The sequence below is a fragment of the Legionella resiliens genome (genome assembly GCF_021344005.1).
GTDB classification, from domain to species: Bacteria; Pseudomonadota; Gammaproteobacteria; order Legionellales; family Legionellaceae; genus Legionella; species Legionella resiliens.
This window is the reverse complement of the sequence record NZ_JAJTND010000003.1, coordinates 173,015-403,700: the sequence shown is the minus strand read 5'-3', so window position 1 is coordinate 403,700 and position 230,686 is coordinate 173,015. Positions and strand designations below refer to the sequence as shown.

Sequence of the window (230,686 nt, the reverse complement as noted above, 5' to 3'; positions counted from 1 at the left end):
CTACATCACGGAGTTCTTCAGGGAAAGCGACTTGCGGGTGCGTGATATGGTTTTCAAAATCAACTATAGGTTTTGTTCCACGCGCTTCAATTGATTGAGCAGCAGCAATTAACATAAATTCCGGCAACAAAACCTTTAAGTCCGAATTAACTAGAAAATCCATTATATCCTCACCTAACCGTGCTCCCAGTTCCTGAATAAACGAAGTAATTGTTGGCGCATAAGTAGGCTTACTATTTTGAGTTGGTTTTTCCGTCGTGAAATTCCACATACGCACTTGCCACTGGTGAATGTGTTCACTAAGCTCTGACTTGGAAGAGCTGGGCATTCCCATAACACTCACGTAGTGATTATTCTTTAATATGTCTCCCAATTTTCCTTTCATTTCTTCAGTGTTATGAAATACAGCGATCGTTTCACGTAAATTGTAAGCTTGCACAGCACGCATCTTCACACTAAGAACAACCCCTAAAAAGCCGCTGTGTGCCGCGCGTAACGTTTCAAAATCAGGATGCTCAGGAGTCAATTCACGAATGTTTCCATCCATATCACACACTTTTATTGATTCAATCAAGCCACTAACAGCCGATTCATCACGGCCTGTGCCATGACCACCAGTACCCACTAATCCCACCAGACTTGCCCAACTGAGCATGCTTAGCGTTGTTGAAGAGAGATTATGTTTACGCAAAAATTCTGCATAGTCGTCTACCTGCATTCCTGCGTTTACTTCAACCAGTGATGCAGGAAGCTGATGAATTGGATTGTCTGGATTAAACCATGCCGGTTTCGTATTAAGCGGCCCAAGAACTTTCGCCTTGTGATATTTCTTTTTGAAACGGATAATAATGTCTGTGCCTTCACCTTGAGATGAGGTTCTGCCACCAACTACTTCTGAAAAAGAAAAGCTCCCTTTACCATATTTGTCGTCTTGAACTTTAAACCAGGGAAATAAGCAACAACCTTCAGGTTTCTCTTTATTTTCCCACCCTGCAGTAGCTCTTAAGGTAATTTTATCTTTTGGAGTCCGATTCTCATTCATTCGTTTTACTTCTTTCATGACCCATTGGACCTGCGCTTCATTTTCTACATCAATAACCACGGCGGAGGGATTACGTACATTTCCCATAAAGTTCGACCAACCTTGGGTGTATGAAATTTTGTTGCGAGTTAGCATATCCATAAATGCAAATTTTAGCTCGGCTGGAAAAGTCATCATTGCTCCTATTGTTGATTAACAGCAAAAAGGTAAAGACTTTGTATTATCATGTCATAAAATTTTGAAGCGTTATAACACGACTCAGTGTAGACTGGGTTAAACGAAGTGCAACCGGAAAAGCAGAAAAAACATCCAGGTATATTTCGCTTTATCCAGCTTACAATCAAGAACTACATTTTTTCCAGAACTTCATGCAAATATTTAACTGGCTCGATAACCATTGAAGAATTATGTTGCTTGGGGGCATTGGCAAAAGGCACTATAGCACGCTTAAATCCATGTTTTGCTGCTTCTTTTAGTCGCTCTTGCCCACTTTGTACCGGTCTAATTTCACCAGCAAGACCCACTTCGCCAAAAATAATGGTTTCCCGGTCAAAGATCCGATTGCGTAAGCTGGATACCACAGCAGCTAATAATGCCAAATCGGAACCTGTTTCTGTGACCTTTACACCGCCCACTACATTAATGAAAATATCTTGATCATAAGTAGCAATTCCTCCATGTCGATGTAAGACAGCAAGTAAAATGGCCAAACGATTTGACTCAAGACCAACGGTAACACGTTTGGATTGTTGTCCGTGTGCTTCATCAACCAGTGCTTGTACTTCAACCAACATGGGACGTGATCCTTCCCAGGTCACCATTACCGCACTACCTGAAGTAGGCTCTGGTTGACGCGATAAAAAAATCGCTGAGGGGTTGGCCACTTCTTTTAATCCCTTATCGGTCATGGCAAATACACCCAATTCATTGACTGCACCAAAACGGTTTTTAATGGCACGAATCACTCTAAAACGGCTGTCACTTTGACCTTCAAAATATAAAACACTATCCACCATATGCTCTAAAACCCGTGGCCCAGCCAGGGCGCCCTCTTTCGTTACATGCCCCACCAGAAATACTGCTGTTTGGGTCAGTTTGGCAAAGCGAACTAATTGTGCTGCTGATTCACGTACTTGACTTACTCCCCCCGGAGCAGAACTTATGGTTTCCGTGAAAATAGTTTGAATCGAGTCAATCACTATCACTTTAGGGTTTTCCTTTTGTGCTTGAGCAATAATTGATTCAACTTGTGTCTCAGCTAAAAGTCTTAAACCTGCCAAAGGCAAACCCAGACGTTTGGCTCGCATAGCTACTTGCTGCAAAGATTCCTCTCCCGTTACATATAAAACAGTTTCCTGCATGGAAAGATTAGCCAGAGTCTGCAATAACAAAGTGGACTTACCAATGCCAGGATCCCCTCCAATCAGAACTACAGAACCATACACCAAACCACCGCCAAGTACTCTATTAAGTTCAGATAAACCACAATCCATGCGTAGTTCATTATCCATGACTACATCTTCTACAGCAGTGATTACCGAACGTTGATTCGCCCATGACCCGCTGCGTGAATTACGATTCACTGGCATCCCCTCTTCTGCAATCGAATTCCATGCGCCACAATGGGTGCATTGCCCGGCCCATTGCTTAGAAATTGCGGCACATTGACTGCAGACAAATTGGGTCTTTGTTTTCATTCTTATCCATCCGATTCAGTTTCAATTGAAAGCGTTCTTGCATAACCATGCAAGAGCTCTAATATACACGATTTATCCTATCGATGTATTGAACCATTATTCAAGAAATCAGTTACTTGCCTACTCCATTCCGCCCGGGACTTGTTCACGGGGTTATCCACGTGACATAGAGATAAACGCGGATGAACATTAAAAATTAATTTACTACATTGAATCCTGGGAACAACCCAGTATAATCAGTACATTTTGCACAATCAGGACAAAATCTATGAGCCAAGGTATGCATTTTGAACAGTCAATCACAGAACTAGAAGAAATTGTCAGGCAACTGGAAAAAGGAGAACTCTCTTTAGAAGACTCCCTGAAACAATTTGAAAAAGGAATTAGTCTGGCGAGACAATGTCAGGATGTATTACAAAAGGCAGAACAAAAAATAGAAACTTTAACTTCTGCAGAACCCAGCTCGGATGAATAATTAAGTGATAAGTAACTACATAAAACGGCACGAAGAATTTCTCAAACAAATAATTAATGACTCTTCTGTACCTGCGACAACGATATATTCTGCAATAAATTATTCTCTATTCCCTGGAGGAAAGAGAATCAGACCTATTTTGGTCTATTTAACTGGGAACTTACTTGATCTTGATCTCAAAATTCTGGATGTTATTGCTGCTGCAATCGAATTAACGCATTGTTATTCGTTAATTCATGATGACCTCCCTGCCATGGACAATGATGATCTACGCCGTGGTAAACCCAGTTGTCATAAAGCTTTTGATGAGGCAACAGCAATTTTAGTAGGCGATGGCATGCAGGCCTTGGCCATTGAAGTACTCTTAACCCATCTTTCTCCCTTGCTCCACCCCCAACAAGTCATTGCGATCACTCTTGAGCTTGTTAAAGCAAGCGGTATCAGCGGCATGGTAAGCGGGCAAAGTCTGGATTTGTCTGAATTGGCAAAATCATCTACGAATGAAGAACAGCTAAGAGAAATTCACTACCTTAAAACGGGACGGCTTATTTTAGCGTGCATAGAAATGGTTTTGAATGCCCACTCAGCACCGGAAACATATAAAGAAGCTTTACGAACCTATGCCAGCCATCTAGGTCTGGTTTTTCAAATGCAAGATGATTACTTGGACCGTTATGCTCCTACCGAGGTACTGGGTAAAGGTCGCTCCTCTGATTTGGCAAACCAAAAAATAACGTTTGCGACTCTATTTTCCCCAAAAAAATTGGAAGAAGAGATCAATAAGCATTATCAAATTGCCCTCGACGCATTAGAAATATTTGCTCAAAAAGCACTTCCATTAATTGACTTAACTAAGAAATTACAAAAACGTAGCCAATTGACTGGCTAGATCGGTAGCCTGGTGAAGCGAAGCAGAGCCCGGGCTACAATTAAAGAATGCTTAGCCCGCCTCCAATCCCTACTTGAAAAGGAGAAGCCTGTGTCAACTGCAATTGTATGGTTTCGTCAGGACTTGCGTTGTGGTGATAATCCTGCCCTATTTACAGCGTGCAAAACGCATCCATCCATTATCCCCCTTTATATTTTGGAAAATCCCGGCGAATTGCTTGGTGGTGCTCAGGGTTGGTGGCTCCATCATAGTCTATCTTGCTTGCAAAAAACACTGAAAAAACACGGCCTGGATCTGCTCCTTAAAAAAGGAGAACCATTACCGATTTTAAAAAAAATCATCGAATATTATGAAATTACCGAAATTTATTGGAATCGCTGTTATGAACCGGCGAGTATTGAGCGTGATAAACACATTACTAAAGAGTTGAGCAGCCTAGGAATAAAAGTAAACTCCTTCAACGGGAGCTTGTTAAACGAACCATGGACAATCAAAAATAAAAGCGGTGAGTACTTTAAAGTGTTTACCCCGTTTTGGAAACAGTGCTTACAGCACATGGAAATACCTAATGCACTGACTATTCATAATTGGCCTGATAGTCCTACAGTTACTTCAGAACCTATTGCAGAGTGGAGCCTTTTACCTGAAAAACCTAATTGGGCCAAAAGATTTCCTGAGTTTTGGGAACCTGGTGAAATCGGGGCACTGAAAAAACTGGATTTTTTTGTTCAACATCATCTACAAAACTATAAAGCATGCCGTGATAAACCAAGTAAAATAGCTACCTCTCGGCTGTCGCCCCATTTACATTTCGGTGAAATTAGTCCCTGGCAAATATGGCGTGCAATCGAACAGTTCCAAGTGCAACCAAACGGCAATATGAGCTCGTCAGAATGTTTCCTCGCTGAATTAGGGTGGCGGGAATTTTCTTACTATCAGCTTTATCACGTTCCGGATTTACCCTATAGAAATTTTCGCCAGGAATTCGATGCTTTTTCATGGCAAAAAGACCATGAAACGCTCAAAAAGTGGCAAAAAGGTCTAACGGGTTTTCCCATTGTGGATGCTGGAATGCGTGAATTATGGGAAACTGGCTACATGCACAATAGAGTACGGATGATTGCTGCTTCATTTCTAATTAAAGATTTATTAATTGACTGGCGAGAAGGAGCAAAATGGTTCTGGTATACACTTCTTGATGCCGATTTGGCAAATAATTCCGCTGGTTGGCAATGGGTAGCCGGCACTGGGGTAGACTCCGCTCCATACTTTCGCATTTTTAATCCCGTGCTCCAGGGAGAAAAATTTGATCCTCTAGGTAAATATGTTAAAACATGGGTACCCGAATTGGCGCAAGTACCTAATGAGTGGATTCATAAGCCTTGGGAAGCTCCAGCAAATGCTTTGCCTATTACCTTAGGAGCAGAATATTCTTTCCCATTAGTCGATCATAATCTGGCACGGAAAAGGGCTTTGCAATATTATGCGGCAATTAAAAAATGAATGGACTAACTTCGACGTCTTATTATCTGCGAAACAGGGATCATTGTTTCTATCCCAAGCTCGGTTTTTCTTTGCTCGCCTTTCCAGGCATGTCCGTAAACCACTTCATATGTCAACGGATATTTCCCCTTCTCGGTTTGCAGGGCAGAGTAGTTTTGCTCAAATTGTCGCCAAGCCATTTTCCCAGTTAATCCTTGGTTTCTTTGAGGATTAATATTTTTTACTCCTTGGGCTTTTAAAGCATGTAATAACTTGGGTAGGGTTTCATAATGCACGGCCAATAATTCCATATCCATTACCGGCTCTAAAAAATGTTCTGACATCAAGCAATCACCGATATCATGCATGTCAGCAAATTCATTGACATGGGCATAATGATTTACCTCAGACCAAGCATACTTTAATTCTTTAAATGTATCCGGGCCCAAAGTAGTAAACATCAAACAACCATTCGCTTGCATGACACGATTCAACTCACGAAAAACTGGCGTCAAAAGACCGCCCCAATGAATCACTTGATTGGCAAAAACTAAATCAAACGTACCTGTAGCAAAAGGCATTTGCCGCATATCTGCAGCCACTAAAGACCACTTTCGTCGCCAACTTTGCTTTTTTTGTGCCTGCATCAACATGAACTGAGCCAAATCCAAACCAACAACCTGTGCCTTTGGATACATCTGCGTCAATTCATAAGAAAATAAACCTGGGCCGCATCCAAGGTCAAGAATGCGTTGTGGCTTCATACTCAAATACTGCAATCGATCCAATAACCGCAATCCAATCTCTTTTTGTACCTTGGCAGCAAATTCATATTCAGTGGCATGTTGATTAAATGCCTTGCTAATTTCGTAGATAACAGCCATTATAAAACCAGGAAAAATTAAAGGAATCCAACACGCGTGCGCCAGAAAATATGGAGTTTAACACAAAGTTTACGCTTGTACTCAATATGTGTTTTATGCAATCAGTTTCATCACAGCAAAATGGCAGTATGCACCTCGTGTATTGAGTTCATGACCCGCTTAGGTCCCGCCTGCCACTACTGCGCATATCCTTTGCCCGATATTCATCTGTTAGTCTGTGGGCGTTGTATTAAAAAAACACCTTATTTTGATCGCGCACTCATTAATTACGTCTTTGAAGAGCCTCTACGCAATCTTTTGCATCAATTTAAATACCGCAATGGTCTTTATCTAGGATCTTTTTTAAGTCAATTAATGGTTCACTCACTGCCAAAGGATGAAGTTATGCCTCAATGTTTAATCCCCGTCCCTATGCATCCACAACGCATTAAGTCGCGCGGATTTAACCAAGCAGCAGTTTTAGTTCGATTACTCGCAAAAAAATTACAGTTACCTTACGACTTAACCAGTTGTCAAAAAATCCTTAATACGGAGCCCCAAGCAAGTCTTGACGGCGAACAAAGACAAAAAAATTTACGTCATGCATTTAACGTCAAAAAAATTCCCTGGCACCATGTAGCAATTGTTGATGATCTCTTAACTACGGGCAGCACAGCCAATGAGCTGGCATTCACTTTAAAGAAATCGGGGGTAAAAAAAGTAGATGTATGGTGTTGCGCCCGAGCCGTGGGTAAATTATAAATTGTAGCCTGGGTGATGCGCAGCGGAACCCAGGTTATGGGTGTGTGCTTCACCCAGGCTACGATTTTATTGTTAAGGCATCTCGAGCTTTTGGGTGAGTTCGGATTCGTCAATGTTACAGTATTCCAACATCATAGAAATATCAATGCCATAAGGAGTAATCTGGTGATTCACGCCTTGAACAGTCAAAGTTCCATATCCATGCCCAAGAGATTTATAGGTTATCTCATTCTGATCTGCAAAAGATTGGATTGCTTCTTCAGCTGCCCCTAAACTGCCTTCAAAATGACCTTTATTGATATTTAATTGAGTATTTTTAATCTTAATGTGGATCATATTTTTTTCTACTGGTTTCTTTTCTTCTTTTGAAAAGAATTGAGCATAACCTTGTCCTTGTCGCGCGGTTCGCCCTTGTAGTTGCTCTAGTTTTCGATACATAATTTGTCCCTTTTTTGCATAAACTGCGCGCGATTGTAATTACTTTTCAAGCGTTAAGCAAATCCGTATTGAAACAAAAGTAAATCATCCTAAATTTAGAAAGGCCTGTTTTCATTTCGCTAAATTGAGTCAAAATGTCTAAGTGATTTGTGAGTTTTCCTTACCAAAGAACTAACTATCTCTCAGACCATTTTAGTCAAGACAGTAGAAAGCCTAGATTCGTTGCAGATCATTCATTAATAAGTGAACCAAGAGCACACAAAACACAATAACTACCAACCGATGCAATAAAAGCTCCATGGGAACAGATACTGCTTTGCCGCGGACTTTTTCAATAATTGCATAAACTATGGAACCTCCATCCAATCCTGGAATAGGAAACAGGTTAATCACGGCAACAGCCAGACTTAAGGTGGCTATAAAAAATAGAAAAACAACTACCCCTTGTGTAAGTGAAGCCACGGAAGCGGCAAAAATGCCTATAGGACCTAACAAGGCTGAAAAAGGGATTACTCCAGTAAATAATTGTTTCAAGATCATCAGGAAAAAATAAACCATATTGGCCATAAATTCATTTGTTTTCTGGATTGCATCCATAAAAGATGAAGCCTGCAGGGTACTTTTTGCCGCAGATAAATTAGGTTTAATCCCCAATTGGGTCAATAACGATCCTTTTACTCCATGAAATTGCTCATGGCTTAAATCAAGCGTTGCTTTTGCCTCTTTGCCATCGGGACGAATAAGTGTAACCGGAATATCTTTCTTTCCCCAAAGAATAACTAACCGCATGCCTACATCATTCCATGTTGGAATCGCTGAACCATTCATAGAGATGAATTTATCACCAGGAAGCATTCCCGCCTGGGAAGCGGCGCTATTAGGAAGCACTTCCTTGATTTCTGGTAACGTGTATCTAAGACCTATGCTGTACACCAAAACCAAAGCAACCCAAGCAACAATTAGATTTGCAACAGCCCCGGCCAATAAAATACAAATGCGTTGCCAAATAGGTTTTTTATCAAAGCATCCGGAGTATTGTGCAGGCTTTACTGGACTAATCCGTGTATTTTCTAATTGAACGTAGCCCCCTAAAGGAAAAAATGCCCAAACCCATTCACAACCGCTTGGACTTTGCCAGCGCAACAGCGGCTTGCCAAAACCTATGGAAATTTTTTTGATTTTTACTCCAAAAATGCGCGCTGCTATTGCATGTCCGCTCTCATGGATCCCCACTACCAAAATCAATGTAAGAATTATGGCGATAATTGCCAAAAACATAAGCTACTCCTTCACCGGGGCCGCGTGTTATCAACGATCAATTGCAATAAGGGTGTTCCTTTCTTACCATTCAATTCATAACCTTGACGATACACTTCAAAAACCCGATACGCCTGATTCGATTCACTATCAACTAACTCGACATCATCACCTTGCTCATCAATTAACGTCACTGTTAAATGAATTTCTCGAAATCCAGCGATATGATATCGTTCTTTAAATAATTCTAATACACGCGCCAAACTTTGTGCTGCTTCTTCGCCGCTATGCTCACCTTGCAGGATTATATCCATGACGATCTCCCCATAACTTGGGATTTTGTATAAAACCCTCTACTATTGTTAGCGGCCGAATAAAATTGTACTTTAATTTTACAATTATTTTTTTTGAAGTCTAAGTAGAGTCAAAGTGATAATTTGGCTTCTGCTGTTTATTTATTAGATTATAGAATCATTTTTCTTGAATCAGAATAAAGAAATAAGACTGCTTGCACTACAAATTTAATGACTAATCGTTTACAATCCCACGATTAACTCAATAATTCATATTCAAATAATTTATATTTTATGGTGTTTGTTGCTTGCGGATTGAATCACAAAACTGCTCCAATAAACGTGCGTGAAAAAGTCGCCTTATCTCCGGCTACCCAGGATTCCTTGATCCATAGCCTGTTAACTCTGCCAGAAGTGAATGAAGCTGCTATTTTGTCTACCTGTAATCGCACAGAAATTTATTGTGATGCTCACGATTCTCAGGTCATTGCACATTGGCTTACTAGAGAACATCAATTACCATTGGACTCATTGTCCCCATTTTTTTATGTTCATAAAGGCAACCAGGGAATCAAACATCTTTTACGTGTTGCCAGCGGTTTAGATTCCATGATGATTGGTGAACCTCAAATTCTTGGGCAAATGAAACAGGCGTACCAACATGCATGCAACCTTGGTGCAATAAAAACTCAATTACGTCCAATTTTTGAATATGTTTTCAGTGCTTCAAAACGGGTGCGCAACCAAAGTGGTGTTGGTTCAAATCCCGTTTCAATTGCCTATGCAGCAGTCCAATTAATAAGCCAACTTTTTACCGACTACAAATCGTTAAATGTTTTCCTCATTGGTTCCGGGGAAACCGCTTCTTTGGTTGCAAAATACTTGCGCCAGCAAGGTGTTGAACGCTTTATGATAGCAAGCAGAACACTGGAAAATGCGGAGAAACTTGCCAGTTCGTTTAATGGGCAAACCATTCCAATTACTGACATTGCCGAATATTTACCTCAAGCAGACGTCATTGTTTCTGCTACAAATTGTCCTATCCATTTTATTAATAAAAGCCTTGTCGAACAGGCATTAAATCAAAGACATCATAATCCAATGTTCTTTTTGGATTTATCTGTTCCTCGAGATGTAGAAGAAAACATTAAGGAATTAGGAAAAATACAACTTTATAACATTGATGATTTGCAAACCATGATCGATAAAGGTATGGAAGAAAGACGCTATGCTGCATTACATGCAGAACAATTAATCGATGAAGAACTGAATAAATACATTCGCAAGCATCGCTCGCTTAAAGCGAAGAAAGTCATTTGCGATTACCGCAGCCAAATGCAAGACCTGGCGCAAAAAGAATTACAACGAGCCTTGAAAAAACTTTCTGCCGGTCAATGCCAGCAGATCGTTTTAAATGAATTTAGTGAACGCCTGGTCAATAAACTCACACATAATCCTACTGCTGGTTTAAGGCAAATCGCTAAAGATGGCCGAGAAGATTTATTTACCTTGGCACAATATCTTTTTAATACAACAACACATCAATCATCCTATGAAGAAATCTCTTGAACTCAAACTGCAGCAAATGCTTGAGCGATATCAGGAAGTTGGTCGCTTATTATCTGAAGCATCGGTTATTGCCGATCAAAATCAGTTTAAGACTCTTTCCAAAGAATACGCACAACTGGAGCCTGTAGCAACATGCTATGAAACCTATATCGAAGCCAAAAATAATTTGTCTTCACTGCAGGAGCTACTCGAAAGTGAGGACCCGGAGCTGGCGTCAATGGCTGCAGAAGAATTGGAAGTTGCGCAACAAGAAGTAGAAGAACTTGACGAACAATTACAGTGGCATTTGATTCCTAAAGATCCGGATGATGAGCGTAATATTTATCTTGAAGTCAGAGCAGGAACAGGAGGCGATGAAGCCGCAATTTTTGCCGGAGATCTTTATCGCATGTACAGTCGATATGCAGAAGATCAGGGCTGGCAGCAAGAGTTAATTAGTGCAAGTCATGGCGAGCATGGTGGATATAAAGAAATTATCGTGCGCATTAGCGGTAACGCAGTTTATTCACAACTTAAATTTGAATCGGGTGCTCATCGCGTACAACGTGTTCCTGAAACTGAATCTCAAGGACGTGTCCATACTTCTGCATGTACGGTAGCGATTATGCCAGAGGTGGATGAAATTGATGATATTCAAATTAATCCTGATGATTTGCGAATCGATACGTACCGTTCTTCAGGCGCTGGAGGGCAGCACGTTAACAAAACAGACTCAGCCATACGCATCACGCATATTCCAACTGGCGTTGTAGTGGAATGTCAAGATGAACGTTCACAACATAAAAACCGTGCCAAAGCCATGTCTTTACTTAAAACACGCTTGCTGGATGCAGAACAAAGCAAGCAGAAAAAAGAACAAGCACAAACACGTAAGTCACTGGTAGGTTCTGGTGATCGTTCTGAACGAATTCGTACTTATAATTACCCACAAGGACGACTCACGGATCATCGGATTAATTTGACAATCTATCAACTTGCCGATGTGATGGAAGGCAATTTGTCCTTGGTAATTGAACCCTTAAAACGTGAATATCATGCAGAGTTGCTCGCAGAGCTAGGACGAAATGATTAGTATTCGTGAAGCTCTGGGAAAAAACCCGGATCGGGAAACAGAAATTTTACTCTGCTACACTTTACACAAAACCAGGGCTTATCTCTTTGCACATCCTGAAGCTTTATTAACTTCAAAACAATGGGAAACCTTTCAACATTTGATGTCACGAAGAGCTCAAGGGGTTCCCATTGCCTATCTCATCGGTGAGCGTGAATTTTGGTCACTTACTTTAAAAGTCAATGAACATACTTTAATTCCACGCCATGAAACAGAACGAATAGTCGAACTCGCCCTGGAACTTATCCCCAATCAACCGGATATGTACATATTGGAATTAGGTACAGGAAGCGGAGCCATCGCCTTAGCACTTGCTAAAGAAAGACCGCACTGGCACATTATTGCTGGTGATATCAGCCAAGAAGCCTTAAATATTGCTAAAGAAAACGCGCAAAACCATAGGATAAAGAATGTAAGCTTTTATCAATCCAATTGGTTTAGTAACATTCCACACCGGCAATACCATGCTCTTGTTGCTAATCCGCCATATATTTCAGAATACGATCCCCATTTACACCAAGGTGATTTGCGTTTTGAACCACGAAATGCTTTGGTGAGTAGTCAAGAAGGCTTAGCTGATCTACAATGTATTATTAAACAAGGTTATGAGCACCTTCTACCTGGCGGCCTGATCTTGCTAGAACATGGTTATAATCAAAAATTAAAAGTACAGACTATACTTAATAAGTTACAGTATAAAAACGTACAGTGTTGGCAAGACATTCAGGGAAATGACAGAGTAAGTGGGGGTTGGCGATAAATTTATTGATGATACAATGGTTTTTTGGTATACCTATCCGCTTTCTGTAAACCCAGGTTGTACACGAGTTGGGGACGGGAGCTAAAATGACCGAACAATTAATTGATAAAACCAATGAGAGACGACACAACGTGAAAAACGACGCAATAGGTAGTATGGGAATCACCCCTTACAAGGAAGCCCCAGGGGAAGAATATATGAATGAAAAGCAGTTAGCACATATTGAAAAAATATTGCTAGCTTGGCGTCAATCATTGATGGAAGAAGTCGATCGAACTGTGACGCACATGAAAGATGAAGCGGCTAATTTTCCAGATCCCTCAGATAGAGCCAGTCAAGAGGAAGAATTCAGTATTGAATTACGTACTCGTGATCGTGAGCGTAAACTAATTAAGAAAATTGAGGATGCCTTAGAACGTTTGCGAAATGAAGATTTCGGCTATTGCGAAGCCTGTGGTATCGAAATCGGCCTCAAACGTTTGGAAGCAAGACCTACTGCGACTTTGTGTATTGATTGCAAGACTTTGTCCGAGATCAAAGAAAAACAAAATCAAGGTTCCTAGTAAAAATTTCAGTTATACCTAAAAAAACGGTCATCCCTGCATAGACAGAAATGATCGAGTAGGTTGGGTCGTTTCGACCCAACAAGTACATTCCACAATCACTCATTGCATTGATAATTTTAAAATCTCGACGCCTCTAATTTAAACCTGTGTTTCAATTGTAGGGTCAAAATGACCTGAGGGATCGTCAGTTTTTTGATAAGAAACATCCACTAATTTTTTCGCCTACCTACCGCGCTTTATGCCTGAACGATCGTCAGTTTTTTAAATTTATCATGTACCACTTAAGTTTCTCTACGTACTGCTTTAAATTTCTCTACGTACTGCTTTCCTACGTAGCGCGCTTTATGCGCGGTATCCAGAACGATATTTTAAGATGCCGCTGAGCATTTCTAGAGCAAGATCCCCTGGTACGTAGACGAAGAAATTAAGCGCGGTACATAATAGAAGGTAATATAAAGTAGCGGCAGTATAAATCCCTAAATTACCCCTTCAATTTGCTGTAAGTGGCGTATCACAGATCCTTTATTTTTTTCAAAAACAGCAGCAGCATTGTGAATCATCTGCTGACGAAACTTGGGATCAGAATGCAATTTAATAATCCCATCGATTACTTCGTTTGCCTGGCGTACCAATAAAATACCCTGAGCAGCCTGTAAGTCGTTGCAAATGGCTTTAAAATTATGCACCAGACTTCCACTTAACACGGGAACATTCATTGCAATTGGTTCCAAGACATTATGTCCCCCTACCGGAACCAAACTACCTCCTACAAAAGCATAATCACTAATCTGATATAACCCTAAAAGCTCGCCCAGGCAATCTAATACCACAATCTCATTTTCAGAGCTTAGGGTATTTAAATTAGAGCGTAAGCCGGTCTTAAATCCTGATTGCATACATAATTGATAAACCGCCTGGAATCGTTCAGGATGGCGTGGAGCAATTAATAAGACAACGCCAGGAATCGCTTGTTGCAACCGTTTTAGATGAGATAAAATCTGTGCCTCTTCATTCTCATGAGTGCTTGCTGCAATAACTGCCACACGTTCGGCTCCCCAATGACTTTTTAAATCGCTAAAGCGCTTACTGTCTATCGTATTAGTCTGTAAATCAAATTTCATATTTCCCAAAATATGGACTATCTCCTTTCTTGCCCCTAACACGATATAACGTCGCGCGTCCTCTTCTCCCTGCGCTAAAATGGCAAAAAATTGATTCAGAATCGGTTTAATTAAAAATTTAATCTTTTTATACCCATTCAAAGAATCATCAGATATCCGTGCATTAGCAAGCAATAAAGGGACGTTTGCTGCCCGAGCCTGATAAATTAAATTCGGCCATAATTCAGTTTCCATAATAACACCCACACGCGGTCGAATTTGTTTAAAAAAACGTTTAAGTACGCCGGGAAGATCATAGGGTAGATATTGATGAGCCACCTTGTTACCAAAGCGTGCTTGCACTCGTTCAGAACCGGTTGGCGTCATGGTAGTAACCATTAAAGACCAATTTTTCTCCAACATGGCATCAATGAGGGGAATAGCCGCAATAACCTCGCCTAAAGATACAGCATGAATCCATACGTCAAAAGGTTTATACTCATGTTTACAAAGAAAAAAACGTTCTGATATGCGCTCCCTGTATGCAGGTAAGCTTCTCCCTTTCCACCACAAGCGAATTAGTAAAAAAGGAGTCAGCAAATACATTAAAAAAGAGTAAAGAAATCGCATATAAAACCAAACCCAAAAATCGACAGTATATACTTAAAATGTGGTATAAGCGATAAAATCAAATTTAATGACTTAATTTTAAGGGATCCTTTTTAATGTCTTTTCGGGAATTTTTTATTGTATCGACTTGGTGGGGAAAGATTATTGGCGCATTTTTTGGCTATTTAATCGATGGTCCTATAGGGGCAATTTTTGGTCTTTTAGTAGGTAATTTTTTTGATCGTGGTTTATATAGTTATTTTTCTAATCCTCATTGGATATATTACACCGAAAAACGCAAAGCAATACAAAAAGTCTTTTTTGAAGCCACCTTTTCCATTATGGGGCATTTAGCTAAGGCCGATGGTCGCGTCAGTGAACAAGAACTGAATATGGCACGTTTATTCATGGATGAAATGCGCTTAAGCAGCGAACAAAAAACATTGGCGAAACATTTCTTTAATGAGGGAAAGCAACCTCAGTTTAACTTAGATTCCGCCCTCGAAAATTTAAAAAAAATCTGTGAAGAAAACCGTGACTTGTTACGGCTGTTTATTGATATTCAATATCGAGCAGCCCAGACTGATGGACTGGATTCAAAAAAAATCAAAGTCCTGGATAAGATTTTTTCCAAGCTGGGTTTTGCACCACTTCACAAACAATATCGCTTTTATGAAGATTTTGGCGACGCAAGTTACTCATCAGAGCCGCAAAATGATGCCAAGCAACAATCAGAACAATCGCGACAATCCGATTCGTCTTCGCAGTCGTATTCATCCTACAGCAGATATACTTATCAACCCACAAAAACAAACCTGGACTATGCTTATGCGCTTTTGGAAGTACCCTCCGATGCGAGCAAACAAGAAGTGAAAAAAGCCTATAGACGTTTATTAAGCCGTAATCATCCGGATAAATTAATCTCCCAGGGCTTACCGCAAGAAATGATAAAAATGGCAAATGAAAAAACCCAGAAAATTGTAAAAGCATATGAATTAATTTGCACCAGTAAAGGCTGGTAAGCTTCACAGGCCACAAAGAGATCGTTCACATTGTTTTGCTTCATTGTAGCCTGGGTGAGCGCAGCGAAACCCGGGTTCCGTAACGCTGCACCCAGCAGGCTACTATACGGAGTATAGATGGGTCTGTAAGTATTTTTTAGGTCGCTTTTCGTTAAAAGTATGCAAAATTAAATTTTTCCTCAGTAGGCGTTGATCTTTACAGTTCAGCAACTTCCTCAAGATAACCGCTCCAATTTGACTTCTTATTTTCTGCCACTTGATTCTTGAAAAAAGCAGCGATTGGAACTAGATAAGAGTACATCCGCGGCGGAGATTTAGGTTGAAGCATAGGGAGCTTTACCATCCAACCATGGATAAATGAAAAAAGAAGTTGTCTACTGTATTCATAATCGTGATGGGCTCCCGGTATTTCTATAGCTAAATAATTGTTTTTATTTTTTGCAAATTCCTTTTTTCTTGCTGCCATTTCTTGCTTGATTAGGTCATAATCAAACTGACCAACAATATCAAAAACAGGCATATTTAATTCAAGTTTTTTATCTGCAGTTGGAGGAGTGTTGTAGGCAGACAAGAGAATCAAACCTTCAATTTGGGGCACGGGAGGTTTTCCCAAATATTCGAATGTTTGTTTTAATTGTTCTCCATAGTGCACCATCACAACCCGTATATTTTTTTGTTTGCGTAAAGCAGCAACCACCTCGGGAAATTGTTTGATCCAGGGTACAGTAATGCTGCTGTCGTTATTGAGCAATACAACCTGCCATCCACTTTGAGCTAATTCATTTGCCAGATTATCCAACAATAGAGAGGAATGTGCTTGTGAACCACCATTGACTAAGAGAACTGCCCCATATTTTTCTTTTTTTGGAGACCAGTAAGGTAAATCGATGTTTTTACCGTCAACTTTGATCACCAATGTGTCTGCAAATAAAGTTGAGCATACGAAAAAAAAGATTAGGACTGTCCTTGTAATATATTTCATATCATCCTAATAAATGAGCCTGAATCGATTGAAAATGAACTGTAGCCTGGGTGCAGCGTAGCGGAACCCGGAAAAATTTAACCATCTCTGCCCGGGGTTCCGCTACGCTGCACCCAGGCTACATTGAAGGATAGTACTTCATCTAATCCGTCAACTCGATACCTGCTTGATCCAACATTTCTCTGGCTCTATCGCCCAGGATCTTATGCGCCAATGCAGTTGGATGTACTAAATCAAAAAATAGAAACCCAGTACAACCATCCGCATTCATTTCATGTTTCACAGAGGTCACCATTTTTAAGACCGATGTTTTTGTTATATCCTCAACTACAGAATTAACGCAGGTACCTGTTATATTTGTAAAACCATAATTTTCAGGAACCGTCATGACTTCTTCAAAGGCTTTATGCAGATCATAATACAGCCACTCTACATCCGGGTATTCTTGCTGAAAATCATCCATTGATTTCCTTAATAAATTATTATGTTCCTTGGCAAAATAGGTCATCGCATCAACTGAATCAAATTCAATTGCAGCGGGAGTTCGTCCTAAATCGGGTAAGTTAACCACCAAAATATGTTTTGCACCTTTTTCTACCAAACGCTGAATGCTATGCACAATACCTGCATGCACATCGTGAAGTGTTTTTTCAATTTCTGCGGGAAATGCAAGATAGTTATTTGCGCCTATCCATATAACAAAAAGACTGTCTTCACTCGCTTTGTCATTATGTTCTAATAAATAATTTTTTACTTCTCTTCTCAAAGTAAACAATACTTCATCATCTCCTTCTTCCTCAGACACACCAGCGCCACCATATGCATAATCTAATAGATGCTCAGTAGGGTTTTCAGGAAAATAAGAGGCAATTACATGCTCAATCCAGACGGGGCCATTAGAGAAACGTCCTTCAAAGTATGGAGGGGATGGAGGTAATTGATGTTTCATAAATTTATATAAATTACCGTTATCAGACAAACTATCACCAAATACAACTATATTATGAAGAGGTGTAGCCCAAACAATTCCAGAAAATAAAAATGCCCCTATAGTTGCTAACAGTTTCATGAATACCCTTAAGTTCTAATCCTAAAAAAAGCAGTGACATCTTATCACAAATGGCTACTGCACTGAATTTTGAAGAGTGTATCTGGTTATTTTAAAAACAAAGTCAATCCGCATTATAGTATGAAAAATCGTTCATAAGCAATTTTTTTGCATAAACCTATATTTTATTATTTTTATATATTTATCAATGGGTTAAATAAAATCAAACTCCATAAAAATAGCCCTCCAGGTCAAAATCATGCTTATTTCATAAACAAAAAAACAACCTTTGGGGTTTTTCGATTGCTCCCCAATCAAAAGAAATTTATATTAATATTTTTGCTGGGAGGCTTAAGTAATGACTTTTAAACAAAAATTTATCCTCAAATGTCTTGAGTGTATGGAACAAATTCTTGCTCACGATGAGGAGTTAGCAGAAGCAGTTCATCATTATACTGAAAATAAAGTTCCTACTTCGCGCTACCAACTTAACACCAAAATAACGGATGCATCGCAATGGAATGAACAAGACAAGCTCAGCTTGAGCGCCACTGTTTTTGAAGCAATTGCGCGTAGCTCTTTATCATTTTACTCGGAAAGTGATAAGCGTGCTCAGGAAGTAAATGCTGCCAATGAGGCATTTCTGGATAAATACCTACCTAGGATGACTGAAAATACCAATTCAAATAACAGGATTGATTCAGTAAAAAAAAATATCGAGCAAATTAAAACGGAGCTTAAAAACAAAATAGAAAACAATGAAAATCCCTATTCCTTTTTTACTCCGGTGACTGCTGGTTTGGTTGTCATGGCTGCAGCTGCAACAACAATAGCATTATTGTCTTATAAAGCGTAGAAATCTAACCGACCCAGATGCAGCGAATTGTCTCTTGATCAAATCCCTGCCTACACCCCGCGGCTTGTCCGCAGGATCCATTATTTTAGCATATTCCCTGGATCCCGCGGACAAGCTGCGGGACGTCGGAGTAGCGCTGGACTGGTTTTGCAGCGAATATAGAAGATTCGGTCCCACGAAGCAGAACCCGGATTAGCCGATTCTTTCCTCGACCTTCCTTTATGCTCCACTACCAATCAAAGTTATTTTTAACTGGCGTCCACAAACCCAAGCTTTGGTTAAATCACTCATTACTTCTTTAGGCATACCTTTAGGTAAACGCACCGTTGAATGATCTTCATGAATTTTAAGGCCAGTAATGTGTTTACTTTGCAAACCCGCTTCATTAGCAATCGCGCCAACAATATTGCCTGGTTTTACTCCATGAATTTTACCTACATCGATTCGGAATAAATCTTGACCTATAAATTCGTCATTGATTTTTTTACGTCCTTCGCGAAAACCTTTCTTGTCTGCAGCAAACCCTTTTCGCTCATCGCGAGAGCGCTCAAATTTACCACCATGCTCACGACTTTCTTTAATTGGACGTGGTGATTTCGGCAAAGCTTGCTCTTTTTGCCAAGGTAAATCTTTGTTTAACAATAAAGCAAGTGTGGCAGCAACATCTACTGCAGAAACATCATTTTCTTTAATATATTCTTCAATAATTCGTTTGTATGAAGGTAAGTTTTCATGTTCTAAACGTGCTGTGATGCTCGCCATAAAACGTTGCTGGCGTGCAACCTGAATCGTATGGTCATTGGGTACAGTTACCTTGGAAATACGCTGACGTGTATGTCGCTCAATACTTGTAATTAAACGTGATTCCTTAGGGGTTACAAATAAAACAGCCACTCCGGAACGCCCGGCTCTACCTGTTCTTCCAATGCGATGTACATAGGTCTCATTATCATGCGGTAAATCATAGTTAATCACATGAGTTACCCGCTCCACATCCAGACCACGAGCAGCAACGTCTGTAGCGACCAGGATATCAATTGCTCCTTGTCTGAATTGTGCGATAATGCGTTCACGTAAGGCCTGGGTAATATCACCATGAATGGCCATGGCTCGTAGCCCTTGTTGTTGTAATACTTCGGCAACTTCTTCAGTACTGCTTTTAGTGCGCACAAATACAATAACACCCTGATATTCTTCTACAGCCAGTACTCGCAATAATGCATCAGGCTTTTGATGCCCTGAAGCAAATAAAAAGCGCTGCTCAATACTTTTTACTGTAGCTGTTTCTCCGCGTATTTCGATAGAAGCAGGATTATGCAAATAAGTATTGGCAATTTGGCGTATACGATGGGGCATAGTTGCTGAAAAGAGACCTATTTGTTTCTTTTCCGGCAGTTTTGCCATAATGGTTTCAATATCTTCAATAAACCCCATACGTAACATTTCATCTGCTTCATCCAGAATGAATGTACGCAAATTATCTAATTGCAAAGTACGTCTATCGATATGATCTAAAATGCGCCCTGGAGTTCCAACCACGACCTGAGCACCTGCTCTTAATTGTTTTAATTGACGACCGTAATCTTGTCCGCCGCATAGAACAGCAACAGTGGTTCCACGTTGCTTGGCACTTAATAATTCAAACTGTTCTGCAACCTGAATCGCTAATTCACGAGTAGGGGCTAAAATTAAAGCTTGAGTACTCTGTACATTAGGGGTTAAATTTTGCAATATAGGCAAGGCAAAAGCAGCAGTTTTTCCTGTTCCTGTTTGTGCTAGAGCAATCGCATCCCGACCTTCCAGAAGCAAAGGAATCGTTTGAACTTGAATTGGCGAAGGAGTGGTAAACTTCATATCCTCTAGTGCTTTGTTTAAAGCATCTGAAAAATTGAAGGATATGAAGCTTGTGATTTCTTGAGACATAAAAATCCTGATCGATTAAAAAATAACCTACAAAAGGCCGAGTGATATAAAATTGAACAGTATAATAACAAAATAAACAGAATAATGCACTATATTTATGAAATGATTAGGGAAAGCATCAACTGAAATATAAGCTATGAAGTCCAAAGCGATAATTGGAGTGAAGTAACTATAACACGACTTTTTCTAAATTGCGTCCCCCACCTTACTGCCGTAGCCTGGCTGCTCGCAGCCAGGATTTATTGGTACATATTCTATAAGATAATCTTGGTTGCAAGCAACAGGTTACATCTTTTATTTGGGAACATCAAGGCTATTTTTTAAATTAGAGCCGCTAAACGACATGCCTGATCAATTGCGTGGCGTGCATCAAGCTCCAATGCTTTATAAGCACCGCCCACTAAATGCACAGTTTTTCCTGCCTCTTTCAAAGGCGTGAACAATTCAGTCAATTCGATTTGTCCCGCACAAATCACTACTGTATCTACGGGGAGAACCTGTGCTTTTTCATTGATTTGTACATGTAATCCTTCATCATCGATCGCATCATAATTCACCCCTGAAATCATCTGAACGTGTTTATGTTTCAAACTTGAACGATGAATCCATCCTGTTGTTTTACCCAGACGTTTGCCCATTTTTTCTTTTTTACGTTGTAATAAATAGACTTCGCGAGGGCTAGGGGTAATTTCAGGAGGTTTAATTCCACCCCGATATTTTCCATAGATATCAATCCCCCACTCACTATAAAACTGCTCCTTGGGAACTGGATGCTCATGTGTTAAAAATTCGGCCACATCAAAACCAATTCCACCTGCACCAATAATAGCTACTCGTTGACCGACTTCTTTTTTTCCAGTAATCACATCGATGTAACTTGCCACTTTAGGATGATTGATGCCATTGATATCGGGAATACGTGGTTTAATTCCACTGGCTAAAACTATTTCATCGAAATCCTGCAATTGTTCAAGCGTTGCTTCAGTATTTAAAAGAATAGTTACCTTAAATTTCTGCAATTGATAATTAAAATAATCCAGAGTATGTTGAAAAATCTCCTTCCCCGGAATTCTTTTTGCCAGATTAAATTGCCCGCCGAGTTGAGCACTTTTTTCGAATAAAGTCACTTTATGCCCACGTTCTGCCGCAACCGTAGCAAAAGCAAGCCCGGCAGGCCCTGAACCCACTACAGCAATGGATTTAGGTGTGGGGGTCACCTCATAAATCAATTCAGTTTCGTTGCATGCACGCGGATTCACCAAACAGGAAGCTGTTTTATTCACAAAGACTCGATCAAGACACGCCTGATTGCAGGCAATACACACATTTATCGCTTCACTTTCCCCTTTTTTGGCTTTTTCTGCAAATAAGGGATCGGCTAAAAAGGGTCTCGCCATAGAGACCATATCTGCAACCCCGGACTCAATTAGTTGATTGGCTAATTCAGGTGTATTAATGCGATTTGAGGTAATTACCGGAATGTTAACTTCGGGTTTCAGATGTTGGGTTAGATGAGTAAATGCTGCTGCAGGAACCATGGTAGCAATCGTTGGAATTCGTGCTTCATGCCAACCAATACCTGTATTAATCAACGTAGCACCTGCTTCTTCAATTGCCTTGGCCAGAATGACTACTTCTTCCCAGTTGCTTCCCTCTGCAATCAAATCGAGCATCGACAAACGGAAAATGATAATAAATTTCTCACCTACTGCTTCACGAACACTTCGAACTACCTCAATAGGAAAGCGGATACGATTCGTATAACTACCGCCCCATTCATCCTGACGCTGATTGGTATGCGTGACAATAAACTGGTTAATTAAATACCCTTCACTGCCCATGATTTCGATGCCATCATAGCCGGCTAATTGGGCAAGTCGGGCGCATCGCGCAAAATGTTTAATGGTTTTTTTAATGCGATATTGACTCATTACCCAAGGTTTAAAAGGACTAATAGGTGATTTGATGCCGCTGGGTGCGACAATAAATGGATGATAACCATAACGACCTGCGTGCAACGCTTGCAGAATAATTTTGCCACCTGCTTCATGTACTGTATGAGTGATTAATTCATGTTTGTGCTGCTCTTTACTGTTTGTCAATTTGGCGGCAAACGGGGCTAAACGTCCGGCTCTATCCGGTGCAAAACCACCTGTTGTGATTAATCCTACCCCCCCAAGTGCTCTTTCTCGATAAAATTGCGCCAAACGATTTAAACTGTCCTTATCTTCTTCAAGTCCAGTATGCATGGACCCCATTAACAAGCGATTTTTTAATTGAGTGAAGCCTAAATCTAAAGGCTGAAATAACGCTTTAAACGGGGTATTATCAATTCTCAATTCCATGAGTACTCTCACAAATGACATCAAAATCAAAAGTATAAACCCTGTTTCTATCTTTTCACAGAGAATAAGTAAGAATCTTTAACCTGGGCGCAGCGAACTGCCTCCAGGGTACATCGCTGCCTCACCGCGCGGCTTGTCCGCGAATCCAGTGGTTTAGCACCGAGCCTCTGGATTTCGCGGACAACCCCACGAACAAGTGTGGGGGCTGGGACGTTGGATTATTGCTGGACTCAGAGAGATGACTAGGTTATGGTGCAGCGAAACGGGACTCGCGTTTTGATTGCTCTTTAATCAATTAAAAAGTTGCATTTTCTTGAACAAAAGAAAAGCGTGTTTGAAAGCGATTGGCGATAAAAGCGCCTGCCAAAGTAATGCTGCAGCCAACAAGAGAAAGTAATGAAGGTTGTTCATCCAGCAAGAGAAATCCCATTAAGGTTGATACAACAGGAAGGGCGTAGAGCATGATGGATGCATTAGAAGCAGATAAATATTTCAGCGCATAAGCCCATGCCAAATAAGCAATCGCCGCGGGGAAAATACCCATATAAACAACAGCTGCGGTAGTTTGAAAATCTGCAATTTGAATTTGCTGAAGCATGTCAGGCAGAAATATGGATAACAACAGCGTTCCCCCCCACATCACCCAAGCAATAATCGCAACAGGATGATAAACACTCACGAAGCGCTTTTGAATAATTGTTAAAATCGCACCCATCAAGGCAGAAACCAGGATCGCCAAAATTCCCTGCTGCATTCCAGGTTCTGAATTGTTGTCAATTGCCAATAAAGCCAGCCCTAATATACTGATAATCATACCGACCCAAACGCCACGAGCCAGCTTCTCCTGTAAAAAAATCAACGATAAAATAACAGTCAACACCGGCATTAACCCAAGAACAAAACTGGCTATGCCAGCAGAAACACTCAACTCGCCATAATTCAAGCAAATATTATAAATACCTATACCAGCCATGCCAGTAAGAAGTAATTGAAGCCGATCTTTCCATACCACTCGTTTTTTAATGCCTAAGCCATAGTAGATTATCAACATACACAGTGAAGCGACTATAAAGCGTAAAAGGGCAAGTGCTCCTGGGGAATAGGCGGATAATCCAATGCGTATTCCAACGAATGCTGAAGCCCATAATACAATGGCAATAGTAACCACACAGCTCACTTTGAAAGACTGCATATCTCCACCACATAAAGAAAAAATTGCAAACTATTGTATCAGAATGGCTCGAAACAATCACGGATACCCACGCAGCATACCGTTAACTCGATAATTTTTCGGAATCAATCTGAAACTCAAATCATGCTGCACCGCACCAGAAAACACCGGAATTAAAGCGCTTTTTTTGCAAAATTCAATTTTATTAAAGGCAATATGTAAAAAACTTGGCATTTTCTTTTTTTATAATCTACTTTTAAAGAAGGGCCTACTCCGGTTGAGGGCAAATCTATGGATGACCCTTTTTCTGCGCTAAAAAATGCCGTTGAATCCGTTTTTTATTTGGTAAGACCAAGAAATAGCGGAAAATATACTTTTTTTGAAATCCAGGAGCTCAAGGAAGCAATCGAAAATTATCAGCCCAATGAAAAGGCTACTTTCATTGAGCTGGTAAAAACAGTAGGTGCCGCCTTGTCTCTCTTTTTGAAATGGGGTATAAATTTTGAGCCTATAAAAAATTCAATGAATTCTTTGGCTGCACAACATCACATGCCTGCTATTGATTGGGATATGTACCTTGTTCAATCTAAAACCTCACCAAGGTTCCCATTCCACAACCATCTACAAGATGTCGACTTTGTCCCCTGGTTAAATGCAATGTCCGAAAAAACCTTTACGGAGCAAGACCCCAGCCTGCATTCTCAGTTAATCGCTCATCGAGAACAACTTGGATTTAGTCAAAGACTTATTTCACATTTGAAAAAAGATCCAGATTTTTTATCGCGTTTAATTATGGAGTCCAAAGAAAATTTTATCCAGATCTCGGGCACACGCTTAATTTTTTACTTAACTGATGAGCAAATAGCTCATGCAATAATCCAATATTTGCCTGAATTACTGCCAGAAGATCCGAATCCATTCGTCCAGGTGGAACAACTCGTAGAGAGGCTGAACGGAATATTATCTAATGGGCGCTCAATTTCTACGCTTCTACGTAATTCCAAAGCTAAAGAAACTTTAGATGATTCTGAATTTTTTCAAATATACCAAAGTGAAGAATATAAAAATCATCAAGAGCATCCTTCATTGGCAGAAGATGAGTATTCCAAGCCACAAATTTAATTGATAAAAATAGCAGGAACCCAGGTTCCACAGCGATGCTTCACCCAGGCTACATAAAGAAATTATCCTTAATCCAATAAGCCTAAAGACTTCACTGTATCATGCTCTTGTCTTAGCTCATCTAAAGTTCTGTCAAACATTTCACGGCCATAATCGTTAAAAGGCAAACCCTCAACTACTTTTAATTCACCATGTTCACGTCGGCAAGGGAAGGAGAAGATTAAACCTTCATCCACACCATACTCCCCTTTAGAACTACGGCACATGGAGAATGATTCTCCAGCAGGAGTATCAGTAACTAAATGATTGACACCAGTGATAACGGCATTGGCAGCGGAAGCGGCTGAAGATGAACCTCGTGCTTTAATTACTGCAGCACCACGCTGCTGTACAGTCGAAACAAAAGTTTCTTTCAACCAAGACTCATCAATAGCCTTAGCTGCAGAAACTCCATTGATTTTCGCATTATAAAAATCAGGATATTGAGTGGAAGAATGATTTCCCCAAATAGTCATTTGGGTGACCGCAGTAATATCGACCCCTGCTTTCTTTGCCAATTGCGTGCGTGATCTTAATTCATCCAAGGTAGTCATAGCATAAAAACGATCATTAGGTATGTCTTTAGCGTTATTCATGGCGATTAAACAGTTTGTATTACATGGATTACCGACTACAAATACGCGCACATCATCACTTGCATAATCATTTATCGCCTGGCCTTGTTTGGTGAATATTCCACCGTTAATTTGCAATAAATCAGAACGTTCCATACCTTGCTTGCGAGGCACAGAGCCTACCAATAACGCCCAGTTTATCCCGTCCATTGCCTTATTCATATCCGAAGTACAAATCACACGCTTCAATAAGGGGAAGGCACAATCGTCCAACTCCATAGCAACTCCTTCCAAAGAAGGGAGTGCGGCTTCAAGCTCAAGCAAATTTAATTCCACTTCAGTATTTGCACCAAACATTTGTCCCGAAGCGATCCGAAACAATAATGCATAACCAATTTGTCCAGCTGCTCCAGTAACAGCAACTCTAACTCGTTTATTTGTCATGTGATTTCCTCTTGTTTTTCAGGTAATCATCGAAAACTCTCTCTCGCTAAGCGGGAAGAACACAACATGAATGATTACATTTTTTGTTTGAAAACTCGCAACATGATACTATTGCATTCTCAAACAAGCCAGTCTAAAAAGAGTAATGATTCCTTTATCGTTGTACATCCACATTCCATGGTGCATTCGCAAATGTCCTTACTGTGACTTTAACTCCCATAAAAGTCCTGAGATTTTACCGGAACAAAATTATGTTCAAGCCCTAATTGCTGATTTAAAAACTGATTTGCAGCACGTTGAAACCCGTGAAATTTGTTCCATTTTTATTGGCGGAGGTACCCCAAGCCTTTTTTCTGCTCAAGCCTACGATACCTTATTCACTGAACTAAAGTATCTTTTGTCCTTTGCCCAAGATATTGAAATCACTATGGAGGCAAATCCAGGGACAGTAGAACAGCAACGCTTTACTGAGTATCGGCAAATTGGTATTAATCGGCTTTCCTTGGGTATTCAAAGCTTTAATCCGGAGCATCTTTACACTCTGGGGCGCATCCATGACGCACAACAGGCACATCGTGCCATCGACTCCGCACGTAATGCCGGTTTCAACAACTTAAATCTGGATATCATGCACAGTTTGCCCAAGCAAAGTGTAGCTCAGGGACTTGAGGATTTACGTGCTGCGATAGCGCACCAACCAGAGCATTTGTCCTGGTATCAATTAACCATAGAACCCAATACAGTATTTTATAAAGAAAAACCTCCATTACCTTCTGAAGACGAAGCCTGGATTCTGGAAGAAGAAGGACTCGCTTTACTTAAAGAAGCCGGTTTTGAACGCTACGAAATTTCCGCCTTTTCCAAACCTGCGCGACAAGCCCAACATAATTTAAATTACTGGTTATTCGGTGATTACCTGGGCATAGGGGCAGGTGCTCATGGCAAAATCACCACCCAAAATGGAATACTAAGAACACGCAAACATCGTCAGCCTAAAGAATATCTTGATTACGGCAAACCTTTTTTGGCGAGTATAGAGACAGTTAACCCCCAAGATCTTCTTTTTGAATTTATGCTCAACGCCACCCGATTGGAGCAAGCCATCCCGTTAGAACTCTTCACGCAAACTACAAGCTTGCCATTGAATTATTTACTCCCTAAACTCAAAACAGCAGAGCAAAAAAAACTAATAACCCTCACGGATACATACTGGCAAGTTACTGCTTTTGGCAGACGTTACACCAACGACTTACAAGCCCTATATTTATAAACTCCAAATCAAAAAAATACATTCCGCGCTTTATGCCTGAGAGATCCTCACAAAATCGAAAAGGTAGAAATCATTGGTTACTTGAATCCATCCAGTCTAAGGGATGGACACCCTATCGAAGTCAAAAAGGCTTTCATCCCTGCGTAGGCAGAGATGACAGTATTTCAGGCATCACTGTAGATGTAGAATAGGTATTTTCCTGTTTCGATTTTGTGAGGATCTCTCAGGCTTTATGCGCAGTATCCATGAGTGATCGCTAAATCTGGATCCCGCGGACAAGCCACGGGACGTAGGAGGAGGTCAACCGATTACAATCACAACTCATCGCATGTGAGCAGTGGTCGATTACCCTTAAATTTCCAGCCTCTTGCTTGCAAATAAAGATTAATTGATAATAAGTTACTTTCCGGAAAAGGAGCAATCGGTGATATTATTTATATTTTTGGTAGTTCTTGCTTATTTAATGGGATCTATCTGCTCTGCAGTCATCGTCTGCAAGGCTTGCTCTTTGCCCGACCCACGCACAGAGGGTTCAAAAAATCCTGGCGCTACCAATGTCTTGCGCATTGCAGGAAAGCAATATGCGGCGATGGTTATGGCTGCCGATCTGTTGAAAGGTACTATTCCTGTACTCATCGCCAAACTCTTGGGTGCAGGACCGGCGACCGTAGGCTTTACTGCTTTGGCTGCAGTTATCGGCCATATGTACCCTGTTTTTTTTGACTTCAAAGGCGGAAAGGGAGTTGCTACAGCGATTGGTGCGCTCTTAGGTTTTCATTTCATTGTTGGCATTTTAGTTGCGGCAACCTGGTTAATCGTCGCCAAATTTTCACGTTATGCCTCTTTAGCTTCTATAACAGCGATTGGTTTTGCTCCATTTTATTCGCTATTACTTATCCAGCGTCTGGATATTTTCCTGCCTATATTCATTATGGCCTTATTAGTCGTCTATAAACATAAAGAAAACATTGTGCGTCTTATTGATAAAAAAGAACCTCACATTAAATTAAAGGAAGATGTTCTTGATACTATGATGGAGGCCAAAGTGGAGAACGCCGTTCCTCCCAAAAAAACTGAAACGATGCCCAAAGAAACAATAATTGAGATAGAAGAAGTCATCATCACTGAAACGGTAGTGGCTGAGCCTGAACCAACGCAAACAACTAAAGCCACCAAAAAGACCAGTAAAAAAGCCGAGGAATCTGAAAAAAAGACCAGAGCTAAAAAAACTGCTGCACCGAAAGCAAAAACAAAGAAGCCTGAAGAGAAATAAAATAAAACAAGCACAGATTTTAAAGTCTAGAAATCCCTGAACGATCTATTTTCAAAGATTTTCAGGGATTGCAAAAATCAAGCCAAAGGCCATCTTGCCTTAACCTCTACCCCACTACTTAAATCCTTTTCACCCCTTAACATCCGTAAACATCCAGCATAAGCAATCATCGCTCCATTATCGGTACAATATTCCAAAGCAGGGAAATAAATTGTGCCGCCAATACCCTCAATCCATTCGCGCAAGCCTAAACGCAATGCTTTATTTGCCCCGACTCCACCCGCCACAACCAATTGCTTGTATCCCGATTCTTGCACAGCCCGCTTGCATTTAATCATTAGGGTTTCAACTACTGCTTCTTGAAACGCCTTGGCAATTTCAGCACGTGCCCGCTCATCTTTTGTGCTTTGGTTCCAAGTGTTTAATGCAAAGGTTTTTAACCCGCTGAAACTAAAATCCAGACCCGGCCTATCGGTCATGGGGCGGGGAAACCGATAAGGCGTAGCTTCACATTGATCGGCAAGGGCGGCAAGTACCGGACCCCCGGGGTAAGGTATGCCCATGAGTTTCGCGGTTTTATCAAAAGCTTCACCTACTGCATCATCCAGAGTATCTCCAAGGAGACGGTATTCTCCTAAATCCTTAACTTCAACTAATTGGCAATGACCACCAGATACCAAAAGTGCGATAAAGGGGAATTCGAGTGATGGGGTTTCCATTTTTGCAGCTAAAAGGTGCGCTTCCAGGTGATGAATGGCCAAAGTTGGGATTTGTAATGCATATGCTAAGCTTTTTGCAAAACAAGCACCTACCAGTAATGCACCAATCAAACCTGGACCTGCAGTGTAGGCAATGCCATCCAATGCTTTTTTATCAATTCCTGTTTGTTGCAATACTTTATCAAGCAAAGGAATTAAATAATTAATATGATCACGTGAAGCAAGCTCAGGAACCACACCACCATGCACTCGGTGCGTATCTATTTGCGAATGTAAGGCATGCGCCAACAAACCAGCATCTGAATCATAAATCGCTATTCCGGTTTCATCACAAGAAGATTCAATGCCCAAAATCAACATACAAAACCTAATCTAAGAGTATTATCAAAGCCAGAATTGTAACACATTAATCGGGGGAGTAGATTCTCAATGCATCTAACGAATAATTTGATCATTAATCAAACAATAATAGCTAGCACGAGTTGGATACATTTGTTTGCCTAACAGAAGCAATTCAAGCCCTTGGTTACTCAACTTTGGAGCATTAAAATGGCGTACACAAAAGTTGATCAACGCTTTATATACGCCTTTACCAAAGAGTTTATTGCGCATTTAAGTAAGCCTTACCCCCTCATGAAGAAAACACAGCATAAGGAGTACTCGCCCAAGGCTTACCTGGCGATTTCGGTAAAATATCGAGAGTCTTTGATCAATTAGGACAGTGTAGTGACATTCATCTATTTAATATTTAACCCTTAATTTATTATCCAAGTATCAAATCCACTAGGAATTCATAAAATTTATAGTTTAAAACTTGACGAGTGCTTCAACTAGCACTAGAATTGCCCACCTATTAAGATCAAATAACCAGAGGACTAGTTAATGCCTACCGTTCGCGTCAAAGAAGGCGAAAACCCAGAATACGCACTGCGCCGTTTCAAGCGCTCTTGTGAAAAAGCCGGTATTTTAACCGAATTACGCCGTCGTGAATTTTATGAAAAGCCAACTGCTGAGCGTAAGCGTAAACAAGCTGCTGCAGTAAAACGTCATCTGAAGAAAATTTCTCGTGATATGACAGCAAAACAACAAGGCGGAAAACGCCGACGTAAATAGGATCTGTCTGTTCCTGTATTTTTTACCAAGGCCACATATACTTCGCATAGTCACAATTGCTTTATGATTATGGTGTCGTATTTCGTGGCCTTTTGCTTTTCAGAGTACATTAAGGGCCGAGCTGCTTATTAGACTTTAAGGAATAAAAATGACGATTAAAGAACGCCTCAATAATGATGTCAAAGATGCAATGCGGGCTAAGGATAAAGAACTTTTATCCACGCTTCGTTTAATCACTGCCGCAGTAAAACAGGTCGAAGTAGATGAGCGCATCGAGGTGGATGATGAGCGGATGTTGGTAATTTTGGATAAAATGAGCAAACAACGCAAAGAATCCATAGCCCAATACGAAAAAGCGAATCGAGACGATTTGGTCGCTCAGGAGCAATATGAATTGGAAGTCCTGAAGAAATATTTGCCTGAGCCTTTATCTGCTGCAGAAATTGAACAAATGGTTCAAGACGCCATTACGTCAACTGGCGCTGAAAAAATGGCTGACATGGGTAAAGTAATGGCACTCTTAAAGCCAAGCTTGCAAGGACGTGCTGATATGGCCCAAGTGAGTGCCATGATAAAGGTTAAGTTAAGTTAAGGATCAATATGTCTGGCTTAATCCCGCAGCCATTCATTGATGATCTTCTTCTCCGAACAGATCTGGTTGAATTAATTGACAGCTATGTTCCCTTGAAAAAAAGAGGGAACAGTCATATTGCGTGCTGTCCTTTTCATAATGAAAAATCTCCTTCGTTTAATGTCGTTGCTAAAAAGCAGTTTTATCACTGCTTTGGTTGTGGCGCTTCAGGCAATGCCATCAGCTTTGTCATGAATTACCTCAATCAGGGATTTGTTGATGCGGTTGAAACGCTGGCTACTCGCCTGGGTTTAGCAATTCCTCGAGACAAACAAACTGAAAAAAATAATCCAGCCCAGGATCTGTATAAACTCTTGTCTTCCGTAAGCCTTTATTATCAAAAAAAATTAAAACATGAAGGGCAACTTGCCATCGATTATTTACGTGGCCGAGGCTTAAGTGGAGAGATCGCGAAACGGTATCAATTAGGATATGCTACTGAAGGATGGCATCATCTTGAAAAAGCATTTCCTCGCAACCAACGTGAGTTGCTTGCAACCGGGATGTTAATTAAAAACGAAGAGGGAAAAATTTATGATCGGTACCGAAACCGCGTCATGTTCCCTATTCATGACCGCCATGGACGCATCATAGGATTTGGTGGGCGTGTCCTGGACGCTGCACAAAAACCTAAATACCTTAATTCACCTGAAACGGTCATTTTCCAAAAAAGCAGAGAATTATATGGTTTACACCAAATTCTAAGCCAACAAAAAACCATAGATTACATTATTGTGGTTGAAGGCTATATGGATGTGATTGCATTAGCCCAACATGGCATTATGAATGCAGTAGCCACTTTAGGTACCGCAACCAGTACTTATCACATTCAACTTCTTGCCAAACATACAAAATCGCTGATTTTTTGTTTCGATGGCGATAATGCGGGAAAACAAGCTGCATGGCGCGCACTTGAAAGCAGCTTGCCGCATTTGAACCTGGGACTCGATGCCAGTTTTATGTTTTTACCCGATGGACATGATCCGGACAGTATGGTCCGCAATGAGGGCAAAGACCATTTTTTAAATCAGCTTAAGCAAGCCATTCCACTGCATCGATTTCTCTTTGATGGCTTAGCCAAAGACCTCAATTTGCTTCGTCCTGCAGGAAAGACTCAATTAATTAATTTGGCCAAACCTTTTTTACAAAAAATGAATGAGGGCTCGTACAAGCAATTACTTATCGAAGATCTTGCCCGATTAACTCATATTGAAACACATCGCTTAAGCCAGATGGTTACCGAGGGATCGAATACAGCCCCGCATGAACAAGCAATGACTATAGCGCGTACACCAATGCGTGTTGCTGTTGCCTTACTCTTACAACATCCAGAAATTTATACGCAGATCAAACAGCACATTAATCTCGAGCTTTTGGATGCTAAAGAACATGAAATTTTAATACACCTGTTACACCAACTCGCAACAAATCCACAAGCCACTACCGCAACACTCATTGAATCATGGCGTAACCATCCTTATTTTGACTCCATAAACAAACTCGCAGCCTGGGAGCATTGTGTTCCTGAACAAGAATTGGTCAAAGAATTTATTGATATTATGGTGTTTTTACAAAAACAAAATCGTGAATTAACCATACGTCAACTGATTAATAAATCGCGTCAACAAGGCTTGGATGAAGCAGAGAAAATAAAGTTACAGGAGATGTTAAAAGAGCGTCATGTTTGAAATTAGAAAAAACCGCTCTCCATTGACGCACTTTGCTGCTGCTGTATTAATTCAGAGAGTTCCTCTTTGGAAATCATAATCTCTTCAACATCTTCTGAATGTTCCATTTTGACGCTAATTTTATAGCTATCATGATCCTCCGTGCCGCTTATTTCTTCTACCATACAATTCTGGCTCAAACTATCAAGCGTAGTAATGCCTGTGATTCCTAGATTATTATTTAGATAAGCAACCAAAGTGGATGAATCAAAAATAAGAGGCAATTTTTCTGCGACCAGTTCTTGCCGATGGATAGTACTGTACGCCTGATTCATAATGGCAAGAAATTGGGAAGCTGGAATTATAAATTCTTCAGGCGTGTCCCCGGAATAATGGCTTTCTGCAAGTAGCTTGAAGGAATAATGACCTGGAGTACCAATACATGTAATCTTCGTGAAGTTATAAGAAGAATTTTCCAGTTTTATTTGTAACTGATTACAAAAATGCTCTTTGTATTGATAAAGAAATTTTAATGTCTCATTGAAATGAGGACTTAATTCAGAAAATTGCGAATTTTCAGTAAATTTTCTACCCATAACCACGTTCATGGGTTGTGATGGTCTGGGCTGAGATAAAGTGTCGCATATTGCGCTAAAAAGACTCTCGTTATGCAAATAGTCTACTTTACTAAGTCGAACATTCATTTGAGCAAACGCCTTTGCATTTTCTACGGAATTTTCAAGATCCATGCTTAACATATTTTGACAGGCGGTTAAGCGGATCAAATTCAATCTGGTTGCTAATGGAAGATATTTGCTGTTAATTAAGATATTCCCTAAACCCACGCCAAATAAATCTCCAGAAAGAATACGCCCACCTTCAACACCCTTGTCAAAACATAATTGTTTCAGATTAAGAATCTTTTGTAATGAAATGGGATTACTCGTAAAAAAATTGTTTGTCGAACTCAATTGTGATGGATGTTTTGATGCAGAAGCACTAAGTTCTTTTGCAACAACGTAGAGTATGCAATATTCCTGCTGTTTATGAGGGAGAGCGAGATATTGTTTGCTTTTCAATAAGGCTTCAAGGGAAGCAAATTCCTTGAATGCAGATAACTCGGCTTTCTCTAACGTACTTTCAAGAAGAGTTCGTGCAGCAGCGATCTTTTCAAGATTACTGCGGTTGTCCTTTTCTAGCTGAGGGGATGGTACATAACCAATCCGATGCTCATCGTATTCAAGAGGAAACTCGAGGGACTTGTCGGTCTTTTTTATGCAAAATTGGTGTATGACGCCTGTCTGATTATCTAACGATACGGCAACACAATGACCTTGTTGCCTTAGGTGCGTGATAATATCTTGTAAACGCCCTTCACACCCTTTGAGAGTAAATTCATCGATTACCAATGTACCGCCTGGCTTCAATTTATTGTAAGCATCAATTATTGCAGAAACTGGATCCACCAAATGCATAAATGTTTTGCTGGAAAAAATATAATCGAATTGCTGCGAGGCAATTCCTCTAAATTCTTTATAATTTGGATCTCCTAAATGTTCTGCATTCCCAGTAAAATATTTTTCATTAGGTATATTATTATCAACAGGAGTACGTTCATCAGTTGCCGAAATGCCGTATACTGTCACTCTATGCTTGTGTTTGAGCCCTTTGTTTATTTCCGTATCGTTCGCAGAAATAAATACTCCATTTGAGGTTCCAATATCCAATATAGTAATATCCCCCTCAAGAGACGCTTTCTCGATAATTTTTTTGGTGTTTAACTGCACTCCATCTGGATAGCTAAAACTATAATCGCTAGAACCTCGCCAAACATATCCTTCCTTCATACTTGTAACCAGTTCATAAGCACGATTAATTTTCTCGACAAAATGTTTAGGTCTATTTTTCACATTAATACTTCTTAATCCGCAAAGGACAAATAAACTTATTCGATAGACAAGTGTAATTATAGCTTTATTTGAACATTTTGTATAAAAAATGAATTAACCACTCAGACATGCAATTACTTGTAGGAGAGGTTACTCGTTTGAGTCATATCGAAATGCATCGTTTAAGTCAGTTTAGTTATCGTGGACTTACTACATCTAAGCAGGAACAGCACTTACACCAATGCGTGTTGCTGTGGCTTTGCTCTCGTTGCTTGGGAATATCGGGTTCCTGAATAAGAGTTAGTAATAAAGTTACAAAACATACTAAAAGAACTCCTTGTTAAACTGGTACCTAGCTAAGTTCTGGAGCAGCCCGAGTTTGGATAATGCAATTGGTATTAACCTTAGCTCATGCAGTGTCCCATCATGTGCTAGACTCTTGTAAAGAAGATGTCCAGAAAAAAGCAATGAAAAACTACTGGTATGTTGCAGCCTCCCGGTTTATAATTATAAGATTTTGTAATCCTAAAGAAGCAAGCAATCCAATTAGTGTATGTGCTGCTGTAGATTTCATTGTTTTTTAGGATAATGTCCAATTGTCCCTAGAGAAGTGCCTATGACCATAAATGATCAAGAACAGCAAAGCTCACAGATAACCAAAGTCATTAGCCTAGGTAAGGAGCAAGGTTATTTGACTTACAGTCAGATCAATGACTTGCTGCCTAATATAGTCGATACTGAACATTTTGATGTCATTATCAGCATGCTGGAAGGTATGAACATCAAAGTATTTGAATTGCCGCCTGGCGATGATGAACTGGCGCTTCTGCTCAATACAGAAGAAGTTCCAGATATCGAAGAAGCTGCAATGGTCCTTGCTTCTGTGGACAAGGAAACTGGCCGTACAACCGATCCGGTCCGCATGTACATGCGTGAAATGGGTACAGTCGAACTGTTGACCCGTGAAGGCGAGATTCGCATTGCAAAACGCATTGAAGAAGGTATTTACCAAGTACTTAAATCTTTGGCTAATTACCCGGAAACTGTCCAGTTAGTGCTTGACGATTATGATCGTTTCAATGCTCAAGAAATTCGTCTGAATGAAATTATTAGTGGCTTCTCCGATGTTGAAGATGAAATAGCTCCTGCTGCGAGCATTGGCTCCATGCTGGATGAAGATCGACAAGATGATCTACTTCTTTCTGATGATGAAGAAGATGAAGACGGTGAAGGGGGCATTGGGGAAGTCGATGATGGTCCAAACCCAGAGCAAGCAAAAATTTATTTTGATGAATTACGCGATACCTATCAAGAAGCAACCGCTGTATTAAAAGAGTTTGGAAGAGAACACGCTAAGGCGTTGAAAGCATTGGAAGCCATGTCTGACTCGTTCTTAAAGCTCAAGCTGACCTCCAGACAGGTTGATCGTTTAACACGTCATTTCCGTCAACTACGTAACCACATAAGAGAATTCGAGCGTGGTATTATGCGCCTTTGCATTGAAAAAGCGCGTATTCCGCGAAAGCTGTTTATTGATACATTCCCAGGCCAAGAAACGGACATGGAATGGCTCAACACACTTACCAGTAAACACGGTAAAAAACTCGACGTGGACCGTATCCAGGAATATGCCGAGGAAATTCTGCGTATCCAATCTCGATTGGTCGCATTCGAAGCCGAATATGGTTTGACGATTGCCGAAATTAAGGACATCAACCGTAAAATGTCCATTGGCGAAGCTAAAGCACGGCGCGCCAAAAAGGAAATGGTTGAAGCCAACTTACGTCTGGTTATTTCCATCGCGAAAAAATATACCAATCGTGGCTTGCAATTCCTTGATTTAATTCAGGAAGGGAACATCGGTTTGATGAAAGCAGTAGATAAATTTGAATACCGTCGCGGTTACAAGTTCTCTACCTATGCAACCTGGTGGATTCGACAGGCAATTACCCGTTCGATTGCCGATCAAGCGCGTACTATCCGTATTCCGGTACACATGATCGAAACAATTAACAAGCTCAACCGAATTTCCAGACAAATACTTCAGGAAACTGGCCGTGAAGCCACCCCCGAAGAATTGGCTGAAAAAATGGAATTGAGCGAAGACAAGATTCGCAAAGTCTTAAAAATTGCTAAAGAACCTATTTCCATGGAAACCCCGGTGGGTGATGATGATGATTCACACTTAGGTGACTTTATTGAAGACAATAACATTGAATCACCAATCGACATGGCCACTGCTGAGGGCCTGCGCGAGGCAACTCTGGAAATCCTGGAAACTTTAACCCCAAGAGAAGCCAAAGTACTTCGTATGCGTTTTGGTATCGAAATGAACACCGACCATACTCTGGAAGAAGTAGGCAAACAATTTGACGTAACTCGTGAGCGAATTCGTCAAATCGAAGCCAAAGCCCTCCGCAAACTGCGTCACCCCTCTCGTTCAGAAAAACTGAGAAGTTTCCTCGAAGGTGATGAAGGTTAATGATTCAAATCAAGAGGAAGGATAAAAAGGATTTGTGACCTCTTTAACCTTCCCTACCCTCTTCCGAATGGGAGAGGAAAATCCCTAAAAAAATCACAAAAAAAACTAGAACATTAAACAAATTAAGTTTAAAATGACCCCCTCTCCGGGCCCATAGCTCAGTTGGTCAGAGCAGCGGACTCATAATCCGTTGGTCCTAGGTTCAAGTCCTAGTGGGCCCACCAATAAAATCAAGTAGTTACGAGTAGTTTTAGAAAGTTTGAAAAAGTCGTGTAGACGCAATGTAGACAGATTCATTCAAGACTTATCATGTTAGTTTTCATATCTTAATCTAATATATAATTATTAATATCAGAATATCTTTGGCATGGATGACAAAAGATGGTTAAAAACTATATACATATAAATAAATTACCAGACTTAACCAATAAAAAGTGTGAAGAATATAAACCTCGAGGGTCTGGCCTTGAAATGTGAATGGTTTGATAACCATACAATTGAAAATTCAAAATTCAAGGCTTGACCCTCTATTCCTGTATAATTATAGCTTAACTTAGATGTAGTCTGGCATTCGACAGTATGTGTATCGTTGTTTTTAATGAGGTCTGCTTATCTTCTCTTCACGATTATCAGTTAAGTACTCTTCCCTGACTATGTCATTTTAGAGTTTATTGGGGTGTAGTTATATCACTTGATTCCATAGGCATTTCCTGAGGCTGAGTTGAGTTTACAGGATCATGACTAGAAGGTTTAAATAGAGAAAGGTTAGTCAATGCAGTTCCCTCATAAGTTACCACTGTATCTTGATCATGGGGATTATGATCCAAGGTTTTATCAAAAAGAGCTACTAAGGGGTGATTTGATTTTATAATATTCCAGGCTTTGGGATCTTCATATAAAGCCAGTATCAACCCTGGAAAAGCATTCGCCATCTCACATAATATCGACTTATCCCTATCGAATTGACTTCCAACCAGGTTGAAGGCTATTGCTTGCCGTACCTCGGTATCCATTTTAGCAAATGATCCGACTCTTTTAATTGCATACAAAATGGACATTAGATCTCCAGTATCTATTAAAGCACTTAAGTTCTTAAGTACCGTTGTAAGGTACTCCAGGTGCTTTTCTGGATTATTAAAGGAGGCATGAGCTAAGGATTGTATGAATTTACTTAAATCAGTTCTCGATAAATTTGTGTCGATATAGGTTAAAAGAAGCGAAGTGAGATTATTTGGATCAATGTGTTGCCACATCTCAAAGTCAGACAAAAGAGGAAGTATTTCATCTTTATAATCTCGGGCGTAACTAGAGGAGCTCTTGAGTAATGTATTGAAATCAATAATGGCAGGAGCAAAGTTAACTTTTACTGCTTTTAAGATTAAACCAAGATCAGGATTTTGATTTAAATACACCACTTGGTAATCATTCTGGTACCATGCGATTATTCCATGGTTTTCCTTTGCTGCCAGTTGTAATAATTTGAGTGAGAGTTTATTGAGGTCTGTTTTATGCCATTCTACAACTGCAGCAAAGGCAACAACTGGTAATTGGGTACTCAGTTCATTCAATAGATCGCGCGCTGGATTATCCTCTTCCAGTCTGGAGCGTTGTATTAATTCTTCAATTGCTTGTTTTTGTTCATTTCCGCTTTTTTGCAGTATATCAATCTTAATCTGTATTAAATGCAATTCCTCCTCTTCCCAAAAGTTCTTGTCCAATTCATACTGGTCTAATATGTTCTTGCCTCTCTTGTCTTTAAAAGATAGAAGCGCACGCTCTAAATAAGAACGTGCTTTAACTAATTCTTTTCTATTCAAAAAATACAAAGCCAGATCTTTTTCCATTTCAAAAGTATCTATTTGAAATCTATATTGGCTTGATAAGAAGGTAACCATTTCTTCAGCTGCAAATGGATTACCTTGACTTAGTGCTTGGCGTAAGTAATATGTTCCTTTAATAAAATTTAATTTAATCGCAAATTGTGCATGAGCAAAAAAGCGTTCCTCACTTCTTGTTTTTAAAGCGATGGCATAATAATAGGTCAATTTACCGAATTCAGTTAATAAAATAGGATGTTGCTTTTTTAAAAGCTCTTCAACTTTTTGTTTCAATGGTCCCTCTGTGGTAAAGAAATGTTGATATAACGTGATAAACCCATCTGGATTTCCAGTAACGAAATTTAATAAATCAAAAGAGTTGGGCATGTTTTCATGTTCATTGAGTTTTATGTTCAATGCCTTTAATAATTTGAGATAGACACATGCTTTTAAATTTGATGAGGCAGAAGTTCCACTTAATAGTAAAAAGAGGTACATTAATTCAAGCAAGTTTAAAGACCCAGAACTTTCTTGCTTGCCCTTATCATGGGTAAGTTCTTCTCCGCTTTTCTCAAAGAAATGATGTCCGTGATTGTATAAAAACTGGGTGATTTTAGCCGCAGCTTCAAGATAGAATTTAACTCTAGGGGTAGCCATTTGCTTTATTTGAAACTCAAAAAAAGCATTCATTATCAATTCCAATAGCGAATTGAAATGTTGGAAGTTATACACTTTTTTTAGGCGAGCAATATCTGAGGATACCGCTTTTATTTCCCGAGAACCCTGTTCTATATTGTTGAGGCTTTTTTCCAGATTTAATTTGAGTGAGTTTAAGTCAGCATAGAGTAGCGGAACGTTGCTTTTATCCAATAGTTTGATTTGTCCATTAATCACATCAATACATGTTTGACAATCCAAAGCTGCTCTACGAATATTCTCTACATGTTTTTCTGAAAGTGTATCAAGTGGTGTATCGGTTATAAAATGGGTATTGAATTTATTTTCTTGACCATGGATTAAATTACCTAGTTCAGCAAGTCGTTCTATGTCAAGAGCAGTTAAACTTTCAAATTCTTTAAAAAATAAATCAAGTTGTTGATTCATTTCTTGAGGATTGATTGTTAAAACGTTTATAACTAATACGCAAATAAATTCGGGAGATAAGATATTTATTTTGGATAATATATATAAAAGATCAAATTTTCCATCAAAATTGAATTGAATTACACCAAGAGCAAATTGGATTGCTTTTTTAACTTCTTCGGGATAATCGTTATCGTTATATCCAGTAATCAAAACAGGAGCATCAAAAATATTGCCATGAATGTTATCCCAGTAGGTTATACCTTTGTCACCATCAACCCAAAACCATAAATTATCATTATACACGCCTATTACTGTTGCTGCTCCCATAGGTGTCATGACACGTTGTAAAAAATAGGTGCCAAATTTACTAGTTGCGTCAAGAGTAATATCAAAAGAAAACCGATGTCCGCCTTTAGTAGTTAAAGTGATATTACGAACAGAAATTGTTGTACTTCTTAGGACTTCAAATTGTTTCACGATTACACCTTGATATAATTTTCAGAAGAGAAATTTTGATCGATTAAAAAAATTAATTGATAACCAAAGCAATTAAAAAATAAAAGAATGGTCATTATATGCACAGGATTAACCGATGATAACCCGTAAATTTTACGGGTATTATTGGTTAATTTTTGTTAACAGCGCTCCACTCCCTTTGTTTTAATCTGCCCTGCTATTCGTGATACTTACAATCTAGCCGCGAACAGAGGAGGGTCTTTATGACATAGTCAATGGTACCTAAGGGTTTATATAGCATTTACTTTCGTCACAAATATTTGTACAATTATCGGACAATTGTTTTTGACCAAAGGCACATGAAAAATAATATTGCCATCAGTAACGAGTTCTTGATCCAACGTATCGGTCAGGGTATTAAGTTAATCAAGCCAAACTCGAAGGAGCATCATTTTAAAGAACAATATCGTCACACAGTCGCAGATTTTCTTGAACAACCTTTTAACATTTGGTTTAGTAATACTGAATGTGCTTTTGTTACTTTAAATGATGGATGTGCGAATATATGCGGATTAGAATCTGTGAAAGCATCCGTTGGCAAAAGGCCAGTTGACTTTATGGTTCAGAAACAAGCCGTTATCGCTACCAACCATGATGAACAGATAATGATAAAAAAGAAGTTAGAAATTACTGAATTTGACCTTATTCGCTTTGATGGGTCGTCTCATCAATGTCTTCTCTTCAAACTCCCTTGGTATAATGACGAAAATAAAATAATTGGCACCTTTGGATGCGGAAGCATTATTGGCAAGCATAACTTAGCCGAATTTTTATCTAAATTAATTAGCCTAGATTTATTGAATATCAATGAAACTGGCGTTACTCAAACTAACTTTCCGTCTAAAAATGACTACACATTTCCTTATTTTTCACAACGCGAATCACAATGTTTGCACCTAACTGTCCGAGGTAAACCAGCAAAGCAAGTCGCTATCGAATTGGGAATTTCTCAACGTACGGTTGAAGAGCATCTGAATAATATCAAATTCAAATTAGGTGTTTTCTCCAAAGCAGAATTAATTGATAAGGCACTCAATTATTTTTATGAATTAAATCAATGAATAAAACTGGTGAAATAAGGCCAAAAGACTTGAAAAATCTCGAGGTCAGGCTTTGAAATGTGAATGGTTTAATAACCATACAATTGAAAATTCAAAACTCAAGGCCTGACCCTCTATGTTGTGCACAAGGCCTGATCCTCTATGTTGTGCATCTTTTATTGGGTAAATTAATCTGCATAATTATCGCTGCAGTTATCTGGCATTCATCAGCGCAAAAATAATATTTTACTTTGCCAAAGAATATGGTACTTGAATCAAATTTCTGATCACAGCAATAACTTCGGTTAATGGTTTCTGCTCTAGTTCATTTTTTCTCAAAAAGGCTTTCCACATTGACTCCCTGCTTGGGTCATTAGCAAACTCATCGGTCAGGCCAAAAGGCAGCACTTCAGGAAGAGTCACACCTCGACGAGTAAATGTAGCCTGTATGGCTTTAGCCAAGACTTGATTATCTATCTGCTCATTACTTAATAATACATAAAGATCCAAGTAGTCTTTTAATCGACTATTCGTCATACCCAATAATGCAATAGCATGCAATTTTTCTGCGATTACCGTATAAATTGGATAAGTACGGATCTTAGGGGCAGGAAGATCATTAAGAAGCACAGGGTAATGGGCTTCTATTGGCCCAAACCCCAATAAATCAATATCTTTAGTTGGGCGATGGGGCATGTCATACCATAAGTTAAATAGTAAGGCACCTTTTAACAAAAACTGTTTAGAATATTCTGATTCTCCAATTCGATATAACAAACGCTCTAGACCATAACGAGTCAATACCGCATTAAAATCAGAACCTTCTTTAACAGCTATATTCTTCAAACGTGAGCGTACGGACTCACCAATATTCTAACCACTTCTTCCCGCCATTGATATAAAGTTTTACCTAGAGTCTTTAGTGACTCAAAAGGACTTTCTTTCAGACTGGCAACCAGTTGAAGAAGGAGAGGTATTAAACGCGTACACTGCTTTGCAGTGCGATGTTTCCTCATGAGCAGCCGATGTAATCGTTGTTTAAATAGATAGCCGCAATGACAGGCTGTTGCTGCAAATAACGTTCTCATTTATTTAAGGCTCTTTCCCATTTAAGGGGGGCAGCTATAATCACCCGCAGAACACCTTAACACGCACCCTGTAATTTTCAAAATTTCTAAAACCATAAGCTCTTCACTGAATGAGTTTCATTTTGCGATGAAAGCCTTCTGTGATTCCATTTAGATTTACTAAAACGCCACATTCTGGAAACTCATCTTTCCAAGCCCCCAGTGTCTTACCCAATGAAGCTAAGGCTTTAAATGCACTTTGCTTTAATTCAGTAAGCATGTCTAAGAATGTAGGAATTTTGCGGCCAATTTAGACCAAAATAAATACATCTCATACCATTTGCAAAAATTATGCTTATCTTGCGAAGGGCAATTGTTGATTAACAGGATTGAGCTCAACCAAGGTGATGGGCACCGGAAATCACACAAACCGAAACGATAACCATACATGATTCTAGAGAAAGCAAATAAGATGACCCCGCATGGTTGCAGTAATTTTGCTTTGAGCTATAGTATAAATGCAGTATGAAATGGAATTATTAACACACTCCAGGAGAAGGCAATGTCTGCAGCAACCGAACAATTACTCACCCCACAAAACTGCGTTTTTGTTTTTATTGATCACCAACCGCAAATGTCATTTGGTGTCACCAGCATTGATCGTCAGCTGCTTAAGAATAACGTGGTCGCCATGGCAAAAACCGCCAAATTATTCAATATCCCCACCCTCCTAACCGCGGTCGAAACAGAATCATTCAGTGGTTACATTTGGCCTGAGTTGATGGATGTGCTGCAACAAGACCCCATTGAGCGTACCAGCATGAACAGTTGGGAAGATAAGGTTTTTGTGGATGCGGTAAAAAAAACGGGGCGAAAAAAACTGGTTATTGCAGCACTATGGACAGAAGCCTGTTTAATTTTTCCCACGCTATGTGCTTTGGATGAAGGATATGAGGTCATCATGAATATTGATGCCTCTGGAGGTACATCGAAAGAAGCTCATGACGCCGCGATTCGTCGTTGTGAAAAACATGGTGCCGAGTCAATCTCTACAGTACAGTTAACCCTGGAATTACAACGTGACTGGAGTCGTAAGGAGACTTACGAAGGTATAACCAATATTGTGCGTGATCATTTCGGTGCCTATGGAATGGGTATTGAGTATGCAGCAAGCATGGTGCATGACTACGGGCAACGAGCAAAATATCTCCATAAGGTCATACAATCCCAAAAGAAAGCTTAATTTGTAGTTGCTTAAATTACGGACGGTAATGGAAGCTATTGATCTGGCTATGTTTCAGGAGAAAACTATTATGTCAAAAGGACATCCCGAACTTATCCTTTATCATGGAAAAGTCACAACGTTAGATAAACAAAAATCAGAAGTATCGGCCATTGCTTTATCGGATGGGGTAGTCACGGCGATTGGTAACGATGCAGAAATCCTGAAACTCGCAGGACAAGGAACACAGCAAATCAACCTTCAGGGTAAGCGAGTCATTCCAGGACTTAATGATTCACATCTACATCTTATTCGTGGCGGTCTTAATTATAATATGGAGCTACGCTGGGATGGAGTAGTCAGACTAGCTGATGCACTAATGATATTGAAAGAACAAGCAGAACGAACACCAAATCCACAATGGGTTCGTGTCGTAGGTGGATGGAGCGAGTTCCAATTCAAAGAACGCCGGATGCCAACCCTTGCTGAAATCAACCACGCAGCACCTAACACGCCTGTATTTATTCTGCATTTGTACGACCGCGCGTTGCTCAATGGCGCAGCACTTAAAGCAGCAGGAATTACTCGTGAATCACCTGATCCAATAGGTGGTCGAATTGAACGTGATCAAAAAGGTAATCCAACTGGTATGCTGATTGCTGAACCAAATGCAATGATTCTTTATTCCACCCTAGCTAAAGGTCCCAAACTGCCCTTTGAACATCAAGTTAATTCTACCCGCCATTTCATGCGCGAATTAAACCGCTTAGGGATTACCAGCTGTATTGATGCCGGTGGTGGATTTCAAAACTATCCCGAAGATTATCAAGTGATTGAAAAACTGCATCAAGAAGGTTTAATGACCGTGCGTATTGCCTATAATCTTTTTACTCAAAATCCAGGTAGGGAATTAGCTGATTTTCAACAATGGACTAAACAGATTAGTCCTTATAGTGGCGATGGCTTTTATCGTCACAACGGTGCTGGTGAAATGCTAGTCTTTTCCGCAGCAGATTTTGAAGATTTCTTGCAACCACGTCCGGATATGCCTGGAAAAATGGAAGACGAATTAAAAGATGTAGTACGTTTTCTTGTTGACCAACGTTGGCCCTTCCGATTGCATGCAACCTATAATGAAACCATTGATCGTGCACTAACTGTATTTGAATCAGTAAACAAGGATACAGCATTTGATGGTTTGCGCTGGTTCTTTGATCATGCAGAAACAGTAGATGAACACAATCTGGAACGTATTAAAAAGCTTGGAGGTGGTATTGCAGTACAACACCGCATGGCATTCCAGGGTGAATATTTTGTTGAGCGATATGGCAAGGAAGCAGCACAAAATGCCCCACCCATTCGTAAAATGCTCGATATGGGAATTCCTGTAGGAGGTGGAACTGATGCTACTCGTGTAGCAAGCTACAATCCTTTTGTTTCTCTCTACTGGTTAATTACAGGAAAAACAGTTGGGGGACTTTCGCTATATCATGACAACAATCGGCTAGAACGTGAAGAAGCACTGCGCTTGTGGACGCAAGGTAGTGCCTATAAATCAAATGAAGAAACAGTAAAAGGCGCCTTATCTGTTGGTCAATATGCTGATTTAGCCGTACTCTCCGACGATTTTATGCATGTGGCTGACGAAGCAATTAAAGCGATTACTTCAGTACTCACTGTGGTCGGAGGCAAAATCGTATATGCTGCTGAAGAATTCAAATCCTTTGACCCACCTATGCCTCCACCTTCACCGGAATGGTCCCCTGTAGCACATTATGGTGGCTATGCAGTACCGCATTGGCATGGGTCTTCCTGTATGGTTCATGGACATGATGGAAAATTATCACGCTGGCTCGGATTGAATAAGACAGCCCATCATAGGCCTAATTTTGACAATCCATGGGCACTGGGTTGTGGTTGTTTTGCTTATTAAGTCAGAAAAGGGTGATGACCGAATTTTCATCTTCCACTTTGATTACAAATTGCAGAAGCACTTGAAGCAGTTGGTGATGAAGTTTTTATATTTGAGGGCTATAAAAGGCGTCGTATTGTTTTAAACTCAACTGAATCAAAATCCATAGAACGTTCCAAGCTTACATTAGGTGTTGCCGTTACTAGAGCCAAAAGGCATTGATGGCGCTGTTTGCACTATAGATAGATTCGGCTAGACTACTTTTAATCCACACACACGCACTAATCTATTGAGATTGCAATCTTACCTTTTCTGTTTCCAGCCTCGATTAGATCATGAGCTAACACTATTTCACTTAACTTCATAACACGTTCAATAATAGGCTTTATACCGCCCGCATCGACCACTTTTGCAATTTCAGCAAGCCTTTTCGCGGATTGAGTTGTAAAAACAAAATGGATCTCTGCATTAACTAGCCAGCCACTAATCAAGTTTTGAGGTTCAGATATATCGACAATTGACACTAACCTCCCTGAGGTTGCCAGTAATGAAAGACTATTTTCTATTGTTTTTTGACCCACGGTATCTAGGATAATATCAAAACCAGCGGGATAGTCTTGACGAAGTTCTTGATACAATGACTCTTTGCGATAATCATAACTGACATCAGCTCCTAGCATTTCTACAAAATCTTTGTTATGTAGGCCAGATGTAGTTACAACATGTGCTCCAAAAAATTTTGCAATCTGGATTGCATACACACCGACGCCTCCTGCTCCGCCATGAATGAGAACTTTATCACCCGACTTTAGGCGCCCCCTCTCAATCAAACACTCCCATGCGGTACCAGCGGATAACGGTAACGTAGCAGCTTGTTCGAAAGAAATCGTTTCAGGTTTTTTTGCGACTATGGTTGCTTTCTCGACATGATGCGTTGCATAACTCCCCTCGTTTTCGAGTAGCCTCGGGACATAGAACACCTCATCCCCAATCTGAAAACCATGAACACCTTTTCCAACCTTCTCAATGATACCTGCACAATCAACTCCGAGCCTAGCTGGTAATGTAATCGAATTGTTGTAGTCTCCCCTTCTGGTTTGTATATCGACAGGGTTTACGGAAGCAGCTTTCACTCTGACAAGAACTTCGTCGTAACCTGGATTGGGCGTTGGCTGATCTATAAGCTTCATCACGCTTGAAGGTCCAAATTGTTCAATTATTACAACTTTCATGTTTTTCTCCTAAATTTAAATTATAATTCGAATTCGATTCCTTTGGGATCACTATGGAACGTGCTGGCTGAACTAATTCTAAAAGTGCCAGCTGTTGCAGCTGCTTATATTGAGCAACCACGAGACTTGCCAATCTTATCTCTTCGAGTCGCCTTGCGAGATACTTTTCCGCCTCTTCGAAATTGTCAGGACCAGTGCTTTCGCAAAGTCGTCGTCCGAAGACTTTTTGTCAATACACCAGACGCTGTCACGCTTTTGCAGCCCTGGTGTTCTTTTTCGTCCCATACAGAAATTCAAAATGAACTTGGCATCCTTAAAGCAAGAACACATAAAACTCAGCCTAAAGCCGTCCAATATTATGAAAGAGAATCTACTATATGGAAAGCACAAGACCCAAGTGGGAAAGGTGTTGTCCGTGAATTTTTTATGCCTTATGAATCAGGAATTTTATTAAGATATCTTTTAAAAAACGGTTTATCGCAAGCAATGAAACTTAATATCGCGGAAAATATCATTTTAAAGTTAGATAAGCTGCATCGTAAAGGTATAGAGCACAATGATATTAAGTCAGACAATATAATCAGCGATATACACAATATGGATGTTAAGCTAATTGATTTTGGTAAATCAAAGCCCAATACAAGCATAAGTCAACATTCTAAAGACTTAGCCCAACTTTTGGGCGAAGAGTATCGTCCTGCAATAAATGAAGCTTTAAATTCAAAAAAACCACTAAAACAACTCGCCTCATATGTTGACCTTTCAGATATTGATACTAATAATCCCAATAACTTGAAAGATCGATATATGAATCTATTGCATGCTAATAAAATTTCCGCTGCATCCATTTCACTTCGATTTCTTTAAAGATATAAGAGGAATCAGAAAAATTATTAGAAAGATGATATTCAAAACAATATTCATAGGCAAATCAGATACATAGGATCCTATAGAGTCCGTAAGAAACCAAACAATTATTCCGGATAATAGGGCATTGCGAATAAATTGATTAAATACAGATGGATGAACCAGATAAAACATCATCCATCCCCAGCCAATCATGACTCCACCTAAAACAGCACTGAGGGTCCGGGCCACTGCACTAAACTGGATATCAGATTGAAACCCACTCAGAGCATTAAACAAATAACGCCATAAAAAATCTGTATCGGGATAACTTGCAAGCAAGCTTATCAGTCCTGTTACCATGGTTAAAACGCAGGCACACCTAAGCCAATAATGATAGAGATGTTGTTTCATAATAGTTCCATATTGAGTAATTTATTTCCATATATCCACATCTTAATTTTATCATTTTTTGATTGGAGCTAATTTTTTATTTGGCTTAATGTGTACGTCGTGTTGCATCACATTAAAAGGTAACCTTGTAAAAATTTAAACAAGTCTAAAAATTTAGGGGTCAAGTCTTTTGATTAAGGGTAAATTGAAAACTAATACGATAATCAAAAGATTTGACCCCTGTTCTCACTGCCAATAGTCAGATAATAGGATAATAGCAACCCGCCTTTGAATATGAATTTATCAGAATATTCAGAACGAGAAAGTCTGGCTAAAAATCGCTCTAGAAGTAATAGCTTCCAAACTTCATTAAAATTTTTACCTTTTTCTTTGCCAATATGTTTTAAGCGTGCTTTTAAGGCTTGTTCATTCATGTTGTCACCGTCAAAATATAAGGCTCAAGATTAAGTCCAAATTGTCTCGCATACTGCTGAAGTTTTTTAATATCCAATTTTTTGAATGCTCTACCACTCACTGCAGCTTTAAGCGCTTTAATGGCAATTTCTTTACTGAGATAACGAAAAGCGTCTATTATTGTTCTTTCTCTGTCAAAAATGACTACTGTTTCTCGTCCTACTGTATACAGTGTTTTACCTGTTTCCATATCACGCATTCTAACAATACGAGTATGCTCTCGTTTTGGCGCCGTAGTAGAATGAGGAACAGCTATCCAATGTTCTCGAGGCATTTCATCCGTCAGTTCATACAGAGCCAAAGCTGAAACGAGACAGACCACACCTTGCGGTATACTTTTGGTGATAATAATCAGATCTTCCCATTGAAAATCCGCATCAACAGAGGATTCTACCCCCCGATAAACACCATGACCAATGCGTTCAATCCGATTAGTTTTAACATAATAGCTGAGTCGGCTGGGGTGAATACGTGCTTCACGTGCCTCTGCGGCGTAAACGACTGGTCTTGCAAACTGATCTTTCAATGTAAGTTCATTATTTAGTTTCATACCTATAATTTTAATATTAAAACCCAATAACGGGTTTCAATATTAAAAAAATCCCGTAAAAATCCATTGTGAGAGTTTGCGTATTTGAGTACGACAGACCATGGATTGTTTTTATTAAAGATAAATCTTGGCTACCCTTTGTGAAAATGATTAAACGAAGCGATAATTATCTTTATTAAACTGCAAGAGCGATTTTTGCTTTTGGTAATGTATTGATTTAACCAAAACGATTTCTCGCTCGCCTTCAATTTCACGTTGCTGTGGCTCTATATGAATCACGTGGGCGAAATATCTACTGATTGAACATCCGCCAGCAATATAATCCAGAGATTCAAAATTAATTTCTTGATTGACTTGGCTGAGTATTAATACTCTCAAAGTATGCTGTTGAGCAATTAATTTCAATTCACGCACAAAATCATGGTATGGATCTATTTCTCTATGGGATACAATGGCTTGTAAATAGTCAATAATTAATAAAGAACCAGGTTTATCTTTTTTAATTTTTTCTATTAAAGTATTTTGATCAAAACAATTTACTTCTACCTCCATATATTGTTCTTGTTGCAAATCACACTCTAAATTTTGACATGAAATTTTATTTAAACGCTCAAAAATGAAGGATGCATTAACATGCATAGAGTAATATTTAACTGGTAATTTTATTTGTGCTGCATACAAAGCCAGATTAAGAGCAAAAGAGAGTTTTCCTGCACCCTCAGCCGCGGATAGCAATAACATTTCTCCAGGAAGAAATGATTGCCAAATGGATTCAACATTATTCATGCGCACTGATTTAAAATATTTATGCAGCAAAATCCAATGAGTAAATCCGTATTCATTGGCAACAAGATCAAGCGCTTGGCTTAGTGGAATATTCTTCGTTGAAGCTATTTTTTTTGCTGATAATTTAAGGGATTTTATTGAAGGAATACTTTTAGAAAAAGATATCATTTCGATCCTCATATTAGCGAAAAATAAACACTCCCTTCCTAATATTTATTTTTCTAAATATAAAAATCGAATTTCCTACTCTCTAAGAGTTTTGCACTGGAAGGGGGCTCGCTCAGGAAAAGCGTTATTGTCTAAGTTATAAAAAATAGTTTTACTTGTCAAATAAAAAGAAAAATTGCGCTAAATGCATGAGAACAGCACCAGGCAGAATAAAACTTGACACAAAGATCACTTGATCAAATCAAATAATTCTACTATTCTAGAATTATGGACATAAAAGAATCTCTAAAAATATTTGACACCCTATCACAAGAAACCCGTTTACAAGTATTTCGACTACTTGTTCAAGCTGGGCCTGAAGGGTTATCAGCAAGCGCAATTGGTGATGAATTGGGTATTTTACACAATACCTTGTCATTTCATTTAAGCCATTTATCGAATGCTGGACTTGTAAACTCATGCCGTAAGGGGCGTTATGTTTTTTATTCAGCTAATTTTGAATTAATGCGCGATTTTATCGCCTTTATGGTTCAGGATTGCTGCAGTAAACAACAAGTCAAAATTCAACAACCTGATACACAAAATTGTCTGGTTATTGAATTAAATAGTTGTTGTCCTTCTACTAAGGAGTAAATCATGAAACGTTTTCATATTCATATTGGCGTGAATAACCTCGCTGATAGCATCCGTTTCTATAATGCTTTGTTTGGAGCCAAGCCTGTCAAAGAGAAATCGGATTATGCCAAATGGATGTTGGACGATCCGCGCATCAATTTTGCAATCTCAACACGTGCTGGCAAGCGTGGGGTAGAACACTTGGGTATTCAAGTAGATGATGCCGCTGAATTAGAGACATTAAGAAAACAATTTTCAGAAGCCAATATTTCAACTCATAGCGATGGTGAAACAACCTGTTGCTATGCTAAATCAGAAAAATCATGGGTCAATGATCCAAGTGGAATTGCATGGGAAGCCTATCATACTATGGAAGATGCCCAATTTTTTTCTGGTGGAACAGCAACAGAAAGCTCTTGTTGCATGCCAGAAAAAAGCACAGCAACCTCTTGCTGTGATACAAAAACAACTGGATGTTGTGGCTGATGAATACCCAACCGATAAGATTATTATTTCTTTGTACTGGTAATTCCTGTCGGTCTATTATGGCTGAAGCTATAACCAATCATTACTCCAATGGACGCTATCTGGCTTTCAGTGCAGGTAGCGATCCGACTGGAAGCGTACATCCCAAAGCAGCAGAAACACTTGCCAATCATGGTATAAAACCAAATGCGCCTCGTAGTAAATCCTGGAATGAATTTAAGTCAGAGTCTATTGATTTAGTGATTACAGTATGTGACCAGGCAGCTCGCGAAAATTGTCCCATTTTCCCTAGGCATCCCAAAAAACTCCATTGGAGTATTCCTGATCCAGCTAAAATAAAAGACTCTGAAATTCAAATTAATACCGCATTTGAAGAAGTATTTAGGCAACTGAAACAACGGATAGAAAAGGAGTTGCTGTCATGAGCACGTGCAGCACCAGACGTCTTTCTTTTTTAGACAGGTATTTAACATTCTGGATTTTCCTAACCATGGTCACAGGTGTTGGGATCGGTTCACTCTTTACTGGAGCACCACAATTTATCAATTCCTTGTCTATTGGTTCCACCAATATTCCCATTGCGCTCGGGCTGATTTTAATGATGTACCCTCCCTTGGCTCGGGTGAAATATGAAGAATTACCGCTGGTATTTAAAGATTGGCGCATTCTGTTGTTGTCTTTAATTCAAAATTGGCTTATTGGTCCATTTCTCATGTTTGGGCTTGCTGTATTGTTCTTGCATGGTTATCCCGAATACATGACGGGACTTATTCTCATTGGTTTGGCACGGTGCATTGCCATGGTGATTGTCTGGAATCAGCTTGCTGAGGGAGATAATCAGTATGTTGCAGCCTTGGTGGCCTTTAACAGCATTTTTCAACTGTTGTTTTTTAGTATCTATGCCTGGTTCTTTCTCTCAGTCCTACCACCACTAGTGGGCTTAGCTGGGCAAATAGTTCATATCAATTTCATGACTATTGCAGAAAGTGTCTTTATTTATCTTGGGATTCCCTTTTTTGCTGGATTTCTGACTCGCTTTGTATTGATAAAGCAAAAAGGGCTGTATTGGTATGAAACCAATTTTTTACCAAAAATTTCTCCTATCACCCTGGTTGCCCTGCTGTTTACAATTCTGGCGATGTTTTCTTTGAAAGGATCTATGGTTTTACAACTTCCATTTGATGTAATTCGCATTGCTATTCCACTGACGATTTATTTTGTAATTATGTTTTTTATCAGTTTTGTAATGGGAAAAGTTATAGGTGCGAACTACGAAAAAACAACAGCTACTTCATTCACCGCAGCAAGCAATAATTTTGAATTGGCTATTGCTGTAGCAATTGGCACGTTCGGACTCAACTCTGCCATTGCTTTTACAACAGTCATTGGCCCATTGGTTGAAGTACCCGTTCTTATTTTACTTGTGAATGTTGCATTTTGGTTAAGAAAACGTTTGTTTTCAGAACAATCAATTTAGAACGTATGATGAATATTGGTTTTTTATCGCAACTTGTTACTCTTTTATCTGATTGGATATATTAATACGGTCGTCATTGTTATGCCGATTCTTCTTTTTATGATGGGTTCAAGTTTGGTCTTTCCCAACTCATCTGCAGGTGCACTTACACCTTTTCCTAAAATAGCGGGAACAGCAGGAGCTTTATTTGGTTTTATGCAAATTTTGGGAGGAGCAGGTTCAAGCAGTCTGGTTGCACTCTCTCAGGACCAGAATCAACTACCAATTGCAATACCTTTCATTATGACTGCATTGCTATCAATACTTATTTTTCACTTCTTTAAACATAATAATTAAGTGGCTTTATAATAGTAATCCCATTGTTCTGATTGCCTTTCCATTTATTAATATAGGGGGTAAAGTAGAGGATGTCTTTCCTAGGATTTATGTAATCTTCTCTAAATTTAGAAGTTTCTAATCTAAAATAAAAATTTGTATCAGTCTCAAACACAAAGTACACTTACTTTTTTAGTCACTTGTAAAATAAATTCATGAAAAAATCGGATTCCTTTTATAACTTAGAAACCATAGGAGGCATTTTATTATTTATTGCTGCAGTACTTGCAATAATTGTTGCTAACTCCCCTTATCGTATTGGTTATGAACATTTTTTAAGTATTAGTGGCAATGTCTCTGTTGGAAGCCTGTCTATAAAAAAACCGCTCCTTTTATGGGTTAATGATGGATTAATGGCGATATATTTCTTATTGATAGGACTTGAAATAAAACGGGAAATTAATCGCGGAATTTTAAGTAACAAAACAAATCTTTTAGTTCCTGCCCTTACGGCATTAAGCGGATTGATATTTCCTGCATTAATCTTTGTTTTCTTTAATGCTCATAATCCAGTGTACCTTAAAGGGTGGGCTATCCCCACCGCCACCGACATTGCCTTTACCTTAGGCATTGTGTCTCTTTTAGGCACCCGCGTTCCTTTTTCACTTAAAATTTTACTCACCGCAATCGCTATTTTTGATGATATTGCAGCCATTATTATTATTGCATTATTTTATACCGAGAACTTATCGTTACTCTCGCTTTCACTCGCTTTATTGTTTACTTTGATTTTGATTGGCTTAAATTATTTCAAATGTCGTCATATCTCGGTCTTCATGCTTTTTGGAGCCGCTTTGTGGATTGCGGTATTAAAATCAGGAGTTCATGCCACCCTTGCCGGGATTGTGATTGCCATGACGATTCCTGATGAGGGGAAACAATCCATGCTGTCTCGTTTGGAAGATGGACTACATCATTGGGTTGTCTTTTTAATTCTTCCTCTGTTCGCATTTGCTAATGCAGGCGTTACCTTTATTGGACTTGATTTATCAATGTTTACTCATCCTATCGTGCTGGGAGTTGGCTTAGGATTGTTTCTTGGAAAACAATTCGGCATCTTCATCTCTTTAGGTTATTTTGTTAAATTCAAGCAAATTCTAAAAACGGATAAGGTGAACCTGACTCAAGTCTATGGCATTGCACTCATTTGTGGCGTTGGCTTTACCATGAGTCTTTTTATTGGCACTTTAGCGTACCAAAATAATGATTCAAGTTTAATGCCTATGGTTAAAATTGGGGTGGTTCTTGGTTCTTTTATATCAGGATTAGCGGGATTTTTAATGCTAAAAAAGGCATCCATCAAACGTTAGCTGTAAAGTACTTTTTTATACGGACAAACTGATTTGATTAAGGAAGATAATCATGGAGAAAAAGATAGCAATTGTTACTGGTGGTACTGGCGGGATTGGGACCGCAATTTGTCAACGCTTAGCAACGGACTATTGTGTCATTGCCTGCTACTTCAAAAATGGCAATCATGAAGAGGCCATTCAATGGCAAAAAGCACAACAAAAAGCAGGGTTTGAGATTGATATACTGTATGCGGATATTTCACAGTTTAATGATTGTGAACAGCTGGTTTCACTGATTATGGAGCGCTATGGTCAAATCGATGTCCTGGTCAACAATGCAGGGGTGACCCAAGATTCCAGTTTAAAAAAGATGATGCCAGAGCAGTGGCAATCTGTATTGGATGCGAATTTAACCAGTGTATTTAACATGACACGCAATACCTTACCCGCAATGCTTGAAAAAGGATATGGACGGATTATCTCCATTTCCTCCATTAACGGACGTAAAGGTCAGTTTGGACAATGTAATTACGCAGCGACTAAAGCGGCTTTATTTGGCTTTACCAAAAGCTTGGCGCTTGAGGTAGCCAGCAAGGGCATTACGGTAAACACCATCTCCCCTGGCTATATTGAAACCCCCATGCTGAGCACCATGCGAGAAGAGGTATTAAATACTATAATTTCAGCAATACCGGTTGGGCGTTTAGGCCTCCCACAAGATGTTGCAGAAACCGTTGTCTTTTTAGCATCCCCTGCTTCAGGTTTTATCACCGGGGCCAATCTGGATGTGAATGGCGGCCAGTACATGTAAGAGGCTCAAAAGCAATGCTTCAAACACGACGCTGAATCGTTGCTTTCTCAAAAAATCGTTTCAAGGAGGAATAAGTAATGCAACGATTTCATAATATTTTATTCGTTAGTCATGGAGTGAAGGATGAAACAGAAGCCTTACAGTTGGCACTAAAATTAGCTTCTAAAAATGAAGCTCAACTGCGTATCTTAATTACCTGCCCTCCTTTTCCTGACACACTGAGTGAGTATAAAACTTCTTATGAAGAGTCTCTAATTGATAAAATGAATAAAACCATTCAATCGGCAAAATCAGGGCTTGGCTTTCCTAAAAAGAAAATACCCATCGATATTGAAGTAGATTGTGGCACGACACCCGATATCCGAATCATTCGCCATGTCCTTAAAAATTCTCATGACCTTCTTATTAAAGCAGCGGAAACACCAGAGGGTATGAAAGGATTTAATGCCCTGGATATGGAACTATTGCGCAAATGCCCTTGTGCCTTGTTTCTTTATCGCCCGCTGAAACACACCCTACAAGACCTTCGCATTGCAGTTGCTATCGATCCCAAAGATGAAGAGCCTGCCGCACAAGATTTGTCGCTTCGTTTATTGGCCCTTTCGCATTCATTGAACACCTTTTATCAGGGGAAATTAAGCATCCTTTCTTGCTGGGAGTTCGAATTGGAAAATTATTTACGAGACAGTGTCTGGATAAAAGTCTCTGAAGATGAGCTCGAGAAAATGGTCGTTGAAGAACAAAAGGATCATGGATTGCTGCTGCGAGAATTAATTAATCGAGCGCAAATTCCTGCAGAATACCATATAGAATATCCCAAAGGGCAACCGGAGGAGGTCATCCCAGAGATCATAACTCATAAAAAAATCGACATTTTGGTAATGGGTACAGTCGCCCGCACTGGTATATCGGGATTTATCATTGGCAATACCGCAGAGAACATTTTGCAGAAAATTGATTGTTCATTACTGGCATTAAAGCCTCTCGGATTTGTTTCGCCGGTAAAAGCGTATTAATCAGGGAAAAAAGTATCATGGCAGAACAACCCAACATCCTCTCAGAACGATGCTGGCATGAGCAATCCAAAGAAACAATTCTCGCGACATTAAATACTACAGAGCTTGGTCTAAGCGAGGAGGAGTCTCAAAGCAGATTAAAGGTTTATGGCTTCAATCGCTTACCAGAGCCCAAAAGAACAAGCACTTTTTTCCGATTTTTACTTCAGTTTCATAACATACTCATCTATGTATTATTAGTGGCTGCCCTGGTGACTTCTTTCTTACAACACTGGGTAGATACTGCAGTTATTTTAGCCGTTGTTATCATCAATGCACTAATCGGATTCATCCAGGAAGGAAAAGCAGAAAAAGCACTGGATGCGATTCGAAAAATGCTCTCCCCTACCGCTACGGTAATACGAGATGGTGAGCGAGTGCGCATTGCCAGCGAGAAGCTTGCTCCAGGCGATATTATTGTACTGGAAGCAGGAGATAAAGTTCCTGCTGATGTACGTTTAATAAAATCTCATGGTCTTACTATTCAGGAAGCCATACTTACTGGCGAATCCGTCCCTGTTGAAAAACACATCCATTCTGTTTCAAGGAATGCTATATTAGGAGACCGGTCGTGTATGGCCTTTAGCGGGACACTGGTGACTGCTGGTCAAGGCAAAGGGATTGTTGTAGAAACAGGCTCCACGACTCAAATTGGATGTATTAGTGGATTATTGTCACGAGTAGAATCATTAACTACGCCATTAGTCCTACAAATGGGGCTGTTTGCAAAATGGCTCACTTTATTTATTTTATTAATTGCCGCAATTCTTCTTGCTTATGGTTATTTTGTCCAGCATCATCCGTTTGGTGAATTGTTTATGGTCGTCGTTGGTTTGTCGGTAGCGGCTATCCCTGAAGGCCTTCCCGCAGTACTTTCTATTACCCTGGCTATTGGCGTGCAAGCCATGGCGCGACGACACACCATTGTACGCCGACTACCTGCCATTGAAACCTTAGGCTCAGTATCGGTTATCTGTACCGATAAAACCGGTACGCTGACCCAAAATGAGATGACCGTCTCTTCGGTCTTAACCAGTAATCACTTATTTATTTTGGATGGCATTGGTTATGAACCTCAAGGAACGATTAGCTTAAACGAAGAAGTGATTGATAGCAACGAGCATCCTCTACTTAAGAAACTCGCACGCGCTGCAATGCTTTGTAATGATGCCACACTTCATGAACAAGAAGGACGCTGGACTGTAGAGGGCGATCCGATGGAGGGTGCTTTACTCGCATTTGCCGGTAAAACAGGACTGATTCTAAAAGAAGAAAACGCATCGTGGGTACGTACCGATGTGATTCCTTTCGATGCCAGACATCGCTTCATGGCTACCTTAAATCATAACCATTTAAAACATGCGATGATCCTTATAAAAGGTGCTCCTGAACAAGTTTTGAAGATGTGCCAAAATCAACAAACCAATTGGGGCGAAATACAAGCTTTAAATGAAATGTATTGGAAAGAGCAAATGGAGCAAATCGCGGCCCGTGGACAGCGTGTACTGGCGTTTGCAATCAAAAAAGCAAAGCCAGAACATACCGTTTTGGAGTTTTCTGATGTTGAGGGCAGTTTGACGTTACTTGGAATGGTTGGCTTAATTGATCCTCCAAGGCCTGAGTCCATTACGGCGGTGGCACAATGCCATGCCGCAGGTATCGTAGTCAAAATGATTACAGGAGATCATGCCAGTACCGCACTTGCCATTGGTCGGCAAATAGGGCTTAAAAATTTGGACAAGGTATTAACGGGTGTTGATTTGGATAGCATGAATGATGCGATACTCCGAAATGCGGTATTGGATACCGATATTTTTGCCCGCACCAGTCCTGAACATAAATTAAGACTGGTCATGGCATTGCAATCGCATGGCATGACTGTAGCCATGACCGGCGATGGGGTGAATGATGCTCCTGCATTAAAACGGGCAGATGCAGGAATCGCCATGGGGAAAAAAGGCAGTGAAGTTGCTAAAGAAGCCTCTGAGTTCATACTGACAGATGATAATTTTGCCTCTATTGTGGCGGCTGTTCGGGAGGGCCGTACCGTTTATGACAATCTTAAAAAAGTAATTAGCTGGACCCTGCCTACTAATGCGGGTGAAGCAATGACTATTATTCTGGCACTGCTCTTAGACTTAAGTTTACCCGTAACGCCCATTCAAATTTTATGGATTAATTTGATTACTGCGGTGACGCTTGGTCTTGCTCTAGCCTTTGAGCCTACGGAAGAAGGAACCATGCATCGCCCGCCTCGCCCTCGAAGTGAACCTTTGCTCACTGGAAGTTTGGTATGGCATATTATTTTGGTTTCCATTCTATTTATCTGCGGGGTTTTTGGCATCTATTTTTATGCCCTAGATCGTGGTTATTCACTTGAGCTGGCCCGCACCATCGCGTTAAATACTCTGGTTGTACTTGAAATTTTTCATTTGTTTTATATTCGCAACATTTATACCACCTCACTTACATGGAAAGGGGTACAAGGGACCAAAATGGTATGGATGGCAGTCATCGTGATTACTGTGGCACAGTTTGCAATCACTTATTTTCCTCCTTTGCAGACACTATTTATTACTGAAGCTATCCCCTTTTGGGATGGTGTGCTAATCGTTCTTACTGGCGCAATATTTTTTGCTATTATTGAAATTGAAAAGCAACTTCGCTTAAGAATAAGTGTTATAAGTAAGGTCAACACAGGAGAAAATGGTCGTTTTGGTAGTAAAGTTCTTTGATAGATAGATCATTAATACATGCATTTCCTTTTAGCTAACTTGGCAGCTTTAATGGAACTATTGTAAATTTCGTCTATCCGCTACCCCGATAGCAATGATGTTGGTTATAATGAAAGAATCGATATGGGGTAAAAATTTATTGTGGGGAATTTGCGTATTTGAGTACGACACTGTTTATACATCGCAGGACATTTGTAGTGGATTACTGCGATAAAAATTAAGCATAACTGGGGTCACATATCTGGGGTCAGGTCTTGCTTTTTGCCGATTTCTAGGCAATAGGCAAGACCCGAACCCTTTTGTTGCTGTCCAATTAGGGTTTCGGTAGATTTATTTATTACAGAATTAAGACCAAGATCACCCCCTATAAACCTAAACTGCTCACTATTTGTAAACATGTTCGCAAAGGCAGTGCTCATATATAGGCCTAACACCACTCCGGAAGATAAAAACCCCTTTAACATCATTCACTCCTTTGATTAATACGATTAAAATTCCAGAATAGAAATTAAAGAATATCTTCAACGTTCAGTTCAAGAGACTTGATTTTGCTACAGTTTAAAAAAATACAATTCAACGCCCTCAGTTTGAGCGAGTTTTGTTCCCAAGCAGCTTTTAGAAGCAACTATTATTTTTCATGATTGCGAAACAACAGAAAATAGTAGTGGTGTTCATGCATTATTCAGAATTGATCACTATCCTCAAAAAACTGAAAAAAAAAATATGGCTCTATCATTACAATCCTGGAAAACTGCCTAATGCAAAAGCAGATGCTTTTTTAGGCTTTGTTAAAAAGGGACAGTCATTTTTATTTTTGAAAAAAATAATGGCCCTGGCGTCTCCCCGTGAATTGCCATAGTTAGGTCTATATATGGAGAAATCTTACAAAGCCAGTGATTTCTAAAAATGAGCCCTTGAAATAATCTGGTGGCCCACTTGAAGGCCAAATAGTATAATTATAAGAGAGCATCAAACTATAGACCAATTATCATGAGCGCGGATATTGATGAAGCAACGAAGCACTTGAATAACATGGTTAAATTATTAAAAGAGTTTAAGAGGGAAGTCAAAGCTCAAAAATTCAAGACAGAATGGGATTTCGAAAATTCCAGTACCATTTTTGCAGAATTCAATAGCGAACTGAATGAACTAAAAAAATTAAAACATCATAATCTTGCAAGAGGAATTGTGGAAGATTTAGGTCAGTTCATCCAAAAAAATGATATCAATTTGAAACTGATAATTACAAATAAGGATACGACACAAAATATAGTTGAACTTGAAATGGCTAGTAACCTCAAGAAAAAAGAGTTTTATAAAAAGGGCATCGTGATAGCCACAGACACACCCGTAGTCAATCAGGAATTAATGAAATATGTTAGTGAAGTCACGGTTAATTGTCACTGGTCCAGGAAAAATAGAACATCCTACAACAGCACGAGGGAGCTAGTTGATAATGTTGCCAACGAACTGAAGCATGAGAAGCAATATCCGCGACTCAAGCGGTTTACCATTTTAGGCTGCGACACAGCGGATATAAAAACCCCCGAGGTTGAAACCAAATCATCTTCTGCAATGTTATATGTATACCAATGTGAAAAAAATAACGCTGCTACCCCAGATAGGGAAAAAATACTAAGCTTCCCTTGTTTTGTACTTACAATGTCACAAGGGCAATATCAGCTCCATTATTATAATGAGCAATACAAAGAAGAAACCTTTGGAGAAATGATTAAGATTAATAAGCAAAGAAAACTCAAAAATAACTATATGGTGCTAGCGGTTTGCAATAAAAATGACATCCCCTACATACCAGATAGTATCTTAAAGAACATTTATGATAAAACAAATTCCGCGAAAATAAATGGTGTAAATAACCCCTACTTACATAGAGGCGCTACCGTAGGCAATGTACAATCAAGAGAAGAATGGAGAAATCGGAAAAAAAATGTTCCCGCACTCTCGTGTGGTTTATTTAAATTTGATAATAAAAAAATTCACAACTCTAATTTAGCTGAAAGGGCGGCTTTAATTATCAATAGTAGCCGGAGTAACGTTGAAGTTAAAGGCTATTTAATACCAATTACCCCGGATGAAAACCACGGATTTATGAAACCAATGACAATCCACGAGGACACACCTTGTAAAGCAGTTATAATTGGCCTTGGGCAGTAAAAGTAGTTTAGATTAATTGCATGATACCAACATTCGATTTCTACCCTAATCGCATGACAGCGCGTTTGTCTTTCGCCGCCTTGCTTGCACCACCCTTTATTTATACTGGATCACCTAGGGAAGTCAATCACTAAGCAAACTCAGATTTGCCTGAAAATTCTGATTTACGATGCCCTCGACGGTCTTTCACATGCCAGAGTGGCAGCATCATAAAAAATGGAACAAGCAGCAAATAAACAATGTGAGGAAGAAATTATCCTAGCCGTAATTTTTGATAATTGCACCCAAAGGAGCCCCAGCCAGAACAGCTCCTAAACAATAAGCAAAAAATCCGGCAAAGCCTGTTGCAGTCACCGCTGCTTTTTTATTTTTAACTGGGGGCTCATAATCTGACCCTAGGTTCAAGTCCTAGTGGGCCCCACCAATAAAAGCATATCTAAGGAAGCTTCTTGGTATCAAACTTTAATATTGAGATTCATCGTATATTATTCTTTTTTAATATATAATAAGTGTTCACAATATCGTGCTTTAAATAACACTTTTCAATGCTTTTAAAGCCGGCTTTTTTGAACATTTCTTCTGCCAACTCTTCTCCCCATGCCGCTCCAAGGCCAGCGCCATTTTGGGCAAGTGATACTGTCATACAATGCATACAAGAAATTGTGTATATTAATGGTCCTAAAATATGATCAATATTATTTTCAACAAAAGTGGAGGTTTTAATATCCTGAGCTAAAAAAACACCGTTTGCTTTTAAAGCATGATAAACATTCTTTAATACAACCTCAGGATGGGCCTGATCATGAATGACATCAAAAGCCGTGATGAAATCAAATTTTTCTTCATCTTGCCATTGAGCAAGATCCTGACGTTGAAAAAAGACATTGCTTATCTCTTTTGATTCAGCCTCCATCTGGGCCTTTTCGATGGTTTCTGGACAGATATCGTAGCCATAAAAAGTACTATTTACAAACTTTTCTGCCATCATATTTATTGCTTTACCGTAACCACATCCGATATCCAATACAGTTATACCGGATTCTAACCGCTCTATCAAACCATCAACTAAAGGCAGTATACTGTCTAAAAGAGATGAAACGACAGTCTGACCGCTTTCTTCAGACATCACTTCGTGAAAGCGATTATACGCTTCGTATGGAACCCCCCCGCCTTCTTTAAAGGCCTGAACAATTTCATTTTCAACATAAGCCAATACCGGGATAAATTGAGCAATCACTGCCATATTATTTGGTGAAGATTGACGTGTTAAAAAAGCAGCGTGTTCCAAAGGTAGTTTGTAAGTTGCCCTATCTTTGTCATAAATAATAATATGACTTGTCACCAACGCATTTAACCATTCTCTAACATATCGCTCATTAAGTGATGCAGCCTTGGCTATTTCAGCTGAAGTACTAGGTGGCATGTCTTGCATAATGTCAAAAATACCGGTTCGATGCCCCAACGAAATCATCAGGGTTGATGCGGCACTGTTAAAAGTACTCAGTAAATTATCGGCAAATGCTTCAGCCTTTTCTTGATCATAAGGTTGATTTTCCATAACAAGACTCCCAGGTTTGTTCCTATAATTATTGTTAAATTATAGAACAAACTGACCTTAAATACCCCTGTAACCACAGACTATACTGTGAGTTTGTAAAGGCGTAATGGTTGGAAAAAATAGATAACACAAAACCGGCATATTTAAGTTTCTTGTGAAGGTGCCTACCCAATACACTTAGCACGCCTAGCCGTATTAGCGAAGCGTAATACGGGTTTTTCTCTCTGATTTTGGTACGTAACTATGTTTTACTAGTTAGTTGCATTTTTTTATAAAGAATAAGAGTCATCCTTTTCTGGAGGATTATCTTCTTCCCTCAATTTTCTTATCAATTCTTTTGTATCTTTAAAGTACGAGGTCGCTTTGTTTTTGTTTTTTTCAATTTCTAACGTTAATCGCATGCCATCCTTTAAGGAACTAATGATTTCTTGATTACTTTTTGAAGAGCTATCTGGCTGGAGTGCGTCATTTTCATACTCTAACATTTCGATTTGCTTTTCTATTTTTTCCCATCTTTTTCCTTCGTCTTCTGTAAGTGTTTTACCTTCTACCTTTATTCCATCTAATAAGGCCATTAATCGTGCAATCTCCAGTTTATTTTCTTCATATTTTGCTTGTTTATCCTTACTGCTTGAAGGAGTGCCAGGCATGAATAAAATTTTTTGATGTTCTCTCATTGTGGATTCTTTATCTAGTTCTTTTAAAACATCATCAAAGCGTTTTACTTCTCTGCTAAAAGCGTCTTCTATCTCACTAATAGCTTGAGTTAGCCTTCCTTTTTTGGTTAAAAATGATAAGACTTTTACAGATCGTTCAAGCTCTTGGACTTTCCGGCGGCTATATTCACTGGATCCCTCTTTCTTTTCCTTATTCTTAACAGAGCTTAAATTTTTTTCGACACCTTTGAGATCGCTCTTTAAATCATATGTATCCCTGTCTATAGTGGTACCTAGAACAACATAATATTTTTCGTGAATTGCTTTAACGCCTTTGAGCTCCTGAACATACTTAGAAATAGCTGCTTGCTTTTGTTTTAATTTCTCTAAACCTCTTTGAAGCGTTTTGGGCTTTGTTAAATCTGTGATTTGTTCTTCCAACTTGGTTTTCAATATAAGCGTTTCATTGTATATATTTTTTTTATCATTATAGTGAGCTACCTTCCCAACCCCCTTGGATAATATATCTTTTAGATAATCCCACCCGATGTCGGGGTTTTCTGAACGAGTTTTAATTTCATCTATGAGCCCCATTAATACTGCATTTGCCTTATCTGGGTTACCTTGGCCAAGTTTAGCAAGAATTTGTTTATCCTCTTCTTTTGTACTTGTTGGCAGCTTTTCTAATGTATCCAAAACTTTTTCCAAAGAAAATTTTGAAATTCCCCCTCCTTCGTGTCCAAAAAGGCTTAATAAGAATTTCATCTCTTCGAATGAGAAAGTAAGCCTCTCTACATCCTTAGTTGCTTCATCCAGTAGAGATTTCTCTAGTTTCAGTTTCTCTACCAGAGTTTCATGCCCCATTGCTTCTTTTAATTTTTCCTCAAGATTACCTAGCGGTTGACGTTTATGATCCTCAATAATTTTAAAAACTTTTTCTATCTTTTTTAATTCAGTTTGGGCCCTATCTAAATTAACCAATATATCCCCGCTTACATGATTATCAAGATCCTTATGTGCCCTAAGAAATTTAGTATAGAGTTCATTTTGACGATTAGAAGAATTTTTTTTTGACTTGGACCACATGATAATATTCCAATTTCTAATTTCTAGTTTAAATTATAGACTAATCAAACAAAATCAGACCGTATTCGAATGTGGTATATGGATCTGATAGTTTTTATTTTGAAATTCCAATCTACTATTAGATTCGAACTAAAAGTGCCCGTTTTTGAAGGAGTTATAGTATGGAAAACATAATCATTGAAAGGATACTATATGGTCTATCTGGTATTCAATTACTTTATGAATTGAAAAGGCACAGCTACGAAGGAATCTCGCCTTAAAAGAAGGATTAGCGAGCGTAGGTCGGGCGCTTCGCCCGACATTTCCTTTTCTTCTTGCACACTCAAAACTGTTATACACCTCAGAAATACCTTTGAGTGTAGCCTATGGCCGAAATATTTTGTTACTTATACCTCAATAAGGGCACATTGAGAGCCCTTCAAGTCCTCTTATTCGGCTCCCAATCTACCTAGTTAAGCTAAAGACCGAAGGTTCCATGCTTTTGATCAGTGTTATCAGTTTCAGCACACGATGTCTCCGTGCTATTGCCTTCTCTCAAACTTGGAGTGCTGGTAAAAAAAGCTGGGGAAAAGTTTGAGTTTCTTGTTGTCCCCGCAATGGCTCTTTCTGAAAGGACTTCTTGCTCTTCTTTAGATGCCTGTTCTATCTGTTGCTGTTGCTCTGGATCTTGAACCAATTGCACTGCTTCCAAAAATTTAAAAAGACAAAGCTTCAATTTGCTCCGATAACCCTTGCAATGTGTAGGATATTCATCGATGGGAGTTTGAGTTAACGGGCATTTATCCAGTAATTTATCATGATGAAAAATACCATCTGCATCATAAACTTGGCCTGTTTCTGTTAAGTAATAGGGTTCTAGAAATAATTCCTGTGTGACAGGACAGAAAAGATTATCTCGTAGACCACACTTCTCTAACCATTCAGCAAATTGGTCTTTTAATTGTATTACTTCCTGGAGATGGTCTCCACTCTTAAAAGGTTTGGGTTGGCGAAAATGTTGAGTCAGCTCTTCTGGCGTTATATTGGGTAGATTATATTCTTTCAAAAAAGCTAGAGCGCTATTAGATTCATTTTCTTCTTCTCTGGGACCTTTTAAGTCCGCTAAAATAGTATTTAATATCAGTTCAACATTATTTAAGGCTTCAAGTGGGTTACCATAAACGACTTCTCTTCCAGCGCCAACTTTCACATATACCTGATAAATGTCGCAATAACCAGAATATTCAGGTGCCGTAGAGGCCTGTCTTGCTGTAGGAATGAGAATGTTCGTTTTTTCTAGTCCTATGGTGGTAAATATTTGCTTAAGAAGTTCCTCGCACTTTTCTTTTATGTTTTCTCTCATGATCCGTTGATAGCTATCTGGTCTTGAGTAATTGACAAGGTCATCTCCACCCACTTCTTTCCAATTCTCACCCACAAAAGCAAATCGAGCATGATTGATTTTTCCTGCTTGCTTATAGGTGACGCTAATCATTCCAAATTGTCTACTTTCTCGAATAAGCCAATATCCATCCGGTTTATTGCGCAACATGTTTTCAAATGAAAGCAGAATATTTTCAGCATCAGGTGTAATTTGTCTTTTAAAAATAAGAATTGGCCCTTTATCTTCCAGTTTAAAGATTTTTTTTGCCTTTTTCTTAGAAATTTCCCAACCTAAAGAAGCATCGTTATCGTGCTCTCTAGACTTTAATTTTTTTGCCGCAATTGCATCAAGTTCAGCATCTGAAAATGAAGAATCTACTCCAGTCCCTGATTCATTGTTTTGTGCCATTTGTTGTCTTAAGGCTTCACGGATTTCTTCTGGACTTTGCATTTAATATCTCCTAAAGTTTTATGAAATAAACTTTATGATAAGAAATTAATATTAAATGAATTTTAGATTGTGTATGGGTAGATATACCCAATTTGAATAAACCCAATAATCTTTCGAGGCATTGATTCATTCTGTCCTTTTGCAAGCTAGATAAAACCAAATACTTACGAGAAATTCTGGATGGAACATTCTTTAAATGCGATAATTATTTATACTTTTATAACGGTGCTTCTACACTAATTGCAACAAGTAGGTTAGGTAGACATACCCAATTTTTTGTAGGTTACGTGGTTAATGAGAATAACTGGTTATACCAAGATTTTTCTTTATGTTTTTTGAGGTATTTTTAGGAAGGTATATCCGGCAGCTTAGGCTGCCGGTTTTTTAGATTGCGACTGAATCAACCAATATTTAAACCTGGGGTTTTATCAGTTGTTAACTGTTCTTCAAGTTGCGATTCGAGGCGAATAAAGTCCATTGTTCTTACTTCACATAATTTCTCTAAGGCATCTATATCCTCTTTAATTATAAAGGCAAGCGTGAGCGGCGGAAGCATCGCATAGGCTCTCCCAAATGTTCCTTTAAGTATTGCCCACTCAAGCGCCAACTCAGACGAAGGCCCGAACCAATTTTGAGTGTTATCAGCTTTCCAAAATTGTTTGAATGATTGTGGTTTGGAGGTAAAATTTGGCACAGGATAAAAGGGTTCAGGAGAGCAGTACTCATGAACAACATGCATCGGCAAGAGCTTTTGTGTACCACCAACCCCCTCTACCCAATGCTTTTGCAGAGCAGCCAGATCTTGATAACAAAACCACGAGGCTGCTCGGCTTATTTTTGTGTGATGTCGCAATTCTTTAATAATGGTATTTGCAAAATCAAAATGCTGTTCCGTGATTGTATTTCCATTGAGCCTGTAAGTGACTCCCTTTATGTTGACTTGGTCATATCGAGAGTGTAATTTGGCTAATATCGGCCTACGATCTTCATTTTCAGGTATGCAAGCCAGCATGGCATCCCACATGTGTTTATCCAGGGCCCAAAGCGCGTACTCAAAAGCACTAATGTTATCAAAGGTTCGTCCGGAACAATCCGTCACTTTCCCTCTTTTAAAGATTAAATCTATATTATTTCTTAGCATCGATTGAACCAAATCATGCTCACCGCGTACAACATGGTGTAATAATTTACGAACATCAACTTCCTCTTCTTTAAAAAAAGACCAATGACCCTGTGAAACCATAGCAAAATTTAACAAATCAGGGTTAGATAAAGTCTGTGCTATTTTAAGTTGCAGCTCAGAAGGTAAATTATCAAACTCAAATTTATCTTTATCTTCATTTAATATTTGCTCAATATCTGAATTAGTTTTCATAATAATACCCTTAAATAAACTTATAAATTGGTAGTTTATTTTACGAATGCATTATTAAATGAACTATAAACGACGCGTGGGTAGATCTACCCAATTTAAATTAAATTTGAGATTATAACTTCTGCTTATTATAACTGCTTGTTGATTTTGCTTTTACCTAATAGGTTTTCAAATCTTCCTGGAAAGGCTCCAGAGTCAATAGTTACTTCGCGTGGTTAGGTGATATGCTTCGAGTCTTCTATATAAAAATACCCCTTGTCCATTAATGTAGATACAATTTCATCTTTGGAGCTACAATTTAATTTAGTTCTAATATTCTCAAAATGTCTTTCAACTGTTTTTTTCGCAATGAATAATTTGTCTGCTGTCTCTCTATGATTTAAGCCTTTCATGTATTCTGCAATAATCTGCTGCTCTCTTTTCGTTAAATTCAATGTCCTGATGTCTTGTTTAATTTTTATTATTTTATCCTTGACGTTTATTGTCTCTAATGTCTCCTTATCCCAGTCAAAATGATATACCGCTTCCTTAATATCGGTAGTCAAAAGCCCACTGGGAGAAGCCCTGTCCATAGTACTTAATAAACGCAGCATACGTTTATTAAAATACTGACTGAATTCCTGAAATAATTTAAGGTCTCTTAAATAACGTTGATTAATATTGATATTATTGATATCTGTTCCATAAACAAAAATCTTAATTAAAATCCCTTCCTTAGTTACTTCCTTGTTAACTATCGTCAGAAGATTGCCAATTACAAATTTTCTAGCAACTTCTTGTAAAATCTCAGGACCATTTGAAGCACGCAGATAAGACAAGTAGGTCCCACTTTGAGGATATTGCTTTATCGACCATAACGGGGCAGAAAGAAAGAGATCATTTTTTTGCATTTGAGAAGCTGCATATTCGTAATATTTGAGATTATTGATTAAACCAATGAAATCTCCACTTTCGTGGATTTCCATGTACCTGAAAAAATTCACTCCATACTTCAATAACAATGGTTCACACAAATCATTGATAAGATGAGATTGCCTCATAAAATTTTCTAAAACATTTTCATCCATGGTTTAGTGCCTATGTTACTTACTAGCCCTTATGATTAAGTATAGCCAAAGATGCAGAGCTATATTCCGACTTAATGAAGCAAAACCATCAGACTGGCAAGATTCTCAGTATTTATCGATTTATTCAAAAAGCCATTTCTTAACATTCGGTAGGTCATGATGAATTTAGTATGCGGTGGATTTTTAGGGAGAGAAGGCTAAGAAAATGTTGGAGCATGAGCTCGACCTAAGCTTGCTTTTGGGGGTAATTCAAAATTTTTGTGTTGGGTCGAATACGACCCAACCTGTACTACGCAAACTCTGATTTGCCTGTAAATTCTGGTTTACGAGATCTTCGATGGGATTTCACATTCCAGAGTGGCAGCATCAAGAGTAATGGAATCAAGCAGCAAATGAACAAGGTCAGAAAGAAATTATCCCAGCCGTAGTTTTTGATAATTGCACCCAATGGAGCACCAGCCAAAACAGCACCCAAACAATAGGCAAAAAATCCGGCAAAACCAGTTGCAGTCGCCGCAGCTTTTTTATGTGATAACTCCGCACAGGCCATACCAATCATCATTTGGGGTCCGAAGATAAAAAAACCAAAGAAAAAAAGAAACAAGGAATCGAGGAATGGTGTATATCCCCTGGTCAACCCAAAAAGCAACAAAGTGGCAAATACGCCTGCAGTAAAGAGAACATTGATTGGGTTGCGTTTGCCCTTAAATACTTTATCCGAGAGCCAGCCGGCCGCCAGACTTCCAAAAAAGCCGCCAACCTCAAACCATATGACGCAACTACCTGCTGTAATTAGGGAATAATCCTTCACTTCGGTTAAGTACAGCATGCTCCAATCATTAATGGCTGTTCGGACAATATAAACAAACACATAAGAAATCGACAGTATCCAAATATAGGGGTTGCTTAGCACATAATTCCAAAGAATTTCTTTGACTGAGAGTTCTGTTTTTTCTGGGTGGTGACTTGATATACCGGAAAAATCCTGTCGATGTTGCTCAATCGCAGGTAAACCAAGCGACTGCGGAGTATCTCTTAAACGATTGATTAAAAAAAATCCTCCTAGAATGCAGATGACGCCAGGTACATACATAGCGGAACGCCAGCCGTAATATTGCGCGCACATAGCAACAATCAAGGGAATTAATGCGCCCCCAACGTTATGTGATGTATTCCAAATACTCCACCAGCGGCCACGTTCGGATTGAGAATACCAGTGGGTTAATAGTTTGGTACACCCTGGCCATCCCCACCCTTGAAACCAACCATTCAAGCCCCAAAAAATTGCAAATAACCACCAGGTGGAGGACAAGCCAAACAAAATATTGACCACACCTGTCAAAATGAGTCCAATCGCCATTAAATAACGAGGATTTGATTTATCGCCAAGGATCCCGCTCAAAAATTTGCTGATGCCATAACTCAAGCTCAAAATGCTCGCAATCAGACCCAGTTCAGTTTTGCTCATCCCCAAGGCGCTTTGTAATGCAGGCATCGCGAAAGTAAAACTTTTTCGCGTAAAATAAAACAAAACATAACCTATATACATTGCATAAAAGGTGCGAATACGCCAATAACGATATTGCCGTTCAACAACAGTTTTATCCTGTATTTCATGTAGATAAGGTGCCGGTTTTAGAAAATTCAAAAATGCCATGATTTTCCATATCATGAAAAAAATACGATTAGAATGTAACTCGCAAAGGATGTCAAATCTTTCTAGTTAAAAAAATTGCAGATTATATCAATTGAAAATAATTTAAAAATATAAATGGAATTCTTATGAAATTATAAATAAGCTTCATCATTTTGCATTAGAAGGAATTTATCGCAATGATAGAAATAATAAATCTATTAGCTCAAGATCAGATCGTTATCACGAATCATAAGCATTCTAAAATCTTAAAGGTTTTAGAAAGAAAATTTCGTACTCAAAAAGATTGGATTGTTGCTTCGTTCAACCAATATCAATTTACTGATAAGGAATCGAAAATAGTTCAACAAGCCATTCTCAATGGCGATTTGCGAATAACAGATATCCTTATCCGCCCTTTTTCCCATTTTTTTTGGAGTTTCCTAACTTTTAAGTGGGGAGAAATACTTTCGGGTGGGAAAAGATTATCGAAGCAAGAGGTCTTACAAATTTCTACCTACTCAAGCAATGGCCAGGAATTTACAAGAACCCCAGATCAAAATAGAAATAGGTTACTTAAAGGAGTGCCATTAGTCACTGGCAAAGTCGTTACCTCCATGGCTCTGTGTATGGTTTTTTGCCTGGGATTATTAAGTACTTTAGGAGCTCCCTTTGGGGCTAGCCTCGCTTTTTCAATAGTTCTTTCCTTTTGTAACGGAATAGTGTGTTTATTAAGTCGGGGGAAAGCAATGCTGGATAGTGCTGGCTTTCAACCCAGTAAACAAAAAACATTCCAGACCCTTGAAGAAAATGAAAAAGAAAAAACGATAGTCGATAGAGGACAGAAATTATTTTTTGGCATCGTGACATTATTGGCATGTATCTCTGCGGGCATTTCTGGATATGCTGGTCTTGTAGGACTTCTCACTTTTTTAGGGGCAGGCCTGCTCATCTCTAACCCTCTGGTTTTGGCAGTTACGATTGGGTTATCTGTGATTGCAGCGATTTCTTTTTATTCGTTTCAAGCTGTAGGCATACGTGAAAATTATGCAAAATTTAAAAATCTTTTTATTGAAGATTATAAAAAACCCTATGGTCTTTTGCGATGTGTCTTATTAGGAGCCGTAAGTACAATCTTTTTAGCTGTTTATGCGACGCTAACTTGGTTTACTACTGTATCAGGGGTTAATAAGCTTTTTAATGCTTTAGGGGTGACTCCTGATACTCTTTTAGCACATTTTATTGCTATGATATGTACTTCGACAACGATGGTTGTTAATACTTTTTCACAAGTATATAAAGTCTTTAACCCGAAAACCTATGTCGATCTGAAAGAAAAATTTGAATCAATATATCAACCACCGGAAGAAAACCAAACAAAAGCACAAAAAATAAAGCATGGAGCCCTCAATATGCTCAAATTATTTGCTTTGATAGGTGATTCTCTTGCATATTCTGTTGCCGGTGGAATCCGAAGCGGAATTCATATTGGCGAAACGCTGGGAGAAGCAATAGGGGCACAACTTGCATTAACCATTACCATGGCAATATTGTCTCCCATCGTTTTAGTATTCGTATCGATAGCTTTTACTTGGCCTACCGTTTTTCAAAGAAAAAAATCCACTCAATCTTCACTGATGGAGAAGCCATTGATAGAAAAAATGAATCAAAGCCATACTCCAGATACACTTCAAAATACTCTATTACCCAAATCAGAAAAATCTCCCAAACCTGATAACTCTAAAATGAGGCAAGGTGGGCTAAGATTTTTTGATACGAGCTCGAGTGACGAGGATATTCTTAAGCCCAATTGTAGCCCTACTTTAGATGAAGGAACAGTGTTGAGTTCCTGCTGGCCATAAATGATGTATTGGAGGCGGGCAAAGCATTGCTCTGGCATTGGATTGCATGGTCATTAAAGTATGAGTGCGGAGTGTCCTTGCAATCACTTTTAAGTTGTTGGGTCCCAAATGACCTGAGGAGCGTCACTTTTTTACAAGAGCCTCCAATAAATTTTTTCGCCTAGGTACCGCGTTTTAGTGCGGTATCCAGGGGTCTTGCTTTAGAGAAACTCAGCAGTATCTTAAAAGATCGTTCTGGATACCGCGCATAAAGCATAGTATGTAGAGAAATTTTAACAGAAAAAATATTATCCGATTTTTCCTTCGCAAAATTGCAGTACTCGGCGCCTTGTGCGAATTCTAACTTAGAAGGTTCTCTTTTTCTTGTTCAAGCCACTCCAAAAAAGTTTCACGCTCTGATTTAGACAAGTTAAAAAATTTATTTTTAATTGTTTCAATAGGCTGTTGTTGTTTTCTGGGAACTTTGACCCAAGCATCGTTTATATTTATTTTTCCCTGTATCACATTTTCATAGGCTAGAGGATCTTTCTTTTTTAACTTCAAAAGTTGCCCATCAATCGATCTGGAACGAGAGGGTAAATACGTAATATTGTTTTCCTGATACAGATTAGGATTCGTATTATCTTGCTCCCTAAGGTCATTATTCAAATCTTTAATAGAAATTTTATTTTCCTTTGCATATACCCTGACACTGTTATCCACCATACTAAGAACATCACCCCATTGAGCTACATGCTGCGTATTTATATCCATAGCAGACCGCAATAACCACAACATCTCATTGTTAGTAATACCCAGGCCTTCTGGTGATTTATCAAGGGCATACTCCCCAAAATTTTTATAGGGATTATTTCTTTTTTTCCAAACTTCCCGTTCAATAATCTGTGACATTACGGAGGGAAGATTTTGAAAAATCAGTTGATTAAATTCGCTTATATACTGATGAGCTTGAGCATGTAGTTCTTTATCAGAGAGGATTGGCTTCTCTTCATTTGATATTTCTTCTGATTGCATTATAAATCCACTTGTTGAACAATAAACGTTTGGTATTTTAATACTGCTAAATAGTTATCTTAAGCGAATAAGCTTATTTAACTCAATATCCCAAAATAGCGTGCTGCTTCATTGGAGATATATAAACCTGGAAAGCCTTGCTTGCAATCAGGATTATTCAACGTAAGAAAATATTATCAGCAAGTGTAGCCTTGATTATGCTACGCTTCATCAAGGCAATTTAAAACATACGCCATAAAGAATTTTTCGGCTTTTGTAACTTGAATTTACGATACCTTATACATGACAGATAAAGAATAACTATCCCCAATAACCAACAGCTGATGACAACAGGAGTGGAAGAGCTATCTTGAAAGAACAAGGATAATCCATAAAATACAAACCAGTGCATCATATAGAAAAACAAGGCGCATTGACCAAATACTTTTAACGGTTGCGCAAACTCTATTAATCTTGGGGAAAAAAACTCTGCTTTATGCCATGCCAGTATACCCAAAAGATTTAAGCCACATGACCATAAAAAATACTCGAAACTTGGTGGATATTTTGAGAGACAAAAATAAGAAGCCCATGTTATGGCATCTGTGCTCGCAATCGGCTTGTAATCACCAAAAGAAAACCAACCCAATAAATTTCCAGTACGCAAAGTAAACCATACACCAAGCAGTACCACGGCAATTTGGCCAATTGTCTTATAGGCGTCTTTTCCTTTTGTTTGCAACAGATGACCTATCATTAACCCAAAGGCTACTGCAGGAAACCAAGGTATGGGCGTGAAATTAATATCGACATCCAATCCAAAATGATATTCTCCGCTAATAAAAAAGAAAGCGGGAAGCAAAGAAACTTGAGAATCAGAATGATAAGTTCCAAGATATAACTGCATATTTAATGGAATAATTACAATAAATAACAAAGGAATGCAGTACTCCCAAGACCAATTTTTTAATTGTGGCACTGATTTTAAAGTTTGAGTTAACCACATGCAGCCTGCGGCGACGATCATACAGATCCCTAGAGTTAACAAAACACCCACATAAAAATAAATTCTTCCGAAGCTCACTATTTCAAAAGCCTGTAATAAAGTAAGCTGCAACACGATTAACAATCCACCTCGCTTAAGCAGATAGTAAAATACTTGTTTTGCGGAGGCTCCATTGCGAATTCGATTCTGCCAAAGTAAATAAACTCCTATTCCCATCATCATATAAAATCCACCGGCAACTACTGTGGAAATAAACATTTGCTGAATTAAATCAACCCAATTGGTGCCACGCCAGACAGGTGATATATTCCAGTCATTATTAACGTAATAAAGTGGTTGAAAATAATCCCGGAAATGTGAAAAGGACATCAATAACATAATGAAACCGCGTTGCAAATCCAAAGCATTTAACCGTGTTGATTGCCTCTCTAATTGGTCAGAGAGACTTTCTTCGATACTTATGGAATTAAAAAAATCCTTTTTTTCAACCAGATCCTTCATTATTTTTTGCCTTGAGTAATATTAGGTGGAACGGCATTTATCATAATGTGTTGATTATTTTTTTCCAAGCCTAGGGTCAACAGACCTACATAAGTATGAAAAATATTAGTAAAATCAAAACTTGTTGTCTCTATAACAAAATGATACTCTCGCTTTTTTTAAAGGGATTTTTAGGGTGTGTTTACCATTCATTCCCACACCTACGTCCCTTTTCATGGAACAAATATTCTCTTATATCTTGAGATCTTCTGGATACCGCGCATAAAGTGCGGCACGTAGGGTGTTTTTGATAAATTGTCAACAGATCCTAGTATAGAGAATGTTGGTAAAGGGATTTAGTGATGAAAAAAATAATGAGTTTACTCCTCTCATTAACCAGTTTATTGGCAAATGCCAGCCCACCTTTGCTCGTTATACAGGTGGTTATTGATCAATTGCGTGGCGATTTGCTCCAACAATATCAAGATAAATTTAGTGCCAATGGCTTTAATTATCTTTTTGCTCATGGGATAAATTTTCAAAATACTTATCATGCTCATGCGAATACAGTAACCTGTGTTGGCCATGCTACCCTGGCTACCGGTACGGATCCGGTTTTCCACGGCATCATAGCAAATAGTTGGTTTAATCGAGAAACTCAAAAAACAGAATATTGTGTAAAAGACTTAAAGAGTCAAATTCTCCCCACCATTCACACGAAAAAACCCATGTCAGGCCGTTCTCCTCAGAACTTAATGGCCTCAACATTAAGTGATGAGATCGTATTAGCCAAAAAAGGACGTGCTTTTGGCATTTCGTATAAAGATCGCGCTGCCATTACTTTAGCGGGTCATGCAGGTAAAGCATTTTGGTTTGATCAAAAAAATGGGGGATTTATTACCAGCTCCTATTATTATTCCGCTTATCCAAGCTGGGTTGTCGACTGGAATAAACATTATTCCCCCCAAAAAGAAACCTGGTCTTTAAGTAATAAAATAACGAGTTATCGCTTTAAAGAATTTCAACAAAACTTTCCTCATCATACAGGAGAACCTACTGATCCTCGTTATTTTGAAATTTTAGAAGCAATGCCAAAGATTGATGAATTAACTGCCGATTTTGCTATAAAATTACTACAAGAAGAAAAGCTCGGTACCAATAATAAGCAAACAGATTATTTGGCTATCAGTTTTTCGGCAGTAGATGGAGTGGGACATGAATTTGGTCCTAACAGCCTGGAGTCAGAAGATAATTTAATCCGTCTTGATAATACTATGGCAAAACTTCTGCAAGCAGTTGATAAGCAAGTCGGTCTTAAAAATACTTTAATTGTTTTAACTGCCGATCATGGAGTAGCTAATTCCTCTCCTTACTTAAAAGCCAATCATTTTAAGACCGCTTCCCCTTTAACGCTTAAAGACCTACGCATACTCATTGCAAATACTTTAGCAGAAAAATTTAATTTACCCGAAGAGACTATCCAATCCATTGAGTTACCTTACATTTATCTTAACCAAGCCCTCATTGATGAGCAGCGTGTTGCTTATCAAGATGTGAGTAACGTGTTGCTTAATGTTTTACGTCAACAAAAAGGTATTTTTCAAGCCTATAGTTTACCTGTAAAGTCTACATCTCAAGATTGGTTAAGTGATAAAGTAAACAGGATGGTTTTTCTAAATCGAGTAGGTGATCTTTACCTTGTTTTTCCCCCCAATACCCTTGTCCCCGATCAAACAGATGTCGATCACGGCTCCCCTTGGCAATATGATAGTTATGTTCCTTTATTATTTGCTCATCCAGCATTTCAACCTAAACGGCTCATGAATTTAACCAAAACTACGGATATAGCTCCTACATTAGCGGCCATATTGCAAATTACCGCACCTTCGGCTGCATTCGGGAAGCCGCTTAAGGAAGTGACGCAATATTTTGCTTTTGAGACAACGCCTTGATTAGCAAATTGAATCCATAGATTTAAATATATAAACCTTGATTACGCTACCTTTATCAAGGCTACACTTGCTGGTAAAAAAGAAACATCAATGCAGTGAGGCAGTGCCCAAAAAAAATATGAGCTCTTAATCTATCTAGGATGGACGCATAGCTAAGGTTGCTTTAGACAGTAGCTCTGCTTCTTGAGGCAGGCAATATTTTGCATTGTGCTCGAATAACGCAAACCAAGTTGACGGACTGATCACGGAGTAAGAATCATCATCAACCTTAAACCGATTATTAAACCTTCTTACAGCCTCCTCTAACCCTAACACCATTGGAACGGCAAAAGCTTCCCAATTCCAATAAATTTCTATAAATTCCGCACTCTCAGGATTATCACATTCCTCAAGCTTTGTTTTCTGGGGATTCATTTTAAAAAATCGAGTCATGATAGAATGATTCTTGGAGGGAAATTCACACAATTTAGCATATAGCTTTTTATAATTCCATGCATTGGTAATTACGTAGTTCAACAAGCACGTGTAGCGCTTGTTGTTTGCCTATATGTATCGGAAGTTGTTCATCACTCAAATCGACCAAGTTCGTACTAAAAACAGTAGCTGTAGCAATTTTTTGATGCGGGCATGGCAATTTAAGGATTTCGCAATTCTTTAGGCAATTTAGCTAAGAACGTTTCATCAAAACTTGTCCCCCAATTCATAACCTTCCAGCCTTTACCTTCTTTATGCAAATATACCATAGCAGTATCAGTAATGGGTTTATTGGGGGCCACTTCCGCATAAGCGTAGTTTCCCACACATTTTTTTGCGGAAATAGTCACTTCTTTTGAAGATATAGCGGTTTTGACGATATAATTCTTAATTGCGTGATTTATTTCTTTGACATTGTTTGGGGTACAGGGATACCCACCAGCCGCATGGCAAGCAATAGAAACAATTCCCATCAATAAAACCAATAATTTATTACCCATATCAGTGCTTCCTTCATCAGGTGATTGCTCTATGTTAACCCAGATCCAATCATCCTTGAAGCATTAATAAAAGAATAGAGCTTCATGGGGTCAGGGCTTGAAGATTACATTGATGATTCAAAATTCAAGGCATGCCCCCCGCTTTCGGGACTGCAGCTAGCCGATATCTGCAACGGTTCGACGTTGCAGATAAAGTAAAAATAGTTGGTGTCGACCTAATAAATAAAAAGCTTGACCCTAGGTGGTCTAATTGTAACCATGTGTAAAAGGAGCTAATTTATAGGAGATTGGTTGATGCTTAGAACGAATTTTTTGAAGGCAATATTAAAGCCTAGGATTTTTTTATTGTTTGCATTTGTCACTGCCTCTGCCAATGCTTCTGACCCTCTAATTTACATGCGGCCAAACGAAACGCCGTTGTTCACTGAATTGTACCCGCGTTATGGCCTACTTAACCCTCCTGCGGTGCATGTTTTTGACAGTTCCGTTTATTTGGGGCAACCCGGGAAAAAAGTCTACTCATCCCTAAAGATTTTAGATTTTTTTGGACCATGGGACCCAACGTTACTTATAGTTATGGTGTCTGCTGTACTAACAACTTTTATCGGATACAAAATTGTTCTTCGGGCGAAAAAGCCCAAATTGGCTGAAACTTTTTACATTCCAGAAAAAACGAAAATAAGCAAACAACTTGTTTTTGGCAGCATCATCTTTGGCATAGGCTGGGGAGCAACGGGTTACTGTCCAGGACCATCCATAACTGCACTATCCACATTTAATATGGATCCGCTTTATTTTGTAATTGGAATGTTGTTAGGATCTTTCATTTATTGGCTGATATTTGATTATCCAAAAAAGTAAATTCATCTCTCTTTGTCACCTTATGGAATTTAATTTATTCAATTGGGCATCCGATTGCTTTACAAGCAGCCATGGAACCGAAGCAAATTTCCACGTGGTTAAAGTTTCTTTGCTTTAATAAAGAAGCAGCAATCGTAGCTCTGCTGCCACTACCGCAAAAAGTTGTAATCACTGTATCTTCGGGCAATTCTTTTATATGTTCTGGTAAATCACCTATGAAGATATGTTTTGCACCAGGTAAATGCCCTTCGTTCCATTCATTGTCCGCGCGCACATCAAGAAGTATGAATTGCTTATTTTTCGCGAGACGTTTTTTAATTTCCTGTGCGTGCACAACTGGGAAATGCCAATATTCTTTGCCTGTTATTTCCCAAGCATGGATACCAGGCAACCAGCCTTTTATTCCTGTATAACCCAAACGAATAAGCTGAATGACTGCTGATTCCATATCTTCTTCGTTTTCAGCAATTAAAATGATGTCCTTTCCATAATCTAAAAACCATCCAGCAAATTTTGAGATCATATCATGCGGGATTGCTATGCTATTTGGTATTGAGACACCGGCATACGCTTCAGGTGGCCGAACATCAACAATTTGAGCCGACTTATTTTTTGCCACTTCTTCAACTTTTAATCGGCTTGGGTGTGGAACAGCATTTAATATTTCAGGCCCCTGTAGATTTCTTTTTTCCATTTCCTCGAAATAGGGTGGATGGTCAAATTTCCTGTGACATTGAGCTTTTATAAACTCTTCTTTGCTCAGGTTTTGTAACGATTTATTATAACTTTTTTCATAGCCTATCGTAGAGAAATTATGTGTCCCTATCCCTTCCCCACACACTGAACCAGCACCATGAGCAGGATAGATTAAAACATGATCGCCGAGCGGCAAAAGCTTTTGGTAAATACTATCATAAAGGAATCCAGCGGCTTCTTTACGCGACTTCCATAAATCAGTACGACCTACGGCTCCTACGAATAAAGTATCCCCTGTAAATACAGCAAAGGGTGAATCACTAGAGGCCGTATCGTAAAGAACTAGAGAAATGCTTTCAGGCGTATGTCCTGGTGTTTCTAAGACTTTAATTAGAATATTTAAAAATTGAAATTCATCATTTTCCTTAACCGAGGAACCATATTTAAAATTCAACTGGTTACCATGATAAATTTTTGCGTTGGTTTTCTTGGCTAGCGAGCACGAGCCAATAACATAATCTTCATTTCGATGTGTTTCAAAAATATGTGTTATTTTTACCTTTTTCCTAAGCGCAAGGTCAAGGTAATCTCCTACATCCTGATGAGGATCAATTACGATTGCTTTATCTTCATCACCAATCATATAAGATAGATGTGCGAGTCCTTCATCATAAAATTGCTCGATAAACATGGTTAAACTCCCTTTTCTCTTGATTATATGATTATAGTGGTTTTATTTCATGGCAACCGGAAGTTATGTTTAAAAAACCAAGGCCAATGAAGAAACTATATTCCCCAATTTTTAGCTAATTCGCAATAACGTCAGAAATTAGCCAAATCTCTTTCACATCGGTCACGAACCACAATCGGCTGAAATATATTTTTGCTAAATCAATACTCAATATTGTACTATTTATATTGAGTCTTAAATGCTTAGTTCTATTTTGGCACATTAGGATATCGTATTTTAAGTTGATGGGACCATTTCATTTCTTCAATTATTTGTATTGGTACCATTGGGTATGATTGACAATATATTGCTGGCAACTTGAATTGAAATAGATGCAAGTCTGCTTTCACGTTACAACTAATAAACTAAATATAACGTAATAAGATTAGCAAGTTTGGAATGTAATACATAAGGATATAAAATTGCGCATAGTTTTAAAAGGTCAATATTTATATAAGTCTTTATTAATATTGATTTTTCTTTTGCAAAATGCATTTTCTAGTGAAGTTGATAATATTAACTTACAAGTCACCCAATATATTAATAAAAGCTGGGATTTATTAACACGTGATAATTGGGTTCAATCCAGTGTGGATCCAAAATTATCAATCGATGAATTGATAGTGTATTTACCAAAAGATGAAAATATAGAAGCAGTTAGGCAAAAAAATATAAAGTTAACCGAAATTAAGTTTAAGTATTTACCTAAAGATTATACTCAAATAAAAAAACATGGCCTGCTTTTTTTGCCATACCCCTATGTAGTCCCTGGAGGTCGGTTTAATGAGATGTATGCTTGGGACAGCTTTTTTATTGAATTGGGGCTTCTCAAAAATAATCGATTTACCCTTGCAAAGGGTATGGTGGATAATTTAATTTATGAAGTAATAAATTATGGGACCATTCTAAATGCTAACCGCACCTATTATTTAGGGAGAACACAGCCACCTGTCTTAACGGAAATGATATTGGCTTATTATCAAAAAGATTCTGATAAACTTTGGTTAAAATCTACTTTGCCCGCAATTAAAAAATTATACCATTTTTGGACATCTCCGCCTCATGCAATACCTAACATTGGCTTATCTCGATATTACTCGGCTGGAAAAGGACGCACACCCGAAGAATCACCATTATATTATGAAAAAGTATTAAATTATTTTAAAACCCATTCAATAGTTGATTATGACAAGACGCGCTTTTATGACAACCAAAATAATAAGTTAACCAGTTTTTTTTATATTGCTGATCGTACAATACGTGAGTCTGGTTTTGATATTACCGCAAAATATGGGCCTTTTGGTATTGGAATATTAGATTATGCTCCCGTAGATTTAAATGTATTGTTATATCAAATGGAGCGCGATACACAGGAAATCTATGAGATATTAGGTGATTCTCAAGAGGCTATGAAATGGCAAAATCGAGCCAAAATTCGGATTAGTAATATAAATCGCTATTTATGGGATGAGCCTACAGGTTATTATTTGGACTACGACTTTAAAAAGAAACAACGAAAGTTTTATCCGTTTGCCACCACTTTTTATCCTTTGTGGGCTGGTATTGCCTCAAAAGAACAGGCTGCAGCAGTAGTGAGACATCTACCCGATTTATTAAAGAGAGGGGGAATTGTAACAAGCGTTAATAACTCTGGATTACAATGGGATGCTCCTTTTGGATGGGCTCCAATGCAATATTTTACTGTGCTTGGTCTTGAAAAATATGGCTACAAAAAGTTTGCAATTGAAGTAGCTAGTAAATTCATTAATACCGTAAATAGAGGGTTTCAAAAGAATCACGCGATTTTTGAAAAATATGATGTTAATACATTAAGCACCCGTACAGATAACAAAATTAAATACAGTTATGCTACCAATGAAATTGGGTTTGGTTGGACGAATGGTGTTTATTTGGTTTTTTCAAAATTCCTTCAACAGTCCACATCTGAAAAGTATTAATATTAATAATGTCTGCAATGTCGCTTTATAGGCTAAGCGACACCTCCTTATTGTATGTAGGGTTATAAATTATGTTGTTGCAGCCAATACTCAAGCAAACCAATTTGCCACAGCTTAGAAATTCCAGAAGGCGTAAAATTCTTTGCTGAGTTTGTAAATAAGTTTTGAACCGCTTGTAAATTAAAAATACCTCTTTGTTTTATGTTTTCAGGAGAAAGTACCTCACGCATTAACTCCAAAGTACTCCCCTCTAAATATTTCAACGCTGGAACAGGAAAATATCCTTTAGGGCGATCTACAATTGGTTTAGGAAGCATTTTTCTTCCAAGCTGTTTTAAAATATATTTACCTCTTTGGGGCAATTTATATTGAAGGGGCATAGAAGTTGCAAGTTGGAGCATCTTTTCATCCAAAAAAGGTACTCTTGCTTCGAGGCTTGCTGCCATTGTCATATTATCAACTCGGCTTAAAGGGCCATTTGCTAATGCAAAGGTACTTTCATATTTAAGTAAATTATCAATTGGGTTTTTAGAATTATTTCTTTCACACAGCTTAATTAAATAATCCGAAGCATGAAATGTCGTTTGGAAGTCTGGCATTACCAGTTGCTGATATTCTTTAAAAGAACGATCAGCTACCTTGTTAAAAATTATTTGCGCTGATTGTGAGGGTAAAGCTTGATTTACATGTATATTTTGAAACCAATGATAACCCGCAAAAATCTCGTCTGCGCCTTGGCCTGAAAGAACTACTTTAACATGTTTGGATACCTCATGAGAAAGAAGATAAAAGCCAATATTGTCATGACTCAACATAGGTTCTGACATTGCAGAAATACAATTTCCTAATGAATAAGCTAACTGCTTATTTGAAATAAACATTTGCTGATGCTGTGTATTAAATTTTGAAGCAATTAGATTCGAGTAGAAGAATTCATCACCTTGCTCTCCATTTAAACCATCAAACCCAATAGAGAATGTTTGCATTTCTTCATGTCCGAGTTTGGAAGCCATCGCCACAAGTAATGAAGAATCCAACCCTCCAGAAAGTAGAATACCAACAGGAACGTCTGCTGCTAATTGGCGTTGCGTTACTGATTTTAATACTTCGTAGGTTTCTTTTATCCAATAATGTTCATTACGATAATGATCTGTTTTTGTATTATCAAAATTTAAGTCCCAATAAACCTCTTCTTCAATTTTACCCTCAGGATGAATAGTCATTATAGAGCCTGGAGGAAGTTTTTTTACACCAGATAAAATAGTAAGTGGCTCAGGGACTGCATGAAATGTAAGATAATAATGAAGTGCAACTTTATCAATTGATGTATCGATATCACTAAATTCAATTAATGCAGGTAAGGTGGATGCGAATTTAAATCCATAATTTGCATCTGCGCTATAATAAAGAGGTTTAATGCCTAGACGATCACGGGCAAGTATCAATTTACCCGTATCTTGTTCCCAGATTGCAAAAGCAAACATACCAGAAAAACGATGCACACAATCCTTCCCCCAGGCATGATAGGCTTTGAGAAGTACTTCGGTATCACTATTTGAAATAAAAGAGTATCCTTTAGATTTTAATTCTTCACGTAACGCCACAAAATTATAGATTGCTCCATTAAAAACCAATGCCAGACCTAAATCCGAATCGACCATAGGTTGCATTCCACGATGAGACAGGTCAAATATTTTCAGCCTTCTGTGTCCAAGCGCCATGCCTTTCGTAAGGTATATTTGACCATCATCAGGGCCACGGTTGAACTGCTTAAGCAAAGCCTTTTCTAGATTTAAAAGAGAAATATTCTTTTTATTGAATTGGAATTCACCAGCAATACCACACATAAACCCTCCTTTTTATAATTTTGCTGTTAACGCGTTCGATTCATCTACCAAGGTAACATCGGTTTTTAAGGGTTTAAAAAATAATAGGCGCGGCTGCCCATTAAATTTAGTAAATTCGTGTGGGTCCTGATTTTTCAGTGTTTTTTGTAAAATTTTTTTTGAGCCTTCATTGGAGGGATGCGCTGTAGCAACAATTTCTTTAATACTCTTTTCTAAGGTTTCATTGGCACTTTCAGAAATAATGTGTTTAATAAATTTTTTTCCTAAGATTGCGATTTCAGTTCCATAGCCCTTTCCCCAAAACGCTTGATCAATAATGTAAATGATCTCCCCAACATTGGGATGACCAATTCCTACATTCGAGAAATCTTTCAAAGAATGTTTTATATGAAGATAACCAATAAACTCTTGAGTAGCAGGAAGGTAAATTGAAAACACAGAGAACTTGTTACCGGAGTTCCAACATTTCTTTTCATCTTGGATGAATTCTTCTACTGCTGAAGGCGTCCAGGGGTCCCCGGCACCAAACAACCGTGTATTTTCAGGATTCTCTAAAAGATGAGTGTATTTATCGACTAAAAAAAACGCTTCATCTTGGTTAAGGGATCTCGCCTCCAACCTGTTCGAAAGAATTGTATACTGATTGGATTTGCTTTTAATGATTATGTCGCCCAATTTTTTTGATTTATAGGTTACTTGCTTCATTAAGATCTTCCTCGAATTAGTTTTTATTAAATAGTGATTAACCCCCATCAAGGGTATGGAATAATAGATTCACGTCTGTATAAAGGAGTTTGAAGTAAAAATTCGCTTACGTTGTGCTTCACAATATCTTTAAGACAACGATTTTGGGCAAATACCTTGCGTTGACGTTCGGAACTGGTACCCGAATTCATAATCATTTTAAGAGTAGAAAAATAAGTTTGATAGTTCAATTGTTTGATATATGGTTTTAATTTCTCAAACCATTCATGGATGTCTTCGCGCATCAATTTGGTTTTACCTTCAGTATTCATTACTAGTTCAGCATCCAAACCATAACGAATGGCTCTCCATTTGTTTTCACGAGAAAGCCAATAAGGAGGATAGGCGACTGATTCAAGCCAACTTCCATTATCAGCAAACCAATGGGCAAGTGTATGAATCAAGGCAACTAAAGCAAGAGTCTCTGATAAAGTGGCTGCTCCATCACAAACACGAATTTCTAATGTTCCAAAACCAGGACTTGGTCTTAAATCCCACCATAAGTCTTTAAGTGATTTAATCGAACCGCATAGTTTTAATGACTTATATAGATGCTCAAAATCTTGCCATGTTCGGACATGATAGGGTTGTCCTGCAGTTGGCAACGCTTCATACGTAGTTGGTCTACAAGAAGCAAGCCCTGTATCTATTCCTTGCCAAAATGGAGAGCTTGAAGACAGCGCTAATAAATGAGGCAAAAAATACATAAAAAAATTGTTAAACCGAATGCAGTCTTCACCACTGGACATGCCAATGTGAACATGTAAGCCATATACACTCATACGTCGGGTAAGCCATTGATTACGATCAATGAGCTCTTGATAACGAGTCGTAGGAGAGACTACCCAATCGGAGTATTTAGAAAACGGGTGGGAGCCGGTTGTGGAAAATAGAATACCCAAATCCTTTGTTGCCAGTTGTAATGAAGCGAGTGTTTTATAAAGATCATCTTCAACTTCCTGAGCAGTGATGCATTTATCTGTATTCACTTCTATAGTACTTAAATAAAACTCTTGTTTAATTTTTTCTAGATGGGTTGTAGCATTAAGTACATCAGTTGCTCTTGAGCATAAATTATAGTTTTTAGAGTCAATGAGCTGCAGCTCAATTTCTACTCCTAATGTTAATACTCCATTACTATTAAAATAAATTTCTTCTTCTGTTGGAGCGCAGCTCGATTGCGAAGCATTCTTGGTTGATTTTAAGAGTTTGTTAATTTGATTATCCATTCGATAATCCTCCCTTTGTTGATGATACTCGAGCATTACTAAAGTGATTGGTGTATTGAAAATTAATTCCAATATTATTTTTGAGGATTCTTCTATAGTTATATTGAATACTTGGATACAATAGTTAATGCCCTTAAAGATCTATATCAGTTGATATGATTTGTACACAAAGTATTTGTCATGGTAATAGGTAAATTAGTTCATTGCAACCGTTAATAGGTATAGAATCCTCCATGAGTGATATCGATAAAAAATCGCCTGACAACAAAATAACAGCTGCTCAACAGTCAGAGCAGCGCTCCAAAAGCATCATTCTTGCCTTACGAAAAATTATGCAGCAGATGGATTATCATTCCAGAAGATTAAACAAATGCTATGGCATAACTGTTCCTCAAATAGTCTGTTTGTATGAAATTTATGAAAATGGAAGAGTGACCATATCTGCTCTTTCAAAAAAAATTTATTTATCAATGAGCACTATTGTAGGGGTAATTGACCGTCTAGAAGAAAAACAATTTGTTAATCGAACACGTGATATTCACGATCGTCGCATTATTTATATTGATATTACAGGAAAAGGAAAAGAGTTTGTTTCTGCTGCTCCTTATCTTCTGCATAATAGATTGAACGAGAATCTTCAGGTTTTAACTGTGGAAGAACAAATAGCTCTTGCTAATTCAATCAATTTATTAGTTGATCTTTTAAGAGACATATAAAGTTATTTTCTTAAATAAGAAAAATTGCTGCAATGTCCTCCATGAAAATCTTTCTTTCGATTATTAAGCTTTGTATTAATAATTAGGGCATCCAAAGATACTATCCCTAGACAATTCAGTCCATAAAAGACTCTTTGTTTTTATTTTCAGGAGAAAGTACTTCATGCATTAACTCCAAAGTAGTATTTTCAATTCAACTCTTCGCATACAGTTTCTTCACCAAGGGACCAATTGTCAGTCCTTGAATCAAGATTGAAAAAATCACCACTATATATGTCATCATTAAGATAGCTTCAAAGGTAAATTCATTTTCTTTTCCAACTATATCGCGCAGAGAAAGAGCCAATGCAACGGAAATCCCCCCACGCAATCCGCCCCAGGTGAGAATCTTGATACTATGCGGTGTGAATTTTAGTTGACGCCGCATTAAAGTTAAGGGCACTGCCACTGAGATCCATCGCGCCAGTATAACCACTGGAATCGCAATTATCCCAAGCAACAGATACAGTTTATTGATAGTCAGTACGAGCACTTCCAAGCCTATTAAAAGGAAAAGTACAGCATTTAATATTTCATCTAGCAATTCCCAAAAGGTATCTAGATGTTGGCGTGTTTTATCAGACATTGCAAACTGTCGTCCATGATTACCAATAAGCAATCCAGCCACTACCATTGCAATGGGGGCTGAGATATGAATCCGTTCTCCTAATGCATATCCCCCCATCACAAGGGCAAGGGAGATAAGAATTTCAACCTGATAATTATCAATGGATTTTAACATTTGGTAGGCAATATAGCCGGTTACTAATCCAAACAAGGCACCTCCGATAGCTTCTGTAACAAACAGTATTAATAAAGGTGAGATACTGAGTTCATGTGGGCTCGAGGCAATTTCAAGAATCCCCAGAAAGAGTACAACACCAACTCCATCATTAAAGAGCGATTCTCCAGCGATTTTCATTTCTAAATTCTTAGGAGTTCCTAGGGTTTTTAAAATGCTCATCACTGCAATCGGATCAGTGGGTGAAATAAGTGCGCCAAAGAGTAGACAATAGATAAAAGAAATTTGAACGTTGATTACAAAGAGTAGCCAATATATTAGCACACCTACAATGACTGTAGAGATTAAGGTGCCGATGAAGGCTAGCACAGTAATAACGATTTTTTGTTCAGCAAGTTGGCTAATATTAATATGAAGCGCACCAGCAAACAGCAGAAAAGCTAGCATTCCATGGAGTAACGTATCATTAAAATTGATCTGCTCCAAAAAAACTCTAGAACCTGAAATAATTTCAGGCCAGATAGTACCAGATACATTCAAGCATAAAGAAAGTGCTAAGGCTATGGCCATCAGTCCAATTGTTGGGGGAAGTTTGAACAGTTTAAAATTAATATAACTAAATAAAGCTGAGAGAGTGATTAGAATTGCAATAATTTCAAAAAAAGACATAAACACTCCTGTGATAAACAATATAGATTAAGGGATATATTTGCATATTATGTGGAATACAAATAAAGAAAGTTCAATAATCTAACTTATCTCATTTTTTGAGCATTTCTATGCTATTTAGTGGGGAAATGCCGCACGCAAAACTGTATAAACAGCATAATCATCTAACTTAACCTATTGCATAATTGTAATTTATTTTTAGAACCAACAAACTATTAGTTGCTTGCTTGAGCTTTGGCAAAATCATTGACTAAAAATCACTTCCCTACTCTTGAGGTATACTTGATCAAATCAAATAATTCTATTATTCTAGAATTATGGACATAAAAAAATCTCTAAAAATATTTGATACCCTTTCGCAAGAAACCCGCTTACAAGTATTTCGATTACTTGTACAGGCTGGTCCAGAAGGATTATCAGCAAGTGCTATTGGCGATGAATTAGGTATCTTACATAATACCTTGTCATTTCATTTAAGCCATTTGTCTCATGCTGGAATTGTAACCTCTAGCCGTAAAGGGCGTTATGTTTTTTATTCAGTTAATTTTGAATCTATGCGTGATTTTATCGCCTTTATGGTTCAGGATTGTTGTAGTAAACAGCAAGTCAAAATTCAACAACCTGAAACAAAAAATTGCCTTGTTATTGAATTAAATCGTTGTTGTCCTTCTACAAAGGAGTAAATCATGAAACGTTTTCATATTCATATTGGCGTTGATGACCTTATGGATAGCATCCGTTTTTACAATGCCCTGTTTGGAGACGAGCCCGGCAAAGTAAAATCGGATTATGCCAAATGGATGTTGGACGATCCGCGCATCAATTTTGCAATCTCAACACGTGCCAAGCAATAGAAACAATTCCCATCAATAAAACCAATAATTTATTACCCATATCAATGGTTCCTTCATCATGTGATTGCTCTATGTTAACCCAGATCCAATTATCCTTGAAGCATTAATAAAAGAATAGAGCTTCATGGAGTCAGGGCTTGAAGATTACATTGATGATTCAAAATTCAAGGCATGCCCCCTGCTTTCGGGACTGCAGCTAGCCGATATCCGCAGCAGTCCGACGTTGCAGAGAAAGTAAATAATAGTTGGTGTCAATCTAATAAATAAAAAGCTTGACCCTAAGTGGTCTAATTGTAACTATGTCTAAAAGGAGCTATTTTATAGGGAGATTGGTTGATGCTTAGAACGAATTTTTTGAAGGCAATATTAAAGTCCAGGATTTTTTTATTGTTTGCATTTGTCACTGCCTCTGCCAATGCTTCTGACCCTCTAATTTACATGCGGCCAAACGAAACGCCGTTGTTCACTGAGTTGTACCAACGTTATGGCCTACTTAACCCTCCTGCGGTGCATGTTTTTGACAGTTCCGTTTATTTGGGACAACCCGGTGAAAAAAGTCTACTCATCCCCTCAAGCGTGGCTTTTTTTAATGAGGTAGAGCAAACACTTCGTGCTTATCATGAACGCATTGGTAATAAAGAATTGTTTCTTGATCCTCGTGAAACACAATATGCCTTTTGTCCATCGAATGGATCACTGCAAATTATTTTTGCCCTAGTTTATGCTATTGCGGCGACAGAGCCACAAAAACACTTCCTTTTTGTTGAAAAGATCCCCTTTTATTCATTCCATGAGCACGCAGTGACTTTTCGACCCTATCCAAATGCACGATTTCAAGGCTTTAACGATCCGAGTGAAGTGAAGCCAAAACCCGATGAAACCGTGATCGAATTTGTAACCTCACCCAATAATCCTGACGGCACATTTCGCAAGCCTTATACTCAAGCAAACATCATCATTGCTGATTTAGTCTTTTCTTCACCATCCTATGGTAGTGACGGGACGGGATATATAAAAGACAATATTGCTTGGCTTTCCAAGGCAAGGAATGAGGGTAAACATGTTTTGGCGTTTAATTCTGTTTCCAAAGCACTTGGAAAACCGGGATATCGTCTGGGTTATATGTGGTTCCCCATGAGTGATTCATATGCTGCGAGTATTTTTCATAATTTCTTTTCCTATACCTGGAAGTTAACAACAGGAGAAAGCACTCCTGGTGTTGCTGAAGCGTTGAATCTTATGTCGGCTTTGGTCGCCCTTCCTGACGCAGGTCAAGCCCTTCGCACCGATGCCTTTAATACCATTGTAAAGCGGCATAACATTGTCAAAACAGAGATGCTTAAGCGTTATCCAGGAACAGAGGTCACAAGCATTCCAGGCAGTCCTACTTTTTTTGCGAAGCTCAATAGCCCAGATAGTGCAAAAATGACTGGCGAGGAGGTCCTGCTTAAAGATATTAATGTTGCAGTGGATAATGGTAACGCGATGGGCGCTTCAGATGCCTTCATTCGCATTAACTTATGCGGCTATAGCGGCGATCTTGCTGAGTTTTTGAATCGCCTTGCCCAAACTAAAAAATATAATGCAAATGAGCTCTTGGTATCATCAGCCCATCATTGTAAGCATAGGACGATTCATAGTAGTGAAAACATCCAGTATGTGGCTAGTCTTGATGATTGTATTATTGATGTTGATGCAAAAGACGCTAACGTTGAGATCTTATTGCCGCAATTTATTAATTATCAACAAAGCAATTTAATTTCTATTAAAAAAATTGATAGTTCGAATCACTCGGTTTCCGTGAAAGCAAATCAATTAACGAAATCACTTAAGGGTCAAAACGAACAGTTACAAATGCAGTGGACGCAACCCTTTTTCATGAATGGTCAGTGGAAAATTACGCATTCTTAGCTGACTTTATTCGTTATGGAAATAATGGTGATAAAAGCTCGCATGACTTTTACGTGATTTAGCTTTTAAGCCCCTATAAAATAACTGTAACAAAGCAAACGCACTAACTGTCCTGGAAGTAAATTTCAAGACAGTTACTGCGTTTGTTGTTCCTGCAAAAACTATGCTCTAGATACCCGCATTTCTGTTCTTCAAATTATTTTTATCTATTGGATAGGTTGGTCTGGTTTGGGGCAGAGATTGCTGCCTTTTGCTGGAATAAACTGATACTATGGCGCCAACTATAAAACAACATGAACTAAAAGTAGGGAGCTTGCAATGAAAAAGGCTGCTGAGATGATAGTCGAATATTTAGAGTATGTATCAGATGCTCTGAAATTCACACCAGCTAGTGGTAAAGATGTAGGTGAATTGTTAAATAAATTAAATGGAAGGTTATTTTTTACCCCATCCCTGGCAAATATTCAGATAAAAGAACCTACGGAGCTGTTAGAAATATTATGTGGGGATAAAGTACTCGAATCATTTGGCGAACTCTTCGATAAATGGCAGCCGCGAGTGAATGAAGCTAACCTAAGGCATACCAAAGCAGCTTTTTATAAATCTTTTTTCGAGCCTATTCAAGAGAGTAAAGCATGGCATATCTTTTGGGAAAGGCAAGTGCAATTAATAGCACAGCGGGTTAAGTCTGAAAATGACGGGGCAACAGAAGAAGAGATAAGTAAAGAAATCCAAAAGGTACATGATCAAATCGCCAGCGCCATAATTTATAGAATACAACAAAGTTGGCTAAGCAGAAAAAACAAAAAAATTACTGATGATTTCGCAGGTGAATTGACTGAATCTGAACGTGCTGAAATCTTAGTAAGAAGAAACCTCTTGACTGCTAAAGTTGCTGTGTTTGCTACGATAATTAATAATGCCTGGAATACGCTGGAACATTTTTTAGGCTCAGAAAGTAACCCAGAAAAGGGAACTATTTATTTTGATTTTAATGATGAGATGAGAACCTTGGAAAGGGGCCTGGAAACTCACATCGCCCAAATAGTACAAATGAAAAAAGGGTCGAAAAAAGAAGAAGCAGTAAGCAGTTTAGCTGCTGTCATTAATAGTGCAAGGCAAGGAAAAGGATACCGAAATCTTGGTGAAGGCGTTAATGAAGGAAAACTACAAAATGCGCTGCGGGTTTTTGTTACTAAATTAATGGGTGTTACGTCGCAAAAAGGCAAATTGGTAATTGAAAGTGCAGCAAGAGGGATATTGGAGGATATTAAAAATAATCTTATACAGCGTATTGATGGGGTTAATTTCTCTGAATATGCAAGTACGATACACTTGTTAAGTACTATAGAAAATAAAAATATCAAGAAACAGTGTAACGACTTATTAATTTTATGCGATACAAAAAAGGACACTGTAACGTTGTATGATAAATCTGAGGAAGACGAACTACCACTTTCTAACAATACAGGTCGAGAGCGAACTGAGACCATTTCAGAACCATCAGAATACAGCCCAACTCATTCCCCGCGTCTAACGCATACGCCGCAGCAAATGCCACCCAAAGAAAAAGCACCTGGTCTATTGGAACGATTCTTCGGAAAAAAAGGTGTAGATCAGGATAGGCCTGTTCTTAAAAAAAATAATTCATTTATACTCCCCGAAGGAAGAAAAGATACAGATACAAGGAAACTAAGAAGAGCTACAACATCTTTTTTTAAGATTCATGATGAGAAAGAAAATCAAACGCCTCCCAAATCTAGCTTAAGCAAAGGATTGGAATAAGGCTTTTTTTTAATTGAAAAATTGTCAGGCACGCTTGCTGAATGATGCGCGCCTACACATCAACGCGTTCTCTTAAAGGAAGTCTATAATATTGTGTTATAACCACTATTGAGTGTCTTTATAGTATTTCTTATAAGGAGTGCTGTATATGGATTTAGCTTCATTAAAAATGTACCGGCTTAAATATAAATTGCCGCAACCATTTTCTATTGCAACACATACCTGGACTCATTTAGAAACTATTTTAGTTCAACTTCACTATGATGATTTTATTGGTATTGGTGAAGCAGCGCCGTTTGCACTTTCTACTGGGGAAACTTATGATTATGTGGTTTCTCAGTTACGCGAGTTTCAACGTTACGCGATCAATCCTAACGACGCGCCACAAGTTTTTTATAAGCTCCTCCAAGACAATATGAACAGTTTTCATGCGGCTGCTGCTGTGGACAGCGCCTTTCACGACTTACTAGGTAAGATCAAAAATAAACCTGTATATGGGCTTTTTGGTAATGAGAAGAATCTTTCACCTAATAGCTTGACTATACCGGTCTTAGGTTTAAAAGAAACTAAAGAGTATGCGTTGAGTATTCTTCAAAATCATCCTCAAGTGCACTTAATTAAGATTAAACTGGATAATGATAAAATTAGTCCTGAAATTGCAAGAGTAATTAAAGACGTATTTGCCGAAAAAGTGGCTTATGTCATCGATCCAAATCAATCCTTTAAAGACTCACATCAAGCAATTGAAGTTTTAAAAGAAATACAATCGATTTTGGGAACGGTTATTGCGATTGAGCAACCCGTGGCAAAGCATGATTATCAAGGATTAGTTGACATTAAAAGCCAGCTTGAAGGGATCACTATTTATGCTGATGAGAGCATGGTGGGCATGGATGAGTTAGACGAATTGATTCGTATGAACGCTGTAAATGGCGTTAATATCAAGATCCAAAAAGCAGGTGGAATTTGGAAGGCAAGGCTGCTGGCGCAAAGAGCCCATGAGGCGGGATTAAAAGTAATGGTTGGCAGTATGATGGAAGGACCTTTAAGCATTGCAGCAGGGATTCATTTTGCCGCATCAATGCCCAATATCGCCTTTACCGATTTAGATAGTGATTTATTCTTATTTCAGGATTTAAAAACCCCCATTTTTACTCAGTCTCCTTATATTCAGGGCATGAGAGTACCTTTTAAAAAACCAGGTCTTGGAATTGAGGTTAATGAGCATGTTCTGAAACATCTGGCACTCCAAAAAGTACTGATTTATGAAGAACTGTAATTGGAGGGCTGAGTTTTAATTTTTTGGGGTTCAGATGACCTGAGGTATCGCCAGTATTTTGATGAGAAACCTCCACTAATTTTTTCTCCTGCGTACCGCGTTTTATGCGCGGTATCCAGGAAATCTTGCTGTAGAAATGTTCAGCGGCATCTTAAAATATCGTTCTGGATACCGCGCATAAAGCGCGGTACGTAGAGAAATTTAAAATGAAAACTGACAATCCCTCAGGGCCATTCGCCCCCAACAAATTCAATTCACAATCACGCATTGCACTGATGATTTTAAAATCTCATTTACATGTCGAATTAATCGATACCCTCTGATTTAATACAGAGAGGTTTGTACTACCTAGTATTCTCGAAAAGGCATCCTTAAAAAACAATGGTGAATTTAGCCTATTCGTTTTTTGGGAAAGAAGAAACGTCGGGCAAGAACTGGTTTTTGAACCATCCCGAAATAATTTGCCTGGGTTCGATGAAAAAAATTAGAGTATTTTTTTGTCACTTAATGGACTTTACTCTATAAAATAAGCAGAATTGATTAGGGAATTCAGAAAAGAAGGGCAAAGGATTATGCCAAAACACTATAAATTCCAAGATGATAATAATTCTGAAGAATCCTGTTACGAAAGTGAAGGAGAAACAGAATATTATCCAGAAAAAAACATTGGTTCTGGGACGTACGCCAATGCCAGAAAATTTCAATCCGCTGATGGCCAACGAGCACGCGCAGTACTTAAGCCTAAGGATCAGGATGATATTGATTTTAAAGAAGTTTATAATAAATATAACTTTTTCAAAACTCTTTACCCCAGACAGAATATTGCATTAATAGAACAAGAGGATACTTATCGCCTGGTGCTTCCTTATATTGTTGGCATACCCTATGAGAAGCTGAGTTTTATGAACAAAAGCCAACAAATAAAACTTTTCATTTCTGCGATTGCGGCATTAAAAGATTGTCATAATAAGGGATATATTGTGCTGGATTTAAAAGCGGATAATATCCATTATGATATGAGCTCTGGTAAAAGTTATTTGCTTGACGGAGGGATTTCTGTAAAAGAAAATAAACCACTCGATCCTGATATCTTTTTGGTAGGCACTAACGAAGAGCGGATATCAAAAAAAATGAAATATCCGCAAATTGCCCCAGAATGCTGGTCACACACACCGACACTTGCCAAAAAAAGCATGGATGTTTATGCTCTAGGTTCTATGATGCAATCTGTATTAAAGCCATCCCCAGATATCAAACGTCTCATTCAATTATGTCTAGACCCCAAACCAGAACAAAGGCCCACTTTGGATATACTGGAAAACCAACTTCAAAAACTATTACTTCCCCCAAGAAATCAGCAAAAAGATGCACCCGCTGAAAAATACGCAAGTAATGAAAATAGCAATTATGCTTATTCTTTAAAAATACTAGCAGAACAAAGCATTGTACCCACGAAAAGACAATATAAAAGACTTAGGCAAAATAATAAAATCCCAAAAGCTATCATTGATTTTAATAATGCATGTACCCAGCTCCATGAGAGCCACAATAAAATAAAAAACATTTATTTTAGTATTTATAAAAGGGAAACTCTAACCTTAATGCTCCGAGGTGCTATCGAATTTAAGAAAGAATATCCTATCATTGAGAAAAGGGCTATTGTCTTTATTAACACTCAATTATTTAAAAACTTTACCCAGAGTCAGGCCATTAAAATTTTAACTACACTAAATAGCTCCCAAACAGAATTACCTATTCCATTTACTTTGAATAAATCGAGGAGCAATATTTTTCACGGCCCTAAAAAAATACCTGAACATGACGAGGTAAAAATCGGATTGTCGAAAATCGTAGCTACCCGCTAGAAACCCCAAAAGAAAACAATTCACAACAATCTTTTTGGGCATCACCTAAAAATTTTATATTGGATCGTAGCAAGCGAGAGTAATGTGGATTTGTTCGGGTTCCGATCAATGCTTGCTCCCCTTTTATATATTGGTGATGTTTTAGACTTTCTTTTGATGCACCGAATTGACAACAACCATTTTAAAAGTACTATAGCAAGTCTTCGCTATGGCTTTGCTCTTGATTTATTTTTACGCTAAGCAATAAGGTATTGTTCTTGTGTGTATTTTTAATGAACTCAAGGTTCAAAAAAGTATTAAAGGTCCACTCAGCGAAGCCAAAAATTTAAAGGAATGTGATTAAATTTACTAATCACGGAAATACAATCCTAATCTATTTAGTCTTTAAAGGAGTAATTAACATGTACGGCAAAATTGATCCCCATTTAGATCCGCTAAATAATGATGATTCTGTGTCGAGTGCTAATACTATATTGTTGCTACTTGCTGGTCTTGCTGTAATGACGTTGATGATTGCACGTTTCGCTGAGTCTAACAATCGCCTTAACTATGAAAGTCGTTTTGCCCGCATAATAGCAGGTCTTTTGCTGTTTATGACACGTATGATGCATACAAAAAGCGGCGATTTAGAGATTACTAATGCAGAAAACGAAAATAAACTCATTGCAGTAGGTCCGCATCGAACTGGCTGGGAAGCAGTTGTTATTGCCTCAAAAATAAAAGGCACGCCACCCCGGTTTCTTGCCACAACTGCTTATAATGCGATGCCCGGTGTTTCTTCTTTTCTGAAGATGTTTAAAGCGATACCGGTAGATGCACATTCAACTAAAAGTGATAATGGACGCTCTGCTAATGCCGGCGCATTAGAACAAGCGAGTAAAGCCCTTGATGAACACGGCTGTGTCGCACTATTCCCTCAAGGTAATTTTGCACGATTAGGGCAAGAACCGCCTAGAGTTTATGCTGGAGCAGCCAAGCTGGCATTGATGAATAAAATTCCTATTCATGTTGTTCGACTTGATGGTTTCTGGAGTTTACAAAATCCGATTATCCCTGTTTTTGTGCGCAACAGTGCTTATTATCGTGCATTTTTTTCTGCATTTCATATGAATAATGTACACGCCACATTATGTTGTGTGATAGATTTTCACCTGCAGCCGGAGAATGAGGAGCTAAGCGAAGAGAAAAAAATTGAGGAGATATGTGCTCAACTTTATGCTTATTATCGCCATACAAAGGAACTTACTCCAGAACAAATTAGTACGATTAAAACAGAAATATCTAATAAAACTCATCTCCTAATTTGGAATAATAAAGTCAAACAAGATGAATTAGGAAAGCAACTCTTAAACTTAAAGAAAGATGAAGCGAAACTGGAAGAACCAACTTTGGACGCAATGAGATTAATTTAAGTACAACCAGAATACCCTGATTGCTTGCATCCAGGCTCTATTTGAATGGACTTCCATATTAGTGGATTAAATTCCTCGAATGGAGAAAAACTCTGCTTGCAAGCAAACAGCTAAAGAACATACCGGGAAACGATTACCAGCTTCGCAAAAGGTTGGAGCCATTGTCACTAAAGGACCTCATGGTTAAATCTCATCTTCCCGGGATGTAAGAGTCCCCTATTATGCTTTCGCTAAATACGGGCTTCGCGAGCGGTCAAATCACCTTGAACGGTTTTGATATCCCTTCATAAGGATAGATTTGTTGATTCCAACCGTATTTATAATGACCTGAATGTTTAATCCTATAGGTGCCTGGTATTGCATCAGGTGGAATTTTCCAATACACATGACCATAGGCATAGGCAATAAAGATTCGTTCCCATCGGTAAATCGTATTAAAATCCCAATCATGAGCTATTGTTTGCCATTCCCCACCAGAATTTAGTTGTACCTCTAGAAAACCCCTCATGGTTTCAAGATTATTCCTTGGATGACCGGCCCAGAAAATGACATGCACAAGCTCTCCGCGCTGATACTCTTCCTCTGGTTCTAAGTGCACACTTCCAAATTTTAGCGTTGGGGGAACATCGTCGAATACTACAGAAGGGATTATGTTCCCAGTATGACCGCTTAGATCTTCAGGTAAGGGGCCTGGATCACTTTCTCGTTGGTAAATCATATCAAGGGCGATTTGTTTTAATCCCTGCAGGTAGGCAGGTAAAGTCCATGGGCCAAATACTGTAAAACCACCTTCGTAATTTTGTTGCAGGTATTCTTCGGGTGTAGTGATATAACCAGCATAAGAATTACTCAGCCCAGCAATAACCACGTGTTTTGCTGGCACTTGAAAGGTCTCATGTAATAAATTTTTTATTCTGCGGCCGGACATGGTAGTAAATTCGCCAGGAACACCCGCAATCACTAAATCCCCGATTTTAAAGATTTGCACAGGCATATTATGGGGTACCCATGCAGGTTCGTTGAGGCCAACAGCAAGAAGAATGGGCTTTGGTTGCTGACAGCGAATCATCGAGGGAGTTGGTTGCTTTATAAGATCGCGTAAAAAAACAAAGAAAGGATCGGTTTCTAATTCCCCTTGGTGAAAGAAAATCTCTAAACCGGGGCCATCTGTGGTGCCTGCACCAAAAGAATAGCCCAGAGATGCCTGGCACGTATGTTCTTCGGTTCCACCGGTAAACTCTGGTGCCACAGAGGTATTTTCCATGTCGAGATATTGATGACGATAATCAACGCCTTTGCCAATAGGCGTATTCGCTGCATTAAATAATTCTTTGGCTTTTCTGTATTGCCGCTCGCCAATGATGAACGTATGTTGAATATCATGGCAAGTCATTTTATCGCAGTCACCATCCGACAAACCATCAAAGATATTTGGACTGTTATCACCTTCATTGGCTTGAGCAAATGCGGCCACAAAGGTTTTAGTTTGCAGGTAATCACTATGCATGCTTTTTTCAAAAAGATAGGATGCATACCCTTTATTATCCCCACTAATAAGTACATTTTTATTGCTCATTGACACACCATGTACAGCATGCCAATTGATAGTTCCTATAGGCTCCTCTTTTTCATTAACAAGCTTAATCAATGTGAATGATTTATCGGTGTTATGTTCATATTGATTGCGTTCTTCTTCGGAGTTTTTTAAATAGGCGCTTATAGAGCGATTTTTGCTCGTGTTAGTAAGTTCAGAAGCTTCAATATAAATAGTACCGGGTTCAAGATTCTGGTGAGCGCGAATGATGGATTGCACAATTCCATTCACAACCGCGTTATAATTTTTTTTATAAAATCCACGGACTGTAAAGTTATACAAAGTCTCAAATGCATATCCTCCCGTGCCTGAGTGGGTATGTGTGGCACTAATCATGACATTTTTATCGTCATATAAGTCTCCATATTGATCTTGGAGTTCTTTGATAACCCCCTGCTTTACCGATTGGAAAATCATACCTAGGTCTGCACTCACAAATACCACCCGCTTTCCTGTGTCGGGTGACATAATGATAAACGCTCGAGACCAGAGACGAGAGTGTATCCCTTGGGCGTATTGTTGCAGCTGTGCATACCCTAACATGTTGATTTCAGCAGCTGCTCCTGTAATGTCGTAAATACCTGCACCGATTATAAAGGGAGATTGGGCTGCCTGGCATGACAGGGAAATAAACATGAGACTTAGAAATAATTTATTTAATTTTAAAAAAATTCGAAACACAGTCATCTCCTTTGCCATATTGTTTTAAATTTTTATTTCCTTTAGCACGAAAAATAAAAATCCTTGCTCTCGGTTATACTTTGAGTACGGGAAAAAATATAACATCATCAATCTATTAAGAAAAATTCTTGTTTTTTAAAGATGACGACTCTATTGTAGCTGCCACCTCAGCCTTGTTATTTACTCAACCCCAACCCCTTTTTTTGTAACTTATTGAAATGATGATTACAACTCATTTGCCTGTAGTCGCATTTGTGTAGTATCGCTATGTCAATTTCAAACTGACCTTTATAAGGACAGAATAATCTAAAACAAATCAAAAATTTCGAGATGCTTCTATAATTAAATATGCCCATGATGATCATAATTTCATCAAAACCAATATTTCAAAGAGGAGCAGAGATGATTCGTATTAAACTTGTAGGAAATAACGTTCAATTCATTTCATCCGATAGTCGTGATAATCCTAAAGAAAAAAAGTTTGAGGGTAACTATTTAGAAAAGGCATTTATACAAAAAAAATGGCTCAGTGAAATAGATTATAGTGTTAGGCGATCTTTCGTGGATACTTATTCCGTACCTGCCAGCATGTTTGACAGTGTAGCGGATATTACTAAGATATTTAAAGAGCATGATATAGATACGACGACAAATCGAAAAGAAATACCATTTTTTAAAGGCCCTGAAGTTTCTTATGAGCTTACACTTACTACTGCAGAAGAAATTAACAATAAAATTTCTGAGCTTCGTAACAACGATAAACTCAATAGAATTGGGTAGTAAAAATTCGTAGTCGGTATCAGAACCTGAGAGATCGTCAGTTTTTTAAATTTCTCTACGTACCGCTTAAATTTCTCTACGTACTGCTTTCCTACGTACCGCGCTTTATGCGCGGTATCCAGAACGATATTTTAAGATGCCGCTGAACATTTCTACAGCAAGATTTCCTGGATACCGCGCATAAAGCGCGGTACGTAGACGAAGAAATTAAGCGCGGTAGGTAGGCGAAAAATTTAGTGGAGGTTTCTCAAAACTGACGATACCTCAGGTATCAGAACCGAGCTATCTCGGTCCCATCCTTAAGAACCTATCTATTACCCACGGCAGTTAACAAGAGCACATGTTTCGCAGTTTCCCTAATATTAAGGAGATCTCGTAATTCATCATCATAAAATGCGCCTACCGAGCAAGCTCCTAATCCACGGGCTTGGGCGGCGAGATAGGTTGTTTCTCCGCCTATGCCCGATTCTAAATTGGCATACCGGTAATCTCTTTCTCCATGGAGCTTTCCTATCTGACTGAGATCAACACTCCAGGCAATAACAAAAGCTGCTCGTTCAAGAAGCTCCTGAGAAAGACCAGCTTGATATATTCTTTTTGAAAAATTACCCTCCCTGATTTTCTCTAAAGCGGCTTCTTCAGGAATATACCGGTAAACACCTTTGGCTAAGTCTTTTACTTTAGAAACTATTACGAACAGTTCAACGCGACGCCCATCTTCAACATTATGTGGATTTCTAAGAGGGGCAAAGGACTGGCGGATTACACCTGCAAAATCGTCAAGGCTAACCTCTTGGTCGGAAAACTGCCGAAATGATCGGCGACTTTTAATAACGGTAAAGGTATCTTCTTCAGCTATGGATCCAAGTGGTAATTGAATAAGCGCATCTGTAGTGGGAAAATCATCCTGATGTTGTGCCAAGTCAATTTTGGGAATTTTCATTAATCCTTTTGTCCAGTGTACCGAGGTTAGCTTATAAGAAAGACGCGTCAGTTCGATATCTTGAATCTTTTTGGGCAGAGCAGCTGGGGTGAATTGAGGTATTACCACGCGTTCAGTGAGCTTATTCTTTCCGAGCACGACCATTGATAAAACGCCCTCATCTTGTGGTGACAGTCCCAAGACCATCTTCATTTTTTCATCATCAAAAAAAGATGTGCTTACATATGGTAGCTGTATAGATGAGGCCACAACGCCAAGATTGCCCAAAATATGCCCGGCATCTGGCACTATATAGCGAAAAGAACGCTCCCGGTATTTCCAAATAGTACGGTCAAAATTGGCGGTGATAATAATAATGGCTGAGGCATTTTTTTGTATGTCAGGATAAGGACTTGCCAGGGAAAGAGCTTGAAGTGATTGCTGGTTACCAATTTGCGTTAAATTATGATTTGCAGGGTGGTAATAATAAATGCCAGGATTAAGTCTTTTTACATTGATCGCAGCAACGTATAAATCATTGGGATAGAGTGCACCTGCTGATGCGGCAGCGCGCAGCAATAAATGTACTCCAGGGTAATTTAACTTATCTGTTATCCCGTTTGAGTAATAAAGAACATTCGATAAATTCTGTAAACTCAAAGAAGTTACAGAATTTGATTGCACTGGGGATAAACTTTGACTCAGCGAAGTGCCAGAACGATTGCCAGGTATCGGCAGTGTTGTCACTGGATAATTAGGATAATTTTTAAATTCCTCAGGCTTGGCAATATTAAACTTCAGGCCAAACACAGTACTGCGAGTGAGATCCCCGTGATGGTGGATATAACGAATAGAGTCTACTTTCTTTTCTCCGGTGGTAAACCAGATTCGATGACCACTCGGTGATTCCGGGTTATTCTCGATAAGGGGGGTTGTTGCTGGGCTAATAAATTCATATACGATCGTTGTTATCACAAGAAAAGCAATTAGCGTGATGATAATTAAACAGATTTTTTTAGCCCATGGCTTCCATTGAGTCTGTGTTTCATCAAGCAGAACAGAGGGGCTATTTTTTTTTAGCCAGTGAAAAACCAGGGGAAGTTGAAACCAAAGATGGACAGAAACTAAAAATAGTAAACAATAGCCAAACAAATAATGTAAATCAAAGGCAGGCAAATCCATGCGTGCTACCCAGAATAGCCCCAGCCCGGCAGTAATGAGTACATAAAAAATCAAATAGATTGCCGAGATCATATTGATGTCTCTTCTTTTCACGGGTTTCTTAGTGAAAGCACGTACAACTAAATAGACAATCATCAAGGTAATAGGGAGAGAAAACCAAAAGAATTTTTCCATAATATCTAGGAGCTCCTAAATTTAACGACAAAAGTAACTTTGTCTCATGTATTTATACTTCATTAAGAGGGAACTGTCATTGCGAAGGTCGGGGCCCAAGATATCGTCACTTTTTTAAACAATTTATCGGGCTTCTAATGATCAATTTGTTTCGTGCCATTCCCGCGCGGCGGGAATGACATCAATAAAACCCCACATTCTTTAATGTTCAAAACTTAATTACAACACGGCCAATAATTTCACCAGCCCTCAGTAGATTCAGGTGTTCATTAATTTGCTCAGGATGAATTAGTTTAAGCGTATGTTGGATTCGACCTTGTGATGCAAGCGTTATTATTTCGGTGAGATCATTGTAATTACCCCAGAATGAGCCATGATAAGTATATTCACGAGATACAAAAGGAAAGAGAGGAATATTAATCTTGTCTCCAACTAGGCCAACTGAGGCATAGTGTCCCCCAATCGATAAGAGCCCGAACCCCATAATGATCATCTCTTCGGCTCCTACACAGTCAATAACCGCATCAAGTTCACCTTGGTGAGTAGCCTTTCTTAACTCATTTCTAATATCATCTATTGATTTACCTTTAGTGCTAATAACATGATCAGCTCCATATTTCTTGGCAACAGTAAGTTTGTCGGGATGACGAGCAAAAGCAACCACTGTCGCTCCAGCGCCCAAGAGCTTTGCATATTGCACAGCATAAGTACCAAGTCCCCCAATACCTAGTACTCCAAGTACTCGATTTGGCCCCAAAGCTCCGGCATCGCGAAGTTTTTTAATGCCTCGATAGGGAGTTAAACCTGCATCAGTAAGAGGAGCTAGTTCTTCGGCCTTTAGAGCTTTATCCACCTTGATAAGATATCTCGCAGGGACCGGAACAAATTCCGAATAGCCACCATAAGGACCAAACCCTGGCCACTGCCCATGGCTACAAATTTGCGTATTGCCTTCATGACAGTGACGACACATCTCATCACCCCAACCGCCCACGACAACTACCTGATCGCCTTTCTCAAACCCAGCAGAACCAGGAACCAAGCTACCTATCTTTTGTATCATACCTGCTATCTCATGGCCTGGGGTGAGTGGTAAAGGTAGATTCGCATATTTTTGAAAATAACCATCAAGTAATTGCACATCAGTTCGACACATACCGGCTGCTGTAACTTTTACAAGGATTTCATCAGGTTTAATATCAGGAACAGGAACTTCTTCAAGAACCAAAGGCTTATTATACTCATGCATACGTACTGCTAACATATTAGTCTCCATCCTAATGTGTTTGATCGAATTATAGTATTTAAATTAACCACTCCATATATTAAATTTATAAAAATTAAGCGAGGCAAATAGATGCTCAGCATTCATAGACTTATTCATTAAAGTGAGTTTTTATATTTGCTAGCTGTTTAGCCATATTTCCTATGGTATTATTTTTTGTACCTAATAAAGGATAGTAAATAAAAAGGAGAAGGCATGCCAAAAACGATTATTACAGTAGATCTCAATAAAAAACCTCACGAGCAGCCGTATCCGCTTCATAATCGATGGCATCCCGATATTCCTGCCGTAGCAACTGTAAAACCTGGAGATATTTTTCGTGTAGAGTGTCTTGATTGGACAGGAGGACAAATAAAAAATAATGACAATGCGGATGATATTAAATTTGTTGATTTAACCCAGGTGCATTATTTAAGTGGTCCTATCGCAGTTCAAGGAGCACGGCCAGGCGACATTTTGGTAGTAGAAATTCTCGACATAGGTGCACTTGAAGGAGCGGAATGGGGGTTTAGTGGAATTTTTGCTCATGAAAATGGGGGTGGGTTTTTAACTGACCATTTTCCCAATGCTGCAAAAGCTATTTGGGATTTCGAAGGTGCATTTACCTCTTCTCGGCACATTCCAGGTGTTCGCTTCCCTGGCATACTTCACCCCGGCCTAATTGGCTGTGCTCCTTCTCATGAACTTTTAGCTCAATGGAATCAACGTGAAGAGGCACTTAAAATGAAAGATCCTACACGGATTCCTCCTTATGCTGAATTGCCACAGAAAAAAGGAGCATTATTAGGAACATGTGCTCATAATAATTATGAAAAAATTGCTCATCAAGCGGCTCGAACTATTCCTCCGCGGGAAAATGGTGGAAATTGTGATATTAAAAATTTAACAAAAGGGTCGCGTATTTTCTTTCCAGTATTTATAGAAGATGCTCATCTTTCGGTAGGTGATATTCATTTTTCTCAAGGAGATGGTGAAATTAGTTTTTGCGGAGGAATTGAAATGGCAGGATGGATCGTCTTAAAAGTAGATCTTATCCCTCAAGGATGCAAAAAGTATTCACTTAAAAATCCACTGTTTTATACCCCTTCGTTAGAACCACATTATTCGCGCTACTTAATATTTGAAGGGATATCGGTTGATGAAAAAGGAAAACAATATTATTTAGATGCTACTATTGCGTATAAACAAGCATGCTTGAATGCAATTGAATATTTAAAAACAAAAATGGGCCTCAGTGGAGAACAAGCGTATCTTTTATTAAGTGCTGCTCCTATCGAAGGACGCATTAGTGGAATCGTAGATATACCCAATGCGTGTTGTACCCTTGCTCTACCGCTTGATATTTTTACGAGCGATATTATGCCTCGTTAATTTATTTTTTTAAAGAGTATCATTGCATCAGAATCGTTTGCGAGTCAGTTGGAGAAAGTCATATGGGGGCGTACTCAATAAAGGACTTTCTCCCTCTTAGAAATCGGAGTTTTCAATGAAACAAAATGTCTCCCATCTGCCAAGAGAACTCAGCCGTATGGTTTCCTGGTCCCTTACTCGTTTAGGGAACGCCATTGCAGAAGTTTATGGGGAAGAAACATATGAGCGAATTGAGCAAATCCGACTATCCATGCAAGATACGATTGGCAGCGAACCATTTGCACTTAGAAATGCGCTTCTTGGTCTTCAAACTGAGCTTTCCCAGCTTGATAGAAATCAGCTTTATCAAATTGCTCATGGGTTTTCTCTCATGATGGAACTCATTAATGCCTGTGAAGGTGCTTATCGTATTTTTCGTATCAATCAAAGAGAAGAAAAATTCTATTCTGACAAGCCTCAGGGTATTCATTATGTCTTAACGGCGCATCCAACAGAAGCGCGCACAAATGAGTTTTTAACGCTGTTTAAAGCAATTCGTGACTCTCTTGTCGAGATTCTAAAATCCCCCTATCTGAAGAATGAATCCCATCTTGATCAAATGCTTAAAATCGCACTTCAGATTAATATTTCCTATCATAAAAAACCAAGCGTAGAGGACGAGGCACGCTACATCTATCAATACGCACTCAATCCACTCAATATCAAACTTTATCATTCCCTTTTAACCAAAGGCGTTCCTGTTCAATTGCGTACTTGGGTAGGGGGTGATAAAGATGGACACTCAGGTGTTAATGAAAAAATCATGGTTAAAAGTCTCGAGCTTTCCCGATCATTTTTTATTGCCTGCATTCAGGAATACCTAAAAGAAGTACTAGAAATAGTTAAGCTCTCAGCCGCACTAAATAAAAACAAAGTATTGGAAAATCAGATCAATCAGCTTATTAAAAAAACTCACGATCTTAGAAAAATACAACCAAGAGATTACAAGAAAGTAGCTGGCTTCAAAAATGAATTAACTGCTGTACAGACAGATACTCTAAAGTTTTTAAATTTCGAGCTTGAACAATTCTCCATCATCTCCAGCATTTTGCAGCTTTATCCTGCTCTGGTTATACCTATAGAACTCAGAGAAGATTCAGCCGTTGTAAAAGAGAGTTTAACAAGCATAAAAAAAACAACGATTACCAAAATGCTTGAACATGTCTACTCCATAACTCATGGTAGTGATCCCAAAAACTATATACGCGGTTTTATCCTCAGCATGGTTGAATCTGCTGAGGACATAAAAAATGGAATTAACCTGGTTAAACAAATTTTTAGAAGCTATGCCCTACCTGTGGTGCCTTTGTTTGAAAATCAACTTGCTCTCAGCAGTGCTGATGCAATTTTAAATCATTCAATCACTGAAGAGATTAGACAGAAGCATCTTACACAGTGGGACGGAAACTATGAAGTCATGCTGGGTTATTCCGATTCGTCTAAAGAAAATGGCGTATTGCCTTCCCGGCTCATGATTGCGAAAAGCTTAAGAAGTATTCAGTCTATACTGGAAAATAAGAACCTTCGGCCCATTTTTTTTCATGGGTCAGGAGGAAGTATCGAACGAGGAGGTGGAGATATCAAAGAACAGACTGCTTCCTGGTCCAAAGAAATGATGGATAATTATAAAGTAACTGTTCAGGGGGAAATGGTCGCAAGACTTTTTAGTTCGAGTTCCATACTCAAAAGTCAGATTGACAAATTCCTTGATATCTATTCACAAAAAGATAAAAACACTGAGGATAGCTATCCTGAAGAATTGTTATTATTTTCTACAAAAGTCAGTCAGAAATATAAAGCGCTTATACAAAGCGAATGGTTTTGGTCCGTCATTGAACAGGCCTCGCCCTATCATTTTTTGAGGGAACTGAAGATTGGCTCTCGTCCGACCAAACGAAAATCAGGACCTGATCAAAGAAAACTTCGGGCCATCCCCTGGATTTTATGCTGGACTCAAACACGGCTTCTTTTCCCAACCTGGTGGGGGCTTGGTTCCACTTGGCTAGAGTTAAATGATCCTGGAAAAAATAGGCTTAAGGTTCTCTATAGGGAAAATGCTCTTTTTGCTTCCTTTATCAAACAACTAGGCGTCACTCTATCTAAAGTTTACCTCCCTATCTGGGAGCAATACTTGTACCAACTGACTGGCTCCAATGAATACCTCAAGCCTTTTCAATCAGAACTCGAGTCAACCATCCTATTCTTCTATCAAATAACAGGTGAGAACGATTTTTGTTTTCATCAACCATGGCTTGGGGAAAGCATTCAATTAAGATCAACCATGGTTCATCCTTTGAATCTCATTCAGATTGAAGCCATGAAAAGAAAAGATTTACCTCTTTTAAGAAAAACAGTTACAGGCATCTCTTGTGGTATGTTGACAACCGGATGATGAGATAAGTAATGTTTATAAACGTAGGTCTGAACCATGCCCGAGCTACGGGCTAGGTTCAAGCACTAATGGACCACTTAACTGGCTTAATTACAAAAAAGCCGTTATATTTTTATATGGTTATTGAAATGACGTATTTTGTTTTATTGAGGGTATAGATACCGATACAGTGTCAATCATTACTCAATGAATGCTTAAAATTTACCTTGTCTGCTTCAAACAAGTCCTCAATTCCATGTTGAAATTTTTCTACTATTTCATACACTTAATAAGAAAAGTTTTAATCAAGAATAAAACTACCCATAACAGGAAGTGAACAAAGAATGGTTAGATATTAATAAGGAATGTTATCTCATGAAAAGACATATAGCTTGCGGGGTATTATTTAATTTAATCTGTATTCAAGTATATGCCGTACAAACCCCGGATTCTATTTCTGAAAAAATATCTACGCGTGCTAAATCCTATAAGGGGGTACAACATGCAGGGACAACTCATCAAAAGGCGAACACTACAACGAAAAAGCAACAATCAATCGAAATAAATTGTGATTATAGGATTTCTCCTGAAGCTCAAAATATTGATAATGCCTTAATTGTAAGCTGGGCAAAATATGCTGTACTCCATTCTTTTAATTTTGATTTGCCGTCCTTTGACACTCAGTTGAAGAATTTAAGAACATGCTATACCAAAAATGGATGGGTTAGCTTCATTAATGCATTAACCGATTCGGGAAATATTAATTCAATAAAAACCCAAAATCTAATGGTAAGCAGCATTTTGGATGGAAAAGTTCAACTGATTGATGCTCAGGAAAATCAATGGAAAATAAATGTGCCTATTAAAGTTTTTTATAAAAATAATCAAGAAGAAATAACACATTTTCTTAATGTGTACATGATTATCAGCTGGAGGAACGCATTTAAACTCGGCATAGTTCAAATAGTTGCAACACCACGTGCTGCTCCGATATCTCAAAAAGCAACTGCAATAAGGGAGGCGCTGGAAGGTGTATCCTTGAGCGTGACGCATCAAATAAATAGCGCGGAGAATCTGAAAAAAACAGTTACTTCGTTTCTGACTTCTTTATTCATTGCTTCAAATAAATCCCTTTCTGAGACAGATAGAATCCAAAGTCATCCCGAATTGTGCCTAAAATTAGAGTATAATATTACCAGCCAGCTCCAAAACCTTATTGAGGAACAAGTACTAGAACATGAGAAAGCAATAAAAGCCCTCATAGCAAACTTAACTTCTTATTATAAAAATGAGATTGAAGAACCTTGGTTGGAATGGACTAAAAATCAGTTTCTTGCCGTTAAATCAGATATTTTTGCTAATAAATTGCCTAAATTATTATCCTATTTCAAAGAAAAGGGCACAGTGAGTTTTTATGCCGCATTACCCAAGTTAGATAAAATAAAAGGACTTAATACGCTAAAATCACTCAGTCAGCAACAGAATAATAAAATACAATTAGCTCAAAATGTTGAAATGTCGCAATCATCGCAACTTCCGAAAATTACATTTAATAGACGTTCTGAAGAGAGGCCAGAGACAATTAATTGCAATTACAAAATTCCCAGCGAGATAACAGAGATTGACGAAGACCTGGTGATAAAATGGGCAGAATATGCCGCAACACAATCTTTTGATTTTAATTCGGCATCTCTAGAGACTCAGTTACAGAAATTGGAGTCTTGTTATACTGCAAAAGGTTGGGCGAATTTTAAGAGTGCTTTAGAAAAATCAGGCAATATTGAAGCAATTAAAACACAAGATTTTATGATGAGCAGTAAAGTGGATGGTCAAATAAAACTGATCAGAACTAGAAATAACCAATGGAGCATCGAATTACCCTTACAAGTTGTTTATCAAAACAAACAAGTCAAAGTAACTCAATTTCTAAATGTTAGTTTAACTATGGGACGTGAACTGACAGGCGAGTTTGGAATTATGCGAATTATTGCTGCGCTTAAGGATCCAGTTAACCCCAATACAGTAACACCGAGCAAGACTCCAATAATACAATCTAATGAACACGTGTTACAAAATACCCAACAATCCACCTCGGCTCAACAAAGAATAGCAGCCCTTATCGACTGTGATTATAAAACTCCTGTTGAAATTAAAAACATTAATCAAGATATTATCTTAGCTTGGGCTGAGCACGCTGCAATTAAATCGTTTAATTTTGATTCTCAATCCATAGATGAACAATTGAAAAAATTGCAATCGTGCTACACGCAACAAGGATGGGACAAATTTATAAATGCTTTTGAAAAATCAGGCAACATTAAAACGTTTAAGACCCGAAAACTCAGTGCAATAAGCCAAATAGATGGGGTGCCTCGACTCATTGAATCTCGAGATAACCAATGGACACTCACCCTTCCTTTAAAAATTAACTATCAATTTGAAAATGGTAATGTAATACAATTACTTAATATTGATTTAACTATAGGCCGGAAAAACACTGGTGATTTGGGGATTATACAACTCAATTCTACATTACGTACCGCTTCTAGCTAGCAAGGTTGGGTCTTTAGACCCAACAAATCCAATCTCCATTACTCTCCTAATTGATTGTTTCTAAAATCATGCTCACAAACCCAATTTATGGGTAAAGTCCTAATTTAGGGTAACCGTGATTGGTTAATCATAAGTCATTTTCTTTAATTTGGAGTAACAAGTCAGAAATAAGAAATTTTAAATGGTGTCTTCTATCAGTGTATTGATCAGCTATTTTCAAATAGTTTTCTGCCTCTTTATAATTTTGCATATCCATTAATTCGCTAGCATAATCTAATAGGGCTTCTATATATTCCTCTTTTACAATCTGATTATCTGGATATTCTAGTAATATCTTTTTTAAACGAGGAATCAAATTTAAATTAACTCTAGGTTTAATAAAGAGCGATTCAAAGGGGTTCTTATCACACAAGATGTTTCTCCTCTTAATCATAAGTTGGACAGCTGATCGAAGATCTGTTCTACTTCGACGGCACTCTGTTTTTGTTTCGCTTCATTATAAATTCTTGAGATTTGAGAATCGTTAAAATGCACCTTGATATCGGCAAATAATTCTTTCATTTTCTCTTTATCTGTTTGTTGATTTGCTTCCAGTAAATGGGTATTTAGAAAAGAGCAAATTGTCCTTACTTTAGCTTCAGTATCAGTTTTTAGAATTCCTAGTGTTCTTTTTCCTTGAATATGCGTATCAGGGCTAATTTCAGTAACTACATAATCTGGTAATAAAGAGCGATAAAAATCTTGTTTCTCCTTGCGAATCGCTACTAAACCTTCTAATTTAGATAAAGAGATTTTTCCTTGTTGTACTTTTTCAATCAGCTCTGGTTTTTTTAAATAGTTCGCGTGCTCCATACATGTAGCTTGGTATTTATCATATAAACTAGATATAAATGCTCCTTTATATTTGGGCTGATTCTCTTTTGCAAATATCTTTTGCCGAAGTGGAATTAAATTTATTTTACTCCAAGCTGTAGCTTCTTTTTTTTCTTCAGAATTAGCCAGACGAAGCGCGACATCTAAGTCTCCTTGAATGTTTTCTAACTCCATACTGATTTTAGAAAAAGCATGATAACAGTTCATGTATTTGTGAAATCGTTCCGGATCCGCACCATGAGCACTAAGATATTCAGTAGTTAATTGTTGCTTTTTTGCTTTCCAAGGTACTTGTTCTGCTATTTCAGGGGCTCGTATTTGATATTGCTTTATTTCATTTTTTATCGAACTTATTTGCTTATTTTTTTCTTGTTTTGCCTCCAGAAGTTTTTCTCTTTCTGCGGAATCAAGATCTGGATTTCCCAATTTTGTATTAATCTTTTCTAATTCCTCATCTAATCCTTTTAATTTCAGAGGTAATCCTAATAGTTGCAATTCACTTGTTTTATAATTTTCAAAGTAATTGTTTTCATTACTAATAAACTTCGCATTATCTTTTGCTAATCTATCTAAATTGTCTAAAGCTACATCTAGGTCTAAAAGCAGTGACTTATATCTTTTATATAAATCTAATACATGTGACATAAAAAAATCCTATATGCTATTTAAATTAAATTATAGATGATTATTGTCGGACCAAGGCCCGACCTACGCTTGCTAAATTCTACCTTCCGTACCGCTTCGAGTTAGCACATAGCAAGCGTAGGTAGGATCATTTGCATTTCGTCATAGCACTGCAGCAATACGTAGTATTATGCTTTATGCCCCGAAGCTCCTCAAAAATTTTCCCACTTCCTACGTACCGCGCTTTATGCGCGGTATCCAGAATGATGCTTTGATGTATTATTGAATTCTATTTCAAAAGTAAAAAACTACCAGATATCGCGCATAAAGCGCGGTACTTACTGATGTTTATTTCCAGTGAATAGCACCTCTGCTGTTTTGCGACCTATGTGTTCTATAATTAAACCAAGTGATTTTTTTGGAAATCAAATATGTTTAAAAGATTAGATACGCCCCAAAAGTGTATTGATGCGTTAAGAAGGGGAGATTACTCATCTGTCTTAAATTTAGGAAAGTTAGTATATGCCAGGTATAAACCACTAAATGATAATAAAGTGTTAGGTGCTGACGATGTCACTCCTTTAATGGCAAGTTTAATTGCAGAAACGAACATTACTTTGGATGACATAGTAAAGATTCAGCACGGAATTTTATCTGCACAAGCGGGTTCGCAACAGCAATATTATTTGACTCAACTGATGTCTGCCGCCACAACGCTTTTAAGCCATGAGGCATATTTAATGAAGCAAGAAGATAATCAAGACAAATCTCCCCAAGAAATTCGCCAAATGGTAAGGGATGAAGTTGCTGAAGCAATTAAAGGGTGTGAAGATCCAAAAAAAGAGGGAGCCAAGAAAGTAGTAAACACAACTATAATAGAAATGGATAAAGAAATGGTAATTGTGGTTGAGAAAAAAAAGGCATTCCAGCTGGTATTTGCTTATGCTGCGAATCATTTAATAAAAAAAAATGTGGAACCAATGCGTGAAACGGGAAAACTACTTAGTGATTACCTCGATAGTATAGAGGCCGAGATAGAAGCTTTAGATAAGGAGAGGGATGAATTAAAAGTTAAAATAAAAGACCTAGAAAATGATTTGAAACAGCTTATTGACCAACTTCCTAAAGAAAAAGATTTCTCTGCTCGAAAAGAGGAATTAGAAAAAAATATTCATTTAAATCAAGACCGCTTAGACAATATAAAACGATTACCGGACGGATTAAGAAGGAATGCCTACGTTCGTAAACTTGCGACAGAAAATCAACTTTCGTTTTTGATCGCTAACCCAGAAAAGCGTGAAGAAATTTCATTAAATGAGGCTTTATCAGGGGTACCTATCGAAGAGTCTTTACAAAGCCTACACCAACAAATTAAATCCTATATAGACTTTTTAGAAAACAACCGTCCTAGTAAATACTCAATATTGTTAAACGCTTATAATGCTCGTAAAAGTGCTGCTAAAAATATGCTTATTGCGGTTACAACTTCTAATCTAAGGACACCTGAAGAGACGCTAGTCTATTTAGAAAATAATACTAAAGTTATTGAAAATAACCGCCCTGGTTTACTCGAGTTAGGATTTATTGCATGGGTGAAAAATTTCTTTAAAGAGTACAAAGCGGCGATGGTAGAAACAACCGATGCGGCCTTAACCTCCACTCAAAATGAGCTACAAACCCTTAGAGAAAATTTTGTTGAACGCAAAAATGCATTTAAGGCAATTAAGGATGGGGCTGAGAAAGATGTGGCTAATGATCCAACAAACCAATCCTTGCTTAGTTAGTGTGATTAACGGAACAAAAAGCCATAAAAGCAGCTGAATGTTCTACACATCGTTGAAAGAAACTTGCATGATTAAACAAATTTTTTTATTTAATCACCGAATTGTCGGGCCAAGGGCTCGACCTACGCTGGCTAGACCCCGCGGACAAGCCCCGGGGCGTAGGTGAGATAAAAAACCTTGCATGTTTAAACAAATTTTATTATTTAATCACCAAATTGTCGGGCCAAGGGCTCGACCTACGCTGGCTAGACCCCGCGGACAAGCCGCGGGGCGTAGGTGAGATAAAAAAAACCTTGCATGTTTAAACAAATTTTTTTATTTAATCACCAAATTGTCGGGCCAAAGGCCCGACCTACGTTTGGGAGCTCCAATATTATTGTCCCTGCAAAATATTTGCTATCTTTGTTGCAACCAAATATGCTGTGGCCATAGGAGTACCATCCATGGGAACAGGGGCAATGGATGCGTCTGCAACAAGAAGCTGTTGCACTCCATATACATGCCCTGTACCGTCAACAACACCCCCTTGATTTAAGGGTGCCATACGGCAATGGCTTTGGAACACCATGTTACTCCCCACTTCTTGCTTTATAAAATCAGTTAATTGCGACACATCGTCTAACACCGATGGGTCAGGGAAAATCATCTGATAACTCGGATCAATAACGTGTAATTGGGCATTGATATTCTTAATGTAATTTTGAAATGCATTGATATAAAGCGTTAGATCAGATTGGTTTTTAAATTCACCCAAGTCCATATTGGGTTCTACAAAAGGATTACTGCTTTTAATCATAATAAAACCAGTACTCGCTGGTTGTACTAAATCTAATAAAACAACAGTGATGCCTGGAATCGGATTAATTGAAGCCCATCGCACAGCACGTACTCCAGGATTCGCTCCACTTGGATCCGGCAAAAATGCAATTTGCGAAAATAAACCATTTGGCGCATTCACCTGGGTACCAATATATTTAATAAATTGTTGACCAATAGAGGTATTTGCTAAAGCAGAAATAATATTGCCTGCAATCTGAAGCACGAGCGATGAAGGAGTATCATTGGGATTAGAAGTATAAATCAGTATGACATGGGGTTGATCAGCTAATCCCTGGCCTACATTAGGGTTATTGTAAACCACAGGAATATTGAGTGCCTGTAATAGAGCTGCAGGCCCCACTCCAGAGCGCATTAAAAACGCACTGCTCTTAATCCCGGCACTTACAATAACTCCTTTTGCAGCATAAAGTTTTTTGGGGGTACCGTTTTGGAAATAATTCACTCCTACTGCCTTATTACCACTCCAAATCACATTATCTGCAGTAGCATTAAATAGCACGCGCAATTTACGTCCATAAACTCCATTGCCATTCTGATCCATTACATTATTGTTTAAAAAAGTAATCGCACTACTTGCACGAAAAGTACCATCGGCCCCCATTTGCGTGTATTGCAATTGAGAAGAAGCTCCTATAGGGGTATTGGGATCATTATAATCCGGAACAAAACCCACATGAGTAGCATTCATAATTGCTTGTGAAAATTTAAGGGACACTTGCGTAGGAACTGTTTCTTGCCTGACCGGGAGCGGCCCGTTAAATCCGCGGGCAGCAGGATTCGTCGTTAACCCCATATAACGTTCTAATTCAACATAAGTATTCTGAATACTCGCCACAGACCAGTTTGGTCCTGCTAGCCCTTCCCATTGGGAATAAACTTGATTGGTGCCACGAACCCACGCCCCTGCATTGATCGATGATGCGCCACCTAGCGGTAATGCATAAACCCAATTTAACATCCGCTTATTATCGAATTGTTGGGGAAGCGTTTCAGTGAGTGCATAAAGTGGAGGACCAATTAATCCTAATAATACCGTGATCATAGAGTTTTTTGAGAGATTTAAAAGGGGGTCTTGATTTAGATTAGGTCCGTTATGCAAGGCAACTACTGAAGTGTTAAAGTCATCACTGAGTTTTTTAGCTAAAACTGCACCCGCGGTACCTGCACCAATAATAATGTAGTCAGGAACTTGAATCTGAATCATTGCAGGAGCCGTGTTGCTAACCGAAAACATACAAAATCCATTGCTTAACTGCGTACACCCTGCACCTATTGAATAATAAGGAGAGTTAATCTTAATTCCAGCAAAGGGATAGGTATGATTTGGCACCGTAGTCAGTAAACTTAAATTGGCAGTGGGAACATTATAATCTTGGCAACTTACAGGTCCTTTTGCATTGAGACATAAGGTAACATTGACATCAACAGGAGCTCCATTGCCTATAATTGTAAAAAAACGTCCGGGAGCTGCAGAAACAACTTGATGGATGAAAACGAGAAAAACAATACTCCATATCTTTTTTATCATGAGTCTTTTAATCATGTAGAGTCCTAATTGAATAAATGAATTATCTAGTTATCGCCCATACAAGTGCATCAGCATAGGGCATCACCAGTAGTTAAGTGATTGAGGGGTATTGAATCGCTGCTGACTCGGGCATAGAAAGACCTACATTACCCTTAGTTCCTGCAGAATAAACAAAACTAAAAAGGTGCCCATAATTATTCCTTATCGATCTCATCCCTTATATCCTGCAACTTGAATACGCTATTATAAATTGATTCGAACGTCAATCAGTTCAAATGCTGGCTCATAGCATCATACTTTGAAGTAAAGCGTTTCAAATTTATCGAGCCTATGCTTTTTCCAATCTCTTAAATTATCAGCAATCCCAAGCAGTTTACAAAGATGCAGAATAATTGTATTGTCCGCAGGGATTCTTACGATACTTGAATCGAATTATCCTGTCCGCCCTGGGAAAGTTGACTATAGAGGGTATATCTTCATTTACATTCAAGAGGTTTAATATGAAATTGTTTCGTATGGTGTTGCTTGGCTTGTTATTTTCCACTGCTCTAATCACTCAAGCGTCGACTGTTCCGACAGAGGATTATGATTTCCAGCAAGAGCGAATGAAGCTCACCCCTGATTCGGTGATGGTTATTTCAACTTTCGATAGTGAGGATCACGTCACTGCCTACACTTATGCCGGGGTGCGTTTATGGAATGTTCCCTTCCATGCCAAAATATTATCATGGCAAATTGCAGGTGATTTTGTTTTTATTTTTTCTAAAGACCGTAAAGGGACAAAAACTTACATTACCTGCCTTAACAGACATACCGGAGCCCCCATTTGGCAAAAACCTTGAGTTTTTCATCTAAATGGAAATACAGTCCGTTTGCTTGCAAACGGGCTACCTTGCTGATTTCACCATTACTTAACTTCCCTTAAAGTCCGCTTCGGGATTTTTTTCGGCATCTGCATGCACAATCTAAAATGATGAAACGATCTCGTAAATTATTTTTTTATAGGTTTGATAAGCCCAAATTAAATTATTGGTGGCAAAATCAGAAATGGGCGGACGATAATTACAGCAACTGGGAATACGCCACAAAAAGGCATAACTTAAAGTGAATAGAAATATACCTATATAAAAAAGGGAGTATATTCTATAGGAATGAAATCTATGGCTTGATTGGATCTCCTCATTTTTCCTGGGCATTAACGCCCCTCCCACTAATGATAAAATAAATAAGGAGACAAGATTAAAGCGAATAAAGCGCCCCCAATCAATAGCAATACAACATAATGCAAGAGTGCCTATTAATGCAACCAAACACAAAAAAAGAGATATTTTATTTTTAAAAATAAATTTTAATTGCTGCATAACAGGTAAAAATGCAATAGATGAAAACAATAGAATGAAGCCATAAATTTTAAAATAAGAATTGGATTGAATTTGAATAAGCACTCGCTCCATAGCAATTTTCATTGGTGCGCCTAACCACCCTATAGAACCATTAATTGGTACTGGGTATCGAGTGAGCAGAGAGTTATAAATCGCGGTGACTTGTATATCATTTCCTTTAAACACAATACACAAAACAAAACTAATGATAGATAAACTGAGCAGACTTAAATTTAGGAGAACTCGTTTCCTGTCAAGCTTCACTTTTGTCAAATACACCACAACAAGGTAGGGCAAAAAAACAGCAAAAACTTCATGAGTTAAAATGAGCAAGGGATAACACAGCAAAGTAAAATAATAAATTTTTTCAAATGTCTTTTCTTGATACCTCACAGCAGACCAACCAATAAAAGCCAGTACACAATAATAAATACAGTCTTTAAAATAGCCACCTATACTTTCAAAATGATCAACGCTATTAATGGGAAAAGCAAATATAAATGGAGAAAAAATAAGCAAGATATAAGGAGATAAAAAGGGTTGCCTTTTTAATAAAAGAAATGAAAACAACAAAAAGAGAGCATTAAAAAAAATGAGACATATGAATACGTAAAAACCGAGGCTAACAGACGAATATACCGACAGTTGATAAAGAACTTCTCCTAAAAGTCCCCTTCGAATAAATCCTCCTTGGTAATTGATAAGCCAATCACCCATATGCCATCTACTATGGGTTAAAAATGCTTGCCAGCTTCCTAGTGCTGTTAATATAAAAATAAGAATAAGATACGGTCTTAGTATATATTGAATCCATCTATCAATCTGCATTCCCTGATCCAAGGCCTGACCCATGTCTAGTGAAAAATTTCTTGAGGCCAATTCATATGATCTGACATCCAATAATGATTGCTGAAAAGATCATAAACCCCAGCAATAACCTGGCCATAACCCAACATACCACTGCCCAATTTCATTACTTCATCTACAGTTGTAGCTGTTGGTTGCCAATAAATATATACCAAGGCGCCTGCGCCGCCATTTCCAAGCAATTTTTTAAACCATGGTGTAGCGTATTGAAAAGTAGTTGCTGGAGAGTCCGTAGAATTGATTGAGTTTGTTACGCCAATTACTTTAGGAATTAAACCACCCATTGATTGCTTTAAAAACGCCAAATCTAAAGGGGGCACTGGCCTCACTTCAGTATAGTTTTTATTAGCCAGGCGATCACTCAATCCATTATAAAATTGCCCTAAATTTTGCATCGTCATATCTATTCCTTCAGATAAAAGAACATCCTATATTAAGACTAATACAAATATTTGTTTAGCACCACTTTGATCACTATCCGAGCGCTATGAACAATCTCAATTCCCAAGCAAACCACCCGCCTGCCTTATTAAAAATTCTAGAATCGGCAATTTAAATTAATGATCAATTTAAAGAATTTTATATCGCTTAGATTTTTTAAGGAATTTCTTTAGCTATAATTTTTAAAAGAAGGAAAAAAATAGATAAAAATTAAAATACTCTCCTGCTGATAAAAATATCCCTGAATATTATATCAACAAGGAAATTACACAATGCATATTACTTCTAGGAAAAAAAATGGAATTAGATAAAATAAAAAATAACAAACTCTATTTATTAATCAGTGCCTTAGTATGTGTTCTTTTATTTTTTTTACTCATAAGATCACTTTTTCTTCAAAGCCCCTATTTATCAATTAACATGGATTTCTATTTATTAATCAAAAAATTACAAAATGATTATTTATATTGGATGAGCATTTTTTTCTCGTTATTCGGCGATAGATATATCGTTATTCCAACTTTTGTCATTACAAGTGTTATGCTTTTTGGAAAAAAGGAACAGTGGCTTGCTTTACATTTAATCGGTGTCGTTTTAATTGCAGCTTTTCTAGCGCACGTCCTAAAAAATGCTATAGCATATCCCAGACCCGAAATATCAACGAGCGCGCTACCAAGTTATGCTTTTCCAAGTAGGCATGTAACTTTATGCTCCGCATATGTTACTTTTCTGTCTGCCCTCATTATTCCACAAATATCGTCCCGTTGGCTTGGTATAATCATTGCATGGCTTATAGTTATAATCGAATCAATGGCTCGCATAGTCCTGCAAGTTCATTGGCTAACCGATGTAATAGGTGGTGCGCTGCTCGGTGCTGCTTGCGGTTTCCTCGGGGCATATTCCTTTTTCTTAAAACCGAAAACGTCTATTGATATTAAATCAACTTTAACGACTTTATTAATCGTATTTTTAGTTATTAGCGTACTTTATTCTATGGTCATCTATTTAGTAGAGCTAAAACTATTTTGAATTGATGGTTACGCAACATAGTCGGAACCAATAGATTTTAATTGAACCCTGCACTATTTACTGTAGTTACTTAATTATACCTTAATACAGGCACGATATTCTTTGACAGACCAATCCTAATCTGGCGCACCTAATATTTATTCGCAGGAGTATGTCATGCAAAACAATTTAGAAATTAATATCAGTTATTCTGCCTGGAAAGAAAAATATGTTAAATATCTCGAAAAAAACAATTCAGGACGACATGGCTTTCAAAATAATTTCTATGCAAATTTACTCATTGAAAATTTTGAGAAAACGTTTCCCGGCCACTTATCCATTAAAGTAAATGAACAATTTACAGCCTTAGTTAATAAATATTCTTATGAGCTAAGAGCAGCTTATGGCTTTGAATGGGACAAGTCAAAAGTCGAAGCCGCAAATCATCCTAAGTTTTTGGAATTTATGGATGAACTTAAACAAAATGGATTTTTATTTAAACCCGAAATAAAGAAATTTGCACCTCTTCTTGCCCAAACAAGCAGAACGTCACGTGATAGTTTTTTTGGAAAATTGCCTGAAGATTGTCTCAATATGCTCGCTAGTTTTCTTGAACCGCACCTTTCTTTAATCGATGCATCTACGAAAATGAAAGAGGAATTGCAAAAAGCACATGCTTTTTATAACAAGATTCAGCTTTTCTCATTTGAAGAAAATAATGTAGCCTTTTCGCAAAGTACTGGTACGCACATCGCCTTAACGACTTATGAGCCTTTTAAAATATGGTTTGCTGAACTTCCTCTGAGACAAAACATTCCGCTGAACACCAAGTACGGAATGTATAAAGTCAATGATACGACTTTGGCTATCAATAGTGGCCCAAACACTCCTGGAATCCAAATCCAGAAAAGAGGCGACACATTTATCGTCTGTAATAACTTAAGTGCAGATAATGCATATAACAACATGATGCCCGACGAATCAAAGCAAGCAAGAAAAAATAACCTCATAATCGTATTGGCTGAGCTGAAACAAAGCTTACAATCAGAGCATAAAAAGACACAAGAGGCGGTACTTGAACCACAAAACGAAGAAAAGTGTTCCATACAATAAGTGCATCTAAAACTCGCTCATTTGCGACGCAAAAATTTATATTTGTGGTATCCCAACATAAATTATTGCGTCCAAATCTCTCCCAGAATCCATGCTGGTTCGTGCTTCTTATGAAACCGTACAAGAAAGCCGCATGGAACTTGTTGCAAAAAAAATGGCTGACATACAAAAAGAAACCAATGCAAAAGAGTCTGAACATCAGGTTGATAAGAGACTACGGACGAATGAATATGGTTCAATTATTATATTGAGTATTCTCTTTATATCAGTTTGTATCATTGGTCAGAACCAACCTACTCTTGCGTAATGGCATGTTCAACATCCGATATAGTTTAAATAGACTATAATTTTAGTAGGTATTATCCTTCCAGGAATTTTAATGTTTTATCGATTACTTTTAAATTACTTTCGTGTCAAACTACTCCATTTTATATTCATGCGGCTTGTGGTGCGCCTTAGCTCAAAGAAATTAGGAAAAACAAAGAATCTGATCAGTTTTTTGGAACTATTCATCAGTTATTATATAAATAAAAAAATGCGCAAATAATTATCTTGATTTAATAAAAACGCAAGTCAAACTGCCCCAATTACATTCTTAAATCAGATTATTCACTAGAACAATCTACTTTACTTAACACTTATTCGGGATAGCAATAGATATCACTTCCGCCAGTGATACCTGCATGGTATACAACTGCATTCACACCAACAATATTTGTTTTCTCAGTTAGGCATCGATAACCAGAATAAGTATAATAAAACTCACTTCCAGGTACTACGATGCTGCCCTGATCAACAGTATAAATATGTTTTTCAGCATTTACTGTAATGGGTACGCTTTTCCATGTGTGCGTTTTTGTTACGATGACGCTATCAGCCAGGGCTACTGTGCTCAATACAGTAAGTAAAGAAGATATCACTAATTTTTTCATTTTGTATCCCTCCAACATTTGCTCCTTTCTGCTTCTATCTAAAGATTAGCCCAATTGATAGTATTCGCAAATAATAGCAAGGATGCCACGATTTTACTCTGTTCGAACAGTCTTTCCGAGTCTCTATGAAAAAACAAGCGTCATTTGCTGTTTACAACTGTTTCTTAATCACACGTTAAGGATCTTGGGAAAAATCAGAGTACAGGTTGGGTCCCCAAGGGGTGCATTCAGTGAATTGTTTAGAAGATTCAGCTGATTACAACCAGCATTTCCACTTATATCTCCCTTTTTTATGCATATTTATTGCTCTGCAGATTGTAAGTCACCCATTTCTTTGAAGTACCCGAGTTTTCTGCCTATAATTTGAATAAATATTATTCAAGTTGATGCCTATGAAAGCATTTAAAAGGCTAATTAAACAAAAAACTCCATCAAAAAGTGATTCCAGTAAAACAACAATCATTAATCCTGAAGAAAAACCCGTTCAGAGTAAGCCCTTGTTTTCTCCAAATCAAATCCCCAGCGATTTTTTTTCCCATCCCCAAATGAGCGATTTGGCTCAGGTTGGAAAATCAAAAGCACTGGGATATTTGCCATTAGAGCAGATTCGTAATTCTGGCTTTGAGTTATTTCAAGTGACTCTGTTATTGAAAAAAGCTGGGCTAAAATTCTTTATTATTCCTAACCCGCTTCCCGAAGAGATGTATGCTTATAATGCAAGCAAAAAAAAATACATACATATAGTAGATAGTGCAGAATACAAAGTAATTCCCAAAGGTGGCTTTTTAAGTATTCGTTCAGGAGCCCTTGTAGCATATGATGAAAAAGCAGTAAATGATTTGTTAGAAGAAAATGAACACCTTATCAATAAAGAAAATAGTAACGAATCCAATCCTGAGGATCATTGGCCGCTTGAAGCAGGGGATTTTGTTAATATGCTCTTTAGAAAAATGGCTGAATCAGTAGAAATGGATGGTTTGGTGAGTAAAATTTTCAAAGAAATGCCAAACCAATCTGAATTGGATTTAAGTATGAAATAGAAAACAATCCAGCTCCCTCGGAGTTGAAAAGCCAATCGCATTAGACCAAGGGGTTTCCAGCATAATTTCGGTGAATGCAGTAGGAATATCCTTTAGAGATCAGGGCTATAAGTTCGGCCATTTGAGAATAAGTGTATGATTTCTCATTTTTTAGCTCTCTTCGTACCAGATCTACATTTGCTGCACACTATGCAATTTCATTCGTTAAATGAAATCATGGGAGGAATCATGATTTATTAAAGGTATGTCATTATTAAATAGCATAATTGTTCTTGATAAACTCCTTCTTTCCAACAAAATTCTGGCTATGGTCTAATATTATTATTGTTCCCAAACTTTAAGGAGAAAGAAAATGAACAAAAAAGGATCTATTTTATGTACAACTCTGCTTTTAAGCAGCGCTATGGCTTTTGCTGATACGGGCATGCAACCTAATGGCGCAAATACCAACTCTAATGGTCAAAACTCGACCACGTCCACTCCATCTAGTGACACAAGTACCCCTTCCTCCACTGACACAAGTACGCCTTCCTCTACTGACACAAGTACGCCTTCCTCTACTGACACAAGTACGCCTTCCTCTACTGACACAAGTACGCCTTCCTCTACTGACACAAGTACGCCTTCCTCTACTGACACAAGTACGCCTTCCTCTACTGACACAAGTACGCCTTCCTCTACTGACACAAGTACGCCTTCAAGCAATGGGCAAGGAACTTCCAACACAAATATTAACCAAAGCACCAGCAACGTGGATGCTACAAACGTGGATGTAAATGCCAATGTAACAGAAGTCAATAACAAAGTGAGTATTACTGGAGTAACAACTGCTCCTACTTTTACTAATGTAGAGTTGCGTAACAACGTGTACTACTTATCAGATACCGTAACTCCTGTAAACGGTTTTTATTTCTTAAGTATTGACTCCACAGAACGTGTTTGCAGTCTCAGTAAAATCACAAAAGTAAAAGTTCTCTCAACACCAAAAACTGTCACTGTCATGATAAGAGAGAAGGAACATACCTTATACTGCTATGAAAGAAGCTATTTTAATTTCTAATAGGCTTGGAATAACAGCGAACCCTATAAATTTTATTAAAATTATAGGGTTCGCTGTTATTTTATACGCTTTAAAATTGTGTGGTCAAAATGCTCCCACTTACATGCTGACATATTCGTTCAATTCCAGGAGATCGTAAATTTTTATCCAAAGGAAACTTATAGTTTTTAATTAAGCTAATCATAGATATTTCAAATACCACTCCGTCAGATAGTTTTGTATTTAAAACTTCTCCACCAAATAAGGTCATACGCCTCCCATCAAAACGGTTATTAAAATATTTCCTCCAAAACCCTTCTGATCCAGGTTGTATCATCATTTGAATGCCTTTATTCTTTTTAAGTGCATACTCGATTGCTCTTGATGCAAGCTCCCCCCCCAATCCAAAACCTCTCATATTTTTATTAACGTAGAGCTGGGTTATTTCTATTAATTTTTTATTTTCCAAGGTAATAGAAGAACTTAATTGAACATACCCCTGTATTACCCCTGTTAATCTTTCTTTGGCTGATATCTGAATATTTTCGTTTTGTATCGTAAGTTCAAATTTATATTTGGTCATAATAAACACAATAAGTTACATTTTAAATTCAATTAATTAAATAAAAACTGATATTTTAGATCAGATTTGACCATATTTTTACTTTGTGCATCAGTGGATAGCAAGCCTTGAGTTGGTTTCACTCCTTATTGGGTCAAAATGACCTGAGGTATCGTCAGTTTTTTGAAGAGAAACCTCCACTAATTTTTTCGTATACATACCGCGCTTAATTTTTTTCGCCTACGTACCGCACTATATTTTTCGCCTACGTACCGCGCTTTATGCGCGGTATCCAGGGGATCTTGCTATAGAAATGCTCAGCGGCATTTTTAAATTCGTTCTGGATACCGCGCATAAAGCGCGGTACGTAGAGAAATTTAAGCAGTACATAGAGAAATTTAAACAGTACATAGAGAAATTTAGAATGAAAAACTGACGATAACTCGTCTCGAGCCCTACGTTTGCGGGGCGGAACGTCAGGATAGTACTGGATCGGTCTTTCGGTTGTGGAGAACTTTCAGTTGCATGCCACCATGCTACATAAACAAGAGCTAAAAGTTCTGTGCTTAATTTTTCAAAGTTTTAGGATCTTTAAGCATTTTTTGAATCTCGCCTATATGCATTTCTTCTTCTTGAATCATTTTTCTAGCAAATTCTTCGGCTAACACCGATTTTTTTTCTGAAAGCTGTAATAATTGATAATACAAACTCAAACCTTGTTTTTCATGCTCAAGAGACTCTTCTAAAATATTACTGATATTATGTTCATGGGTCTCTAATAATTTACCAATCTTAAGTGTAGGGTGATAGGAAAAATGGGTGATCAGTTCACCGATTGAATGAGCATGATTTAAGCTCTCTTGCGCCTGATCACGCATCCATTTACAGATAGGGATGCGATTAAAGCCAAAGACCATAAAAGAGTAGTGGGTATAACGCACCACACCTGCCATCTCAAGCTCTAATAATGCATTTAGAATTTTAATAATTGCATCATCAATTGATTCGGATTCAGATCTTCCATGTGTCATATTTTCACTACCTTTCATTTTACGTGTATAACAGTATAGAATAATTCCACCGAAAATCTCAAAGTATTATTAGTTAGTCGATACAGATTGTTGGTGAACTTCCAACCCCAAGGTCTGCCTTTTACTCTAAAACCCTGTGATTAGCGAGTTTAGCTTAAATTATTGGAACTACTTTGCTCATTTTCTTCTTCCTCTTCTGCTGCTTGATCTTCGTGATCCATCATCAACATCAACATGTTTAAAATTAAGGGTACGGCTCCTTCTTCATTATTTTCCGGCACTGGCATCAAACAAAATATTAAGATAGATGGATTTATCAGATTAGGACCACTCTCCACGTTGGGATTATGGTTTTCATGATGTGCAGGTAAAAAAATAGGTTGGAAAAAGAAAGAGTGAGGGTTTTGTGCAGATTGTCCAAATGTGTTTTGCATCAAATGTTCTGCCCATTCATCTGTTAATTCTTGTTTCATGGAACTATTAAACTGTTCAGGAGGTAGTTCATTAGGATCAAAAGCAAAAAATTCTTTAATTTGTTCCGTTGTGAGTGGCTTGGTTGTTAACTTATCTCCCTCAAAGAGAACGTCATTACTTGAAAGGCTCATTAAAGTTTTAATGTGAATAGGCCAATATTCCGTTGCCTTCGTAGTGGGGTCGCCCGGCAGTCTCTCTAACCCTGAAGATACTCCTTTAATACAGAATTTATTCTCCCCAATTTTAACTAAATAAACATGTGTATCTTCGTTCAGTAGTGTGTCTTCCAGCATGATTGGATCAAAATAGGTTGGCATAATCTTATTCCTTTAGTAATTATTTAATCTAAAATGTAATCTACTGGATCATAATGATTTATTCAATACTTTTTAATCACAATAAAATCAAAAAGTATTAATTGTAATTAACATAGATATAATTCGTTGCAATTGTATAAGATTAAACTGTCATACATCGCGAGAACAGAATCCTTATATTTCCAGATCCCACGGCTTGTCCGTGGGATCTAGAACGATTGCATAAAACTGCGGACAAGTCGGCGTGTTGCAAATCGATACATCGAGCCGTGGCGAAGCGAAACCCGGGCTACGGCTTCGCCTGCACCCAGGCTACATTAAAGGCTGTTATCCCTGCATAGGCATAACTGTAATTGTGGGTTGACCTGTCCGCTTGTACCAATCTATTGTCCCTTGGTTTTCTTAGGTTCCATCATGGCCAAGTCTGTTTTTTGCTCTAAATGTTCTTTATGTTTTAAATCTTCAATGACAATATTTGCACCATAATAGTTTAAATGATCGCCATTAAAATAATAAGGCAGCGCCTCACCACGAGCAGTACATTTCTCGTCTTTACAAAATAAAGGCCTGGGGTCATAAATTTTTACTTGCGGGAATTCTGCCAATAATTGGTTCACAACATTGTCGTAACTAGTGTTCCGCTGTTCAAAACTGGCCCTATCCATGGAGCACTCTTTATTAATACCCCCTTTATGAGGCAGCTGAAGCGGTCTTGATTTAAAACAGGTTTTTATATTGAAATTTAAGCTAGGTATATCCTTTATAAAAACAATATCCTTGTTTCCCTTAAGCGCTTTAGTAAAAAAATAGCGCCCATTTTCTAGAAAACTCTTAGTTCTTTCCGGATCTAAAGCTTTTGCCATACGCCAGTGTGATCCTTGTTTCTCAAAACCCCCAGTCATTAAATAAGCCCAATAACCACCTAAAACGACTGTTTTAATGGATTTATTCGTTTCCAAAAATGATAGAATTTCATCGTATTTTTTCCTGCACTCGTCTTTTAAAAAATAATTACTGGAAAAAGGCAGGCAGGAGCTTGATACAACCATCAAAACCGATTGCGACGGAAATTGCTTCCATAATGCGTTCTGATAATGCCAAATATGAGAATCGCCAAGAAACATAATATCTGGTTCTTGATTTTTTGATAAATAACAAACCCCATCACCTGCAAATTTAAAATTCTTAAACTCAGGAATTTTCAATGCACATCCAAAAGCTGGCTCTATCGGAAGGAGGGGAAGATTAATGATCGCGTTTAAGCTGTTTAAATCGTTTAGATTTTTAATCCTAAAGTCGAGGCCGTTATTTTTTTCTATGTAGAAACCGAAACTCGCCATAATGGACATGAAACTTACAAGAAAAACTACTTTAGTCCTATCCTGCCCAAACCCATGCCGTATTGGTCTTTCGATTAATTTATAAGTGAGCCAGGCTAAAACAATAGAGAGTCCAACGGCCACCCATTGAAAAATTTTATGATGAAAACCTCCTTCCATAATTTTTACAAAGGAGAGCAAAGGCCAATGCCATAAATAAAGTGGATAACTGATTAAACCAAACCACACTAAAATACGATTAGAAAGAATGACACGATTTGTCCATGAGTTTTTGCCTGACACGAGAAGTAAAGCCCCTAGCACAGGAATTAGAGCCCAGGCCCCAGGAAAAACCGTAGCTTTTGAAAAGGTAAAAAAGGAGCAGATAATGATGAGAAGCCCAGAAAAAGAAAGGATATTTTTTAATAGCACCCCATTAGACTCTCTTCGATTTCGATAAATAATTTTGGTCAGTGCGGCATCTATTTTTTTTCGTACCTCACTCAATAGATTAATATTATAAACAGTAATATAGGCTAATACGCTTCCGCATAATAACTCCCAAAAACGGGTTTGCGGTGAATAAAATGCGGCTGTGGCATCTACGCTAACTCTTTTTACGTTGAGGAGGAACGATATGAGGACTACCAATACGGTTATAGAGAATAGATTTAATTTTTTTCTCCATGCGAACCAAATGAGAAAGGGCCAGATAATATAAAACTGCTCCTCTATACCTAAACTCCATAAGTGCAACAATGGTTTGGTTTCCGCTGCATTATCAAAATACCCGGTCTCAAACCAAAGTATGAAATTAGATATGAAACCAGCTCCCCCCATAACGTGCTTGCCCAGTTGTTTGTACTCCTGAGGAAATAAGGCGAACCATCCTAATATTAAGCAAAAGAGCAGTACGAACACCAATGCCGGAAATATGCGCTTGATTCTTTTTTTGTAAAAATCTACGAAACTGAAACTATTTTTTTCAAGGCCTTCCAAAATAATAGTGGAAATCAAAAAACCGGAAATTACAAAAAAAATGTCTACGCCAACAAATCCTCCTTTCATCAATTTAGGAAAAGCATGAAAGACTACCACTGATAAAACAGCAATAGCTCTTAAGCCATCAATGTCTGCACGATATTTGAAATGTTGGTGCCCAAGCGAATGAGAACTTCGTTCCACTTTATTGCTTCCTTATAATGTATTGAGTTTCTGCTTACTCTAAACTGCAGCCGCAGTATGGTAAGTTGGGGCCTTTAAGACTTAGGGAACGTCACGTTCGTTATCTTTTGTTTCTACGTCCCGCGGCTTGTCCCTGAACGATCGTCAGTTTTTTAAATTTATCATGTACCACTTAAGTTTCTCTACGTACCGCTTAAATTTCTCTACGTACTGCTTTCCTACGTACCGCGCTTTATGCGCGGTATCCAGAACGATATTTTAAGATGCCGCTGAGCATTTCTATAGCAAGATCCCCTGGATACCGCGCATAAAGCGCGGTACGTAGACGAAGAAATTAAGCGCGGTAGAGGTAGGCGAAAAATTTAGTGGAGGTTTCTCAAAACTGACGATACCTCAGGTAAACAGACCCTGAACGATCGTCAGTTTTTTAAATTTATCATGTACCACTTAAGTTTCTCTACGTACTGATTTAAATTTCTCTACGTACCGCGCTTTATGCCTGAGAGTTGGTCACTTATTGTGACCAACTCTCAGGGCTTGTCCGCGGGACGTAGTAAGTAAAATATTTCTTGAATAAAGATCTCTAATCAAAAAAGTTGACAATACTTCAGGCATTGAATGCAACCTATTATCCTTTACCTTTCTTAGGCTCTATCATGGCCAAGTCGGTTTTTTCATCTAAATGTTCTTTATGTTTTAAATCCTCAATGACAATATTCGCACCATAATAGTTTAAATGATCGCCATTAAAGTAATAAGGCAGCACCTCTCCGCGCGCTATACATTTCTCGTCTTTACAAAATAAAGGCCTGGGGTCATAAATTTTTACTTGCGGAAATTCTGCTAACAATTGGTTTACAACATTGTCATAACCATTAGCCCTCTGTTCATAACTGGCCCTATCCATGGAGCACTCTTTATTAAAAGTCACTTTATGAGGCAGTTGGAGTGGTCTTGTTTTAAAGCAGGTATTTATATTGAAATTTAAATCAGGTATATCCTTTATAAAAACAATCTCCTTATTTCCCTTAAAGGCTTTGCTCAGAAAATAGCGCCCATTCTCCAGAAAACTCTTCGTACCTTCCGGATCTAAAGCTTTTGCGGTACGCCAGTTGGTTCCTTGTGTCTCAAACCCCCCTGTCATTAAATAAGCCCAATAACCTCCTAAAACGACTGTTTTAATCGATTTATTCGTCTCCAAAAATGCAAGTATTTCATCGTATTTTTTTCTACACTCGCCTTTTAAAAAGTGATTACTGGAAAAGGGAAGGCAGGAAGTTGATACCAGCATCAAAACCGATTGCGAAGGGAATTGCTTCCATAATGCGTTTTGATAATGCCAAGTATGAGAATCACCAAGAAACATAATATCTGGTTCTTGATTTTTTGATAAAACACAAACACCATCCCCAGCAAATTTAAAATCCTTGAACTCAGGAATTATCTTTTCGCAAGGAGTGGTATTTTCTAGCGGAAGCAAGGGAAGAGCAACAATATCGTGTACGCTATTCAAATTGTTCAGATTTTTAATTCTAAAGTCGAGGCCGTTATATTTTTGCAGGAATAAACCGAAACTCGCCATAATGGACATTAACCCTACAAGAAAAGCTACTTTAGTCCTGTCCCGCCCAATTCCATGTCGTATGGGTTTTTCGATTAATTTATAAGTAAGCCAAGCCAAAACAATTGAAATTCCAACCACGATTAATCGAATAGTTCTACCAGGAAGATCTTCTTCCATAATTCTTACAAAAGAAAGTAAAGGCCAATGCCATAAATAGAGTGGATAACTAATTAAACCAAACCATACCATAATACGATTGGAAAGAATGGCGCGATTTATCCATGAATTGTTCCCTGCCAAGAGAAATATGGCCCCCAGTACAGGAAGTAATGCCCAAGCGCCAGGAAAGGTTGTATTTTTTGAAAAAGTATAAAGGCAGTATGCAATGATCATAATTCCGAAGAAAGAAAGCGTATTTTTTAATATCTCCCCGTTAGACGCTCTACCTTTTTGGTAAATAATTTTGGCGAGTACTGCATCTATTCTTTTTCCTATCTTATTGAAAAAATTAATATTATAAAAAGTAATATAAGCTAATAAGCTTCCGCATAATAACTCCCAAAAACGGGTTTGCGGTGAATAAAAGGCAGCGGTAGCATCTAAGCTAACTCTTTTTACGTTGATGAGGAACGATATAAGGACTACCAGTACCGTTACAGAGAATAGATTTAATCGTTTTTTCCATACGAACCAAATGAGGAAGGGCCAGATAATGTAAAACTGTTCCTCTATACCTAAACTCCATAAATGCAACAATGGTTTGGTTTCCGCTGCATTATCAAAATACCCGGTCTCAAACCAAAGTAAAAAATTAGATATAAAACCAGCTCCCCCCATAATGTGCTTCCCCAGTTGTTTGTACTCCTGAGGAAATAGGGCAAACCATCCTAATATTAAGCAAAAGAGCAGCACAAACACCAATGCAGGAAATATGCGCTTGATTCTTTTTTTGTAAAAATCTACAAAACTAAAACTATTTTTTTCAAGGCCTTCAAAAATAATTGTGGAAATCAAAAAGCCGGAAATTACGAAAAAAATGTCTACGCCAACAAATCCTCCTTTCACCCATTGGGGGAAAGCATGGAAAGCCACTACCGATAAAACAGCAATAGCTCTTAAGCCATCAATGTCTGCACGATACTTGAAATGTTGGTGCACAGGAGGATGAGAACTTCGTTCCACTTTATTGCTTCCTTATAATGTATTTGAGTTTTCTGCTTTCGCTAAACTGCAGCCGCAGAAATTCTACTCCACGCTAATAAAGTGGGCAATAATAGATTTGGGCTTGTCAAAATTTTTATAGAATTAAAAAAAAGAATTTCATCAAAATAAAAAGATATAAGAAATACTTAAAAACAAAACTTATCAACTATAGATTAATTTAATGCTCGAATAGATTTCTCTTCTGAACTAAATAATTCTGGATAGCTTTTGACTCAATCAGGTAAGAACGAATAGGAATATCCAGTGGGGTTTGTTGGATGACTTGCAAAAAGGCATACAACGACATGTCAATCACACGGCACTCATCTTGTTGACTCTGGACTATGAAATACTCCACTGCCTGCAAATCATCAACGCCTTTCTGATAAATTTGCTGTCTGCTGTGCCGGGAAACGCCTTGAAAATGGCCTTGCTTTCGTAGTTGGCGACGAATTAGAGATAACACGAGTTTGCCCATGCCTTTGGGAAAAAAATGTCTGAATGCCCTGTCAATCTGCTCTTTATTTTCTGGATCAATCCAGCGAGAATATAAAATAATGAAGTAGAGATGCTCTTCTAATAATCGTCTGATGGGCAAATCTTCAACGGGATCTTCAATGTTCAGCCTATATTTTTCCTGACAATGCTTAATAATAAATTCGGAATCAGCAACCACAACACCATCATCATCGATCACAGGAAATTTACCTTTGGGACCTTGACGGGGATTGAAAACCTGGACGACCTCAAAGGGAATCTTTGCCCAGATTAAAAAATAAAATACCTTACTGCAAAATGGCGATAAACTGGGCATACCCCAAACACCAGGATACTGGTATAGCTTAATCATAATTACCTCTGCGAGTCAGTTTGAGGATTAATCTCGGATTCGATAAAACCCAGGGAGACTTGATTTGGTGCAAAAGCTGAATAAATGTTTTCCCAACAGACGGATCATTGGACGCCCGCCGCAATAATTTTTGCATCCCCCATTGAAAAGCATTACTCTTGTCACGAACCATGTCCTGATTAGAGGCCAATAACCAAGGTATCCAACTGCAGCGGTGTAGCTGTTTTTGCTTCACCCAATTAACTCTCCCACGCTTCTTTAACAGCTCCACTTGCTTAAGAATAACGGTTAAGCCTTGTCCATATACTGGATTTTGATATCCAATACAGTCTCCAACAGCCCATAAGTTCAAGGGCCAACGCTGACGCTCAATAATTAAACGCTTATTATTCAAATTAGCGTAAGGAATCCAGGACTTGCCCAGACAATGGATATGGCCCAGTTGGTTTTCTTCAAATAAGCAGCTTACTGCTGCTTGTTTTTGCTCATCAGTTTTGATTGTCCCTGTAGTATCAATCAACGTTAAAATCAGTGCATTTCCTTCTATTGGCGACAAAACCAAACCAATAGGTTGTCTTTTAGGGCAGGCTTGAATATAAACCTGTTTGGCCTTTAAATCGGTTAACCAATCATTTTGCTCCAACCGAGTAGAAAAATATCGATATTGATTGTTCACGTGTAAACTTTCCAGCCCTAATTGCTTTTGCAAATCAGACGCCCTACCCCGCGCATCAATAACGTGTCCTGTTATAGCCAGAGATTCTCTTTCTTTAAAGTGCAGTTGTTTTATCTTTCTTTCCGCAATCAGCCATTGCCCTACTGTAGCGGTTAAGGTTCTGATGTTTTTCCGTTGTTGACATTGAGACCATAAAACCTGGTTTAAGTAGTGCCGACTAAATAGGTGGGTTCTCACTTCGCAATCATTAGGTGCAAGTATGCCATATGGGGTTTTCCACCAGGTATCTTTGCCCCAATCAACAACCGGGAGTGACCTAATGGTTAATTGCCGCCAAACATCTGGCAATAAGGAGCTCAATAATCGCTGCCCTTCTGCTAACAGTACGTGCAAATGATGGCTTTGGGGGGCCCCTTGACTGAGACCCAGTTCATCAGGCCAATATCGGTCGATGAGTAAAATCTCTTCATAGTACGGCGATAAAGCCAGTGCTGAGAATAATCCACTCGCACCTGCACCAAGGATGGTTAGCGATGATTTCATATCACGCCTTGCATGTCTTCATGTAAAGTTTGCAGTTGTTTAAGTCCCTGCGCATAATCTTGGGCCGAGAATGTTTTTAAAGATTCCTCACCTATTTTTTTATACAGATCCGCTCTTTCTTGTCGCAGAAACTCAACAATGCGTTCTTCGCTTCCATTCTTCCCATGCATTTTTCTTAATTGAATTTCATTGCTGATACACCCTTCTTCTGTTTCTCTATCCAGGGTAGTTAATGTGTTACAGATATGTCCACTGCGTTGAGCACAGTAAAAAATTTCTCGCATGGCGGCCATTTCTTGCCATTCAATGCGGTCACTGCACGCCAAATCCATCATTCCCGCAATAACCATACCCATGTTATGCGGAGCGTGCCACAGATACTCTCGTTTGCAGATTAATAAAGGGTCGCTGTTGAGAAGGGTACTAAAACGCATATTGAGGAAGTACTGCTGCAAGTCAAACTCAATGAGTGCAATAAGTCTTGGTTGAAGGGTCATTTTATGTATAGACTGGTGTAACCATCCGTACAATTGACAAGCCAGATTTAGTGCTTGTTGCTGATGAACAGATAGAGAAGCTACTTGATGACCACCCTGGATTGCCGCAATAAAGCTTGTTACCCATTGCATGCTCTTGAATGAAGGATGATCGGTGAAATCATCTGTCAAAGTAATGAGCGAGCCCAGCATCCACTTTGCCAGTTGACAGTGTTCATAAAAAAGAGTGCTGACACTGGATAAAGTAGTCTTTGCATAACCAAAAGACAAAAACTGAGTAAATAAACGTTCATCACGTCCCATATCCAGTCTTAGGTACTCACTTAACCAACGGTTTAGCGTGGCTGGCAATTCAACCATATATGGCTCCTTGGATGTAGCGTAATTTCAGCATTCATTATTGGTTTGATACTGCTTGGTGTTGATAATCGAAAACGCCGACACATTGCAGATAAAATCAGCATGCTTTCAGTCATAGCCAACTGATGTCCGGTGCAAATACGCTTTCCTAAACCAAAGGGCATGAACGCTTTATTGGCAAATGGAGAGCCATTCAGATGCCGCCTGATATCAAATGACATTGGATTTGACCAGTATTTTTTATGTCTTTGCATACCATAGACATTGATGATCACCAAATCATTAGAACGGAAATTCAGATTGTACAAACTCACATCAACCGTTGGTTGACGAACGAGCATATATGCCGGGGGATAGAGACGAAGTGTTTCACAATAAAGTGCTTGAGTCCAAGACCATTGCCTCATTAATTGCACGGACAACTGCGCCTTGTCGGAGCTTTCTTCTAATATAGCCTGCTGCCATTCTGGATTATTAGCCAGATAATGCAGCGCGGTGGTAATAGAACTCGCTGTCGTTTCAAAACCAGCAAATAAAAACGTACTTAAGTGATCGATGCATTCCCTCCTAGGCCAGTGTAGTTGAAGTTGATGCAATGGTGAACTGCTACGGACGCTGGCTGTTTGTAATAGGAAGTCTAATTTTATCCTCAACTCAGAAGCCTTCTTATGAATCAATCGATGCGGGGGCAATGGCAAAAATAAAGGCAACCGCAGCAATTGCCGCATGCGTTGGCCACAGTATTGATTTAATACCAACATATCATTAATGATTGGTGTTACATCTCCCACACCTTCAATACCCATTAAGGCTAATATGTTGCCCATGGTCAACTTCATAATGATTGGGTGAATATCAATGAGCCCCTTATTAAATTCTTGCAATACGTTATCGATATTAGTGGTTATCAAAGGCAATGAGTCATTCAATCCTTGAATAGAGAACTGTGGCTTAATTGCAGGCACTCTATGTTTCCAATCATTATCATCTAACTGGACCAACCCTTGGCGGCCCGTAATAGGGATAAGCTGTTTAAACACAAAAGAAGACTTGGCAAAACAGCTATGTTTCACTAGAGCATCCGCCAAATCAGGTTGACGAAGTACCCATAAGCGCTGATGCAGACACTGAAAAGCAGCGACATCACCATGGGAATGAGCGACTTGGGCCATGAAACGAATAGGAGCCTTGTGGAAATAAGACAGAGACTTTAAAGGTAACCGGTGGAAAAGCATCGGCGTTCTTCCTGAACTGAGATGGTACCGCATGAGATTTTTTAGTATAAAATATTTTGCTTTGAAGTCAATTATGGCGCGAGATGAGAAGCAGATAAGTACATTTAAAAGAGTGAATAAAGCAATAATAATATTAATATCAATTACTTGCCACTTGAGCACTCTGTGTTACAATCGGGCATATATTCGGCTCATTCTATGCCTTTCCAACCACTCAAAAAAATAATTATAAGGAGATTTACCATGCCTAGAAACGATCCTCCTGAAGTCAAAATGCAAAAGACCTTACAGGTACTTGGAGTAGTAAATTTGATTCTATCACCCCTGCTCCTAATTGACTCCCGCCTTGCATTGACCGCAGGTTTGATAGTCAATGGATTGTTAATTTCACAACTCCATGAAATAGGGAAAAAAAGAAGGCCAGGCTCCAATCTGCTCAATCAGGGAAGAACTTATTTCTCAGGCATGTTTTTTGCTCAAAATTCATCGAATGATCATGTTGGTGAAGTGGATAATGCCTTAAGAAATATAATCAATGGCGGAGGTGCAATACATGATGAAATAACTACTGCATTCTCTAACAGGGGCCCAAACGGATAAATATTTATTTTAAATATGTCGAGCAGGAAAGCACGAAAAGCAAAATTTAGCAATGAACCCAACGCTAATATGACTTAACCTGCTCGTTAAAGCCTGGATGCCGGCGAAGCCGTAACCCGGGTTCCGCTTCGCTTCACCCAGGCTACTTTATGAGGTAGTATTTTCCTGCACACATAAATTGCGTGCTTATTCTAAAAAAGATACTGCAGGCCGAGCGCGACACTGTAGTTTTTATTAGATAAACCAGCTGAATCGCTCTCATAGAAATGCGCACCGGTATCGTTGTCGATTATTTCGGTATCAGCTCGCCCATTCGAATAATGATTGTAGGACGCTTCAACAAAAATTTTCGCATTGCGCGTGACATGATAGCCAGAATTAATTGTTGCAGCATAATATCTGGAGTTATTTCCATGCTCTTTAAACGTTAAGTTGCGCGCATAATGTTCATCATGATCTCGTGCTGAAACCCAATCACTGTATTTTAAAAGAGCATTGAATTCAAAATTATTGATGAAATACTTCCCTGCCAAACCAACATAAGGAGTTCTAAATTTTTGTTGGTATCCAATTCCAAGCTGATTACCAGGGAAACAACCTGTATTGGAACCACTGTTATATTGGTAGCAACCACCAATTGCTCGCCAGCTGAAGGAGCTCCATTGATAACCTGCTACCACGCCCAGCTTATAATATTCATTTTGCATCAACCAAGTTCTTAAATTCAGATCCACTTCATTGGCATAATTAAGATGTGTATTTTCATGATGTGACCAGTCAGTCCAGGTTTCTTGATAAGGATTGAGCCAGTCATAATCATCCATGGCAGCTTTATTTTTTGCCAAGGTGATCCACCCCTTGCCATTAATACTGAGCCAGGTTAGGAAATCATAATTTAGTTCCCCGTTTATTATTACTGCATTCTTTATGCGCCAATTGAGCTGGCTTAACTTAGTGTCTGTTTCTTGGTTATAAACATATTCATTAGCCTTACCGGATAGGATTCCTACAGAAGTACTTAACGATAAGCCATTCGAACGGTAATCAACAGCATAAGCATCAAGCGTGAAAGTAAAAGCTAAGGGAGTTAAAGCCAACATAACTATTTTATTTTTCATATTCTTTTCCTAGTTAGGGCCGGCAGTCCTTGCAGCGAAGGGATTTTCAAAAAATCAGTCGAATTATTGTGATTCAGGATGAGCCTGTCAAGAACAAGATTGAAAAACATTAACCACAAGGGTTTTTAATCGTACAATTACATGGCACTTAGCTGGGAAAAAATCATCACCTAATTGGTCTTTCATTGCGAGAAAATTTTGCAGCAAAAATTATCATAATACCTTCATTGCATTGAATTTTTCATTGTTGCATTTCCTAATAAATCCCAATCACTTTGATGCCGCTACAGATTGGAAAATTGCTTTAATCTCTCACATTTTAGCCACATCAAATGGTCTATAATTAAACGTATAATCAAAATACAAACCTAGGTGATCTTATGCAATCCAGAATGGAAAATCTACCTGATGGGCAAAGATGGTTTATTGATAGCATGAGAAGGCTGGGATACAGAAGCAGTCGTGGTGGAGTATGTCGTGGATTAGCCAGCTTGTTTATGGTTTATTGTCTCAATAACAAGACCGATTCATTCTTTACGATGTTAGATTTTATCAATGAAAACCGTCACCTCGTCAAAAAAGAGGAGATTGATGCATTAAGGGCAAGGATTGCAAAAAATCCACAGGAAGAACTCACCGAAACGGAAAAACAGTTGCTTGAGGCCGCTAGTTTCTGTGAAATGGTCGAGATCCTACAACAACCAAGACATTACTCACGATTGTTTCCTAATGAACTCGCGATTAAATCACAGAACGTAGAAGAAACACTTTCTTTATTGGGTTTGGACACGTGGAATAATGAATATGGCATTGAAGAACTATCAAATCAAGTACCAGAAAAAGGCAAATTCTATGCTAAGTTTACTCCAGAAGGTCTTGACTATGTTTTCATAAATCCAAAAGGAGATGAGGTTAGAGGAACTCTTCTTGCAGAAGATCTAAACACCGTATTTAAATCCGGTGAACAGCCATTCAAAATATTAAATGAATCGTTTAAAAAAGTTATCAATTTAATCGAGAAAAAAAATGGCCATCAAATTAATCCAGAATATTTTCAGAAAAAAAACATTTTCCCGGCAGGGGATGTATGTGGTGTTTATAATAATGAATCACTTGAAAAACTAATTCAGTCTTTTGCGGAAATTGCGCCGCAATATCAACCTATTTCATTTAGCCTAACTGCATGCAGCCATGCAATTGAGCTTACTTATGTGAATAACCAATGGATCGTATTTGATCCAAATCGTAAATTCAAATTTTTTAATAATGATCCTTCCTCTGCAAAAGAAATAGCAACATTAATAACAAGCGCATATAAGCCTCATGCTAAAGATAATAAAGGTGAATACATTGGCATATCTTTTGCTGCCTCTGTAAATAGTAAAGAGCAAGCCCTTAAAGTAAAAGAAGCAATGGCTTCGATACAAGTAAATTCTGATATTCATAAAACTAGTTTTGGTGATATACGTAGAATTGATGCTGATGGTAAAACATGGGCAGAAATCGCAGCAAAAACAGATAATCTAGTCGCCATAAAAAAAATTGTGGCGGGTCTTGGGGATCACGACGACGTCATTAAATTAATACTGGACAATCTTACTCCCTCTATCTCTACCTCTCTAAGTATAAGAAGGAAAACAAGAGAGGTATATGATTATTTTATCGATAAGCTTAAAGAATATGGACTTGAATTAACCCATTTAGGTGAACGGGATATCGATACCCTTCTAGCTGAGTTTACTTCACAACCTTTAAATGATTTTAAACAATTATATCAGCAACTATCGCCGAAATTGAGTCAAGAACAGTTACCGCTTACCTTAGAGCATTGTTTAGCCGATTCCGTTTCAAACAACAATCAATTGGTTATGGAGTATTTGTTGGATGATATACTCCAATTGAAGTCACCAGCCCGTGAATTAAAACTCCTGGAATGTGCCCTTGTATGTGAAAAACCGGAATTAGCACTGGATCAAATACAAAAACTTGATGCCTTAAAAGGAGAAAAGGCATTAAGCGGACACAACATACAAGCATATGAACGTCTCCTAAATGCTACTTTTGCAAAACATCTTCAAAATCAAAAACAAAAACCTTATCCCATGCTCTTAGTAGAAATAAATAGGGGGGTAACTCTGAAAGAAGAACAATTGAGCAGGGCATCGGCAGAGCACGGAAATATTCCAATTTTGATAAAGCAAGGCAATACGGTAATGATATATGGCTTATCAAAAGAAAACAAATGGCAACTCAATTCATTAAAAAATCCATCAAGTGAGGTAATGCAAGAAATAGACAAATTGCAATTTGGCTCAGTAGGATCTATTACCCTAGGTGCAATACACAAAGAAATTAGACGAAGTGACCTACATATAACTTCTACAACAACATTACTACTTTCTGCTGTTAAATCAAGAAATGTTGAACTTATAAATAAACTTATAGAAAAAGGAGTTGACCTTAATATACCTAATAAGCAAGGATTAACCCCACTCATGTTGGCGTGTAAGCATGGATTTAATGAGATTGTCCAAATTTTGTTAGACCACGGCGCAAACTCTGATTTAACAGATAAGAAAGGAAATACTGTATTACATCATGCATGCATCGAAGGAAAAGCTGGCATAGCTCAGCAAATAATAACCAGTAATCCCAAGTTAGTTAATATACCAAATACTGAGAAGATTTCGCCTTTGATTTATGCAATTTCATTGCGCGATGATGTAGAATTGCCAAAATTATTATTAGCTAACAAGGCTGAAGCTAACTTTGCCAGCTTATATCTTGCTTGTGTTAAAGGCCGTCTAGGCGCGGTTGAAGTTTTGCTTGAACATGATCCAGGTATTTTAAAAAATGACTCCCGTTTCATTTTAGCCGCCGTCAACAGCGGCAACGAAAAATTAGTAAAATTTCTTCTTGAACCTACAATTCCTGAACATAAAATTGACTATGATCCGCTCCAATTATTTAGAGTAGCGTGCAAAAATGGAAATGCTGATATTGCTCGCATCTTTGCCGAAAAACACCCTGAGGTTTTAAAAGGAGCTAAGATTGCTTTCTTAAATGCCTGCATTGCAGGGGATTTGAATATCGTTAAATTATTTGTAGAAAAACTAGGTCCTGAATATATAGAGACACTTGAAGATCAAAATGACACTGGTTTGTATTTTGCGCTTCAACGTGGGCATAAAAATGTTGCTGAATATTTGTTGGATTGTTGTCCTAATTTCAATCTCTCTATAAAAAATGATCCTCAATGGCTTGCACTTGTTACTGCAGAGGGACATTTACCTCTTTTAGAATTACTTGTAAATAAATACCAAGTTGATATAAAAGTGCCTAATTCCAAAGGCTACAGTGCGATTCATCATGCATGCACAACAGGGAAGATCGAGCTGGTCAAATTCCTTGTCGAAAAAGACCGCAGCGTCTTAGAGACTCCCCAACCAGAGGGTAAAACACCGTTGTTTTTATCTATTGGTTTAGATGACCCAACTGTTGCAGCTTATTTAATTGAACAAGGCGCTGATATTTATGCGGTAGATAAAGATTTGAATACAGCAATACACTATGCTTGTATTTCTAATACGAGTGTGACTTTATCGCACATACTTACACAACGTGCAGAGAGTCACCCTGAAGAAACAATCGCTGAAATAAAAAAAATGGCTGAACTAAGAAATGCAAAAGGACAGACTCCTCTCATGTTTGCCATCGTATTTAATAATCCTGTACTTGTAAACCTGTTCTTACAATGTAAAGCAGATATTAATCTGGTAGACAAGATGGGCAATAATGCATTTCATCTTCTTTGTAAAAGTCCAGGAGATGAAACCATGGATGCATCTGTCTTAAAAGAAACGATAAAAATTATTCTTTATGAAAATAAACAATTACTCAATACAATAAATGGTGCTGGAATGACACCCTTAATGCTTGCAGCCCAAAATAGTCGAATAGATATTTTTAAAATTTTATTAAAATACGATCCTCTTTATGTAAGAAGTGACGAGAAAACCATTTTTGATTGCTCACCAAATGAAGAGACTACAAGCGAATTGCTAAAGGCAATTATCAAGGGTTCAGCAAATAATCAAGATCAGCTGAAACAGCTAATCGAGCTGGAGTTAAAAAAACAGCATATCAATCTCCTATTACCGATGCTCAAAGCAGTTTCAGATCCAAAATTTACCCTCCATATTTTAAATAATCTTCTTTCAATGGAGAGTGATACTCCACTATTTAAATCGAAAGCCATTCAAGAAAAAGTAAAAGCAGAAATAGTGCCTTCACTTTCTTTTTTGCATGAATGTATAGGAAAATATGAAGTAAATATTTCTTCTAATAATGTTGATAGTTTCGTTGACGCAATTGGACAACTCATGCAAGCTGAAGATGAAAAAGATTATCTTATGATTAAGGAATATATTGAGGGGGCAACCTCGAAGGTAAAAGAAGCGGCAAAAATACAGCAGGAACCTCCCAGTGATACCAATGTCTATCGAATGTTCCAACCATCAACTAATGTGCCAGTAATTCAACCTGAATCAAGAAATGTAAAAACATTTTCCCCTTCACCAGGGGGAAATGATGATACTAATACTTAGCTCTTACTCACCATGGCATGCCCTTGCTTCTTGAATAGTAGACATGGGTTCCTGTGATAGCTGCCTCAGACTAACCCGGGTTGCAGCAACTGAATCCGCTAACTATCGTACTGGAAAACCTGTCTCGCTCTACCCCTACATCCCGCCCCCACGACGTGTTCGCGGGTTGTACGGGGGGATCCAGAAGATCTGCTCTAGAATGCTGGATCCCGGCGGACAAGCCACAGGCGTAGCAGAGATGTGTTCAAGAGATAGTAAGGTAGCCTGGCTGCTTGCAGCCAGAATCTATTTGAGCATTATAAGGCGCGATGATAAAATGCACACCGAGATTAAAAATTGCGTTTTTTATATCAGAACTCTCATTAATCTTGCTTTTTATTCACTTGATGTTAGGAAAACTCATGAGCAAGTCCATAAAACAATTATTTAAAGCAATTAATCCAGATATAAGACATCGAAAAAAAATAGAGAAGCAATTAAAAGACATCGAAAACAAAGCTCGTGCAGTCCTTAAAGAACATCACACCCTCGATCTATTCTATGAACATTCTTATTTTGTACATACTCCCCTTGAGGCGGCGATACATACAGCTTCGCTCAAAGGGTTTCAATTATTAATTAAACTCGGGGCAGACTTATTCTTCAAGCCTAAACCTGATATGCCATCTGCACTAGAGATTCTTGCAAATAACTATTTTTCTCCATTTTCTACCCACGAGAAAAACCAGCTCTTCGAATGGGTGCTAAAAGATAAAGAAAGTCCAGTGTTTACCTGGGCAAAGCTAAAAGAACATGCGAATCTGTTTGAAGCGTTTAAAAAAGCAGGTTTGATCCCTGAGAAGCAGTATATCAATGTGTTACCCATCCATGTAGCCATTGAAGCCGGTCGAATGGATTTGGTACAGAATGTGATAAGCGCTGCGGGCAGCATTCAAAAAGCGGGTGATCTCAGTCACATGAGTATTCTCAACCCGGCTATTTTGGCTGTTCTTAAAGGCAAGGAACATGCCCTGGCAATGTTAACGTATTTACTGGAACAAGGGGCCAGTACCCAAACATCAGATGCGTTCAACTTACCTGCAATAATACAAGCGATCTCTGCCGGAGTTTTATATATCACCCATGTAAGGGAAGAGTCAGTATTTCGCGTAGTAAAATTACTGCTTGACCATGGTGCCACTCTTGATGTAACCAACCCCAATAATGGTTGTACCCCCTTAATGTCCGCGCTAAAAATGGGCTATAAAAACCTGTTTGATTTCTTTCTAGGCAAAGCAGACCCAAAAACGTTAAATCATCAAGCCACAATGTCACCATATTATCTAATCTTTCAATTATTTGATAAGTATGATAATAAATTAAGAGGCTTAGATTTTCTAAAACTATTGCCTGAGTTAAAAGAAAAGGGAACGGAATTTGATAAAACCATTGCCCGAACTATTACCTATGCAGATCCCTTCGGAGATGATTCATATAGCGACGGAAGGGAGGTATCTGTAACAGGCTTGTCTTTGTTGCATTTCTACCTCGAAAATATGACTCACCTCATGGATGATCCATTTCAAACGATGGATCACCATATTGCAATAATTCAAGCTCTTATTGCAAATGGAACAAATCCTAATGCAAAAGCCACTTATACCTTGACTAAAAATGAACCCGACGGGTCGTCCTATAGAACCCAAAAAGTCCAGACAAACATCCAGCTTACCGCAGCAGAATATGCTAGAAAAATCGCCGATAAAATCATCGGTCGTTATCATTATAGCCAGGATGCTTTTTTAATTAAAACGTATCAAGATGAAAATGAATTTTTAAAGCATATTCAATACAAAACCAAGGAAGAACAAACCCAGCTGCATAAAAAATTTCATCAATTCAGAAATCTGGAACGTGTTTTAGCTGGAGAAAAGGCGTTACCGTATTCGGGTCTTCCTAATGTAGAAAAAATCTCCCAATGGACTTTGCAAAAACAAAAGTCAATTGCAGCAACTAAGTCTACTGCATCACCCGATGAATTTGATTCACAGACATTCGAGTCTGAATTAATCAATGCGAGAGTGCAACATAATCAAGGCAACTGGCAGGCTCTTAAAAAATCCCTCGTGGACTATGTTAAAGAGAGTACGTCAGTGCAAAATTTTATAGAACGAATAGAAGAATTTAAAAAACCGTTACAACTTCATTTCAACCTAACAACCAATTCCAAAGGAGAGGTAATTAGCTACGGTTCAACAATGTATCGCTTCTTCCACTTTTTTGATCCTTATAAATTTCCAAACTCCTGGGAAACGCTAAGAAAATTTGGGCAAGATACCTATGGGGTAGACATTAATGCCCAATATGATCATAGCACGACACATCAACTTTAAAAAAGAATCCATGTGTAGTAATCAATTGAGGATCTTGTGTGGACCATAATTACCCTTTTTAAAGCCTGGACTTAATAATTTCTTAATTTTATTCTAATATAATATCGCTCAATTATTTTTCTAATTGAATCATTTAGATCAACAAGGCCCATGAAAAGAAAACGCATGTCAAGCCAACGTGAACAGCACTATTATAAAGAAGTTGGCAAAAAAATTGTTCCTGTAGAAGATGAGGATGAGCAAAAGAAAATCGATGAGTTCATGAAGAAACATCACTCAGAAACTCCCCTGCATACATCGCGTGAATCAGGTTATTCAGCTTATATGTTCCATGGGAGAACAGTTGAAGTAAATACTTCCATGGTAAAAAAACGCAAGGTAGATAAAGAGCATTATCTTATTTCAAGGGCGCCTAAAGCGCCTACCTTACCGGTTTCGTGTTTGGCTTCAACAGAGCATGTCGTAGCCATGCAGGGAGACGTTAAAGATTTTATATCAGAATCTGAACCCAAGACAAAACAGAATGTAATGTATCTCATTTCATTATCGTGCGGTACCAAAAAAGTAAATATCCGAAATGAGAAAAGTGAAATTTTAAAGCTCTTGCACAAATATGATAATACTTTAAATAGAAATAATGTAAGTATTACCTACAATAAGGAAAAAGCTATTTTTGAAATTAAGGTGAGTACACAAGTTGCAGACATTCAAGTACTTATTCAAGCACTGACCAGCAAAACAAAATATAAGATCGTTGATTGTGATTTTGAAGATATCGGTTTAAATCAAGGCGTTTGTTTGGTTAAGAGGGATGCATCCAATCCAATTCATGCCATGGTTAACATTGCAGATTCTGACTTGGAAAAAGGATTTCTTGAGCGAGATGCAGGTAAAACATCAGGACGCAATACTGCTTCGTATCAAGATCGCAATTGGACATTTAATTTCTTTACGAGTTTGGAAGATATACGAAAGAAAACGGAATATCCTCAAAGTACTCTTGCGATAAAAATTTTTAATGCCAACTAGGAGTGCGCTTTTTGTTACATAGATCAAATTCAAAAAAGCAAATATAAATATAAAAATTCATTCAAAAGTATTGGGTCAACATGACCTGAGGGATATTCTCATTTTCCGGACAATTTGTCAGTTTTTAAATCAGAATATCTACGTACCGCTTTAATATCTACGTACCGCTTAAATTTCTCTACGTACCGCGCTTTATGCGCGGTATCCAGAATGATATTTTAAGATGCCGCTGAGCATTTCTAGAGCAAGATCCTCTGGATACCGCGCATAAAGCGCGGTACGTAGGCGAGAAAATTAAGCGCGATATGCAGGCGAAAAAATTAGTGGAGGTTTCTTATCAAAAACTGACGATACCTCAGGCCTTTAGACCCAACACCAAATTTATCCACCCCTTTAAGCTGCCATTCTTCCTGATTTTATCATCCAAATAAAATCAAATAATTAAGAATTATTACTTTGCTTAGTGTCCTTAAAAAGGATAAGATGTGACCTGTTTAAGTTTTCAGTACAGGGATAATGACTTCCATACTTAAATCCGAAAATATTGCTCTTACTCGTAATGGAGTAAGCCAAAATATGAGCATATTATTCACTTTTTCAATTATTTTGGTTTCCCTGGCCGTCCGTTTTTTAGGCATTGGTTCACACAACTTGTTTGTTGAAGAAACCTATTACTGGAATTATTCACAACATCTCGATTTTGGTTATCTGGACCATCCTCCCATGGTCGCTTTGCTTATCAAAATTTCTACTTTGATTTTTGGTACCAGTGAATTTGCTGTTCGTATTCCTGCACTGCTTTGTTGGGCAGGAGCCGCCTTTTTCAGTTTCAAATTAACTGAATTAATTCATCGAGGCTCCGGACTGTACGCAGTATTATTACTCTCACTCATGCCATTTTATTTTATACAGTCTACCATAATAACACCTGATCAACCGGTTCTGGTTTGTTGGTCAGCCGCACTCTATTATTTTTATCGCATATTTATTTTCGATGAATCTAAATCCTGGTACAAAGCAGGTATATGGCTTGGTTTAGGAATGTTGTCCAAATATACAATTGTATTACTTGGCCCTGCTGTACTTATTTATTTAATCACAGTACCTTCAACCCGATATTGGTTTATCAAGAAAGAACCTTATCTTTGCGCATTGATTGCCCTACTCATTTTTACCCCAGTAATTTATTGGAATTTCATGCATGAATGGGCTTCATTTGTATTTCAAAGCGTACGTCGATTTAAGCCGGCCCATCGTTTTTCCTTCCATCATTTTATTGGTTTGGTATTCCTGTTTTTATTGCCTTCGGGCGTAATGGGCCTTTATCTCTTATGGAATAAAAAATCGATCAACATTGAAGTAAAGACAAAACGCTTTCTGCAAATATTCACGCTGTTTCCTCTGGGTTTTTTTGGAGTATATAGTCTTAATCATTCTATTAGACTGGATTGGATAGGCCCCGGACTAATCGCTATTATTCCTTGGCTTGCACTACTGATTTCTAAAAACAAATTCCACAAGGAATGGCATCTAATCTCATTTTTTTTATTGCCTTGCTATGCTCTCTTAATCAGCATGATAGCATTTGGAATCTCTGAAAAAGCTTCAAAAACGTTTTTTCAAAAAATGATTTCCTGGGAAAATATGACGGAACAGTTCCATGATTTAGCAAAAAATGTGAGCGATACACGAAATAACGAGCCTATTCTTGTTCCATTAGATGCATATAATATAGGGAGTGAGCTTGCATTTTATCAAAAAAAACTATTGGAACATGGAAAAATCCAAAACATTTATCCTGTTATCGGAAGACATATTTTTGGCATGAATAGTTTGATGTATCAATATTGGTCAAGTGCAACAATGCCCTCTGGAAAGATTTTAATTTTAATTGCTACAGATCCCAGGGATTTTAATTTACCTTACATCAGTAGCAGAATAGCAGTGCTTGACCCTCCGAAGAAACTCTGGTCGCATAGCCAGGGAAGGGGGAAACCCATATCTCCATACTATTATGAACTTGTACAAATGAAATAAATTATTTATTTGCATATCCGTTTTTAATGAAATAGTTCATGAAAATAAAGAGCACCCACTTGGTTGCTGCATCCACAGCGCAAGAATAGTTGCGATTAGTCGGCTTTAGAGCCGACTTGGTGTCCATTGAATAAGCAGAAAATCATCTGAGGGGCATTTTCTCTCTTATATGTTATGGCGTCGCACTATGTTCCTTTTCGATTTCTTCAGTTACCGTTTTTGTCATTCGGTCATAAGCTTGTTGGGTGCCTGTTTTAAACCCAAGTGCTTCAACCAAGCCGCTAAAAATACTTCGACTTCTACGAACATTAAACAAGGAGTAATTGCATGTTCTGTGATCCGTAATTTTAGTTAAAAGTTCATTCAATGATAATTGAGGTTCACCTGCTATTTCTTGATACAGGTGTTTTAATTTGTCAAATTTTTGTCGTGTAACCCCTAAATTGGGATGATTCGTGGGAAGATCCAGAAGTTTTTGATACAGTTCGTTGAGCACTTCTCTTTGAGTAGGATTTACCTTAAAACAATTTGGTGGTGGTGGAAGAATATAAAATCCATTTTGAGGTAGTTGTCCTCCTACCAAATTTATTTTGTAATCAAACCCAAAAACAAATAAAGAAGGAACATTAGGAGAATATTGTAAGGTGTAATTAAGAATATCACATGCTGTAGTACGACATGTGTTCGATGCATTAATTTCTCTTGCCCCTTCAATGATACCTTGACGAATTTGCGCATTACTAAAAGTGCTTGCCTTGCCAAAAGTAACAACTTTTTGATGTCTGAATGTGATTCGTCCTGAAGGTTCTTCTTCTGGAATATAACATTTGATGCCACGTCTAAGATAATGTACACCTTTTTCTGGATAGGTTAATTGCTCCAATGGGACGTTTCGAACTTTTCTTTCTTTATAGTATTCAAGCTGATTCTGATGAATATCTCTTGTTATCGCTAAAAATTCTAAATAGTGCTCATACGTTATGGAGTATGCTTGATAACTAATGGCTGCGTCTCTTCTATTCCTCCTTTCATCCATTAATGACGCATCAGAATGACTTCCCAAAATTTTTCCATACAGGTGAGTACAACTTATTCCGAAGTCTTCATCGATAACATTCCCTTTACCTACCTTCGCTAAAAGTTCAGGTTTTCCATCTACCATAACCCCCAGCATGACAAAACTATGAATACCGTTTTTAGCAATAGTTATAAAAAATTCGCTTTTTTTAGTAGCGACAATAATGGGTTTCGTCATATTCCTATTCTCTCAAGTGCTCCAAGTTTGACATTATAGAATATATATTGATCACCGTGAATATTGCATGCTTCCTTAGTTTAAAAATATTTTTTGTGGGTTGGAATTAAAATATAAAATGACGAATATCGAAAAAATCCAGGTGATTGGTGAACGGTTCAGGGCTCACCAACATTCCAAGAGTTTTAAAAATTAACGTGGAAATAACTGCTCTAAAAACTAAGGTTGAAATTTAGAGGTATTCTCTTCAACCAATTTTGCAGCCTCATCAATGTCTTTTAGAAATTTACCTTTATTTTGTACAACCATAATTTCATCTGGTTTTACAGAGTAAACTTCGTAGTCTTTCGCTGCTAATTCTTCTTTTAATTTTGATAGTTTTTCAATATCATTTTCTTTTGAGGTGATTACCCCAATTCTATCGCCATTTTTTTCCATTAAGCGAACTTTATACGCAGCTTCACTGTATGATCGACCATATCTCTGTAAAGAAGATTGAAAAAAAGTAGAACTTCGAGACGCAAATGGCCTAATCATTGACTTCATCATCATAAATATACTCATCTAAAATTAATAGAATACCCAATAAAGCAGAATGATTTTAATAAAATTTACTCAAGTTAGCAAATTTACTTTCAAAAACCACATTCTATTCTCAAGATTTTGAAATCATTTTGAGTATAAATATTTATTCAACTCTTAATTTTTGGTCCAGTATCTTCATCTAACATGCTCTTTTCTAGTGCTTCAGCTTCCTCATCTGTAATCTCTTCTATTTTTACTGTGCTTTCACCTGCTTCCAATGACTGCTCCTTTGGCTCTTCTTCAACTTCAATACGGGTATAATGGACTGTCTGTCTTTGCCCCCTCGCTTCCTGAAGCAGTACATAATAGGTATCCTTTTCCTTAGAGGTCATATCGAATGTTTCAACTAGTACGCTAATATTTTGAGCTATTACTTTTTTTTGTTGCATCGCAGCCTCTTCCATAGTGATATAAGGATGGCCTGGTATTGGTTTTCCCGTTCTTTGTATTGCACTTGCTATTAGATAACTTTGGGTGGCTTGTCTTGCAAGTGATTTTATTTCTTCTGGTATTACATTGTTCTTCAGATCAATAAAATAGGGATTAGCAGAAAATACCAGATTTATTCCTTGTCGATGTAATCTTCCTGGAATAGCGATTAATGGCACATCTTGCACCGTTACCTCATGCTCGAAAGTAAATGTATCTGGACTACCTGAGGGATCATATCCTGTTGCTTCTTCTTCAGCTCCTTGGACAAACATAAAATTATCAGGGATCACTGTTTGATCGGCCAAAACAATACTTGTTTTTCCGGAAACAAGCGTACAAAAATGATAGATAGTCCATTGATGGGAAAAAGACAGTGCAGAGCCTTCAAATCCTTCACCAGTCTGTTTATGATGCCCCTTAAAAGCGCTTGTTGTTTTTTTTTCATCTACAGTTCCATCCTCCAGAAATTTCACTAATTGAGAATGACCACGCAATCCTGTAGGAACTTTAGCTGAAGTCCCTTCAAAAAGTGGAAAGTCCAGGTCAAATTCGCTGACACTCATTGTTCTTGCCAAACAATTTGTTGCTGCAAGCGTTCTTAATTTCCATAGGGCATTTGATGGTGTTAACACACTCCCGCCATAAGACATTGGGAGATAAGAAAGTTGCCCTCTTTTGCTTCTTGATGTCGACCACATGTTGGAATCGAGTTTAAAAATGTAATCTACAGCAGTAGAGAATCGGCGGGAGGAGTTCTGTATAAAAAAGCTGCTTCCGCCCTTTAATGAGGCGCCTTTTTTCCACATATCTGCTCTCCTATAAAATGATATTAAATTAATCATATTATAGTAAACAATATGCAAACAGATATATTAGAAATCAGAATGGACTATTTAAATCCACCCATGCATCTTCCTTAAGCGAATCATCTTTTTCACTCAGCTCTGGACTGGCTTCATTTATATACTTCAGTCTCATTTTGGCAACTCATCAAATCGCGGCAAATGCATTAGTTTGTCTTCCCAGGAGGACCGACTTGTATAGAAAATATGAGCGGTTGGTTCTAGATAAGTATCATTATCCAGTGTCCCTGCGGGTAAAACCACATTGCCTTTTTTATCTTGTCTAGGGAGCGGGCATCCACACGTCTTGCAAAACATACGTTCTTTTCTGGTATCTTTCAGTTTGAAATAGCCGATATTTTTTTCACCACTCTCCCAAGTTAATTGAGCATCATCAAAAAAAACACTAGCCCCATGAATCGAGCCAGTTTCTTTTCTACATCGACTGCAATGACATAAATACATTGCTGCGGGCTTTTGCCCGGTAATCACATAGCGGCATGTCCCACATAAACATTCTCCGGTATATCGATTCATTTAAAATTTCTCCTATTTTTAAGTAAATATTGGATAAAAAAGCAGGGGAATAATTTTGATTTATCTGGCTAACCCTAGCTACATTTTCGTAGTTGATTATTTTTTCAAACTGTTCTCTGCGGTATCTGAGAATAAGTTACTCAAGCGTGCTTGAGTGTAATCAAACAATTTTTGACCAACAGCCATTCCAAATGCAACTCGCGCTGTACCCCATCCAATTCTGAATCGTTGCTGCAAAAAACTCAATTGACTTAAGAAGGATTGTGGTGGTGTTTTTGATTCATTCCACACTTTAGTGAATGCCTCACATGCAGAGGGCGGTTTGAGATTTGGAGACGTTGCATATTGCATGTTGCGAACGTAATTGAATGGACTTGATGCAATGGTAGCGACTGCAGCTGCGCTTGCATTATAGAGAAAATCAACATACGACTGATTCGATCCGGGTATTTTATTTTCTGATTTTTTACTGGTTGTTTGCATCAAACTACGTAACATTTCGTAAGTACTTCCAAAGACCATGTCGCGTGTCATTGTTGCCGAAGTTCCCTTTAAAAAAGGTTTAAGACCTCCAAGAGTCCACATGTCACAAACGCTGGAACGAAAGGATGCGCTTTCTTGCCCCCATGTATGATATTTGACAGCAGAAATACTGTTGGTTAATGCTCCTCCAATGCTTCCTGCAGCCATGCCTACATAAAATTGGGCGGCTGTTTGACTAAAACCTAAATTATGATGCAGATAAGGAAAAAGGTACGCTTTAAGTTCTCCCTGAGCAATATAGTAAATACTTCCAAGAAATGCGCGTTGCACTAATGCCTGAGATAACCCCTGATATGGGGATTTAAAATTTTGCATTGATAGAAAAGGACGGTTATATTTCACGGATAAATACAAAGCACGATCCCATGGATTAAAAAGCCCTGAGTTGGATACCCCTGCAATTAACCCACTGGCAACATCAATATTAAACTTTTGTTTATAAGTTAATTGGGGATCCTGCTCCTTTGGTTGTACCTTTGGACACCTTGCGCCACTCATCCCTCGCTCTCCCTGCGTTAATTTTTTTTCAAACAGCATTATATGGGATATTTTAAAAAATTAATGGAATACTGACCTATTTTTAGGAGTTCTACAACTCATATTCATAAATAGGCCCTATTGCTGTTACTGCTCCAGAGTGAAAAGCGGGCTATCATGAGCGTCCGCAGATTTTGTTTGTTGCAATTGTTTTTTATAATTGTGGGTTACGGTCTCTATCTCGTAGGTCCTTTCCCCTGAAATTGAGCGCCTAAATTTAAAATCAGGCATGCACTTTGTGAATTCTTCATGGAGAGCTATTTTCTTATCATGCAGGTTTTTACGCTCAGTAATTGCTATTTTTGTATCACACACCTGTTTTGCATCCTCTTTATTTTCAGGCAAAATCACGGGTAATTGACTCACAATAGTGAGATAAGTCTGCAGGGCTTCAGGTGGCTGCGCATGTTTGATGTATTCATCAGCGATTAAAGAATATGCCCAGAAATCCCTGCTACTAAAGCTTAGCTCGCCTTTATGTTCCTGGAGAATTTGTTTTATTTTTTCAAAATCACCATGTCGCGCATAAGCAAGCATCCGTTCTGGTATCGATAGTGCCTGGGATACTTTAAATAAATCCTGTGAATCAATTATCACATCATGAATAACAGGCTCCAGTCCAAGTTTCATTGCACATACATTAACAGCCCTAATATTTGCAGGTGAAAAATAAGCATGAGTAAAGTTAACAAAATTATCCAAATCAACATTCATTCCATGATGTAGTGCATCAAATAATTCGTTCGTGTATTTCCCAGTATCGTGTTTGATTACGCTGCCTACTTTAAATTGCCAATCACCACGGTCATCTTTGAAGAATAGGATATTTTCAAATCCCATAGCATCCATGATAATCCCTGTCTTTTGATAAAAATCCCGATAGTGAGTTAGAAACTCAACCATTACGTCTCTGAGCGTAGGATCACGTTCTAAACGTTGCAAAATTGCACCGATTCGTTCATCAATGATCGGATAATCATTAAGATCAAAACTGGATTCAGAGTCATTTTTATGTATCAGCGTTTTATTTACTTTGCCGAACAACTCTTTATTGTGCTCTGTTAAGTAAGGGTCCAGTTCAGCAGGTTCTATTTTAAAATCAAATTTTATTTTAGATTTGAAGCATTTTTCGTAGGGAACGATTGATAACGCGATATCTCTAGGCTCTTTTCCTGGAAGCTGTACTGGAAGGGTAATATGCTGCTCGCGAATGCATCGCTGTTTTCCCTCTTTGTCAAAACACGCATATAAAACAGCATATTTTTTCTCTAACTCTTCAAGCTCTTTAGGGTTGGGATTTTGTTTCATTACTTTAATAACAAAAGGAGCTTCTGGGAATCGATAAAGTATATGAGTGCCTCCTTCAGCAATACGCTCCGCTTTAGTTAAATCAATTGCTCCTGATTCGGTCTTTGGTACTGAATCAAGCGGATTATCCTGCAAAGCAGTCAGTTTAGGATGTGCCTGAGGCAGCTGTATGGCAAGTCCGGTTGCCCAGGATTCTGCAGTATGTCCCCCATTGTGCAGTCTGCATTCAATATGTAACGCTTGAGCTAATGACATAGTTGCTTGAGTCAAGGGTTCCTCACCTAAGCCACGGTCACCTGTTTCATTGGTTCCCGCTTGAAGATAAATATGGGGTTCTCCTTTCGGTACTTCTCGCATGGAAAGCACATCATAACCCGTCTGTAACATATGCAATAAATATTGTTGCTCTTGCTTATTTGCTAAAGGGGCACGCCAAGTTTGCTCATCCTCATATCGTACAGGAACAACCACTTCTTCACCCATCAATCGCAGAGAGGACGGTCCCCACCAAACCGCAGGCGATTGAGCAATCACTTGTCCATAAATATCAGGATGCATTTTAGCAGTATACAGTGCTTGAAGCCCCCCCATACTTTGGCCACATATACCTATTTTTTGAGGATCCCGTGTAACTGGGATACCCGCATCTCTAAGTGCGCCTGGAATTTTAGTAAGCATCGCATCCGTTTGCAGGTCACAACCATATTCTTTAAGTCGCGGCATTGATACCCATTTCCCCATTTCCATGGTAGGTTGTGTAGGCGATACAAATACAGCAATGACGGGCTCCATTTTTCCTTCAGCAATTAAATTATCTAAAATATCCCTGGTCCCCATGCTATTTCCAAAAGCATCCTGGGATAAGTGCATCTCCCCATCCAGCATTACTTGAATGTTGTATTCTTTAGTGTCTGAAGCCCTATAACCCGCTGGAAAATAAACTTCTACCCACTGCTCGCCAAACCCTAATGGATAATGTTCGTCTCCTGGATCGCTTAAAGTCCCTTGTGCATTAAGCACACGTTTTTGCATGATTCCTTTATTTTTCTTGGCCAATTCAGGATTTTCGTACACAGATGTGACAATTTTTCCATCGGATAAGGCAATTTTATTGATAATATTAGGTTTTTGGGCCAATTCTCCTGGTTTCACATTGGGATGCATGAAAAAATCGCTGCTTTCATTTGGATCGATGGACCTTCTTGCGACCCATTGACCATGCTCCTCTGTCATGGAAATCATATGACCTTTCCCAGATGAATCGCGATAACCTAATAACATTTCTTTTGGGATAGGCGTTTCTGGATCTGGCTTATAGATGAATGTTGCGGTAAGTTCTGATGAAGTATTATCAATAATCACTTCAACCATTCCGGCGCTTTCTCCGGTTACAACAAATTTAATCGATTCTGACATTTAATTTTAATTTAATTGTGCAAATTTACATTATATTTCGGACAAATAGGAATAGTGTTATTCAGTTCATTAACTTTACGTATTATTTTCAGTTCATTGTTCCAATGACATGCATTACTAAAAATTAAACCAAGTAGGACATATAACATCAATATGAATAATATTGGCAACAATACAACAAAATTTATTAACATTGAAAAAAACATTTGCATTTAAGTCAATATTTATATTAATCTGAAGGGGACTCACAAGGAAAAGGAGATCACCATGGATAAAAAAGAAAAATCTCGTCTAAAAAATGGAAACAATAAATCAAAACAACCTGATTCTAACTCGAGTTCTCAACGTTTTTTTAATCAAAAACACATTATCCCCTCCTCAGAAATGCAAGGAGCACAAAAAACACAACAACCTCAAGAAATCAGTTTGCAAACGACTACCGACCTTTTATTAGCTGGTATTTTGCAGGAATTAAAAACTCAAAATATGATTGAACTCATGAAACTAAAAACCCAGCAAGAACAAGAGCAAGAGGAGTTGCAAGCTGCTAAAAAAATGCAAGAAGAGGATGAAGCTCGATTCAAAGAAATCCAATACACGATGTATACTTGATTTAATTTACATACTCCAACCAATTAACAGATTTTCTGTTAATTGGTTTTACCTGTTTGGTACTCAAACTATGCTGGCTACGCCTTCTATCTATGAAGACAACTTCATCATCAATACGCCAGATACAATCAGTACTGCTGCAACAACTCGCATGGTATTTACAGGTTCACCCAAAATGATGAGACCAACCAGGAACGCACCAACAGCCCCGATACCGGTCCAAATCGTGTAAGCTGTTCCCAATGAAAGAGTTTTCATGGATATTGATAAGAGAACAAAACTCGCAATCATTGTTATAATGGTGATGATACTAGGCAAAATCCTGGTAAAACCAAGGGATTGCTTCAAGGAAAAAGCCCAGACTACTTCAAATACACCAGCGAAAACCAATAGAACCCATGCCATACAGCCCTCCTTTCAAAATCGGGCCGTCCCGCATGCAACCATAATGGGTGAGGTCGTCCTCACATTAGAAATTATATATGATCTTGCTATTTTCATATATAACTGACCGTAATACGGCCCCTGGCTAAGCTTATTCTTTAGGATACACCATTGAATTCCTGGTTCTTTTAGTCATCCCATATTTAAGGAACCTGGTTGCTTGCAACCAGGTTCCGTTTATTTTGATTGTACTTTCTTCAAAACAAGGTAGCCTCTTCACCATCCATATATTGACTTGCACTATCCCAAAGGGTAAAACATCCAGTCTCTGAAATATTTTAAGCTTACGGATTTTTAAATGTATTCCAAAGTAACTACCTCAACTTCCAAAATTGACACTTTTTTCCAGCCAGGTAAGAAAGTAAATCAACACATGACGTGTAGGAAACTCGATGAACTTGAGAAGATGCAGGGTTTGCTAAACAGTCAACGAATTAAACTCATATTTGGCAACTATGGAGTAGAGCTCATTTTACAAGAAAACAATGTTCGTATATCCAATTTAAATTCAAATGGTGTCATGCGAACTCTTGCAGTTGTTCATTTCTCTTTACCAGTTCCCCTTTGGTTGAAAGAGACACATAATAAAATTGTCAGTGGAAGCACTATTGGACAAACAATTAAAGACGATGGAATTGATCTGGCAAAAGAAGATGTATATTTTGGCATTACTGAATTACCTGAGATTGCAAAAAACAAGATGAATACGGCTGAAAAATCAGCCGCTGTGCACATCTATCAATTAACCGTAAAAAAGCCTAACACCTCTGAATCAATAGTTTATTGTACGATTACTGAAGTACATAGCCCTCTATACCTGACTTTGGGAGATTTACATCAGTTATCCCCCGAAGGAACAAAAAAATTCAGTGCACTCACAGAATCAGCAAAAAAACCTCTCAATGAGTTAAACACGCTCGATGAATTGCTTAAATCCCATTATAAACAAATCACTAATGTCAGTTCGGCAAGTTTAGGGTCGGGTCCTGCTCCATCCTAAACTTACTCGTTCAAGGTTCTATTGTGTTAATTTAAAAGATTTATCTTGGGAGGTAATATGCAAGGTTGAATCATCACTGCCTTTTTTAACAAATTGAAGTTGGTAGTCTGAAACAAATTTCGCAATAGCCACTTTAAATAAAACCTCGGTCACTGCAAATGCTGGACAATTACGCATGCCCACCGAAAAAGGGACAAATGGGAATTGGCCTATTGTATGATGGTTGTTTTTAACGCTCATTTCCCCCTCTTCATCAACGTGTTGTTGCTCCGCTTGCAAAAAACGTGTCGGGTCAAATTCATTTGGATTAGTCCAGTATTGCTTTCCTTTAGCTAAAGCATGCAAATCAAATATAATCATTGTATTGGGAGGGATGGTCATTGAATCAGATGAATATCCTTTTTGGGTATATCTGGGTACTGCCGCAGGTGCATCAAACCGAACTGACTCTTTATAAAAAGCATCTAACACAGGCAATGATTTAAGAGCTCTAATATCTAACTGTTCATCCAGCACAAAATGGGATCTTTCAATTTCATCATGAAGCATTTCAAATTTTTTAGGGTCTGCTGCAATTTGTTCGAGACAGAGTACAATTGCATCAGTGAGGTTATCTGCAGCTTTTAGAATCATCGGTAAGGATTGAACAATGGGGTTTTCAAAATATCTTCTAATCTCCTGAGTACTCAAAGATTTTAAAGCTGATGCCAGCTCTTCCTCGGTAAACCCTGAATTTTCTTCTTTAAATAAACTAACTATAGAGGCAGCAATTAAATTAGCATTTCCTGGATGAGCATCTTGATGAAGTACTTCAACCACATTTTTGAATTCATGCTCTAAAATACTGCTTGAAAAAGCACGGTAAACATCCCGTTTTTTTCTTAAACTTGGCATAAAATTAAGTAATTCAGGAAAGGGAAATGCGCCCCACCGCTTTACATCATTTCTATATGACTCCATTACATCATAAGTATCGTCCGGTAATCGTTTGATACCGAGCATATTTTCTACCATAACAGCCCGAACAATGCCGCAGACTGTATGCCTGGTTGGAATGTCTGCATCAACAGCTACCGTTTTTTCAATTTCTGTGATCGTGGGATAAGCAAGTCGTGATGGGGTAAGAAAACGAGAGAGGTTTTTTCTCGATACCATCGCATCATGTCCAATATCTGAAATAATAAAAAAATCGTTCCCAGAAAAAAATTTAAACGAGGCATGCCCCTTGCGGCTCGATTGTTCTTTGTCAAATTGATTGATTAGTTCAACCAGCTGAGGCTGAGACCTTGGGGTAATTACTGCATAGTTTCCACCCAAATATCCCAAGCTAATCACACTATAACCTTCTTTACTGCTTCGTGCTTCAGTGATTAATGTTTGGAGCATCGCTTTAGGATCTTGGATAAATTCCCTAGTATAACCCAATCCAAATCGTTCAACTTGATGGAAAAGACTTACTGCAGTTTCATACACTTGGTTGGAGTAATACCGCATACTTAGCCCTATTGAACTTTCTAACAATTTACCAAACATAAAACAACCTCAACATTGATCAAATTGGCGCATTTTAAATCATTGGGTATGATAGTGTAAACATTTTATCAGTTTTTAACATTACTGATATTATTTGATTTTCATTTAAAATACGATGAACTGGAGGCAACCAAGATACGCTTAGGATGAATTCCAATAGATCCTGGCTGCAAGCAGCCAGGCTTATTCTTTAGGGTACAACATTGAATCCTGGTGCTTTGAGTCATCCCATATTTCATCTTCAGACAAGCTTGTTTCAATGAACTCAATGATGGCCCCATGTTCCTCGACCATAGCCACTTTAAAATTTTTTAACGGAACATAGGGTTCCAGAAGAACATGTTTTCCTTTTATCGCTTCATTAATGCTATCAACCTTATACGCTATATGCGGTTGAGTTTGAATCAATTCATGTAAGGGACAATTAGGGCCAAACCGATGATATTGAATTCGACCAGGTAACTCTCCTCCTGAGGTGTACATGTCCATAACCGAACTATAACGCTCGCCTGGACGAGGTTCAGTGACCGGTATTCCCACATGATGATATTGATATTTCATAATAAACCTCTAAGTGCTTTGATTTATTTATATTCTACACATTAATTGTTCCAATATTAATCAACATTATTTCCGCAATTATGAACTATTAGTTTATAATAATACATATGTTTAACAGCTAATTATTTATTGTGTTTAATCTTTCTCAATTAAGATGTTTCATAAAAGTTGCAGAGTATCTCAATTACAATCGCGCCGCAGAGGAGCTGGGTATCACGGCAACCGCTGTGAGCAAGCAAATTAAAAATCTGGAAAATCAATTGGGTGACAAACTCTTTATTCGAGATACACGTAAGGTTCAGCTGACTTTATTTGGTATCCTGCTTCTGGAAAAATGTCAGCGATTGCTTCAAGAAACCCAACGCATCGAGCAGTTTGTTGAATCACGACACACAGTTCCTCAGGGACAAATTACTATTTTGGTTTCGACCATTCTTGCACGCGAGTTAATTTTAGACCGGCTTACTGATTTTATGGAGCGATACCCCTTACTTGAGTGTGAGTTTTTATTTTCTGAGCACGACAATGATTTGGCACGAAAAGACATCGATGTAATGGTTGGCTTTCCCGAGATTCCACCTTTTACCGATCAGTTAAAATATAGAAAGATGCGCCCTGTTACTAATATCCTTTGTGCAGCCCCATGCTTAATTGAAAAATATGGCATGCCGACTCAGGCCTCTGATCTCATGTCATTTCCTTTTATTTCGCATAGCTTAAGGAAACCAGCCACAGAACTCCCGCTAGAAAATGGAATGCACCTACCCTGTCCCAAACCAATACTTTTTATGGATGATTTTAATGCGCTAAACCAGGCATGTAAAAACGGAATAGGTCTCTTTTTAACAGGTGAGCGGTTGGTTGAACATGCACTTAAGGAAAAAACGCTAATCCAAGTTCTTCCAGAAATCGAATTTAAACGATATGAAATTTTTACTTTTTATCAGCCTCACGGGTCGGAACTGCCTAAGATCAGAGCCTTCCTTGACTTTTATGCGCCAACCCCAACCCACTTTAAATAAAACTGTTTCATAGAAGGCTATTACGATCTACGATGTTTTAATCGATAAATCAACATGATTTTTTTCTGATATCCCTTCAGTAGGTTTTACGATCCCTCCAAATTGCTTTTTGAAAAAAGAAAACAATTCGATTTTTTTCTCATCTATTTTAATTTTGTTCTGCTGTAAAAGGAACTCTGAAAAACAAACCAATGCCATGCCCAAACTCTTCAAAAAACCAATACTGTTCTTTTGTTTTCTTTCGATTAAATCAGCAGCTTGAGACGAAAACTCATAACCCTTCCCTTTTAATATGGTGAATATTTCAACATTTTGTTTATTTATCATGGTCATGCTTATACTCAGACAATTTAACTCTTCTTTTGTCATTTTAAGCTTTTCGATTAATACTCGAACCATTAAAGGATCATTTTGCTTTATTGCGTGCTTTAAAAATCTTAATCGCTCCTCTGGAGCATCAATTTTTTTATCCAAACCATTAATTTTTTCCGCAAGAAGTTTGACACCTTGATAATTTTTCTCCTTAATAGAGATATCAATCAACTCAGATAGGAATTCCGGAGTAAAAACACTGGCAGTATGTTTATTTACAACGTCATCCACTACTCTACTTATTAAGTACTCATTCAGGCCTTCAAAAGCTCTTTTTAATATCATTTCATGAGCATCAGAAATAAGCTCATGGTACAGATCTCTTATTTCTTCTATTTGCAATAACTTCTCAAAGCATCTATAACTACCCTCTTGACAAGAAACCATGAACAAAGGCCCTAGTAATTCAGCTTTATTCTCTTTTTGTAGTTTATGTATGAGTTTCTCAAGAGCCTTTGCTGAATCATACCTGATTGCCACCACTCCGGCATTCGAAAGTTCACTATCCGATAATCGGGTTTTACTGTCATTGAAAATATATTCAGTAGTCTCAGCGTCATCATATCGCATAGCAAAGTGTAAGCCGCCACCAACCTTATGATTTAATTTTTTTTGTACTGGTGTTAAATACTTATCCAACAGTGTTTTCTTATCTGGAAATGTTCTATCACTTTGAAGATCAGTGCTTATGACATCTATATGCATATCAAGCGTCGTATGCCCAAAAGGAAGTATCGAAAAATTATATGCTGTACTTGATAACCACTTCGTCATCTTGGTTACATCATTGAATTGCTTACTTACTATCGAATTATTAGGGTCATATACTTTATATCCATTGCCGTCACGTACAATAGCAATAGCGTGATCTAAAGAACAAACACGCATTGCCTCATTTGGTTTTAAATCAATTTGTTTTATTATTTCAGCCCAATTTTTGTAACTTGTTTTAAGTCCTATTTGGAAAATCGATTGCAATTCTTTACCTTTTACTTCTATCTGCTCATGCGAGTTAGATTGGCTGTATTTATTGCGGGTACTTTGACTATCGCTTACTTGCAATGCAATTATTTTTTCTACCAAACTAAATAATTTTGCATCAAGATCACTTGTTGGAGGAATCTTTTGGGCAATAACCGATAAAAGCGTCACAAATTCCTTTTCTTTTCCTTCTAATACATATTGAATGTATAAAGTAGCCAAGGCATTGCAAATTCCATCTTCATCTAACTTGATTGGCAAATTATGATATTTGAGGTATTTATTGAGATTCGGGATAACTAGATGTTGCCCAGTATTTACTTTTTGCTTTTTTGACATTGGTACCTCAATAGCATTATAAATGCTGAAATTCTTTTAATTAGATAACTCGTTTTATTTATCTAAATTAGTCAATCTTCTTTTATATAACTAATATATTAAACCTTTAACCTTAACTTAAAGTTAAGTCCTGCTATTCATCCTCCATTCATTGAAAATTATATGACATAATCAATTTTTCTAGACAGTGGGAAAGCTTTTGTATTCTAATGTCCTAATGATTTAGGAAAGGGAAGAAACTATGGCGTTTACAAGGATTTTCTTTTTAATTGTATTAATTAGCATTTTTGGAATACAGCAAACGCAAGCAGAAGAAACCGATCAATTTACCCTTCCACCTGGCGAACTGCAAGACATCGGGCCGGCGGCAAGCTACAGACTTTATGAAGTGCTTGAAAAAGTGATTGCTCAAACCAATTCTGAAATACGAATGCTCCTACCAAGGGCTCAACGTAGCCGACATGCCGCATCACAATTGGCATCACGTCGTAACGATAACTACCTCGCCGATTTGGTATATAAATATACTGGTCCTGGTTTTCCACGTTGGTTGCGCCGTTTACCTAAAGAATCCAAACCGCTACTCTATAAAGAAGCCTTGCCTTGGAAAACGGTTTATTGGCTGGTTTTTTCCCAGTCTCCCGTATTTTTAATTGGACTTGCCCCCACAATCAATATGTATGGCTATTATTTTGGTACGGATAAGCTAGGCCATTTTTTCATGATGGGCCATACCTACTACAAAATTTATATGTATTATCTTGATCATGGAAAATCTGCGGAACAAGCCCATGCTGCGATTGTTTTATATGGTCAAATCCTAGAACAAACTTATTTAGGCACATTAGCTAATGGCGTTTATTCCAACGGAGACTTATCAGCGAATTATGCTGGATGGAAATTTTATATGAATCTTGGCCATAGCGTAAAAATTGGCAAACGCACACTTCCTCCAATCCTGGTTTTGAATGGAAATCAATGGGAGTTTTCCAAGCACGTCACTAGGGAAAATCTACTCAAGCCCTATATCTCAGATAATTTAAATGAAGCGTATAACCCTTGCCGATACTCTTTTAACCGAAACCAAATTCGTAGGCAAATTAAAAAACGCTGTGCTCAGTGGATTAGCCGTGAAGGCCTTACACAGCAAGTTGTGCGCGCCAAACTTAAGGAAACCCTTCGTTGGCATGGAGAAAATTACGGTCATTGGCTTCCTGCAAGGAATGCAGTAACGCTTGCTGCTTGTTTCGGGGGGAAGTAAAAAATTATATTCTGAGCAACAGCATGATGGAAGTGTTTTCCAAAGGAAGCGGATAGTAGTTTCGCCAGAAAGCTACAGCCTTCCTCTCGAAGCATTAGGTATTGAATTACCACTTCCGACAAGAAAAAGAAAACCCATAAAAATAAAGTTCATTTTATAGAGGTCCCTTAGCACTTTTAGGTACGCTCATCACAATCTCTTCTGGTGATTCTTTAGGTTGAGATAATTGTGGTGGCGAGGATGATTTGAGCGTTGCCAAATGTGTTTTGAAACTTGCGGTATTTTCCGTTTTACACATCTTTTTAAGAAAATCAGCTTCAGCTTCTTTTGCGATATATACTGTATCACCCTTTTGAAATAATAGAGTTTTATTTTTATAACCCATTGCATCACTAAACGCGCGAGCTTCCTCCTTATTCGCAAAGGTCAGTTTCATGGAATAGTCTATTTCTCCACGTGTATCTTGACGTATTTTAGTATTTTCATATTGAACAGTGGGTGCTGCAGAAATTTGTTTCCCTGTAACTGCTTTTATTTGTTCCACACAACTTTGCTGTAACTCTTCTTTTCTTTGTGTAGAAAGTTTTTCACCTTGATGCACATGAGTAAATACAAGTTTTGGTTGATTAATATCAAGGGTTAATATCTTGGCAACTGCTCCCTGAGTGAGATAAATTTCATTTTCATTTTGAAATAAATTTTTCTTATCTCTTAATGCAACGTGATTGGTAAATTGTCGCGCTTGGCGTGCATCTTGAAAAACTAATTTTACAGGAAAATCCTGTTGGGTATCTTGCTTAATTTTTTGCTGATAATTACCCGTATGCACAGTTGCAGTAGTAAAAGCAGGACTGCTTTTAAGATTTTTTTGTAAATCAACCACGGGCTTCATTTTTTCTTGTTGTGCTAATTTTTCTTTTTCTTTTTTGCTTTTATCAAATGCTTTCTCAAAATCTCTATTAAAAAAATTCATATCCTTTTGTGTTTTTAAATCTACTCCTTGTTCCGTGGAGAAAACAGCGTCCACGGCAACACCTGCACCGTCTTGTTTAAAGGCCGTATTCGGTTCACTGTGTTGATATCTAAAATTGGGATTCGATTGATAGTTGGGCATTTCCTTAGGCAAACTCTTACGTCCTTTATTCATATCGCCACCCACAACCACATCGATGTCCCTATGATTTTTTCTGAACTGCTCCATGTCTTTCATCACTTGATTAAGATCGACTCGAGGAGTTGGAGGATGACGCGTTCTTAGAGGAGCTCCAGGTTTTGGAGGGCTTTCAGCATGCACATTGACCAAAAGTCTTTTTTTGCCATTCTCATCTTCGACTAATGTGATTAAAACCTGTCCCTTAGATGCACCTGAATCTTCATATTTTTGTTGTAGCTTTTTGACATCTTTTTCTAATGCTTGATTAGGGGTAGGTGTAACTGGATTACAACTGAACGTGAGATTTCCAAAAGGATGAGTACCATTTTGATTGTACCTCATGCTCAATTTTTGCTTGGGATCTAAATACTTCTGGATATTAGCGATTAATTTTTCTTGGGAATCATGAGGTACTTCCTGCAACATGCCACTCGTAACCTCTCCTTTGTTAATTTTTTGGGCGATGGCAAAAGCTTTCATTTCCAAATCATCATTGGCATTATCTTTATCTATGTTCCAGATTAATGTTTTACCGAATAGTTGGGGATGATGATCTGAGTGAAGACTTTGTTCTTTAGTGGTTGTTGTGGTGCCTTTTTTAACTATTGTTTTTAATTTCTTAGCCATACGATACCCTGCACTTCAAATGAAACTGACTTAGAGTCTGTCTGCAAAAAATAGATACAACTATTAACTTCACGAACACAATCCGAAAAAGATCTGACGCTCAATTAATATAGACTACATTTGCTATTCTTCTACTCTTATATAAATAGAGTGTAGCAGAAACTACAAAAAGCATTGGGAGAATCCCACTCTATTCGCTTATTCAACTTGTGCCAATAATATTTTTTGCGCCTTGTATTGTTTTTCCTAAACTGGAAATTGTTTGATGTTCCGAATATAAAGTAATTTGTCGCAAATCCAATCTAGAAATAATTTTCATCATTGTCGTATTGTTGATTTTTCTTTCTTTCCTCAATGTACGCAACTCCTGATGGGCTCCTTCTAAAGCAGCATACCGTAATTGGCGTTCGAAGGTTAAAGCTAATATGCCCTCGAGTTTTTCACTCTCAGTACCCTGATTTGATACAATAAATTGATTAAACGTGGCCATTAATTTATCTGCAACTTCGATACACACAGCCCTATCCCGCTCATTTACATCGTCACATAAACTCTTCATTTTTATTTTAATTGCTTCAACTGCAGCCTTGGATAATGCAAGCACGGCTTCATTTTCTTCCTCTTGTGTGTGCCTATGGATTAAGTTTTTCAAACCCGGTGTAATTAACGGCAAGAGCAGACTGCTAATTAATAGAGAACAAAGAACAACACCAATGACAAGAATAATTAAAAGTTTTCGTGCAGGAAAAGGCTCTCCATGGATCATATGGGGTAAAGATAAAATCGCAGCCAAAGCAATTGCCCCGCGTACACCTCCGAGTGAAAAAGTACTCATTATTTGGATGTTAGGGAAACGCCAGGAACTACGATTGCGTCTGGAAATTAATGCCTCAAAAGGCAGCGTTAAATAAATCCATGCCGTGCGAAGTAAAATTAAGGTTGCAGTAATAAAAACGACTATCAGTGCATATTCGGAGAAACTGTAACCTGTTGTCGCAAAGAATTTAATCGAATGAGGCAAGTATAACCCCAAAAGAATAAAGATAATTCCATTTAATGTAAGATCGAGTACTCCCCAAACAAAATGACCTTCGATACGCATTTTGGCCATTGTTCGGTCTAAAAATCCAGCTCTATCAATAGTGAAGCCTGCAGCAACAGCGGCCAGTACTCCTGAAAAACCTAATTTTTCTGCAACAAGATATACAGTAAAAGGTAAAAGCAGCAATAATAAATTTTCAGTGGTTGTCTCATGAGCACTGTGCTTGCTTAACTTTCCTAAAAGTGAAATAAAAATATAGGTAAGAATAACACCAACAGCAATTCCTCCTGCACTAATAAATAACAAGCTCCCTACTGCCTCCTTGAGTGAAAACACGCCAGTTAACATGGCAACAACAGCCAGTTTAAATGAAACCAAGGCTGAGGCATCATTTAAAAGTGCTTCTCCTTGCAAGATGTGCATAATTCGTTCAGGTATTCGCGTTCCAGCGGTCATGGAGCGGAGCGATACAGCATCTGTCGGAGAAAGAGCTGCAGCCAATGCAAAAGCAGCAGGCAAGGGGATGAGAGGAATTAACCAATGAACCAAATAACCAATTCCCGCCACAGTAAAAAATACTAAGCCAATGGACAGCATAATAATAGGTCGGGTATAAAGTAAAAACTCCCGTTTCGGAAAATGCCAACTGTCATTAAATAATAAAGGAGGAATAAACAACAACATAAATACTTCCGGATTAAATCCTACATCAAAGGTGGGAAACAATATTGCTATAAGTGCCCCTAGAGTAATTTGGATTAATGGGGTCGGCAGGAAAGAAACAAAACGTGTAATTACCCCAGAGATCACCATCAGAAAAAGAAGTACTAAACAAATGAACACACCCTCCATTGCTCTTATTCCTCCGAGATTTATTTACGATGAATTGTTTTGATGATTCAAATTGAATTTTCGTTATAGGAAAATTCCGGGTTCACAAAGCTGGAGTCCTTTATACTGCCAACTCAAAATTACCCAAATAGTTAATCACCTATACTCCTATCGATTGTAAAACACTTCAATGGAGTCGAATAGAGTTAAATCTTCTTTCGTTACAACATGCTTGATTGAGAACTAACTGGAACCGAACGCTCCTCAAAAACTATAATCAATGCCTATGGAGGAGTTTTCAAAAAAGTCTGATATATGAATCATCACTTGATTTTTACAATTTTTGAACATATCCCTGTAAATAAATAGTAATTTACAGAAAATTTTGCATTATTTTAATCGCCACCGAGATCAACGGCACTATCATTGTGGAGAAAATGAAAACTTGCAGCATTTTTCAAATGCAGTAAGTCACTTTAAATCAAAAACAAGGAGATAAAAGATGTCCTTCAATAAATTCATAATGGCTTGGGCCACAGCATTACTCTGTTGGGTTTCGTTCTCTTCAATGGCAGCAAGCGAAAGCAATCAAAATCAAATGGATGTGCTTTTAATTTCTGACCCTCATGTGGATATTACAAAACGGCAAACGGCTCATATAAATCCGCTACCTAATACTTCCGAAGAATTGGATCCACAAAGTTTCAAAACATTAATCGCGAAAATTGGCGAACAAATCGACTTACATCAAGAAAGACGTCATGCAGTTCTATTGCTTGGTGACCTACCCGCCCATAATGCATATAAACGTAAGAAAACCAGAGAGAATATTAATTTAGTTTTTGAACAACTGTTTGAAAAAATAAATCCATCCCCTTACTTATATGTGTTTGGTAATAATGATTCGTTGCAAAGAGATTATGGTCAATTCACCTATGGTGATGAATCTGTTTCCGATTTGTTAAAAGCGATAACAGGTAATAATGATGGATTTTTATCCACTGGACGCCAATGTCCCTTTAATGGAGAAACGTGTATTCAGAATCAAAACCCAAAATATGGCTATTACACTGCTTATCTAGGAGATCATCTCAAGCTTATTTCATTAAATAGTGTTGTATTTGTCTCAAGACCTCAATTTTCCCCCTCTAGGGAAGGAGCTCCGGAAGAACTGCAATGGTTAGAAGAAGAACTGAAAACAAGTAAAGCAAAGCATGAGCAAGTTATTTTAGCCATGCACATCCCACCTCAGAGCTGGGAGTCAAAATACAAAGAGCCATTCAAAAAAATCATAAAAACTTATCCAGATATTATTATCGGTATGGTCGCCGCCCATACTCATTTTGATGAAATCCATGCGATTAAGATTGAAAATAAAGGTGATGTCATTCCTATCGTTTATTCAGCGTCTCTTGGACCGGATCACGGCAATGCGTCTTCCTTTAAAACCTTAGTTTTATCGAGGCAGAATGAAAGTGCCCCATGGCAATTAAAAGATTATATAACCTACCATTTTATTGGAACTAGTGCGGGTAAAAGCCAACTCAATCAATATTATGATTTCAACCAAGCATTCTGTTCAGGTACTTCTACTGAAACAGTAAGTAATTGTCTCAAAAAACACCTTGGTAGAAATAAATTTGATAGCGCCACCAGCACTTTAATGAGCAAACATTATACGGCGGGAAACCCTAATAATAATCAAAAGATTGATCCATCCTCAAAATGGCTCATGATCATAAAGTGATTCTGCTTTTTTGGGGTTAGTAATTGAGTCATTTTTGGTACCGCGCTTTATGCGTGGTACCAAGGCGAAAAAATTAGTGGAGGTTTCTCATCAAAAAACTGACGATTCCTCAGGGCATTTTGACCCAATAATTTAAACACGCTCATATCGCTTTAATATTAACAGTAGAATCACTTCATCAACAGGGCAAAGTTAACATGACTTCGTATGAGCAGATGACAAGCCCACCTCCTCAACATGAACATGAGAGCCAAATCGATTTAAGCATATAGTGGTTATTCATTAAAAAAATCTAAAACAGAGTCATGTGCTGCCATCGTATCGTCAAAGCCTAATTTTATTAATTCGCGGGTAAATGCTTTTTCAAATAAAAGAAAGCTGAGTAAATCACCGGAATGACGCTTGGCACCAAGAAAATTAAGCAGAACACGCAAGAGCATCGGTATATTATTGTATTGAGATTGAGCCAGATTGGCTACATCCACACTGGGGCGCAGATGTAAGGTTTGGATGGGTCGCCAATGAGAACGTTCCCGCGTGGGAACCATGTACGCCATATGGTTCATATGACTCACCATCTCAAGATCACGCTCAAGATTATCTAAAAACAACCCATTAACCATCCCCCCCAAAACACGCGAAAAATCAATGTCACCGCCTCGTAATTTTTCTGGGTCACTTATACTCGGTAAGGTACGCGTACCAATAATTAAAATTTTATCTACCTGGCAACGGATAGCGCCACGTAGAGGAGCCGCTAACCCCACATGACCATCTCCATAATGCAGTCCATCGATTTTTGCAGGCGGAAAGAATAAAGGTAACGAGGTCGACGCCAGAAAATACTTCATTTGCAGGGTAACCCGCTGGCTGCTATGAAGGGGATCATCCCAATCCTCAAAATCTTCTGCATGATGTTGATAAAAGGAGATGGTTTTTTGCATTTCATAACAGTTACTGATGATTTCCATCATTTCTAAGTGCTTATCCCTGATAACACCTTCCAGAACCTCAAAATTAATAATGTTATTAATAAATTGACGCAAAGGCGAGGTATCAAGAATATGGCCTAAAAGACGTTGCTTGGTCAGCATGCTGCTCATATTCCGCATAGCCGATATGCTCAACGCATAATTGCTGGACTTGAAAATATGCTGACAGGTGATATTATTCCATAATTCATTTAATTTGTTCGTACCCGCAGTAAAATCCAGTGCATTTTCAGCGACTACGGCAGCATTAATACTACCAACACTCACCCCACTAATCATATGGAAAGGAATTTTTTTTGTATCCAGAATGGTGCTGATCGCTTTAAGCACCCCTGCCTGATAGGCTCCACGGGCCCCGCCACCAGCTAAGTAAAGCGCGATTTTGGTCATTTTTTACTATTTTAGGAAGAGAAGTAAAAAATATAGCCCTATTGCACGTCGCTGGCAAGTCATAGAAAACGGCAGCAAAATGAGATGTACCGTAATCACAAAGAGGTTTATAAGTTCTGCTCGCAAATAATTTCAATACGCTTAGGGTATTGACAGCCCCCTCACTAAACTGTATATTAATAGTACAGATAAATTTTTATGATTTTTTCATGTCTCATTCTACCGTACACCACAAGTTAAATAGAAAAGCAGCTTTTACACAAGCCGTTGCTTGCTTTTTTTATTTTAGCTTTTTTAGCCCGGCGCTGGTGGGTAGGTAGAATTAACTAACACTCCAACCCCCAGCATAGTCTGGGGGTTTTGGTACCCGAATTCCCAGACAATAAAAAGCATGGGGGTTGGATAGAACCAAAGAGGAGTGTACATTATGCAACATCAATCGCGACATCGTTCTCATGACCTATCCAAAGTAATACCCACCGGTTGCAGGAGGGGATTATGAGCTACTCCGTTTTAAAAAAACTACCTCCCGTAGAAGAAATCATTCAGGAAATCCCTTTATCAAGTGCTGCCTCTTTGCAAATTGCTCACGATAGAGAAGAAATCAAAGCAATTTTAGAAGGTCGTGATCATCGTCTTTTAATGATCGTGGGGCCTTGTTCTGCCTGGCCTAAAAAAGCTGTTTTGGAATACGCCAAACGTTTAGTGAAACTCAATGAGCAAGTAAAACACGAATTAAAATTAATCATGAGGGTATACATTCAAAAACCCCGTACAACTAAGGGATGGACCGGACCTGTAAACCAACCCGATTTATTTTCTCCCCCAGATATCGCAGCTGGAATAAAATACACACGCGATATGATGATTAAAGTCATCGAAATGGGACTTCCAATTGCCGATGAAGCTTTATTTACCCATAATGCCAAAGGATTTCTTGAGCTTCTCTCATGGGTAGCAATCGGTGCTCGCAGTTCAGAGGATCAAGAGCATCGGATTTTTGCTTCCGCTCTAGATTGCGCTGTAGGATTAAAAAATCCCACACACGGTTCGTTAGCTGTGGGGGTAAATAGTATTGTTGCCTCACAGCATGATCATGTCGCTGTATTTGATGGCTACGAAGTGCAAACGCATGGTAATCAGCACGCTCATCTGGTGTTACGTGGCTCAAACCATGCCCCTAATTATTCTATTGCGCACCTTAAAGAAGTGAAGTGCTATATGGATCTCCATAAGATAGCCAACCCTTCAGTCATTGTTGATGTCAGCCATGATAATTGTCTGGTCGATGGCAAAAAAAATCATCACTTACAGCCCTCCATTGCTTTAAGTGTTTTGGATAGCCTGAAAAGGCATCCTGATTTAAAGTCATTGGTCAAAGGGTTCATGGTTGAAAGCTTTATCAAAGAGGGGAGTCAAAAAGTAGATCCGATGGCCCCACAATCCCTTGATTTAAACGGGCTATCTGTCACCGACCCCTGCTTAAGCTGGGAGCAAACAGAATCTTTTCTATTGGAATTAGCCAAGTTGAGGTCTTTAGAGAAAAAGGAATTACGCATGGAGGAACTCGTATGAGCACTTTATTTGGTATTTCCGGTGATGTAGGCTCGTTTTCTGAAGAAGCAGCCCTAATTTATGCCAGACAAAAAGGAATTGATCCCACTCTTATTCATTTGCTGGATATGGAAGGAGTTCTCAATGCCATTGAAAACGGCTCCATTGATCTGGGCATCGTGCCTGTTGTTAATCTCTTAGGGGGATTAGTAAAACCTACATTCCAAGCGATGGGAAAACATTTATTTACTCCCGTTGATGAATTATGGCATGAAATTAATCAATGCTTGCTTGTAAATCCTGGAATTCAACAGGATCAAATTACTCACATCGTGTCCCATCCGCAAGGATTAGCTCAATGCAACCAATTTCTACAAAATAAATTTAAAGGCACCGAACAATTAGAGTGGATTGACACAGCAAAAGCAGCAAAGGATTTAGCGGAAGGAATACTGCCTTTTCATGCGGCAGTCATTGCCCCGGCACGGTGCGCCGAACTCTATGGTTTAGAAATAAAAGCGGAAAACATTCAAGACGGCCATCCGAATCGAACCGCTTTTATCCTAGTAAAAAAGTATCGCGATAACGCAAGTCTTCTCAAGTAAGGAGAAAATCATGCATACACTCGAAGAATTGAGAAAACAAATTGAACAAACAGATGCGTGCATCATTGAAATCTTAGCAAAGCGTCAAGAATTATCGAAACAAATTGGCGTTTTAAAATCCAAAGAAGGGAAAAAAATAGTAGACCGTTCGCGTGAAAAACAATTGTTTGAGTTTTATGAGCATTTATCCAAGCAGTATCATTTACCAGAGGAATTTATCAATCGTTTATTCAAAATAATCATATCAAACTCAAGAAAGGTACAAAAATAATGAAAATTTTACCTGAGGATTCAGCCACAGTTGTGATCAATTCATTAGCTCAGCAGAAAATCAATGCAGGCATTAAAATTTATAATCTAAGCGCTGGTGAACCCAAACTCCCACCCCATCCATCAATTGTCACTGCGGTGACACAGGCTTTAGAACAAGGACATACTTTTTATCCTCCAGTATCAGGAATTCCAGAACTACGGATTTTGGCAAGTGAATGGATGAATGAAGTGTATGGATGTTCATTCCAAAAAGAGAACTGTCTTGTAGTAAATGGTGGAAAATTTGGAATCTACTTACTGATGCAATTATTAGTACAAGAGCACGATGAACTCATTATCCCCTCCCCCTATTGGGTTTCCTATCCAGCCATGAGCAAATTGTTTGGTGGTGTGCCCGTTATGGTTGAAACGAACGAAACTGAAGGTTGGAAGCTGACCCCTCAAGCACTCAAAAACGCATGTACTCCTAAAAGTAAACTCCTTATTCTGAATAATGCCACGAATCCAACCGGTGCTTTATATACTGAATCCGAGCTTGCCGAATTATTGCAAATTGCTCATGAGCAGGGACTTTTAGTAATTGCTGATGAGGTATATAGCGCCCTGACCTACAATGAGCACAATTATGTTTCTTGTGGTTCTTTTACCCAATTTCAGGATCACGTCATTATTATTCAAAGTTGCTCAAAAAATTTTGCCATGACCGGGTGGCGAATTGGTTTTGTGTTTGCTCCTCAATATATTATCCAGCCACTCAGCGCATTAATTAGTCAAAGCACCAGCGGCGTGACTACTTTAAGTCAATGGGCGGCTGTTGCTGCATTAAATGAAGTAGATCATGTCAGTTCCTGGGTGAAACAATGCATGCAAAAAAGAAGAGATACACTCATTAATGCCTTGCATCAATATTTTGATCTCACCATAAAGCCACCCGTTTCATCTCTTTATGTATTTATTTCCTTAAGCAGCCTAGGTTTTAAAAAACAGAGTTCTGCAGAGTTTTGTAAACAAGCATTGGAAGAAGCACATGTAGCTCTTGTACCAGGAATCGCATTTGGCAAAGAAGGTTATGTGCGCTTATCCTTTGGGGGGAGTGAAGAGGATTTAACAGCAGGAATCCATGCTTTAGCTCAATGGTTGCACTCATAAACTGAGTGCAGCTACGTCCAATTAAAATAAAACTTTATTAATTCACTTCTACAGCAGGATAAACTTCAACATACGACTCACCAAGTACACCATAATAAGTGACGGTGCGCTTCTCTAAATCAACATGATAATGGACTACTCCAGCCTCCCAAGATGCGCGAAGAAACTCCGGAAAGGTACTTTCACCCGCTTGATCAATACGAATAGCTTTTATAAGTGCAGCCTTATTAAACTCAGGAATATCGACTTGTCCTGTAACTAAAGAAGATTCTTGAGAAACAACATTCCCTTTTTTGGTGATATAGACACTCTGACAAGACGGTAAATACCAAAGATTATGTTTCACTCCTGCTTGACGCATCACTTCTGCTAAAACAGGAAACCCTCCTACTCTAGGACGAATTGCCATCGCAGATTGGATTGCATTCATTAAATTATCAATTGCTTCACTCACGTTTAATCTCCATTTTTTTATTAGACTTCTTTCGAAACTCGCTGCAGTAGCGTTTCAAAAGAAGTCTATTCAATAGGTGCCGTTTTAATTTGATGGGAGTAAACAAGTTTTTTCAAAAGTTTCACGAATTGTTCTCGCTGTGCGTAGGTAAGTATTGAGAAAAATTCTTCATCATTTTGATCTGCAAGATCTGCCAGTTTAGGTATGAGCACAACAGCTGTTGCGGTAAGCTCTATGTCTTGATAACGTCGATCCTCAGCAGATTCTTTACGATTTACCAGACCTTTTTCAAGGAGTCGTGAAATCAATTTTGAAACCGCGCCGCGAGTGAGGCCTGTAATATGAGCAACCTTACTCGGAGATATGATGTTATTGCAGTCATACATTTTTCTGAGTACCACCCATTCGGCAACTGTAACGCCTGTTTGCTCCAGCTTCCTTGCAAATGCATGCGACACCTCATTGGAAACCAGCCGCATCCAATAACCGATATGATCCGTCAGCTTACTTACTTCTTTTCTTTTTTTAACTTTCAGCATTTGTGTCTCCCAAGGATTTCAATTTTAGTTTCCTAGGAAACTATTGTCAAGGAAACAATTTGACTAAGGTTTTACAGCCTAAGCAACATAACAAGGATCCTGTGTGTTACAATTCCACTTCAGATGTCAAATACGATAGTTCATCTAGTCTATTACTAAGAAAAAACGTTTTAAGAACAGGAGCAAGTGGATGTCTCACGACCATAGTCATGCAATTCCAACGAATCAGAATAAAAAATATCTTTGGTTGGCCTTGATTCTCACATCGACTTATTTAATTGTTGAAGTAGTTGGAGGACTTATTACTGGCAGCTTAGCGCTTCTTTCGGATGCAGCACACATGTTGACCGATGCCAGTGCACTGGTCATCTCTCTGACAGCAGTCTATCTAGCCGACCGCCCTGCCAATTTACGAAAAACATTTGGCTATCACCGTTTCGAAATTCTTGCCGCTGCTTTTAATGCAATTTTACTTTTTTTTGTTGCCATTTACATTTTATATGAAGCGTATCAACGCCTGTATGCACCTGCGAGCATTCAGACGGTAGGCATGTTTGTGATTGCAGCAATTGGATTGTTGATTAACCTAATCAGCATGCAACTGCTTGCAAGTGGAAAAGACAAAAGCCTCAATGTTAAAAGTGCTTATCTTGAAGTATGGAGCGATATGCTGGGTTCTATTGGTGTATTGATTGGTGCTCTAATTATTTACTGGACTGGTTATGCATGGGTAGACTCTGTCATTGCTATCGCAATTGGTTTATGGGTTTTGCCTCGGACCTGGATCTTATTAAAAGAAACAATTAACATCCTTCTTGAGGGAGTTCCGGAAGGTATGGATGTTGAGGAAATAAAATCTGAAATGTGCCGAGTTTCCGGGATTTTGAGTGTACATGATTTCCATCTTTGGGCACTTACCAGCGGGAAATCCAGCCTTACTGCCCATGTGGTTTATGATAGTGCTTATAATCATTCAGAAGAGTTATTACCCGTGCTTCAAGAAATGCTTGCCACCAAATTTTCGGTTTATCACACCACACTGCAGTTTGAAAACAAACCTTGCGAGCATACAAGCAATGGCTGTAATTATACAAAACGCTCATCCTGAGATGGAGTAAAAATCATTATCCTTTAGGGCCTTCGCTAGCTTGAATCAAAATGGCCTGATTTTCGAGTACCGAGGCTCAGCATACATGCTGTATGCGAATACAGATTGCCCAAGATAGGAGACAGACCCTAGGGTTATTTAACGTTTTTTCATCACAGTAAGAAACAATTCTGAATCTAGAAAAAATTGCAACCATGCATGTAGATACTTATAGCCACTTTGTGCAAACCACTGTGGGTCAACCATGTAAAATTGCCTTATGAAGGGAAATAAAGCAACATCGGCCATATTGATATGGTTTCCTAAAAGGAAGTGATTTTTCATTAGTAGGGAATTTAATTTATAGAGGTATTCTTGGGCTTTCTCTCTATAATAAAGCGGATCTTTTTTCTCTGATTTTTGTGGGTATTTATAATTATCCAAAATGGGTTTAAATTTTATATCATTCAAGTGAATTAATTCATGACACTTATCTTTTTGTCCGACAGATAGCCAACCATCAGGATCAGATTGTGTTAAGGCCCAAATCATAATCTCAATGCTTTCATCAATCACACGACCATTTTCTAAAATTAGTACAGGAACAGTCCCTTTTGGAGAGGCAAGAAACATTTCCTGAGGCTTATTTTTAAGTTCGACCTCACGCGGTTCTACTTTAATCTTAGAATAGGCGAGCGTCATTCTTGCTCTAATCGCGTAAGGGCAGCGTCTGAAGGTATAAAGTATTGGATAAATCCACTGAATTTAGACCATTATTTAGTTTATAAGAAACTAGGTGATTCACTTAAATTGATTCAAATCATAATCAATGGAGTTGTGATTGACAACTCAGGATAAAAGCTTCGGCTTGTCTAAGACAAAAAATTACCACAGACCTATTGCCTATTGTCCTATCCACCCAAGAGGCCTTAAACAGACCATGGTGATTTATTTTTTTGCAATTTAAGCACCGCAAATGTATAATGTCGTGCCAATATGTAAGAAAGGCAACATCAATGGCAAAAATAATTGTAACTGAAGGTAATCATGAACTGGTTCTGTTGGATACAGAAAACATCAGGTTAGGCGAAATGTCTACATATTATAAAAACCTGTCACACTACAAGAAACTTGATGAAGCTTTAAAATTACTCTCGAGTCTTGATGAAAAAAAGTATTGGCGGGCAGCAATACTCCTTAAAAGCCTAATCAAGAAGAAAGCCGATGCTGAAGAACAAGAAATCCATTCACTCATAGAACAGTGCAATGATTTTTCAACATCCTATATACCCAATTCGGAACAACTTTCAAGCATGAAAAGTCTAAGTTGTTATCGAGTAGGAGCTGATGCAGGTGCAGGATTTAAAGAAGGCGATCTAGACGTTTTAGGAACTGAGGGTCTCTTACACTGTACTGGTATTTTGGTCGCTACAGAGGATGAACAAGGAAAACTTTGTTATTATGTAGGCCATATATTCGGCGAACGTGAAACTTATGTAACAGTAAAAGAAGAGCTTGATAGAACTCTTGCTGACGTGCAAAGACTTACAGACAAAAAACTTAAATGGTCCGACTTAGCGGAACAAGTAACATTAGTGGGTCCTGGAAGCAGCACCGATGAACCCAGTTTGTGCTATAAGCAAACATTTAAACTATTGACTCAAAAAGGGGCTAAACCCAATCTATTATTTGGCAGTAGTGTCGCTTTTAACTTAACGGGAAAAGGGGATTTAATCGTATTAGACCCTCTAGGGCGATTAAATGAAGGTAGTGAATCCAAACTGCCAAGAGCAGGACATGGAGTCTATTCTCCGGTTAATAATTTAGACGATTCAGAATTAAGTACAACGATTGAAAAACAAATTTCAGATGCAATTCTAGATAATGATTTCCCTTATATGAACCAATTTATTATGAGTAAATTGTAAATTCAAATCTGCCAAAAAGTGCAACCCATATTTACCGAGCATAATATGGGTTTTCCTCGCTTTCAGACTGTATCTAAAAAGAAAAAGTCAGAAGTTTATCGCATTAATTCCTAAAAAATGATAGAAAGTCTCCTATATCTCTACAAACATTGAAGTGAGTTGGGGCAGACTCTATAATTTCGCTTAAAATCAAAAATTACAGGAACAAACATGAAACTCGATGAAAACACCAAGACAGCCGAAACATTAACCAATGAAGATTATTCCAAAGCGATGAATTTTATAGGCCAAAATTTATTGTCAGCCTTAGTTCAATCCTTGGAAAAGCTTCCCCCCCATTTGCGTAACAGTAACGTTATCTCTCAAGCTTTATCTGCATTTTTGGCCAATATCATCTATAAACAATTTCCAGAAAGTCCTGAAGCATGCCACCAAATGATGGATGCAATGACCAAACTTGTAAAAATTCAATTAGATAATTACCCCTGAGGGATCGCCAGTTTTTCATTTAAATCTCTCTACGTCTAAAAATGTAGCCCGAATGCAAGTATTCAAGGCTGAAACCCGGGTTTCCCCGTATTCCACCGGGTTTGTTACTATAATTAAAAAGAAATAGGATATTTTCGAACGGAGCTTATATTATGGACGCTAAAAAAGAGTACACCTTGCTTCGAATAGCATTGGTTATTTTTGGACTGGTTTTTATCTTTGCCGTATATCCTTTAACCATTGTGTGGCCATCTGGCTGGGCTTGGCATCCTGCGGGACAAAACGTCTATTTGCAAATGATAATCGGGGTTTATGCAACATTAGGAGTATTCTTGCTTTTGGCGGCAAAAAATCCGATACAGCATTTAAGTTTAATTTGGTTTACTGTTTGGTCCAGTATCGTGCATGGCGGCATTATGGCGATTCAATCATTTTACTATCCACAGCATTTTGCTCATTTATATGGAGATGTCCCTGCTTTATTTCTCATCGCAATTATCTTGGCTTGTTTAACACCACGTCGAAATGCGCTGATTCAATAAACAGGATTACCTTAATGTAAAGGATACTTGCGATAAATGGGTAGCACCCCAGCTTAGCGATATTTTTTGATACGTTACTTGGGAGATGCCGACCGGTCATTGCATTTGAATCCATGATAAAGAAGCCACAAAATGAATTGAATAATCAAGTCATTCATTAGGTTAACCTGGCAGACTTCTTCATCTTAACTCTCATTTGATTACATCCATTTCTTCTTTTTAAAAAGAAGATAGAGACATATGGCGCAGACAATTATTAAACCGAGCGCACCAAAATATCCGTATTTCCAGCGCAATTCAGGAATCCACTCAAAATTCATTCCGTAAATTCCAGTAATTAAATTTAACGGCAAAAAAATAGCCGCAAATGCTGCAAGCACAGCCATAGTCTCACTTATTTTTTGCATCAACTCATTATCGATTTGTCCTAATAGGCTATTTAATAACTCGCGAATCGAATCCACTTCATTGATTATGAGATGACTATGATTCGATAAGTTGTATAAGGAAGAACGGCATTTTTCTGAGATAACCAAGATATTTCGACTGGTGATCCGCATTAAAATTTCTCTTATTGCAATCATATCACGTTTAATTTGCAACGTTTGGTGCTTTACCTCTGCAACCTCTTTATAAATATTTTCCTGTGTTTTTTGGATTAAAGAATCAAACTGCTCTGCAATTTCTTCATAATGAAAAAGAACCCTAGCATAATCATTAATAATACCCTCAAGGAATAAAAATAAGATGAAGCAAGGCGTTTTAGCATAATGAACTGATTTCGAACAACTATTGAAAAACTCAAATAGAACAGGCAAAGGTTTGTCTGCAGCAGTAAAACAATAATTCGGCGTAAGGTGAACCACAAGATTATCTAAATTTATTTCATTATTCTCATTTAACTCAAGTGAAGCCAAACACTTAATTTGCAATGTTAATGCATTGTCATTATCAATAAGATTGGATAAATTATTTTCTTCAGTACATAACTGAATTACGTCTGCAGGTAATTTCAGTTTTCTTACTAATTGCTTAAAAGCATCCTCTTGATTTAAATTACTATGGATCCAATAAATTTTGTTTTTCTCTTGAGTATCGATCCTCAACTCCTCAAGAGCAACGTGCTTGATGCTGTGATGGGTTAAATCAAATTCAATTGCTATGCTATCAAAAGTATTCATTTTAACTTACATCCCTAGTGTTCCTTTAATTATTATGGCTTGTTTTTCTTGATAATCAATCTTCGATTAGTAGCTACCCTGACAATGTATGCGGAACAGGCGACACAACTAGTCGAAGAAGAGAACTTGGACGAGCTCATTGCTCAACCCGAACCCCAGCTTATAAAAGTGTCAACAGGCCAAGCTTTATACCAGCAAATTACAGGGAGTCCTTATTTTGTTGAGGATGCAGAACAAGTTACCAAAATTCTGAACAAAAATCCCCATTTTCCCTTTGCGGTACGTAAAAGTAGTGCCACGGTAGAAGGAATGATCACATTTACCACTGTATACGATACTAATAAAGGAATTGTTTTTACACGTTATGGCATCAATGACAACGGCGAACTCTCTCAGTTTGATAAAGACAACGCTTATAAGATAAAGGAAGTTTCCAGCGATCTCCTGAGTGTTTTGCAAGAGCAGACTCTTGTTGATCTGAAGCGTATCAATCAAGCCAAAAGCATTGAGGATGTTACCTTTCATCGCGGGGAAAAAGAAGTTCCTCAAACACAGAGACTTTTTGTTGGTGAAAGAGGATTCTTTGCACTCCGCACAACCACAGTCACAGCCTACTGTAAAAGAGCAAACTCTCCGTTTTGAGGATATGCAACCCTAAATAAAAATATGAAGTAGCCGGGATAAGACCAAACTTATGCCGGCTTTTTATTTCTCAAAGCGATTTTTAACTTAAATTCAAAATCACATTGAATTCGATCTTATATGTTTTACCACTTTCTCTTTATTTTTTTAGCAAATCCTCTTGAACCTTTTATAGAGATAAGTTAATTATCAAGATGGACCCTAAATATCCAATGGAGTTTATTGGTGCGCAAAAAAGGATTTTCGACATGAAGACAAAGATACCGACACAAAAAAAAGAAAAAAATCCAAATCCAGAAGACAGCAGAGCCTTACCCTTTCAATTAATACAATATGCCGAACCGGATCGAACTTATTATTTAAGAAGCACGGCAAAAGGAATAAGCAACTTCTTTTCGCTGCGCGTCAAAGAACTATATAACACCCTAGCCTGGACCTTTTCATTGGACTCTATGGATTGGAGTACGTTTAAAAAATACGTTTGGCCTACGATCTCTTCCGGAGCTGCATTACTTGTGGGAAATTATCTCACGCCATACCTCAGTGAATTCTTAACAGGAAGCGCTGAATATGATTTTGTGGTCCAATTTCTTTTTGGCGCAGCAGTATTAGGATATTGCGCATTAAACCGAATTACGGATAAAAAACTTGATTCTAAAGCAGCACTGTCTGTTGCAGTAGCCAGTGAAGTGACTGCAATAATTTATATGTACCATTCTGTTTTTAAAGGGACTACTTTTTTACTCAATGACCAAATTCCTGATGAATATTCATTAATTGCTGGTTTAGGAGCCAGTGCATTGGTTGTTCCGAGTGGAATTTCTTACCTCACGCAAAAAGTTCAAGAGTTACTGGTCCGCTTCCAATACAGTCGAGGAGCACAGCGTTCAGACACTGCAGTGATTTCCAGTGGGCTAACCCCATTATCCAATCTGTATTTTCAAATCAATCACTTTATCGCCAGTGAGCTTATGGTCAGTTCGCGTGCCTTTCAGTTGGGATTGATTGCGCACAATATTCGTTATGCTGACAAGATAGTACAGAAATTTCGTAACCTCCCTGCATTATTGGCTGATTTAACTCCATCAACCATAAAAAAAATGCGTGTCCAGCAAGAAAAACTGGATCATGATTATGAATACAACCATAAGTTACATCAGGTTTTAAAATTTACAACTACAGGTCCGCTGTTTGTTCATGTTCCTCGGTATCAGCTTCGTACTGGAGATTTGGTTCTTTGCGATGAAAGCATCAATTTGGATTGTGTGCCAATCTCTGGAGAGTTGATTGCCCTACAACGTAATGTAGATAGTACTTTTACCCAAACCTTGGAACGAAAAAAATTTAGCGTCAATCTTAAAGCACAAAATGGTGAAGACGTCTGGATCGAACATCATACCAAACCTAATTTTACGTCCAATTACAAAAAAGTGGACTTATATGCAGTAAGGGATGGCAAACAGGCGGGCGTATTGGTTGGTGATAAGTTAAACATATATGGCCACAACAACATTTTTATTCAGATTAAACCTGAGAAAGAGCTTTTATTAAATAGTAATTACGAGAAAAAAGCAGTCATTAATGAAATAATTGCCAAACGTAAGCAAAAAAATGTTTTATATTCGATTTTGGGCTCCATTATTATGGCGGCTTTTTTACAAAGAGACATTACTCTAATGCCTGCCGAAACACTCAGGCTCATGTTCACGCTTTTTCAAACATTGATTCCCTTTTCTGAAGCTTTTTTACGCGAAACAGTAAATAGTCGCTTGATGAAAAAATTAAACAGCAATTTGGGAGATCAGCCTTTTGAAACAATTGACGCGCTCCGTCTTGTGGATTTGTGTAATGCATTGGGAGGATATTATCGTGACAAATTCCCCAATGGAGTTGCCATTATTTCCGATAAAACCGGCACCCTAACTACGACCCGGATGGATGTACTTGGTCTATGGACTACTAATATGCCTACCAAGGTACAACACGTACTCGAAGAAAAAAAAGGAAGTTTGCTTCTACCTGAAGAAGCCCAATGGCTTAAATCCTTTGAAGTATTTTGTCATGCCTTTACACATAGTAAAAAAGAATTAGAACCAGAAGAACATGCTATTTTGGAATTTTTCAAATCTTTATTAGGTCATCAGCAGTGTTTGGAAGTTACCACTCTAGGGAATAATCATTTTAAAAAAGTAATTGCCATCAAAGAAGCGAAACAAGAGATCGAGACGTTTCACCTGGGCTTATATCGGACGTTTGGTGGCCGCTTTACTCTGGTTCAGAAGGGTGAAGAATCTTCTCTTGTTTTTTGCGGGGTGCCTAAAGCAGACGCATTTCAAGAAACTCCTTTATTGCAAGCCTATACCATGATGCAAAGTCGTACAGCAGTCTTATCACGCGATTGGTGTATTGCACGCACCAAGGTCAATGAATTTGAGTTTGCGACTTTAAGAGAATTATTTGATAAGGATGATAAAAAGGAGATTGAGAATTTTCTTATAAAACACGCCATATTACTTAAAAGCTTAGAATATTACGGAACTTTTATTATTGATAACCCAGTAAAAAAAGGAGCTGAAAAATTCATCGCTCAATGTCGGGAAATATCAGTTCCGGTATTTGTAGCAACAGGCGATACCACGAAAGCTGCGGTGAATATTGCCAAAGTATTATGTCCGGAAAATGCAAAAAACATCATTACCCTTCGTGCCAATCAGGCTGAAAGCGATGATCGTGTCGTTTTAAGTGAAGAAAATTGCCCCGCTGATTCCACAGTTATATTTGCCGGTGTCAATGAAACGATACTCACCTACTTTCAGCAATTAATGGATAGAAACAAAACAAAGCGTCCAGTCATTATTTTTGCAGAAATGAGTACTGAAGGAAAAGGGGTCCTTGCCCGTTATCTCAAGGACCAACATTATTTTATTGTCGCAAACGGGGATGGTACAAATGATGTCATGATGATGAAAAATTCAAATGTAGTCATTGCCCATCATTCAGATGATGGCACTTTTGCTCCTGGGGTAGATGCTTTATCGAATATCAGTGAAGAGCAACTGCGACGATTATTTGGTTCCGAGAAAACCTTTTATGAACTTTTTGATATTCATCTTCCCAAAAGCTTATTTGTACAGCAACTTGCTCCTTTAGCAAATACCCAGGAAAAATCCAGCATGGCCTTAGCGTTTAAAAGTGGAAAAATGACTTTTGATTTGGCTAAAGCGGTAGGTGCTGACGTCAAAGAAATGAATCAGCAACATTGGTATAGCGTTGCTTTTGACTTATTGTGGCTATGGATTGCATTTTATGAAATCAATCAAAGCACAGATTTACCCATGGATAATCGAAATATTAATGCTTCAAGACTGATTTCAAATACCATAGGAATTTCTTTGATTATTGCGGTCTTGCAATCCTTGGCCAATTACGCGCTGTGTGGTGAATCTACCAATTTAACCAGCATGCTCATTATGTTGAGCTTATTACCTTTGGTTCTCAAGAGTGTTTTTTCGGGTTTTGGAATGGTTCGAGATAGTTTGTATCCTCAACCAGAACCAGAAATAACAGACGGTGAGGAGCACTCTGAAACAGGGTCTAATCGTTCTCTTTCGGGTTATCTGGGCGCTTTTTTTTCGCGTAAACCCGCAAAACATTTAGACAATGCATCGCCTGCACCTAAATTACAGTAACTGTTTTTTTCGCACGTAGGATAAAAAATTTCACCTCATTGCCTACAATGATTTATTTGCAAACAAGGTGTTGATAAAACTGGATGGCTCGCTCAATCGCTATTGGAAAATAATAATGAATCCCGGGATTGGTTTTGCGTGCTTCCAGCCAGGCAATCGTTACGAGTTTTCTTGCCAGCATAAAATACGGGAGTAATCGAATATCGTCTGCTGACACGGGCATGGATTCATTGTAGCCATCCAATAAAGCATCTTTTAATTGATTAAACGACTTATGCTGATTGCCTTCGGATACATGTTCAAATGCACACAAAGCTACAGCCAAATCATCGTTATAAAATCCAAGCCCACAGTCATCAAAGTCAATAATCGCAAATTGGCCTTGATGCACCAGAATATTATTAGGCTGGGTATCTGAATGGATCACGCCGGTTTTGTCCGGATGTTTACTTTCCAAATCTTTTAAAAGCTCATAAACCATTCTTCTCGCTGCAGTGAGAAGCTGTTGTTCATGAGCAGATACATCAGAGAGTTGTTCAATATTATAAAATTTTGCTGTTTGCGCGCCAATCAAGCCATCTGCTCGCCAGTAATCACGGTGTTTCATCGAGAGACTTTGTCCACTCTGATGTAAGGTACCAATCAATTTACCTAAATTCCTGGCATATTGTTCGTTGATACTTCTCCATTTTGTCTTACCGGGTAACCATTCAAATAAGAGACAAAATCGGTTTGAAGGTATCACCTGATGGTGCACCTCAATGAAGTAGCGCTCAGAAATTGTTTTTACAGGTGCAGCCACAACAAGGTCTGTAGTTGCAAGAATATGATTTATCCACTGTATTTCTTCCTGAATCGCAGCATGTTGATGATGGCCATGGGGATTAACTCTTAATGCATAACGTTTATTTTGGCTGTCTGTAATTCTAAAAATTGCGTTAGCACTGTATTTTATCAATTCAATGTTATGGGGAATCAATGGATAGTGCTTCAGCGCTTCTATGGCCAAAGCCCTTAATCTCCTGGCCTGTGCTCGATAAGAAGCGTGTTCAAAAGGCATCGTAGTCATGATGTTCCAAAAGGCAGTGTTTTATAAGCAAATGCTTTCATTCTTCCTTACCTCAAGTGGTCACTACGCTCATTTCATGGTTTTGTTTTTTAGCAAAAGTAACGCTGAAGCAATCAGCAACATTCCACCCATAGCGATCAACCCGGCACTGGAAAGAATGGATAATAAGTTGGAACCAAAACCTGTGACCATCCAGGCAAATGCCATTACCGCACCGGATATTCCCATTACCCATCCTTGCGATTGCGTATCGACAGCATTAGAAAATAAAGTAAGTAAGCAGGCAAATGCCATAATATCAAAAGTTGCAATCACTACTGCTAAGGGCCATTGTAAAAGAGGATTGGAAATAACATACACGAGCAATTGTCCCAACCCTGTGAGAATAAGGGTAAATAAAGCAATATGGTGTACTTTATATCGATTCACACATAAAGGCATTCCAATCAGGATGCCGATAGCAAAACCTAAACCGATCATGCCTTGTACTGCACCCAATTGCCAGTTGGTGTAATGGTAAGCTGTTTTCATATGCACAATGATGAACTGAAAATAAAGGCTAAACCCCATTTGCATCAATAAAAACACCAATGCCAGAATACGGACCGAGCGATGCTGAAATGCTTCAATAAAAATTTGCACCGGGCGAAAAATGGATATTTTCTTATGCGATAAAGTTAACACAGTATCTTGATATCCAAGTTCTATCCATATCCAAGCAATAAAAGCCAGGAGCGCTGCCATTAAAAAAGGAGTAGTAAAAGTAAACCAAGGCAGTAATTGTTTATCCGACATGACCCCGCCAAGCAAGGGACCAAGAACCGAGCCAAAACTAAAACTCAGAGAAATCAAGCTCATATTCAATGCCTTGGTTTCAGGAGTACTTAAATCGGCAATAGAAGCTTGAGCTATAGGTTGACTACCAGCCATTAAACCGGAAAGGGCTCGCCCGATAAGTAATAAACTTAAGGAAGAAAAAGCAACCCCTACCCCCATTAACAGAAAACTGATGGTTATTCCTAACATACACAGCAGCAACACTTTTTTGCGCCCCCAAACATCGGATAAATCACCCATGAATGAGGTACCAAAAAACATGCATAAGGGATAGAGCATATAGCTTAATCCCAAATAAAAATGTTTCGCTGCCACACTCGCATCGGCATTCAATACAGGACTATGATCTGCTGTAAATATTGCCGTCATTACTGGATATACAAGCCCAAATCCTAAAGCATCAATGACCACTGCAAAAAAACAAGGAGCAGTTTTTCGAAACATAGTGACCCCTTTGAATTAAAGTAAATAGTTTTTACTATACTGATATTCCGAAAGTTTGTCTCATATTAAAGCCGAGGTAAAGCTTAAAGCCTAGGTAAAGCATCCTGTAACAGAGTAGCTATCGAGTCTAAAAGAGTCGATTCTTCGGGTAAAAAAATACCTTTTAATACTGGCGGCTGAACACAATAATAAACACTTATTTTTACCCGAGATCCATTCTTAACTCTAAATTCATTTTCCAATTGATAAGGCAATTTTTTTGCTTTGGGATCTGAATAAAACTCACCCCAAATGCTTTCTATTTTTGCTGCCATACACTCTGGAAATTGAAATGCAGCGGGCAATAAATTGACTGTTTTTGTGAGCAGCTCTTCAATGCTTAAGTCTCTAAGTGCAATTAAATTTGAAATCTGATAAAGACATTGCAGTTCTTTAACGCGTTCACCTAAATCGTAGGTCAATCTTTTTTGTTCTGTTTCCACCCTCTTCCTCGAGGTAATATTTCTTATTGTTTGTATCCAAGAATTAGGAAATGAAACCGAATCTATAGGGGACAAACTACATTCAAGCCACCCGCTCTTTCCGGTCTTCACTTCCTCAATGAATTTATCTTTTGAAAGAGTCAAATGAGAACACACTGGACATTCTTTCTGCTCTATAGACTTATTATGAAAAAGTGTGTGGGAAGATAAACCGACTAATTCTTCAGGTTTTAAATGGGCGATTGTGCCTGCAGCTTTGTTTGCTTGGTGGATAATACCTTCTGCATTAACTATTAACGTAGGATCTGGAATATTATCATAAGTAGTCGCAGCACGTGTCAGCATCGCAAAAGGTCGACGCAAAGTTTGTTCTACTAAAGCAACATAGATAAACCAAATTGAGAATATTTTTAATATTTGCCCCCCTACATGTTCTAAACCAAATAATCTTTTATAATCGGACAATGCCAAATCGGAAAATATCAGGGTAATCATGCTTAGGCTCATATAAAATAATAACTCTTTCGGTATCATTGCCCTCTCATACCAAAACAATATTAGTGCGATGATTAAAATTAGGATAACGCCCCATTCACAATAAAGTTTGAACCAAGTTACTCCATAATGATCAATATATGTCGTAGGAAAATGACCTGAAAAAATGGCGGTAAAAAGAATTAGGGTTATTAAAAAAAAGCCCAGATTCACTATCCAAATTCTCAACGTATGCCTGAAAAAATAAATGGAAAAAAGAAAAACCGCAGCCTGAAAAAAACGTGCAGCAATCCAAAGTTGAGTACCTAAATTACCTCCACCATGAGGCAATAAGCTTTTTTTATAAGCCAAAATATGCGCGATATCGATAAATGACCACCAACCGGCAGCCAGGGAAATAAAAATCACAAATTGATTTTTTGTGAAATGGGTGGTTGTAGCTGCTACGAGCATTGCAGTTAATCCGATAACCACCGAAAAAAATTCAGTAAGAGTATGAAAAACTAGAAGGTTGGTTTGATGCTCAGCTAAAATACAAATTAAGGATAGAAACAGGGGAATGCCATAAACTCGCCATAGTGGTGAGCGAATCGAGACATTCGCTGCATAGGATCCCCTATCGACACGCATACATGTCCTCCCCATTACGCATTGATTCCTCTTTATATAATTTTGAAATGAATTTAATTAATCTCATAGAAAATTTTATTTCCTCATTATAGTTGAATTAAACAAATCAGGGGTTGCAGCACATCCTGATTCAATCTAAGAAAATCCGAATATTGAAATAGGGCAAGAATCTACAGGTTTCGCTTGGCGACATTATATAGGTAAAGAGAGGTTAATCCCACAACCAATGCATTTTTATTTCATAATGGCCAAATAAATATCAATTTTAATTTTGATTTCATATTCCCTTAATTATTTATTGCTAAAATTGCCTAAATTTTAGTAATGATAATAGGGCTTAAAATGCAACAAAAATACCAATTCACAACAATGGGACAAAAGAAAGAGCGGAACACCGGGCACATAAGCGAACAAGGCACATCCCTCCCGCCAGAAAAAGCAGTCATGGAAGTTATGAAATTGATCTTGGATGGTTATACAGAAATTGAAGCAACGGCCTTGGTAGGAATGCAAACTACACCCATCACCAAAAAAAGTATTCTGAATGAACCCATTTATTATGCTTCTAGAGAAGAAATACAGCTTTTAAAAGAGCAAAGAGATCAAAGAAGGCGCACGCTAATGCCCTCAACACCCAATAACCATACTGAGCAACGAAGTACTATACAATCTGTATCTGCAGAAAGTGATCAGGAAGTGCCAACACCTAAAATTACTACTGAAAAACCATCGGTTCCTGCAAAAACAGAACGTAAAAAGAAAGTGACATGGAATGATGGAAAAACTGAGGATAAAATAGAAGAAGGTTATGTTACAGAAGGAACAGCGAGTTCTTTTAAAAAAGCAGTAGTGGAGGAAGATCTCAAAAAATTAGTCAGCCAAGGTTATACAGAAATTGAAGCAGCAGTTCTACTTGGGAAATCATCCATGCAAGTAGGATCATCATACGCACGCGGGAAAGAAATACCTGTATTTATATATTCTGATCCAATTTTTTATGCTTCTGCAGAAGAAATAGAACAACGTAAGCTTTTAAGAGAGAAATCAGCCTCCAAAGTAAAACCGTCAACATCAAACAGCAAAGCGGACCAGTTAATACAAAAAATCTTGTCTGAAGAAAAAACAGTAACGCCAACTACGATGACGTTACCCAAAGAGAGTACGCAATCTGCATCTTTGGAAAGCGAAAAGGAAAAAGGAAGTACTGTACATGTATCTTCAGTAAAGTCAGAAAAAGAAGAAAATCGATACAGCTTTTTCAGTTCAACGACTGTAGGAATAGCTGCCTTAGCCGTAGTTGCTACACTAGGAATCGTTGCATCAAGAAAATAGAAAAAAACTGCATTGAGATGCTGGTTTTAATATCCAACTGATTGGGTACGCCTGGGAGATTCACCCAGGCTATTCCATTGATTACGTATTAAAATAACCCTTTTTTAAGTCCGCTTCAAAATCGTTGGGCCAATTAGTCCGGTATAGGCCATATCGTTTTTTTATAGAATTCTTTTCAATTGTTATCCACACTTGCGTACTTACTATTTGGTGGGGATCATAACTTGAGCCATTCTCTATCGTGATTTTAAATTCATGGGCAGAGAACCCATTTCTCAGTAAAATATTTTGAAAATCTTTATGTATAACATCCTCTCCGTTATGCATTTTGTTTCCTTAAACTGATACTTCACTTAATTATAGTAGCTGGAAACCTGAGAATTTCTCCTATTTTTTTGATAAATATGCTTCTTAAATTCAAAACTTCCCACGAACTACGGCTCATTAAATGAAGTGATCCAAAATTTTTGCGACGAGTTTGTATTTTGGGGGACAGGAGTAACGACGATTGTTTGGACTAGAGGGGGACTAAATGGTCCAGAAGCTGTAGCCCATTGATAGGTAATTTTAAATTTCCAGGAGTTTTTACTTTGTGCGGTTTTTTTAATTTCATACGCAGTAATCCATGGGCTGGAAACTCCAGAAACCCAAGAAGGCCAACTGTCTTTAAATTTGCTTTTGAGTTCATCCGAAAACAACATAAATTGGATTGCGCCATTACGCTCTTTATTGGCTTTTGCAAATAAGGTTGCAACTTCATCCAACTTTTGCGGAGCCAGCGCCTTTTCCAACATGAAAATTCGTGCGGCATCTGATTCAGATTGCGACATATTTTCGGTCATACTATGTGCCGTAATGGAACACAAAATCATCAACCCGCTAAGTATGAAGTACACTTTTGACATTCTCATATTTTTCTCTTTATTAATGGAATGGATATGTTTCTATCTATCATTTTTATATGCTGACAGATAATCTGTTCTACTTGTTGTACGCATATTTTTTAAAGAGATCAATTAAAAGTTTTGCTGACGGTCCCACTTCTTGAGGTTGGTGATGCACTAAATAAACCGGATAGGTTCTTATGTTATTTTCTTCCATGTTCAATGGAAGAATGGGTAAATTTCGCGCTTCAACGATTTGCTGCGGTAACCAGGCAAAACCAATCCCATGCACCACACATTGAATCTTCATTTCTAAAGTGCTTACTTTCCAGTAAAATTCAGAGCCTAACCAACCTTCATTGCGTTTTTTATTGAGCCCAGAATCCTGAGCAATGAGGTAACGCTCATCATAAAGATCTTCGAGAGTAACCTGTTTTTGATGTAAGGGACTGTCTTTGTGAGCATAAGGAAGAAAATGAACATCCATTAACTTATTCCCTGTATAGCCTTCTGGAATTTTTGAAATAAGAGCCAACTCAGCTTCGCTATTAATTAATTGATCACTTGGTCCCGATAATAACCCTTGATTGATAATCAGTTTGGTATGTTTATTCTTTTGGCCAAACTCTTGCAGCACAGCCATCAATAAAGAAGAGGGTAAGAGTTCATCGATAGCGAGTCGCAATGATTTTTCATGGCCTGATTTTAAATTAAGTGCTGCATTTTCTAAATTTTTTGCCGCCCGGGTAACTTGCCGTGATCGCTTTAACACTTCCACACCTTGTTCAGTCAGCACCGCCCTACGCCCTTCAAGTTGTAGTAATTGCAAGCCGAGCATTTCCTGAAGTTTGGTTATCGTATAACTGATATTCGATTGACTTTTATGCAGTTTTATCGCTGCTTTAGCAAAGCTTCCTTCATCAATTACCGTTTGTAAGACGCGCCATTGTTCAAGAGTGACTTTAGTCATTATTTCCCCAAACTGAATACATCTAAAAATTAGATATATTTAGTCAAAATTATGCGCTTTTTTAATTTAAATAGCCATTTATAATCAATTTGTTTGATTAATAAGGAGCCCTAATGAACAAAATACTGTTATCACTCATTACCAGTGGTTTATTGATTCACTCAGTTTCCGGAATTGCAGGAGCAATTCAGGAGACCAACAAACACATCGTCTCGCAATTTTATCAAAAAGCATTGAATGAAAAGAACTTTGATGCGGCACAAAATTACCTGGGTGCCTGGTATATCCAGCATAATCCTATGGCTCAAGATGGGATTGAAGGTTTAAAAAATTACATTAACTATCTGAAAAGCACGTACCCGCAATCGCATAGTGAAATTAAACGTATTTTTGCTGAAGGAGATTATGTCATGGTGCATGTCCATTCTGTTTTAGAACCTGGCACTCAAGGACGAGCCATCGTGGATATCTTTCGTCTGGAAAACAATAAAATTTACGAGCATTGGGATGTTATTCAACCCATTCCTGCTGAGTCAGCCAATAGTAACGGAATGTTTTAGGAATCGCTCCTCATCTTCCCTGGCAAACATCTTCTCCTATAATGGGAGAAGGTGAAAACATAAGAAAATTACGAAATTTGACCACTGACAGAACCATTATATACACTTAATATGTGCCACTTATGGATTCCCGTTATGTCAAAACCATTTATCTCACAAATTCATCCTCCTGCATCATTTGTTGAACCCCCATTCTGGTTCATTTTTCACGGTGAAGACATTCTTTTACAGAACCATACCATACCTCAATTGAGCAATATTAACGCCCTCAATCTTTCTATTGAGCGGCAAATTTATTTAGGAACCTACGGCAATACGCCATGTTTTGCAGCGCAGATCAGCGCACAACCTTTCACATTACCTCCGAATATGGCTTTTCAGCATATTCGCCAAGCCCATGAACTTCTGCGCGATGAAGATTTGTTTTTACTTGTTTCCAAAGCAAAGCAACTCTTGCATTGGGATAATAGTACCCAGTTTTGTGGGTGTTGTGGCCATCAAACCCAATACAGTACTAAAGAACGCGCCAAAGTATGTCCAGTCTGTAATTCATTAATTTTCCCGCAAATTGCGCCTGTTATGATGGTATTAATCTGGCGGGATGATGAAATCTTGCTCGCACGTTCTCCTCATTTTATGCCTGGAATCTATAGCCTCTTGGCAGGTTTTGTAGAACCCGGAGAAATGCTGGAACAAACGGTTATGCGCGAAGTAAAAGAAGAAGTAAGTTTGAACATAAAAAACTTGCACTATTTTGCCTCTCAACCCTGGCCATTTCAAAGTAATTTAATGTTAGGATTTATTGCGGAATACGACAGCGGCGACATTCAAATCGATGCAACTGAAATTGAAGATGCCCAATGGTTCTCAATAAAAAACCTGCCTCAATTGCCCAAACCCATTAGCCTTTCGCGTCAAATGATCGATAAATATTTGGCAATGCGCCTTTAAAGTATAAGAATTCGTCTGTACCTTGTACGCGGATCCTTTCCATCGCAAAAGAAATGCACATAAAACAAACCAAAAGATATATAATAACGCACCTTATTAATTAAAAATACGAAAGAATATCAAATCATTACCAGGAAATTAAATGAAACCCCAAACAGAAATCCTCGAAAATCTGGGCTTATTGTATGAAAAGAATCAATTACCAACTATTGAGTCTTCTGTTGAACCCAATGGCGGGATTCTAAACCTTGATAAAGTTCTTGCGGATAATCCCGAATGTTGGGATACCATAGCAATAGGCTCATCTCAACTCGAAAAAAAAAGCAATAGTTCTTAAAACTGACTTAAGTGAAACCTCTGAAAATCTTTACCTCAAACAGCGCATTATTAAAAAATTAATCGAAGATAATTTTTCTGTATATTTTCCCACTAAAGAGGGATTAAAAAAAAATAGAGGATGTAGAGCAGGTTGCCCACATTCATGCTCAATATAGTGAACTGCCATCACAAGAAGCCGCTCAGTTAAAAAAATTAAATCTCATTCCCGATCGTGTTACTTTTTTAGATAGCCATGGATTCGATGATCTTTGTACAAAAATTTTAAACTTCCCCGATGCATTTTTTTATTTTATCAATTTTATCACCCTGGATTTGTATGAACTATTTACTGAGCTGGATTATTCTGAACTCGTTAATCGAATGTTTACCAGTGCAGTTGAATGGTCATTTGATACTCCTCCCAATATGGATAAAGATTGGCGAAAAAAATATATAAATTTTGTAAAAGAAATTTCCGAGCAGACGCAGCAAAAAAAACCGACACCCCAGTTTCAGCGCGTACTTATGCACAAAATCAAAGCTTATTCCCTCTTCCGAACCCACGAAATGTGATGAGAATAGCAGAGGAAGAACAAAACAGGCAGGAAGTATTGGTGTACTAAACTAATACCGCTTAAGCCTGGGTTGCAGCGCTTGTCTCTTGATCATACCTCGTCCTACGCCCCGCGGCTTGTCCGCGGGGTCCGGTATTTTAGCGCAGATCTTCTGGATACCGCGGACCAGCACGGGACGTGAGATGTAAAGTACACTATTTGTTAATAATGGTTAATCTATCAAAATTTCTAATCGAAACAGGAGATCTCTCCGGCGCGACTCCTGGTAACATCGAACTTCTTCTAATCCACGACTACACTTGAGTTATAAGCAGTGTAAAAAATGAGAGATCTAAAATGGACAAATCGAAATTTTTAAGCAAGGTGCTTGGAATTTATTTGATCATAGTCAGCTTAGCTATGTTTGCCAACCTGCAGCAATTTACCATTTATGTTCAAGAGTTACTTAAAGATGCCCCATTAATGCTTGTCACCGGCTTTTGGACTCTTATTATAGGATTGCTTATGGTTGTAACCCATAATGTTTGGCAATGGAACTGGCGGCTCTTAATTACCCTTATTGGCTGGATTATACTCCTGAAAGGGACAAGCATGATTTTTTATCCACATTATGTTGATAGAGCAACTCTTGTTTTTATGCAAGATACAAGTATGGCATACAGCGCAGCAGGGTTTGAGCTAATTCTTGGGATAATACTTAGTTACTTAGGCTTTAAACGTTAAATGGAAACAAGCCCTAGTCAATTTATAGATTATTAGGTTAAAGTATTATATCCGGTTTATTTTTCACGTAAGGGAATAGTAATGAAAATTTTAGCAAAATCACTTTTTTGTTCTGTCTTTTTGGCCAATATTGCTTTTGCTGATGATGTATCACAATTTAATACACAAATCCAAAATCAGTTAAAACAATTACAGGCACAACAACAACAGCAAACACAACAAATGAATGCTCAACTGCAAGCGCAAATTCAAAAAGTACAATCTGAGCTACAACAACAAATACAATCAGTGAATACCCAATTGCAGAATCAGATCAAAGCCGCTCAAAGCCAATTACAGACCCAAATACAAACTGTGAATTCACAGGTTCAGCTATTAGCAAGTAAACAAGGCATGCAACCAGCACCTGCCCCGTCTGCTCCAGAAAAACCAAAATAAAGCAGGTCACGTGTTATTCCCGCGAAAGCGGGAATCGTCTTTCGTTCGACCAATCTTACCCTTTCTCTTTTATATTTCTTCTTGGAATCTATTTAAGCAAAAAATGCATTAAAGGTATATAATTTAATAACCTAACTTAGAACAATAGAGATTCATTTACAAAGTCTAGAGGGAACGGGTGAGGGAACATGGCGAGACGTCAAATAGATTACCAAAAAGTGGCCCAGGCTGCAGAACATGTTAAAAAGCAAGGCCGCGAGCCATCGCTTACGAATGTATGTGAAGAATTAGGAATGATTACACCAACGCCTAACTTATCTATCCTTCTTGAAAAATGGTATCACGCCCAACCCGAATTCCAGCGTTCTATTAAAGCCCCCCTTTCAGAAAATATTAATGTAAAAACCCATGATATTCTTGAAAAAAATATAGAATTGGAAAAATCCCTATCCCTGTTACGTGCCACGCTTGAGTCCACCGCAGACGGTATCATGATGGTAAACGGCAAAGGACAAGTGGTCGATTGGAATCAAAAATTTGTAGAAATGTGGCGAATTCCTTCTCATATGCTGGAATCAGGTACCGAGAGTATTGGTTTTGAATATATTTTACAACAACTAAGCAATCCTGAAGCAGTAATTGCTGATGTGAAATATCTTTATGAAAATCCGGAATGGCAAGGAGAATTACCCGTTTTGCATTTTAAAGATGGACGAATTTTTGAACGGTTCACCCAACCACAGCGAATAGGCTCCGAAATTGTTGGAAGAGTATACAGTTTCAGGGATATAACTCAGAAATTGATGGAAGAAGATGAACTTCGCATTCGAGAGCGCGCCATAGAAGCAAGTACACATGGTGTTGCGATTCTTGATATTTCTAAACCTGATTTGCCTATTATTTATGTGAATAAAGCCTTTGAACGCATTACGGGATATAGTGAAAGACAGATATTAGGACAAAATCTTGCGTTTTTGCATGGAAGCAAGATAGAACATGTGAACCAGAAGCGGATAAACCTGGCAATAAAAGAGTTACGTGAAGAAACGGTAGAATTGGAAAGTTACCGGCGCAGTGGCGAAGTTTTTTGGGCTGAAGTAGGTGTTGCTCCTGTCAGAGATTCATTCGATAACGTGAGACATTATGTCTGTATTCTTAATGATGTCACTCAGCGTCGCGAACTGGAACAACAATTAATTCAACAAGCAACTCATGATTCGCTCACAGAATTACCCAATCGCGTTTTATTAATCGACCGTGTAGATCAAGCAATTTTACAAGCCAAGAAAAAAAGGGCCATATTAGCCTTTTTATTCCTTGATCTGGATCACTTCAAAATGACAAACGATACTTTGGGACATAACATTGGGGACAGGCTTTTGCAGGCCGTCTCTAACCGTTTGCTTCTTGCTACTGATGATTTTGATACCGTTTGTCGCTTAGGAGGCGATGAATTTGTTGTTTTGTTGCAGGACATTGCCACCGAAATGCAAGCAGAACAAAAAGCGGAAGAAATACTTACATCGATAGCCAAGCCCTTTCAGATTGATCAGCATAATTTAAAAATCACGGGCAGTATAGGGATAAGCTACTACCCTAAAGATGGCGATGGTTATGAATCTTTAATGAAGAGTGCTGATTTGTCGATGTATCATGCGAAAGATAACGGACGCAATACATATCGCACATATGATAAAGAAATGAACATGCGTGTCATTAATCGCATGCAACTTGACAATGCATTACGTGATTCGCTCAAGAGAAATGAATTCCATCTGGTGTATCAACCCTTCATTAATTTAACTACAAATAAAATTATTGGCTTCGAGGCATTGTTGCGTTGGCACAGCCATATTTTAGGAGATGTTCCTCCCAATGATTTTATAGGCATGGCTGAGGAGAATGGCTTAATTCTTGATATTGGCATGTGGGTTTTGCAAGAAGCATGCAGTCAGCTTGTACGCTGGCATCATCAAGGTTATGACCAACTCACTGTTGCGGTAAATATCTCTGGTCGTCAATTCCGTCAAGCGCATTTACCTGAGGTAATCGAAAAAATTCTTCTTGAAACAGGTTTACCTGCTAAATTTTTGGAATTGGAACTCACAGAAAGCTTACTTGTTGATAATGTAAAACATGCTGTTGAAACAATGTATGAATTGAAAGACATGGGAACAAAATTAGTGATTGATGATTTCGGTACTGGCTATTCCAGTTTATCCTATCTCAAGCAATTTCCTGTTGATAAATTAAAAATTGATCGTTCTTTTATCAGTGAGTTAGTCAATCGGGAAAATGATGCCGCGATCACAAAAGCAATTATCAATTTGGGTCATAGCTTAAATTTGGAAGTATTAGCTGAAGGAGTAGAAACAGAGTTACAACGAGACTTTATTATGCAGCATGGCTGTGACTACGCACAGGGCTATTATTTTGCAATGCCACAAAAAGCGGAAGAATTAAAAGATTTTATTATGCATCATATTTAAACCTAGAAAAATTTTCCTAACCTCGAGTTGGGATTTCCTATCCTTTTCACGAATTCTTTTCAAGTCGGTATGATTTTTGCTGTGAAAAAATTACGATGCGATGTATTTAGAGTGTTTTTATGTTGAATTGATTTTATTAAATAGAAACTCTTGTGTAACCGGTAGATTTTGCTTGAGTACAAGCTATCGCTGTTTCGAGAAGTTAGAAGTTTCCATGCAGTAAATGAATACAGCAGAAACAGCATAACGAAGGTTATAAAGAATTTTAATGCAGTCGTAGTAATTGTCTGTCGCCTGAATGTAGTGAATAGAATGGGTCTTGAGGATTTTGTAACTCAAACTCGGGTTAAATCCCTGCTTCATTTAAGGCTGCAATCGTTCTAAGGAGACTGGAATGAAAGAGGTAACCATTGTTGGTTCGGGTTTGGCAGGGAGCTTACTCGCCCTCTATTTGGCAAAAAGAGGATATAAACTTGAATTATTTGATGCACGGCCAGATCTTAGGGCCATGCGTACAGATGATGGGCGTTCAATTAACCTGGCTTTGTCCTGTCGCGGCATTACCGGCATGGCAGGTGTAGGCATCATGCCGCAGGTGAAAAAACTTATGGTTCCCATGCGTGCTCGTGCGATTCATGAAATGCAGGGGCAGATTAAATTTCAATCTTTTGGCCGACATCAAAATGAATACATTAATGCAATTCAACGTAATGATCTCAATAAGTTATTGCTAAATGAAGCAGAAAAATATCCTAAAGTTAAACTCAATTTCAGCACGAAACTCATCGATTTGAATGTCGATAAAAAAATCGTCCTCTTTAAATTACCTGATGGCACCATTTTAAAACGAAACTATGAACTTCTAATTGGGGCTGATGGGGCAGGTTCTGCAGTGCGTGAACAACTTCATACAAATCACTTAGTGCATGCATCACGTACTTACTTGCCTTATGGATATAAAGAGCTCTCAATTGGTGAGCCTGCTCAAAATCATCTTATTCATGAACATTTACACCTCTGGCCAAGGGATGCCTTTTTGTTGTTAGGCAATCCTAATCTTAATCACTCAATTACAGGCTCCTTATTCTTGCCTTATGAGGGAAAAAATGGCTTTGCAGAATTGGATAATGAGTTGAAAATTAAAGCTTTTTTTAAAAAAACATTCCCAGATGCATATGCTGAAATGCCCAACTTAATTGAAGAGTTTACCCAACATCCTACAGGTAATATGAGTACTATAAAATGCGATCCATGGTATTACCAGGATCAATGCCTGTTAATCGGAGATGCCGCGCATGGAGTTGTACCCTTTTTTGGTCAAGGCATGAATAGTGCGTTTGAAGATTGTCGTATTTTAAACGAGCTTTTAGATAAATATCATGATGATTGGAAGAAGGTAATGCCCGCTTTCTATCAATCAAGGAAAGTAAATACTGATGCAGTGGCGCAAATGTCTATGGATAACTTCCATGAAATTCAAGTCGACATCAGAGATAGACGATTCAACTTAAAAAAACAACTGGAGCTCGAATTAATGCATCGGTATCCAGAAGATTATATTTCAAAGCATGTTTTGGTAATGTTTACTAATACTCCTTATGCTGAAGCACAAGCACACGGGGAGTTACAAACGAAGTTTTTAAATAAAATATCTGACCAAGTGGAGCGAATTGAAGAGATAGATTGGACTAAAGTAGAGAAAGAACTTAAACAATATGACAAAAAATTGGCTAAATTGATTTGAATTTTAAAATAGGCAAAAAATTCAAGGGGTTACTTTGTCAAAAATTTGACACACGGGGTATTTTTTGCGCATTTTTTATTGGCAGATCACGCTTTTTTTCTATGAAAAAAAGCAAAAATATCCTTTTTTCATAGTTTTTGCGAGAAATAAAGAGGAAAAAGTTGGTATGCGTCATGCATTGTTCAAAGTGTCCAACAAAATTCTCATGGAGATGGCTATGAAAATCATACAAGATTATATTGATTCCAAACAACAAGAATTCATGAATCATCCTTTTTTTGAAATACTTGAACAATTGAAAAGTTTAAAAGAATTGAGTTACTTTGTTCCAGAACTTACTTTTTGGGCTATGACCTTCCAAGATATTCTAAGAATCAACGAAGAACGAGTGACTGACCCATACTTAAGAAAAGTTGCCCGTCATCACAGGCTCGAAGATGCAGGCCATGAAAAATGGTTTCTACATGATAAAAAATATATGGGGGCAGTGAATATCGATTCAGTGAATGATACGAACGATGTAAGTTGGCTCTACAGCAAAGAAACCCAACTCACTCGCGATGCTGCTTATGCTATTTTAGCCGAGGTTTATAAAGCAAATGATGAAATTCTGAATATTGTTCTCCTTTTAACTATTGAATCATCCGGACACGTTTTCTTTGAAAAAGTTTCAAAACAAGTGAAAAAAACTGGGGAAGATAAAAACCTTCAATATTTCTCCACATCACATTTGGAAGTAGAAATGGCTCATGCCTTGTTCGAAGAAGAAATGGAGCGCTCTTTGTTTTCAAGACAAATAGCAGTCCATACTCGACGCGAAGCATTAAAATTGGTTGACCGTTGTTATGATGCGTTTAACAAAATGTTCGATGGCTTGATTATTGCTTGTAATCGAAGACTTGAATTGGCAAAACAAAGGAATCAGCAAGATGCGGCAAACAAAGAACCAGTGGAGCTTATCTCAAATAAAGCAGTGTAAGAAAAAGTTTGGACAAGCGATGCTCAGTGATGAGCATTCGCTTGTTTTTTTTCGTGAAGATTTTGGCAAGTTGATTCATTCCGCTCCGGTAGCTGTTTTTGAACCCGAGACTACTGAGGAGGCGCAATCATTCATTCACCATGCTCATGAAAATCAATTACCGGTAACGCTTCGCGGCAATGGCATGAGCCAAAGCGGCCAATCGCTTGCAGTTCCCGGTGGGGTGATCCTCAATATGAAGCACTTCGATCATGCATCGGAAGCTGATTCAGAGTCCATTTGGGTAGAAGCAAATACTTCCTGGGCTGCTTTATTGGATAATTCGTTAAAGCAATCTCTCATTCCTTACGTAGTACCTCATAATTGTAATTTATCAGTGGGCGGCGTGCTCTCTGCAGGAGGGATGGGTGCCTCATCATGTAAATACGGTAGTGTAATTGCCCATGTCAAAGCCTTGGAGGTATTGAAAGCTAACGGAGAATTGGTAAAAGCAGACGAACAATCTTCTTTAATGCACGCATGCTTGGGTGGACAAGGACGTTTTGGTCTGATTACCAAAGCCTGCATTGCCTTAAGACCTTGTTTAAATAATGTCAGGACCTTCTTCTTGATCTATTTGGATAAAGACGAATGGCTTAATGATTTGCGTTTATGTCAAACAAAAGCAGATTATGTAGAATCATTTTGCACCCCCGCCCTACAAGGCGCGAAGTTATCCGGAAAAGGGAGATTGCCTTTTGCCCAATGGTTTTATTCCATTCATGTAGCTCTAGAGCATGATACTCTGCCACCTGATTTTCATGATTTGGGGTTAAAGCCCTGGCGTTTACTCCATACCCAGGATGAATCAATCCACTCTTATTTACATCGTCATGATTCTCGTTTTAATGCAATGAAAATGACCGGGCAATGGGAATTGCAACATCCGTGGTATGAGTGTTTTATACCCGGTTCACAATTAAATAATCTGGAAGAGTTATTAGCAGCTTTGCCTTTACACTACGCTACAGTAGTACATCTCGCACAGATCGCGTCCCATCCTCCTGTTGGTTTTTTACAACTTCCTAAAGACAAAAATATTTTCGCCCTCATGATCCTTAATCCCGGCTTACCTAATGCATTGATTCCGAGTTGTTTAGAAACAATTAAACAACTGGACGCGCTGTTTTTACCCCAAGGCGGCAAGCGTTATCTTTCCGGATATTTAGGAGACGCTCCAGATAAAAAATTTTGGCAAAAACATTTCGAAGAGCAATACGCTGATTGGCTTAAACTAAAGGAACTCTATGATCCGCACAATATTTTTTGCTCTATGTTACATCATGATTAGTGTAGCAGTGCAGGGAAACTCGAGTTCCACGTGTCAGTTTTATCTTTTTATTCCCACCGCCTTATTCCCACGCCTTATTCCCACGTCCCGCGGCTTGTCCGCGGGATCCAGGACGTTTGCAATAAAAACTGGATCCCGCGGACAAGCCGCGGGACGTAGTGCACTATTGATTGAATAATGACTCAGACTATAGTTTTAACTCATTCGCCCACTTTAAAAGCGATATCCCAGATATAGCCAAAAGGATCTCTAAGGCGAGCTTTTTTATCACCCCAAAATTCTATGTGTGGTTCTTCCATTGATTTACACCCTTTTTGTAATGCCTTAGTGTAAATTTTTTCTACATCATCAACATAGATATAAAAGATAAATGGTGGAGTGGTATTCGTTTCCACAGGAGATTTACCATCAAAGTTAAATGCACCTTCCTGATTTAATGTGAAATTTGTTCCTCGATAACGCATTCGCGCAAAAACAACTTGCCCCGCTTCGTCAGGTAATTCAAAAATTGGCACAATACCAAAAACTTCTGCATAAAAATTCATTGCTTTTTTTACATCCGCAACCACTAACATGGCTGTTAACCAATTTAATCCGGGCCAAGGATGTGGCCTATCATTCACATTATCAAACCAATTCAACTGCGAAAATGAAATAGTTGTCATAAAAATCCTCTGTAAAAAACTAAATTTTAGTTTAAATGCAATTAATCACCCAATTAAATCCTATAGAAAGAGCTGTGCAGAAAATCACTTCTCCCCAATAGGATGCCTACCCTAAGAAGTTTCGTCTTCACCCGCCTTACTTCTTAGGTTTAAATTCCATTAAAGTAAATAAACTATTCGTCGGATAACTGTGCTTAAAAGTAAATCCTGCCGGTTCAATTGATTTCTGCCATTCAGATAAGGTGCGTTGTCTACCTCCCAATAAGACCATCATCACAATATCCATTGTTTTATTTGGATGTGGTTTGTCATCATCTGGCATGACTTGTTCAGCAATAAATAAAGTTGCATTTTCGGACATTTGATCGGCACAGTTTTTTAATATTTTATGCATCATTTCATCATTAAAATCATGCAATACTCCTTTAAAAATATAGGAATCTGCTGATGGGATTGTTGCAAAAAAATCTCCTTCCTGAAGCGTGACTTTACTGGAGAACTTATTAGAATCCAATTGACAAATAACTGCTGGGGTATCAAAAAGAATCACGTTTAATTCGGGGTATTGGTTGGTAATTGCTTGCACCAGTCCTCCGCGCCCCCCACCCATATCAACTAAACTGGAAAATACAGAGAAGTTGAATGCATGGCTAATCGCTGCCTCATCATAAGAAGATAATTTGGCCATTCCTCTATCAAAATTCTGCTGTTTCTTTAAATTTTTACTAAGAAAACTAAAAAAATCATCGCCATGTTGTATTTCAAATGCTGGCTTTCCAGTATGAAGACTCACATCCAGCTGAGAAAAAGCTTGCCACCAAGTATCATCCACCATACACAATACATCGCGCATGGAATGAGGGTCATCGTCACACAGCGGTTTGGATAATTCAGTCAACGAATAAAAACCCTTGTCGTAATGAAATAAATCATAACCACTTAGAAACTTTAATACTCTATCGAGCAATTCCGGCTTACTTTCTGTAACCTTGGCCAATTCTTCAATCCGTTTAGGCCCAGATGACAAATGATTTGCTACACCTAATTTAGCTACGGCATGCAATGCGCGTGAAACGACATACCAACGTGACATGGCAGCTAATTGAATATGAGGTTTATCCATTTTTGATTGCATTTACAATTCCTTTTATTTCGTTTCATTTTATTTTTCTAGAAAAAGAAAGTTCCGACTCCTTTTTCTAAGATTATTTGCTAATTAGATCAAAAAGTTAAGTGTTATTGTTTATTTAAATTTCATACCCAAAAAATGGGCGCATAGAAACAAAACTATTCTTAGTATCATATTAGTTCAAAAAAACTCCATCGATTAAGTATATTTCAATCTATTACAGAACGTAATGATGAGCCAGTAGCTGCCTGCAACGAATTCCTGCAAATACGCTAGTCTTGAACTCCGGGATATTCAAGTCCCGGAAATCCACTCACCCAGTATATGAAGAAGTTCAGTCAATCAATACTCACTCATGGCATAAGCTCAAAAAAAAATTATGCTGTTAATTTTCAATTCTCTCTTGTAAAAAAAACATCTCGAGGTCAAAATCAATGCAACATGATAGCTCAATGGCCGTTAATCTAAGAAGAATGCGGATGTTGTCCCTGCGAATGCAGGAATCCATCCATGATTAAGCAACATTGCCAAATATAAATGGATCCCCGCCTGCGGCGGATGACAGATGCACTTGCTAATTGAGTAAATTAAACACTAAATACTCTTAGCTTGACGGGATAAACCGATAGCAGATGTCACGATTAATTATGGTTATGTATGGAATGAGTTACACCTTTTGCACCCAAAATAAAGAAAAAATCATGAATAAAGAGCAATATAAAATTGTAGCACTTACGGCCTTAGGCGGCGCATTAGAGTTTTATGATTTTACGATTTACGCACTCTTCGCGTCCTACATTAGTCAAAATTTTTTCGCAAACACTGACACCCTTATTGGATTAATTAATACTTTTGCCGTCTTTGCGCTCGGGTATTTAGCACGACCTGTAGGGGGTATGGTTTTTGGTCACTTAGGCGATAAATTCGGTCGAAAATCTGCATTTTCACTTGCCGTTTTTATGATGGCAACCGCAACTTTGCTTATGGGATGTTTACCTAATTATCAATCCATTGGAGTTACCGCTCCCATCATCCTAATTTTTTTACGATTGATGCAAGGATTCTCTGTTGGTGGAGAAATTCCTGGAGCCGCCGTATTTACGATCGAACACGTTCCTCAGGAGCAGCGAGGATTTGCTATTGGTCTTGTATTCATGTGCATTACCCTTGGTAATAGTCTGGGAGCATTAGTAGGGTTTATTCTTACATTACTATTAAATCAGGAGCAAATGATGGCCTGGGGCTGGCGTATTCCTTTTATAATTGGGTTTGGCTTAGGGATTATTAGCTATATTATTCGCAGACAGTCGATTGAAACTCCTGTTTTTCTAACTATGGTAAAAGAAGAAAAAATACATCATCAGCCCTTTTGGGGATTGTGGACCTTATCATGGGAAAAATTGTTCCATGCTTTTTTATTTACTGCCGTTTCGTCCAGCATTATTTCGCTTTTTTTGTATTTGCCCGCCTATCTTACTTCTATCGTGAAACTTAAGGTAACACATACTTATTTAATTAATTTAGTAAGTTTTTTAAGTTTTGCAGTACTCACTGCGGTCTTTGGCAGCCTATCGGATCGTTGGAATCGTAAAAAACTACTTATGATTGGCGCCTTACTATTGATTTTATCCTGTTACCCACTTTTTTACGGTCTGAATCATTTTGGTGAGTCTTTTATTTGGATTTTCACCTTATGTTTCGCTTTATTTGGTGCAATGATCAATGGCAGTTATGTAGTCCTTATTAGTGAGTCATTCCCAGCGCATTTACGTTACTCTGGGGTTGGATTCAGCTACAGTCTGGGTATTGCCTTATTTGGGGGAGTTGCCCCTCTTGCTTTTACTCAACTCATCCAGGCCTTGAAATTACCTGAAGCACCCGCTCTATACCTATTGATTTGTGCTTTTGCCACGCTCATCGCTATTCTGCGATCGGAGCCTCGAAAAATCCCCGTGGGGCAAGGCAATGAATATCCAAGTCTTCCATAACATGGGCACAAGTGAATCCATGGCAGGAACAGGGTAAAACTACTCAGTTAATACTATCTCCCCATAGCGGCATGACTTAAGCTTGCTATCCTTATGCCAAAAGCAACCAGTAAACCTCCCATAATTTTAACAATATAATATTGCAAACGATTCAGATTGGATTGGACATACTGATGGGTAAGCAGGTAGGCAAGGCTGGAAAACCAAATCATATGAATTAAAGCGATCTCTACTCCATAACCCAATTCCGTGATAATGGAATGCCCCGGTTTTACAACCAAAGTAAAAAATGCCAGTAAAAACATGATTGCTTTGGGATTTAAAAGATTACACAACAAACCTTGTTTAAACGCCTGCAAACCCGTGATGGAATACCTTGAATGATTTGCATTCAGCTTCATCATTTCACGCTTAGCTAATAAGCTTTTGATACCTATATAAATAAGGTACGCTGCTCCTAAGTATTTGATAATACTGAACGCAAGTAATGATTGCGAAATCACAAAAGCCAATCCCAAGATACAGTAACTTGCATGAATCAATAGACTCGCTGAAACACCAAGAGCGGTATAGATTCCTGCTCGTCTGGAATAAAGTAGGGAATTCTTGGTGACTAGAGCGAAATCAGGACCTGGAGAAATTGCCGCTAACATAATTAACACGCTAATCGATAAAAACTCTTGCACCATATTTCTCCATAAAATGATAAAAAATAATTATAACACGAATGGTGTGGCTAAATTATTAGAGCTCTTGCGCACCTGATATTTTCCGCATGAACGTGTCAGGAATTCTGGATTTGCAGGATGGAGTCAAACTACACGGGTTAAGTTCCTTATTATTTGCAGGAACAAATCATTCTTTTTAATTAGTTCTGCATCTTCCTTACATTTTTTGAAATTTAGTGACAAAAATGAATACCGCGCAGGGGTAAATTGATAGGGTGTATCGTAGCTGAGAATGTAGCTCACGCATTCACCCAACTCTTCTTTGCTTAGAGTTAAATCAGTATAGTGATGACACAGTACATCCATCACTTCATAAAAATTTTGCACAGCAGCTGCCAAAACTTCTCCCCCTTTCTTATCCGCTTCTTTTTCTTTATATGCTTCAGCTTGCTTCATCAATAATTGCATTTGCGCGCGCACACCCCCAGATTTAGAGAGTTCAGACTCTCTTTCTTTTTTAGCGGCATCTGCTAAAGGTTCATACCATTCCCGATCTTTATTATCGCGATAATATATCGTGAAGTTTTTATCTGCACTCAACGATTGTTGTGCGTAGGCCTCTTGAGTTAAAGAACACTGATAGTCAAAAATAGCGCCAATATTCTCCGCGGTGTAGCGTGAAGCACCTTTTCCCCCGTGACCATCATAGATCCCTACCAAAAAAGGTACATTTAGAGAAAGCGTTTGTACAGCAATTGAAATATTGTCTCGTGAGCCCCATTCGAGGGCTTTATTGGCAAGCATTTTTGCTAATAGCTGTTCCTCTAGCGCACTTGCTGAGGGTATTTCCTTTAAACAATTTAAAAGCCATTGTTCATGCTCTTTTTTAGTCTGGAACGCTAAAGGCTCGGTAAAACCATCACATGTCGTAATCAATTGCACTTTTCCTACGTTTTCTTTGGAGATACCTATATGTTCATAGATCTCATCGAGGTAATTGACATCGATACTTGCATCAGCACAAACTACCTCAGCATTATAATCAAAATCGCCTATTGCACGGGATACAGCCAACTGGCCATTGATGCGATCAAAAAAGACTGTCCCTCCTGCTCTTTGGATACGCTCTAGCTCAACATTGGGATGATGAATAATATTATTTAAACGTACTACACCTGTTATCTCCCCTTGCTTGTCGAAAATCGCTGCAAAAGAGAGAGAGTCCGCCAATGTAGCGGTGATCAAAGCTCCATGTCCGTCATACACGGTCGTTGATGCGGTAGTCCCCCCATACATCATATTACGTCCTAAAATATTTACCAGATGATAACTCGTCCACAACCGACGGCCAATCTCTTGGGGGGTTAGGTATTTAAAATGCTCTCGTGCATACCAACATGCAAAGGCAGCATCCTCTTGGCTCGGACGCGCGCCTATGGTTTCATACAAACCAAAGTGGTGTTCTTTTACAAGTTCACACACATCAATCCCTTTATCATTAGGCAATGATGTAATGTGTTGAATACGTGGCATACTTTTTTCCTAATCAACATGCTCCTGTAAAAATATAGCACATAGACTGTTCCTTCTTTTTACGCTACCACTCGCTTAATTCTACAGCAAACTTCTTAACTCTTTGCTTCTTCAGTGACTTGAGTTAAATAACCTACGATATCCTCAATTTACCCTACGTCCCGCGGTTTATCCCTGAACGATCGTCAGTTTTTTAAATTTATCATGTACCACTTAAGTTTCTCTACGTACTGCTTTAAATTTCTCTACGTACCGCTTTCTCTACGTACCGCGCTTTATGCCTGAGAGATGGTCACTTTTTGTGACCATCTCTCAGGGTTTATCCGCAGGATCCAGGGAGTTTGCAATAAAACTGGATCCCGCGGACAAGCAGCGGGAAGTAAGTGATGTGTTAGGTTAAATATCCGCACTGAATTAAATAATTAAGGTATTTATTGAATACCGTTTCATCTATTTTTTCACAGTAAATTTCGTGATTGCCTAACTGGTTTTTTGTATAGGTACAATCAATTTTCGCCTTATTGTTGTGAAGATATAAATCAAACAACGAACTGTTTTTATGTAATATTTTTTCCGTAAAGAAAGGACGTAATGGAGAAAATGGGTGATTCAGATCAAATTGGTTTTTCTCCTTAATCATTTTTTCCCAATCAGGATAAGCGACATCCTTTATCTTAAAACCTTTGGCTTTAACATATCCAAATAATTGATCGACATCGACTTCCTGCGGATTTATTAAATGATAGGTATCCGATTGATAAGGTCTTTCCAAAGCAAATCGAGCAATTGCCTTTGCGACATAATCCACTGGAACAAAATTAAAACCCACATCTAATAAAGGTCGCGCGCCCAGTTCGACACATCCTTTGAGGATACGACACACCACGTCTTCCTGGTTCCAGAATCCTGTTTGACTTTCCCCTGTAATCAAACTCGGTCTGTATATCACTGTTGGAATATTAGAGTTACGAGCATGAAATACCAATCGCTCAGCCAACCACTTTGTTTGATTATAGCCACCATAAATTCCATCTTCTGGTTCAAGCTCGGTTCGTTCATTGATTACCACATCATCTGCCAAATCAGCAGACATAAAATAGCCCACAGTTGAAATATAATGCAGCGCTTTCAGCCGTCTGTACCCAGCGAATTCGATGAGTTGTTTTGTCCCGAAAACATTACTTGCTGCCAGTTTTTGATAAGGATAAATAAAATTAAGTACTGCGGCTCCATGAAAAATAAGATCAACAGTATCTGCCAAATAATACCAATCGTGCTTAGCTAGGCCCAAGTTGTTTTTTTCCAAATTGCCTAAAACGATGTTAATTCGATCATGATAAACCGGATTCCACACCCCATAGTGTTCCATGTTTTTAATCACTCTGCTTATCCCTGCCGTGGGTGAACTGGCCTGAACAAGACACGTAATTTGCCAGCTCGTATTGGATAAAAGCTCGCGCAGCAAATAAGCTCCTAAAAAACCTGTACCCCCGGTTAACAATACATGTTGCGGCATAGCCTTGGGCAAAGAAGTAATATGAGGTGATATGCTTTTATATTGATTAAACTCAGCAATCAGATCAATCGGGGGATGCTCATGCAGTTTTTGTTGCTCTGTTTTCCCTGCGAATAAATCCATAATTTCGCCTAAGCTTGGATCCCCGAGCAAGAATTCAATGGATATGTTTTTATCAGCATATGTTGAAAGCACATAGTGTAACTCCCCCAATTGCACTGAATTTAACCCCAATTCGCTTAGCTTTTTTTCTTTATCTAAGACCGTAATCTCTTCATTAAAAATTGGTTTGAGCATCTGATCAATATCTGAAGATTCAGAATTCATTGTCTTTACAGGCTTCTCTGCTTCATTCTTTGCGAGCTTATCGATACAGATAATATCTAAATCTCCTCCCAGGTATTTTTTCTTACATAACAAACGTTGCGTTTTTCCGCTGGTGGTTTTGGGAACTGATTTAGGAGCAACAAGAACCACAATATCTGCATCAATCCCATGCATTTGCAGCAGATTACTCCGTATGGTTCTGATGATTTCTTCTAAATTCAGTGTCTGAACTTTCTTTTTAATTTCCTGAACAATAATTAATAATTCCGCATCATTTTCTTCTACTGAAAAAATGGCACAGCCATACTCACGCAGATAAGGATGGCATGTATGGATGGTATCTTCCAAATCGTGTGGGTAATAATTACATCCACGAATAATAATCAGATCTTTAAGGCGCCCCGTTACATAGAGTGCCCCTTGATCCATATAACCCATATCCCCTGTGCGTAAATAAGAATGTTCTTTATTGGCAATACATGCGTTGAAACTATGTTTTGTATCCTTAGGCGATTGCCAATACCCCTGGGCAACGCTTTTACTTGCGACCCATATTTCTCCAACCTCTCGTTCTGGACACTCCTGCAAAGTCTCAGGATTCACGATAGCAAGATAACAACTATCAACGGGCTGTCCGCAATTAATCAAACTGCGGGCATCAGGATGCGTTTCATTACAATAAAGCACCTTGTTCTGATTTAATGTTTTTTTATCTACCCATTGACTGTTTATTCCTTGTTTACGACGTCCACCTGTGACCATCAAGGTGGATTCAGCAAGCCCATAGCAAGGATAAAAAGCCTCAGGCGAAAAGCCGCAACAAGCAAAACGTTGAAGAAAACGCTCGAGGGTCGTCTTGCGAATAGATTCTGAGCCACTCATTGCACATTGCAAACTGCTTAAATCCAATCTGCTTTTTTCTTCCTCAGTGACTTTACTTGCACATAAATCATAAGCAAAATTAGGAGCAACCGTTGCTGTAGCTCGATAGTGTGACATTGTTTCCAACCAAATTGCTGGGCGTTGCAAAAAAGTCAATGGCGACATCAGCTTTACAGGAATCGTACTGAAAACAGGTTGTAATATCCCTCCGATAAGTCCCATATCATGATAATGAGGCAACCAAGAAACACTAATATCTTCTTCAGTGAGGCTATTTGCTTTTCCTATTGCAAATAAGTTATGCAACAAATTACCATGACTGATCATCACTCCCTTGGGTTTTCCGGTGGATCCGGAAGTGTATTGTAACAAAGCGAGATGATCTTCCTTAAGAGACGGAGGGCTCCATGTCTCAATTACATTGACCCAATCTTCTGTGATGACACATCTTAACTCTTCATAATCTTTATATTTTTTGATTTGTTGTTCTAGCTCTTTTGTGGTCAGGACAACACGTGCATTGGAATTTTTAATAATATGTTGGAATTTTTTGCCCCAATCTGTAGTAGTAGAAGAATATGAAGGTACAGCAATAACCCCTGCATACAAACAACCAAAAAAGGCCGCAATAAAATCAAGGCCGGGAGGATAAATAATTAATACCCGATCACCAGGGTATGTTACGTCGCAGAGAACACTTGCTATTTTCTTTGCTTGTTCTGCCAACTCTTGATAAGTCAGACTCTTACTTTCCTGCATTTTTTTGTTTATGAACGTATAGAGTGGAAAATCCGGATTTTTCTCTGCTTTTTTTTCCAGTAAGTCGACCAGACTTGTGTAAGAACATTCCTCCATACCACACCCCTAAATCTAAGATAATGACACTGAACCTCATAGAGAACTGACATCAGTACGTTCTTATTCGCTTTATTAGATTTCTTTCGAAACGCGTTGCAATAGCGTCTTGAAAGAAGTCTATTATGGAATATCTATTTGAAAAGTACAGCAATCTCAGACAAACTAGGGTCTATTTTACATTCCCCTAGCTTGGCCAAAATGTCCTGACCCAACAGTAGAACTGGAAACAAGCATTAAAAAAATTTAAAACACGTTGTAGGATTAATCGAATGCCCAAACTCATAGTTAAAACAATTCTGAAACTAAAAGAAGCCACTCGTTATTCTTTTTATGGATTAAAAGCTGCTTTTCAAGACGAATTCGCCTTTCGTCTTGAATTATTGGCTGGCATCATTGCTTTGCCTCTTGCCTTTTTTATAGGACAAACTTACGTTGAGCGAGCGTTATTAATTAGTACGTTATTTTTAGTCTTAATTGCCGAATTATTGAATTCAGCAATCGAAATAACTTTGAATCGAATAAGTCGCGAATGGCATCCTCTAACTAAAAAAGCAAAAGATCTCGGTTCAGCCGCAGTTTTTATTACGATTATCAATGCAATTGTAGTTTGGATCATGATGATTATCTCTCGCTTCCAAACATGAGAAAAAAATGAAACGTTTATATTCCATATTACTTTCATCACTGTTATTTTCATCACTTGTTTTTGCTAAAGCAGGGAAAAGTCCAATGTTTCACAGCAGCATTCACCCTATTCCCCCAAGAATCCAGAAAAAAATGCATCAATTTACCTGGCGTCAAGGTTGTCCTGTAAGCATGAAAGATTTAGCTTATATACGCCTCTCTTATTGGGGGTTTGATAAAAAGGCGCATACAGGAACTTTAATTGTCAACAAAGAACTCGCCGATGAAGTAATTACCATTTTTAAGGTTCTTTTTCACCATCAATTTCCCATTCAAAGCATGGAACTCATGGATAAATATCAAGGGGATGATAATGCCTCAATGACAGCAAATAATACCTCAGCCTTTAATTGTCGCCCCATTACTGGTCGCCCCGGCGAGTATTCGCAGCACAGCTATGGGCGCGCAATTGACATTAATCCACTGATTAACCCCTACGTCAAGGGTAAAACGATATATCCCCCGGAAGGTGCTCTTTATATGGATCGCAATACACCTGCGCCTGGAAAAATTATTAAAGGTGATTTCGTCTATCAGGAGTTTACAAAACATGGATGGGATTGGGCCGGAAATTGGTATGATATTCAGGACTACCAACACTTTGAAAAAAGGGCAAACGGCGAAAAACGAAACCCTTATGGATATCAATAATACCGCGATTATACGCCATACCTAAGCTACAAGGTACTAATGCGTAAACTTCCTTGTATTCTGAATAAATTGGGTAATCTCGTCCAATTGAGTTTTTGCCAAATATTCCGTTTGTTCTTTTTGGGGATCAATTCGAGCAAGTTTCTGATAAAGTTTCTCCATATTCTCATGTCGACCTTTACCAAGAATCTTCGAATGACTGAAAAAGTAAAATAATCCTGCTGTTGTCTTTGCTTGACCAATTTGCTGTAATTTTTCTAACTGTTCCAAAGGAGATAGTCTAGAACTTAAAATGCCGGCAATTTTTCTCATCCCCGTACTGTTCGTAGTAATAAATTTTCTTGTTAATCGTTTGCCATCTAGAATCACATTGACGCATTCATTAAAACTGCGTATTGCGGTTTTAAAGTTTAAATTTTCCTGTGCTAACATGTGTATTACTTTTTCCAAATTAGGGTAAGGGTTATCTTCACTTTCAAAATCTGCTCTACGATTTTCTGCAATCAATTTTTTTGATAATTCGTAATGAGATCGAGGTAAAGCAAAAGTTGAAATTTCTTTATAAATTTCCTCTCTTTTGCGAAGCATCTCTCCATTAAATACATGGCTTACTGGATTAGGAACATGCAATAGCTTGTTTCTAAATGGAAGTAAATCATGTTTTGACTTTAATAAATTCATTTGTTGATGATACGCTTCAAATTCCGCAAACTTCGTGGCCATAATAGCCCATTGAGCATTGAAATTTTTATATGCGTCCATCCTGGAGGGCAAAGTAATAAGAAATTTATTGACGTGATCAATCGTTGGCCGTTTTTCAGGGTTTCCACTTTGCAAACAATGGAGCAAAGTCTTTATATCTTCTAAAAGATAAGGATCAACCTCAGATACATCATAACCTGCAAATAAACCATCAAAACAATAGGGAGCCTCAGCTATATCGGCTAGGTTCGTTGCTAATTCCTTATATTTTAAAATATGTCGTGCACCAAAGATCTCACCCAATATTGCTGCCAATGCATACATATCCGATTGATAAGTACTGCCTTTCCCCAAAATTACTTCTGGAGCCATATAAGCCAGTGTTCCTGAAGTTTTCAGATTATTTTTGGAATCAACGTCTTCGGCCAAACCAAAGTCAATAAAAATTATAAGAAATTGTCCATTCTCCAGCTTCTTATAACAAATATTTGCGGGCTTAAGATCACGATGTACAACTCCCTTTTGTTGTAACAAAAGCATCTCGCAGGCTATACGCCCCGCCACTTCCAAGCGAAACTGAAACGTATAGTTGTAGCTGGGTGTAAACGGTAACAGCTTATCCAGGCTGGTACCACAATCCTCAAGAATGGTAATCACCATATCTCCTGTTCCAACTACCCCAACAACATTGACTCCATGTTTTTTTTGTCTGAACGCTTCTTTTGTCGTTCGCTTCAATAGTTCAGGATAGGGTGTATCCTTAGAAGGTTTTTGAATTTTGACTACATCCTTTACAGGGATTAGTCGTGCTTGATAACGCTTATTTTTTGCATCACGAGTTACCACAATTTTATATTTTGATTCGTTTACTGAACCAAACCCCCCTTTGCCTTTGTGCGTATTATCAATAACATGCCACTGATTCTTACCGGATAGGACTAATTGATGACTAAAGATAAATGGGGGCGAGCTGTTAAAGATACTTATTTTGGATGATTTCCCTGAACCCAAGCTGCCGGACAAAGGGGATAAGAAATTCACTCCCTCTTTTTGTTTAAATAAAAATTTAGCAATTTTTTCATCCAGGAAAATTGGTCCCTTCTGATTTTTCCACAATACTTCAAAATCAATATACTTCATGCCTTGTCCATAGAGCTGGAAGCAAAAATAGGAACATAATATCAGCTTAATAATCCCCTAAAAAGAAAAAAAATCAAATCAACTTATGAGAATTCCCGGGAATTAATATATACGCATTTATTTACAGTCGTCCGCGACACTACCCTATTTCTTTCGAAGTCATTGTTCCTACTTTAACGAGTAAAATCAAGCAAACTGATCTATAATTATTCAATAATTTATGGATAAATTATGACTGATTCTAAATTAGAAATTTCTCCCGGCCAAAGCTGGCTTATGGAGCGCATGCAGTGCTTGGGATACCATACGGATCCGGACGGTGTTTGCTATGGCTTAGCTTATATGGCGGTACAAGCTATTCTTGCAAATGACTTAGATACCTTTAATCGACGATTATCGCTCATTGCAAAAATTCCTACCGATCAATTCGAAAACACGATTAATGAAGCCAAACAGAAGTCGTTGGTTATTATTCAAAATGCCAAAAAACAAGCAAAAAAGGCATTTTTATCTTTAACAAAGCTGGAAAGAGAGCAAATTGAAAAGCAACCCATACTTGTAGAAAAACTTAATGAATTAAACAAAATTATCGAAAAATTGGAAAGAGATAATCAGCTTGACGAAAATAAATTAAATGAATTGAACGAAAGAAGAGAACAACTCATATTATCATTTTTACAACAAAAATATATAAATTTTCATCTAAAAAAAGCTGATCCTATAGTAATAGGAAACACTCAATATAAGATGAATGAAATCCTAGATATAATTCCATTTTTTGAAGGAATATCTATTTATTTTGCGCCTGGTAGATATCCTGAGATTTTCGAAGGAGGAATGGGTCCAAAAATACAACATGGCATTGCTACTTCACCGACTGTAATTTCTAATAAGTTACAGGAAAAACAAGGAATTAGCCGGATTGACTTTTTCTGCGGAGCTTATTCAGCTGAGGATTTAAAAATTTATCTGGATACACTCCAGTCAGCTATTAATGATAAACACCCACCTGTTTCAAATCCAATAGCTTTTAATTTAAACAGCGTGGGGCATGCTATTACCATTGGCTATGATCCGAATAAAAAGTTGCTTTTCATTGATTCGAATCGTTTGCCAACTCAATATCTCGAGAGCACAGAAGAAATGGCAACACACATTCTTTCTGCTTTTTCTAAAAATGGCGTTGCTACATTTTCATCAGAAATTTTTGCAAGCAAGGAAGCAGAAAATGAAATACAAGAAGTCATTAATCATTGGAAAGAACATCCTGAGTGGAAACGCATCCATACTATAACAGATGAAAAGAAACAATTAGCCGATTCAAATGGCCATAGCTGGCTTCATGTAGCTGCTGCAAGAGGCTTTATTAATGAATTAACTTTATTGATGGAAATGGGAGGGAACTCTCCAAGTAATGGATATGGGAAGGAAGGGGAAGTTGCTCTACGTCAAGCAGGAAGGGCTGGGCAATTTGAAACTGTAAATTTTTTATTAGAAGCCGGCGTTGATTCAAACTCTTGCTTTACAGAGATTATATTGGCAAGAAATGCGGATGTGGTCAAAGCTTTTATTGATCATGGTGCTGACGTGAATCAAATCCATAAAGAGTCGGGAGTTACCGCTTTATATCGCGCCTGCGTACAAGGAGATTTGAACGTTGTGCGCCTTTTACTTGAGGCACAAGCAGATCCTAATCAACCCTCTCCAGGGAGCCATTACTCAGCACTCTATTTTGCATGTTCTCAAGGTAATTTAGAACTTGTAAAGTTACTGCTTGAGTTTAATGCAGATCCTAATGTACTCACTAAAAATGGGAATGGTCCGCTTTATATTGCTGCAAAAAATAATTTTCCTGAGATAGTTGAGGTATTATTACAGACAAAAAAAGTGAATCCTCTGCACATATGTATCGATCATAAAGATACTCTTTTACAGTTTGCCTCAGCGTATAATAAAACTGATGAAATGAACGAATTAATTAAAGAGAATGAAGGCAACAATTCTATTGTTGCCTCGACTCCCCTTGAGATAGCTACTGTTATGGGGAACCAGAAAATTTCTAATTTGTTAACCAGGGAAATTCTTGGCTTAAATTTATCTGATCAACAACTACAACAATTAAATTCTACGGTTGCTGGGAAAATTTTTAAAAATTTACTTACAGATGTTTTAAGTACTACGCTCAAGAATCCCAAACCTCTAGAGCGAACTCAACAAATACAAGCGTGGGGACTGTTACTCCACAATTTATTTAATAAAGATAATGCAAACATTCAAATAAAAGACATTATTCATAATTGGCAAAAGACTGTAAATCACAATGGACACAAAAACATCGACATCGTTGATCCAGGAAACGATCTCCTCAGTTTTTTTACAAAAAGTAAGGTTAATCTTTTTTTAAGTAACACCATAAAAGACTATGGTAATGCCAGGCCTGACACCGTTATTTCAGACCATTTATCTATAAAGCAAGGGGGATTTATGTAGTTGCACAGAAGAAGCACATGGGGTTAAAAAAGCCTCTAATAAAGAAAAAACTTAAATCCTACTTACGAGAATTCACGATTCAAGGTACTATATAAGCATTTATTTACAGTAGCAATAACATCAAAACGATTAATCCAGATATGTCCAAACCAGCAAATCATACAAAACGTGTGTCCTACATTGTCCCGGTTTATAATGAAGAAGCAGGAATTGCCGAGTTTATTGCCGCATTGATTGATACAATAAAAAATCTTGGCTATGCCTATGAAATACTTATTGTAGATGATGGCAGCCAGGATAATACACCGGTAATTATTCAGCAATTAAGAACTCAATTTTCTCTTCGCTGCATTCGTTTTAGTCGAAATTTTGGCAAGGAAAACGCCATAAGTGCTGGGCTTGACCATGCCCAGGGTGATGCAGTGATTCTGCTGGATGCGGACTTCCAACATCCCCTAGGACTCTTAACCCAGTTCATCGCCAAGTGGGAAGAGGGATATGATATGGTTTATGCAGTTCGGCAAAACCGTTCGGATGAATCCTGGTTAAAAAGAACTTGTGCCAAGGCATTTTATCAGCTTACTTCACGGATAAATCGTATTAATATCCCTGCAAATGCTGGCGATTTTAGACTTTTAGATCGCAAGATTGTCAAAGCACTCCAAAAATTACCCGAAAGGAATCGTTTCATGAAGGGCTTATACAGCTGGGTTGGATTTAAACAAATTGCTGTTCCTTTTGAAGTCCAACCTCGCAAAACAGGTACGTCACAATGGAATTTTTACTCACTCTTGGATTTGGCAATTACTGGGATTACCTCATTTACTGCATTTCCATTGCGTATGATTGCTATTGGTGGAATTGGTGTGGCAACCCTGGCGATTCTTTATGGCATTTGGATTATAATAAGCACCTTGATTTTCGGTATAGAAACACCCGGTTGGGCAACCATAGTCACCACGATTTCCTTTTTTGGCGGTTTGCAACTCTTTGCCTTGGGCGTAGTCGGTGAATATATAGGCCGAGTCTTTGATGAGGTAAAACACAGGCCTCATTATGTTATTGATGAGGAAGCCAGTTTTAATGACAGCACAACTTAAATTAAGACATAGGCTAATTTATTTTGTAGGCATTGGTAGTGTTGCCGCATTCGTGCATCTTTTTACTGTGTTCCATTTGGTGAAATTTATACATTTCCAGGCGCTCGTAGCGAATGTGTTTGCCTTTCTGATCGCTTTTAATGTCAGCTTTTTAGGCCACAAATATTTAACCTTTTCTCAACTGCATAATGAAAAAAATTTGAGCTTACCTCATTTTTTTCTGGTTGCAGCTTCTGCAGGAATCATTAATGAAATGCTTTATTTCTTGCTTTTACGTTATACTGCCCTAAATTACTTATTTGCTTTGTTTCTTGTTTTGGGATTTGTTTCGATTTATAGCTTCGTCATATCAAGATTTTGGGCGTGCCGTTAGAGTAAGCGATCAGTCCCGCCCAAGAAACAGCCATTCGGCTTTAAATTCAAAATCTCCTCCTAAAAATACCCACAGATCCACCGCATAGTATCCAAGCAATGTGAAGGTCCTCCGTGAGCTGTTACAATCTCCCTTCTGCTAAAATAAAATAGATTACGATTTTTAAATATTCACGTTACTTTGTTCCAGTATGATTTCCTTTTCCCCTCTAAGACATTGTATTTTCTTCTTTTTTAGATCAAAGACATACTGTAGCCTGCAATACTCCCTGGGATTAGAAAGCAACGCGGGATTAAAAACTACGAGATTAATTCCCTTTGGATCCCGAGCGGATGGAACAATCAATAATGGATGTCCTTCATGCGCGACTCTTCTCCCGGTTTCTTGGCATTGCGTATAATTATCCGGATCAACGAGCCAGGGAAACTCTTCTTTTTTCCCTGTCAAATCAAGACCTAATCCCTGACAATAAACTTTCGCAACCCGTCTATCGATAATCACTGTATCTTGGGTTTGAAAAATTTCCCAGGAATCTTTGATTTCCTGAATAAAATGATATCTTGTTTCATAAATTGTCGTTTTCAGCGTTTCTGATCCATACCAGCAAGCAATTGCACCATCGCTGTAACGTGAGCGCGTTATTTTTTCAAACGGATAATCAATAAAATCATTTTTACTGTAATCAAATGCCCGTTGTATTAACGATTGATTGGTTAGCGCAGGATGAGTATGACTTTCTATGGTATTGGCCGCCTCCCAATCGATTGGATCATCACTGAGATCATCGAATAAATCCTGAGAAACTTTTATGCCTCTTATATTTCTAAAAATATCTTGTGAATATTCTCTGACAGCATCAAATAATGACACGTTACTGACCTCGCATAAAATCAGTAAGTCGTCTTATTTGAGCAATTCCAATATAACCTTGCTCCAACATAATATCCAATGGACAAAGATTATGGAGTTTTTGATTTCGCCCTTTTATCCATTGATAGACTATTTCTCGATTGTAGGGATAGAGAATTCTCAGATTTTTATGAATTCCTAAGAGATTACCTACTCGTTCGATCGTGTCTCTGCCAGATATATGCGCCGTTCCTCTTTTAAATTTGGCAAGTTGTGCGGGGCTTATCCCACCTAAAAGCTCACACTCCTCTTCGTTTTTTAATTGCCAATGCTTAAAAAGCATAATCACATTCTGGGTATTACGTTTTAGAACGTCTTCACTTAAATCTTGAGATGTTAAAGATGCCAAATGCAAATGATTCATGGTAAAAACCCTCTATTTATAGATTATTATAGTATATAAATAGATTTTTACAAGCAACTTAATGGCATGAAATAACTCAATCTGGAAAAGAGTAAGTTACAATTTGCCATATAGAAAAAAATTTGCAAATTTGCGCTTCAAAGTTTCAGGTAAAATCGGGGCTGAATTATATACAATGTGCAGAGCATTTTATTTTTGCATTGATATGTTCGGTCATGCTAGAAAATAGATGTTAATAAGAGTCAGGATAAATCCCACTAACTATTTCTATAGGCTCGCGAATAATGAGGCGCTTTCCAACCATTTCTTTCACTTTAGGTAATATGGATTCTATCTTTTCTGCTGTATCAATGAATTGCACAACTAAAGGAAGCTTACTACCTATATCCACCAATGAGGCAGATACAACAGGACTTTTAAATGTAAATCCAGCAACTGCACGCAAGACGGTTCCCCCTGCAATTTCATTTTTATCGAGCATAGTTAACAGCTCAATGTGCAAGGGACGATGCTGCCATTTGTCCGATTCATTAATGTAGATAGAAACTTTTACATGATTCATTTCAAATTGCCCGAGCGAGTACTATGCCCGCAATAACTGCCAATAGTGAAAAAAGATTATTGCAAATAAAATTTAGTGCAGCAAGTCCATAATCACTTTGCTCCAGAAACATATAGGTTTCGTAACTGTAGGTTGAAAACGTGGTGTAAGCCCCACAAAACCCAACGGCAACAAACGAACGCCATCGCGGATCAACCTCCACTCGCTCTAAAGTCCAGGCAAGAAAAAAACCCAGAATAAAACTTCCAGTAAGATTAACAATGAATGTTCCAAAAGGAATATCTGCCGATAAATACTTAGCGGAAAAACGACTCACAAGATAACGCAAGTTTGCGCCAATGATTGCACCCAAAGAGATCCACAAAAAATCATTCAAGATTTTTTTTCCTTTTTATTTAAACAGATTACACTTATCCAGAGTTTGTTGACATCTCGCTAGAAGATAATACATAAAAAAATTGGGCGCGTAAATTTATCTTGAACTTGTCTTATAATAAATTCTCGTGCTGCTCAAAGTGCACTTGAAATTCATCACAATCCTTTAAAAATTCGTCACTTAAAAAATAATTATACTCCTTAAGGCGCGCATGCGCGATAGGGTCTGTAGTGTTGGAGCCTCCCCCTGGATGACACATAATTAGAGTATTATCCCTGGCTAAACTCATCCATTTCCTGAATAATTCTCTATAGTTTGTTGCCGGGGCAAAATCATAAATACCTGAGAAGTAACGATTGTGGGGGATGCCCAATTCGATGAGTTGCTTCAACAAAGCCTTACCTCCTGTAAGACTCAATATTTTTCCTTTAAACCGAGATTGAGGCAAATTAATGGAAGGCCAAGTGGAACGAATTGACGTGCCATGACTTTTCAATCTTTGTGCATAGAGATCTAAAATAACGTTCCGTATTACAGGAAATTGATGGACATGCTGGTGGCCATCAATAAAATCGGGAAGTTGTTGCATGGTTTCTGTAAATTGTTCCAGTTGCGCCAAAAATTCTTTTGCAATGAAGGATAATTTTATCGAGCGCATATGCGTTTTAATGAGCAATTCATGTAAAGAAAAGCACGATTTTTCTGGAATAGATGCTAAATAACCTTCCGTAAGATTAAAATGTAAACCAACTTTGATGGGTTTACTTTTTTTTACGTTGAGTAGTTCTTTGGCATAAGGAATAAAACCAGGCATATTCACCATACAGCTCACAGCGGACAACCGTCCCATGCGTGCTAATTTTAAAATCCCTTCTGAAACTCCGGGTTCCAAACCAAAATCATCTGCACACAACATTATGGTTTTCGAATTAATCACAATTAAAGGGCCAATATATCACAAAGACATATAGTATCTCATTTTTGCAATAAAAATGTAGCCTGGGTGCCGCAGCGGAACCCGTGTTTCGCTGCGCTGCACCCAGACTACATTATTGGGCTTATCCATTTTTAGGCAGCTTCTGATTGCACTTTCACTGCAAAGAAACGTGCACCCAATACATTGATACACAGACCACCAATCACTAATAATCCGGCAGCAAGCTTCCATAGTTGAAAAGGTTCCCCCAGAACTAAAGCAGAACTCAAAATAGCAACAATAGGAACCAATAAAGTAAATGGTGCGATCACTCCTACTGGATATCGAGCAATGAGCCAGTTCCAAACGCCATAACCTATCCAAGTTGAGGCAAAAACAATATAAAACAACGATAAGGTCCCACGCCAACTTATATGCTCATAGGTATAAACAAAACTCGAAGGTCCTTCAAACATCAAAGAAAGAAGGAACATAGGGATACATGCAACAAAACTTCCCCATGCAATAATTGCCATCATGTTGGTATTACTTCCTTTAATTCTCTTGGTGATTAAATTCCCCACTCCCCAAGTTGCTGCAGCGGCAAGAATGAAGACAAAGCCAACCAAAGAGATATCACTATCAAAGTGCATAGCAACTAAACCAATGCCAGCAAAAGCGACAAGTGCTCCAAGAATCTGTCCCGTATTAGGCTGTTCACCCAAGAAAATCACTGCAAAAAACATACTGAAAAATACTTGTGTTTGCATAAGCAACGATGCCATTCCAGCAGGCATACCAATATTCATGCCAATAAAAAGAAAAGCAAATTGTAATGCAAACATGACAAAACCATAGAGGACAATCGATTTGAATGAAGATTGAGGAATTTTAATAAAAAAAATGGCTGGAATACTTGCCAGTAAAAAACGTAAGGCACAGAGTAACAAAGGCGAAATTTCTTCCAGTCCGAAGGAAACAAAAAGAAAATTTACCCCCCAAATCACAACAACTAAAAGAGCCAACAAAAGATGTGTAAAAGGCATCATCATGCTCCGGCCAAAAACCATATTCTAGCCCAAGTGCTGTAATAACGCCATTTATTTAGTGCATTTTTTGAGCAGTAAAATGTTCAAAAAAAGTAAATTTTGATCTCTATTAAGATTTTTTAAACGGCATAACCTAATAAAAATTTAATTTCTATTTTTAATCTCTCACGTTAAACTGGATTCTTTAAATAACAAAGTTAAAAAATCGGTGGGAAGCGCAATAGAAAATCCTTCTTCCTCAAACGAGTTGCTGTCTCCTCTACGTATCTCTGCCGACGCCCCGCGGCTTGTCCGCGGGGTTCAGTTTTTAGCATAGATCATCTGGATCTCGCGGACAAGCCGCGGGACGTCGGAATAGCGCTGTAGCTTTTCAACGCTATGGAGATTCAGGAACAGAACACGGGGGGGTAAATTAGTATATCAACTTAATACGGGTTCTGCTGCACTGCTCCAAGTTACGTTTTATCTACTTTTTGTGGTCTAAATTATGAAAGAAATTATTCTTGCTACCAGTAATCCCGGTAAAATCAAAGAATTGCGTGATTTATTATCTCCAATTGTGTGCATTCCACAAACCAACTTAGGAATTTCAGATGCACTAGAGGATGGTTTAAGTTTTATAGAAAATGCACTCATCAAAGCACGCCACGCCAGTTTACATGCGGGTAAACCTGCTTTAGCCGATGACTCGGGGTTAGTAGTACCCGCTTTAAATGGCGAGCCGGGTATTTACTCTGCTCGTTATGCGGGGACCAATGCAACCGATGCAGAAAACATTCGTTTATTATTGGAAAAAATGACTCATGTACCCTCAATACAACGGGAAGCTTGGTTTTATTGCGCGATTGCACTGGTACACCATGCAAAAGATCCTATGCCAATCATTGCCACAGGCAGGTGCAAAGGAATAATTCATACCTTTCCCGTGGGCGAGGGTGGATTTGGTTATGATCCCATATTTTACATCCCTGACTTTCAATGCACAGTAGCACAATTACCTGCTAAAATTAAAAATAATATCAGTCACCGTGCACAAGCATTAAAGCAATTGCGCGCTCTACTTAAGAATTAATGATGGATACGGATACACTCTTTGCGCAAGCATATAAATTCCAGTATGAAGGTCAGTTGCCACAAGCTATTAGTCTCTATGAACAAATCTTGTCTCAGGAGCCCAAGCATCTGAACACGTTGCATTTTTTAGGACTCACTTATGCTCAATTAGGTGATATGGATAATGCAATTCTCTATTTATTACAAGCACTTTCCTTAAATCCTGATAATGCGGGTCTGTTGAATAACCTTGCGAATGCCTACAAAAAATCACATCAACTGGACAAAGCAATTAAATATTACCAGCAAGCCATCAAACTGCAGCCAGATTATGCTCAGGCCCATAATAATCTGGCAACGGTGTATGCATTGCAAAATAATTATGCCCAAGCTCTATTACATTATACGCGAGCAGTCCATGCTGAACCTGATTTTAGTGCCGCACATTTTAATTTAGGTTTATTACTGCTGCAAAATAATGAATTGGAAGCCGCCAAAGTCCAATTTAATAACGTAGTATCCTTAAATCCCTTTCATACCGAAGCCCTTTTCTATCTGGGTGTGTTGCATCTGGAAAAAAATGCCCTTGCTGATGCAGAAAAAGCATTTCAAAATGTTTTGGAACAAGACAGCAGGCAAATAGAAGCCCTTTCCAATTTGGGTGTCATTGCTTTGAAAAGACAGCAAAACCAATTGGCAATTGATTATTTCAGCAAAGCATTAGCCTTAGATAATGAAAATATTGAAGCGCGTAATAACTTGGCCGCTACATTCATGCATCATGATCGCTTTGAGAATGCGCTCATGCATTATGACGTATTACTTCAAAAAGAACCTGATAATATTGAATATTTATACAATTCCGGCGTAGCGCAAATGGCTTTGGGGCATTTGAATGAAGCGATTATTCTTTTTGAACATATCCTTGAGCTTGAAAACACCCATACCTCCTCTTTAAATAATTTAGCTGCAATTTATCTGAAGTTAGAGCAAAGAGACAAAGCAAAAGAATACTTAGAAAGGGCTCTGGCGATTAATCCTCAAGATACAATCAGCGCCCATATGCTCCATGCCTTGACTGGGGATGAACAGGCAACAACCACTCCTGAATACGCGCATAATTTGTTTAATAACTATGCACTTTATTATGATCAACACATGAAGAGCACACTACAGTATTCCATCCCACAACATATAGCGCGTGAAATCCATCAATTGGAATTACCTAAAAATGCTCATACTTTGGATTTAGGATGTGGAACCGGCCTCACAGGCATTGTTCTTCGTGAGCGAAGTAAACATTTAACTGGGGTAGATATTTCAGGAAAAATGCTGGCCCAAGCCAAAGAAAAAAGAATTTATGATAATTTGGTGGAAGCTGAAATCAGTCAATTTCTTCAGCAAAATAAAGCCTCTTATGACCTCATCATTGCAGCGGATGTTTTCCCCTATTTTGGCGAGCTTGATATGTTATTTCATACCATTCATCAACACCTAAAGCTTGGAGGCTATTTTATTTTTACCACTGAAATCAGCGCAACAACCTTCTGGTCACTTGAAACAAGTGCCCGTTTCAGCCATCATCCTGACTACATTCAAAAATTGGCAGAACAAAATCAGTTTAAGAACGTAAAACAAGAAAAAATTCCAGCACGCATACAAAATCAGCGTTCTTTGGAAGTTATGCTTTATATTTTAACAATTTAAATAATTTTGAGCAATAAGACAAAATAGTAATTATACTATACTATAGGGATTGGGAATGACTCTTTCATTCATATGATTGAGCAAGGAGCTTTTATGTCACAGCCCACTAATGGACATAAGTTTAGCGAGGCACCACAACTCACCTCCAGCGAACAACGCAAAATTGAGCAAAAAATTGAGTTTGAAACTGCCAAGTCATTTCACAGCATGGTTAAGCTTGGTGCTTTTGCCAATATTTTTGGTGCTCTTCTGTATGTTCTTGCAATCTATAGTTCGACACGCCCAATATTAATCATTTCTTGGTATATCCTTCTGGTGATTGCAAATTTGCTCAATGTCTTATGGGCTCTTCGTTTTGAATACAGCCATATAACCCACAGAGAAATCATTAAATGTCGGCAAGGATTTCTCTACATTGTTATTTTAATCTGCCTGATATGGAGCAGCATTGGCATTTTGTTTATGAATGATGGCATCGATCAAAAAATGACTACGATTATCTTCTTGTCAGCTGTTTTGATTTGTTTTTCCTTCTCAACCGCACTGGATTTAACAATGGGCATCGCCAGTATTGTATGCTTACTTACCCCTACACTTTTATATCACCTTTATTTAATTATTGATTTATCCCAATCCAAGAGCAACAACGTCAGTACTTCGATTACAGGTGCATTTTTAGTACTTGGGATATTTATGCTTATTGCGTGCTTTGTGGGAAACAGGATTATTTTAAAATTATTTCGTTTGGGTTATGAAAACGCATTACTTAGTCGGAAACTGGAAAATATGAATGCTTCCTTAGAGCAACGGGTTAACGAACGCACGGAAGCATTAGAGAAGTCACTGAAGTTAGTCACCTACCAAGCAACACATGATTTATTAACTGATTTACCTAACGAGCGCTTACTTTATGATCACATTCAGGGTGTCACTGAAAAAGCAATTCGCGATCATCAAAAATTTGCCATTGCCTGTTTTTCATTAAACAATATGATAAAAATTAATGACAGTATCGGCCATCAAGCTTCTGCCACTATTATTCATCGTATTGCTCAGCGTTTTGCTCATCTTGCGGAAAAGAATTCAAAATATTTCATTTCATTGTTACGTAAAGATGTTTTTGTTATTTTAATTTATCCAGTCAAAGATGCATTAGAAATCGAGGAGTGTACCCAAGATTTATTTGTTGTATTAGAAAATCCTGTCTATGTTGCCCAACAAGAATTGAACTTAACCGCAAGTATGGGCATTAGTGTATATCCGACTGATGGCAGAGATGTAGATACATTAATTACGAATGCAGAAGCAGCCCGCACACTGGCAACCGAGCGGGGAGGAAACTGCGTACGCATTTACAATACAGTGATTACTGCAGATGCCTCCAGACAATTAAGTATTGAAAACCACCTCCATCATGCAATTGAAAATAACGAACTCATTTTAAATTATCAACCATTTATTGATTTGAGAACTGGAACCATTTGCGGTGCAGAAGCGTTATTACGTTGGCAGAGCCCGATTTTAGGATTGCTTTCTCCAATGGAATTTATTCCTTTAGCAGAAGCAAACGGTATGATTCTTCCTATTGGTGAATGGGTTTTAAATACTGCATGCAAGCAGCTGAAGAAATGGCACAACAAGGGATTTCAATTAGCGTTGTCGGTTAACTTGTCAGCCAAACAATTAATACAACATGATTTAGTTGAGCGTATTGGGGAAATTTTAAATAAACTAAAACTTTCTCCCAAGTATCTCGAGTTGGAACTGACAGAATCTAATGCATTTCAAAATGAAGCCATTCCAATTATTAATAAATTTACGGAGATGGGTATCTCACTGGCCATTGATGACTTCGGTACGGGTTATTCAGAATTCGGAAATCTTAAGTTATTTAAAGTGAATAAAATAAAAATTGATAAAACCTTTATTCAAGATATTGAAGTCAGTATCGATAGCAGAAACATTGTAATTAATACTATTGCATTGGCACATCGGATGAATATTGATTGCCTGGCAGAAGGTGTGGAAACGCTAGGGCAAATTAAATTTTTAAAAGAAAACGGATGTTACATAATGCAAGGTTTTTATTTTAGTAAACCTTTAGATACCAAAGATTTTACTGAATTTTTAAAGACCCATTCCAAAAATACCTACCTCGCTTTGACTCATTGGTAAAAACATACAAAACCAGGGTCTGTTTACATTTCGCTAGCTTGAGCCAAAATCGTTTGATTTTCGAGCACTAAAGCACAGCATACTTGACGTATGTGAGCATCGGAACACAGAAAGTCAGGTCATTCGGAACACAGAAAGTCAGGTCATTAGGACCAGGAGAGTATAAACTTAGCTCTATTTACATTTCGCTAGCTTGAGCCAAAATCCTTTGATTTTCGAGCACCGAAGCGCAGCATACATGAAGTATGTGAGCATCGGAGCACAGAAAATCAAACGATTTTGGCCAAGATAGTAGAAATGTAACTCTCGATACCAGATGACATTATCTGGGAGTATTGATAGCATGATGCAAATTAAATGATAGACTTAGCAAACGGAAGTTGCTCATGCAGAATATTGTTCGTGTAGTACAGAATAGGGCGCAAAAACATCCTCATCAAAAAGCCATTTTCTATTTAGAAGACGGTGAACACAAAACCGCAGAACTTACTTTAGGTGAACTGGATAAGCAAGCACAAATTATTTCTGCGCATTTACAAACCTATCAGGTAACAGGCAATCGCGTCATCCTTCTTTACCCAACAGGAGTTGAGTTTATAACGAGCTTGATGGGATGTTGGTATGCTGGTGTGGTCGCAGTGCCAATACCTTGCCCTAAAATGGATGAATTGACACACCATGAGGCATTCCTGAACGCCATTGCTGAAGATGCCGATATTGCTGCTGTTTTAAGCCTGTCTCAGTACCATTCAAGTATTGAATCAATCCTAAAAAGAAAAGTACCGATATTGGCCACTGATGTGCTCAAGACCCAATCGACCCGAAATTTTCAATCAATTTCTATCAATGAGGACACCATAGCCTATTTGCAATATACTTCGGGCTCAACTTCTGCCCCTAAAGCAGCAATCATCACCCATGGAAACTTGCAGCATAGTTTGCAAGAAACCATTAAGGTTTGGCATTACACTAAGAAGAGTGTCACCTTGACCTGGGCTCCTCATACCCATGTATATGGGCTAGTATGTGGTATATTGGTACCACTCTATCATGGAACACCCGCTTTTATTGTACCTCCATCTGCATTCATCAACAGACCTGTTACCTGGTTATCTGCTATTTCAACATATCGGGTAACACATAGTGGTTGTCCTAACTTTGGTTATGATGTTTGTGTGCGCGATATTAAAGAAGCAGAGCTTTCTCGGCTTAATTTAAAACACTGGAAAGTGGCAATCAATGGTGGCGATATTGTTCAATATCAAACACTTATGGATTTTGTTTCCAAATTCCATTCCTGTGGTTTTCAATTAAAGCAATTTTGTTCTGCATACGGTATGTCTGAATTATCCGGCGCAATCGCGGTGACGTCTTTTGGTTGCGAACCACATTGTATAGCACTTCAAGATAATGAGAATCTGCAACGACGATTGGTTAGCAGCGGTAAATTATTAACGGGATTGCAGGCAATTGCTGTGGATCCAGAAACAAAACAGCCCGTTGCTGCCGGGGAAACGGGTGAAATTTGGTTATCCGGCAAATCACTGGCCCTTGGTTATTGGCGACGTCCTGATGAAACCCAAACAGTGTTCAATGCAACTGTACCCGGCAGTGATCTTCGCTATTTTAAAACCGGAGATCTTGGATTTATCCTGGATAACGAAATTTATTTAACTGGAAGATTAAAAGAAGTCATTGTTATTTATGGAAAAAAATATTATCCACTTGACTTGGAAATCACCGTAGCCAATGCACTTTCCAAATTCCAAATTAAACTCCCCCAAGTAGCATTTTCTACAGGACATGGGAATAAAGAAAAAATTATTATTGTGCAGGAGCTGTCGGAAGAAACACCTCCATCACTATGGCCTGAAATCAGGAATGTGGTTCGTCATGCCATTACCAAACATCATGGTGTGGAAGTTCATGCAGTAGTTTTAAGCCCTAAAGGAGCAATTCCCAAAACCGGTAGTGGCAAACTGCAACGAAAAAAAGCTCAATTATTATTTGATGAGAAAAATCTTGCCGTATTAACCCAGGATTTATCAGAAAAGCTCCCGGGAAATCAGAATGCAAACGGTGATAAGGAAAATCAATTCATAAGCCTGGTAGCTAATGTACTGAAAATAAATGAAAAAGAAATTGCTTTGGATGCACCCCTGAGCCGATATTCCTTTGATTCCATTAATATCATTCAGCTCACAGCCTTACTTAACGAAACCTATCAGCTCGTTTTATCCCCTGCAGCTTTGTATGAATATTCTACTTTAGAAGAATTTTATACGGATTTATTAGATAAAAAATCGGAAAAGTCGCTATCGGTGGAAGCAAAACACTCCATTAAGGAAACAAACGACATCGCCATTATTGGAATGAGTGGCGTTTTCCCACAAGCACCCGATGTGGCTACCTTTTGGGATAACTTATGTCAGGGAAAAGATTGCATCAGTGAAGTACCTTCATCACGCTGGAACTGGCAAAATTTAACCGTACGCTGGGGTGGTTTCATTGATCATGTCGATCAATTTGATGCAACATTCTTTAATATCTCCCCTCGCGAAGCAGAATTAATTGATCCACAACAACGATTATTTTTACAAACCGCTTGGAAAACAATTGAAGATGCAGGATATAACTCGTCCACCCTTGCAGCATCGAAAACCGGCCTGTTTGTAGGCGTATTTAATCATGATTATGCTGAATTATTGCAAAAAAATGAGGTAATGGATGCCTATCTTACGACGGGCACCATGAACAGTATGATTGCCAATCGGATCTCCTACATTTTAAATTTGCGTGGGCCGAGTGAAACAATTGATACCGCGTGCTCCAGTTCTCTGGTTGCTGTTCACCAGGCAGTCCATGCGATTTTGCAAGGTGATTGTGATCTTGCACTTGCAGGTGGAGTAAATACTTTAATTACCCCAACTTCTTTTATTGCAGCGAATCAAGCCGGCATGTTAAGTGAAGATGGACGTTGCAAAACTTTTGATAAAAACGCCAATGGGTACGTACGCGGTGAAGGTACAGGTGCCATTTTATTAAAAAAATTAACGCAGGCATTGCGCGATGGCGATCACATCTATGGGATAATCAAAGGAACTGCGGTGAATCATGGCGGACATGTGAATACGCTTACTGCACCCAACCCAAATGCCCAAGCAGAAGTAATCATTACTGCATGTCAACGCGCTCAAGTACCCATCGACAGCATTCAATACATCGAGACCCACGGCACCGGCACACCACTCGGTGATCCCATCGAAATTAATGGCTTAAAAAAGGCATTTCAACATTTGGCATTAGAACAGAATCTCGAAGCCTTGCCAAAACAGTACTGTGGATTAGGTGCTGTTAAAACAAACATTGGCCATTTGGAATCCGCGGCAGGAATTGCAGGAATCATTAAAACTCTGCTCGCCATGCGCCATGCGATTTTACCCGCGAATTTGCATTTCAATGAATTAAATCCTTATATTGAAATTGAGGACAGTCCATTTTATCTCCTTGATAAAACAACTAAATGGCCCAAAGCAGCAGGAACCCCCAGAAGAGCGGGAGTCAGTTCATTTGGTTTTGGTGGTACAAATGCTCACATCATCCTTGAAGAAAGTCCGGAACGCATACACGCTCCATCCCCTAATCATTTCTCTTATCTGATTTGCTTATCGGCGATGACAATGTCCGCTTTGCAGCAACGAATTGCTGATTTGCTTA

Annotated in this window: 189 protein-coding genes, 1 tRNA gene and 2 pseudogenes (2 of these 192 cut by a window edge); 96 read left to right on the top strand and 96 right to left on the bottom strand. The window is 38.3% G+C overall.

All coding sequences use genetic code 11. The annotated features are described in order from the left end of the window. A protein-coding gene (locus LXO92_RS05395) for an FAD-binding oxidoreductase (RefSeq protein WP_182352743.1) crosses the window boundary here: on the bottom strand, window positions 1-1,216 show its 5' portion. It extends 719 nt beyond the left edge of the window; only the first 1,216 of its 1,935 coding nucleotides appear in the window; it begins with the start codon at window positions 1,214-1,216; the stop codon falls past the left edge of the window. 173 nt (window positions 1,217-1,389) lie between these two features. Next, window positions 1,390-2,739: a DNA repair protein RadA gene (radA, locus tag LXO92_RS05390; protein ID WP_182351719.1), complete on the bottom strand. Its 1,350-nt coding sequence runs from the start codon at window positions 2,737-2,739 to the stop codon at window positions 1,390-1,392. A gap of 268 nt (window positions 2,740-3,007) precedes the next feature. Here radA and LXO92_RS05385 point away from each other — a divergent pair, with 268 nt between their 5' ends. The 3 genes from LXO92_RS05385 to LXO92_RS05375 all read left to right on the top strand — a co-directional run bounded on the left by LXO92_RS05385 (window position 3,008) and on the right by LXO92_RS05375 (window position 5,606). Continuing rightward, window positions 3,008-3,214 carry an exodeoxyribonuclease VII small subunit gene (locus LXO92_RS05385; RefSeq protein WP_182351718.1) on the top strand — a complete coding sequence of 69 codons (207 nt, stop codon included), beginning with the start codon at window positions 3,008-3,010 and terminating at the stop codon, window positions 3,212-3,214. A gap of 4 nt (window positions 3,215-3,218) precedes the next feature. Continuing rightward, window positions 3,219-4,103, top strand: a complete 885-nt coding sequence (locus LXO92_RS05380) for a polyprenyl synthetase family protein (RefSeq protein WP_182351717.1) — start codon at window positions 3,219-3,221, stop codon at window positions 4,101-4,103. Between the two features lie 90 nt (window positions 4,104-4,193). Beyond that, complete coding sequence (locus tag LXO92_RS05375; protein WP_232890521.1) at window positions 4,194-5,606, top strand: cryptochrome/photolyase family protein; 1,413 nt, start codon at window positions 4,194-4,196, stop codon at window positions 5,604-5,606. 5 nt (window positions 5,607-5,611) lie between these two features. Here the strand turns inward: LXO92_RS05375 and bioC are convergent, their stop codons facing one another. Next, the gene (bioC, locus tag LXO92_RS05370) at window positions 5,612-6,469 is read right to left on the bottom strand and encodes a malonyl-ACP O-methyltransferase BioC (protein WP_232890520.1); all 858 of its coding nucleotides are present in this window, start codon (window positions 6,467-6,469) and stop codon (window positions 5,612-5,614) included. Window positions 6,470-6,505: 36 nt separating this feature from the next. Between bioC and LXO92_RS05365 the strand changes: the two genes are divergently transcribed. After that, on the top strand, window positions 6,506-7,210 hold the full coding sequence (locus LXO92_RS05365) for a ComF family protein (RefSeq protein WP_425600743.1): 705 nt from the start codon (window positions 6,506-6,508) through the stop codon (window positions 7,208-7,210). Between the two features lie 72 nt (window positions 7,211-7,282). Here LXO92_RS05365 and LXO92_RS05360 read toward each other — a convergent pair whose 3' ends face one another. From LXO92_RS05360 to LXO92_RS05350, 3 genes are all read right to left on the bottom strand, one after another. Then, complete coding sequence (locus tag LXO92_RS05360; protein ID WP_232890519.1) at window positions 7,283-7,648, bottom strand: hypothetical protein; 366 nt, start codon at window positions 7,646-7,648, stop codon at window positions 7,283-7,285. A 213-nt stretch (window positions 7,649-7,861) separates the two neighbouring features. Beyond that, window positions 7,862-8,926, bottom strand: a complete 1,065-nt coding sequence (locus LXO92_RS05355) for a M50 family metallopeptidase (protein WP_182351713.1) — start codon at window positions 8,924-8,926, stop codon at window positions 7,862-7,864. 11 nt (window positions 8,927-8,937) lie between these two features. Next, entirely contained in the window at window positions 8,938-9,219 is a 282-nt protein-coding gene (locus tag LXO92_RS05350) for a hypothetical protein (protein ID WP_182351712.1), read from the bottom strand. A gap of 273 nt (window positions 9,220-9,492) precedes the next feature. Here LXO92_RS05350 and hemA point away from each other — a divergent pair, with 273 nt between their 5' ends. The 4 genes from hemA to dksA all read left to right on the top strand — a co-directional run bounded on the left by hemA (window position 9,493) and on the right by dksA (window position 13,201). Further along, window positions 9,493-10,767 carry a glutamyl-tRNA reductase gene (gene hemA, locus LXO92_RS05345; RefSeq protein ID WP_232890518.1) on the top strand — a complete coding sequence of 425 codons (1,275 nt, stop codon included), beginning with the start codon at window positions 9,493-9,495 and terminating at the stop codon, window positions 10,765-10,767. Beyond that, window positions 10,751-11,839, top strand: coding sequence for a peptide chain release factor 1 (prfA, locus tag LXO92_RS05340; protein WP_182351710.1), 1,089 nt, complete (start codon window positions 10,751-10,753; stop codon window positions 11,837-11,839). Before hemA ends, prfA begins: the two co-directional genes overlap by 17 nt. Further along, the gene (gene prmC / locus LXO92_RS05335) at window positions 11,832-12,638 is read left to right on the top strand and encodes a peptide chain release factor N(5)-glutamine methyltransferase (RefSeq protein ID WP_232890517.1); all 807 of its coding nucleotides are present in this window, start codon (window positions 11,832-11,834) and stop codon (window positions 12,636-12,638) included. The genes prfA and prmC overlap by 8 nt, the downstream gene beginning before the upstream one ends. A gap of 86 nt (window positions 12,639-12,724) precedes the next feature. Further along, the gene (dksA, locus tag LXO92_RS05330) at window positions 12,725-13,201 is read left to right on the top strand and encodes an RNA polymerase-binding protein DksA (protein ID WP_031562609.1); all 477 of its coding nucleotides are present in this window, start codon (window positions 12,725-12,727) and stop codon (window positions 13,199-13,201) included. Window positions 13,202-13,680: 479 nt separating this feature from the next. Here dksA and waaA read toward each other — a convergent pair whose 3' ends face one another. Then, entirely contained in the window at window positions 13,681-14,934 is a 1,254-nt protein-coding gene (waaA, locus tag LXO92_RS05325; RefSeq protein ID WP_182351708.1) for a lipid IV(A) 3-deoxy-D-manno-octulosonic acid transferase, read from the bottom strand. A gap of 95 nt (window positions 14,935-15,029) precedes the next feature. Here waaA and djlA point away from each other — a divergent pair, with 95 nt between their 5' ends. Next, window positions 15,030-15,935, top strand: coding sequence for a co-chaperone DjlA (gene djlA / locus LXO92_RS05320; RefSeq protein WP_232890516.1), 906 nt, complete (start codon window positions 15,030-15,032; stop codon window positions 15,933-15,935). A gap of 196 nt (window positions 15,936-16,131) precedes the next feature. Here the strand turns inward: djlA and LXO92_RS05315 are convergent, their stop codons facing one another. Both LXO92_RS05315 and plaA read right to left on the bottom strand, forming a co-directional pair. After that, entirely contained in the window at window positions 16,132-16,917 is a 786-nt protein-coding gene (locus LXO92_RS05315) for an alpha/beta hydrolase (protein WP_232890515.1), read from the bottom strand. Between the two features lie 142 nt (window positions 16,918-17,059). Continuing rightward, window positions 17,060-17,986 (bottom strand): GDSL family lysophospholipase PlaA, encoded by a 927-nt coding sequence (gene plaA, locus LXO92_RS05310; protein ID WP_182351705.1) that lies wholly within the window; start codon window positions 17,984-17,986, stop codon window positions 17,060-17,062. A 337-nt stretch (window positions 17,987-18,323) separates the two neighbouring features. On the opposite strand from plaA, the gene LXO92_RS05305 reads away from it, so the two are divergent. Beyond that, window positions 18,324-18,821, top strand: coding sequence for a hypothetical protein (locus tag LXO92_RS05305; RefSeq protein WP_182351704.1), 498 nt, complete (start codon window positions 18,324-18,326; stop codon window positions 18,819-18,821). Between the two features lie 219 nt (window positions 18,822-19,040). On the opposite strand, the gene LXO92_RS05300 is transcribed toward LXO92_RS05305, so the two are convergent. From LXO92_RS05300 to LXO92_RS05290, 3 genes are all read right to left on the bottom strand, one after another. Next, complete coding sequence (locus LXO92_RS05300; RefSeq protein ID WP_182351703.1) at window positions 19,041-20,744, bottom strand: DEAD/DEAH box helicase; 1,704 nt, start codon at window positions 20,742-20,744, stop codon at window positions 19,041-19,043. Between the two features lie 320 nt (window positions 20,745-21,064). Further along, window positions 21,065-23,089, bottom strand: coding sequence for an NADPH-dependent 2,4-dienoyl-CoA reductase (locus tag LXO92_RS05295; protein ID WP_232890514.1), 2,025 nt, complete (start codon window positions 23,087-23,089; stop codon window positions 21,065-21,067). A 295-nt stretch (window positions 23,090-23,384) separates the two neighbouring features. Next, the gene (locus tag LXO92_RS05290; RefSeq protein ID WP_232890513.1) at window positions 23,385-24,281 is read right to left on the bottom strand and encodes a DMT family transporter; all 897 of its coding nucleotides are present in this window, start codon (window positions 24,279-24,281) and stop codon (window positions 23,385-23,387) included. A gap of 270 nt (window positions 24,282-24,551) precedes the next feature. On the opposite strand from LXO92_RS05290, the gene LXO92_RS05285 reads away from it, so the two are divergent. Then, complete coding sequence (locus LXO92_RS05285; protein WP_182351700.1) at window positions 24,552-25,382, top strand: hypothetical protein; 831 nt, start codon at window positions 24,552-24,554, stop codon at window positions 25,380-25,382. A 68-nt stretch (window positions 25,383-25,450) separates the two neighbouring features. Here LXO92_RS05285 and LXO92_RS05280 read toward each other — a convergent pair whose 3' ends face one another. Then, window positions 25,451-26,440, bottom strand: coding sequence for a malate dehydrogenase (locus LXO92_RS05280; RefSeq protein WP_182351699.1), 990 nt, complete (start codon window positions 26,438-26,440; stop codon window positions 25,451-25,453). Window positions 26,441-26,585: 145 nt separating this feature from the next. On the opposite strand from LXO92_RS05280, the gene hemW reads away from it, so the two are divergent. Both hemW and plsY read left to right on the top strand, forming a co-directional pair. Beyond that, complete coding sequence (hemW, locus tag LXO92_RS05275; protein ID WP_182351698.1) at window positions 26,586-27,710, top strand: radical SAM family heme chaperone HemW; 1,125 nt, start codon at window positions 26,586-26,588, stop codon at window positions 27,708-27,710. 424 nt (window positions 27,711-28,134) lie between these two features. Then, window positions 28,135-28,983, top strand: coding sequence for a glycerol-3-phosphate 1-O-acyltransferase PlsY (gene plsY, locus LXO92_RS05270; protein ID WP_182351697.1), 849 nt, complete (start codon window positions 28,135-28,137; stop codon window positions 28,981-28,983). Between the two features lie 77 nt (window positions 28,984-29,060). Here the strand turns inward: plsY and tsaD are convergent, their stop codons facing one another. Further along, window positions 29,061-30,062, bottom strand: a complete 1,002-nt coding sequence (gene tsaD / locus LXO92_RS05265) for a tRNA (adenosine(37)-N6)-threonylcarbamoyltransferase complex transferase subunit TsaD (RefSeq protein WP_182351696.1) — start codon at window positions 30,060-30,062, stop codon at window positions 29,061-29,063. A 75-nt stretch (window positions 30,063-30,137) separates the two neighbouring features. Beyond that, window positions 30,138-30,314: a hypothetical protein gene (locus LXO92_RS05260; protein ID WP_182351695.1), complete on the bottom strand. Its 177-nt coding sequence runs from the start codon at window positions 30,312-30,314 to the stop codon at window positions 30,138-30,140. A 270-nt stretch (window positions 30,315-30,584) separates the two neighbouring features. Here LXO92_RS05260 and rpsU point away from each other — a divergent pair, with 270 nt between their 5' ends. From rpsU to dnaG, 3 genes are all read left to right on the top strand, one after another. Beyond that, a complete protein-coding gene (rpsU, locus tag LXO92_RS05255; RefSeq protein ID WP_010652681.1) occupies window positions 30,585-30,815 on the top strand; it encodes a 30S ribosomal protein S21 in 231 nt (76 codons plus the stop codon). Between the two features lie 148 nt (window positions 30,816-30,963). After that, window positions 30,964-31,407 (top strand): GatB/YqeY domain-containing protein, encoded by a 444-nt coding sequence (locus tag LXO92_RS05250; protein WP_182351694.1) that lies wholly within the window; start codon window positions 30,964-30,966, stop codon window positions 31,405-31,407. A gap of 8 nt (window positions 31,408-31,415) precedes the next feature. Next, window positions 31,416-33,134: a DNA primase gene (gene dnaG, locus LXO92_RS05245; RefSeq protein WP_232890512.1), complete on the top strand. Its 1,719-nt coding sequence runs from the start codon at window positions 31,416-31,418 to the stop codon at window positions 33,132-33,134. A 2-nt stretch (window positions 33,135-33,136) separates the two neighbouring features. Here dnaG and LXO92_RS05240 read toward each other — a convergent pair whose 3' ends face one another. Continuing rightward, on the bottom strand, window positions 33,137-35,023 hold the full coding sequence (locus LXO92_RS05240; protein WP_232890511.1) for a class I SAM-dependent methyltransferase: 1,887 nt from the start codon (window positions 35,021-35,023) through the stop codon (window positions 33,137-33,139). Between the two features lie 595 nt (window positions 35,024-35,618). On the opposite strand from LXO92_RS05240, the gene rpoD reads away from it, so the two are divergent. Then, complete coding sequence (gene rpoD / locus LXO92_RS05235; protein WP_182351690.1) at window positions 35,619-37,484, top strand: RNA polymerase sigma factor RpoD; 1,866 nt, start codon at window positions 35,619-35,621, stop codon at window positions 37,482-37,484. Between the two features lie 147 nt (window positions 37,485-37,631). Beyond that, window positions 37,632-37,708 (top strand) — tRNA-Ile (locus LXO92_RS05230). A 444-nt stretch (window positions 37,709-38,152) separates the two neighbouring features. Here the strand turns inward: LXO92_RS05230 and LXO92_RS05225 are convergent. Next, window positions 38,153-40,864 carry a hypothetical protein gene (locus LXO92_RS05225; RefSeq protein WP_232890510.1) on the bottom strand — a complete coding sequence of 904 codons (2,712 nt, stop codon included), beginning with the start codon at window positions 40,862-40,864 and terminating at the stop codon, window positions 38,153-38,155. 338 nt (window positions 40,865-41,202) lie between these two features. Between LXO92_RS05225 and LXO92_RS05220 the strand changes: the two genes are divergently transcribed. After that, window positions 41,203-41,964, top strand: a complete 762-nt coding sequence (locus tag LXO92_RS05220) for a helix-turn-helix domain-containing protein (protein ID WP_182351656.1) — start codon at window positions 41,203-41,205, stop codon at window positions 41,962-41,964. A gap of 225 nt (window positions 41,965-42,189) precedes the next feature. Here the strand turns inward: LXO92_RS05220 and LXO92_RS05215 are convergent, their stop codons facing one another. From LXO92_RS05215 to LXO92_RS05205, 3 genes and pseudogenes are all read right to left on the bottom strand, one after another. Continuing rightward, window positions 42,190-42,789 carry a nucleotidyl transferase AbiEii/AbiGii toxin family protein gene (locus LXO92_RS05215; protein WP_232890509.1) on the bottom strand — a complete coding sequence of 200 codons (600 nt, stop codon included), beginning with the start codon at window positions 42,787-42,789 and terminating at the stop codon, window positions 42,190-42,192. A gap of 23 nt (window positions 42,790-42,812) precedes the next feature. Next, window positions 42,813-43,027 (bottom strand): annotated as a pseudogene (locus tag LXO92_RS05210) (ISL3 family transposase); the annotation flags it as partial. A 107-nt stretch (window positions 43,028-43,134) separates the two neighbouring features. Continuing rightward, on the bottom strand, window positions 43,135-43,290 hold the full coding sequence (locus LXO92_RS05205) for a hypothetical protein (protein WP_370529177.1): 156 nt from the start codon (window positions 43,288-43,290) through the stop codon (window positions 43,135-43,137). A 282-nt stretch (window positions 43,291-43,572) separates the two neighbouring features. Here LXO92_RS05205 and LXO92_RS05200 point away from each other — a divergent pair, with 282 nt between their 5' ends. Both LXO92_RS05200 and LXO92_RS05195 read left to right on the top strand, forming a co-directional pair. Further along, entirely contained in the window at window positions 43,573-44,253 is a 681-nt protein-coding gene (locus LXO92_RS05200) for a hydrolase (RefSeq protein WP_182351655.1), read from the top strand. A gap of 70 nt (window positions 44,254-44,323) precedes the next feature. Beyond that, window positions 44,324-46,165 (top strand): amidohydrolase, encoded by a 1,842-nt coding sequence (locus LXO92_RS05195; protein ID WP_232890508.1) that lies wholly within the window; start codon window positions 44,324-44,326, stop codon window positions 46,163-46,165. Between the two features lie 260 nt (window positions 46,166-46,425). On the opposite strand, the gene LXO92_RS05190 is transcribed toward LXO92_RS05195, so the two are convergent. Beyond that, window positions 46,426-47,376, bottom strand: a complete 951-nt coding sequence (locus LXO92_RS05190) for a zinc-binding dehydrogenase (RefSeq protein ID WP_232890507.1) — start codon at window positions 47,374-47,376, stop codon at window positions 46,426-46,428. 60 nt (window positions 47,377-47,436) lie between these two features. On the opposite strand from LXO92_RS05190, the gene LXO92_RS05185 reads away from it, so the two are divergent. Further along, entirely contained in the window at window positions 47,437-48,243 is an 807-nt protein-coding gene (locus LXO92_RS05185) for a protein kinase domain-containing protein (protein ID WP_232890506.1), read from the top strand. Here LXO92_RS05185 and LXO92_RS05180 read toward each other — a convergent pair. The 4 genes from LXO92_RS05180 to LXO92_RS05165 form a co-directional block, all read right to left on the bottom strand. Further along, window positions 48,226-48,636 carry a hypothetical protein gene (locus tag LXO92_RS05180; RefSeq protein WP_182351652.1) on the bottom strand — a complete coding sequence of 137 codons (411 nt, stop codon included), beginning with the start codon at window positions 48,634-48,636 and terminating at the stop codon, window positions 48,226-48,228. The genes LXO92_RS05185 and LXO92_RS05180 overlap by 18 nt on opposite strands. Window positions 48,637-48,839: 203 nt before the next feature. Beyond that, window positions 48,840-49,049 (bottom strand): nucleotidyl transferase AbiEii/AbiGii toxin family protein, encoded by a 210-nt coding sequence (locus tag LXO92_RS05175; protein ID WP_182351651.1) that lies wholly within the window; start codon window positions 49,047-49,049, stop codon window positions 48,840-48,842. Then, window positions 49,046-49,639: a type IV toxin-antitoxin system AbiEi family antitoxin domain-containing protein gene (locus LXO92_RS05170; protein WP_232890505.1), complete on the bottom strand. Its 594-nt coding sequence runs from the start codon at window positions 49,637-49,639 to the stop codon at window positions 49,046-49,048. Before LXO92_RS05170 ends, LXO92_RS05175 begins: the two co-directional genes overlap by 4 nt. A 150-nt stretch (window positions 49,640-49,789) precedes the next feature. Next, on the bottom strand, window positions 49,790-50,593 hold the full coding sequence (locus LXO92_RS05165; RefSeq protein WP_182351649.1) for a P-loop NTPase family protein: 804 nt from the start codon (window positions 50,591-50,593) through the stop codon (window positions 49,790-49,792). Between the two features lie 267 nt (window positions 50,594-50,860). Here LXO92_RS05165 and LXO92_RS05160 point away from each other — a divergent pair, with 267 nt between their 5' ends. The 9 genes from LXO92_RS05160 (at window position 50,861) to LXO92_RS05120 (ending at window position 59,439) form a co-directional block, all read left to right on the top strand. Continuing rightward, window positions 50,861-51,226 carry an ArsR/SmtB family transcription factor gene (locus LXO92_RS05160; RefSeq protein ID WP_182351648.1) on the top strand — a complete coding sequence of 122 codons (366 nt, stop codon included), beginning with the start codon at window positions 50,861-50,863 and terminating at the stop codon, window positions 51,224-51,226. Between the two features lie 3 nt (window positions 51,227-51,229). Next, complete coding sequence (locus LXO92_RS05155) at window positions 51,230-51,694, top strand: ArsI/CadI family heavy metal resistance metalloenzyme (RefSeq protein WP_182351647.1); 465 nt, start codon at window positions 51,230-51,232, stop codon at window positions 51,692-51,694. Further along, complete coding sequence (locus tag LXO92_RS05150) at window positions 51,682-52,119, top strand: arsenate reductase ArsC (protein WP_340162998.1); 438 nt, start codon at window positions 51,682-51,684, stop codon at window positions 52,117-52,119. Before LXO92_RS05155 ends, LXO92_RS05150 begins: the two co-directional genes overlap by 13 nt. After that, the gene (gene arsB, locus LXO92_RS05145; protein ID WP_182351645.1) at window positions 52,116-53,171 is read left to right on the top strand and encodes an ACR3 family arsenite efflux transporter; all 1,056 of its coding nucleotides are present in this window, start codon (window positions 52,116-52,118) and stop codon (window positions 53,169-53,171) included. The genes LXO92_RS05150 and arsB overlap by 4 nt, the downstream gene beginning before the upstream one ends. Before the next feature lie 15 nt (window positions 53,172-53,186). Next, window positions 53,187-53,507 (top strand): MFS transporter, encoded by a 321-nt coding sequence (locus LXO92_RS05140; protein WP_182351644.1) that lies wholly within the window; start codon window positions 53,187-53,189, stop codon window positions 53,505-53,507. A 194-nt stretch (window positions 53,508-53,701) separates the two neighbouring features. Then, window positions 53,702-54,856, top strand: a complete 1,155-nt coding sequence (gene nhaA / locus LXO92_RS05135) for a Na+/H+ antiporter NhaA (RefSeq protein ID WP_182351643.1) — start codon at window positions 53,702-53,704, stop codon at window positions 54,854-54,856. 52 nt (window positions 54,857-54,908) lie between these two features. Continuing rightward, on the top strand, window positions 54,909-55,649 hold the full coding sequence (gene phbB / locus LXO92_RS05130) for an acetoacetyl-CoA reductase (protein ID WP_182351642.1): 741 nt from the start codon (window positions 54,909-54,911) through the stop codon (window positions 55,647-55,649). A gap of 77 nt (window positions 55,650-55,726) precedes the next feature. After that, window positions 55,727-56,665, top strand: a complete 939-nt coding sequence (locus LXO92_RS05125; RefSeq protein ID WP_182351641.1) for a universal stress protein — start codon at window positions 55,727-55,729, stop codon at window positions 56,663-56,665. A 17-nt stretch (window positions 56,666-56,682) separates the two neighbouring features. Continuing rightward, window positions 56,683-59,439 carry a cation-transporting P-type ATPase gene (locus LXO92_RS05120; RefSeq protein WP_232890502.1) on the top strand — a complete coding sequence of 919 codons (2,757 nt, stop codon included), beginning with the start codon at window positions 56,683-56,685 and terminating at the stop codon, window positions 59,437-59,439. A gap of 233 nt (window positions 59,440-59,672) precedes the next feature. Here LXO92_RS05120 and LXO92_RS05115 read toward each other — a convergent pair whose 3' ends face one another. Further along, complete coding sequence (locus LXO92_RS05115; protein WP_233291522.1) at window positions 59,673-59,903, bottom strand: hypothetical protein; 231 nt, start codon at window positions 59,901-59,903, stop codon at window positions 59,673-59,675. Between the two features lie 173 nt (window positions 59,904-60,076). Here LXO92_RS05115 and LXO92_RS05110 point away from each other — a divergent pair, with 173 nt between their 5' ends. Together LXO92_RS05110 and LXO92_RS05105 are read left to right on the top strand one after the other, a co-directional pair. Further along, on the top strand, window positions 60,077-60,298 hold the full coding sequence (locus tag LXO92_RS05110; RefSeq protein ID WP_232890501.1) for a hypothetical protein: 222 nt from the start codon (window positions 60,077-60,079) through the stop codon (window positions 60,296-60,298). Window positions 60,299-60,429: 131 nt separating this feature from the next. Beyond that, window positions 60,430-61,614 carry a hypothetical protein gene (locus LXO92_RS05105; protein WP_425600742.1) on the top strand — a complete coding sequence of 395 codons (1,185 nt, stop codon included), beginning with the start codon at window positions 60,430-60,432 and terminating at the stop codon, window positions 61,612-61,614. A gap of 130 nt (window positions 61,615-61,744) precedes the next feature. On the opposite strand, the pseudogene LXO92_RS17205 reads toward LXO92_RS05105, so the two are convergent. The 7 genes and pseudogenes from LXO92_RS17205 to uhpC all read right to left on the bottom strand — a co-directional run. After that, window positions 61,745-61,983 (bottom strand): annotated as a pseudogene (locus tag LXO92_RS17205) (MFS transporter family glucose-6-phosphate receptor UhpC); the annotation flags it as partial. Window positions 61,984-62,089: 106 nt separating this feature from the next. Next, the gene (locus LXO92_RS05095; protein WP_182351638.1) at window positions 62,090-63,172 is read right to left on the bottom strand and encodes a class I SAM-dependent methyltransferase; all 1,083 of its coding nucleotides are present in this window, start codon (window positions 63,170-63,172) and stop codon (window positions 62,090-62,092) included. A gap of 269 nt (window positions 63,173-63,441) precedes the next feature. Continuing rightward, window positions 63,442-64,914: a hypothetical protein gene (locus LXO92_RS05090; protein ID WP_232890499.1), complete on the bottom strand. Its 1,473-nt coding sequence runs from the start codon at window positions 64,912-64,914 to the stop codon at window positions 63,442-63,444. A 457-nt stretch (window positions 64,915-65,371) separates the two neighbouring features. Next, window positions 65,372-66,727, bottom strand: coding sequence for a hypothetical protein (locus tag LXO92_RS05085; RefSeq protein ID WP_232890498.1), 1,356 nt, complete (start codon window positions 66,725-66,727; stop codon window positions 65,372-65,374). 400 nt (window positions 66,728-67,127) lie between these two features. Beyond that, a complete protein-coding gene (locus tag LXO92_RS05080) occupies window positions 67,128-68,102 on the bottom strand; it encodes an F-box protein (RefSeq protein ID WP_232890497.1) in 975 nt (324 codons plus the stop codon). 215 nt (window positions 68,103-68,317) lie between these two features. Then, window positions 68,318-69,169, bottom strand: a complete 852-nt coding sequence (locus LXO92_RS05075; RefSeq protein WP_232890496.1) for a LuxR C-terminal-related transcriptional regulator — start codon at window positions 69,167-69,169, stop codon at window positions 68,318-68,320. A 289-nt stretch (window positions 69,170-69,458) separates the two neighbouring features. After that, on the bottom strand, window positions 69,459-70,826 hold the full coding sequence (gene uhpC / locus LXO92_RS05070; protein WP_182351633.1) for an MFS transporter: 1,368 nt from the start codon (window positions 70,824-70,826) through the stop codon (window positions 69,459-69,461). Between the two features lie 176 nt (window positions 70,827-71,002). Here uhpC and LXO92_RS05065 point away from each other — a divergent pair, with 176 nt between their 5' ends. After that, window positions 71,003-72,664 carry a hypothetical protein gene (locus LXO92_RS05065; protein ID WP_182351632.1) on the top strand — a complete coding sequence of 554 codons (1,662 nt, stop codon included), beginning with the start codon at window positions 71,003-71,005 and terminating at the stop codon, window positions 72,662-72,664. A 339-nt stretch (window positions 72,665-73,003) separates the two neighbouring features. On the opposite strand, the gene LXO92_RS05060 is transcribed toward LXO92_RS05065, so the two are convergent. Both LXO92_RS05060 and LXO92_RS05055 read right to left on the bottom strand, forming a co-directional pair. Beyond that, window positions 73,004-73,678 (bottom strand): hypothetical protein, encoded by a 675-nt coding sequence (locus tag LXO92_RS05060; protein ID WP_182351631.1) that lies wholly within the window; start codon window positions 73,676-73,678, stop codon window positions 73,004-73,006. A 220-nt stretch (window positions 73,679-73,898) separates the two neighbouring features. After that, a complete protein-coding gene (locus LXO92_RS05055; protein WP_182351630.1) occupies window positions 73,899-75,164 on the bottom strand; it encodes a heparan-alpha-glucosaminide N-acetyltransferase domain-containing protein in 1,266 nt (421 codons plus the stop codon). Between the two features lie 341 nt (window positions 75,165-75,505). On the opposite strand from LXO92_RS05055, the gene LXO92_RS05050 reads away from it, so the two are divergent. Beyond that, the gene (locus tag LXO92_RS05050) at window positions 75,506-77,095 is read left to right on the top strand and encodes an alkaline phosphatase family protein (protein WP_182351629.1); all 1,590 of its coding nucleotides are present in this window, start codon (window positions 75,506-75,508) and stop codon (window positions 77,093-77,095) included. A gap of 135 nt (window positions 77,096-77,230) precedes the next feature. On the opposite strand, the gene LXO92_RS05045 is transcribed toward LXO92_RS05050, so the two are convergent. Next, the gene (locus LXO92_RS05045; RefSeq protein WP_182351628.1) at window positions 77,231-77,527 is read right to left on the bottom strand and encodes a hypothetical protein; all 297 of its coding nucleotides are present in this window, start codon (window positions 77,525-77,527) and stop codon (window positions 77,231-77,233) included. Window positions 77,528-77,730: 203 nt separating this feature from the next. After that, entirely contained in the window at window positions 77,731-78,069 is a 339-nt protein-coding gene (locus LXO92_RS05040; protein ID WP_182351627.1) for a hypothetical protein, read from the bottom strand. A 294-nt stretch (window positions 78,070-78,363) separates the two neighbouring features. On the opposite strand from LXO92_RS05040, the gene LXO92_RS05035 reads away from it, so the two are divergent. Beyond that, the gene (locus LXO92_RS05035; protein WP_232890495.1) at window positions 78,364-78,930 is read left to right on the top strand and encodes a DUF6691 family protein; all 567 of its coding nucleotides are present in this window, start codon (window positions 78,364-78,366) and stop codon (window positions 78,928-78,930) included. A gap of 34 nt (window positions 78,931-78,964) precedes the next feature. Here LXO92_RS05035 and LXO92_RS05030 read toward each other — a convergent pair whose 3' ends face one another. Next, window positions 78,965-80,317 (bottom strand): MBL fold metallo-hydrolase, encoded by a 1,353-nt coding sequence (locus tag LXO92_RS05030; protein ID WP_182351626.1) that lies wholly within the window; start codon window positions 80,315-80,317, stop codon window positions 78,965-78,967. A 467-nt stretch (window positions 80,318-80,784) separates the two neighbouring features. On the opposite strand from LXO92_RS05030, the gene LXO92_RS05025 reads away from it, so the two are divergent. After that, window positions 80,785-82,314, top strand: a complete 1,530-nt coding sequence (locus tag LXO92_RS05025) for a trehalase family glycosidase (RefSeq protein ID WP_425600744.1) — start codon at window positions 80,785-80,787, stop codon at window positions 82,312-82,314. Window positions 82,315-82,376: 62 nt separating this feature from the next. On the opposite strand, the gene LXO92_RS05020 is transcribed toward LXO92_RS05025, so the two are convergent. Genes LXO92_RS05020 through LXO92_RS05010 form a run of 3 tightly spaced genes read right to left on the bottom strand, consistent with a single transcriptional unit; the run spans window position 82,377 to window position 86,134 of the window. After that, complete coding sequence (locus LXO92_RS05020) at window positions 82,377-84,161, bottom strand: N-acetylglutaminylglutamine amidotransferase (protein ID WP_232890493.1); 1,785 nt, start codon at window positions 84,159-84,161, stop codon at window positions 82,377-82,379. Between the two features lie 12 nt (window positions 84,162-84,173). Further along, on the bottom strand, window positions 84,174-84,866 hold the full coding sequence (locus LXO92_RS05015) for a GNAT family N-acetyltransferase (RefSeq protein WP_232890492.1): 693 nt from the start codon (window positions 84,864-84,866) through the stop codon (window positions 84,174-84,176). Window positions 84,867-84,913: 47 nt separating this feature from the next. Next, window positions 84,914-86,134, bottom strand: coding sequence for a carboxylate-amine ligase (locus tag LXO92_RS05010; RefSeq protein WP_232890491.1), 1,221 nt, complete (start codon window positions 86,132-86,134; stop codon window positions 84,914-84,916). A 233-nt stretch (window positions 86,135-86,367) separates the two neighbouring features. Between LXO92_RS05010 and LXO92_RS05005 the strand changes: the two genes are divergently transcribed. Further along, complete coding sequence (locus LXO92_RS05005) at window positions 86,368-86,850, top strand: MarR family winged helix-turn-helix transcriptional regulator (protein WP_232890490.1); 483 nt, start codon at window positions 86,368-86,370, stop codon at window positions 86,848-86,850. Window positions 86,851-87,043: 193 nt separating this feature from the next. Here LXO92_RS05005 and LXO92_RS05000 read toward each other — a convergent pair whose 3' ends face one another. Then, entirely contained in the window at window positions 87,044-88,300 is a 1,257-nt protein-coding gene (locus LXO92_RS05000) for a cation:proton antiporter (protein ID WP_232890489.1), read from the bottom strand. Window positions 88,301-88,617: 317 nt separating this feature from the next. Between LXO92_RS05000 and LXO92_RS04995 the strand changes: the two genes are divergently transcribed. From LXO92_RS04995 to LXO92_RS04965, 7 genes are all read left to right on the top strand, one after another. Next, window positions 88,618-88,983, top strand: a complete 366-nt coding sequence (locus LXO92_RS04995) for an ArsR/SmtB family transcription factor (protein ID WP_232890488.1) — start codon at window positions 88,618-88,620, stop codon at window positions 88,981-88,983. 3 nt (window positions 88,984-88,986) lie between these two features. Then, window positions 88,987-89,154: a VOC family protein gene (locus LXO92_RS04990; protein ID WP_425600741.1), complete on the top strand. Its 168-nt coding sequence runs from the start codon at window positions 88,987-88,989 to the stop codon at window positions 89,152-89,154. A gap of 336 nt (window positions 89,155-89,490) precedes the next feature. Next, window positions 89,491-91,065, top strand: coding sequence for an aminotransferase class I/II-fold pyridoxal phosphate-dependent enzyme (locus LXO92_RS04985; protein ID WP_232890487.1), 1,575 nt, complete (start codon window positions 89,491-89,493; stop codon window positions 91,063-91,065). 318 nt (window positions 91,066-91,383) lie between these two features. Beyond that, window positions 91,384-92,850 (top strand): hypothetical protein, encoded by a 1,467-nt coding sequence (locus LXO92_RS04980; protein ID WP_232890486.1) that lies wholly within the window; start codon window positions 91,384-91,386, stop codon window positions 92,848-92,850. Window positions 92,851-92,998: 148 nt separating this feature from the next. After that, window positions 92,999-94,129 (top strand): mandelate racemase/muconate lactonizing enzyme family protein, encoded by a 1,131-nt coding sequence (locus LXO92_RS04975; protein ID WP_182351619.1) that lies wholly within the window; start codon window positions 92,999-93,001, stop codon window positions 94,127-94,129. Window positions 94,130-94,701: 572 nt separating this feature from the next. Continuing rightward, entirely contained in the window at window positions 94,702-95,994 is a 1,293-nt protein-coding gene (locus LXO92_RS04970; protein ID WP_182351618.1) for a protein kinase family protein, read from the top strand. A gap of 401 nt (window positions 95,995-96,395) precedes the next feature. Then, the gene (locus tag LXO92_RS04965; RefSeq protein WP_182351617.1) at window positions 96,396-97,406 is read left to right on the top strand and encodes a lysophospholipid acyltransferase family protein; all 1,011 of its coding nucleotides are present in this window, start codon (window positions 96,396-96,398) and stop codon (window positions 97,404-97,406) included. A 253-nt stretch (window positions 97,407-97,659) separates the two neighbouring features. Here LXO92_RS04965 and LXO92_RS04960 read toward each other — a convergent pair whose 3' ends face one another. Beyond that, the gene (locus tag LXO92_RS04960) at window positions 97,660-99,681 is read right to left on the bottom strand and encodes a neutral/alkaline ceramidase (protein WP_232890485.1); all 2,022 of its coding nucleotides are present in this window, start codon (window positions 99,679-99,681) and stop codon (window positions 97,660-97,662) included. A 402-nt stretch (window positions 99,682-100,083) separates the two neighbouring features. Between LXO92_RS04960 and LXO92_RS04955 the strand changes: the two genes are divergently transcribed. After that, window positions 100,084-100,461, top strand: a complete 378-nt coding sequence (locus tag LXO92_RS04955) for a hypothetical protein (protein WP_182351615.1) — start codon at window positions 100,084-100,086, stop codon at window positions 100,459-100,461. Between the two features lie 307 nt (window positions 100,462-100,768). Here the strand turns inward: LXO92_RS04955 and LXO92_RS04950 are convergent, their stop codons facing one another. Next, complete coding sequence (locus tag LXO92_RS04950) at window positions 100,769-102,739, bottom strand: SagB/ThcOx family dehydrogenase (protein WP_232890484.1); 1,971 nt, start codon at window positions 102,737-102,739, stop codon at window positions 100,769-100,771. A gap of 208 nt (window positions 102,740-102,947) precedes the next feature. Then, window positions 102,948-104,003 carry an NAD(P)-dependent alcohol dehydrogenase gene (locus LXO92_RS04945; RefSeq protein WP_182351613.1) on the bottom strand — a complete coding sequence of 352 codons (1,056 nt, stop codon included), beginning with the start codon at window positions 104,001-104,003 and terminating at the stop codon, window positions 102,948-102,950. A 216-nt stretch (window positions 104,004-104,219) separates the two neighbouring features. Between LXO92_RS04945 and fmdA the strand changes: the two genes are divergently transcribed. From fmdA to LXO92_RS04930, 3 genes are all read left to right on the top strand, one after another. Next, entirely contained in the window at window positions 104,220-105,395 is a 1,176-nt protein-coding gene (gene fmdA / locus LXO92_RS04940; RefSeq protein WP_232890483.1) for a formamidase, read from the top strand. 115 nt (window positions 105,396-105,510) lie between these two features. Continuing rightward, window positions 105,511-107,826 carry a phosphoenolpyruvate carboxylase gene (locus LXO92_RS04935; RefSeq protein ID WP_232890482.1) on the top strand — a complete coding sequence of 772 codons (2,316 nt, stop codon included), beginning with the start codon at window positions 105,511-105,513 and terminating at the stop codon, window positions 107,824-107,826. 354 nt (window positions 107,827-108,180) lie between these two features. After that, window positions 108,181-110,358, top strand: coding sequence for a DotI/IcmL family type IV secretion protein (locus tag LXO92_RS04930; RefSeq protein WP_182351610.1), 2,178 nt, complete (start codon window positions 108,181-108,183; stop codon window positions 110,356-110,358). 127 nt (window positions 110,359-110,485) lie between these two features. Here LXO92_RS04930 and LXO92_RS04925 read toward each other — a convergent pair whose 3' ends face one another. Together LXO92_RS04925 and LXO92_RS04920 are read right to left on the bottom strand one after the other, a co-directional pair. Continuing rightward, window positions 110,486-110,770 (bottom strand): hypothetical protein, encoded by a 285-nt coding sequence (locus LXO92_RS04925; RefSeq protein ID WP_182351609.1) that lies wholly within the window; start codon window positions 110,768-110,770, stop codon window positions 110,486-110,488. Between the two features lie 17 nt (window positions 110,771-110,787). Next, the gene (locus LXO92_RS04920) at window positions 110,788-111,876 is read right to left on the bottom strand and encodes a hypothetical protein (protein WP_182351608.1); all 1,089 of its coding nucleotides are present in this window, start codon (window positions 111,874-111,876) and stop codon (window positions 110,788-110,790) included. 410 nt (window positions 111,877-112,286) lie between these two features. On the opposite strand from LXO92_RS04920, the gene LXO92_RS04915 reads away from it, so the two are divergent. Further along, entirely contained in the window at window positions 112,287-113,639 is a 1,353-nt protein-coding gene (locus LXO92_RS04915) for a hypothetical protein (RefSeq protein WP_232890481.1), read from the top strand. 373 nt (window positions 113,640-114,012) lie between these two features. Here LXO92_RS04915 and LXO92_RS04910 read toward each other — a convergent pair whose 3' ends face one another. Next, window positions 114,013-116,022, bottom strand: a complete 2,010-nt coding sequence (locus tag LXO92_RS04910; protein WP_232890480.1) for a GMC family oxidoreductase — start codon at window positions 116,020-116,022, stop codon at window positions 114,013-114,015. 485 nt (window positions 116,023-116,507) lie between these two features. Here LXO92_RS04910 and LXO92_RS04905 point away from each other — a divergent pair, with 485 nt between their 5' ends. Continuing rightward, window positions 116,508-116,849, top strand: a complete 342-nt coding sequence (locus LXO92_RS04905; RefSeq protein WP_182351605.1) for a hypothetical protein — start codon at window positions 116,508-116,510, stop codon at window positions 116,847-116,849. Window positions 116,850-116,972: 123 nt separating this feature from the next. On the opposite strand, the gene LXO92_RS04900 is transcribed toward LXO92_RS04905, so the two are convergent. After that, window positions 116,973-118,217 carry a hypothetical protein gene (locus LXO92_RS04900; protein ID WP_182351604.1) on the bottom strand — a complete coding sequence of 415 codons (1,245 nt, stop codon included), beginning with the start codon at window positions 118,215-118,217 and terminating at the stop codon, window positions 116,973-116,975. 26 nt (window positions 118,218-118,243) lie between these two features. After that, window positions 118,244-118,657 (bottom strand): hypothetical protein, encoded by a 414-nt coding sequence (locus LXO92_RS04895; protein ID WP_182351603.1) that lies wholly within the window; start codon window positions 118,655-118,657, stop codon window positions 118,244-118,246. A gap of 337 nt (window positions 118,658-118,994) precedes the next feature. Here LXO92_RS04895 and LXO92_RS04890 point away from each other — a divergent pair, with 337 nt between their 5' ends. The 3 genes from LXO92_RS04890 (at window position 118,995) to LXO92_RS04880 (ending at window position 121,125) form a co-directional block, all read left to right on the top strand. Further along, a complete protein-coding gene (locus LXO92_RS04890) occupies window positions 118,995-119,726 on the top strand; it encodes a phosphatase PAP2 family protein (RefSeq protein ID WP_232890479.1) in 732 nt (243 codons plus the stop codon). Between the two features lie 156 nt (window positions 119,727-119,882). After that, the gene (locus tag LXO92_RS04885; RefSeq protein ID WP_182351601.1) at window positions 119,883-120,818 is read left to right on the top strand and encodes a hypothetical protein; all 936 of its coding nucleotides are present in this window, start codon (window positions 119,883-119,885) and stop codon (window positions 120,816-120,818) included. A 91-nt stretch (window positions 120,819-120,909) separates the two neighbouring features. Beyond that, window positions 120,910-121,125 (top strand): hypothetical protein, encoded by a 216-nt coding sequence (locus LXO92_RS04880; RefSeq protein WP_232890478.1) that lies wholly within the window; start codon window positions 120,910-120,912, stop codon window positions 121,123-121,125. Window positions 121,126-121,456: 331 nt separating this feature from the next. On the opposite strand, the gene LXO92_RS04875 is transcribed toward LXO92_RS04880, so the two are convergent. Further along, complete coding sequence (locus LXO92_RS04875) at window positions 121,457-121,750, bottom strand: hypothetical protein (protein WP_182351599.1); 294 nt, start codon at window positions 121,748-121,750, stop codon at window positions 121,457-121,459. Window positions 121,751-122,142: 392 nt separating this feature from the next. On the opposite strand from LXO92_RS04875, the gene LXO92_RS04870 reads away from it, so the two are divergent. Both LXO92_RS04870 and LXO92_RS04865 read left to right on the top strand, forming a co-directional pair. Further along, window positions 122,143-122,790, top strand: a complete 648-nt coding sequence (locus LXO92_RS04870; protein WP_182351598.1) for a hypothetical protein — start codon at window positions 122,143-122,145, stop codon at window positions 122,788-122,790. A gap of 352 nt (window positions 122,791-123,142) precedes the next feature. Next, window positions 123,143-123,850 (top strand): hypothetical protein, encoded by a 708-nt coding sequence (locus tag LXO92_RS04865; RefSeq protein ID WP_233291521.1) that lies wholly within the window; start codon window positions 123,143-123,145, stop codon window positions 123,848-123,850. 70 nt (window positions 123,851-123,920) lie between these two features. Here the strand turns inward: LXO92_RS04865 and LXO92_RS04860 are convergent, their stop codons facing one another. The 9 genes from LXO92_RS04860 to LXO92_RS04820 all read right to left on the bottom strand — a co-directional run bounded on the left by LXO92_RS04860 (window position 123,921) and on the right by LXO92_RS04820 (window position 135,582). Then, complete coding sequence (locus LXO92_RS04860) at window positions 123,921-124,412, bottom strand: GNAT family N-acetyltransferase (protein ID WP_182351596.1); 492 nt, start codon at window positions 124,410-124,412, stop codon at window positions 123,921-123,923. 545 nt (window positions 124,413-124,957) lie between these two features. Beyond that, the gene (locus LXO92_RS04855) at window positions 124,958-125,422 is read right to left on the bottom strand and encodes a ferritin-like domain-containing protein (RefSeq protein WP_182351595.1); all 465 of its coding nucleotides are present in this window, start codon (window positions 125,420-125,422) and stop codon (window positions 124,958-124,960) included. A 149-nt stretch (window positions 125,423-125,571) separates the two neighbouring features. After that, window positions 125,572-126,213, bottom strand: a complete 642-nt coding sequence (locus LXO92_RS04850; protein ID WP_182351594.1) for a hypothetical protein — start codon at window positions 126,211-126,213, stop codon at window positions 125,572-125,574. Window positions 126,214-126,596: 383 nt separating this feature from the next. Beyond that, window positions 126,597-128,717, bottom strand: coding sequence for an acyltransferase family protein (locus LXO92_RS17200; protein ID WP_232890474.1), 2,121 nt, complete (start codon window positions 128,715-128,717; stop codon window positions 126,597-126,599). Window positions 128,718-129,345: 628 nt separating this feature from the next. Next, entirely contained in the window at window positions 129,346-131,463 is a 2,118-nt protein-coding gene (locus tag LXO92_RS17195) for an acyltransferase family protein (protein WP_232890473.1), read from the bottom strand. Between the two features lie 199 nt (window positions 131,464-131,662). Continuing rightward, a complete protein-coding gene (locus LXO92_RS04835) occupies window positions 131,663-132,334 on the bottom strand; it encodes a Tom37 metaxin N-terminal-like domain-containing protein (protein WP_182351591.1) in 672 nt (223 codons plus the stop codon). Beyond that, on the bottom strand, window positions 132,327-133,553 hold the full coding sequence (locus LXO92_RS04830) for an FAD-dependent monooxygenase family protein (protein WP_182351590.1): 1,227 nt from the start codon (window positions 133,551-133,553) through the stop codon (window positions 132,327-132,329). The genes LXO92_RS04835 and LXO92_RS04830 overlap by 8 nt, the downstream gene beginning before the upstream one ends. After that, on the bottom strand, window positions 133,550-134,410 hold the full coding sequence (locus LXO92_RS04825; RefSeq protein ID WP_182351589.1) for a hypothetical protein: 861 nt from the start codon (window positions 134,408-134,410) through the stop codon (window positions 133,550-133,552). The genes LXO92_RS04830 and LXO92_RS04825 overlap by 4 nt, the downstream gene beginning before the upstream one ends. Then, a complete protein-coding gene (locus tag LXO92_RS04820; RefSeq protein ID WP_182351588.1) occupies window positions 134,386-135,582 on the bottom strand; it encodes a cytochrome P450 in 1,197 nt (398 codons plus the stop codon). The genes LXO92_RS04825 and LXO92_RS04820 overlap by 25 nt, the downstream gene beginning before the upstream one ends. A 306-nt stretch (window positions 135,583-135,888) precedes the next feature. Here LXO92_RS04820 and LXO92_RS04815 point away from each other — a divergent pair, with 306 nt between their 5' ends. Next, a complete protein-coding gene (locus tag LXO92_RS04815; RefSeq protein ID WP_182351587.1) occupies window positions 135,889-136,245 on the top strand; it encodes a hypothetical protein in 357 nt (118 codons plus the stop codon). Between the two features lie 191 nt (window positions 136,246-136,436). On the opposite strand, the gene LXO92_RS04810 is transcribed toward LXO92_RS04815, so the two are convergent. Next, the gene (locus LXO92_RS04810; protein ID WP_232890472.1) at window positions 136,437-137,363 is read right to left on the bottom strand and encodes an omptin family outer membrane protease; all 927 of its coding nucleotides are present in this window, start codon (window positions 137,361-137,363) and stop codon (window positions 136,437-136,439) included. Window positions 137,364-137,743: 380 nt separating this feature from the next. On the opposite strand from LXO92_RS04810, the gene LXO92_RS04805 reads away from it, so the two are divergent. From LXO92_RS04805 to LXO92_RS04790, 4 genes are all read left to right on the top strand, one after another. Then, window positions 137,744-141,970, top strand: a complete 4,227-nt coding sequence (locus LXO92_RS04805; protein ID WP_232890471.1) for an ankyrin repeat domain-containing protein — start codon at window positions 137,744-137,746, stop codon at window positions 141,968-141,970. Between the two features lie 401 nt (window positions 141,971-142,371). Further along, a complete protein-coding gene (locus LXO92_RS04800; protein WP_232890470.1) occupies window positions 142,372-144,342 on the top strand; it encodes an ankyrin repeat domain-containing protein in 1,971 nt (656 codons plus the stop codon). Window positions 144,343-144,507: 165 nt separating this feature from the next. After that, window positions 144,508-145,371, top strand: a complete 864-nt coding sequence (locus LXO92_RS04795; protein WP_232890469.1) for a hypothetical protein — start codon at window positions 144,508-144,510, stop codon at window positions 145,369-145,371. Window positions 145,372-145,947: 576 nt separating this feature from the next. Beyond that, window positions 145,948-147,408, top strand: a complete 1,461-nt coding sequence (locus tag LXO92_RS04790; RefSeq protein ID WP_233291520.1) for a glycosyltransferase family 39 protein — start codon at window positions 145,948-145,950, stop codon at window positions 147,406-147,408. A 172-nt stretch (window positions 147,409-147,580) separates the two neighbouring features. Here the strand turns inward: LXO92_RS04790 and LXO92_RS04785 are convergent, their stop codons facing one another. The 6 genes from LXO92_RS04785 to LXO92_RS04760 form a co-directional block, all read right to left on the bottom strand. Further along, entirely contained in the window at window positions 147,581-148,663 is a 1,083-nt protein-coding gene (locus LXO92_RS04785; protein ID WP_182351580.1) for a hypothetical protein, read from the bottom strand. Between the two features lie 219 nt (window positions 148,664-148,882). Further along, a complete protein-coding gene (locus tag LXO92_RS04780) occupies window positions 148,883-149,215 on the bottom strand; it encodes a hypothetical protein (RefSeq protein ID WP_182351579.1) in 333 nt (110 codons plus the stop codon). A gap of 140 nt (window positions 149,216-149,355) precedes the next feature. Next, the gene (locus tag LXO92_RS04775; protein WP_182351578.1) at window positions 149,356-150,486 is read right to left on the bottom strand and encodes a hypothetical protein; all 1,131 of its coding nucleotides are present in this window, start codon (window positions 150,484-150,486) and stop codon (window positions 149,356-149,358) included. Between the two features lie 168 nt (window positions 150,487-150,654). Beyond that, entirely contained in the window at window positions 150,655-151,059 is a 405-nt protein-coding gene (locus LXO92_RS04770) for a GFA family protein (RefSeq protein WP_182351577.1), read from the bottom strand. A 96-nt stretch (window positions 151,060-151,155) separates the two neighbouring features. Next, on the bottom strand, window positions 151,156-152,100 hold the full coding sequence (locus LXO92_RS04765) for a hypothetical protein (protein ID WP_182351576.1): 945 nt from the start codon (window positions 152,098-152,100) through the stop codon (window positions 151,156-151,158). Between the two features lie 126 nt (window positions 152,101-152,226). Next, window positions 152,227-154,863, bottom strand: coding sequence for an alpha/beta hydrolase (locus LXO92_RS04760; protein ID WP_232890467.1), 2,637 nt, complete (start codon window positions 154,861-154,863; stop codon window positions 152,227-152,229). Between the two features lie 267 nt (window positions 154,864-155,130). Here LXO92_RS04760 and LXO92_RS04755 point away from each other — a divergent pair, with 267 nt between their 5' ends. Further along, window positions 155,131-155,475 carry a hypothetical protein gene (locus LXO92_RS04755; protein WP_182351574.1) on the top strand — a complete coding sequence of 115 codons (345 nt, stop codon included), beginning with the start codon at window positions 155,131-155,133 and terminating at the stop codon, window positions 155,473-155,475. 90 nt (window positions 155,476-155,565) lie between these two features. On the opposite strand, the gene LXO92_RS04750 is transcribed toward LXO92_RS04755, so the two are convergent. Continuing rightward, entirely contained in the window at window positions 155,566-155,880 is a 315-nt protein-coding gene (locus LXO92_RS04750; RefSeq protein WP_182351573.1) for a DMT family transporter, read from the bottom strand. Window positions 155,881-156,217: 337 nt separating this feature from the next. Between LXO92_RS04750 and LXO92_RS04745 the strand changes: the two genes are divergently transcribed. Beyond that, a complete protein-coding gene (locus tag LXO92_RS04745) occupies window positions 156,218-156,919 on the top strand; it encodes a hypothetical protein (RefSeq protein WP_232890466.1) in 702 nt (233 codons plus the stop codon). 18 nt (window positions 156,920-156,937) lie between these two features. On the opposite strand, the gene LXO92_RS04740 is transcribed toward LXO92_RS04745, so the two are convergent. Continuing rightward, entirely contained in the window at window positions 156,938-158,452 is a 1,515-nt protein-coding gene (locus tag LXO92_RS04740) for a cytochrome P450 (RefSeq protein ID WP_232890465.1), read from the bottom strand. Window positions 158,453-158,635: 183 nt separating this feature from the next. After that, window positions 158,636-159,013 (bottom strand): helicase, encoded by a 378-nt coding sequence (locus tag LXO92_RS04735; RefSeq protein WP_182351570.1) that lies wholly within the window; start codon window positions 159,011-159,013, stop codon window positions 158,636-158,638. Window positions 159,014-159,144: 131 nt separating this feature from the next. Between LXO92_RS04735 and LXO92_RS04730 the strand changes: the two genes are divergently transcribed. After that, window positions 159,145-160,035 (top strand): LysR family transcriptional regulator, encoded by an 891-nt coding sequence (locus LXO92_RS04730; RefSeq protein ID WP_232890464.1) that lies wholly within the window; start codon window positions 159,145-159,147, stop codon window positions 160,033-160,035. A gap of 27 nt (window positions 160,036-160,062) precedes the next feature. On the opposite strand, the gene LXO92_RS04725 is transcribed toward LXO92_RS04730, so the two are convergent. Further along, window positions 160,063-161,727: a hypothetical protein gene (locus LXO92_RS04725; protein ID WP_232890463.1), complete on the bottom strand. Its 1,665-nt coding sequence runs from the start codon at window positions 161,725-161,727 to the stop codon at window positions 160,063-160,065. A 241-nt stretch (window positions 161,728-161,968) separates the two neighbouring features. Between LXO92_RS04725 and LXO92_RS04720 the strand changes: the two genes are divergently transcribed. Then, entirely contained in the window at window positions 161,969-162,988 is a 1,020-nt protein-coding gene (locus LXO92_RS04720) for a hypothetical protein (RefSeq protein WP_182351567.1), read from the top strand. 154 nt (window positions 162,989-163,142) lie between these two features. Here the strand turns inward: LXO92_RS04720 and LXO92_RS04715 are convergent, their stop codons facing one another. Next, window positions 163,143-164,768, bottom strand: coding sequence for an exonuclease/endonuclease/phosphatase family protein (locus LXO92_RS04715; RefSeq protein WP_232890462.1), 1,626 nt, complete (start codon window positions 164,766-164,768; stop codon window positions 163,143-163,145). Window positions 164,769-164,970: 202 nt separating this feature from the next. Next, entirely contained in the window at window positions 164,971-166,662 is a 1,692-nt protein-coding gene (locus tag LXO92_RS04710) for a Na+/H+ antiporter (protein WP_182351565.1), read from the bottom strand. A gap of 481 nt (window positions 166,663-167,143) precedes the next feature. On the opposite strand from LXO92_RS04710, the gene LXO92_RS04705 reads away from it, so the two are divergent. Then, window positions 167,144-168,388: a metallophosphoesterase gene (locus LXO92_RS04705; RefSeq protein ID WP_182351564.1), complete on the top strand. Its 1,245-nt coding sequence runs from the start codon at window positions 167,144-167,146 to the stop codon at window positions 168,386-168,388. Window positions 168,389-168,663: 275 nt separating this feature from the next. On the opposite strand, the gene LXO92_RS04700 is transcribed toward LXO92_RS04705, so the two are convergent. Next, window positions 168,664-169,770 (bottom strand): patatin-like phospholipase family protein, encoded by a 1,107-nt coding sequence (locus tag LXO92_RS04700; RefSeq protein WP_182351563.1) that lies wholly within the window; start codon window positions 169,768-169,770, stop codon window positions 168,664-168,666. A 498-nt stretch (window positions 169,771-170,268) separates the two neighbouring features. On the opposite strand from LXO92_RS04700, the gene LXO92_RS04695 reads away from it, so the two are divergent. From LXO92_RS04695 to LXO92_RS04680, 4 genes are read left to right on the top strand one after another with little or no spacing between them, the layout of a single operon-like run. After that, window positions 170,269-171,345, top strand: a complete 1,077-nt coding sequence (locus tag LXO92_RS04695) for a 3-deoxy-7-phosphoheptulonate synthase (protein WP_182351562.1) — start codon at window positions 170,269-170,271, stop codon at window positions 171,343-171,345. Beyond that, window positions 171,342-171,929, top strand: coding sequence for a prephenate dehydratase domain-containing protein (locus LXO92_RS04690; RefSeq protein WP_182351561.1), 588 nt, complete (start codon window positions 171,342-171,344; stop codon window positions 171,927-171,929). The genes LXO92_RS04695 and LXO92_RS04690 overlap by 4 nt, the downstream gene beginning before the upstream one ends. 10 nt (window positions 171,930-171,939) lie before the next feature. Next, window positions 171,940-172,200, top strand: coding sequence for a chorismate mutase (locus LXO92_RS04685; RefSeq protein WP_182351560.1), 261 nt, complete (start codon window positions 171,940-171,942; stop codon window positions 172,198-172,200). Then, the gene (locus LXO92_RS04680; protein WP_182351559.1) at window positions 172,200-173,351 is read left to right on the top strand and encodes a pyridoxal phosphate-dependent aminotransferase; all 1,152 of its coding nucleotides are present in this window, start codon (window positions 172,200-172,202) and stop codon (window positions 173,349-173,351) included. Before LXO92_RS04685 ends, LXO92_RS04680 begins: the two co-directional genes overlap by 1 nt. Window positions 173,352-173,388: 37 nt before the next feature. Here LXO92_RS04680 and LXO92_RS04675 read toward each other — a convergent pair whose 3' ends face one another. Then, window positions 173,389-173,805 carry a DUF1398 domain-containing protein gene (locus LXO92_RS04675; RefSeq protein WP_232890461.1) on the bottom strand — a complete coding sequence of 139 codons (417 nt, stop codon included), beginning with the start codon at window positions 173,803-173,805 and terminating at the stop codon, window positions 173,389-173,391. Between the two features lie 65 nt (window positions 173,806-173,870). After that, window positions 173,871-174,344, bottom strand: a complete 474-nt coding sequence (locus tag LXO92_RS04670; protein WP_182351557.1) for a MarR family winged helix-turn-helix transcriptional regulator — start codon at window positions 174,342-174,344, stop codon at window positions 173,871-173,873. A 190-nt stretch (window positions 174,345-174,534) separates the two neighbouring features. Between LXO92_RS04670 and LXO92_RS04665 the strand changes: the two genes are divergently transcribed. Continuing rightward, window positions 174,535-175,452 carry a cation diffusion facilitator family transporter gene (locus LXO92_RS04665; RefSeq protein WP_182351556.1) on the top strand — a complete coding sequence of 306 codons (918 nt, stop codon included), beginning with the start codon at window positions 174,535-174,537 and terminating at the stop codon, window positions 175,450-175,452. Between the two features lie 138 nt (window positions 175,453-175,590). Here LXO92_RS04665 and LXO92_RS04660 read toward each other — a convergent pair whose 3' ends face one another. Next, window positions 175,591-176,178, bottom strand: a complete 588-nt coding sequence (locus LXO92_RS04660; protein ID WP_340163000.1) for a glutathione S-transferase — start codon at window positions 176,176-176,178, stop codon at window positions 175,591-175,593. 269 nt (window positions 176,179-176,447) lie between these two features. On the opposite strand from LXO92_RS04660, the gene LXO92_RS04655 reads away from it, so the two are divergent. The 3 genes from LXO92_RS04655 (at window position 176,448) to LXO92_RS04645 (ending at window position 178,390) form a co-directional block, all read left to right on the top strand. Then, a complete protein-coding gene (locus LXO92_RS04655) occupies window positions 176,448-177,359 on the top strand; it encodes a hypothetical protein (RefSeq protein ID WP_182351554.1) in 912 nt (303 codons plus the stop codon). A gap of 210 nt (window positions 177,360-177,569) precedes the next feature. Then, the gene (locus LXO92_RS04650) at window positions 177,570-177,848 is read left to right on the top strand and encodes a hypothetical protein (protein ID WP_182351553.1); all 279 of its coding nucleotides are present in this window, start codon (window positions 177,570-177,572) and stop codon (window positions 177,846-177,848) included. 152 nt (window positions 177,849-178,000) lie between these two features. Next, window positions 178,001-178,390 carry a DUF6632 domain-containing protein gene (locus tag LXO92_RS04645; RefSeq protein ID WP_182351552.1) on the top strand — a complete coding sequence of 130 codons (390 nt, stop codon included), beginning with the start codon at window positions 178,001-178,003 and terminating at the stop codon, window positions 178,388-178,390. A 200-nt stretch (window positions 178,391-178,590) separates the two neighbouring features. Here LXO92_RS04645 and LXO92_RS04640 read toward each other — a convergent pair whose 3' ends face one another. Next, window positions 178,591-179,571: a magnesium transporter CorA family protein gene (locus LXO92_RS04640; RefSeq protein ID WP_182351551.1), complete on the bottom strand. Its 981-nt coding sequence runs from the start codon at window positions 179,569-179,571 to the stop codon at window positions 178,591-178,593. A gap of 48 nt (window positions 179,572-179,619) precedes the next feature. Here LXO92_RS04640 and LXO92_RS04635 point away from each other — a divergent pair, with 48 nt between their 5' ends. Both LXO92_RS04635 and LXO92_RS04630 read left to right on the top strand, forming a co-directional pair. After that, window positions 179,620-180,213, top strand: a complete 594-nt coding sequence (locus tag LXO92_RS04635; RefSeq protein ID WP_232890459.1) for a hypothetical protein — start codon at window positions 179,620-179,622, stop codon at window positions 180,211-180,213. Window positions 180,214-180,461: 248 nt separating this feature from the next. After that, entirely contained in the window at window positions 180,462-183,902 is a 3,441-nt protein-coding gene (locus tag LXO92_RS04630) for an HAD family hydrolase (RefSeq protein ID WP_232890458.1), read from the top strand. Between the two features lie 52 nt (window positions 183,903-183,954). On the opposite strand, the gene LXO92_RS04625 is transcribed toward LXO92_RS04630, so the two are convergent. The 3 genes from LXO92_RS04625 to LXO92_RS04615 form a co-directional block, all read right to left on the bottom strand. After that, window positions 183,955-184,971, bottom strand: a complete 1,017-nt coding sequence (locus tag LXO92_RS04625) for a phosphotransferase enzyme family protein (RefSeq protein ID WP_182351548.1) — start codon at window positions 184,969-184,971, stop codon at window positions 183,955-183,957. 69 nt (window positions 184,972-185,040) lie between these two features. Further along, a complete protein-coding gene (locus LXO92_RS04620; RefSeq protein ID WP_232890457.1) occupies window positions 185,041-186,252 on the bottom strand; it encodes an MFS transporter in 1,212 nt (403 codons plus the stop codon). An 83-nt stretch (window positions 186,253-186,335) separates the two neighbouring features. Continuing rightward, on the bottom strand, window positions 186,336-187,859 hold the full coding sequence (locus LXO92_RS04615) for an MASE3 domain-containing protein (protein WP_232890456.1): 1,524 nt from the start codon (window positions 187,857-187,859) through the stop codon (window positions 186,336-186,338). 342 nt (window positions 187,860-188,201) lie between these two features. On the opposite strand from LXO92_RS04615, the gene LXO92_RS04610 reads away from it, so the two are divergent. Further along, window positions 188,202-189,191: a hypothetical protein gene (locus LXO92_RS04610; RefSeq protein WP_232890455.1), complete on the top strand. Its 990-nt coding sequence runs from the start codon at window positions 188,202-188,204 to the stop codon at window positions 189,189-189,191. Between the two features lie 81 nt (window positions 189,192-189,272). Here the strand turns inward: LXO92_RS04610 and LXO92_RS04605 are convergent, their stop codons facing one another. The 3 genes from LXO92_RS04605 to LXO92_RS04595 all read right to left on the bottom strand — a co-directional run bounded on the left by LXO92_RS04605 (window position 189,273) and on the right by LXO92_RS04595 (window position 191,045). Beyond that, window positions 189,273-189,518 (bottom strand): hypothetical protein, encoded by a 246-nt coding sequence (locus tag LXO92_RS04605; RefSeq protein WP_232890454.1) that lies wholly within the window; start codon window positions 189,516-189,518, stop codon window positions 189,273-189,275. A 107-nt stretch (window positions 189,519-189,625) separates the two neighbouring features. Beyond that, window positions 189,626-190,102: a hypothetical protein gene (locus LXO92_RS04600; protein ID WP_232890453.1), complete on the bottom strand. Its 477-nt coding sequence runs from the start codon at window positions 190,100-190,102 to the stop codon at window positions 189,626-189,628. A gap of 70 nt (window positions 190,103-190,172) precedes the next feature. Further along, window positions 190,173-191,045, bottom strand: coding sequence for a LysR family transcriptional regulator (locus LXO92_RS04595; protein WP_182351543.1), 873 nt, complete (start codon window positions 191,043-191,045; stop codon window positions 190,173-190,175). Window positions 191,046-191,158: 113 nt separating this feature from the next. Between LXO92_RS04595 and LXO92_RS04590 the strand changes: the two genes are divergently transcribed. The 9 genes from LXO92_RS04590 (at window position 191,159) to LXO92_RS04550 (ending at window position 201,152) form a co-directional block, all read left to right on the top strand. Next, window positions 191,159-191,605: a nuclear transport factor 2 family protein gene (locus tag LXO92_RS04590; RefSeq protein WP_182351542.1), complete on the top strand. Its 447-nt coding sequence runs from the start codon at window positions 191,159-191,161 to the stop codon at window positions 191,603-191,605. 135 nt (window positions 191,606-191,740) lie between these two features. Further along, the gene (nudC, locus tag LXO92_RS04585; RefSeq protein ID WP_182351541.1) at window positions 191,741-192,556 is read left to right on the top strand and encodes an NAD(+) diphosphatase; all 816 of its coding nucleotides are present in this window, start codon (window positions 191,741-191,743) and stop codon (window positions 192,554-192,556) included. 142 nt (window positions 192,557-192,698) lie between these two features. Further along, a complete protein-coding gene (locus tag LXO92_RS04580) occupies window positions 192,699-192,893 on the top strand; it encodes a hypothetical protein (RefSeq protein ID WP_232890452.1) in 195 nt (64 codons plus the stop codon). An 892-nt stretch (window positions 192,894-193,785) separates the two neighbouring features. Beyond that, window positions 193,786-194,172: a hypothetical protein gene (locus LXO92_RS04575; RefSeq protein WP_232890451.1), complete on the top strand. Its 387-nt coding sequence runs from the start codon at window positions 193,786-193,788 to the stop codon at window positions 194,170-194,172. Window positions 194,173-194,253: 81 nt separating this feature from the next. After that, a complete protein-coding gene (locus LXO92_RS04570; protein ID WP_182351538.1) occupies window positions 194,254-194,610 on the top strand; it encodes a hypothetical protein in 357 nt (118 codons plus the stop codon). Window positions 194,611-194,798: 188 nt separating this feature from the next. Next, window positions 194,799-197,099 (top strand): bifunctional diguanylate cyclase/phosphodiesterase, encoded by a 2,301-nt coding sequence (locus LXO92_RS04565; RefSeq protein WP_182351537.1) that lies wholly within the window; start codon window positions 194,799-194,801, stop codon window positions 197,097-197,099. Between the two features lie 394 nt (window positions 197,100-197,493). Further along, window positions 197,494-198,843: an FAD-dependent oxidoreductase gene (locus tag LXO92_RS04560; protein WP_182351536.1), complete on the top strand. Its 1,350-nt coding sequence runs from the start codon at window positions 197,494-197,496 to the stop codon at window positions 198,841-198,843. Between the two features lie 217 nt (window positions 198,844-199,060). Further along, complete coding sequence (locus LXO92_RS04555) at window positions 199,061-199,822, top strand: hypothetical protein (RefSeq protein WP_182351535.1); 762 nt, start codon at window positions 199,061-199,063, stop codon at window positions 199,820-199,822. After that, the gene (locus tag LXO92_RS04550) at window positions 199,773-201,152 is read left to right on the top strand and encodes an FAD-binding protein (RefSeq protein ID WP_182351534.1); all 1,380 of its coding nucleotides are present in this window, start codon (window positions 199,773-199,775) and stop codon (window positions 201,150-201,152) included. The genes LXO92_RS04555 and LXO92_RS04550 overlap by 50 nt, the downstream gene beginning before the upstream one ends. Window positions 201,153-201,352: 200 nt before the next feature. On the opposite strand, the gene LXO92_RS04545 is transcribed toward LXO92_RS04550, so the two are convergent. Both LXO92_RS04545 and LXO92_RS04540 read right to left on the bottom strand, forming a co-directional pair. After that, window positions 201,353-201,817, bottom strand: coding sequence for a VOC family protein (locus LXO92_RS04545; protein WP_182351533.1), 465 nt, complete (start codon window positions 201,815-201,817; stop codon window positions 201,353-201,355). A gap of 136 nt (window positions 201,818-201,953) precedes the next feature. Continuing rightward, window positions 201,954-202,952 carry a methyltransferase gene (locus LXO92_RS04540; RefSeq protein ID WP_182351532.1) on the bottom strand — a complete coding sequence of 333 codons (999 nt, stop codon included), beginning with the start codon at window positions 202,950-202,952 and terminating at the stop codon, window positions 201,954-201,956. Window positions 202,953-203,578: 626 nt separating this feature from the next. Here LXO92_RS04540 and LXO92_RS04535 point away from each other — a divergent pair. Next, on the top strand, window positions 203,579-204,934 hold the full coding sequence (locus LXO92_RS04535) for an MFS transporter (RefSeq protein ID WP_182351531.1): 1,356 nt from the start codon (window positions 203,579-203,581) through the stop codon (window positions 204,932-204,934). Window positions 204,935-204,987: 53 nt separating this feature from the next. Here LXO92_RS04535 and LXO92_RS04530 read toward each other — a convergent pair whose 3' ends face one another. The 3 genes from LXO92_RS04530 to LXO92_RS04520 form a co-directional block, all read right to left on the bottom strand. Further along, entirely contained in the window at window positions 204,988-205,623 is a 636-nt protein-coding gene (locus LXO92_RS04530) for a LysE family transporter (protein ID WP_232890450.1), read from the bottom strand. Between the two features lie 123 nt (window positions 205,624-205,746). After that, entirely contained in the window at window positions 205,747-207,135 is a 1,389-nt protein-coding gene (locus LXO92_RS04525) for a PP2C family serine/threonine-protein phosphatase (protein ID WP_182351530.1), read from the bottom strand. A gap of 391 nt (window positions 207,136-207,526) precedes the next feature. Next, on the bottom strand, window positions 207,527-210,715 hold the full coding sequence (locus LXO92_RS04520) for a thioester reductase domain-containing protein (protein ID WP_232890449.1): 3,189 nt from the start codon (window positions 210,713-210,715) through the stop codon (window positions 207,527-207,529). Between the two features lie 272 nt (window positions 210,716-210,987). On the opposite strand from LXO92_RS04520, the gene LXO92_RS04515 reads away from it, so the two are divergent. Continuing rightward, a complete protein-coding gene (locus LXO92_RS04515) occupies window positions 210,988-211,362 on the top strand; it encodes a diacylglycerol kinase (RefSeq protein WP_182351528.1) in 375 nt (124 codons plus the stop codon). A 7-nt stretch (window positions 211,363-211,369) separates the two neighbouring features. After that, on the top strand, window positions 211,370-212,053 hold the full coding sequence (locus LXO92_RS04510; RefSeq protein ID WP_182351527.1) for a M15 family metallopeptidase: 684 nt from the start codon (window positions 211,370-211,372) through the stop codon (window positions 212,051-212,053). A gap of 36 nt (window positions 212,054-212,089) precedes the next feature. Here the strand turns inward: LXO92_RS04510 and LXO92_RS04505 are convergent, their stop codons facing one another. Further along, a complete protein-coding gene (locus LXO92_RS04505) occupies window positions 212,090-213,895 on the bottom strand; it encodes a protein kinase domain-containing protein (RefSeq protein WP_232890448.1) in 1,806 nt (601 codons plus the stop codon). Window positions 213,896-214,126: 231 nt separating this feature from the next. Between LXO92_RS04505 and LXO92_RS04500 the strand changes: the two genes are divergently transcribed. The 3 genes from LXO92_RS04500 to LXO92_RS04490 all read left to right on the top strand — a co-directional run bounded on the left by LXO92_RS04500 (window position 214,127) and on the right by LXO92_RS04490 (window position 217,858). Then, window positions 214,127-216,385 carry an ankyrin repeat domain-containing protein gene (locus tag LXO92_RS04500; protein ID WP_232890447.1) on the top strand — a complete coding sequence of 753 codons (2,259 nt, stop codon included), beginning with the start codon at window positions 214,127-214,129 and terminating at the stop codon, window positions 216,383-216,385. A 140-nt stretch (window positions 216,386-216,525) separates the two neighbouring features. Beyond that, window positions 216,526-217,485, top strand: a complete 960-nt coding sequence (locus LXO92_RS04495; protein WP_182351524.1) for a glycosyltransferase family 2 protein — start codon at window positions 216,526-216,528, stop codon at window positions 217,483-217,485. Continuing rightward, a complete protein-coding gene (locus LXO92_RS04490) occupies window positions 217,469-217,858 on the top strand; it encodes a GtrA family protein (protein WP_182351523.1) in 390 nt (129 codons plus the stop codon). The genes LXO92_RS04495 and LXO92_RS04490 overlap by 17 nt, the downstream gene beginning before the upstream one ends. 162 nt (window positions 217,859-218,020) lie before the next feature. Here the strand turns inward: LXO92_RS04490 and LXO92_RS04485 are convergent, their stop codons facing one another. From LXO92_RS04485 to LXO92_RS04460, 6 genes are all read right to left on the bottom strand, one after another. Then, complete coding sequence (locus LXO92_RS04485; RefSeq protein ID WP_182351522.1) at window positions 218,021-218,728, bottom strand: RES family NAD+ phosphorylase; 708 nt, start codon at window positions 218,726-218,728, stop codon at window positions 218,021-218,023. A gap of 1 nt (window position 218,729) precedes the next feature. Then, window positions 218,730-219,131: a hypothetical protein gene (locus tag LXO92_RS04480; protein ID WP_182351521.1), complete on the bottom strand. Its 402-nt coding sequence runs from the start codon at window positions 219,129-219,131 to the stop codon at window positions 218,730-218,732. A gap of 232 nt (window positions 219,132-219,363) precedes the next feature. Continuing rightward, complete coding sequence (locus LXO92_RS04475; RefSeq protein ID WP_182351520.1) at window positions 219,364-219,693, bottom strand: DUF190 domain-containing protein; 330 nt, start codon at window positions 219,691-219,693, stop codon at window positions 219,364-219,366. Between the two features lies 1 nt (window position 219,694). Continuing rightward, complete coding sequence (gene crcB / locus LXO92_RS04470) at window positions 219,695-220,069, bottom strand: fluoride efflux transporter CrcB (protein WP_182351519.1); 375 nt, start codon at window positions 220,067-220,069, stop codon at window positions 219,695-219,697. Window positions 220,070-220,181: 112 nt separating this feature from the next. Beyond that, a complete protein-coding gene (locus tag LXO92_RS04465; RefSeq protein WP_182351518.1) occupies window positions 220,182-221,006 on the bottom strand; it encodes a ChbG/HpnK family deacetylase in 825 nt (274 codons plus the stop codon). A 131-nt stretch (window positions 221,007-221,137) separates the two neighbouring features. Continuing rightward, complete coding sequence (locus LXO92_RS04460; RefSeq protein WP_182352732.1) at window positions 221,138-222,031, bottom strand: EamA family transporter; 894 nt, start codon at window positions 222,029-222,031, stop codon at window positions 221,138-221,140. Between the two features lie 490 nt (window positions 222,032-222,521). On the opposite strand from LXO92_RS04460, the gene rdgB reads away from it, so the two are divergent. The 4 genes from rdgB to LXO92_RS04440 form a co-directional block, all read left to right on the top strand. Further along, on the top strand, window positions 222,522-223,106 hold the full coding sequence (gene rdgB / locus LXO92_RS04455; protein WP_182351517.1) for an RdgB/HAM1 family non-canonical purine NTP pyrophosphatase: 585 nt from the start codon (window positions 222,522-222,524) through the stop codon (window positions 223,104-223,106). Window positions 223,107-223,108: 2 nt separating this feature from the next. Beyond that, window positions 223,109-224,794 (top strand): tetratricopeptide repeat protein, encoded by a 1,686-nt coding sequence (locus LXO92_RS04450; protein WP_182352731.1) that lies wholly within the window; start codon window positions 223,109-223,111, stop codon window positions 224,792-224,794. Window positions 224,795-224,887: 93 nt separating this feature from the next. After that, complete coding sequence (locus LXO92_RS04445) at window positions 224,888-226,969, top strand: putative bifunctional diguanylate cyclase/phosphodiesterase (protein WP_182351516.1); 2,082 nt, start codon at window positions 224,888-224,890, stop codon at window positions 226,967-226,969. Window positions 226,970-227,355: 386 nt separating this feature from the next. Continuing rightward, window positions 227,356-230,686, top strand: the beginning of a protein-coding gene (locus LXO92_RS04440; RefSeq protein ID WP_232890446.1) for an SDR family NAD(P)-dependent oxidoreductase. The gene runs 11,156 nt beyond the window's last position; the window shows 3,331 of its 14,487 coding nt (coding positions 1-3,331); its start codon is at window positions 227,356-227,358; the stop codon falls past the right edge of the window.

What these genes read in the sequence shown, in the direction of transcription:
- radA (WP_182351719.1), bottom strand. Translation starts at nt 2,739, where the DNA reads ATGAAAACAAAGACCCAATTTGTCTGCAGTCAATGTGCCGCAATTTCT.
- LXO92_RS05385 (WP_182351718.1), top strand. Translation starts at nt 3,008, where the DNA reads ATGAGCCAAGGTATGCATTTTGAACAGTCAATCACAGAACTAGAAGAA.
- bioC (WP_232890520.1), bottom strand. Translation starts at nt 6,469, where the DNA reads ATGGCTGTTATCTACGAAATTAGCAAGGCATTTAATCAACATGCCACT.
- LXO92_RS05360 (WP_232890519.1), bottom strand. Translation starts at nt 7,648, where the DNA reads ATGTATCGAAAACTAGAGCAACTACAAGGGCGAACCGCGCGACAAGGA.
- LXO92_RS05355 (WP_182351713.1), bottom strand. Translation starts at nt 8,926, where the DNA reads ATGTTTTTGGCAATTATCGCCATAATTCTTACATTGATTTTGGTAGTG.
- LXO92_RS05350 (WP_182351712.1), bottom strand. Translation starts at nt 9,219, where the DNA reads ATGGATATAATCCTGCAAGGTGAGCATAGCGGCGAAGAAGCAGCACAA.
- hemA (WP_232890518.1), top strand. Translation starts at nt 9,493, where the DNA reads ATGGTGTTTGTTGCTTGCGGATTGAATCACAAAACTGCTCCAATAAAC.
- prfA (WP_182351710.1), top strand. Translation starts at nt 10,751, where the DNA reads ATGAAGAAATCTCTTGAACTCAAACTGCAGCAAATGCTTGAGCGATAT.
- prmC (WP_232890517.1), top strand. Translation starts at nt 11,832, where the DNA reads ATGATTAGTATTCGTGAAGCTCTGGGAAAAAACCCGGATCGGGAAACA.
- dksA (WP_031562609.1), top strand. Translation starts at nt 12,725, where the DNA reads ATGACCGAACAATTAATTGATAAAACCAATGAGAGACGACACAACGTG.
- waaA (WP_182351708.1), bottom strand. Translation starts at nt 14,934, where the DNA reads ATGCGATTTCTTTACTCTTTTTTAATGTATTTGCTGACTCCTTTTTTA.
- djlA (WP_232890516.1), top strand. Translation starts at nt 15,030, where the DNA reads ATGTCTTTTCGGGAATTTTTTATTGTATCGACTTGGTGGGGAAAGATT.
- LXO92_RS05315 (WP_232890515.1), bottom strand. Translation starts at nt 16,917, where the DNA reads ATGAAATATATTACAAGGACAGTCCTAATCTTTTTTTTCGTATGCTCA.
- plaA (WP_182351705.1), bottom strand. Translation starts at nt 17,986, where the DNA reads ATGAAACTGTTAGCAACTATAGGGGCATTTTTATTTTCTGGAATTGTT.
- LXO92_RS05305 (WP_182351704.1), top strand. Translation starts at nt 18,324, where the DNA reads ATGACTTTTAAACAAAAATTTATCCTCAAATGTCTTGAGTGTATGGAA.
- LXO92_RS05300 (WP_182351703.1), bottom strand. Translation starts at nt 20,744, where the DNA reads ATGTCTCAAGAAATCACAAGCTTCATATCCTTCAATTTTTCAGATGCT.
- LXO92_RS05295 (WP_232890514.1), bottom strand. Translation starts at nt 23,089, where the DNA reads ATGGAATTGAGAATTGATAATACCCCGTTTAAAGCGTTATTTCAGCCT.
- LXO92_RS05290 (WP_232890513.1), bottom strand. Translation starts at nt 24,281, where the DNA reads ATGCAGTCTTTCAAAGTGAGCTGTGTGGTTACTATTGCCATTGTATTA.
- LXO92_RS05285 (WP_182351700.1), top strand. Translation starts at nt 24,552, where the DNA reads ATGGATGACCCTTTTTCTGCGCTAAAAAATGCCGTTGAATCCGTTTTT.
- LXO92_RS05280 (WP_182351699.1), bottom strand. Translation starts at nt 26,440, where the DNA reads ATGACAAATAAACGAGTTAGAGTTGCTGTTACTGGAGCAGCTGGACAA.
- hemW (WP_182351698.1), top strand. Translation starts at nt 26,586, where the DNA reads ATGATTCCTTTATCGTTGTACATCCACATTCCATGGTGCATTCGCAAA.
- tsaD (WP_182351696.1), bottom strand. Translation starts at nt 30,062, where the DNA reads ATGTTGATTTTGGGCATTGAATCTTCTTGTGATGAAACCGGAATAGCG.
- LXO92_RS05260 (WP_182351695.1), bottom strand. Translation starts at nt 30,314, where the DNA reads ATGCGCAATAAACTCTTTGGTAAAGGCGTATATAAAGCGTTGATCAAC.
- rpsU (WP_010652681.1), top strand. Translation starts at nt 30,585, where the DNA reads ATGCCTACCGTTCGCGTCAAAGAAGGCGAAAACCCAGAATACGCACTG.
- LXO92_RS05250 (WP_182351694.1), top strand. Translation starts at nt 30,964, where the DNA reads ATGACGATTAAAGAACGCCTCAATAATGATGTCAAAGATGCAATGCGG.
- dnaG (WP_232890512.1), top strand. Translation starts at nt 31,416, where the DNA reads ATGTCTGGCTTAATCCCGCAGCCATTCATTGATGATCTTCTTCTCCGA.
- rpoD (WP_182351690.1), top strand. Translation starts at nt 35,619, where the DNA reads ATGACCATAAATGATCAAGAACAGCAAAGCTCACAGATAACCAAAGTC.
- LXO92_RS05220 (WP_182351656.1), top strand. Translation starts at nt 41,203, where the DNA reads ATGAAAAATAATATTGCCATCAGTAACGAGTTCTTGATCCAACGTATC.
- LXO92_RS05205 (WP_370529177.1), bottom strand. Translation starts at nt 43,290, where the DNA reads ATGCTTACTGAATTAAAGCAAAGTGCATTTAAAGCCTTAGCTTCATTG.
- LXO92_RS05200 (WP_182351655.1), top strand. Translation starts at nt 43,573, where the DNA reads ATGTCTGCAGCAACCGAACAATTACTCACCCCACAAAACTGCGTTTTT.
- LXO92_RS05195 (WP_232890508.1), top strand. Translation starts at nt 44,324, where the DNA reads ATGTCAAAAGGACATCCCGAACTTATCCTTTATCATGGAAAAGTCACA.
- LXO92_RS05190 (WP_232890507.1), bottom strand. Translation starts at nt 47,376, where the DNA reads ATGAAAGTTGTAATAATTGAACAATTTGGACCTTCAAGCGTGATGAAG.
- LXO92_RS05180 (WP_182351652.1), bottom strand. Translation starts at nt 48,636, where the DNA reads ATGAAACAACATCTCTATCATTATTGGCTTAGGTGTGCCTGCGTTTTA.
- LXO92_RS05175 (WP_182351651.1), bottom strand. Translation starts at nt 49,049, where the DNA reads ATGAATGAACAAGCCTTAAAAGCACGCTTAAAACATATTGGCAAAGAA.
- LXO92_RS05170 (WP_232890505.1), bottom strand. Translation starts at nt 49,639, where the DNA reads ATGAAACTAAATAATGAACTTACATTGAAAGATCAGTTTGCAAGACCA.
- LXO92_RS05165 (WP_182351649.1), bottom strand. Translation starts at nt 50,593, where the DNA reads ATGATATCTTTTTCTAAAAGTATTCCTTCAATAAAATCCCTTAAATTA.
- LXO92_RS05160 (WP_182351648.1), top strand. Translation starts at nt 50,861, where the DNA reads ATGGACATAAAAGAATCTCTAAAAATATTTGACACCCTATCACAAGAA.
- LXO92_RS05155 (WP_182351647.1), top strand. Translation starts at nt 51,230, where the DNA reads ATGAAACGTTTTCATATTCATATTGGCGTGAATAACCTCGCTGATAGC.
- LXO92_RS05150 (WP_340162998.1), top strand. Translation starts at nt 51,682, where the DNA reads ATGTTGTGGCTGATGAATACCCAACCGATAAGATTATTATTTCTTTGT.
- arsB (WP_182351645.1), top strand. Translation starts at nt 52,116, where the DNA reads ATGAGCACGTGCAGCACCAGACGTCTTTCTTTTTTAGACAGGTATTTA.
- nhaA (WP_182351643.1), top strand. Translation starts at nt 53,702, where the DNA reads ATGAAAAAATCGGATTCCTTTTATAACTTAGAAACCATAGGAGGCATT.
- phbB (WP_182351642.1), top strand. Translation starts at nt 54,909, where the DNA reads ATGGAGAAAAAGATAGCAATTGTTACTGGTGGTACTGGCGGGATTGGG.
- LXO92_RS05125 (WP_182351641.1), top strand. Translation starts at nt 55,727, where the DNA reads ATGCAACGATTTCATAATATTTTATTCGTTAGTCATGGAGTGAAGGAT.
- LXO92_RS05120 (WP_232890502.1), top strand. Translation starts at nt 56,683, where the DNA reads ATGGCAGAACAACCCAACATCCTCTCAGAACGATGCTGGCATGAGCAA.
- LXO92_RS05115 (WP_233291522.1), bottom strand. Translation starts at nt 59,903, where the DNA reads ATGTTAAAGGGGTTTTTATCTTCCGGAGTGGTGTTAGGCCTATATATG.
- LXO92_RS05110 (WP_232890501.1), top strand. Translation starts at nt 60,077, where the DNA reads ATGATTGCGAAACAACAGAAAATAGTAGTGGTGTTCATGCATTATTCA.
- LXO92_RS05105 (WP_425600742.1), top strand. Translation starts at nt 60,430, where the DNA reads ATGAGCGCGGATATTGATGAAGCAACGAAGCACTTGAATAACATGGTT.
- LXO92_RS05095 (WP_182351638.1), bottom strand. Translation starts at nt 63,172, where the DNA reads ATGGAAAATCAACCTTATGATCAAGAAAAGGCTGAAGCATTTGCCGAT.
- LXO92_RS05090 (WP_232890499.1), bottom strand. Translation starts at nt 64,914, where the DNA reads ATGTGGTCCAAGTCAAAAAAAAATTCTTCTAATCGTCAAAATGAACTC.
- LXO92_RS05085 (WP_232890498.1), bottom strand. Translation starts at nt 66,727, where the DNA reads ATGCAAAGTCCAGAAGAAATCCGTGAAGCCTTAAGACAACAAATGGCA.
- LXO92_RS05080 (WP_232890497.1), bottom strand. Translation starts at nt 68,102, where the DNA reads ATGAAAACTAATTCAGATATTGAGCAAATATTAAATGAAGATAAAGAT.
- LXO92_RS05075 (WP_232890496.1), bottom strand. Translation starts at nt 69,169, where the DNA reads ATGGATGAAAATGTTTTAGAAAATTTTATGAGGCAATCTCATCTTATC.
- uhpC (WP_182351633.1), bottom strand. Translation starts at nt 70,826, where the DNA reads ATGGCATTTTTGAATTTTCTAAAACCGGCACCTTATCTACATGAAATA.
- LXO92_RS05065 (WP_182351632.1), top strand. Translation starts at nt 71,003, where the DNA reads ATGATAGAAATAATAAATCTATTAGCTCAAGATCAGATCGTTATCACG.
- LXO92_RS05060 (WP_182351631.1), bottom strand. Translation starts at nt 73,678, where the DNA reads ATGCAATCAGAAGAAATATCAAATGAAGAGAAGCCAATCCTCTCTGAT.
- LXO92_RS05055 (WP_182351630.1), bottom strand. Translation starts at nt 75,164, where the DNA reads ATGAAGGATCTGGTTGAAAAAAAGGATTTTTTTAATTCCATAAGTATC.
- LXO92_RS05050 (WP_182351629.1), top strand. Translation starts at nt 75,506, where the DNA reads ATGAAAAAAATAATGAGTTTACTCCTCTCATTAACCAGTTTATTGGCA.
- LXO92_RS05045 (WP_182351628.1), bottom strand. Translation starts at nt 77,527, where the DNA reads ATGACTCGATTTTTTAAAATGAATCCCCAGAAAACAAAGCTTGAGGAA.
- LXO92_RS05040 (WP_182351627.1), bottom strand. Translation starts at nt 78,069, where the DNA reads ATGGGTAATAAATTATTGGTTTTATTGATGGGAATTGTTTCTATTGCT.
- LXO92_RS05035 (WP_232890495.1), top strand. Translation starts at nt 78,364, where the DNA reads ATGCTTAGAACGAATTTTTTGAAGGCAATATTAAAGCCTAGGATTTTT.
- LXO92_RS05030 (WP_182351626.1), bottom strand. Translation starts at nt 80,317, where the DNA reads ATGTTTATCGAGCAATTTTATGATGAAGGACTCGCACATCTATCTTAT.
- LXO92_RS05020 (WP_232890493.1), bottom strand. Translation starts at nt 84,161, where the DNA reads ATGTGTGGTATTGCTGGTGAATTCCAATTCAATAAAAAGAATATTTCT.
- LXO92_RS05015 (WP_232890492.1), bottom strand. Translation starts at nt 84,866, where the DNA reads ATGAAGCAAGTAACCTATAAATCAAAAAAATTGGGCGACATAATCATT.
- LXO92_RS05010 (WP_232890491.1), bottom strand. Translation starts at nt 86,134, where the DNA reads ATGGATAATCAAATTAACAAACTCTTAAAATCAACCAAGAATGCTTCG.
- LXO92_RS05005 (WP_232890490.1), top strand. Translation starts at nt 86,368, where the DNA reads ATGAGTGATATCGATAAAAAATCGCCTGACAACAAAATAACAGCTGCT.
- LXO92_RS05000 (WP_232890489.1), bottom strand. Translation starts at nt 88,300, where the DNA reads ATGTCTTTTTTTGAAATTATTGCAATTCTAATCACTCTCTCAGCTTTA.
- LXO92_RS04995 (WP_232890488.1), top strand. Translation starts at nt 88,618, where the DNA reads ATGGACATAAAAAAATCTCTAAAAATATTTGATACCCTTTCGCAAGAA.
- LXO92_RS04990 (WP_425600741.1), top strand. Translation starts at nt 88,987, where the DNA reads ATGAAACGTTTTCATATTCATATTGGCGTTGATGACCTTATGGATAGC.
- LXO92_RS04985 (WP_232890487.1), top strand. Translation starts at nt 89,491, where the DNA reads ATGCTTAGAACGAATTTTTTGAAGGCAATATTAAAGTCCAGGATTTTT.
- LXO92_RS04980 (WP_232890486.1), top strand. Translation starts at nt 91,384, where the DNA reads ATGAAAAAGGCTGCTGAGATGATAGTCGAATATTTAGAGTATGTATCA.
- LXO92_RS04975 (WP_182351619.1), top strand. Translation starts at nt 92,999, where the DNA reads ATGGATTTAGCTTCATTAAAAATGTACCGGCTTAAATATAAATTGCCG.
- LXO92_RS04970 (WP_182351618.1), top strand. Translation starts at nt 94,702, where the DNA reads ATGCCAAAACACTATAAATTCCAAGATGATAATAATTCTGAAGAATCC.
- LXO92_RS04965 (WP_182351617.1), top strand. Translation starts at nt 96,396, where the DNA reads ATGTACGGCAAAATTGATCCCCATTTAGATCCGCTAAATAATGATGAT.
- LXO92_RS04955 (WP_182351615.1), top strand. Translation starts at nt 100,084, where the DNA reads ATGATTCGTATTAAACTTGTAGGAAATAACGTTCAATTCATTTCATCC.
- LXO92_RS04950 (WP_232890484.1), bottom strand. Translation starts at nt 102,739, where the DNA reads ATGGAAAAATTCTTTTGGTTTTCTCTCCCTATTACCTTGATGATTGTC.
- LXO92_RS04945 (WP_182351613.1), bottom strand. Translation starts at nt 104,003, where the DNA reads ATGTTAGCAGTACGTATGCATGAGTATAATAAGCCTTTGGTTCTTGAA.
- fmdA (WP_232890483.1), top strand. Translation starts at nt 104,220, where the DNA reads ATGCCAAAAACGATTATTACAGTAGATCTCAATAAAAAACCTCACGAG.
- LXO92_RS04935 (WP_232890482.1), top strand. Translation starts at nt 105,511, where the DNA reads ATGAAACAAAATGTCTCCCATCTGCCAAGAGAACTCAGCCGTATGGTT.
- LXO92_RS04930 (WP_182351610.1), top strand. Translation starts at nt 108,181, where the DNA reads ATGAAAAGACATATAGCTTGCGGGGTATTATTTAATTTAATCTGTATT.
- LXO92_RS04920 (WP_182351608.1), bottom strand. Translation starts at nt 111,876, where the DNA reads ATGTCACATGTATTAGATTTATATAAAAGATATAAGTCACTGCTTTTA.
- LXO92_RS04915 (WP_232890481.1), top strand. Translation starts at nt 112,287, where the DNA reads ATGTTTAAAAGATTAGATACGCCCCAAAAGTGTATTGATGCGTTAAGA.
- LXO92_RS04910 (WP_232890480.1), bottom strand. Translation starts at nt 116,022, where the DNA reads ATGATTAAAAGACTCATGATAAAAAAGATATGGAGTATTGTTTTTCTC.
- LXO92_RS04905 (WP_182351605.1), top strand. Translation starts at nt 116,508, where the DNA reads ATGAAATTGTTTCGTATGGTGTTGCTTGGCTTGTTATTTTCCACTGCT.
- LXO92_RS04900 (WP_182351604.1), bottom strand. Translation starts at nt 118,217, where the DNA reads ATGCAGATTGATAGATGGATTCAATATATACTAAGACCGTATCTTATT.
- LXO92_RS04895 (WP_182351603.1), bottom strand. Translation starts at nt 118,657, where the DNA reads ATGACGATGCAAAATTTAGGGCAATTTTATAATGGATTGAGTGATCGC.
- LXO92_RS04890 (WP_232890479.1), top strand. Translation starts at nt 118,995, where the DNA reads ATGGAATTAGATAAAATAAAAAATAACAAACTCTATTTATTAATCAGT.
- LXO92_RS04885 (WP_182351601.1), top strand. Translation starts at nt 119,883, where the DNA reads ATGCAAAACAATTTAGAAATTAATATCAGTTATTCTGCCTGGAAAGAA.
- LXO92_RS04880 (WP_232890478.1), top strand. Translation starts at nt 120,910, where the DNA reads ATGCTGGTTCGTGCTTCTTATGAAACCGTACAAGAAAGCCGCATGGAA.
- LXO92_RS04875 (WP_182351599.1), bottom strand. Translation starts at nt 121,750, where the DNA reads ATGAAAAAATTAGTGATATCTTCTTTACTTACTGTATTGAGCACAGTA.
- LXO92_RS04870 (WP_182351598.1), top strand. Translation starts at nt 122,143, where the DNA reads ATGAAAGCATTTAAAAGGCTAATTAAACAAAAAACTCCATCAAAAAGT.
- LXO92_RS04865 (WP_233291521.1), top strand. Translation starts at nt 123,143, where the DNA reads ATGAACAAAAAAGGATCTATTTTATGTACAACTCTGCTTTTAAGCAGC.
- LXO92_RS04860 (WP_182351596.1), bottom strand. Translation starts at nt 124,412, where the DNA reads ATGACCAAATATAAATTTGAACTTACGATACAAAACGAAAATATTCAG.
- LXO92_RS04855 (WP_182351595.1), bottom strand. Translation starts at nt 125,422, where the DNA reads ATGACACATGGAAGATCTGAATCCGAATCAATTGATGATGCAATTATT.
- LXO92_RS04850 (WP_182351594.1), bottom strand. Translation starts at nt 126,213, where the DNA reads ATGCCAACCTATTTTGATCCAATCATGCTGGAAGACACACTACTGAAC.
- LXO92_RS04835 (WP_182351591.1), bottom strand. Translation starts at nt 132,334, where the DNA reads ATGATTAAGCTATACCAGTATCCTGGTGTTTGGGGTATGCCCAGTTTA.
- LXO92_RS04830 (WP_182351590.1), bottom strand. Translation starts at nt 133,553, where the DNA reads ATGAAATCATCGCTAACCATCCTTGGTGCAGGTGCGAGTGGATTATTC.
- LXO92_RS04825 (WP_182351589.1), bottom strand. Translation starts at nt 134,410, where the DNA reads ATGGTTGAATTGCCAGCCACGCTAAACCGTTGGTTAAGTGAGTACCTA.
- LXO92_RS04820 (WP_182351588.1), bottom strand. Translation starts at nt 135,582, where the DNA reads ATGGCCCAAGTCGCTCATTCCCATGGTGATGTCGCTGCTTTTCAGTGT.
- LXO92_RS04815 (WP_182351587.1), top strand. Translation starts at nt 135,889, where the DNA reads ATGCCTAGAAACGATCCTCCTGAAGTCAAAATGCAAAAGACCTTACAG.
- LXO92_RS04810 (WP_232890472.1), bottom strand. Translation starts at nt 137,363, where the DNA reads ATGAAAAATAAAATAGTTATGTTGGCTTTAACTCCCTTAGCTTTTACT.
- LXO92_RS04805 (WP_232890471.1), top strand. Translation starts at nt 137,744, where the DNA reads ATGCAATCCAGAATGGAAAATCTACCTGATGGGCAAAGATGGTTTATT.
- LXO92_RS04800 (WP_232890470.1), top strand. Translation starts at nt 142,372, where the DNA reads ATGAGCAAGTCCATAAAACAATTATTTAAAGCAATTAATCCAGATATA.
- LXO92_RS04795 (WP_232890469.1), top strand. Translation starts at nt 144,508, where the DNA reads ATGTCAAGCCAACGTGAACAGCACTATTATAAAGAAGTTGGCAAAAAA.
- LXO92_RS04790 (WP_233291520.1), top strand. Translation starts at nt 145,948, where the DNA reads ATGAGCATATTATTCACTTTTTCAATTATTTTGGTTTCCCTGGCCGTC.
- LXO92_RS04785 (WP_182351580.1), bottom strand. Translation starts at nt 148,663, where the DNA reads ATGACGAAACCCATTATTGTCGCTACTAAAAAAAGCGAATTTTTTATA.
- LXO92_RS04780 (WP_182351579.1), bottom strand. Translation starts at nt 149,215, where the DNA reads ATGATGATGAAGTCAATGATTAGGCCATTTGCGTCTCGAAGTTCTACT.
- LXO92_RS04775 (WP_182351578.1), bottom strand. Translation starts at nt 150,486, where the DNA reads ATGTGGAAAAAAGGCGCCTCATTAAAGGGCGGAAGCAGCTTTTTTATA.
- LXO92_RS04770 (WP_182351577.1), bottom strand. Translation starts at nt 151,059, where the DNA reads ATGAATCGATATACCGGAGAATGTTTATGTGGGACATGCCGCTATGTG.
- LXO92_RS04765 (WP_182351576.1), bottom strand. Translation starts at nt 152,100, where the DNA reads ATGAGTGGCGCAAGGTGTCCAAAGGTACAACCAAAGGAGCAGGATCCC.
- LXO92_RS04760 (WP_232890467.1), bottom strand. Translation starts at nt 154,863, where the DNA reads ATGTCAGAATCGATTAAATTTGTTGTAACCGGAGAAAGCGCCGGAATG.
- LXO92_RS04755 (WP_182351574.1), top strand. Translation starts at nt 155,131, where the DNA reads ATGGATAAAAAAGAAAAATCTCGTCTAAAAAATGGAAACAATAAATCA.
- LXO92_RS04750 (WP_182351573.1), bottom strand. Translation starts at nt 155,880, where the DNA reads ATGGCATGGGTTCTATTGGTTTTCGCTGGTGTATTTGAAGTAGTCTGG.
- LXO92_RS04745 (WP_232890466.1), top strand. Translation starts at nt 156,218, where the DNA reads ATGTATTCCAAAGTAACTACCTCAACTTCCAAAATTGACACTTTTTTC.
- LXO92_RS04740 (WP_232890465.1), bottom strand. Translation starts at nt 158,452, where the DNA reads ATGTTTGGTAAATTGTTAGAAAGTTCAATAGGGCTAAGTATGCGGTAT.
- LXO92_RS04735 (WP_182351570.1), bottom strand. Translation starts at nt 159,013, where the DNA reads ATGAAATATCAATATCATCATGTGGGAATACCGGTCACTGAACCTCGT.
- LXO92_RS04725 (WP_232890463.1), bottom strand. Translation starts at nt 161,727, where the DNA reads ATGTCAAAAAAGCAAAAAGTAAATACTGGGCAACATCTAGTTATCCCG.
- LXO92_RS04720 (WP_182351567.1), top strand. Translation starts at nt 161,969, where the DNA reads ATGGCGTTTACAAGGATTTTCTTTTTAATTGTATTAATTAGCATTTTT.
- LXO92_RS04715 (WP_232890462.1), bottom strand. Translation starts at nt 164,768, where the DNA reads ATGGCTAAGAAATTAAAAACAATAGTTAAAAAAGGCACCACAACAACC.
- LXO92_RS04710 (WP_182351565.1), bottom strand. Translation starts at nt 166,662, where the DNA reads ATGGAGGGTGTGTTCATTTGTTTAGTACTTCTTTTTCTGATGGTGATC.
- LXO92_RS04705 (WP_182351564.1), top strand. Translation starts at nt 167,144, where the DNA reads ATGTCCTTCAATAAATTCATAATGGCTTGGGCCACAGCATTACTCTGT.
- LXO92_RS04700 (WP_182351563.1), bottom strand. Translation starts at nt 169,770, where the DNA reads ATGACCAAAATCGCGCTTTACTTAGCTGGTGGCGGGGCCCGTGGAGCC.
- LXO92_RS04695 (WP_182351562.1), top strand. Translation starts at nt 170,269, where the DNA reads ATGAGCTACTCCGTTTTAAAAAAACTACCTCCCGTAGAAGAAATCATT.
- LXO92_RS04690 (WP_182351561.1), top strand. Translation starts at nt 171,342, where the DNA reads ATGAGCACTTTATTTGGTATTTCCGGTGATGTAGGCTCGTTTTCTGAA.
- LXO92_RS04685 (WP_182351560.1), top strand. Translation starts at nt 171,940, where the DNA reads ATGCATACACTCGAAGAATTGAGAAAACAAATTGAACAAACAGATGCG.
- LXO92_RS04680 (WP_182351559.1), top strand. Translation starts at nt 172,200, where the DNA reads ATGAAAATTTTACCTGAGGATTCAGCCACAGTTGTGATCAATTCATTA.
- LXO92_RS04670 (WP_182351557.1), bottom strand. Translation starts at nt 174,344, where the DNA reads ATGCTGAAAGTTAAAAAAAGAAAAGAAGTAAGTAAGCTGACGGATCAT.
- LXO92_RS04665 (WP_182351556.1), top strand. Translation starts at nt 174,535, where the DNA reads ATGTCTCACGACCATAGTCATGCAATTCCAACGAATCAGAATAAAAAA.
- LXO92_RS04655 (WP_182351554.1), top strand. Translation starts at nt 176,448, where the DNA reads ATGGCAAAAATAATTGTAACTGAAGGTAATCATGAACTGGTTCTGTTG.
- LXO92_RS04650 (WP_182351553.1), top strand. Translation starts at nt 177,570, where the DNA reads ATGAAACTCGATGAAAACACCAAGACAGCCGAAACATTAACCAATGAA.
- LXO92_RS04645 (WP_182351552.1), top strand. Translation starts at nt 178,001, where the DNA reads ATGGACGCTAAAAAAGAGTACACCTTGCTTCGAATAGCATTGGTTATT.
- LXO92_RS04640 (WP_182351551.1), bottom strand. Translation starts at nt 179,571, where the DNA reads ATGAATACTTTTGATAGCATAGCAATTGAATTTGATTTAACCCATCAC.
- LXO92_RS04630 (WP_232890458.1), top strand. Translation starts at nt 180,462, where the DNA reads ATGAAGACAAAGATACCGACACAAAAAAAAGAAAAAAATCCAAATCCA.
- LXO92_RS04625 (WP_182351548.1), bottom strand. Translation starts at nt 184,971, where the DNA reads ATGACTACGATGCCTTTTGAACACGCTTCTTATCGAGCACAGGCCAGG.
- LXO92_RS04620 (WP_232890457.1), bottom strand. Translation starts at nt 186,252, where the DNA reads ATGTTTCGAAAAACTGCTCCTTGTTTTTTTGCAGTGGTCATTGATGCT.
- LXO92_RS04615 (WP_232890456.1), bottom strand. Translation starts at nt 187,859, where the DNA reads ATGCGTGTCGATAGGGGATCCTATGCAGCGAATGTCTCGATTCGCTCA.
- LXO92_RS04610 (WP_232890455.1), top strand. Translation starts at nt 188,202, where the DNA reads ATGCAACAAAAATACCAATTCACAACAATGGGACAAAAGAAAGAGCGG.
- LXO92_RS04605 (WP_232890454.1), bottom strand. Translation starts at nt 189,518, where the DNA reads ATGCATAACGGAGAGGATGTTATACATAAAGATTTTCAAAATATTTTA.
- LXO92_RS04600 (WP_232890453.1), bottom strand. Translation starts at nt 190,102, where the DNA reads ATGAGAATGTCAAAAGTGTACTTCATACTTAGCGGGTTGATGATTTTG.
- LXO92_RS04595 (WP_182351543.1), bottom strand. Translation starts at nt 191,045, where the DNA reads ATGACTAAAGTCACTCTTGAACAATGGCGCGTCTTACAAACGGTAATT.
- LXO92_RS04590 (WP_182351542.1), top strand. Translation starts at nt 191,159, where the DNA reads ATGAACAAAATACTGTTATCACTCATTACCAGTGGTTTATTGATTCAC.
- nudC (WP_182351541.1), top strand. Translation starts at nt 191,741, where the DNA reads ATGTCAAAACCATTTATCTCACAAATTCATCCTCCTGCATCATTTGTT.
- LXO92_RS04580 (WP_232890452.1), top strand. Translation starts at nt 192,699, where the DNA reads ATGAAACCCCAAACAGAAATCCTCGAAAATCTGGGCTTATTGTATGAA.
- LXO92_RS04575 (WP_232890451.1), top strand. Translation starts at nt 193,786, where the DNA reads ATGGACAAATCGAAATTTTTAAGCAAGGTGCTTGGAATTTATTTGATC.
- LXO92_RS04570 (WP_182351538.1), top strand. Translation starts at nt 194,254, where the DNA reads ATGAAAATTTTAGCAAAATCACTTTTTTGTTCTGTCTTTTTGGCCAAT.
- LXO92_RS04565 (WP_182351537.1), top strand. Translation starts at nt 194,799, where the DNA reads ATGGCGAGACGTCAAATAGATTACCAAAAAGTGGCCCAGGCTGCAGAA.
- LXO92_RS04560 (WP_182351536.1), top strand. Translation starts at nt 197,494, where the DNA reads ATGAAAGAGGTAACCATTGTTGGTTCGGGTTTGGCAGGGAGCTTACTC.
- LXO92_RS04555 (WP_182351535.1), top strand. Translation starts at nt 199,061, where the DNA reads ATGAAAATCATACAAGATTATATTGATTCCAAACAACAAGAATTCATG.
- LXO92_RS04550 (WP_182351534.1), top strand. Translation starts at nt 199,773, where the DNA reads ATGCGGCAAACAAAGAACCAGTGGAGCTTATCTCAAATAAAGCAGTGT.
- LXO92_RS04545 (WP_182351533.1), bottom strand. Translation starts at nt 201,817, where the DNA reads ATGACAACTATTTCATTTTCGCAGTTGAATTGGTTTGATAATGTGAAT.
- LXO92_RS04540 (WP_182351532.1), bottom strand. Translation starts at nt 202,952, where the DNA reads ATGCAATCAAAAATGGATAAACCTCATATTCAATTAGCTGCCATGTCA.
- LXO92_RS04535 (WP_182351531.1), top strand. Translation starts at nt 203,579, where the DNA reads ATGTCACGATTAATTATGGTTATGTATGGAATGAGTTACACCTTTTGC.
- LXO92_RS04530 (WP_232890450.1), bottom strand. Translation starts at nt 205,623, where the DNA reads ATGGTGCAAGAGTTTTTATCGATTAGCGTGTTAATTATGTTAGCGGCA.
- LXO92_RS04525 (WP_182351530.1), bottom strand. Translation starts at nt 207,135, where the DNA reads ATGCCACGTATTCAACACATTACATCATTGCCTAATGATAAAGGGATT.
- LXO92_RS04520 (WP_232890449.1), bottom strand. Translation starts at nt 210,715, where the DNA reads ATGGAGGAATGTTCTTACACAAGTCTGGTCGACTTACTGGAAAAAAAA.
- LXO92_RS04515 (WP_182351528.1), top strand. Translation starts at nt 210,988, where the DNA reads ATGCCCAAACTCATAGTTAAAACAATTCTGAAACTAAAAGAAGCCACT.
- LXO92_RS04510 (WP_182351527.1), top strand. Translation starts at nt 211,370, where the DNA reads ATGAAACGTTTATATTCCATATTACTTTCATCACTGTTATTTTCATCA.
- LXO92_RS04505 (WP_232890448.1), bottom strand. Translation starts at nt 213,895, where the DNA reads ATGAAGTATATTGATTTTGAAGTATTGTGGAAAAATCAGAAGGGACCA.
- LXO92_RS04500 (WP_232890447.1), top strand. Translation starts at nt 214,127, where the DNA reads ATGACTGATTCTAAATTAGAAATTTCTCCCGGCCAAAGCTGGCTTATG.
- LXO92_RS04495 (WP_182351524.1), top strand. Translation starts at nt 216,526, where the DNA reads ATGTCCAAACCAGCAAATCATACAAAACGTGTGTCCTACATTGTCCCG.
- LXO92_RS04490 (WP_182351523.1), top strand. Translation starts at nt 217,469, where the DNA reads ATGACAGCACAACTTAAATTAAGACATAGGCTAATTTATTTTGTAGGC.
- LXO92_RS04480 (WP_182351521.1), bottom strand. Translation starts at nt 219,131, where the DNA reads ATGAATCATTTGCATTTGGCATCTTTAACATCTCAAGATTTAAGTGAA.
- LXO92_RS04475 (WP_182351520.1), bottom strand. Translation starts at nt 219,693, where the DNA reads ATGAATCATGTAAAAGTTTCTATCTACATTAATGAATCGGACAAATGG.
- LXO92_RS04460 (WP_182352732.1), bottom strand. Translation starts at nt 222,031, where the DNA reads ATGCCTTTTACACATCTTTTGTTGGCTCTTTTAGTTGTTGTGATTTGG.
- rdgB (WP_182351517.1), top strand. Translation starts at nt 222,522, where the DNA reads ATGAAAGAAATTATTCTTGCTACCAGTAATCCCGGTAAAATCAAAGAA.
- LXO92_RS04450 (WP_182352731.1), top strand. Translation starts at nt 223,109, where the DNA reads ATGGATACGGATACACTCTTTGCGCAAGCATATAAATTCCAGTATGAA.
- LXO92_RS04445 (WP_182351516.1), top strand. Translation starts at nt 224,888, where the DNA reads ATGTCACAGCCCACTAATGGACATAAGTTTAGCGAGGCACCACAACTC.